We start from the raw sequence: 230,686 nt of genomic DNA, 5'->3' as shown, positions 1-230,686 counted from the left end.
AAGTGCCGTGGCCTACCGCCGAGTTGGACACGTTGTAGGCGGTGCCTGATCTGGTCGGTGGGCTGTGGGATGACGGAGCGGATGCGGCGGCGGCGAAGTGCGCGGCAACGCCATGGGCCACGTACGGGTCAGTGGCGAGGTGGCTCCCCGGCCGCGCGCGAGAAGCGGGCCCCCTCACATGCCGGGAGGCCACACGGGCGGCCACGTGTCGCTGTCCTCCTGGCAGAACGGCCTCCCGGACACGTGGACGGCCCCTTTCGGCCGCCGCTCCCGGCAATAGTCCGGGTCGTCGCGGAACACCAGCGCTAGGCGCCGGACATGCAGGCAGGGCCACCGCTCCACATTGATGTGGAAGTAACTGGCGAACTCCGAGCCCGGGTCGATCCGCGAGCACGTGACGCAGCCCGTGAACATCACCATCCTCGGCTCCACCCGCCCGCCGCCAGACTCGAAATACCAGGCCGGCACGCGCTTCGGCTCGTGGTCGACGAGGGAGGCGAACCCGGCCTCGTCGAACCGCGACAGCAGGAAGCCGAGCAGCGTCTCCGCGTATGGCTCGAAGCGGGGCACGGCAGAGTCCTCCGGGAGACGGGTAGGGTTCAGCAGCCCTCACGGTGTGAAGCGAGAGAGTGGGGGCGGCTGGACCGTGACGTGAAGAGAGCCGTTCGGGTTGGTCTTGTTGTGATGCAACCCTGGCCCGTACGGCTCTCTCGCATCGTATCTGCGCCGGCATCTTGCGGCGTCGACTCGGCGCGCTCATCGCAGAGTTGGCGCCCGAGTGGACTGCCCCAAATCACTCCCGGATGCGTCAACGCCGAGGTCGCGACCCGCACTCACCTCCACGTAAGACGCTGGAGAGTGAAGCCGTCGGCCCGCCTACATATCCATTAACTGGTGAGCGTGACAGACCGCCGAGCCCACCCACTCCGCGCTCCGGGGCCCCAAGGCCACCGGGGTAGAAAGCCGCCCGTCGCCCCTACTTCTCCATAGGCACGTAGAGAAAGAAATACCAATGGGCGGTTTTCTTACCCCCATTACCCCCATTACCCCCGCACTGTCACCCTCCGCTCAGCCGGCACTAGGGGCGTTGGGATCAACGTGCGGACCAGAGGAGGATGCCTGCGACGTGGAGTCCGCCCAGGTAGAGGGTCGAGGTCTTCTCGTAGCGGGTGGCGATGGCGCGGCACTGCTTCAAGCGGTTGATGCACCGCTCGATGGCGTTGCGCTGCTTGCCTCCCGGCCGAGCCGGCAGGAACGCCCTCTCAGGGGTGGAGGGCCTCGCGCAGGGTGCGTACCTGGTCGGTGAGGTTGTGTTCGCTGATGCGGGCCTGGGGGAAGAGGAGGTCGAAACCGTGGACGGCGCCGGGGACTTGGACGAGTTCGGTGGTGACGCCGGCGGCAGACAGGCGTGCGGCGTAGTCGCGGCCCTCGTCGCGCAGCGGGTCGATCTCGGCCACGGCGATGTAGGTGGGCGGTAGGCCGCTGAGATCGGTGGCGCGGATCGGGAAGGCGTACGGGTCGGCGTGGCCGTCCTTCGCGTAGTACTGCACGGCCAGTTCCATTGCGCCCCGGTTGAGGACCGGGGTATCGGTGAACTCCCGTGCCGAGGCGCTGGTGAGACTGCCGTCCACGCTGGGGTAGGTCAGGGACTGGAAGAGCAGGTGCGGGCCCGCCTGGTCGCGGGCGCGGAGCACGGTGGAGGCGGCGATGTTCCCGCCGGCGCTGCCGCCGACCACCGCGATGCGTGTTCGGTCTCCGCCGAGTTCGGCCGGGTTGTCGGCGATCCAGGTCAGGGCGGCGTAGGCGTCGTCGGCTGCGGCCGGGTAGGGGTGTTCGGGGGCGAGGCGGTAGTCGACGGAGACGACGACGGCGTGGGCGTCGCGGGCGTAGCGCAGGGAGCGTCCCTCTTCGGCCTCGGGGGATCCGTAGGTGTAGGCGCCGCCGTGCATGTAGAGGATCATCGGCAGGTCTTCGGTGGTGTCGGGGCGGTAGACGCGCAGTCGCAGTTGTCCTGCGGGGCCGGGGATGTACAGGTCACGCACCTTGACCTGGTCATCGACGGGGGTGTCGGGGCGTGCGCGCAGGAGTGCGTAGCGCTGGGGGTCGGCGAGGACGGCGTCCAGACCGTGGACGGGGAAGACGCCAGTGTCGGCGGTGTCGAGCAGGGTCTGGATCTCGGGATCGACAGCGGGGGCAGTCATGGCTGGATGGGCACCTTCCGGGTGTTCGACCGGGTGCTGCCCGGTCTGTCGTGCGGAACTGATCTCAGTCTCTGCCGATCACGAGCGGCACAGAAGTGGCCCGAGAGTCACTATGTGCAACTATTGGGCCATGACCGTTGCGACACCGCACCATGTGGCCGTCCTCGCTCTCGCACCGGTGGTGGCGTTCGACCTGAGCATCCCGGCCCAGATGCTTGCCGCGGTCGAAACCCGCGCCGGCACCGCGGCCTACGAGGTACGCACCCTCACCCCGGACGGCTCCCCGGTACCGACGGTGAACGGGTATGGCGTCACGCCGCAGGGCGACCTGTCCCTGCTGGACCACGCCGACACGGTGATCGTCGCCGGCACCCGCTGCCCGGAGGTACTGGAAGCCGGCGCGGTGGACGCCTCCGTCGCCGAACCGCTGCGCCGTGCGGCCCGGCGCAGCGCCCGGGTGGTGTCCCTGTGCACCGGTTCGTTCGTACTCGCGGCCGCCGGCTTGCTGGAAGGCCGCCGGGCCGCGACCCACTGGCGCTACGCGCAGCAGTTCAGGCGGCTCTTTCCCGCAGTCGACCTCGACACCGACCCGCTCTACATCGCCGATCGCGGGATCCTGACGTCAGCCGGCGGCGCGGCCGCCATCGACCTGTGCCTGCACCTGGTCCGGGAGGACCACGGCAGCTCCGTGGCGAATCGGGTGGCGCGGTACAACGTCGTCGCGCCCATGAGGGACGGAGGGCAGGCACAGTACATCGAGCACCCGGTCCGGGAGGACGCGGGTACCTCGACGGCCGGGGCGCGGACGCTGATGACGGAACACCTGGATCGACGGCTATCCCTCAAGGACCTCGCGGCCCACTGCCACATGAGCGTACGGACCTTCACCAGGCGCTTCCGGCAGGAGACTGGACTCTCCCCGGCCGAATGGCTCGCCTCGGCCCGCTTGGCACACGTACGCCATCTACTGGAGTCGACCGAACTGCCTGTTGACGACATCGCCGCCAGGGCCGGCCTGGGCAGCGGCACCAACCTGCGGAAGCATATGCGCACTGCCCTGGACACCACCCCGTCCGCCTACCGAAGCGCATTCCGCTCGGCCACCACTGCCTGCGCACCGCCCCTCTCCGAGGACCAGCGAGCCCGGTCCGCAGGCACGTGACGCCCTTCGGCGCGGGTTACCCCGGGAACACGACCGCTGTCGGTGCTGATCGGCTCGCTCAGCAAGACCCTGTGGGGCGGCCTGCGGGTCGGCTGGATCCGCGTGCCCCTGTCCCTGGTCGACGCGCTGCGCCGCACCCCGCTGTGTGCTCGACTGACCGCCGCACCGATGCAGCAGCTGACTGCCGTCGAACTTCCCACCGGCACAGCGGCGGTGCTGGGCTGCCGCCGAACCGAACTGCGCGAGCAGCGCGACCGCTTGAGCGCGCTCCTCGCCGGGGACGACCGCTGGTCCTTCACCGTGCCTGACGGCGGGCTGAGGCGGAGGCGCTACTTCGCGGCAGGTAGAGCCCCTACCTGCTCTCCAAGACGTGGTGTTGCAGCACCGCCCCCGCCACCTCCCGGCCCCATGTCGGCGTTCTGGGAGTCTGCTGTCTGCGTCCGCCCCAGTGATTGAGCTGTCGTCCCGCCGGCTGCTCGGGAAAGCGCCGCTGCAGCCCACACAGATGAACTGACTGGCGGCGTTCTTTTGCGGTTGCCTGAGCCAGGATGACTGCAGGATCCCCAAGCACAGGATCCCCAAGCATGGGCGGACAGAAGATGCCGTAGCGCCCTGAAGTCCGGTGCCTCGGGATTTTGACACCATCGCCTGCACCCTCATCTGCTACCGCAGACTGATGGAGTGGCGGCTCCTACGTGCATCGACGTAGGCGAGATGGGTCCTGCAGACGGTGCAGCGGAAGAGCATGGCGGTCGCCGACTCGCCCAACTGGCCCAGGAACTGCTCAAGCTGGGCTTCGTCCCGCCAGCCGGCGAGGCGCATGTCGGCCCGAAGTTGGGCGAGAGCATCAGGACACGCGGCCAGCTCGGCGTACCCGGCCTCGCCCACAAAGGCGGCCTCGGTCTGGCAGTGGACGAGCCAGTGGGGATCCTGCCAGGCGTGGAAGGCAGGGTGCGGCGGGTGACCTCATGCAGGACGTCGTCGCTGACACCGTCGAGCCCAATAGAGTCGGCAAACTCGCCCGTGAACTGTTCGGCCGCGCTTCCATCTGCGATACACCATGGGCAGAAACGTCCGTTGACCTCGCGAGCCGTAGAGAAGGTGGAGGTGTAGATCCAGCCCCTGTCGCGCTCGCAGCAGGCGCATGTCTCGGCGGCCTCGCGGATGGACCCACTTGCGACGGGATCCGGGTGATAGCGGAAAAACGGCAGGTTGACGCTCATCGCGGCCTGCCCATCCGAACCCTCGTATCCACACCCGCTGATCCCATGTGAGGCAGTCTCCCCGCGAGGACGATCCTCGATCAAGAGCCGAAAAACGCGCGGCTGCGGCCGCGCATGGCCCTGCCCTGAGCTGGACCGGGACACACGCGACATCAAGCCGGGACACACGCGACACGAAGAGGGTCACGATGCTGCTTGTCGACGACGTTTTCGCCAGCGGATCACAGCTCCATCACGTCGCGCTCCGACTCCGGGAGTCTGGAGCTGCAGACGTCCGCGAACTCGTCCTTGCGCGCGTTCCTTGGACCAGATGAGCCCGGAGACCGCCTTCAACGTCAAAGTGGAGCGCGTCCTCACCAAGGCCTGCGGGCGTCCGGGCATGTCGGCGGCGGTCTGCACTCGCAGCCGGGTGGCCTTCTTAGCGCGGGAGGCAGCTGGAGGGACTCGACATCATCCGTCCTCGATTTCGGAGCCGGGTGTCTGGCGGCGTAGATGGTGGCGGTCTTGTCGTACCGAGTGGCCAGGCCGCGGCGCGCCGGCGGCGAAGCGCCGCCGGTACGGGGCGCTGTCCCATTTGTTGAGGCGGCGCTTCCAGCGTCAGCGCCCGAGGCGGAACCGGGTGAGACGTGAGCGTACGGTCTGCTCCGGCAGCCCCAGCGCCTCCTCGACCGCGTCCGGCGAGATCTCGTCGGCCCCCACGTTGTATGCCGCCTCAAGGCCGATACGCCTCGCAGCGCGTTCCAGCACACCCACGGCCCTCAACGCGGCAAGCGGCGCCTGGTCGGCCAGGGTGTACAGCTGCCGATCCAACTGCTCCAACAGGTCGGTGAGACCCCCGGGCAGCGGCACCGCCCGTTGATCGACCTCGGTGATGTGCTCCTCCCAGTCCTCGCGCGGGCCACAGAGACCGAGCTCGACGGGACGGCCTTCCGCCACCACCTCATCCCAGTCGATCTCATAGCGGGAACTGCCCCGCCAGCCGCAGGAACACGACCCCCACACCTCGCTCGCCCGCGGCGCGCCCAGCGTCCCGTCGTACACCCACCACTCACTCGTCGATGGCACGTGGGAGCCACTACCAGCGTCCATGTACACGGGCTTGGTTCACTGCCATCTGCCAGGACACCTCCCGCCCTGCCCTCGTGCGCCGAACCGAACCCCTCGGTCTGCCACCCCATGGCCCCTCCTCATCGTTAACCAGATCCAGCGCAGACAGACCTGAGCCGTCCCTCACCCACGTCACCGAGGCCTTCCTTCACCCTCAGCCCGGCATCTTCCGCGGCCCGAAGATGCCCGATCCTGCGGGCCCGCGAACGGCGGAATACTCGTATGAGTCGAGAGCCTTCGCAGGCCCGCGGTTGTTGTGTGATGGGGCCCCTACGAGCGCTTCCTGCCGCGGCGCACGTCAGCGAGGGGTTCCAGCAGTTCACCTACGGCGTTCCCGGTAGGCCTTCTGGCGGCAGGCATTTGAGCAGTACTTGCGGCGTCTCCCAGGCCCTGCACGTTCACGCTCTGGGCTGGGCGACGGATAACGGTTGCCGCACTGGACGCAGACGGGGATGAACATTTCGTCCAGCTGCCACGCCCGGATCCGGGACCGTAGCCTCTCGTCGATCAGTCGCACCCCTCCGTCGTCTGCGCCGGGCCGGTACTCTTCCAGGCGCCCTTGCCTGAGGCCCCCTAGCGCCCAATTGGTCCGAGCAAGCTCCTGCCGCACCCGCCGCATCGGGAGGTCCAGTTTCTCGGCAATCTCTCGGGCAGAGGCGCCGTACAGGACGGTGGCGAGGAAGACCATGGCCCCGTCCTCGGTGAAGAAGTAGTCCAGGGCCTCGGCCAGCTCGTTCGTTGTCTCCACCCGGCGGCGGGGCCCAAGCCCGCCCCGCCCCGGCGCGCTCACGGCTCCACCCGCTGGGCCATGGTGCCGTCCGTCGTGCCCTCTCGGACCAAGAGTACGGTCGGCCCAGTCGCTGACTGCGTGTCCACGGTCGGCTGCTGCGGCAGCGCGGGCGGCGGCGTCGGCCGGCCCCACGGCAGGAGCCCGCACAGCGCGGAGATGATGTGGGCCAGCCCTAGCAGGGCGCTGGGCAGATCGCCCTGCTCGACCCGGCGCAGGGCAACCCAGGTCACGACCATGACCAGCAACAGGATGGCCACCAGTACGGCAACGGCGCAGAGCGCCAACGAGACCGGCACGCCGAACACGGTGCCGAAGACGGGAGAAGACAGCAAGGCGGAGCCTCCGGGAACGGAAAAGGCCCCCAGAGGATGACTCCAGGGGCCTGTGCGGAAACACGAAAGGCCCCCGCTTCTCAACGAGAAGGGGAGCCTCAACGGAATTATGACGCACTGGTGGCGTCCTGCGTTGATGTTCCCACACGCGTAAAGCTTCGTCAAATCCTTTTTTCCGCAGGTCATTGGCACAATGATTCAAAAAAAGTTTCCGGAAGCCTCGTCAATTTCGTAACGCAGGTACGCCTCGCCGGGCAGCGCGTGGACGGCGGCGTGTTCGAGGTTCGTGAGAAGTGATAGCGGCCGTCAGGCGGCCGGCCCAGCAGTCGCCTCCACCGGTCGAGGACTGAGCCACGATCACAACCTGGTGGCCAGCCAGACGGTCACGGCCGCTGTGGCGGTGAGTCCGACATTGAGTGTGATCCCGCGGTCTTCGCCGGTCAGGTGAACGGCGATCGCACCGGCCTGCAGGATTACGAAGCCGACGGCTGCGGCCGGCGCCAGCCAGGGAGCGGTGCCGGTCAGCGGCGGCAGGATCAGACCGGCCGCGCCGAGTATTTCGACCGCCCCCAGCGCCCTGAGGGCAGGCAAGGGCATGCGGTCGACCCAAGCCATCGTCGGTCGGAGATGATCGCGGCTGCGGATCACCTTCAGCGTGCCTGCGTAGAAGTAGAAGAGCGCGAGCAGTGCCGCGACGATCCAATAGGCGATGTTCATGATTCCCGTTCATGGAGCCCCGGTTCGCGGGGGCATGTCGATTGCGTCGAGTGTTTGGGAAGCCCCTGGAGAAGGCCGATCCGTCCTCCGAGGGGTTCGGAGGCGAAGGCAGAGCGCCACGCCCCACACATCGAAGGAGGGCGGCCGAGCCGTCCCGTCCGCTTCAGGCGAGGCCGGTGGCGGGCTGTGTCGCGTAGCGGCTCATCGCGTCGATGGTGGCCTGTGGCGTCAGCGGCCGGCCGCTGGCGAGCACCTCCTGAAGGTCTCGGAAGTACTGCAAGTACAGGTCGGGTGTGAATGTGCTGAGCATGACGGCGGGTTGGTCAGTCAGGTTGGCGAAGGTGTGCGGGGTACCGGGCGGAACCATGACGAGCGTCCCCGCGGTGGCCTCATAGTCCTCGTCCCCGACGGTGAACCGCACATTGCCGGAGAGGACGTAGAAGCCCTCGTCGTGTTGGCCATGGCGGTGCTGCGGGGGACCCTGCGTGTGCGGGGCGAGGACGGACTCGGTGATCGCGAGGCGGTGCCCGGTGTGGCTGCCGTCCTCCAGAACGCGCATGCGTGTGGTGCCCAGAACGATCGTCTCGCCGTCGCGGGGACCCACCACCGATACGGCGGGGTCGGCCTGCGGCTCGCTGGTCTTGGTTTCTTCGGTCATGTTCACAAGTGCACCGCCGGGACCTCCCGGGTGTCCAAGACCGATTCAGCAGCGCCGATACCTCATGGGTATCGTTGCAGCGTGGAGCTACGGACCTTGCGCTACTTCGTGGCGGTCGCCGAGGAACTCCACTTCGGCCGGGCTGCCACCCGACTGCATATGAGTCAGCCGGCGCTGAGCCGGGCGATCAAGCAGTTGGAAGCCGAGGCCGGGGCTCTGCTCTTCGCCCGCTCGACCACCGGCGTCACGCTCACTGCGTTGGGCACGGTGCTGCTCGACGAAGCGCGAGCCCTACTCGACCACGCCGACCGCGTCCAGGCACGCATGAGTGCAGCAGCCGACGTCGCGACCATCACCGTCGGCATCCTGGGCGACGCCACCGACCCCGGAGTGGCCAGGCTGGCCGCCGCCTACCGCCGAAACCACCCCGGCATCGACATCCGCATCCGCGACACCGATCTGACTGACCCGACGTGCGGACTGCGCGCCGGACTGGTCGACGTCGCCCTCACCCGGGCGCCGTTCGACGAGACCGCCCTGACGGTGCGTACGCTGCGGACCGATCCGGTCGGCGTGGTCCTGCGCGCCGACGATCCGCTGGCCCACCGTGACGGGCTGCCGCTGGCCGAGCTCCGCGACCGCCGCTGGTTCCAGTTTCCGCAGGGCACCGACCCCATCTGGCAGTCGTACTGGAACGGCGGCAGGCCGCGCGAGGGACCAGTGGTGCGCGCCGTCCAGGAGTGTCTGCAGGCGGTGCTGTGGAACGGCACGGTCGGCCTGGCCCCGCTCGGACACGACCTGCCCCCGGAGTTCACCGTGGTACCACTGATCGACATGGCGCCGAGCCGAGTGGTAGCGGTGTGTAACGAAGGAGACGCCAACCCGTTGATCCGATCACTCATCGAGATCGCAACAGCCGCGTACCGCCACTGAGCATCGTCAACGGCACTGCCGCAGCTCGTGAACCATGCGAACGCTGCGGTCCCCGTGACCGCCTCCCGAAATGGTGAATATGTGCTGTCCCTTCTCGGGCTCTGGCTCCACTTCTGTGCAGCTGTGCTGGGCGCGTTCCTGGCCGCGTCGGATCAACGCTCTGACCTGGCGGTTCACCGCGCCCGCTGCCCCGATCTACCGTGCGTCGGGGCGTCACCACAGAAGTTGAGCCAGAGCCACAAGTCGTGAATGAAGCCAACTGCCGTCCGACACACCGCCCGGCAGCCCTGCCACCGGTACCCGGGGCGGTGGGAACCCAATGCCGTTTACTTGAGGCGGTCGCTGCGGTCGCCGTGCTGCGGGCGGACTTGGGCTTCTTCGAGCCGTGCCAGCGGCCGACCGCGGCCGCGTGTTGGACGGTGGTCCTCAACAACATGATGCGACAGGAGACGGCATGGCCTACGTCCTGCCCTTGCGCGCACCAGGGGGGCCGCGAATGTGGACCGTGGTGGACTGCGCCTAGGGGGTGTGTCTTCGATCAGGTAGTTCGTTGTCCTGGGCATGCTCAGCAGAGGGGATCTGACGGACGGCGAGTGGGCAGTGCTGGAGCCGCTGCTGCCGGTGAGCAACAACCGGTGCGGCCGGTGGCGAAACCACCGGCAAGTGATCAACGGCATCATTCATCGGCTCAGCACCGGGGTTCAGTGGCGTGAACTGCCCGAACGCTTCGGCTCATGGAAGACCGTCCACAAGCGGTATCTTCTGTGGTCGGCCGACGGCACCTGGGAGATGCTCCTTCAACACGCCCAAGCCGCTGCCGATGTCGAGGGGGACCTCGACTGGAACGTCAACGTCCACTCCACATCCGTGCGCGCCCACCAGCATGCCGCCGGTGCCCTCAAGAAGCCGCCGCCTGCCCCCGCCGGCTCCTCAAAAGAGGCGCCACGAAGATCAATTCACCTGCGCGCGAACATCGGCCTGCGGCTCCGGCCGGAGGAGGCGGTGCGCCGGGCGAGGCTCTCGGCCGTTCCCGCGGCGGGCTGACCACCAAGATCCACGTAGCCGCGGAGGGCCGTTGCCGCCCGTTGTCCCTGCTCATCACGCCGGGGCAGCGGGCGGACTGCACTCAGTTCGAACCGGTCATGGACAAGATCCGCGTCCCCCGCACAGGAGTCGGGCGACCACTCCGCATCCCGGACAGCGTCTCCGCCGACAAGGCGTACAGCAACCGCACGATCCGTACTTACCTCCGCAAGCGCGGGATCCGGCACGTGATCCCCGAGAAGAAGGACCACAAGACCGCCCGCCTGCGGCGGGGGTCACGTGGTGGACGCCCGCCGGGCTTTGACAAAGCGCGATACAAAGATCGCAACACGGTGGAGCGGACGATCAACAAGCTCAAGCAGTTCAGAGCGGTCGCCACCCGCTATGCCAAGCGCGGATACGTCTTCCTCGGCACTGTCACCGCCGCCGCACTCCTCATCTGGCTCCGGCAAGGGCGCCACGTCGGTGTTCTTGGCCCGCGAGTACGGCGCCCAGGTCGTTGCGGCCGACTTGCGGATCGCCCCTGAGGACGCGGCAACCGTCTTCGCCGATGCGGGTGTTGGCGACCAGGTGACGGCCGTGCGAGCTGAGGCGCACACCCTGCCGTTCGAGGAGGAGAGCTTCGACGCCATCGTGAGCGTGGGCGCGTTCGAGTGAGCGGAGCTGGGCCCTCCCTCGGCGCCTGCCAGGCCAGGGCCGGTGCGGCCGATCCCGATCAATCTCTCCCGCGGTACGCCGAGCACGTCATACCCGGACCGGCGACCGCCGGGCTTTCCTGCACCTCACCATCTCGTACAGGAGTTGAATGTGCCGAGGAACATGCGCATCGCCAATCTCAACGCCTACAAGCTCAGCCCCACCACACGGAACACTCGCTCTTGGGCAGCGCGAGTCACCACCATTCAGGAGATAGCTCCTGACATCCTCGCCCTGCAGGGGTTCATCCTGGACGAAAGGGGAACCGGCCGCGACCGCTGGGAGAGCGAAGCCGCCTCGCTTATCCAAGACCTGTCCGAAGAATGCGGCCTGAGTGCTTCCGTGCGCGTCAGCGCCGGCCATCCGCACGGCACGGCCATGGCGGCAAACTGGCACCGTCCATGGTGGACCGCGTTGATGTGGAACCCCCACACCGTCGATGTAGCCGAAGGGTCATACCGCCCCTTCGGCGCCCCCGATTATTGGCATGGCTGCACCACAGCCCGCTTCGACGTCGGAGCCAAAGTTCCGGTCCTCATGGCCAGCTACCACGGGGACCCCTTCCGACCGGACTACCGCTACAACGAGGCGCTCCGACTCAAGGGCACCATCTGTACGACGGGTGGTGTCCGGCCCGCCCTCTGCATGGGGGACTTCAACTCGATCTGGATCAGGGCCCCCTCCCGACACCGTTGGGAAGTCGACTTGAGCGAATCCATCGACAAGCGGAGCTTCTCCGTGATCGCCGGTAAGGACGACCACCAACTGACGGTCAGCTGAAACGCCACCCTCAAGAAGGTCTCCGGCCTCGGCCTCAGCCCCTGCGCCCGCTTCCCCGACCGCGCGCAAGAGGAGATTCCTTCGCCGCCCTCCCGTGGCATTTCGCTGGCGTGGGGTAGCCGGTCGTGGTGAGGTTCGGCCAGTCGAGGAGAGGAACGTCTTTCATGCGTGCTCGGAACATAGGCGCGTCAGCCGCCACGGCGTTGGCGCTGGTGGCCGCCCGCGACCTCGTGCAGAAGAAGCACGCACTGCTGAGGAACTTCCCCGTGCTGGGGCACGCCAGGTACTTGCTGGAGAAGATCGGCCCCGAGCTGCGGCAGTACGTCGTGACGTCCAACGACGAGGAACGGCCCTTCAGCCGTGACCAGCGCAGCTGGATCTACGCGTCGGCGAAGGAGGAGAACAACTACTTCGGGTTCGGCACCGACGACGACGTCGAGCATGAGCAGGGTCACGCGTACGTGAAGCAGCGCACGTTCGCCGGTCGGCTGCCCGATCTGCGCGACGCGCAGGCGCCGTTGCCCTCGGCAAAGGTGCTCGGCGGACCACGAGGCCGCGCGAAGGCGTTCCGTCCAGCGAGTGTCGTCAACATCTCGGCGATGAGCTTCGGCTCGCTGTCCGGCGCGGCCGTCACGGCACTCAACAAGGGTGCGGCGCTGGCCGGGACGATGCACAACACCGGCGAGGGCGGCCTGTCGCCTTACCACCTCAACGGTGGCGAACTCGTCCTCCAGATCGGTACGTCGTACTTCGGCTGCCGCAACGAGGACGGGACGTTCAACCTCGACAACCTCAAGTCCGTGGTCGCGAGCGGGCCCGTGAAGGCGATCGAGATCAAGCTCTCGCAGGGTGCGAAGCCGGGGCTCGGCGGCATGCTGCCGGGTGCGAAGGTGACCGACGAGATCGCCGGGATCCGCGACATCCCCGCGGGCAAGGACTGCGCGTCGCCGTCGCGGCACACCGCGTTCCACGACGTGGACTCGATGCTTGACTTCGTGGAACTGCTCGCCACGGAGACCGGATTGCCCGTCGGGATCAAGAGCGCCATCGGGGAAATGGGCTTCTGGGAGGAACTCGCCACCCTGATGGAGCGAGGTGATCGAGGGGTCGACTTCGTGACCGTCGACGGAGGCGAGGGCGGCACCGGGGCTGCTCCCCTGATCTTCGCCGACTCGGTGTCCCTGCCGTTCCGCATGGGCTTCTCCCGCGTCTACAGCGTGTTCGCCGCGCGCGGGCTGACCGACGACATCACCTTCATCGGCTCCGGCAAGCTCGGCCTGCCCGAAAACGCCGTCGTCGCGTTCGCCCTCGGCGTCGACATGGTCAACGTGGGCCGTGAGGCGATGCTGTCCATCGGCTGCATCCAGGCGCAGAAGTGCCACACCGACGCATGCCCCACCGGCATCGCCACTCAGAACCCGTGGCTGACGCGCGGCATCGACGCACCCTCGAAGGCCATCCGGGCCGCGGGCTACCTGCGCACCCTGCGCAGGGAGTTGCTGAGGGTCTCGGGCGCCGTCGGCGTCGCCCATCCCTCGCTCATCACCCCCACCGACATCGACATCCTCAACGGCGACTACGACGCCCGCACCCTGGCGAGCGTCTACGGCTACAAGGACGGCTGGGGCTCGCTCGGCCCCAAGCTCGCCGATGAGATCACCGAGCTGCTCACTGCCTGAGCACGTCCTTGCCCCCTCGTCGGGTATGCGGAGATACGACTGCGGCCTGATCAGCACGCGACGTCACGAGTTTGCGCAGTCCTGTCCGGGGCGGTCCTCGGGACGGGACGCTGCGCGCGAGGCGTGACAGCGGCCCGGGCAGCGCGGCCCGTACGGGGGGCGGGCCGCGCCGCGCGGGCGGGTCAGAGCGCCGAGTCGAGGTGCCCGAGGTGCTCGATGAGGTTCATGTTCTCGGCGTAATCCACCGGGCAGTTGATGATCGACACGCCCGGGTCCGCCAGTGCCTCACGGAGCGTCGGCAGCAGGTCCCCGGCGGACTCGATGTGGTAGCCCTTCGCGCCGAAGCTGCGGGCGTACTGGACGATGTCCGGATTGCCGAAGTCGGTGTTGGAGTTCTCCCCGACCTCCAGGTCCATCTTCCACTTGATGAGCCCGTAGCCGTTGTCCTGCCAGATCAGCACGGTCAGCGGGATGTTCTCGCGGACAGCCGTCTCGATCTCCTGGGAGTGCATGAGGAACGAGCCGTCGCCGACCGCCGCCAGCACCTTCGTCTGTGGCCTGGCGAGCTGGACCGCGAGCGCGCCGGGCAGCGAGAAGCCCATGGTGGACAAGCCGTTGGAGATGAGGCAGGTGTTCGGCGCGTACGTCGGGTAGAGCCGGGCCATCCACATCTTCAGCGCGCCGGTGTCGACCAGCACGATGTCGTCGCGACCGAGCGCGGCGCGGGTGTCGGCGATGACGCGCTGCGGGGCGAGCGGGTAGCGCTCGTCCGCGGCGCCCTGCTCGAGTTCCTTGGCCAGCAGCGCGCGGGTGGCCGTGGTGTCCTCGTCGTCGATGGTCCACCGCAGGCCGTCGAGTGCGGTGGAGAGGGCGTCGAGGGAGGCGGCGATGTCGCCGATGATGCCGACATCGACCGAGTAGCTGTCGTCCACCTCCGCCGGGAAGCGGTGGATGTGGATGATCTTCTTGTCGCCGTCCGGGTTGATCCGGGACGGGTCGAACTCCTGCAGCTCGTAGCCGACGGCGATGATGACGTCGGCCTCCTCGAACCCGAAGTTGGTGTAGTCGCGCCGCATGAAGCCGAACGTGCCGGTCGCGCACGGGTGGTCGTCGGGCAGGACGCCCTTGCCGTGGAAGGTGGTCGCCGTCGACACGTCGAGTGCGGTAGCGAACGCCGTCAGCGACTCCTCGGCGCCGCCGCGCGCCGCGCCGTGTCCGGCGAGGATCACCGGCCGGCGGGCCTCCCGCAGCAGCTCCACCGCCCGCTTGATCTGCTTCGGGGACGGCGCCTCGGGCTGCACGACGTCCCTGCGCAGCGGGCGCAGGTCCGAGCCGTCCGTCGCCTCGTCGACATCCTCGGGCACGGCGAGGTAGACGGCGCCGGGCCGCTCGGACTCCGCGGTCTTGAACGCGCGCCGCACCATCTCTGGGATGGCCCGGGTGGCCGGGACGTCCGCCGACCACTTCGTGACCGGCGCGAACATGCTCACCAGGTCCACGAACTGGTGGGACTCCTTGTAGTTGCGCTCCTTGCCAACCTGCGCGGAGATCGCGACGACGGGCGTGCTGTTCGTCATGGCGTCGGCGACGCCCAGCATCAGGTTGATCGCGCCGGGCCCCAGCGTCGCGGACATCACACCCGCCGAGCCGGTGAGCCGGCCGTGCATCTCCGCCATGAAGGACGCGGCCTGCTCGTGCCGGGTGAGGACGTAGCGGATCTTCTCCGAGCGGGCGAGGGCGTTGGTGAAACGGATGTTCTCCTCGCCGGGCACGCCGAACACCACCTCGACGCCCTCGTTCTCCAGGCAGCGCACCAGGAGTTCGGCCGCTCCGTCGGGGGTCTGCTTCCGGTGCTCGGCGTCGCTCACGCTGATCGTGTCCTCTCCCTGGTTTCGGCCGCGCCGATGGGCGGACCGGTCAGTCGTCTACCCCGGCCCACCGCTCGGACTCCTGCGGACCGGGTCTTACGAGCCAGACCCTCGGATTCTTGATCGCCGCCCAGCGTTCCTCGTCGTCAGAGACCGCAGCCAGGGTCTGGTGGGTGCTGGACGCCATTCCAGAGCATCGGTGCCGCTCAGGCCACCGGCTGGCCACCCACCGATACGACTTCAGGGTGTTGTAGGAACGTCAATGATCAGTCGCAGCAGGTCAGGAAGCTCAAGATTCTTTTCCACGCCGGATGTCTATCACCGTGCTCCAGTGATCGGACAGCGATTTTCACAGTCGCCGCCGGTTAGCCATTGCGGACGTCCTCGCCTCCCACCGCCCGCCTAAAGCAACGGCATTGCGGTGGGAACCCCCTGTGCAGTGCGGTGCCTGACGGCAGTCCGCCAGAACCAGAAGCCGGCCTCAGTCGCCTGAGGGGAGGTAGGCGCCGATGGGCGCCCGTCAGTCCGCAGCAGGCGGGGCGTGATCGGCCGACTCGGCGGCCCCTCATGAGCAGCCGAATTTGCTCGCGCGTCCAGCCGGTGATGCGTGCCACTTCGGCCTGGTCGCCTCGCTCGATGTCCTGGCGCATGGCGGCAACGGGCTTCGGCGCGCAGGTCGGTTCGGGGCTGCCCACGGGCCGCTGAATGACCGCGGGCAGGGCGCAGGGAACTGGCGCCGGGGTGAGTGGGGGCCGGCGGCCTCACCAGGGTGTTCTGTACGGGCACCTGGTGGTCAGTGGGGATCGTCGCCTCTCTCGTCCAGGTGCGCTGTGCACCGGTGCCGCGCCCCTTTGGCGCGACCGGGTGCCACCATCCGGCGCCTGCTCCCCCGGATCGAGTTTCGCGAATCTGCCAAAAACCCACGTCAGAGGGCGGGTTGAGCAAGATTCGCGAGCAGTGGACCACGGAGCGCAGCGGTGCTACTTGCGGTGGCGAGCAGCACCACAGACGGCTACCGCCCTGGACCAGGTCGACGAGGCAACGCGGGATATGTTCACGCCGATGCGACCCCTCGGCCTGAAGTGGACCGAGGCCGACCTCGCCGACGAGGCGCTCGCATCCGCCGAACGGATCCTGCACAAGATCCCCGACCACAAGCTCGCGTCGGAGCCCCAGAAGCTCGAGTACCAGGTCAAGGAGCTCAAGACCAGCGCGCCAGTAATAGGCGAAGGTGACCAGCGAGAACGAGGATCGTCCAGGTCCCTGTTCCCGCTCCGGTCAAAGAAGCTTTCCAGGTGAGCGGGGGCGCCAGGTCACACTCGCATGCCCACGTCGAGCGGTGGCCGGGCGGGCGGCGCGGGCGGTCAGTTGGCCGCCCTGTGTGCGCCGAGGTGGGAGCGGTGCCGGTCCACGATTCCCTCGACGATCTTCATCAGGCGGTCTCCCGTCTGTTCGATGCTTCCGTTCTGTGTGCTGACCTGTGCCCCTTCGAGTACGAAGGTGATCTCGGCCGCGGCCTGTCCGGGGTCGGGCATCTGGGCTTGGGTGCACATGTCGATCAGTCGGCGGGTCTGGTGGGCCTTGTGGTCCTCGATCACTTGCCGCGCCGGATGACGGCGGTCGGGCAGCTCGGCGAGGGAGTTGATGAACGGGCAGCCCCTGTATGAGATCGCCGGCAGCCCCTCGGCGATGAAGCGGGCCAGGCCCAGAATCTGCTCCTCGGGCCGGTCGGGGTATTCGGTTTCCACGCGGTCGAAGGCCGCCTGATAGTCCGCGGCGACGATCCGCAGCCACTCCGCGACCAGCGCGTCCTTGGTCTCGAAGTGCCGGTAGATCGCCATTTTGGTGGTCTCGGCCTTGTCGGCGATTGTCTGGACCCCCACCTGCCGGATCCCTTCCCTCTGGAAGAGCTCTTCGGCCGCGTCGAGAATGCGCTCACGAGGCGGCAGCTTCGCCACTCTGCTTGGCCTTCTGAGGGTCGATGCCATGACTACTCCGTCACTCCGGTCGATCGTGCGGGTCACCGCCTCTCTCACGGTACCAGTCCGACCCCTTCGATACCGTCGGGTATCGTTCGGTACTCGAAGGTATTGTTCTTGTCAGGAGTGGCAGTGAGAGTTTCTGAGTACGTGAGCTTCGACGCGGTCGGGCTGGCGGAGCTGGTGGCCAAGGGCGAGGTACTCCCCGCGGAACTGGAGGCAGCCGCACGCGAGGCCGTACAGGCAGTTGATCCGCGGATCAACGCCGTTGTGGAGACCTGGCTGACCGACGACGAACCTGTCCCCGGCAGCACGCCACTGGCCGGCGTCCCTTTTCTGATCAAAGACATCGCGGTGGCCATGGCCGGGAAGCGTATGGAGCTGGGAAGCCGCCTGGCGGCCGGTAACGTCGCCGGCGCCGACTCCTCGCTGATGCAGCGCTTCCGGCACGCGGGCCTCGTGACGTTCGGGCGCACCGCGACACCGGAGATGGCCTATGGCATCTCGACGGAATCAGCGTTGTACGGCGCGACCCGCAACCCGTGGGACCTGGAGCGCAGCGCGGGCGGATCCAGTGGAGGCGCGGCCGCCGCTGTCGCCGCCGGGATGGTCCCGGTCGCCCATGGCACCGACGCCGCCGGATCGCTCCGTATCCCCGCCGCCTACAACGGCCTCTTCGGGATCAAGCCCACCCGTGGCCGGGTCTCCATGGGGCCCGACGTCGACGAGGTCTTCAACGGCCTGGCCGTGCACGGCAGCGTCAGCCGCACCGTACGCGACAGTGCGGTACTGCTCGACCAGATACGCGGCCCGGAATCGGGCGACCCCTACTTCGCCCAGCAGCCGTCACGGCCGTACGCGGAAGAAGTCACCCGTCATCCGGGCTCGTTGCGAATCGGTGTCCTCACCCAGGCGTGGGGCGGACGCCGTACTACCGCACCGGTGGCCGACGCCCTCTCCCGCACCGTGCGGTTGCTTGAATCCCTCGGCCACCAGGTGAACGAGGTTGAGGTCGACCTCGGCGCCGACTGGGAGGAATTCGTCCTGGCCAACGCCCGACTCATGACGGTGAACCTCACCACCCTGGCCGACGGGCTGGCCGCCGCCTTCGGCCGTCCCGTCGACTCCTCGACCCTTGAGCCGACGACCCTTGCCGGCTACCACTACGGGCAGCGGGTCAGCGGCGCGCAGTTCCTCACCGCTCTCGCGATGCGGAACCGGGTGGCCCGAAGCCTGGCGCGGTACTTCGACACGTACGACATCCTCCTCACGCCGACCCTGCCGGAGCCTCCCGTGTCTCTGGGCACTCATACGGAGGGTGCGGAGACACTGGACGGTCTCGGCTGGATCGAGCGCATCAATGACCTGTCGCCGTTCACCATGCCGTTCAACGTGGCAGGCACGCCCGCCATGTCCGTACCCGTGACGGCCGACGCCGGGACGGGGCTTCCGATCGGTATGCAGTTCGCCGCCGGATACGGTCTCGAAGGCCGGCTCTTCCGCCTCGCCGGACAACTCGAACAGGCAAGTCCATGGTCAGGCCGAACCCCCACGGTGTGGGCAGGGAACCACCCAGCCCGCTGAGGAACGCTCCTGGCACGCCACAGAGAGACATCGACGGATTCTCGCCGGTCCCAGGACCGAAAACTCTCGCGGCGCACAGGACGGATGCCCTCAATGCCGAGGCGAAGCCGCGGGTATTGCCGACCTCGGCGTTCATTGAGACCTCAACGGTCGTGACATCGCGAGGCATGAACAGAGACCCACTGAAGGAGTGTCCGCCATGGTTGAGCGCATCGACGTGCGCATTCCCCTGCCCGACGGCATCGAACTGGCCGCCTGGCTGCTCCTTCCCGAGAACACCGAGAAACGGTTACCCGCCATCACCATGGCCCACGGTTTCGGCGGCCCCCGCCATCACGGCATCGAGCACACAGCCCGCCGATTCAGCGAGGCCGGTTACGCGGTTCTCCTCCACGACCATCGCAACTTCGGCGATAGCGGCGGCACACCTCGCCAGGACATCGACCCCTACCAGCAGATCGCGGACTGGCGATGGGCGATCTCCTACCTCGGCACACGCCGGGAAATCCACGAACAGCGCATCGGCATCTGGGGATTCAGCTACGCCGGTGGTCACGCCCTGGTCCTCGGCGCCACCGACCGCCGCATCAAAGCCGTTTACGCCCAGGCCCCCACCGTCAGCGGCTACGAGACCGGACTGCGCCGCGTCCCGGCCCACGAGGTACGCGCCCTGGAAGAGCGCTTCCACCAAGACGAACGCGACCAGCCGAATTCGAGCGGTAAGGAACAGCCTCTGCCCGGGAGCTCCACTCACTGCGGCCACGCCAGACGCCTGGCGGGGCCGATGATCGTGCGGCCACGCAATCAAGGACCGCACACACCGAACGACTGCTTCCACGAGGCCTTGCGTGCGCCGGCAAGCTCGGCCTCGACGGGCGGCCGGCCCGTCGCTGTCCGAGACCGCCGGTCCTACGGGAGACCGGGAGCGCTTCTAGCGCACCAGGAGATCGATGGCGACCTTCAGCCGGTCGAGGTAGAACTCCCTTGATGCGGCTTGATGCTTGAGGCCGATCGATGCGCTGATCATCGTCTGTGCGACCAAGGGGGCCGCGTCTCGTCCTGACTTGACGGCGATTGCGTCTGTGATCAATTCCTCGAAACGTCGCGGTGTGGTTTCGACGATCTCTCCGAGGAGGCCGGGGTTGTCCTCGATGACAGCCGCGACGTCGCGCGTCAGCGGGCCGATGTAGCGGCCTGCCCACTGGTCGAACGCTTCAACGAGGCGCTCTGAAATGGGGCGTTCGGTATCGGCCAGGACGTGTTCGACCACTGTGATGTCCCGCTCCAGGGCCTGGGTGACCGCGGCACGGAACAGAGTCTCCTTCGAGGAGAAGAGAAAGTAGAGCCCGGGCCGGGAGATGTCCGCCGCCCGCGCCACTTCTTCCATCGAGGTCTTCCGGTAACCGAATCGCGCGAACGTGACCATCGCGGAGTCCAGAACCAGGGTCCGGCGATCGGTATCGGCGACTGTCGACGGCGGGTGGCCGGCATCGGGACTACTCATGGAACGAGCATACGATCGAGAACCGAACTATACAAATACAGTCTAGTACGTATAGTCGGTGCCGTGACTCACGCACTCATCTCCACGCCCTTCGCTGCCTCCAGCACCGCGGACGAGGTGCTGCGAGGCGTCGATCTCGCCGGTATCCGCGCGATCGTGACGGGAGCTTCTTCCGGACTCGGGACCGAGACAGCGCGTGCGTTGGCCGCTGCCGGGGCGGAAGTGACGCTCGCTGTCCGGAACACGGCTGCGGGTGACGCCCTCGCTGAGACGATCGAGAAGTCGACCGAAGGGATCCGTCCCCGAGTCGTCCGGCTCGACCTTGCCGAGAGGAGCTCCGTCACACGATTCGTCGACGCGTGGCGCGGCCCGCTTCAGCTGCTGATCAACAACGCTGGCGTGGTCACCGGTGGCCTTGAACGGACGCACGAAGGCTGGGAACTGCAATTCGCGACAAACCATCTTGGCCACTTCGCCCTGGCCAGCGGCCTTCATGACGCCCTGGCTCTGGGAGCGGCCGACCGTGATGGAGCACGGATCGTCTCGGTCAGTTCGACGGCTCACATGCGTTCCGGCATCAACTTCGACGACCTCCACTTCGAGCGTCGCAGCTACGACCCGCAGACTGCCTACGCCCAGTCGAAGACGGCGAACTCTCTCTTCGCCGTCGAGGCGACCCGTCTCTGGGCGTCCGACGGCATCGTCGCCAATGCGGTGAACCCCGGCGGCATCGCGACAGGATTGCAGCGGAACTTCACAACCGAACAGAAGGAGTCGCTCGCCGCGGCCGAGGCCGCCGGAGTCTTCACCTATAAGACGGTCGAGCAGGGGGCCGCAACCAGCATCGTCGCGGCCGTCGCCCCAGAGTTCGCTCACTCCGGAGGCCACTACCTCGACGATGCGCAAGAGGCCTACACCGTGCCGGACGACGCCGACCTCGCGCAGCACCCACACGGTGTCAAGGAATGGGCGCTCGATCCCGCCATCGCCAAGCGCCTCTGGACTGCCTCGACCGACCTACTCCGCGCCTGATCTCTCGACGTCGCGCAGATTCTCGCCATGGCCGAGCTCGATAGATCAGAGGCTCCGGTCGGCCGTTCTCAACACGCTGGACTTGACAGAGAAGTCCCCAGCCAGCCGCCCCCGCAGCTCATCCAGGCACACCACCCAGTCGCCCGGGTAGAGGCGAGCGAAGCGGCGCGCGGGCTCAACGAGGGGGTGCCGCTCGGGCGGGGTCCCGCAGGTCCTGGGCCGGTCCTCAAGGGACGCGGTGATCTCCAACCAGTGGGCCAGCGCGATCGAGGCCTGCGGGTCGAGCGCGGCCATGTGCGCGGCTGGGGCGAACGCCTGGGCATGCGTGTCTGCGCTTCCGGCGTAGGCGAACGAGGCGATCGCGGCGCCGCCAATGGTGCCGTCCGGCGCGACGTCGCCCGGCGTGAACCCGCTCACCACCAGGCCACCGGTCTCGTCCTGGGCCACCATCCACCGCTCGTCAGAGGTCGCCGCGGCCTCTGTGCGTGACGGCGGAGCAGGGCCGCGGCTCCCGCAACACCCCCTCGTCATCCCTTCCCCTTCCGGCGGGAACGACTCGATGGCTCTTGCCGGAAAGGCGGCCCGCCCCGACTTCGCAGCCCGCATCGAAACCATCACGCACACCACAGACCGACTCCGCCAGGCCGGCAACACCCCTGACTGAAGCCACCACCTCAGTGGAGATGCTGGGCGGGCCTTTGGGCGATCGGACCCTGTCGGAGCCGCGATCGAGGTCTGGGAGACTCCCAAGTATGGATATCGAGCGCAGGAACAACGTCACCGTCACCGGCAACCCGCAGGGGCGAGCAGTAGTCCTGGCCCACGGATTCGGGTGCGATCAGAACATGTGGCGGCTCACGGTGCCTGCCCTGGCCGAGGACTACCGGGTGGTCCTGTTCGACTACGTGGGTTCGGGCCGCTCGGATCTGTCCGCGTTCTCGGAGGACCGTTACGCCTCTCTGGAGGGGTATGCCCGCGATGTGGTGGAGGTGTGCGACGGGCTCGACCTACGCGATGCGGTGTTCGTGGGGCACTCGGTCAGCGCGATGATCGGGGTGCTGGCCGCCGGAATGGCTCCGGAGCGTCTCGGGGCACTGGTGATGGTCGCTCCCTCTCCGCGGTACATCGACGACGACGGCTACCGGGGCGGGTTCAGCGAGGAGGACATCAACGAGCTCCTGGAGTCACTGGAGTCGAATTACCTGGGCTGGTCGGCAGCGATGGCCCCGGTGATCATGGGCAATGCGGAGCGGCCCGAGCTCGGTGAGGAGCTGACGAACAGCTTCTGCGCCACGGATCCGGATATGGCGCGCGTCTTCGCCCGGACCACCTTCCTGTCGGACTCCAGGGACGAGCTGAAGAGTGTGAGGGTGCCGACCCTGATTCTGGAGTGCACCCAGGACGTCATCGCCCCCCGCGAGGTCGGCGCCTTCGTCCACCAGGCAATCCCCGGCTCAACGCTGGTCACTCTCGATGCGACCGGGCATTGCCCGCATCTGTCCGCGCCCGAAGCAACCAACGAGGAGATCACCGGTTTCCTGGCAGGCCTACGGTGATGTGCCGCGCCGGGCAGCAGCCCGACCCGCATGGTGCCGACGGCAAAGAAACCACCTCGGGTGCGGCGTTCGCCGCGCTGCTGGAGGACAGCGCCGAGGAACTCTACGAGAGCGCGCCGTGCGGATATCTGTCGACGCTGATGGACGGCACCATCGCGAAGATCAACGCCACGCTGCTGGGATGGCTCGGCCTGGAGACGGAGGCGGTGGTGGGCCGGATGCGGTTCTCCGACCTGCTGACCGTGGGCGGCAAGATGTACCACGAGACACACTTCGCGCCGCTGCTGCGGATGAAGGGTGAGATCGGCGGCATCGCCCTGGAGATCAAACAGGCCGGCGGCGGCCGTATGCCGGTGCTGGTCTCCGCCGTGGTCAAGCGCAGCGGTAGCGGCGAGCCGCTGCTGATCCGCGCCACGGTCTTCGACGCGCGAGACCGCCGCGCCTATGAGAAGGAACTTCTGCGCGGCCGGAAAGAGGCCGAAGAGGCACGCAGACAGGCGGATGCCGACCGCGCCCGGCTGCAGGATGCCCTCGCCGTGCTCCAGCAGTCGCTGCTGCCCGCAACCCTGCCGCCGGTACCGGGGGTTGAGGTGGCCGCCCACTACCACACCGCCTCCCCTGACCGACTCGGCGGCGACTTCTACGACGTCTTTCCCGTCGACGAAAAACGGTTCGGCTTCTTCCTCGGCGATGTGTGTGGCAAGGGCCCCCGAGCCGCTGCGGTCACGTCGCTGACCCGCTACACCCTGCGCGCCGCCGCTCTGCACGACCCCGACCCCGTCTCCGCCCTGACCACCCTCAACAAGGTGCTGCACGAGCGCTACGCCGGCGGTGACCCGCGCTACTGCACCGCCATCTTCGGCACCATCGAGCCAAACCCCGCCACCGGGCACGTCGCCATCCACCTCGCCTCAGGCGGCCACCCGCCGGCCCTCATCCTGCGCGCCGATGGCACAGCCGACTTCCTGCCCACTCCCGGCGGCCTCCTCGTCGGCATCCTGCCCGCCGCGCACTTCACCTCCGCGACCACCGTCCTCGCCCCCGGCGACACTCTCCTGCTCTACACCGACGGCATCACGGAAGCCCGTATCGGCGAAGACCGCACCACCTTGTACGGGGACGAGGCCTTGCGCGCCTTCGCCGCCGGCCACGCCGGAGAGTCCTCACATGCCGTTATTGAGGCCTTGTCCGGCCTGCTGGACGACTTCGGCGACGGTCTCGACGACGACACCGCCCTGCTTGCCCTCGGCGTCCCCGCGCCCGGCCCTACGACGACCAACCCACAATGAACAGGCTGGAGGTCACCGCCCGAGACACCACAACCGGCACCGTTCTGGAGATCCGCGGCGAACTCGACCACACCACCGCCGCCGAGCTGCGTGAAGTGCTCACCACGCTCACCCTCCAGCCAGGACAACGCCTCCTCCTGGACCTGGCCGGCATGCAATTCTGCGACTCCAGCGGCATTGCCGCCCCGATCGCCGCCCGCAAGCACGCCAACACGCCCGGGCAGAGATCGCACTCGCCGCCGTCCCCGCCCACATTCTGCGCATCGTCGGCCTCGACCAACTCTTCGCTGTCCTCCCCGGCAGCGACGCCGCGCTCCTGACCCGCGAGGACCAGCACTCCCGCCGATACGCCGCAAGCCCGGCTGGACGGGGGTACCAGCCGGGCTTGGACTTCGAGGGCTCCGCGCGTCGACGCGCGGACGCCTGTCAGTGGTGTCCGTGGGCGGAGCTCGAGGCGCCGCCGAACAGCCGGGCCACGGCCCGGAACGGCAGGGTGACGACGGTAGCGATGGCCCCGCCGATCGATCGAAGTACATCTGCGATTGCCGTCAACACGGTGAACCTCCATCTCCCACCGGCGCAGTGCGCCGGATCTGGCTTGCCGCTGCACGATCGATCACCGGGCGGGTGCCCGGGGACCGGCCCAGAAACGTTCGTCCAGCTCACGCCGCCTGATGCTCCTCCACGGATTCAAGGATCTTGGTCTGTGGCGTCCCGACGGGTGCGGGAGGTTCCCGCTCGACGACCCGGCCTTTCCTTGGAGCGTGGTCATACTGCCTCCCGAGACAGACGACAGTGCCTCTCTTCCACTCCACGCCGAAATGTGCTCGTCCGCGACCGGACGAGTCACCCGGGCTCCTGTGCGGCGGCCGGCGCCGACCGCTACGGCTCCGCTTCCCTGGCTGGGACTCGGCCCGGGTGTTCATGCTTCTGCGAGGAGTGCTTCCCGGAGAGTGGCGTAGGCGCGGGAGAGGAGACGGGAGACATGCATCTGGGACATCCCCAGCTCCTTACCGATCTCGGACTGCGTCATCTCCGCGCCGAAGCGGAGCTGGATGAGGATGCGCTCCCGCTCGTCGAGCTGAGCCAGGTGCGGCTTGAGTGCGTGGAGGTCTTCGGCCAGGGCGAGGGCGGGGTCCTCGTTGCCGATCAGGTCGGCGACGAGGCCGGTCTGCTGCCTGCCGCCGCCGGCTTCGATGGGCCGGTCGATGGAGTCGGTGTCGTAGCCGTTGCAGGCAACCAGCCCCTCGATGACTTCGTCTTCCCCCAGCTCCAGATGCCGGGCGAGGTCGGCGACGGTGGGCTGGGCGATGCCGCGCCCCTCCAGCTGTTCGCGTGCGCGGGCGAGGTCGACCCGCAGCTCCTGCAGTCGGCGTGGGACGTGTACGGACCAGGTCGTGTCGCGGAAGAAGCGCTTGATCTCACCGGTGATGTAGGGGATGGCGAAGGTGGTGAACTCGTTCTCCAGCGACAGGTCGAAGCGGTCGATGGCCTTGATCAGGCCGATCGTGCCGACCTGCACGATGTCTTCCATCTCCTGTCCGCGACTGCGGAAGCGGCGCGCCACGTAGTGCACCAGTGACAGGTTCATCTCGATGAGCGTGTTGCGCGCGTACTGGTACTCCGCGGTGCCTTCTTCCAGGACCGACAACCGCTCGAAGAACAGCTTCGACAAGCGGCGCGCATCCAGCGGGGCCACGCGCTGCGCGTCCTCCACCAGTGGCAAAGAAGGCTGAGCGGCCTCAGACGCCGGGTCCAGATCTGTGCGGGCCGCCGGTATGTGGGCCTGCGTCGCTGCCGTCGCCACGGCTGCTCCTTTCTCTTTCCCGCCCCACCGTCACGCTGCCTGCCCAAGACCCACACGCAAAGCAGCGGCGGAAGCTTGGGAGGCGCGTTGGTGAGTCGAGCGTTGCCTTGTCACTTGTCATGAGATGTCAGCGCACTTGGCGACACCGACCTCCACGGCCAGTGCGGTGCTTTCCAAGGGCAGGTGGAACGTGTGGAGGGGGCCTGGTGCCGTGAGGCACCAGGCCCCCGAAGGAACTGCTACACCATCTGCCGGCCCTGGTACTGCGCCGGCCTTCGTGTTCCGCATGCCCACCTGGGAGAGGGCGGGCACTGCGGGGATCGCGGTTGCTTGACCGGAGACCACCTCACTATCGATGTCCTGCGGTACCCGGGCTCAAGACTTCCGCCCGGGCGATCCTGATGGCGCCTGGCTCCTCCGTACTTCCTCTGGGATCAATCACTTACCTACTGCCGGTACTGCTCTCCTGCGTACTGCTCTGTGGCCTGTGACCGCGCCACTCTCCAGCAGCCAGCCCCGTCGCCCGTCCTGCGTGTGCTCTGGCTTGGAACCCCACTGCCGAACTTCCCGGTGCGCGCCTGCGGCCGACGCCTTCACCGAGGTACTGCTCACTGAACTTCACTGCTGGTACCGCGAACTGCACTTGCCGGTACCGCTACTGCGTTCACTGCGGCGCTGCTCACGGCGGCCCCTGATCACTGCGGGCCACCCGGTCCGGTCGTCAGTCCCGTCGCCGTCCTGCAACAACCCTGGCTTCGAAACTCCACCACCGCACCGTCCTGCGAACTTCAACAACGGCGTGTACTGCTGCCCGGCAGTTCGTCTCTGCCGGGCTCGCTCGATCTCGACTACGAGAGAAACCATAACCACGCCACCACCCAATGTCTACTCTGGCCAACACAGATTTCCGCTGGTTCGGGGGTGAAGAAATCGTCCTCGAACGGCGACGGCATGCGCGAAGGTCGTCACCGCCGGGTTAAGGCCGTCACCGCCGGGTTACGGACACAGGCCGGGGCACGCGCACCAAGCAGGCAGGCAGAGCACGATGAGCGTCAAGGTGGCTACGCCCGCTCCGCGACATCGCTCGTCGGCGCACGCGGGTACGCTCGGACGTCCTCGAAGGGCTCGAACAGCCAGCGATCGCAGCCGAAGCCGCCGACACGCTGACCCTGGTCAAGTGCAACACGTTGAGCTTCAAACACCGACAAAGGCGGTGTCTTCGGTCCAGTACGACTCACACCAAACCAACGACGAGCCTCTGACTCAGGCCCTTCGACGCGCAGCCCAGGTCGCCCCCAGACGACCACTTGCGCTCCTGACGAAGTGCCTTCAGGTGACAGCGGCTGTCGAGCAGCAGTTCGCCTTGAGAGTGGCGATGGTGCGGCGAGGGCCGAGTGAGCGGGTTCCGTGTTGAGTCCTGACCACCGGCCGGATCGGCCGGGTGATAGTTGAGGTGAGTGGCGTCATCCACCGGATGCCGGGCGGTGTGAGGCAGCCCGCACCGGGACTGAATCTGAAGGTTTCGGTAGAGGTCTGATTCTGGCCGCGCCCAGCGAACGGCTCGACGTGACCAGTTGGGAGCCCGGCGCCGCTCTGGACGAGACATGCCGGGATGTCGCTTGTCCGCACGTCGCTCGTCGTAGTGACAGCGGGCGGCTTCGACCGCGTCGAGGTGGCCGGCTGCCCATTCCCGTACGGCGTACACAGAGGGCCGAAGGGGCCGGGCTCCGGGGGGATGCGGTATTCGATCGCCACCGGCTCCGTGGACACGATCACTCTTCCCCGTCACGCCCGAACAAGACCAGTCCCTCAAACCGATGATGCGGCTCCAAGAACGCATCCGGTCGCTGCCGCAGGTCACCATCGCCAAGTGGGCGGACTGGCACGCGGTGGCGTGCGGAACTGCTGTCCGCTATGGACATGCGGTTCGCCTCGCTCGAGCGCGTCGGAGACTTCCCGCCGTTCAGGGCTGCGGCCCCCACCCCGCTGTTCAACAGATCCTGCGTCAGCCTGTCAACGGCGTGCTTGGTGTCCAGGAACATGATCACCCGGCCTTGGCGGGCCGTGATCTCCCCCGTCGTCCAGTGCTCGTCAGCTCCGTGGACGTGCAGGACGTGGTGCTCCATCGTGGTGCCACGTGGGGTGCGCATGCCTTGCGCGGTGAGCGAGCCCAGCAGTTGCTCAGGCAGGGTCGAGGCTCGCGACCGCGTCGACAGCAGGCAGCGCGGGGGTGATCGCCTGCGGGCAGGGCGAGCGCACCCGAGGCCGCCGAGGGCCGCCTGCCCTGGCCGCCCTGGCCGCCCGGGCGGCTCGGCCCTCCGGAACGGCTCGGGGCCGGCGAGCCGAAGCCACTGCCCCGGGTACCAACGGCACCGGAGCCGAAAGCGGGACCGCCGATACGGCTGCGGGAAGAGCGGTTGTTCGTACGATGGGTTCATTCAGAACCTTTCTTGATACGGCACGTATCAAGAAAGGTTCTGCAGCAGAAGAACAGCACGGGGAATCACAGGAACGGGCCGAACGAAATCCGAAAGCAGATTTGGCGTGCGGCGAATCCGATGAAAGTGCAGGCAAGGAGATGGGCGACACCATTCGGGCGATGAATCCCGGACGCCTACGGTATAGCTCCAGAAAGGCCCGCATTCCTGGAGAGGGAGCCGAAAGCGGCGAAACCCCCAAGGGAAGCTCGGGGAACGGCCGTAGCCGGGGCCCGCACCCCGAGGGATGGAGCCCCAGCTACGAGGTGTGGTCAGCGTCAGGCGGGAACGATGTTCTCGGCCGTTGGGCCCTTCTGGCTCGGTGTGATGTCGAAGGTGACCTTCTGGCCTTCGAGCAGCTCACGGAATCCCTCGGCGGCGATATTCGAGAAGTGGGCGAACACGTCAGCCCCGCCACCGTCTTGCTCGATGAAGCCGAAACCCTTGGCCGCGTTGAACCACTTCACAGTGCCAGACGCCATGACAGATCTCCTTGTGGGGCATACTCCGGGACCCGCAATCTACGGATACCGGGCCGCCGCGATGATGCCCCGCCCGGAAAATACCCGGAAATACTAAACGCTTCTTGCGGTTAAAATGCCGACGAAGGCGTTGAAGTTTTGGGAACCATGGCTGCAACTGACAGTGACAGTAGCATGTGATAGCACACTGCGTAAGATCAACAATTCCGCTCTGCTCGTGAGAGCAAAGACACTTACCGCGCGGCGTACTAAACTCTCGTCTCGCGGTCATAGATATTGACCCACCCTGAATGCAGCGTTCCAGGAAAAATGCGGTCGCGTGCACCGCTCGGAGAGCAAATTATTGCGGGCGGCATTTCCCTGCGATGTCGCCCGCATCAGCCCGTATGCCGGTCCTGACAGAGATCAGGAACGCGCAGCGCTGCAGCTGCGCGGCCGTGTCCCGCGCGCCCCGCTCCCAGCGCCATCGCCTGAAGCCCCGCCGCCACAGTTCGCGCGAACCAGCCGGACAGCAGGTCTTGCCCGGGGCCGCTGTACGCCCCCAGGCGCAGGCAGGAAGGTCAGGCCACTTCAGCCCGCGGTCGCCGGGTTCTCTGATTCGGCGGCGCGTTGGTGCCCTGGTCGACGAGCTCCCGGGCGCGGGCGGCGATGCGCAGCTGGTAGCGGAAGTAGCGGCGATGCCCGCCCGTGGAGCGGAGCCGGGTGATCAGGCTTGCTTCGGCGAGGGCGCGGAGAAGTTCTGGGTGGCGCAGAGCAAGCGCACCTTCCGCCTCAAACGCTCTCCGCTCCCCCGCCTCCGCGACCCGCGCCCCAGCAGGACCGATATATCTACATTCTCGTCCATTCCGCCCCCTCACATAATGATCTTGCATAACGGAGCGACGCTACCGACCGGGATAACCGGGCAGCTAGAACCCCATTTCGGTCAGGGCGGGGACGCAAACTGCCCGACAACATCGGCCGCCGCTTCGCCGCCTCCGGCATGGCCGGCGCCACCGACGTGCCTGGCGTGTGGGTGGCCGGCAACGCAACGGACCTCGCCGCCCAGGTCGGCGCCTCCGCAGCTGCCGGCGCCCTGGCCGGCTCCCGCATCAACGCCTTGCTGGCCACCGCGGACACCGACGCGGCCCTCGCCGCAGCCCAGGGCGGGCAGGCCCCCACACCCTGCCGCCACCGCAGCCCCAGCCACCGTTCGACCGCACTCAGCAATGCGCGCGGCGGCCGGGCCCCGCACCCTCACTCGGCGACCGGCCGCTGCTCCGGCGCCGACTCAGCGTGTCCTTCTTGCGAGGAACCCATGAGTGCGAACCACCCGCCGCGGTGAACACCAGCGTCGTCGCCTTCAGGTAGTCCATAGTCCAGTCCGACCGCGTGGCCAAACGGCCAGGAACCGGGCCCACATTGCCCCTTTGTCTCGTATCTCGGTCACACCCAACAGGGCCCGGGAGCACGATCACCAGCACGCCCCCTTTCCTGCATTTGCCGTAACGGCAAACAGCCTTGCTCATGCGCTCGGGGCGAGCGCACCATCCAAATCACCAACCCCACCGGTCGGTCCGCGACGGCCGGTCGTTCGCGGAGACGCGCCACATGACGGCATGCCGTCCTCGGCCGTGCTGCGACGGCCATCGACCGTCGAACCGGTCGAGGTTCCCGGCCGGCGGTGGGTCCTGACGGCGGTCGCGAGTGACCGCCACCTTGGAGAGGAGAACACAGTGTCCAGCGAATGCTTCGGTGGCGACGGCGCGTTGACCGGGTACGAAAGGTGGCGTCGGAGCCGGTGGGAGGAGATGGCGGGCCCGGACGGGAAGGCGGGCCGCATCGCCTATCGGCTGATCACCGAACCGGGTCAGGAAGTCCCCGAGGTTCCGGGCCGGTGGACGTCCACCGGCTTCTCGGGGAGCCTGACGCTGACCGCGGCCCATGCGGAGGGCGTGTCCGTCGATGGCCAGGCCGTGGACGGCGCGGTGGAACTGGCCAACTCCAGCCGGCTGTCCTTCCCCGGTGGGCGGCGCGGCACCATCGAGGAGCTGCGGGGAGCCCATGTCCTGGTCGTGTGGGATCCGGCTGCGCCTACCCTCCTCGGCCTGCGCGGGATCGAGGCCTGGCCGTGGGACCCGGCCTGGACCATCGAGGCGGAGTACCGTCCGGCGGATGCCGGGCGTCTCCTGGAAGTGACCCGGCTGACCAGCCCGAGTATGCGGGACACCCTCCCGGCCCCTGGTGACTTCGTCTTCGATCTGCGAGGCGAGCGGCACACGCTCCGGGCGTTCGGTGTGGGCGGCGACACCCTGCTGATCACGTTCACCGACAACACCAGCGGCACGGACACGCCCGGCATGGGCCGGTGGTTGATCCTGCCCCGGCCCAAGGACCCCACGGGTACGGCTCGTATCGACTTCAACCGGGCTGTTGTTCCCCACCACATGTTCTCGGCGGCCTTCCCCTGCCCCCTCCCGCCCCGGGACAACCACCTCCCCCTGCGCATTGAAGCGGGGGAACGCGCCCCCGTCTTCGAAGAAGAGGCGGCCGTCCGCAACCCGACCGGGCCCCCCGTCTGACATTCGGCCCAACCGCCGCACCCCGAAAGGAAGAAACGATGACACCCGATCAGGACCTTCGCGCAGCAGCGGTGCACTATCTCCGACAGTGGGAGGTGCGGGACTACGCCACGATGCGATCCCTGTGTACCGACACCGCCACCGTGTGGCACAACGACGGAAGCGGCGACCAGCCGATCGAGGAGAACATGGAACTGCTCAGGCGACTCGCCGCAGACGTCGACACACTCCGGTACGACATCGTGCGGCAGTTCCAGGACGGAGACGAAGTACTGCAGCAACAGGTACTCCACCTGACCACGACCGACGGATCCCGCAGTGAGGTACACGCGGCGATGTACTTCCGGTTCGACGGCGGCCTCATCGACCGCATCGAGGAATACTTCAACGTCATACCGACCAACGCATCCATGCCGCCGTCCGGATCGCCCGACCAGCACTGATCGCGACCGCTCCCGTGAAGCAGCCGGCCGCGGCAGGGCCCGGATGCCGTACCCAGCGAACTCTTCGGCCCGCCCTACAAAGTGACCTACTCCGGCAAACCTGCCTATCGGGCCACCGAGACCGAAGGCATCATCACCTCGACTGACCACCCCCGTGGCCGCCGGCCCTGTCCGGCGGCCACGGCGGATCAGACATCGGCGAGCAACACTCAGCCTGCGACGCGCCAGGACGCTCTCCGGCTCGATTGAGTATCTGTCAGATCGCGGCGGTCGCGGACTTCATGTACAGGTGATCGGCGCTGGGCACGCACCGGGCGTGCTGACCGCAGAGGTGTGGGAGGCCATCCGGGCAGGTGGTGAGTGACGTGACAGACCGGTCGTGTAGAGCTTCGTCGTCAGCTGACCGCCGCAGCCTCCGAGCAGCAGCCGCACCAGAACAAGTCGCGCCCTTACCGGCGGCGGAAGGCGTCCCACTCGGTCGCCTCCAGCGGCAGCTCCTCCAAGCAGTCCGGCGAAGCATCTCCGCCCAGCCGAGAGCGGCCGTTCGAAGCCCGGCGGCGCGCGCCGGCAGGACGTCGTTCTGCGGATGGTCGCCGACGCACAGCGCCTCTCCTGCCAAGGCGTCGGCCAACTCCCCAGATGTCGCGAGGGCATCCGTCGGCAGGTCGAGGGCCGACAACAACTCACCGGCCCTCGCCGTCTGGGTGTCGGCCACGACCACACCAACCCCGGCATGCCGCAGCGCCGCCAACGCCGGTCGAACGTCCGCATGCAGGTCGGACTCGTCCGGGCTCTCTCCACGGCCTGCCCGCTCCATCGCTACCCGTTCGGCCTCCACATCGATGCCGGGTCGTACAAGCCGGACCGTATCGGCGCTGTCCCGACCCTGCGCCACGACCGCCCCGAACAGAGCTGACAACGTGTGCCGCTGCACGCCGAGTCAGTCCGCCCACGCGCCGCATCCGCGGTCATCGCTGCTCAGCGTCCCTCCGATGTCGAATGCCACTGCCTGAATGCCACCGCCTGAATGCCACTGCCTGGATCATGAGACCAGCGTGAGGAGAGCAACCCGAGTGCATGCGTAACGCTTGGCCGTACGACACGCGACCCCTGGGTGCCCAACGCTGCTGCAGCAACCTCCCGGAGGGCACCCAGACGACAGCGGCGCCGCACCTCCGCTCTTTCACAGGGGAGGCACAGCCGGCCGTGGCGCGCCACAACAACCCTGTGTTCTCAGCGCACTTGGCCTCGAACCGGCCGGGTGCCGTGCCTCCATCACACCAGCGCCTATGGTGTGGCCAAGGCGCCGTTCGTCCACGCGGCGCGCAGCGCCTTCTTGTCCACCTTGCCGACCTTGGTCGTCGGGAGCTGGTCAAGCAGCACCGTCTTCCGGGGCGTGTACAACTCGCCCAACTCTGCGGTCACCGCCGCGCCGACCGCCTCCGGGTCGACGTCAGCGCCCTCGGCCGTGGCCAGGAAGATCTGCACGGCCTCCCCGTACTCCTCGTCCGGCACACCCAGCGCCGCCGCATTGCGCACGCCGGGCAGCGTGAGCAGGAAGTCCTCCAGGACTCTGGAGTAGACGTTGTCGCTGGTGCTGCCGGTGACGATGATGTCCTTGGCCCGGTCGACGAGATAGAGGTAGCCCTCGGCGTCGAGGTAGCCCATGTCGCCCGTGCGCAGCCAGCCGTCCTGCAGCGCCGCCGCGGTGCGCTCCGGGTCCTCGTAGTAGCCGAGCATCACCGCGCTGCCCCGGACACACACCTCGCCGACCTGCCGGACGGGCAGCGCCACCGCGCTGTCCTCGGCACGGATCTCGATCTCGGTGTCGGATATCGCGCGACCGCAGCTGCGCCAGAGCTCGGGGCGCAGGGCCCCCTCCGAGGCAAGCTCCTCCGCCCCGAACGCGGCGATGCCGAGCGCCTCCGACTGCCCGTAGCCCTGGCCGAGCACCGGCCCGAAGACCTCGACCGCCTGCTGCAGCCGGCTGGGCGAGGTGGCCGCGCCGCCCACGATGATCCGCCGCAGCGCGGGCAGGACGCCCGGCTTGCAGTCCGGGTGGTCGAGCACCGCGTACAGCATGGGCGGTACGAACATGGTGGCGGTGATCCGCTCCTCGCTCAGCGCCGCCAGCGCCGCGCCCGCTTCGAACTCGGGCAGTACGACGAGGGTCGACCCCGTCACCAGAGCCTGGAGAGAGGTGAGGTGGCCGCTGCCGTGGGTGAGCAGCGTGGCGGCGAGCACCCTGTCCGTGCTCGGGTCCATGGTCGGGAAGAACGCGGGGCCGGAGTCCTCCGCGGCGTCCGTCACCAGGTCGACCAGCGTGTCGTAGAGCCGGTGGGTGTGCGCGGCGAGCTTGGGGCGGCCCAGGGTTCCGCCGGTGTAGAGGACGGTGACGGCTTCGTCCGTTCCCGGGGCGGGCACGCCGTCGGGGCGCGTGTCCGGGCACTCGGCCGCCAGCGCCAGCAGGTCCGCGCACCGCTGCTCACAAGGGCCGAGGCCGAGCAGTGCGGGGGCGTGGACGCTGCGGCCGACCGCGTCGGCGGCCCGTTCCGCGAAGAGCGGGTCGGTGACCACGGCGCGCGCCCTGGACTGCTCGACGAGCGCGGCGAGCTCGCCGGGCCCCGGCTCGGGCGGCAGGAAGACGACGCGGCAGCCGATGAGATGGACGGCGAGCTGAACGAGGACCGAGTCGACACGGTTGGCCAGAAAGAGCCCCACTCCGTCGCCGGGCGCGAGCCCCTGCCCGCGCAGCGCATGCCCCAGCCTGAACAGTTGCCGCCGGGCTTCCCCTCTGGTCAGCCGCTGCGTCCCCTGGACGAGTGCCTCGGCGTCCTCGTCCTTGTTCCAGTGCTCCAGAATGCGGTCCACGTACGTCCGCGGCTCGGATATTTCCTGCGTGTTAACGATCACCCATACATGCAAACATGCCGCTCAGCGGCCTTGGTCTCGCGGGGGCCAGCTTCGGCCATCACCCGACGGAGTATCATGTCCCGCGCTGCAAATTCGCTCTTCGCAGGTCAGTTGAGCTCTGAGAGATTCGCAGGTCAGTTGAGCGTCTGAGAGAGCGCACCGGGCGCCCGTCGTCATGGCGGGGTATCGCTCCCCGTGGTGTGGCCCCAGCAGGCCCTTGCACGGAGAGCCCCGGACCGACAGCAACCTTTGGCCCGGCGCGCCGCGCGAATCACAGGCCGCTGCCCTGCGGGGGGGTGAAGCTCGCCCATGACCAGCATCTGCACAGACGCCCGCAGGGCCCTGCGGGGCGCACAGGCAAAGCTCACGCGCGCTTCAGCAGCCAAATCTTCATCCACGGTTCAACAGAGCCTGGCGAGATCCTCGCTTCAGCACTGTGCAAGCTCCTGGACCTGGGGTGCGGACTGCCGTCCGGCTGGACAGGTGGCGTCAGTGCCACGATCCTTCGCTGACGTACGACTCCGCGCGCAGCGGCCACGAGGACGCCCATGTCGTCTACGTGGCACGGTAGGCGGACGACCCAAAGGCCCTGGGGAGGGACGCCTCGCCGACGAGCAATTCGGTGCACTGTCCGACAACGGAACCGTCGCCCCGGGACCGGAAGGGCCGCACCCCACAAGAGCGGAGCCTCCGTCAGGAAACCGACGAGGTCACATGAATGATCGACGCTCATTGACGGCTTTTCCGCCATTCCGGGCCAGGTGTTGCGTCTGCCCCACCGCTCGATCAAGGTCTGGTCGAGCTACCGGAGAGCCGGACGGTCAGCTACCGCGCTCAGGAGCGGATCCAGCGTCCCGTACTGCTCCACAGGGGGTGACCTCAGGCATGATGTCGGCCATGACTCACACCGCCCGTCGCATGTTCGAGCTCCTGGAGCCGATCTGCCTGGTCACCTATCTCGCGGACGAGTGCAACGAGGAGCTGGCCGCGCTCGGCCACCGCACCTACTGGGACGGCTACTTCGCCAGCCGCGCCGCGCCGCTGGGGCGGGTGCCGGCGCAGGTCGTGCACGCGGCCTTCTACAGCTTCGCCGACGGGGAGGCCGCGCGGCACATCCCGAGCGCGTGGGAGACGATCCCGCCCGAGGCGTCCGTCGCCGCGCGGGAGCGGGGCAGCGCAGCCTCCCTACGGCGGATCCTCGGCGACGAGCTGGCCGACTCCCCGGGCCTGGTGCGCGCCGCCGACCTGACCACCAAAGCCGCGACGAACGCCCCCACAGAAGGCCGGGTGATGTACGCCGGGATGCGCACCCTTGCGGTGCCGAGCGACCCGGTCGCCCGGCTGTGGCATTCCGCGACCATGCTCCGCGAGCACCGCGGTGACGGGCACGTCGCCGCTCTCGTCGGCGCGCGCATCGGCGGCACCGAGGCCCACGTGCTCAGCGCGCTGGAAATGGGAATCCACCCGCCGGAGTCGTTCGGGCGCATCCATCACCTGCCGAAGAAGCGACTGGCCGCGGTCATGGACGGCCTGCGCGAGCGCGGACTCGTCGACACCGACGGCCGGTTCACCGACGCCGGCCGCGAGACCAAGCAACGCATCGAAGCCCTGACCGACGAGCTCGCCGACCCGCCCTACGACGCGCTCTCTCCCTCCGAGCTCGACGACCTGATCGCCGACCTCGAACCCATCACCGCGACGCTGGTGGCCGCAGGATCGCAGTGACGGGCAGCGCCTGACGGGACAATGAGGGTCGGATGATCCGAACGAAACCGCCTGGCCTCGCCGTCTCAGTTGATCTGAGGCCGGTTGGTGGCCGGGAACGCGAGAGTGTCTTCTGGTCTGGGACGATGAACCTTGTCGAGGGGGTCTGTCGGTCCGGACCAGAAGGCACTTCCTACGTGCTGGGCGGGTATCGGTTCGGGTCCCTGGCTTCATGTCTCCGCCGACGGTGCAGGGGTGGTGGGCCATGCCGGGGCACGGCTGCTGGCTGATCTCGCCGACGTCACCGGACTGACCAGCGCGTCGCGGACTACTCGACACGCTCGTGATCGATGAACGCGGTCAACACGTCCACCGTTGCGTCGGGCTGCTCGTCGGGAATGAAGTGTCCGGCCTGTGGGATGAAGACGCCGGTCGCGTTCTCTGCCCACGGGCTGATGGAGGCGGCCATGTCCGGGATCGAGCCATGGGAGCTGGAGATTCCCAGGACCGGGACGGTCAAGTGTCCTCGTTCGAGAGCGTCATGATTCTTGCGCGCTGATTCCGCGGCGTCGCGGTAGTAGGCGAGAGACGCTGAAAGACCTCCGTCGGCCGCGATGGCGGCGGCGTAGTGGTCGATCTCGGCGCCGTCGAAGGTGTTCGGGGACAGAGCTTTGGCCTTCAAGAACCAGCCGACGTAGTCACGCTCGCGGCCGGTGAGGAGAGTCTCGGGCAGTTCGGGCACCAGATGGAAGGCGAAGTGCCAGGTTTTCCAGGCCCGGTCGGGATCCGTTGGGATGGAGTCCGGGAGGGTGATTCCGGGAATGCCGGCGTCAAGCAGAGCGACACCATGCAGGCGCTTTTCGTACGTCAGGGCCAGCGAGAAGGCAACCCAGGCCCCGATGTCGTGGGCGACGAGCCAGTACTTCGGCACGTGGAGCGCGGTCAGCGCGGCCTGGACACGCGAAGCGACGGTGTGCGTGTCGTAGCTGCCTTGAGGGCGGTCGGAATGGCCCTGCCCCGGCAGGTCGATCGCGATCACGTGGAATCGCTCGGTAAGGCCTGGCATCACCTTGCGCCAGGCCCACCAGGTCTGCGGGAAGCCGGCGAGCAGGACGACGGTGGGACCGGTCGGCCGGCCGCCTTCCACGGCGTGAAGTCGTATTCCTTCCGCATCGACCCAGCGGTGAGCGAAACCCGCAAGGTCGTACAGCGGCAACCCGGGGACCGGGTTCTGGTCGCAGGAACGGTTCGGGGCCATGGCGTCGTCGGTCATGTCGTGAGCCTACGGCATCTTGAACTGGTTAGTTCAAGATAGGATGGGCAGGGCCACAACGGCTGGTCCAGGAACGAGGTGCATGCGTGATGGCCGGGAAGAAGCAGTTCGACGTAGGCATCGCGCTCGACGCGGCGATGGTCCAGTTCTGGCGGGCCGGATACGCCGACACGTCTCTCGACGACCTCTCCAGGACGACCGGATTGAACCGCAGTTCCCTCTACTCCTCGTTCGGCGACAAAGACTCGCTCTACCTGCGCTGCCTGGACCGCTACGCCGCGCGGTACGGAAGCAGGTACGACCAGGCGCTTTCCCGTGCGTCCGAGGAACCGCTCCAGGCGGTACGGGCATTCTTCGAGGTCACCCTGCAGCGCATCGCCGACCCTGACGTACCTGATGGATGCCTGATCGCCCAGACCGCGATGGCGGCACCGGTGCTCAGCCCCAGCATCGCCGCACGCGCGATCGAAGCTCTGGGCTTTCAGCATGCGCGGCTGTGGACCGCCTTGAACGCCGCGCAGTTGGCCGAAGGCGATGCCGACGACTTCGCGGTGCACATCATGGCGGTCAACCAGTCGCTGGCCGTGATGAGCAGGACCAGGGCGAGCCAGAAGCAGCTCCGCACAGTCATCGACATCAGCATGAGCGCGCTCTCGCACGCCTTGCATGCCCGGAGCTAGGCCGCCGTTTCGCCTGGGTACGGCGGCTGTTGGGGCAGAAACCGGAAAGTGCCTTCCTGGGTTGGGACGATGAACCTTGCCGAGGGGTTCTGTCGGTCCAGGCGGAGGGCACGGCTTTCCACCGCCTCGCCGCACTACCCCGTCCCGCCGGCTGAACGGCAAAGCCCTGCCCGCCCACGACCCGAAAGACCTTGGAGAAGCCGGCCACCGCGCCGGAACGCCGCCATACCCGAGCAGTGAAAACGCCCCGCCCGCAGGACAGCTGACGATCGACGACGCCTCATCGCCCCCACCGAAAAAGCGAGGCTGGTGCCCTGTGCAGCGGCTAACTGTTGGGGTGGTAGCGGCAGGACGAATCGTCGCACGAGGTGGGTACCTCCCACCGACTGCTGATGCGGTGCAGGGGGCCCTGATCCGCAGACCGGGCGGGGAGGTCGCACAATATTTCGGTCGGGGAGTAGATCGGGCGCGCGTCGTCCTCGATGTGCTCGGGGTCGGTGTAGTGGAATTCCTCCCGGCGTTCCCAGGGCAGGGTGATGTGCGGCCGGTGGTCGAGGGGGTTGTCGTCGGCGAATGAGGGGTGGAACTGCCACTGGGTGCCGAATGCGCGGTGGTGGACCTCACCGAGGTACCAGGCCGCCACCGCGACCAGGGGCGTGTCCATCAGCTTGCGGGCCTGAGCGGGGCTGTCGAACGCGTCCCGGATGAGCGCTTCGAGCCGGGGGAGAGAATCCACGGTGAAGTCCCACGGCCCGCGGCCGGCACGTTCCTTCGCCCAGGCGGGGAAACCGGTGCGCTGCTGTTCCAGCCACTCCCCCAGCACCGGGTTGTGGGCGCTGACGTGGTCTCGGGCCTTCTCTTCGCGCAGGTACGCGGTGTATTCGTTTTCGTCCATGTCGCGCGGGTCGGTCCACTCCATACCCCGGAGACTAGGCGAGCCAGCTGTGTGCGGTGCAAAGATCCCGCGCGGTCCGTGAGTTGTCGGTGCGCCCTCAGTAATTGAGGTGCGGACAGGGAACGTTGGGGCCCTGGAGTGGAGGGTTCTCCCGCACAGGCGCCGAACTGACCACTGCGACGCGCCTGATTCACCGACCCGCTCGCCGCCGGCCGGCGCCAGACCCGCATCAGCCACTACCAACGACGCGGCCACACACCACCCGAACCTGTCAAACCATCAGGAAAAGCAGCGTTGCAGTTGAGGCGTCATCTCATGTGGCTGGCCTTCGGCAGCAGATGAGGGTCAGGCGATGCTGGTGAAGGCGAGGCGGTGGGCGGCCTTGCGCTCGGGGGGATATCGCGGCTGCGTCGCCGTCGGCGCAGGCGATCGTAGTTGTAGCCCTTGTCAGCATGCCGCTTCCCGGGCCCACGTCATCTGTGGGCGCGGCGCGAGAGGAAGGGTCGGATACCCCGCACAAGAAGGTCGAGTGTGCCTCGCTGTCATGAAGATTCGCCCCTGAGATCCCGATGGACAGAGGCAGACCAGTCCGTTCCACACCCGGACTGCGCCTTACCGAGCAGCCCGGTCAGGCCGTCCGGATCCGGTCCCGCACCTCCGGCCGCACCTCGAAACCGGCCGCCTTGTAGGTGGCGACGCCGCCGACGTTGGAACTCGGTGTGCACACACGTACGCTCGACGAGCCCATCTCCCGGAGCGCGGCCGCCCCGGCCACGGTGATCGCCCGGCCGTATCCGCGACCACGGTGGTCCTCGTGGACGCCCATCGGCTCGACCAGGCCCGGCCTCCCCGGGCCGGCCGACCATACCGTCACCACCGCCGCCACGCTGCCTTGGTCGTCATAGGCGCCGAGGCAGCGGGCGTCGGCGTAGAACGGTCCCGCCGACATCGCGTGCCAGTACTCGCGCGTAGGCCGCGAGGTGTTGAACGCCGACCGCAGGACGTCGGCGAAGTCCTGCGCCTGCTCCAGGCCGATCGACTCGATCCGTGCGCCGGGGTCCTCCACCGGCCCGGTGAGGTCGCGGAAGAGCGGCGTCCACGGCTCGTCGACGCCCCAGCCCTCCTTGCTCAGCAGCTTGTGGAGCAGCAGGCCCAGCGGGGCCTCGACGGACACCGTTCCTTCCGGCAGCACGCCGCGCTCAGGCAGCGAGAAGTCCTCGACGAGCCGCCGCGCCAAGTCCTCATCCTGGAAAGCGTCCGGAGTGACCGTCATCCGCACCAGCGTCGGCGAGTCGAGCATCCCGACCGCGAGAATCCGCCCGTCCCGACTCCAGGTCCGGACCACCGCGGCCGTCTCAGCCGCTCCGAACCGGTAATTCCAGCCGATGTCCCCGGAATGCAACTGCATCGGCGCTTCGTCGTACTGCCACTCCCGCAGCGCGGCCATGGCCTCGCGTACGCCGTCAACAGTCGGCGTACCCAGCACAATCGTCATAGCCGGGATCAGACACTCCATCCCGAAGGCCCGCAACCGATTTACCAGCCCGGCCGCTGCCCCCACAGCGGCCCAACCAACAGCCTCACCTGCCAGTCGAACTACAGACTGCCGCCCACGACCAGCATGGCTTCGTCGACCTCCAGGAACAGCGTTTCTCGATGGGTTCCGGATTCAGTTGGTGATCACCCGGTTCGTGAATGCCGAGCAGAAGTGATGGCGTTGTCGTAGGCCGGCGAGAACAAGGGAAGGCGGGAGCCAACAGGCCGTTGGCAGGATGTCCGTGCTCACCATCTGATGAGAAAGGACCCGACGGCCGTGCCCCGTGCCCTCACTTTGATCCGCTTCACATCCCTGTCCGACGTTGCCGAGTACGCCTACGCGGCCACAGCGCCCGCCGCGTCACGCTTGATCTTCCTCGCCGGGGCGTGCCCCCTGAACGACGACGGCTCCACGGCAGCGATCGGTGACTACGCAGGCCAGGCAGTAAAAGCCATCGAGAACATGCACAAGGATCAACTCGTCGAGATCGAGGCCGTCGCCGCCGTACTCGATTCTTGAGTGGCTCTGGGCGGGGCGCCTCCCGAACCCATCGACAACGAAACCTCGGCGCTGCAGGTGCCTCCCGCAGTCGCGAACAACTGCTGTCGTGAGTCGAGTTCGGTAGTCACCGCCGCCTAGGCTGGAGCGGGTGGGACGGAGAGCGTCAGATTGGGGCCTGCGCGACTTATTGGCTCTTCTCGGTGATCATGTTGATCAGGCCCTGGGCCGTGTTGTGCTCGGAGTCGATCTCCGGAACCGCTCCACCTCCGAACGTGGTGACCTCGGCGCTGCGGGGGAACATGGCCTGCTCGTACGCGGTGAGTGCGGCCTCGATGTCGTCGGGCTGCTCGGCGATGGCCTTGCCGAGTTCGGCGCCGTCGTACATGGCCAGGTTGGCGCCGTCGCCATTTGGGGGCGCAAGGTGGGCGGCGTCGCCGAGCAGGGTGACCCCCGGCACCCGGTCCCACCGGTGCCCGGTCGGCAGAGCGTACTGGGGGCGCAGGACCGGCGCTGTGTCGCCGTCAGTGATGAGCGTGGTGAGTTCCGGTGCCCAGCCGTCGAATTCCCGCGCGATCCGGGCGGTGGCCGCGGCGGCATCGGAGAAGTCGATGGCGGCGAACCAGTCCTGCGGCCTGGTCAGCGCCACGTAGGTGTGCAGGGTGTCGCCGTTCTCCCGGTGAGCGAAGATCTCCTTGCCCGGCGAGGGCGCGATCAGCAACCCGTCACCGACCGCTTTCGCGGCGGCTGGGTGGCGGGTGTCGGCGTGGAACAGGTACGTCTCGACGACCGACGTGCCGGCGTACTCGGGTGTGGCGGTGGTGAGCAGTGGCCGTATCCGTGACCAGGCGCCGTCCGCGCCGACCAGCAGGCTGGTGACGACGGTGCCGCCGTCGGCGAACGTCACCTCGTGGCGGCCGCCGCCGAGGGCGCGGGTGCCGCTGGCCTTGTGCCCCCATCGGACGGTGCCGGCCGGGAGTGAGTCGAGCAAGATCTGCCGTAAGTCGCCGCGTTGCACCTCGGGGCGTCCGCCCGTGCCGTCGTCGACCTTGTGGAGCAGGACGGTGCCGTCCGGGTCGAGGACCCGCGTCGCCTGGCGGCCCTCCAGGACGATGGCGTGGAACTCGTCCATCAGGCCGGCCGCCTTGAGGGCGACCTGTCCGCTGTAGTCGTGGATGTCGAGCATCCCGCCTTGCATGCGCACCGTCGGGGAGGACTCCGCCTCGTAGACCGTGACCGGGATTCCGTGGACGTGCAGGACGCGGGCAAGAGTGAGTCCGCCGAGTCCGGCGCCGATGATCGTGACGGACATGTGCATGGTGGCTCCTGGGTATCGGGGCCGCCCAGTGAGCTCCGGCCGGCCGTCTCTGGAACGGTGCCGGACCTCGCCGACAAGCCACCGGCATCGAACCGGCAGCCGCCGATGGATGACCGACACCGCGCATCAGTTCCGACACCCACCGGAATGGGGTTCCGCTCGGCATCCGGGTCGATCGTGCTCATGCTCTCGTTCTCGCATCGCTCCCGGGGCGACGAAGCCCGGCCTGCACGGAGGTGCAACGAACGGCCCGACGGGTGCGGTGGCCGGCCGACTTGATCCGGGATGCGTGAGCGGGGCACCTCCCGTTCTCCGGTTCTGGTTCAATTAGTGGTCGATCACCCTCCGTGTTCCCCGTCTCAGTCGGTATGACGTGCGCTGGACCAGGCTTCAAACGTGTGGCAGTGGCAGGGGCAACCGGCCAGGATGGTGATGTGATCCAGATTCGTGCCGCTTCTTCAGATGATGTTGCCTTGCTGGCATCCCTCAACCAGATCGTTCATGACCTGCATCATTGGCACCGTCCCGACCTGTTCCTTGGTTCCCCGGAGCCAGATGCCGTCGAAGGCTTCTTCCGGACTCAGATAGCCGATCCATCAGTTACCGTGCTCCTGGCCAATGGGTCGGCGGGTGAAGCCCTCGGATACGCCCTTGCCCGTGTCAAAAACCGGCCCGGCAGTGCTCTGGAGCACTCAGAAGTCATCGTGTCTCTGGATCAGATCACCGTAGCCCCGATGCTGCTCGCAGTGGTGTCGGCGCGGCACTGCTCGAAGCCGTACGCGAAGTGGGACGCGCGGCAGGCTGCCGACGCCTCGTCACGGACGTCTGGTACTTCAACGAGGGCGCTCGTGCGTTCTATCAAGCCGCAGGCTTCAACCCAATGAACGTGCGCCTGGATCAGCAGCTTTGACTTCGAAAGTTGCCCGGCCCGTCCCAGGACCGGGCAGTAGTGGCTGCATGGCAGGGAACCCCCCTGATCGAAGAGGGGCTCACCGTCAAGGAGATCCGGGATCGCCTCGTCGACGAGCCCGACACCGCCCTGTCCAGCCTGTCCAGCCTGCGATAACGCGCTACGTCAGAACACGCCAGCGCGACCGGAACCGTGAACCGCACCTGCCGCCCGCTCTCACCTTCTAGAGCCAGCGAAACCCAGTAGCTGTTCGGGGCGGTCTCTGCATACCTTCGGCCGTATGGCTGACGACTGCTTCGAGCATCCACGGCTCGCCGCGATCTATGACCCGCTCGAACCTGATCGCAGCGATCTTGATCCATACCTTCGGATGGCGCACGAGTTCGAGGCACGCCGAGTGCTGGACATCGGCTGCGGGACAGGGGTGTTCGCCCTTCTCCTGGCTGACCGCGGGATCGAGGTCGTCGGCGTCGACCCCGCCCTGGCGTCCATCGACATCGCTCGCGACAAACCGGGCAGTGAGCGAGTGCGCTGGATCTGCGGTGAAGCGGCAGGCCTCCCGCCGTTGCAGGTTGACCTCGCGACGATGACAGCGAACGTTGCCCAGGCCATCGTTGGTCCGCAGCCGTGGCAGAAGACGCTACGAGGAGCCTACGAAGCACTACGGCCTGGCGGACATCTGGTCTTCGAGACCCGCGATCCCGCCAGACGCGCCTGGGAAGAGTGGACCCGCGAGAACTCCTACAGCGTCACGGAGATCCCAGGCATCGGCTCCGTCGAGAGCTGGGTCCAGCTGATCAACGTGAGTTGGCCTCTGGTGACATTCCGCTGGACCTACGTGTTCGCGGCGGATGGACAGGTACTGACCTCGGATTCGACGTTGCGCTTCCGAGAGCGGGAAGAGGTCGAAAGGGATCTGGCCGCGCATGGCTACGTGGTGGAGGACGTTCGCGATGCACCTGACCGACCAGGAAGAGAGTTCATCTTCCTGGCACGACGTCCGTGATCTTCAGTGATCCACGCCACTCAAACTTCGCTGGCACGCGCTCAATGTTCGATGACACAGCACAACTGTGACTGAGCGCCCTACTTGGCACCGATCGCCGACCGCGGCACTCATGCATGTCGGCGTGGCCACCGTCAGCTGTGTTCTGCGCTGCGTGCTGGGGCCTCACCTGTGCCTCGCCGCGCAGTGAAGAAGCTGATGGCGGCACATCAGCTTCCTGGGCCGCCGCCCCTCCCACGACCGGACACCGCCGGGTACGACGGCGGCCCGGGTTGTTGACTGCCTCTTCCCGGCCCTGTGCTCGCTCTCTCAGCCAGCCTGACTGTTCGTGTGTTTGGGCAGGAAGAGCAGCAGGGCCCACATCACGGCAAAGGCACCGCCGACCCACCAGAGGACGCCGGTGAACGCTTCGCGGTTGACCGCGTTGTCGGGCGAGCCGTTGGTGGCGGAGAAGAACACGAGGGCGGTCAGCGCGGAGCCGAGGGCGATGCCGAGGTGGACCGCGGTGTTGAACAGGCCCGAGGCCGATCCGGCGTCCTGGTGCGGCACCTTGGCGAGGGACATGTCGGCGAGCGGTCCGCCGATCGTGCCGAAGGCGACGCCGAGGAACAAGAGGGGGCCGGTCATCGCGAGGAGGGTCAGGCCGGCTTGTTGGCTGCTGATCTGGATTCCGTGGACCGCCATGGAGATGACGGCAATCAGGGCTCCGGCCTGTGGCACGCGCCGCCCGAAGCGTCCGGCGGTCCTCATCGCGATCACCGCACCGGCCATCTCCCCCAGGGCGATCAGCACGAATGCCCCGGCCGCTTGGAGCGGGCTCATGCCCAGGCCCCGCTGAAGGTAGAGCGTCCAGGTCATGAAGAACATCCCCGACAGCAGGCCCAGCAGCAACTGCACGGACAGGCCGCCGGAGAATGCCTTGCCCCGGAAGAGGGACAGCACCACCAGCGGGGCGTCGTTCGTCCTGCGCTGCTGGTGGCACAGGAAGACGGCGAGGACGAGGAGACCGGCGGCGAGCATGGCGAAGCACCACAGCGGCCAGTGGTGGGCGTGGCCCTCGGTGAGCGGGAAGACGACCAGCACCACGGCCGGCGCGGACAGCAGCATCCCGGTGACGTCGAGGCGCGCGGCCTTGTGCGCGGTCGACTCGGTGAGGAACCTCCCTCCGAGGAGGATCACGGCGAGGCCGATGGGCACGTTGATCAGGAAGATGGGCCGCCAGCCCAGCCCGAAGAGGTCGGCCTCGGTGAGTACGCCGCCCAGGACCGGGCCCAGGACGGCGCCAATGGACAGGACGGCCCCGTACAGGCCGAAGGCCCTGCTGCGGTGCTTGCCGTCGAAGGTGACGTGGAGGGTCGCCAGGACCTGCGGGATCATCACGGCGGCTCCTCCGCCCTGGAGCACCCGGGCGGCGATCAGCATGCCCGGGGTGTGGGCGAGGCCGCACAGCAGGGAAGCGAGGGTGAACACGGCGGTGCCGATGAGGAAGATTCTCTTCCGGCCGTAGGTGTCGCCGAGCCGTCCGCCGGTGATCAGCCCGAGGGCGAGGGGCAGGGCGTAGCCGGCGGTCAGCCACTGCACCGCGGCCGGTCCCGCGCCGAGCGACTGCTGGAGAGTGGGGATCGCGGTGAGGACGACCGACTGGTCAAGGACGTCCATCAGCTCGGCTGCCAGGACCACCACGAGGGCGATCCTGGCAGCCAGGGCCATTTGGGACGGGGCGCCGGATACGGCGTGAGCTGATGGGTCGGTGGTGTGCTGCGGCTCGGTGCCGAGCGCGGGAGAAGGCACGGTGGAACTCCGATTCACAAGGGCAGGCGGGCCAGGGCGGCGGCACCCGGGACCGGGTGCCGCCGCCCCTTGGGAGTGACTCAGTCGGTCTGGTTGTAGACCTGCTTGGGCAGGCAGAACATCAGGGCCCACATCAGGGCGAGGAGGCTGCTGACCCACCACAGAACGGTGAGGAACGCGTCGCGGTTGAGTCCGGCGTCGGACGAGCCGCCGGTGGTGGCGAAGAACGCCAGGGCGGTCAGCGCGGTGCCCAGCGCGATGCCCAGGTGCATGGCGGTGTTGAACAGGCCCGAGGCGGCCCCGGCGTCCTCGTGCGGGACCTTGGCCAGCGACAGGTCGGCGAGCGGGCCGCCGACCATGCCGAGGCCGAACCCGATCAGTACCACCGGAGCGGTCATCGCCAGCAGGGTCACCTCCGCCTGACCTCCGGCGGCCTGGAGTCCGTAGCCGGCCATCGCAGCGATCGTGATGAGGGCTCCGGCCTGCGGAAGGCGGCGGGCGAAGCGCCCGGCGCTCTTCGCCGCGATGGTCGCGCCGGACAGTTCACCGAGGGAGAGCAGCACGAATGCCCCGGCCGCTTGGAGCGGGCTCATGCCCAGGCCGCGCTGGAGGTAGAGGGTCCAGGTCATGAAGAACAGCCCGCACAGCAGGCCTTGCATCAGCTGCGCGGCCGTGCCGCCGGGGAACTGCCTGCCCCGGAAGAGGGACAGGGGCACGAGGGGTGCGTTGTTCTGCTTGCGCTGCTGGTGGCGCAGGAAGACGCCCAGCGCGAGGAGACCGGCGGCGAGCATGGCGAAGCACCACAGCGGCCAGTGGTGGAGGTGCCCCTCGGTGAGCGGGAAGATGATCAGGACGATGGCCAGTGCGGACAACGCCATGCCGGTCAGGTCGAGCCGGTCGGCCTTCTTCACCGTCGACTCGGGAATGAACGTGCGTCCCACGAAGATCACGGCGAGGCCGACGGGGACATTGACCAGGAAGATCGGCCGCCAGGACAGCCCGAACAGGTCGGCCTCGGTGAGCAGGCCGCCCATCACCGGGCCCAGGACGTTGGCGAGGGAGAGGACGGCCCCGTAGAGGCCGAAGGCCTTGCTGCGGTTCTGCCCCTCGAAGGTGACATGGAGGGTGGCCAGGACCTGCGGGATCATCAGGGCCACTCCTACGCCCTGGAGCAGGCGGGCAGCGATCAGTACGCCCGGTCCTGCAGCAAGGCCGCACAGCAGCGAGGCCGTGGTGAACACGACGGTGCCGATCAGGAGCATCCTGCGGCGGCCGTAGAGGTCGCCGAGACGCCCACCGGTGATCAGCCCGACGGCGACGGGCAGTGAATAGCCGGTGGTCAGCCACTGCAGTGCGGCCGGTCCTGCGCCGGTCGACTCCTGGATCGCGGGCAGCGCGGTCAGCACGACCGACTGGTCGAGGATGTTCAGAAGCTCAGCGCCCAAGAGCACCAAGAGGGCGGTCCAGGCCCCCAAAGCCATCTTCGACGGTCCAGGTGCGGGGTGGGTCGGCGGGTGGGTCGAGGGCGGGGTGGTGTGCTGCGGCTCGTTGCCGAGCGCGGAGGAAGACACGACGGGAAGACTCCTGATCCCAAGGATTCGGGGAGCCCTGCCGACAGCCGCACCGGGGCCGGAAAGCACGAAATCCGGGGCAGACGGCAGAGCTGCACCCGGAAAAGAAAACTGCGGGGAAGGGTGACGCAACTCAGGCCAGCGTGACGTCCGCCCCCGGACACGTGCGACACATCAGCACGCGGGGAACACGGACGACTACATGGCCTGGTTAATAAGACGTCACCTCAAGATCGGCACAGAAGGAACAGGAAATCCGGTGCACTGTCACCGAGACTTCGGCACAGGCACCTGATCACCATACGACACTCCCGGGCCCCGCCACACACCAAATAGCGGGCCCCTGCCTGTCCTACCGCGTACGGCGCCAAGCCCCACTGTCAGAAAGGGTCCGTCGCCCGAGCAAGATCAATGACAGTCGTACGGAGACCGCGAAGCACCGGTTCGGTTCGCAGAACCCGTTCGCGCTCAAAGGTGGGTTCGGGGTACTTCCGAGAATCGGCGCGCTCTCCCGGCTGGAGGCGGGCGTCGCCCTGCCCGCGCTGTACGGGCGGTTCCCCGGGGTGAGAGCATCCACGGGCAAGTCGGTCCCTCGAGAGGCTTCCCCGAGCGACGCCGACGACGTCGAGCACCACCCTGCGCGCACTGCACGGCCGACCCCGGTTGCCCGCCGACCGCGCTCCCGGCGCGCCGTGGCGCCCCGGCACCTCCGTCCCACTCGCCCTCGCGCAGCCCCCCCGACTGCCGACATCCGCATCGGGTACGCACGCTCCGTCCAGGCGCGTCCCTACAACCCACCCGGGCGGCTGCTGGCAACACCTCCCACGACGAGGTCGTGATCCGCACAACGTCCCGTCGCACGACCCCTATTGGCCGCCGCCTGGCTGTTCAGCTGATCCCACGCCTTGGCGGCCTCCGCGCCGGCGGAGCAACATCCATTTTTGCGGCAAGCGGGCCTACGGCACGTACTTCTCCCAGGCGCTCCAGCCGCCGGATTCGAGCTGGGAGTAGATCCGGGTGCTCCCCGCGGTGACCGCGTAGATCCGGTGCTTGCCGGTCGGCCGGATCTCGTATGTGTCCATGGTGTAGGCGGCTCCGTTGCTGACCCGGACGGGACCGTTACTGCTGCCCGAAATCCGGTACACGTAGGAGTTCGGCGGGCTGACGAAGAACACTTCGTCCCTTGTGCCGTCGCGATCCCAGTCGGCATTCACCCACTTACTTCCGCACACCACGGGAACGCGGTGCCCGAATGCCTCGATCCGGCACCGAAATTCCGAGAACGGGCTCTGCGTAGTGGCTTGCGCGGGCGCCGCCGTTATGGCGATCACCCCCATGACGCCCACGGCCAGCGCCAACGTGCGAGAGTTCACTGTTCATTCCCCCTGTGATGACCGGCGTACGGGATCGGCTAGCCGCCCAGGTGCGGATTCCGCACCCATTTCGTGTGATGCTTCTCCTTGGTCCGGGACCCGAAGAGCTCGACACGTGCATAGGCCAGCCGCTCGTCCTGCGCGAAGTAGGTGAGGAAGGCGTCACGCCATTGCTTGCACGCCTTGTCCCCGATCGGAACCTGGAACATCGACGGGGCAGTTCTGACGCTCGCGGCACCGCCCATGGTGACGTACCCCTGGAGTTGGGCCGTCGCCTGGTCCTTGTCCCCCGGCGTCGCGTCGCACAACTGCAGAGTGATGTCTTCGAGGCGGTTGGTGTTCGCCCACGCGCCGCTCCAGTCCACCCTGATGTCACCGGCCGTTCCCGAGGGAAACTGTGTAGCGGCCAGAGCAGACCCGGTCAGCGCCGTCGTTGATATGGAGATGGCCACAGCGATTACGGCGATCCCCTTCGTCGCGGTCCTCTTGATTCTCATATGGCAGTCCATCCCCCGAAGTTGGTCATGTGGCCTTTCCTATCGGCCAGCGAAGACGCTAGCAGCGGTTCGTATACGGGGATAGGAGGAGTCAAAATCCGGAGCGCAACCTTCCCCATATTCTGACGAGTGGCGTACCACCCGCATCACACTTCCCAGCAGCATCGGGAATTCCTCAAACTCCGGCGCCGCAGCCCCGAGCCGGTCGTTCGCCCTACTGCCGCCCGCCGCATCGGGAACTACAAAACGCGCCCGCCTGTGACACGCCCTCGCCCGACGTTCTCGATGCGGATGCGGCCGAGCAGGCGCTGGGCCGCCGTCAACGCACACCGCCGTGTCAGTCTGCGCCGACTGCACCGTCATCTGCGGGACCACCTCACCGCCTTGACCTCCGGCGACCCGTAATTCCGCCCTCCCGCCCTCCCTGCATCCTCTGCAACCGAACGGGTGCGTAGCAGCGGTGAACGTGGATCGTCCGCTGTGCCAGAGCTGCTACGCCGCAGCTCGTTGCGCGGCATGAGCCTGCAGCGTGTCCTATCAGCTGTGAAGTCTTCGGCCGTGCTGCGGGTGAGGGGCAGGGTGGCTGCCGTGGCGAGCTTGGCACTCGCAGTGCATTCTCGGCGGCGAGCGTGTCAGTGTCGTTGTCGACGGCGTTGATGTCGTCGAAGCGGTTGGGCAGTGCCTCGGCTACAAGGCCGCCCCTATGCCGATGTCCAGGAGGCGGCGGAGACTCGTCTGGCTCGATCAATGATCGGCAAGACGTCTGCTGGGGCAACGGGATACATTGCGCGCGTCGACAGGCTGGCTACTTGAGGGGGGAAGCGTGACCAACGCCGGCGAAGCCCAATCCGCGGACGATTCAGCGCATGCGACCCAGCAGAGCGGACTGCGTCACCTGATGCGCTACATCCTTTTGATCGCCCCCGTCCTGCTGTGGGCCGTGCCTTGCTGGGTGCTGCTGTACGCAGGCCAGAACTATCCGCTTCCCGTGGCGCTGGGCGGCACCGCCCTTCTCGGCCTCGGTCTGATCGGTATGCCGCTCGCGATGGTGCGCGGCCACGGCCGGCGGCAGCAGGACTGGGCGGCGATCGTCGGGGACACCCTCCTTGGGGTCAGCTGGGTGCTGTTCACCTGGTCCGTCCTGCTCGGCGTCCTGCTGCGCCTCGTCCTGACCGTGGCCGGAGCAGGCGGCGGGCAGAACCTGGCCCGGATCGTCACCTGGACGGTCCTCGGTGTAGCCGCCGTGCTGCTCGCCTGGGGGTACGCCGAGGCTCGCCGGGTGCCACGGGTGCGCCGCCTCGACGTACAACTCCCGCGCCTGGGAGCCGGATTGGACGGCACCCGCGTCGTCCTCATCACCGACACCCACTACGGCCCGCTCGACCGCGCCCACTGGTCGGCGCGGGTCTGCGCGACGGTCAACACTCTGGAGGCCGATCTGGTCTGCCACACCGGCGACATCGCTGACGGCACGGCCGAACGCCGCCGCGCCCAGGCCGCTCCGCTCGGCACCGTGCGAGCCACCCGGGCCAGGGTCTACGTAACCGGAAATCACGAGTATTACAGCGAGGCCCAGGGCTGGGTAGACCTGATGGACAAGCTGGGTTGGGAGCCGCTCCGCAACCGTCATCTGCTGCTCGAACGCGGCGGCGACACCCTTGTGGTCGCCGGCGTGGATGACGTCACCGCGGAGTCCTCGGGCCTGGACGGTCACCGCGCCCACCTCGCCGGAGCCCTGAAGGGCGCCGACCCAGGACTGCCGACCCTGCTCTTGGCCCACCAGCCCAAGTTCGTCGACCAGGCCGCAGCCTCCGGCATCGACCTCCAGCTTTCCGGCCACACCCACGGCGGCCAGATCTGGCCCTTCCATCACCTCGTTCGCATCGACCAGCCCTCCCTCGCCGGCCTCAGCCGCCACGGCACCCGCACCCACCTCTACACCAGCCGCGGCACCGGTTTCTGGGGCCCTCCGTTCCGCGTCTTCGCCCCCAGCGAGATCACCCTTCTCGTACTCCGCTCCCCCCAGCGGCCCCTCACGCCCTAACACGGAACTCCTTCCGTACGTTTCCCCTTGGAGGCTGCCGACCACGTCACCGCTGTCCTGGACGCACGGGAGCGCGGGCTCGACGTGACCCAGATCCATGGGCCTGACACCGCGTCGGAGCAGGCTCGTGGGTTCGCCGAGCGCGGGGTACCGATCAGCAAGCTGCCGCGCGCCTCACCGACGACTTGCCGCTGATCAACGCCACTGATCAACGCCGCTACGCTCCAGCTGATCGCGACGGGTTTTCGCGTAAGCCGACCGCAGCTCGGAGCAGGTGGTCGCGGCCTACCAGGAGGAGCGCGACCGTCGGGTGCTGCGGCGGCTCGTCCTGGGGAACGAGGCGAGCAGCCGGATCAGCATCACGCCCCACGTGGCCCGCACGGCACCGGAGTTGGCGGATGTCTGTGCCGAGGAATTCGCCGACCTCGTCGCTGTCGACCTCGCCGCTGTCGACCTCCTTGGCTCCGTCTTCCACGACGGGGAGGCGCGTCCGTCGGCGGACGCGGCGGTGCTGTGGCGCGTCGCCCGGAGGTCGACCCTGGACGGCTGCTCGCAGCGAGATGGGCATTCGCCGGGGCGGACGCCCCGCTTTCTCCCGCGGCCTGGCCAAGCGACCGAGCCGAGAGCGTCAGACCCTCTCGCCACGCGCGATTCGGTACAGCACGTTCGGACGCAGTGGCCCTTCGGTCGCGGTGGGGTCGTCGAAATCGTCAGCCGGGTCTCGCGTCATGCCGATCCGGCGCATCACTGCTTGGGAACGGAGGTTGGTAGCAGTCGTCACTGCAAGGATCTCGGGAAGTTCAAGCGTTTCGAAGCCGAAGGACAGGCCGGCCAAGGCGGCCTCGGTGGCGTAACCATGGCCCCAGGCCGCGCGCGCGAGCCTCCAACCGATCTCTACCCCCGTGAACGGCATGCCATCATCCACCCGGTCCAAACCCGCGAAGCCGAGGAACTCGCCCGTGGCCTGCAATTCAACTGCCCACCATCCGTAGCCTCGCTGGGCGAAATCGGCCTGGAACTGCGCCACGGAGGCATCGCTCTGTGCACGGGTGAGCAAGTCGCCCAAGTGCTTCCGAACCTCGGGATCAGCATTCATCGCCGCCCACGGTTCAAGGTCGGACTCTTGCCATCGACGGAGCACGAGACGATCGGTATGCAGTTCAGCCATGTTGCCAGCCAACGTGAGCGCTATCCCCAAGGCAACCCATTTCTTGGGGGCTGCCACGGCCGCTCAGAAGGAGATGCACGGCTGGCTCCACGATTGACGAATGGGACGGGATGATCGACGGGAGGTGGGAGGCAATCGCCTCCCACCTGGCAAACGACCCATCACCCGACCGCATGAAGTACCTGATCCGCCCGATCGCCTTGCCCGTCGACGCACCGCCGACCGAGACCGGCACCGACATCACCGCCGCAGGCAGTCAGAGCCCGGGGCCGGTAGCTGGACCAAGTCCACCACTGTTCCCGTGCCCGGTTTTCCGCGAGGCCCAACCCGCCCGACCAATCGCGCCACCGAGAATGTTGATGCACTTCCTTTGCGTCAACGGCGGTCTCGGGGGCCTTCAGCGGGCGTAGGGCGCCAGGCAGGTCAGGCAGGTCAGGCAGAAGGAGTGGCGCCGTCTGTTGATGCGGTGCCGCGGGTCGCGGTTGCACTTCGACGTCGACTTGCCGCAGCGCGCGGTCCGGGTGGACGTGGTCGTCCATGCCGGCGGGCGTCGGCCAGGTTGAGCGAGCCGGCTCGGCCTGGGCGGGTGCACGCCGCTCCAGCCTGCCTAGTGAGCCGGCTCGGCCGCGTCAGCTGACCCGGCCTGCCCGCCGCCGAACACCTCCTTGACGAGCCTTTGCGTCGTCTTCTGGAACGGCACCGCCAGGGACAGTGCGGCGTCATCCACATAGTTCAGCGCGGCGGTCAGGGTCTTGCTGCCGTCGGGCGTGCTGTACATCAGCGCCCCGTGGCCCGCCATGCCGCCGTTGTGAGTGATGACGGTGCCGCCGCTTTCGCCCACGTCCTGCACGAACACCCCCAGCCCGTAGCCGACCTTGGGATGCGGCTTGCACATCTCGGCCAGGAGCGGGGCAGGCAGGAGCCTGCCGCCCATCAGTGCGGAGATGAACGTGTGGAGGTCCTGAGTGGTCGAGATCATGTCTCCGCCGGTGGAGATCCAGGAGGGGTTCTGGCGGGTGACGTCGACCGTCTTCTGGTGGCCGGCGTCCTCGTACCGGTAGTAGGCGTGGGTGTGCGGTGCGGGGATTTCCGGGCTGGTTTCCGGCAACACGGTGTCCGACAGCCCGAGCGGCCCCAGGATCAGCCGCTGCATCCCTTCGGCGAGCGAGCGGCCAGTGACCTTCTCGATCAGCAGCCTGGCCAGCACGTAGTTGGTGTTGGAGTAGCTCCAGTCCGTCCCCGGCTCAAAACGCGCCGGCTTGGACAGCGCCAGCCGTACCAGCTCTTCCGGCCGGTAGGTCTTGAACCGGCTTTCCACCCACTCCTGGCCCGCGGTGGTGGCGGGGATCCCCGGCGCGAACGTCCCGTCGTCGTAGTACTCGCCGGTGAAGTTGAACACCCCGCTGGTGTGCTGCAGCAGCATCCGCACTGTGATGTTCGGCCCCAGCCCGAACTCGGGCAGGTAGTCGGCCACCGGGGCGTCCAGCCCGATCGTGCCCTCGGCCACCAGTTGCAGCACCACGGTCGCGGTGAAGGTCTTGGTATTACTGCCTATCCGGACATGTCCGTTCGCCGTCGGTTTCGCGGTCTCGCCCAGCTTCCGCACCCCGGCGCTGCCGGCCCACTCGCCCCGCTCATCGTGCACGCGCATCGTCACGCCGGTGAAACCGAACTCGACAATCTCCTCGAGGGCCTTCTGCAGCTCCGGGCGGTCCTGGTCGGTAAGAGTGAGGGACATGGTGGGGTACTCCTTTGGAATTGTGACGAAATTCAATTGGCCGGACGGGATCGCCGCGGGGCGCGCCTCTTACAGGCTGCGGGCGCTGATGTCGCCGTGGGCGGTGGTCGCGTGGATGCTCAGGGCAGCGTCCGCGCCGTCGCTGCTCTTGAGCGCGTTGTGGATCCGGCCATAGGAGGTGCCGGCGTCCAGGGAGGCGGAGACTCCGCGGGCGGCACCGACCGAGATCTCGCCGGACTCGGTGCGCAGCGTGACCGTGCCGCGCACGGCCTCGGTGATGCGCAGGTCGCCCTTTTGGGTGCTGATGTGTGCGGGGCCACCCAGGCGGCCGACCGAGACGTCGCCGGACTGAAGAGTCAGGCGGGCGCTCGCGGCCTCATCGAGCTTGACCGAGCCCTGCGCGCTCTCGAAGGCGACATCGCCGAGCCGTCCTACGCCCCGGAACTCGACGAGGGCCGCCTTCGCCTCGATCCGGGAGCCGGCCGGCAACTGGACCGTCACCTCGATGAATCCGGAAGGGCCGAGGATCTGGTTCTTCGCCTCCGGGGCCTTGATCCGCAGGATGCCGTCGCCATATGCGACCTCGGTCTGTTCCGCAGCCTTCACGTCGCGGCCCTTGCGGGAGTTGACAGGGCGGACCTCGACGGCGGTGTCGGCCCGGTCGGCGGCGATGAACTGGACGCGGCCGGCGGGGATGTCGAGGACGGCGGTCAACGGGGCGGGAGTGTCGAACGTCTGCATCGCGTTTTCCTTCGGCTCGTTGTTTCTGATGATGAAAAAGCTACGTTGCATTTCCAGATTCGGCAATCGACTCGTTGCGCGCGATCTCCATAACCGCAGGTGGAGATAGTAATTTTGTTGCAATGGTTGGGAAATCTAATGCAACAACCTGCGGCAGTTCGTTGCAATGAATGGAGGGTGAACGCTATCCTGGAGACACCACGGACCATGAAGGAGACCGCGATGCCGGGAGGCAGACTCACCCAGCAGGAACGCCAGCAGATCGCGCTGGGGCTGGCCGACGGGCTCGCCTACGCGGAGATCGCCAGGCGTCTTGAGCGTCCGACCTCGACGATCACACGTGAGGTGATGCGCAACGGCGGCCCCACCACCTACCGCGCCGACCTCGCCCACCGCGCTACCGAACACCGCGCCCACCGCCGGAGAAAGGCCGCACCCCGGGACCCCAACACGCCCCCGCAGGCCCACGGACGCGACGCCGAAGCCGTACGCGAATACGAGGAGACGTTCACCACCGTCTTCATGCAATCGGGCCTGCCCAAGATGACGGCCCGGGTGCTGGCCAGCCTCTACACCACCGATGCCGGCAGCCTCACCGCCTCCGAACTCGCCGGAGGCCTCCAGATCAGCCCGGCGTCCGTCTCCAAAGCGGTCACGTTCCTCGAAAGCCAGGGCCTCATCCGCCGGGAACGCGACGAACGCCGCCGCGAACGCTACGTCGTCGACGACGACGTCATGTACCAATCCACGATGGCCAGTGCCCGGTCCACCGCCCACCTCGGCGAGGTCGCCCGGCAGGGCGTCGGCATCCTCGGCCCCAACACCCCGGCCGCCGCCCGCCTGGAGAACATCGCCCGCTTCGTCGACTTCGTCTCCGAGAGCATCGCCCGCGCCGCGGACCAGGCCCGCGAGATCCTCCACACGAAACCGGAAACGACCTCGGAAGGCTCTACCTGAGACACCTTCAGATCGCGGGCAGGCAGCCTCGACGACCACCGCCGGAGCATCGGCCGATTTCGGGACGCACCCCAATAGCCGGTACTCCTCAACCACACCAAACAGCGCCGGCAAACCGCCGCAGCCGTAGCCCGCTCAAGCTCGCCGTCGTCTTCATCGTCTTCCCGCTTGCCGCGGCCGGGATGCGCAGCGGGCGCAGGCCGCCTCCGCCCGGAGTTGAGGCGCGGAAGCTGTAGCGACCCAGTGCGTCGAGGTTGGCGTGCCGGAGCGGGGAGAGCCGGGCGACGTCCTCGTTCAGCGCGTCCGCTCACGCTCGTCGGCTCGCAGCACCCGCAGCTGCTCGACGAACGGTGTGGCTGCACCGGCCGGCGGGCGCCTGGCCAAGCATGCGGCGCACGGCGGGGTGACGAAGTCGGTGACCGACCCGCTCGGTGCGGCCCCCCCCCGAATCGACGGCGCCGCCCGGCGACACCAACGGCCGAGGGTCGGACGCCTTCGGCGCCAAGTGGTTGGTGCTGAACGCCTCCGGTGACAAGGTGGAGGGCCCACAGAGCGGCAGCCCCATCCTCCTGCCCAGTGAGGTTCTCAGCGACCTTCTCGGCGAGAGCGGCGACGGGGGCGTCGGTTCCTGAGACCGGACCGGTAGACCGCGACGGCGGCACGCTGTGGCAGTCTTCGGGATGAGGCCCGGCCGGCCAGGCGGCCGGACCACCGATGTCTAGGACGCAACAGATGAACGTGCCGGATCCGGGGCGGACTTCCTCCCACGTCACCCGTAGCGAGGCCATCGCCGCGGAGACCGCGAAGTTCGTGGCCGCACTCGCGGGCGCGAGCCTTGCGACCCCGGTCCCCAGCTGTCCGGGCTGGACGCTCCTCGACCTGGTCAGGCACACCGGAAGCGTGCAGCGGCGATTCTCGGCGCTGCTGCGGGAGGGCCTCCAGGAACCCCCGCGCAGCCGCGAGATCGGGGAGCTGCGGCTGCCGGATCACGAGGACGGCTACCCGGAATGGTTGACGGCCAGTGCGGCCGAGGCGGCCGAGACCTTCACGACCGTCGACCCGGACGCCCCGATGTGGGCCTGGGGTGCCGATCAGCACGCCCGGTTCTGGGTACGGCGGATGCTGTTCGAGACGCTGGTGCACCGCACCGACGCGGAAACCGCTGTGGGCATCCGGCCCACCGTCGACCGGGAGCTGGCGGCCGACGGCGTGGACGAGTTCCTGGTGAACCTCCCCTTCGCAACGTCCTTCGCTCCCGAGGTGGCCCGTCTCCGTGGCCAGGACGAGACCCTGCACTTCCGCTGCACCGACAGCGAGGCGGGCTGGCTGGTCCAGCTGCGGCCCGACGGCTTCGGCGTCGAACCGGCCCACGGGGACCCGGCGGCGGCAGCAGCATCGGCCGACGCCGCCGTCCACGCAACCGCCGCCGATCTGCTACTCCTCGTCTACGGACGCCTCGACCGCCGCTCGGACGCCTTCACGGTGCACGGCGACCATGATCTGCTCGAGCGCTGGTTCGCCCACTCCGCGTTCTGAGAGCTGAGAGCCGGGGCGCTGTGCGTCGCATCACCGTCGTTGGGGAGGAAATTCTGCGGCGGCAGTGCCGGGAAGTCACGCAGTTCGGTACGCCGGAACTGGCGCAGATGGTGGACGACATGTTCGCCACGAACCAAGTAGCGGAGGGCGCAGGGCTCGCCGCCAACCAAGTCGCCGTGGATCTGGAGTTGTTCGTGTGGGACATCACGGACGAGTGGGGGTACGGCACGTCGGGCACATCGCCAATCCCGTCCTGGACGAGGTGCCGACCGAGCAGCGCAGGCTGGTCGAAGAACCAGAAGGGTGCCTGTCCGTTCCCGGCCCCTACCGTATGGTGCCCCGCCCCGACTGTGCTGTCGTACGAGGCCGTGACAAGGAAGGTAAGGCGCTGGTGATCGAGGGCAGGGGCTGCTTCGCCCGGTGCCTGCAGCACGGGACAGACCACCTTCACGGTCACCTGTATCTGGACAGACTGGCCCAGCGGGAACGCAAGACAGCCCTCCTCAAGATGGATGCGTCCAAGGAAGAGATGTTCGCCCGGCGTGCCGCCCTGGCCAAGAACCTGGGCAAGTAACGCCACTCCCCCACATATTCAGAGATCCCCCTACCGACGAACCGCCGAGCCCGCCTACTCCGGCGAGCGCTGAGCTGTGCCGGCTCTCCCCCACGTCTTCCTGCATGCCGAGGTCGCGCAGGGGGTGCAGGCCAAGCAGAGGAGTGAGCCTCCCCGACTCGCGACACGCTCGACAAGGCCCCGACCGTCCAACGTCTCCACAACTACTTTCCGTGGGGGCCAGACCCAGAATCCCAACTCGTCTGCATGCTGGGTTAGTTCGCACGCCGTGCCGCGAGTACCTGCGGCGACGCGGTTTCCGGCGCACGATTCCGGTGAAGTTCGACAGCCAGGCCGCCCGTCTGCGCAAAGGCTCACGCGGCGGTCGCCCACCGGCTTCGACGAGGGACGCTGCAAGAAGAGCAACACCGTCGAACGGGCGATCAATCGCCTGAAAAAGCTCCGGGCCGCCGCCACCCGCTACGGCAAGCGCGGCTCCGCCCACCTTCGCACCGCCACCGCATCAGCCCTCACCATCCGGCTACGAACTTGTTCACCCGGACAGGTCCTGGCTAGGGGCGGTGCGGCGGACGCGGCTCGCCAGGCGGTGAGCAAGTCGGGCGGCAGCGACAAGCGCCGCGCGCTCCCGGGGCCGGAGGTGGGACGGACCCACCATCGGTGCCCGTATCACGCACAACGCGAAGAGCAGCTGGCCCGTAACGACAAGGGGCAGGGCAGGCGGGAAAGGGAGCAGGAACCAGAGCGGGAGCATCAGGAGCCCGGCCAGCGGACCCCGGAAAGCCACGCCGGTGCGGGTGTTGACCTGCCCGTAGACGAAGCTGATCAGGATGGACGGCACCCACATGAGCAGGAAGAGGCCCGACCATTCGTCCAGGATTTCCACCGACAGCGACACATCCACAGTCACCCAGGTGACCACGAAGGTGACGGTGTAGCGGACCGCCAGCTCGACGAGCCGCAGTCCGGCGTCCCCCAGGTTCCGCAACGGTGTCCTCGCGTCCACGGCCTGCTCCCCTCATGTCATGCCTGATGGAGGCGGCACGCCGGTGCGGCGGCCGTCGCGTGACATCCTTCCAGACTTTATTGAACATGTTCAATTCTGAGGGTGATCGCAACGGTCCGCAGCCCTGGGCCCAGCGGTCGGCCCCGCGGTTCTCGGACCCCTGTCCGGGGTCCATACCGAGGGGGGATCCATACGGAGGGGGCGCGGGAAACAAAAGAGGGCGAGCCTGTGGTGGAGATCCGGAAGCGGGAGCCCTCCCCTCCATGCGGGGAGGGCGCAAGGAACACGGCTGCGTCACGCGTCTGGTCGGTCCACCACAGGACCTTTTTCGCGGAACTCGCGTCTCCCTCGGATTCCCTCAACTCATCTCTGGCATATCAGTAGGCCATACAGAATCGGCCAGACCTCGCCGCGCGGGAACGCGCTCCACTCGACGAGACGGTCGCCTTCCTCGACTGATCGCGACCACCAAGTGCGTGCTGACCACCTCCCCCGGGAGGAACTCCGGCCGGCAGACTGCGATCGTGACAACACCTCAATCGATCAACTATGTACGGGTCGCTGAAGTACTCGTGGTGAGGTCATCGGGGCGGTAGGGACAGGTCCGGTCCGAACGATCGGCAACAGCACGCCCACGCCCTGGAACGTACGGGACGGTGTGCGTGCTGGCTGATTGGCTGCGCGCAGCCGGGAGTCGGCACCGGGTCCGGCGTCGGCTCCCGGCACGGCACGAACGGCCCTAGCGGGCCCCCTTGCCCCGGCAGGGCCCCTGGGCCCCTACGTCCGGTCGTCCGATGGCGGCCGGAGGCGACGATATGCGGAGGAGTACGACGGATGGAATACGTGAAGTTGGGTGCCACAGGGTTGGACGTGTCGCGGATCTGCGGGGGCTGCATGAGCTTCGGAGACCCTGACCGCGGCACTCACTCCTGGACCCTGGACGAGGAGTTGGCCCGTCCGCTCATCCGGCAGGCCGTCGAAGCCGGGGTCAACTTCTTCGACACCGCCAATGTCTACTCCGCCGGCTCCAGTGAGGAGATCGTCGGGCGGGCCCTGAAGGACTTCGCCCGTCGCGACGAACTCGTACTGGCCACCAAGGTCTGCGGGACCACCCATCCGGGGCCCAACGGCAAGGGCCTCTCCCGCAAGGCGATCATGTGCGAGATCGACAACAGCCTGCGTCGCCTGGGCACCGACTACGTCGACCTGTACCAGATCCACCGATGGGACCCGTACACGCCGGTCGAGGAAACCCTTGAGGCGCTGCACGATGTGGTCAAGGCAGGCAAGGCACGCTACATCGGCGCGTCTTCCATGCACGCCTGGCAGTTCTCCAAGGCGCTTTACACCGCCGAACGGCATGGCTGGACCCGCTTCGTCACCATGCAGAACCACTACAATCTGCTCTACCGCGAGGAGGAGCGCGAGATGCTGCCGCTCTGCGCGGACCGCGGCATCGGCGTCATCCCCTGGAGCCCGCTGGCGCGGGGCCGGCTGACCCGGGACTGGGACGTCACCAGCGCCCGCAGTGGCACGGACGAATTCGGCAAGCGGCTCTACCAGGACGGGGACCGTCATATCGTCGAAGCCGTCGCCCGCATCGCCGAGGCCCGCGGACTCCCACGCGCCCGGATCGCGCTGGCCTGGCTGGCGTCGCGGCCCGCGGTCACCGCGCCCATCGTCGGGGTAACGAAGGCCCACCACTGGGACGACGCGCTGGCCGCCCTCGACATCGAGCTCACCCCGGAGGAGGTCCAGCAGCTCGAAGCGCCGTACGTGCCGCACGCGGTGGCCGGATTCTGACGGCCGGGCTCCCGGCAGCCCCGTTCCGGCCGGCCCGCCCGGTCAGTCCCCGGCCGTTGCCCGGCGCCGCGCTCCAGGAACGCGCGCTCAGCGCTGTGGTCCGTCCGGGCGATCACCTCCTGGAGCACGCGCCCCCACCCCGAACCGGTGCCCGCGACCGCTCGGCCCGGGCAGCCAAGCAACCGCAGGACCGCGCGCGACCTTGTAGGGCGACCGCCGCGTAGATCCGGTCCCCGTTCACCGACGGACGCATGTGCGCGCACGAGCCCCGCGAGCCTGCGATCAGTCCTGCTCTGCCTGGAGGGGACGATCGGCAAGGGTGCTGCGCAGGCCAGTTCGGACAGCCGCCTGGGCTTGTTTCGTTGGGCGTGATCTGAGTGTTGTGTGGTGGTGCGGCTGGCGCGCGACCACAGCCCCAGCGCATGGACGGGCCGGCAGTCCCTCCGGGTGAGCCGTTCCGGCACTTCCACTGCGATGGTCGGCCCGCCCTCGGCCACGGACCGGATCGGTCGGCAGCACCGGCTCGACCCGGTCCAGATGGCATCACTGATCGCTAAGGCGTGTCCGGTAGAGGCGAGCCCAGACCAGCACTGCGGCGAGGACCGCAGCCGAGTTAGACGATCGCGAGCTTGTCGAACGTCGTAGCCAGACCCGCCACTGCTTGAGCAGGGCGGAGGACCGCTCGACCACGTTGCGGTTCTTGTAGGCCACCGGATCGAGCTGCGGCGGACGCCCGCCTGCTGAACCGCGGCCGCGACGGTGCTCCTGCTGCTCACGCCGCTCAGGGATGACCGCCGTGATTCCCGCGGGCCTTGAGCGCCGTTCGAAACGCGCGGGAGGAGTAGGACTTGTCCCCGAGCAGCACGGTCGGGGTTGTACGTGGACGGCCTGCTCCCGTCCTGGGGACTCGCAGGTCGCCCAGCAGCAAGGGCAGGGAGTGGCCATCGTGCGCCTGCCCGGGCGTCACGAGGACGGCCAGCGGTCGGCCCTGCCCGTCCACGGTGTGGTGGGGCTTCATGGTCAGCCCTCCGCGGGAACCGCCGATTGCGTGCCCGGCGGGCTCCCGGTGGGCGTCGAGGCCCTGCCCTTGGGCTGCGGCTCGGCTCTTCTCGGGGCGGCGGGGGTTGGTGGCGTGGTGGTGGGCTCGGGTGGCGGTGGAGTCCACGGCCACCCGCCACCCGCCACGGCCACCGCCAGTCGATCAGCCCGTCGTGGTCCGCGCGGGCGAGCAGGACGCCGAGCACGCGGTCCCAGGCCCCCTCGGCAGCCCAGCGGCGGTGGCGGGCCCACACGGCCTTCCAGGATCCGAACCCACCTGGGAGGTCTTGCCAAGGAATACCGGTGCGGTACGGGTAGCCGAGCACCTTCAGAATGCGGCGGTGATCGGCTCACGGCCTGCCACGACGTCCGGTACTGGAGGGCAACAGAGGTCGGACTCGGTCCCACTGCCGGTCAGCCAGCCAGGCGTGACGAAGCATCAGGATCAGACCGAGAGGTGCTGCTCACCCGGTCCAGCAGCCCGGCCGGGCTCAGTCGATCTTCTTGATCACCCGGGCGGGCACTCCCGCGACCACGGTGCCGGCAGGAACCTCACGAGTGACCACCGCACCGGCAGCGACCACCGCACCGGCACCGATGGTCACCCCCTGCGTGATCACGGCAGCCGTCCCGATCCAGACGTCGTCCTCGATGACGATCGGGGCGAAGGAGAGGTACTCACGGCGCTCAGCCAGGGGCAGTGGATGGCCTCCGGTGATGAGGCTGACCTTCGGGGCGATCATGACGCCGTTCCCGATACGGATGCCTCCCTTGTCCATGAAGGTGCATCCCTGGTTGACGAAGACGTTCTCCCCGAACGTCGTGTTCAGCCCGTACTCGGTAAAGAACGGCGGGTAGATCACCACCGATTCCGGCAGCGGGCCACCGAACACAACAGAAAGGAGTTCCGCGCGACCCTCGTTGTCGCTGAACGGAAGCACGTTCAGTCGAGACGTCGCATCAGTCACCTCCACGATCCGCTCCGCATGACGCGCGAACTCAGGCGTCTGGACATACATGACCTGCTCTGTGCGGGTAGACATGCGCTGATCCCACCACCGCGCGGAACTCTCGATCAAACAACCCTGCATCACGCCAGCCACAACCAATAGTTGTGGACGTAGGATGGAAGCGTGGATGTTGAAGCGCTGCGGACGTTCGTGGCCGTCACTGAGACCGGCCAGTTCCAGGCTGCGGCCGACGAGCTGGGGATCAGCCAGCAGGCGGTCTCCAAGCGGATCGCGAGCCTGGAGAGGCACATCGAGGTGACGCTCCTGGTGCGAACCTCCCGAGGCTCCCGGCTGAGCGTGGACGGGCAGGTCTTCTTGTCACACGCCAAGAAGGTCCTGGCGGCCATCGAGCAGGCCGAGCAGGCCGTGCGCCCCGGAAGCCGTCCCTTGCGCGTCGATGTCCTCAATCGGCGCATCTGCCCGGCTCAGGCCGTCTACCGGTTTTACCGCTCCCGCCCCGAGATGGATCTGGACGCGGTCACGCTGAGCAAGGAGAACGCCGCCCAGGCCGCCCAGGCGGTGCTCGACGGGACCGTCGACGCGTCCTTCCGTGCCCTGCCGGCAGATCAGGTCCCGGCCGGGATCAGCGCCGAACGACTGCTGGACGCACCCCTGGAGCTCCTGGTCGGACCCGGCCACCCGCTGGCTGACGCGCCCTGGATCAGTCCTTCGGACCTGGCCGGCCACCGCATCTGGATCCCCGGGATCAGGCCGGGCACGGAGTGGGCCGCGTTCTATCAGGCGCTGTCCGAGGCCTTTGGCCTGAGCATCGACGCGCTCGGCCCCAACTTCGGTGATGAGGCCCTGATGGACGCGCTGGCCGACTCCGCCTCTCTGGCCACCCTCGTCGGCAGCGGGGACCGGTACCTGTGGCCCCAGAGCCACGACCTACGGCGCATTCCGTTGCACGACCCGACCCCGGTCTACCCGCACGTGCTGCTGTTCCGCAGCGGAGACCAGCACCCCGTACTGACCGCGCTACGCGACCATCTGTGCACCGCAGGCCCGCGAATCCCGCACGACGTGTGGGCGCCGGGCTGGGTAAACCACTGACCAGACGACCGAATTAACAGACAGGCCATGGTCGCCGTATTTGCGGGTGTCGTACTCGTCGTCAAGTTCGGCGAGCCTTTCGGTCAGGGCCAGTTGGTGCCCATGGCGGTGGTGGATCCTGAAGGTGAAGTCCCGCGGCGTCAGCTCGCCGACGAGCACGCGACCTTCCTCGCTCGACTTGACCGTGAAGCTCATGCGGCCGGCGATCGTGGACACCGGCAAGATCCGTGGCAAATGCGGACGCCGTACTGCCCTCGCCCGGGCCAAGCCTGTTGTTGACGAGCCAGGCCGCGCCGTGACTCTTGAGGGGTTCGACGTGGTCGCCGATGCTGACGGCATCGGCCGGCCCGAGCGCGCGCCTCGCTCTGCCACGGCCCCGGTTGGATGGGGATGCTGCTGCGCACCTGCTGATAGGCCCGGCCCACGATGCCTTCTGGCTTTTGGACGATCATCCGAGCCGTTACCCCGTCGAGCTGTAGGGACTGTCCATTTCCCTCTGCGCAGAGCATTGCTCTACTGATCCCGCCGTTGCGGCTGTTCTGCACGTCGGAAGGAACCACCATGAGCGAAATCGCCCGCCGCCCCTTGCTCGCGGGATCTGTTGCCCTTTCTCTCGGCGTCATGGGCTGCACGTCCGGGAAAGCCTCGCCCGCCGGCGCGACTGTTTCCGGAAGCGATAACCCGCCCAAGGTGAAGGTCTATCTTCTCGGCACCGGAGGACCGGAGATGACGACCACTCGGCAGGGAATGTCGACCCTCATCGAGGCCGACGACCGACGATTCCTTTTCGACGCCGGCCGTGGAGCCACGCAGAACATGTACGAGTCCCGGGTCCACCCCAAGGACGTCACCAAGGTCTTTCTGACCCATCTGCACAACGACCACTACGAAGACCTTCCGTCTCTCTGGCTCAACCCGTGGTTCATGTACGGACGCAAGGAACGGATCGAAGTCTGGGGCCCGCGGGGAACCGCCGGAATGGTCAACGGGATGCGGGCGATGTACGCGCACGATGTGGACCACCGCGCGAACGACCTCTTCAAGAAGGAAGACCTGGACATCCGCGTCCACGAGATCGAACCGGGCGTCGTCTATGACAGCGATGGCATCAAGGTGACCGCTTTCACCGTGGAACACCATGACGGAAATCCCGCCTTCGGCTACCGCTTCGACCACGCGGGGAAATCCGTTCTTCTGTCGGGCGACACCACCTATGAGGAGCACGTCGTCTCGCACGGTAAGCATGTCGATGTGCTGATCCACAATGTGGTGGCGCTCTCCGAAGAGATCACCAAGTCAGGTAAGTTCAAGGCCGTTGAGGCGAAGCTGACCACACCCGAACAGGCGGCCCGGGTATTCTCCAAGGCACGCCCCCAGACAGCGGTCTACTCTCACATCGTGAAGAAGGGACTGCACGGAGAGAACGGCGACAAGGTCATCCTGGAACGGACCCGGAAAGCGGGATACCACGGTCCGTTGCACATGGCAGTGGACAGGATGACGATCGAAATCGGCGACAGGGTGACAGTGAAAGCCCCTCTCTCCATCGAACACCTACCTGACCTGGACGGACCCGAAGTCCGACTCACCTGACCCCGAACCTGGCGCATTCCGACACACAAGTGGAGACTCCTTAACCTCGAACTTTCTTGACGGTCTGCCGTCGGAGTCGGCGGACCGTTTCGCTTTCGGTGGCTGAGGGCGGGCAGGCCGACAGCCCAAGTGTCACCTCGGGTGGGCGCCGGGTTCCACTGCTCCGGTAGGAGTGGTGCTCCTCGTAGGTACGTAAAGTAGCTGGTCAGCCGGGCTTCGGTAGGAGAGCGAGCCGTGCGAGAGCTACGGTGATCTCGCCGGTCCACGGCCAGTGACGGGCGATGCGGAGGATGCGAAGCCGGCAGGTCGTGACGAGCTGAGCGGCTGCAGAGAAGAGCGGAGCCCAAGCCGGCGGGGCTCCCAGAGCCGGGCCTCGCCGGCAGTTCGAGCATGGGCATCCAGACCAGCAGGTCGAGCGCCATCTGGATGATCGCCAGCCAGACCTTGTTCTGCGCGGTGTCGATCAGGGGCAGGTTGCGCATTCCCGTGGCGCGGGCGGCCCGGATCCGGTCCTCGGCCCGGGCCGCAGCCGGTGACGGAGCGCATGTGCGGCGATGGGACGACCGGCAGTGTTGGTGGCGAATCAGGTGATCCGCAAGCCGTCCGCCTCCGTGACCCTCAACTGGGCGCCGGTATGGGGCCGTTCCTTGCGGACGATCAGCCGCATCCCTCTCGGTCAGCCCACGATCAGATCGCCGGTGAGTTCGGCGACCCAGGCCCGTCGCGGACCTCGCCGCCGGTCTCGATGACCGGGGTCCAGGCGACTCGGGAATCTCCAGCACGTGCGTGTGGATGGCCTGGGTGATCACCATGCCAACGGAGCTGGACAGCCAGCGCCCGCGCTGGGCGAGCGAGGAAACGACTCGTGGGTACCGCCCACGGAGTCGCAGCGGATGAGGGTCTGCCGTCCGCGCCGGTATTTCTTGGGCAGTTGGGCGAGGCGAGGCGAGCGGTGGTGATGTGGTCGGCGGCGGTGTTCGAGCCCGCGTTCCCAGGCCGAAGGAGAGCGGCGACGGGTTCGCCGGTCCCGCCCGGCCCGTGGTCGACGAAGGCCATCAGCGGGTGGTGGCCGTAGGTCTTCTTCCAGGTCGGGGCGGCACCCTGCGTGTCGGAGTGGGAGACGACCAATACTCCGTCCAGGTCCATGATCGCCTGCCCACCGGTGTCCGGTGCCTGGCTGCCGGCCAACAACCAGGCGCGGGCCCGGACTTCGTGCCGGGCGGAGCGGATGGCGTTCAGTGCCTTCTCGTCCGCGGTGGCGAGGGTGCCGATCAGGTGGGAGACCACGGGGGTCGAGGGCGATCGCCCCGAACACGGCCGGCTCGGCCCGCAGCATCGCGATGTCGGCGAGGCATTCCCCACCAAGCGCGACCGCCAGCGCAAGATCTATGGGTGTAGGCGCGAGGTTCATTCCTCCGCAGAAAACACGAGAGCCCCCGTCCTCCTGGTCGCGGTGGCGGGGGCGCTGCGTGTGCTGAGGCTCAGGTCTGGCAGCGTCAGGTCTGGCACTGGGAGGTCGCGGCGCTGCTCCAGTTGGACCAGGCGCCCCCTGCGGGCCTGACATGGACGCGGATCTCGACCTTGACGTTGACCGGGCCGCAGACGCGATCCGTGTTGCCGATGGCGATGGGGCCCACCGTGGACCGTCGCTGGACGACGGTACGCCCGTTGCCGATCTTCACCCAGTGACCGCCCGAGACGACGCGGAAGTACGCCTCGTACTCGACCCCGGAGGCGTGCGGGCGCGTATTCGTCAGGACCGTGTGCGCGGTGATGTTGCGCATGAAGACGTGGCCGTCCTTCCACCTCTCCGCGCTGATACAGCCGTTACCGGAGATGCCCTGGGTCGAGACGGACCCGCCGCAGGCGATGGCGGCGGCGTGGGCGTCGGCGGGGAGGGCAAGCGCGGCAACGACAGCAGCGGCCACGACAGTTCCCGTACGTTTCAGCATTCCGGTACTCCTTTGGGTGGGGTGCGGTCGGCGAGCGGCAGGGCGAGGGGACCGCCGGGGAGGTGTAACCGGCCGTCCTGCGCGGCCCGGATCGCCTAAGTCCATCGGCCACCAGGACAGCTTGAAGTCCTCTTCGGTGTCGTTGAGTTCCTGTGATTCGAGCGTGAGGTGTTCGGCGAGGAACAGCGACAGGCGGGCGTTGCTTCCGAGGGTGCTCGCGTAGGTGCCGAGATGCTGCCACCGGGTGGCCTCGGCCCCGGCCTCTTCCTTCAGCTCCCGCCGCGCACAGTCCTCGGGAGTCTCCCCGGATCGCGCCGGCCACCCGGAAGGAAAAACTCCCCGTGTTCGGCGCTGCGGGAGGACAGGACGGCTACCCGGCCGTCTTTGGTGAAGGCGACGACCACGGAGGCGTCCTGAAGCTGGGGCATGGGCTCGCTTCCGTGAGGTAGGCGGTGATGATGTCGGCGAGTTGGGCGGGGGCGTTGCGTCCGTGTCGATGATGACGCCTGTGGGGTCAGCCGCGGCGATTTTACCGAAATTGGTGCGGAGTCGTGTCAGCCGGCCGGAAATGTTGACCATGTCGCCGTCCTGGTAGTAGTCCTGTTTTCCGGCCATACGGTCGCGCAGAGGGGCGTCCGTGCACCGCAGGTAGAACGTGTGGTCGGGCTGGACAAGGTACGGGCGGAACGGTTCGACCAGTTCCTTCACCTGCTGTGTCGCGCCTGCGCAGGTACACCAGGCCGACCAGCGCACGCTGGTGCGGCGGGAGCTTGCAGCGGCGGTCACCCTCGCGGGTGACGATGAGCATGGTGACCCACTCGACCGGGGCGTGGGGCAGGTTGAGTGCGGCAAATACGGAACCAACGGGGCTTCTGTGCCTGCCGGTTGAGACTTCGAATCCCCCAGCGGCACGGGAGCGTCGTGCGTTGTGCCCCCCGCCAGCGTCACCCGATCAGTGGCCACTCTGAAACAGCTCAGCGCTTCACCTGGAAAGCGCTCTTCCCCTTGCAACCAACAGGGCCCTCAGCAGGTCCTGTCGTTACGGGTCAAGGGCGCTTTCCGTGCTTATGATCAACCTCTGGACAGCCCACCTCATGAAAGCGCGAGGTTAGTTAAGGCTGCTCATGTCCGCGGCTCTCGGGCAACGCCCGCTACGACCCCGGGCACGGTCTGCGGACGAATTCCGGCCCAGGGGGCGCGCCTTCCCGGTCGGCGGAGAGCAAATGGCCGGCCCCGATCAGGGTGGGGGCAAGCGTGTCGACGCCGCCCTGGCGCGCCGCGAAGCTGTCCGCGTCGACCATGCCGCCCACCGCCTGGTCGCGGGTGACGGCACGGCCCAAGTCCCGGCTGACGCCGACTACACCGACCAGCCCACCTGCATCGTGACGTCCTGGAGTTCACCGGGACAGCCCCCGCGGCCGTGGCCGGCGAGCCGTTTCTCGCCGTTGACGGATTGAGCGGGCGTGCGCCGTCGGGATTGCACAGTGCTGAAGAGAGGATCTCGCCATGAGCCGCAAGGCCCTGCGAAAGGGGCAGACGGACGGTACGGTGCGTTGGCGGCTCCGCGGCATCGCCGGTTCGCGGAGCCACGGACGGTCGCCATGGCGCTGATCATGGACTGGCTGGGGACGCTCGTCGAATTGCTGCTACACCCACGCGGCCTGGAGGTCGACTGATGCGCCTGGCCCAGATACGGACGGCCGTCGCGGGCGCGGGCGCCCTGCTGCTCGCCGCCGCGGGGCTGAGCGGCTGCGGACTGACCAGCGGCAGCCCGCTGGCCGACTCGGTGCGGCCCGGCTCCATCGGGAAGGGGCGACCGCTGGTGGGCGCCCAACTGACCGTGACCTCAAAGGAGTTCACCGAGCAGATCATTCTGGGCCAGATCATGGGGCTGGTCTTCAAAGCGGCCGGCGCGGAAGTTCTGGACCGGACGAACATCCAGGGCTCGATCGGTGCCCGCGAGGCGGTCAAGTCCGGCGCGGCGGACGGGATGTACGAGTACACCGGCACGGCCTGGATCACCTACCTCGGTCACAGCAAGCCGGTCGTCGACCCGTACGAGCAGTGGGACGCCGTGCGCGAGGAGGACCGCCGCAACGGCATCACCTGGCTGCCCGCCGCCCCGCTCAACAACACCTACGCACTGGTCGCGAACCAGGCGAATGCGAAAAAATACCGGCTGCGCACACTCTCCGACGTGGCGCGTCTGACGAAGAAGGACCCGGGCGCGGCGACGATCTGCGGCGGAAGCGAATTCTCGGTGCGCGCGGACGGCCTGCCGGGCGTGGCGAAGACGTACGGATTCGCCCTCCGGCCCGGGAACTTCAAAAAGATGGACGACGGCGTCGTCTACACCCAGGTCGCTGAGGGCGCGGCCTGCGCCCTCGGCGTGGCGGCCACCACCGACGGCCGCATTCCCGAACTCAAGCTGAAGGCGCTGGAGGACGACCGGCACTTCTTCCCCAACTACAACGCGGCACCCGAGATGAACAGCGCCACAATGAAGAAGTATCCCGCCATCGCCGACCTCCTCACCCCGATCACCAAGCGGCTGACGGGGGCGGAAGCCCAGCGGATGAACGCGCGGGTGGACGTGGACGGGAAGGACCCGCACGAGGTGGCGAAGGACTGGCTGGTGCGGGAGGGCTTCATCCGGGAAGACTGACGGATGGGTTCGCACAAGCGTCCGACGAGCAGGAGAAGAGCGCCCTGCCACTCGCGTAGACGCTGCCGTCCGGAGGGCGGGGACGACATGATCCGAACGACGCGCCCTGTGTTGAGGGTCAAGCCGGAACCCGCACGCTCGTCGACGCCAGGGCGACGCTCACGATCCACTTCGGTCCTCACCACGTCCGAGAATTCACGAACCCGCGCGCTTCCCCGCAACTTCCCCGCGAAGATCGCTTGCTGGAAGGCTGTCAGTCCCTCGCAGAGAGCGGACCGCGTATCGGTGGCGCTTCGTGGGGCCGATGTACCAAAGGAGGGCGTTCGTGTCGCTCTGCAGGGCATCTGGAGACCGCCCCTGGGCGACGCGTCGAACCGGTGCGCTGTCACCTGCAGTTGCAGCTGGATACGCTGCCTGGCATTTCCCAGCGGACGCTGACACGCGTATACCGGCGCGCGCCCAGGTGGCCCGGCCAGGGTCCGGGCCACCTTGGTCCGATGGGATCAGGCGGGCTGCGGGGCGAGCGCCGCCGGAGCGGGCGCGGCCTTGCGGGTCTCGCGCATTATCAGCAGGCCGTTGACCACCATCAGCGTCGCGGTCAGGCCGTGGACACCGAGCGCGGTGGCCACGGAGCCGTGGTGGGCCAGCACGGTGGTCATGTCGCCGTACGCGGCGAGGGCCTCCACCAGCAGCACCCAGCCCAGCGCCCGGCGGTGGCCCGTCACCAGCAGGATGCCCAGGACCAGGGCCAGGACGACGTCGCGGATTCCCTTGACGATCAGGAAACCGTCGCCGTCGCCGGACTGCCGGCTCGGCAGGCCGAAGCCCGGCGCGGTCATCTCCGGGCTCAGGATGAACTCCGTCCCGAACCAGAGGATGAAGAGGATGAAGGCGGCGGCCAGGACGGTGTTGATCTTCTTCAGCGACATTGTTCTTCTCCTTGCGAGTCTTCGCCGGCTTGGTGAGCTTCGTGGAGCTTGCTGAGTCGTGTGGGGCCTGATCAGGCCGCGCGGACGCGGTTGATCGAGGGGCGTGGCTGGACGGGATCGCCGTTGTGGGGTCTGCGGCAGCTGCATTCCCGGATGTCGGGATTTCGGTGGCCACTTGCCGCCCGGGGAGTGGGGATTGTGCGCCACCGGCGCGGGGGCGGCCCGCGGGGTCAGAAATCCGAAGCCCTGTCGGGCTCACCCCGACGGGGCGAAGGCTGTCGGCATACAGGGGTGAACCAGTGCATGCCTGGGCGGCTTTGGTGTCAGACGAGGGCGGCGACCAGCAGGGTGAAGGCGCCGATGATGACGGCGACACGGACGTAGTGGAAACGGTCCCAGCGGTTCATCTGCTCCTTCCAGTCCTCGGGCCGGTTCTCCGGGGTCCATGTCTTGCCCCGGTTGTTGATCGGGACGAGCAGCAGGATCGACATGATCACGCTGACGATCAGCAGCGCGCCGGCGGTGACGACGAGGCCGGTGCCGTGGTGGTGCCATCCCGCGGCAGCCCAGACCGCGACGAGGACGAGTGAGCCGATGTACCAGAACGGCATCACGGCGCCGAGCATCCGGCCCCCGTGGGAGTGGGCCAGCTGGTTACTGTCCTCCGGGAGGGCGTTGAAGATCGGGTTCATGACGAAGGCGACGGAGAACTCCACCCCCACCATCAAGCCGACGATCACGGTGGTGAGTACCTCAAGTGCGCTGAGCATGTTGCCCCTCCCGGGATCTAGCACCGCTAGCTGATATGGACAACGCTAGTACTGCCACCCCTCGATTGTCTAGCGGTGCTAGGATTCGAGTTATGTCGGTACAGGAACGCAAGGCACGCGAACGGGCGGTCCGCGAGCGCCTCATCGTGGCGACGGCCCGCGAACTCGCCGAGCAGCAGGGCTGGGACGCGGTCACCACCCGCCAACTCGCCGAGCGCATCGAATACAGCCAGCCGGTCCTCTACAGCCACTTCCGCGGCAAACGGGAGATCATCGGCGCCGTCGCCCTCGAGGGCGCCGCAGAGCTGGCCGCGGCGGTGCGCGCCGCGACCTCCGCCGCAGACGGCCCGCGCGAGCGGGTGTACGCCCTCGCCCACGCCTACCTCGACTTCGCCGCACGCAACCCAGCGGTCTACGACGCCATCTTCCAGCTCGACGGCGGTCTCCCCTACGCGCAGGACGACACCCCGGAACCTCTCAAGGACGCTTTCTCCGCGCTGCTGGAGTGCCTCGGCGAGGTCGCCGGGGACGGCGTCGGCCCGGGGCTGTTCACCGAGACATTCTGGGCCTCCCTCCACGGGCTGGCGACCCTGACCCGGTCAGGGCGGCTGCCACCGGAGGACGCCGAGACGAGGGTGGAGCTGCTGGTGGACCGGCTCGCCATGGTCTGACGCACCGTCCCGGCGGGCACGCGGCCCTCGCGACGAGGCGCATGCGGTGTTGGCGATTCGGCAGCGTGTGGCTCGTTGCCGGGGCGGTGTTCGCGTGGGCGCCGAACGCAACGGGCCCCGGTCTTCTCCCGTGGCAAGACAGCCACTTCGATCCGCTGCTCCGAGAGGCGTCCCCCCGCGGGCCCAGTCCTCAGGTCGAGGCATGGCCACCGATGGTCAGCTCGACGTCGCCTCCCCTTCGGATGATCTCCCGAATCAGCCACCTGCGGGCATCGATGGGGGTGCCGGCATCGGTGGTGTAGGCCGGGACAGTGAGTACCGGGCCCACCGGCTCGACGGTGCGCAACTCCGCCTCGGTGACCACGTCGTCGGATAGGCGCAGTTCCAGTTCGAGCGGCCACGGGTCTGCTGCAAAGGCAGAAGGGTCGGAAAGCCCCTGAATGCGGCAGCGGGCCCCTGGAAAGAGGTGTGTGTGGCTGCATACGGCCAGGAAGGTGTCCGCTCCGGCCGGCCCGGTGGAAGGCTGGGTCATGACACGGCTCCGAAATCCGAAGGCGATGAGCACTGGACAGTGTGGCGGCCTGGACGGGCGAACTGCGGCATTCCACAACCGCGCCACGCCGCTACCATCCGGTCGGAGCTGCGGGATGTCCGCAACGACCCGAGGGGTTCCCTGACGGTCACCGAGCAGGTCAACACCGACTCGGTGCCGAACGTCACGTCGGCGCTGCGTCATTGGGCGCCCGGGACCACTGGCGGGGTCGGCCTGGATTCCGCAGTGGTCCGGGGTTCTTCATTGCCGACGGTCTGTCATCAGTCCAGGAAGGTCCGAAGCGGGTGGGGCGGAGTGGCTGGAAGGCGAACCGGTCCAGCAGCCCACGCAACGGGCGGCCCTGCATGGGTTCGCCGAGGGGTACTACCTCACCCGCGACGCCATGAAGTGGTTCGCCTACCCGGCCCCCTTCGCTGGGCTCATGGGCCCATGACGGAATGCGGCCCGCCTCATTGTTCACGGTGCTCAAATGCGGCGCCGGCTGCCCGGCTTGCTCCTGCTTCATGAGCGACGGCGTCCACCACGCCGTGCTCAGCACGCCCGCCCACGCAGCCCCACTGATCCGCGTGGCTCAGTCACCCTGCCCGGTCACTGTGAGCGGGTGTACCGCCGGTTCGAGAAGTGCCAGTCTCCGCTGCTGCGCGTCGAGTTCGACGCGGATGCCGACCGGCATCGGCAGGTTCGGACCGCCGTGTCCGATCTCGACGTTGCCCAGGACCGGGATGTCCCGGTCGCCGAGGACGTCGAGGACTATCTCGGAGAGGGTCGGGGACGCGTCGGGCGAGTGAAGTCCGTCGATTGCGGTCGGGGTGCCCACGACCATCCCGGCGATCCGGTCGAGGATGCCGGAGTGCCGCAGTACGTGGAGATAGCTCCACACATGCGAGGCGTGGCCGCCCATCTCCTCCCAGAAGAGCACCGCACCGTCGAAGCATTCGAGCGGCAGTGCGTATCGCGTCGCCTGCGCCAGCACCATGCGACTCATCAACCCGCCGATCAGCCGGCCTTCGGTGCGACCGGCGCGCCAGCACTCCCACGTTGGGGTGGCCGGCAGCGCACCGATCGGCTCCGTACCGGTCAGCAGCGTCGAATAGAGCTTTTCCAGCTCCGCTCCGCGTGCTGCGGGCGCGGCCTGCCAGTGCCCGCCGAGTCCAGGGGTGGCCAAGTCGGCATGGAATCCGACCAGACCCGTGCGCGCGTAGAGCACCAGATGCAGCAGTGAGATGTCGCTGTAGCCGAGGATCGGCTTGGGGTCGGCCGCGATCGCGTCGACGTCGATCAGGTCAAGGTAACCGAGCACCGTCTGACCACCGTCATGCACGATGATCGCGCGAACCTCAGGATCACGCAGAAGGGCATTGAGCTCCCGGGCGATCTCCGCCGGCGTAGCCGCGCTCCACCAATGGCGCCGCCCCGCTTCGAGGAGTGGTGCCCGACGCGCGCGGAATCCCATCCGCTCCAGCACGACCACCGCGTGATCGAGGTCGGGCGCGTAGGCGGCATGGAGCGGCCCGGACAGGGATGCGATCACGACGAGGTCCCCGGGCCTCAGGGCACGAGGTCGAAGCAGTTGAGGCAGCGCGGTGAGAGGCACCGAGGCAGTATCGCGATCCCCTCTGCGACCCGCTACATATTTGCTCACCGACCGCCCGGCAGGGATTGCCGACATACCCAACAGGAACAATGAGTCTTTGAGGGTGGCCACCCATGGGGGGAAGGGTGGTGAGGACGCAACGCACGCGGCTCCGATGCCGTTTAGGCAGGTGTTCGGAGGGTCAACTCAACTCATCGTCCCAGGTGCCTCGTTGGTTTCCGGGCCTGCCGCACTCGACTGCCTCATGCTCTGGTCGAGAGTGTCACCCGGCTCATCGTCACCGGCCACGGTGATCGCCGCTGCAGGCTCCTGCCGCACCAACGCGCGAGTGCGACCGTGTGTGCGGCCGCCAGGCAGGTGGGGGTGGTGGGTTCACGCTGCGGCACGCGTACGAGGAAGCTGAGCGGTGGCAAGCGCTGAGGCGGCCTTCCCGGCTCGTGCGCAGCAGTCGCCGGAGGTCTCGCACTGTGACTACCGGGTCAGATCCGGAGCCAGTTGCGGTTGCGCCGGCGCGAAGCCGATCAGGCGTGCATGCGGCGCAGGGCTGTCATGGCGCTGTCGACGACGTCGTCGTCGGAGGCCTGGGCGAGTGCGCGTGCGTGGTCGCCGCCGTTCAGACCGAGCAGGACGGGCTTCCCGAAGGCCTTGTATCCGTTGACCCACCAGGGCCACTGGCCCGGGTTTCGGCGGTCGTACCACTCGATGACGTCGGCCTCAGGGTCCCAGAAGGCCTCAGGAAACTCTAGCCACAGCTTGTCCAGGAGCCCGGCTCCCAGGGCAGTGATGGCCTCTTGCTTGGTAGCGGGCAGGGCGGGCTCGAAATTGATGGTCCCGGCCTTGAGGACACCGATGGGGACGGTCACCACCACACGATCGGCGTCAATGGTCTCCCCGCTCTCCAGCGTCACCGACGCTCCACCGGTGTCGTAGCGCACGCCGGTGACGACCTCCTGCGTGCGTACCGGGAGCTTGCCGCGGACTGTGGCTATCAGCCGGTTGTAGCCGCCTGGCAGCAAGAGGTCGGGACCCTTGAAGTCGCGCCCTTCGAAGGTGGCGGTCACCGAGAGGTGGTGGGGCTCAGCGGCGTACTCACAGGCGTAGTTGATGGCCAGGGCGTTCCGCAGCGCGGTGGAGGGCCTTCGGGGCATCACCGAGGCGACGGTGGCGGTGTCGGGGTCTTCGATGTCTTCCAACCGCTTCTCGTATCGGGCGAGTTCCTCCTCTGCCCCCTCGTCACCGCCGGTGGAGCTGTCGTAGTCGAACGTGTAGCTCGGGTCCCCGGTCTCCTTGAGCACCTTGGTCATGGCGTTGCCCTTGGATCCGTGGATCCACGAGGCGCCCATCTCGGCCGGTACGCCTGCAAGTTGTCGCGTCCAGATACGGCCGCCCACGCGGGCGCGGCCCTCGAGAATCGTCACCTTGAAGCCCTCGTCGGCCAGTACACGTGCGCAGCCCAGCCCCGCGAAGCCGGCCCCGACGACCACGACGTGCTCCCCGGCCTCAGCGTTGTCGATGATTTCCGAGGATGCCCGATGTCCGCTTTCCAGGGCTCCGTGCGCAGTGGAGGGCGCCCCGGAGGAGGTGGCCTCACCGGCGAAGTGCAGTCGGCCGGCGACCGGCGCGGCCAGCAGGGTACGTGCGCGGCTGCCCAGAGGGCTGGGCGCCAGATAGGAGTAGGAGCAGCGGGCGAACGGGTCGGTCGACCACGAAGTTCGCAAGAACGCCACCGGCTCCGTCACACGTCCGGTGCGGCCGCTCGCAGAGGTGCCGGATGCTCGCCCCTTCCTTCCGTTGCAGGACGTCAGCGGCCCGATTGCGGCAAGGGCGAGCGCCGAGCCAAGAAGCCGGCGGCGTCCCAGGCCGTCGAAGCGGTTCACGGAGGGTCCTTTCGAGAACGCGATTACACAACTTCGGTTGTTGTTTGACTGCCATTTAAAGATGCGACATGCATGGCGTCCTGAGCATCTGCTACTCAGAACGGTAAGCGCAGAGCGGGAGAGGGCCCTGACTGCCCGGCCTGGCACGGCAGTTGGGGGTTCGTTCGGAGCCCTGCCACTTCCGGGATCGAATCCAGCCTCGGTACTGGTGGACTCGCGTATTCAACTGTCGCGAGCTGTGCTGCCCAAGCGTCAGCGCAGTCACCGTGTGCGCCGGGAGTATCCCAGGCGGGGGTATCCGGCCGAGCAAGAACCTTCCTGCGGACTCGACGAACCGCCGGCAGGAGCCGACCGGGTCCAGGATCTCCCGTGCGGGTCCGCGTACCCGTCGGCCGCCCCCGGATGCTGGAGACCGTTCTCAGCGGCCCAGCGGATGGACCGGGCTGACGGTCGAGACCGTTCGGCGCGCAAGAGAGGCGTCCGGTGGACGAGACGCCGTTGACCGCCCAAGGGTCACACCTGCTAGCTTCTGCCGCGTGTTCCTATCGCATTTGCCAGGGGTCCCCCTATGGGCGGTCACTTTGAGCCGCTAAGCGTGACCTTCTCCGCGCGCTGCCGCGACTGCCGACGCCTTCAGGCTTCCCGCTGCTCCCCGTCTCGCGCCCGGTGCCGTGGGGGCACTCCGCCGTCGGCGCCGCCGACAGCCTCCCGCGCAAGCCACGCCGCGGGCCCGCACCCTCCTGCCCCGACGTGGAGCCCCTCATGAGCACCAACACACCACCTGGACCGGGCATATTCGGCATTTCAGCCAATGACCCTGAAGGGGTGGTCACACTCGACGCAGCGGGCGTCGACCTGGAACCCCTCGTCTCCGCGTCGTCCCGGCGCCGTAGCGTGCCACGCTGGCTCCGACGCGCCACCGGGCCCGTACTGGTACTGGTCCTGTGGCAGGTGCTCAGCGCCACCGGCCTACTCCAGTCGGACATCCTTGCCTCCCCCGGCACCATCGCCCGCACCGCGGGCGGGCTGATCGCCGACGGCACGCTGCCGTCCGCGATGGCGGTCTCGGTGCAACGCGTCGCCGTCGGACTGGGGCTGGGCGCGGTGGCCGGCGTCGGGCTGGGGCTGCTGTCCGGGCTGCTGCGGATCGGCGAGGACCTCATCGACGCTGCGATGCAGATGCTGCGCGCGGTGCCGTTCGCCGGGCTCATCCCGCTGTTGATCGTCTGGCTGGGCATCGATGAGGCGGTGAAGGTGGCGCTGATCGCCCTCGCCGCAGCTTTCCCGCTATACCTCAACACCTACGCCGGGATCCGCGGCGTGGACGAGCAGTTGATCGAGGCCGGCGCCACGCTGGGCCTGGGCCGCTGGGGCCTGATCCGCCATGTCGTGCTGCCCGGGGCGCTGCCCGGCGCCCTGACCGGGCTGCGATTCGCGCTGGGCTCGGCGTGGCTGGCCCTGGTCTTCGGCGAGACGGTCAACGCCGGCGACGGCATCGGCTTCCTGATGGATCAGGCCCGCGAGTACTACCGCACCGACGTCATCGTGGTCTGCCTGATCGTCTACGCCTTCCTCGGCCTGGCCGCCGATGTCGTCGTCCGTACCCTGGAAAGGTTGTTGCTGCAATGGCGACCGACGTTCACCGGGAAGTGACCGCCGACCAGGCGGTCGTCGACATCACCGGTCTGGCCCGGTCCTTCGACGGCCGGGCCGTCCTCGACAAGCTGGAGCTCACGGTACGGCCGGGCGAGTTCGTGGCCCTGCTGGGGCGCAGCGGCTGCGGCAAGAGCACACTGTTGCGGATACTCGCCGGGCTCGACCGGGACATCGACGGCACCGTGCTCGTGCCTCGTCGCCGGGCGGTGGCCTTCCAGACGCCCCGCCTGATGCCGTGGAAACGCGTGTGGCGCAACGTCGTACTGGGCCTGCCGGGCCGCCCCACGCGGGAGACCGCGGTACGGGCACTGGCCGAGGTCGGCCTGGAGCACCGAGCGGATGCCTGGCCCAAGACACTCTCCGGAGGCGAGGCCCAACGCGCCTCACTGGCACGGGCGTTGGTCCGCGAACCGGACCTCCTACTGCTCGATGAGCCGTTCGGCGCACTCGACGCACTCACCCGGATCAAGGCTCAGCAGCAGGTCGCCGAGGTGTGGCAGCGCAGGGGCTGCGCCGTGCTGCTCGTCACCCATGACGTGGAGGAAGCGCTGCTGTTGGCCGACCGGGTCCTGGTAATGCAGGACGGCGTCATCGCCCATCAGCAACCGGTAGACCTCCCGCGCCCGCGCGACGTGGGCGCGCCGGCGTTCACCCTGCTGCGCGCCGGGCTGCTGACCGAACTGGGCGTAGTGGCGACCCAGGCCCCTTCTGACCGCCCCGCGACACCTCCACTCACCCCGAAGAAAGACTCCCCATGAAACGACGCTGCCTCGGCGCCCTGCTCATCCCGTTCGCTCTGCTGACCGCGGCATGCGGAGGGAAGCCCGCCAACACCGACACCACGCTCCATGTCGGTGACCAGACAGGCGGCGACCGAGCCATGCTGGAAGCTTCCGGCGAGCTGAACAACCTGCCGTACAAGATCAACTGGTCGACGTTCACCTCCGGGCCGCTGCTGCTGGAAGCCGTCAACGCCAAGGCGGTTGACCTCGGCTGGACCGGCAACACGCCACCGGTGTTCGCCGCCGCGTCCAGGTCGAAGATCACCGTCGTGGGCGCGATGCACAGCTCGGTGGCGGGCACGGCCATCCTGGTGTCGCAGCACTCGCCGCTGAAGAGCGTCCAGGATCTCAAGGGCAGGACGATCGCGGTGATGCAGGGCACCACCGGGCATGACCTGCTGCTTGCCGTGCTCAGGAAGGCCGGAATGTCGATCAAGGACGTCAAGGTCAACTACCTCCAGGCCGCCGAGGCAAAGACCGCGTTCCAGCGGGGAGACGTCGATGCCTGGGCGGCGGCCGACCCGACCACCACCCAGGCGCTGGACGGCGGGAACGCGCGAATCCTGGTGAGCGGAAAGGGTCTGGTCAACGGCCTCACCTTCGATATCGCCGCCCCCTCCGCGCTGGCGGACAAGGGGAAGTCCGCAGCCATGAAGGACTACCTGCAGCGGCTGCAGCGCGCCCGGAAGTGGGTCTACCAGCACCCGCAGCAGTGGGCGAAGGTGTGGGCGAAGGACACCGGCGTGCCGTACAAAGTGGCACTGGACGCGGTGCGGCGTACGTCGGGCACGACGGTGAGGGTCGCCGTGGACCGTGCCGCCATCGCCTCGGAGCAGCAGATCGCCGACGAGTTCGCCGGCCTGAAGCTGATACCCAGGCGCTTCGCGTTCTCCGACTTCGTCGACACCCGGTTCAACGCCCTTGTGCCACCGTCCACCACCCCACCCCACACGTTCTGAAGCGCCTGATGACACGTCCGGACACCGTCACCGCCCCTGCCCACGGGTGGTGACGGCCGGCCAGAAGACACCAGCGCGTGCCCCGCTCCAGGCGCTGGACGGATCGGCCCCCGATGGGTGGACGAGCATGTGAGGCTCCAGGCGGACAGGTTGAACGTGGCCGCCGTTGTGGTGCACGCCCGGTCGATCGACGGGTCACCAGTCTGGTACGCGCACGGCGAACGGCACCGTGAGCGCTGTCCGCAGCCGCAGTCGTCTACGTCAGCAGACCGATGAGCCGTTCGCTGACGTTGTCCTTGCCCGACTCAGGGTCCGGCACCAGTTTCTCCCGGTCGCCGGGATCCCGGGCAAGGACGTGCAGCCTCCCGCCACTGCGGGCCAGCACCAGATCCTTGCTGCTGCCAGCGGTCTCGGCGGATCCCTGCGCCGTGTATTCGGTGACGGTGATCAGCGCGGAGCGCTCCGCGGCGGCGAGCACGGCCTCGGTGTCCACGGCCTTTCCGGGGTCCGCCGACGGGCCTCTCGGCAGCCACTCGGTGAGCGTGTCCAAGGCTTCGTCGAGCTTGTGCAGCCCCATCTGGTGGACGCCGAGCGCGTCGATGCGGACCATGAGACAGATCCGCTCGGGTTGGGGGAGCAGCAGGATGCGCCACGGCTCACCCGGACCCGACCCGGTCGTGCGGGCATCGAGCACCTTGCGCGCCCTTTGCTGGAACGCCACGGCGATGCCCAGGTCTCCCTGTACCTGAACCTCCTCGCCCGTGTCACCCGCCAGCAGCAGTTGCCGGGCCGCCAGCGAGCGCACGGCCTCGGCGATCACGTCGTCCGACGGCCTGGCCTCCAGGAAGTCCACGATCGCGTCCACGGCGGTGAGCTCCGCGATGGTGTACGCACCGAGCAGTACCGGTCCTGTGTTGACCAGGTTCACCACAGCCGAAACCAGCCCCGAAGGGGCGGACGCCGCACCCGCGTCCGACGGCGCCGCAGGCGGAACATCGCGCTGATCGTCGTCGCTCATGACGGGCCTCCCGGCTGCAACAGTTCCACCGCAGGCGGCACACGGCTCTCACGGAGCACCGCGGCGGCACTGCGCGAGAGCGTCTCGGTCACCCACACCTCGGAATTGCCGAACAGCCCACGGCCCGCCCTGCCGGACAACGACTGTCCCAGCTCGCCGGCCAGGTCCTCCCGGTCCGGGGGCGGGAACCGAGCCGCCAGGTCCGTAGAAACCGCCGTGGCGTCGTCGGCCTCCTCGATCCGGCGCAGTGCCTGGGTCAGCACCCGCGCGACCGGAGGTGTCAGGGATGTCGGCACGGCGAGGAACGGCGCCAGGTACAGCGGCCGCCGTTCGGTCATCCGCGACAGCCCCCAGGGCCCGACATTGCTGCGCGTGATCCGGTAGACCACGTAGTCCATGAGGTGGCGGAGGTCGCTCATACTGGGCAGCTTCCGCCCGCCGAAAGCGGCCGGTGTCTTCTCCAACTGCACCCAGGTGCCCTGGGCGGTGCGCCCGTGCAGCTTCTCCCGCACCACGTCCCCTCGCATCCCGATGTCGGGATAGAGGGCCTTGTCGATGTCACGGTGATGGCTGGAAAGGCGCTCGTGACTCACTTTGGCGAACCGCCAGTCCTCGTACAGCTGCGGTTCATCGACCAGCACATGGCCACCGCACAGCACGTCGTGCAACTGGGGCACCTGCAGTCCGTGGCGCTCCAAATCCGAGAGGATCGCCGCTTCCTCCGGGCTGAGCCGGCGAACGGCCGCGACCAGCCCTTTCCGGTACGCCCCTACCCGCGCCGTGATCTCGATCATCAGCCGGACGCGGGTGCGAACCTGCTCGGCCCGCCGGTCACTCGCACTGTCCGAAGCCGCGCCACCGGGTTGCCTCCGGTGGGTGACCGATGCCAGTGCGTGCTTCCGCTCCACCTCGCCAGTACAGCACGGCCGGCCCTGGCACGCACGGGCTCAGCACTCGGCCCGGGGCGGGTACGCCGCGAGGGAATCCGGTGCCGGGTATGCGGTGCCGTGCACGGCCGCATCGACGTGCCCGTCCACCTGCCCGCCATGTTCCGCACCCACGCGAGAGCACCCGCCCCGGGAACCAGGCACCCCTACCGCTGGTTTCCCCGGAGGGAGCTGCCAATCACCGAGCCGGCGTGCTGCCGGAGGCAGTGGCCAAGTCACGCCCCTCCACCCGGCAGATCCCTGCGGGGCATGCACGTGAACGGGTCGGCCTCCCCCATGTACAGCTGATGTATGCGCCGCGTAGGCGGAGCACACATCAGCAGCGCGTGTGGGCTCACCCGTTGCGCAGCCTTGTCCACGTGTTCGGGCCGATGATGCCGTCGGCGGTCAGGCCGCGACTGGTCTGGAATCCCTTGGCTGCCTTGGTGGTGAGGGGACCAAAGGCGCCGTCGACTCCCATCGGGCCCACGTAGAAGCCCCAGAGTTGGAGCAAGCACTGGGCCTCGCGCACCGTATTCCCGGCGGCGCCCTCACGAATCGTGGGCGGCGTGAGCCGGTCGTCGAAGCCGCAGAAGGCCGGGGCGTTCACCGCAGAGGGGCCCGCGACGGCGAACGGGGCCGTGGCGGCGGGCGATGTTCCAGCAGGCGCGGGGGCCGCGGCGGCGAGTGTGGCCGCTCCGGCCAGCACGAGGGCGGCGACGGAGGCTGTGAAACCTCGCTTGATCTGCATGGTGCTCCTTCGGGATTGTCGGTACCGGGCCGGGCGGTCGAGCCGTCCGAACCGGACGAGGTGAGGTGCGGTGCGGTGTACGAGAGGCAGCCAGACGGTGGCTGGGCGGCCCGTCGACGAGAGCACCTCGCATGCCCGCACACCAAGAGTGACTGATTCAGCACAGAGAGCTATAGGGCGTGGGAGGCGGCGCGGGAAGCAGGCCATCGCCGACAGGCGGCCACCCCACTGCGGGCGTGAACCCGGCTCACCCGGGCGTGAATCCGAAGCAGGGCGCGTACGCCGTGACCGCAGGCCGCGACCGCATGCCGCGCCGTCTCCACCGCCCCTGCCACTTCAGAGATGCCACCGGTCGGCGACCTGGAGGGCCTGCGGGGCGCCGCGGGTGGCACCTTCGGCGAAGAAGGGCGCCCGGTCACAGCAGACGATCTCGATGCCGGGCCGCTCGGCGAGCCAGACCGCGAGCGTGTCCGCCTTCCCGATCGGGACGGCGGTCGACCGGGCGACGTGTCTCGACGTCGACGCGCACGGTTCCGTAGACACGGCCCTTGCGCTGGGCGTACGCGTCCACGCCGACCACGCGGGGTACTGCGGTGGCGGGGTCCGGAAGCGAGGCGATCAGCCTCAACAGTGTTCCGGCTGACCGGAGCCTGGAAGGGCGTCCGTCATCCGGGCGCCGGCCCGGCCCGAGAGCGCAAGACCGACCGACACCAGCGTCGGCCTCAGCCGCTCGGCCCGTCGCCCGAACCTGCGGGTGAGACCGGGCACTTACTCGGCGAAGGTCACGCGCTCGCAGGTCCTCCTCGCAGAGAATCCTCCACACCCGCAACGACACCACGACGAACGTGCCCGCCGTCGGCAGGTCACGAGGAAATCGCAGATCACCTCCACCGATTCCACCAAGACGTCCTCGACCGAGGAAAAAACAGCAGCTCGTTCCACTGCGGCAGCACTTCGTTCACGGCGAAGGACTGTCGACCACCCCACCATCCGGCCAGGCGATTTTCGGGCGAACTTCAGTGGTCGTAGGCGGTCAGTGCGCGCATGACTGGCCGGCCGCGCAGGCTGGCTCCACTCTTCAGGCCCCCTGGGAATCGATCATCCAGGGAACCGGGATGCGCTCTACCGGCGGACCGCCGAGATCAGTCCGCCGGGCCGCTCCTCGCGCTGAGGCGGGGTGCTGATCGGGCGACCGTAGGCGGCAGCGCGGTCGCGCAGGGTGTGGCTGTCCGCCTCCCAGCCGTGCCCGACCAGCCAGCCCACCGGATCGTCGGGCATCTCCGAGACCCACATGGACGCCGCCGATCCCGGCGCGGCGTCCGCGCCGAAGCGCTCGATCACGCCGCGCGAGCCCAATGTCAGCCCCATCCGGCTGCCCGCCGCCGACTGCGCGCCGATCCGCGCCAACAGCAGCTCCACCGCGTCCTCGGGCAGATAGATCAGTAGTCCTTCGGCGATCCACGCGGTGGGCACGGCCGGGTCGTGTCCTGCGGCGGCCAGCACGCCAGGCCAGTCCTCACGCAGATCCACCGCGACGGTGATCCGCTCGCAGCGTGCGACGGCCCGCTCCTGGCGCAGCACCGCAGCCTTGAAGTCCAGTGGCGCGGCAGTGTCGACCTCGAACAGCCGGGTGCCCTCGGGCCAGTCCATCCGGAAGGCCCGGCTGTCCATGCCGGCGCCGAGCAGCACGACCTGCCGGACCCCGGACGCGCAGGCCTGCTGCAACAGGTCGTCGAGGAACTTCGTCCTGATGACGATGGAGAACGACACGGCCAGCCGGCGGCGTCGCGCGGCCTCGTCGTCGGGCGGCGGCGAGGCAGGCCACAGGCCGCCGGCGGTGGCGAAGGCCTGTGCCAGTGGGTCGCGGAACAGCGCGTTCTCCCGCTCGGTCTCCAGCGCCCGCACCCTGGCCACCCCCACCGCCGTGGCCCACACTCCCGACGGCTGCACCCGCCCCTGCTCATCAGTCACCGCGCCAGCCTAGATGCTCGATTCCCGGGGGCCTGATGAGGGGAGCCAGGTTCATGCGTGGCCAGGCAGTCATACGCGCACTGACCGCCTAGGACCACTAAAACCACCATCAGGCGAAGATCAACAGTCACCCTGTGACGCGACCGGACGACGTGGACCAGAGCCCGGGAACCGACGGCACCCGTACACGAGTTGGGGCAGCACTCGAAGCTCTGCAGTAATCGAGCAGTTCATGACTTCAGGCAGCACGGGCCCCTGCCGAGTGTTCGGCAGGGGCCCACGATGCGGACAGCTGCGGAGGGCCGGGACCTGGCCTCGATGAGCGGCATGCCGGCCCGACACCGGCTACCGTCTGCTGCCGGTCTGACGGCTCGGTCTCACTTCAGGTGTCGGGTGAAGAACTGGGCCGCCGCGTCCCCCGCGAACTGCGGGACGCCGGTGTGGCCGCCGAGATGGGCGTGCAGGGATTTCTCCTTGGAGCTGAAGGCGTCGAACAGGTCCAAGGCCGCCCGCCGGTCGTTTCCTTCGTCGTCCCACTGCAGCAGGACGTGCAGGGGAATGGTGACCTGCCGGGCCTCCTCGAACAGGGCGCGAGGCACGAGACTCCCGGCGAACAGAACGGCGGCCGAGATACGTGGCTCGACCACCGCCAGCCGGATGCCGATGGAGATCACTCCGCCCGAGTACCCGACCGGGCCGCCGATCTCGGGCAGCGCCAGAAGGGCGTCCAGGGCCGCCTGCCATTCCGGGACCGCCTTGTCGACCAGCGGGAGGACGAGGGCGTCGACGATCTCGTCGCTGACCGGCTCGCCGGCCTCCATCGCCCGGCGCAGGTCGGCGCGGGCCTGCTCGACGGCGGGCCAACGGGGCCGGTCGCCGCTTCCGGGGAGCTCGATGGTGGCCGTGGCGAACCCCTCCGCCGCGGAGTGCCGGGCCCGGGCCACCAGTCGGGGGTACATCTTGCGCAGCCCAAGGGGAGGGTGGCCGAGCAGGATCAGCGGCGCCGGTGCGGATGTGGGTGCGGGTGTGGGTGTGGGTGTCCACAGGATGCCGGGGATCTCACCGAGGGTGAATTCGCGTTCGAGGACGCCGTCGTCGAGGCGTTGCTCGGAAGTGACATGCATGGTCGTGCCTTTCGGGAGTGCACTGTAATGGCGCTCCCGGACAACCTGCCTATCGCCCGACCGTGACCCCGGAGGGGAGCACCCATGTCGATACTGCGTTCACGGGTACCACCTCCTCGATCTCTCGCACGGCCTCCGGAAACGTAACAGTGGTCGCCCTCGTCCGGCACGCGATTTTTGCGGAGTCGCCGTGGCGGCTGCCACGGCGACGCTCCGCAGAGCTCCTTGGAGTGTCGTCGCGGCTTCCCAAGAGGCGGCTCTGCGACGGCGAGGTGCGGTTCCCGCAGCCTCGACAACGGTGGATTCAGGACATGATCGCGCTTCGGCTTGCCCCCGGACGAGGGCCGATGAGGACGCGGGACAGCAGGCGTGGGGCAGCGAGCGCCTGGGGCCCCGCGATCATGTGGAAGACGCTGGAGAACGCAGTGTAGAGCTGCGGGTCGTGGGGGACGGTGTCGATCAGGCGGTTCATGAACCAGTTGCCGGCCTGGACGGGCCACGCAGACCCGGACTTCCCCCAAGCTCGGTCGGGGGTAGTGGCCATCAGCCACGAGGAGGCGGTGACGCGGGCCAGCCGCTTCTGGAAGACCCGCCCGTCGAGGGGAGTGCGGCCGCGCCTGTTGCCGAGCATCTGCTCCAGGAGACGGACTTCGAGGGCGGCGACGGTCATGCCCTGCCCGTAGGCGGGATTGAACGTGCACACCGCGTCCCCCAGGGCGATCAGTCCGTCGGGCCAGCGGGAAAGGCGGTGGTAGGCGATCTTGCGGTTGACCGTACGGGCGTAGCGGCGCACGGCGGAGGTGGGGGTGAGGGAGGCGATGGTGTCGGCGACGGGGCTGCGCAGTGTTGTGGCGTAGGCGAGGAAGTCGTCGTCGGTGTGGGGCAGTTGCGTTCCACCTGCGCCGTGCAGGGTGACGTGGAGTGCGTTGTTCTCGATCTGGATCGCGTAGCAGCCCTTGCGGAAGTCGGGGGCTCGCAGCGGTTGCAGCACGCCCATCCACGAGGGCTGGGCCGCTCCTTCCGGGTAGGTGTAGGTGCGTGAGGCGTAGCCGATCTGGGCGTCGACGGTCGTCGTACGGGGGCTGGGGAGGCCGAGGGCGGCCAGCCATTGCGTCAGGTGGGAGGAGCGGCCCGAGGCGTCCACCACGAGGTCCGCGGCGATCTCGTCCTCGGCGTCTCCGTCCTTGACGCGCACCCCCGTGACCTTCCCAGGCGCGGCGGTGCGCAGGCCGGTGACGGTCAGTCCGTCCCGTAAGGTGACGGGCTCAAGCGCCGTCACCCGTTGGCGCAGGACATGCTCCAGGAGGGGGCGGGAGAAGGTCTGGATCGGCATGCCCATCGGTGTGGGCGGTGGGGTGCCTTTGGGCAGCACGGCACACAGCCGCTCGCCCCAGTCCCACACCGGCGCGCCTGCCTGTTCCAGCTCGGCCCGCAGCCCGGGGAAGTACCCCTCGAACACCTCGGCACCGAGGGCCAGAAGGCCATGGACATGGTGTCCCTGCGGCGCCCCCGCCCTGGGTGCGAACGCACTCGGAAGCGTGTCGCGTTCGATGACGGTGACGGCCTCGAAGCTGTCGGCCAGGACACGGGCAGCGGCAAGACCCGCCACACCCGCCCCGATCACCACCGCGCGCCGGACGTCCGTATCCATGGGCATGCTGCTCCCTCCCGCTGCGGGACGAACCCCGCCGCTCCCGGGCCCTTCCCTGCCCCGATCAGCCGGCAGGTATTCCGGAAGGTGTAATCAACTATGCGCGTTGCGTAATCAGCGAGAGATCGCCCCGAGCCGACGTGGTTGCTCGGCCCGGCCATCGCCCTGGTCGCCGGCCCAGGTGTGCTGACCGGACAGTTGGTGACGCGGCAGGCCGGGGTATTGCCGCTGATGGGGGTGTGGGGTCGGTGGTGGCTGCGCCCCCTGGTCCGGTGGAGCTGCGGGAGCAGGACCGTCTCCCCCGGCAGTCACGCTTCGCGGCGAGCCTTGGGCTGCGTTGGGTCTCGGTGCACGATCCGGCGCATGCGGAACCCGAGGGGGCCTTGCCACGACGATCGCCACTCATCCTTACCGGGAGGGCATCGAAGCCACCGACCGAGCCAACTCACTGCGATCCCGAAGTCCGGCGGCTCACTCCCCACGGAGCGAGCCGCCGGACCGGGTTGGATCAGGCCACCGGAGAGCCTGCCAGCAGGTCCGCAGGAATGCCGCCCTTGTCAGGGGCGTAGAAGTTCCTGATCTCGGCTTCCCAGACATCCACGCCGATCCGGTCGGCGTCATCGGGCCCAAGTGCCTCGAAGAGGGCCTGGATGTTCGGCAGCTCGAAGCCGACTCCCCTCAGCATGCCGCTGAACACCGGCCGGGTGACGGTACCGCTGCCGTCCAGGTCACCGAGGCGGGCGAAGCCGGCCGCGAATTCGTCGACCGCCCCGCTGAAGCGCTCCGGCGACAGGACACACGCCTGGTACTCGTCGTACGTGATCCGGCCGTCATGATTGGCGTCGAGTTCAGCGGCCAGCGTGTTCCAGTAGCGCGCGAAGCCGGCTTGCATGGCCTGCTTCTGTGCCTCGTCGGCTTCGGGCACAGCCGCGGCGACCCGGCTGCTCATCAGGTCGAAGTCGTCGGATTCCAGGACCCCGTTGCCGTCGGCGTCGAACAGGGTGAACACAAGTTTCACGCGGTTGACCGCTTCGTTGCGCATGGGCTCTTACCCTTCGTCAAGCGGGAGACGGGACGGCCGTGCCGGCCGCGCCGTACGGTGTGCAACGGCACAGTGGCGTACCGGTGAGCCGCCGGCAGGTACGGCGGACACCGTGCGGGACGGGGAGGCCGTGTCTGCGGTGGCCCGGTCACCTGGCCGTCGCGCTGTCACTGTGCGGGCTGCGCAACCCGGTGTCCCCGGGAAAACTGGCTGGTCAACAGAATGAGTGAACATGGGGTCGCTCCGGCATGAACGGACTTACCTCGCCGCACAGTAGGCGTCTCGCCCGTGACTCCTGAGGGAGGCCACGGCGTTGCTCACATCGCCGGCAGAAATGCTGGAGACCACCTGCACCTGCGCGACCCAGCCGCCGCGCTCCCCACATTGGGTCCCGCGGACAAGGGCGGGAGTTGATGGAACCGGCGCGCACGGCGCACTGAGTACGCCCGCAGCACCACGTCCGGTCTCCGCGCGCCCTTCCGGTGGTCACGAACCGCCCTCAATGATGAGCACACCACAAGGAATCCAAGCGACTCCGCACACCTGCTTCCTGGACAGGTGGATGTGCGGGGGAAGGAGCGCACGGTGTTGCTTCTCATTTCCCCGGACGGCGTCGAGGAGGCCCTCGACTGCGCGAAGGCGGCGGAGCATCTCGACATCGTGGATGTCAAGAAGCCCGACGAGGGCTCGCTCGGCGCGAACTTCCCGTGGGTCATCAGAGAGATCCGCGACGTGGTCCCGGCCGACAAACCGGTGTCCGCCACCGTGGGAGACGTGCCGTACAAACCCGGCACCGTGGCCCAGGCGGCACTCGGTGCGGTGGTCTCCGGAGCCACCTACATCAAGGTCGGCCTCTACGGCTGCACGACGCCCGACCAGGCTGTCGACGTCATGCGAGGGGTCGTCCGGGCAGTGAAGGAATACCGGCCGGACGCCCTCGTCGTCGCCTCGGGTTACGCCGACGCCCACCGGATCGGCTGTGTCAACCCGCTCGCGCTGCCTGACATCGCCCTGCGCTCCGGATCCGACGCGGCCATGCTCGACACCGCGGTCAAGGACGGGACCCGGTTGTTCGACCACGTGCCGCCTGAGGTCTGCGCGGAGTTCGTGCGGCGGGCCCACGAGGCCGATCTGCTCGCCGCCCTCGCGGGCAGCGTGAAGGTGGGAGACCTGGGCGCACTGACCCGCATCGGCACGGACATCGTGGGGGTGCGCGGGGCGGTCTGCGAAGGCGGCGACCGCACCACCGGAAGGATTCAGCCGCAGTTGGTGGCCGCCTTCCGGGCGGAGATGGACCGGCTCGCCCGAGAACACACGGCTGCCGTCACCGCCGCGGGCTGACCGCCGGCATGGTCACGCATCAGCCCCGGCACGTCCGCGAACACACGGCCACGCCCGTGATCACCGGCGAGCGTTGTGCCGTCCTCGATCCGGCAGCCGGTGAGACCTTCGACGAGGCCGCCGACCAGCAGCCGAAGGGGCTGGACGCCGCCGTCGTCCGAGCCCGCGAGGCATGGCGCCACTGGCGTCCGCAGGAGGCGTAACGATGAGATTCGGCGCGGCGGTACTGCGTTCGTACGAAGGCCGATTCGCCGTCGAGGAGGTGCTCCTGGACACGGGACCGGCCGACGGCGAGATCCTGGTCAAGATCGCGGGCTGCGGGATGTGCCGGACCGATCTCGCGGTCAGGCGTTCGGCGGGCCGCTCACCACTGCCGGCGGTGCTCGGCCACGAAGGCTCCGGGGTCGTGGTGGAGACGGGCGGCCCGCACACCGGCCTCAGCAACGGCGACCACGTCGTCCTGAGCTTCGACTCCTGCGGCTTCTGCCGGAACTGCTTGGCCGCTGCCCCCGCCTACTGCGACTCCTTCGCGTCGCTCAACCTCTTCGGAGGGCGCACGGAGAACGCCGCGCGGTTCACCGACGTGGCCGGGGACGAACTGGCTCCCAGGTGGTTCGGCCAGTCCTCGTTCGCCGAGTACGCGGTGGTCCCGGCCCGCAACGCCGTGCGGGTCGACCCCTCGCTGCCCGTCGAACTGCTCGGACCGCTCGGCTGCGGGTTCCTCACCGGCGCCGGGGCAGTCCTCAACTCCTTCGCCGTCGGGCCGGGCGATACCCTCGTCGTCTTCGGCGCAGGAGCGGTGGGCCTGGCCGCAGTGATGGCGGCCACCGCCTCCGGAGCGGTGACCGTGGCCATCGACCGGCATCCCGAACGCCTGGCCCTCGCCGAACGATTCGGCGCGACCGGGCTGTACGCCACCTCACCCGACCTGCCCGGCCGCATCCGGCAACTGACCGACGGCGGCGCGTCCTACGCGCTGGACACCACCGCCTCCGTCCAGCTGATCAACGACGCGCTCCGGGCTCTGCGCCCGACCGGCCACCTCGGTCTGGTGGCACGCCTGCACACGACGTTGCCGCTCGAACCGGGGGCGCTGGACCGAGGCAGGAGGATCGCCCATATCTGTGAGGGCGACGCGGTGCCGGGACTGTTGATACCGCGGCTGACCGGGCTGTGGCAGGCCGGGCGGTTTCCCTTCGACGAGCTGATCCGTACGTATCCGCTCGCCGACATCAACGAGGCCGAACGCGACTGCGAAGCGGGCCGCGTGGTCAAACCCGTCGTGATTCCGGAGGGGAGGAGCGGGTGAGGGAGACATGCACCGTCCGCTGTCTCCCCGAGCGGCCCTCATCGGCCGTCGTCTGACTGAGCTTTGGTCCCACTCGCCAGCGGAGGAAACGTGGTCGGCACAACGCATCGCAGCACCGGCGTGGAAGGCGTGGAAGGAGGTGTAGGAGTGACCGCTCTCCTGGTCGCCGCGGCACGGGCGATCGAGACCCACCGCCACGACGCGCTTGCCCGGGACGTCTATGCGGAGCACTTCGTGCGAGCCGCACCGGCGTCCGCCGGCTGGCCGGTCCGCATGCAACAGGTCCCGGACGGGGATGCGAACCCCTTGTGGGGACGATTCGCGCGGTACTTCGGTCTGCGGACGAGGGTCCTCGACGACTTTCTCCTCCGGTCGGTGCACACGGGTGGCGCCCGCCAAGTGGTCCTGCTCGGGGCGGGGTTGGATTCTCGGGCCTTCCGGCTCGAATGGCCTGCCGGGTGCGTGGTCTTCGAGATCGACAGGGAAGGGGTGCTGGCGTTCAAGCACCAGGTGCTCGACGGACTGTCGGCCACCCCGAAGACCGCGCGCGTGCCCCTCCCGATCGATCTCCGCGCCGACTGGGTCGGGGCACTCGCCGATGCCGGCTTCGACCCGGCCGCACCGAGCGTCTGGCTGGCCGAGGGGTTGCTGTTCTACCTGCCGCCTGCCGCCGAGACGTACCTCATCGACAGGGTGGACCAGTTGAGCACCGACGGCAGCGCTCTGGCGTTCGAGGTCAAGCTCGACAAGGACCTGCTGGAATACCGTGACAGCCCGCTCTACACCTCGACGACACAGCAGATCGGCATCGACCTGCTCAACCTGTTCAACAGGGAGCCGCGCCCCGACTCCGCTGGTGACCTGGCGAGCAAGGGCTGGTCCACTTCGGTCCACACTCCCTACGAATTCACCCGTCGGCACGGCCGCGGCCCGTTGTCCGAGCAGAACGACGCCCTGGCGGGCAACCGGTGGGTGTTCGCGAACAAGCCCCGCCGATAACCCTGCGGCCGGGCGAACGGGCCGCCGGCCGGGCCCGGACCAACACATCGCTGCCCCCTGCCCTACTGGCGTTCGGACCTGCCCACGCGTCTGACGGCCCTTCAGTTCCCGATCCAGGGCAGGCGCGCCGGCCGGGCTCCGGCGACAGGCCGTACGACCTGTCGGAGTCGGCTGGGTGGGGTGGGCGTCACCGGATGGTGGCCCCCGGACGCGGCGCGTACGGGGGCCACCATCAGCGGCCGCCGGGCGAAGCGGGTGTGGCAGGGTCGGCGGGAGCAGCAGGCGACACGTGCTTGGTGTAGGCCCGGCCGAGGTCGCACACGTCCACCGAGGCGTGTACCACCAGGCCGGGGACGGAGGCCGTGTGGCGGCGCACCAGGTCCAGTACGGCGCGGCTCAGCGCGGACTTGGTTTCCGTCGTACGGCCCGGCAGGATCGCGAACTCGATGTGGATCAAGGCCTGTCCGGGCTCGCCGTCGGCGATGACGGTCTCATCGACGCACCGGAAGCGGGTCTTGCAGCTCTCCACGGTGATGCCGTCGATCGTCTCGGCTGCCAGCGTGTGGAGTGCGAGGGCGAAGCGACGGCGGTCGAACGTTGCGTGGAGGGAGTGGTCGTAGTCGACGGCGATGTGCGGCATATGAGGTCCTCCAATTCGTGGGGTGTAGTGGGGCGAAGTGGTGGTGCGTATCGATGCTCGCTGCGTACCGGGCGCATGGCGAGGGGGGCTCTCACGGACGGTGAGGGGGCGCGGGGGTCAGCGGACCGCCCAGCCCCGTTCGCGCAGGGCATCGGTCAGTCGGTGGGCGGCGTCCGGGGCGACCAGCAGCTCGGCCGGAGCGGAGGGCGGCGCTTCCGCGTGCGGGAGGATCACGCCCTCCAGGTCCACCCGCGTCTCGCCCACGTCGTCGAGCAGCCGCTCCAGCCGCCGGTCGTGCTCACCGAGCGGGACCGAGAGCGAGGTGGGGGAACCCGCCCCCTCCCCGTGCGGGGTCGCGATGCGGGCGCGGCCCTCGCCGCCCCGTCGCAGCATCCCGGTGAGCTCCGCCAGGGCGGCGTGCTGCCCGTCCGGCTCCCCCTCTGTCAGCCGGCGCAGCGCGTCGGCCGTGCGGAGCAGGTCCGTGGTGAGGTCGGTGAGCAGGGCGCCGACGGCGGGGGCGTTGGCGGCGAGGATGTCCGCCCACAGCTCGGCGTCGCCGGCCGCGATCCGTGTGACGTCGCGCATGCCGCGCCCGGCCAGCCGCACCGCGTGGTCCTCACCGTCCAGCAGCCGGGCCGCCGTCAGGCTCGCCATCACATGGGGCAGATGGGAGACCAGGGCCACGGCCCGGTCGTGGTCGGAGGGGGCCAGCAGCACGGGCACCGCGCCGCACAGCGACACCAGCTCCAGGGCGCGGTTGAGGGTGGTCTCGCTGGTCTCCGGGGTGGGCGTCAGCACCCAGTGCCGGTCCTGGAAGAGGTCTGCGCGGGCCGCCAGCGGCCCGGAGCGCTCCCGTCCGGCCAGCGGGTGCCCGCCGACCAGGGCGGTGGTGTCGCATCCGAGGGCCAGGCACTGGGCGTGCGGAAGCGCCTTGACGCTCGCGACGTCCGTGTAGGCCCGCGCCAGTTCGGCCTTCTGGTGCTCGGCGATGCTCCTGGCGGTGTCGGACGGCGGGACGGCGATGACGGCGATGTCCACCGGTGCCGTAGGGGGCCGGGGCGTGCCCGCTCCGCGCGCGGCCGCGAGGCGCACGCTTTCGGGGTCGCGGTCGATCAGGTGGGTGGTCACTCCCCGGCCGGTCAGGGCCAGGGCGATCGATGTGCCGATGAGACCGGTGCCCACAACTGCAGCGGTATGCAAGGGTCGCTCCTCGACCAGAGGGAAGAGGCGGCCAGAGGGAACAGGCGGCCAGGGGGAACGGGCGGCCAGGGCCTGTCCGGACGCACGCGTCCAGGCCCTGGCCGGTCCGAGGCTCTGCTACTTGTCGGCTGGAGCCGGTTCCGCCGGCTCCCGCGGGGTCCGGTTGCCGGTGAGACGCCGCAGCAGCGCCGGGTTGGTCAGCATCACGGCGTTGCCGATCAGGATCAGCGCCACTCCGGTCAGGTCCCGCGCCGTCCAGTGGAATTCCTCGAACACCGTGGACAGCACGAGCGCCACGATCGGGAAAAGCACCATCGCGTACGACGCGCGCTCACCGCCGATCCTGCCGAGGAGGGTGAGATACGCGCCGAAGCCGATCACCGAGCCGAAGACGGCGAGGTAGACCAGCGAACCGGTGTAGCGCAGCGTGGGTTCGAACAGAGCGCCGTCGCTGAAGAAGACGGCGAACGGCACCATCAGCAGCGCCCCGTACCCCATGGCATACCCGGTGCCCTGGATCACCGGAATGCCCGCGGCCTGGGTCTTGCCGGAGACCACATTGCCCAGGCAGAAGACCAGGGTGCCGATGGCCGAGAGCGCAATGCCGCGTCCGGAGCCGGAGGAGAGGTCGAACTTCTGGAATTCCGGCCAGAAGACGGTGGCGATCCCCAGCAGCCCGACCGCCCCGCCGGTGAGCGTTTTCGCGGTGACCGACCGCCGGAAGAAGAGGCGGGCGAAGGCGATGTTCACCACCAGGGACATCGCGAAGATGATCGAGACGAGACCGGTGGCCAGGTGTCCTTCGGCGAAGTAGAAGCACACGAAGTTGGTGGAGAACATCAGCCCGCCCATGAGGGCGAACTGCCCGTGGACGCGCAGCGGATAGCGCAGCGGAAGCCCGCGCAGGCGAGCCCACGCCAGCAGGATCACGGCGGCCAGCGCGAAGCGGTAAAGGATCGATGCCGTGGGGTGCACCTCCCCCAACTGCCCCTTGATGGCCAGCCAGGTGGATCCCCAGATCAGCACCGTCACGACGTACAGGACGGCGTTCATACGCAGCACTCCTCCAGCAGGCCCGCCAACCGGCGGGCCCCTTCCGCGATGTGTTCCGGCGTCAGGTAACTCAGCGAGAGGCGCATCTGGCTCCGGCCGCCGCCGTCGTCCGGGTAGAAGCAGCGCATGGGCGTCCAGATCACCCCGTGCTCGCGGGCGGACCGTTCGAGCAGTGCGTTGTCGGCGGGGACGGGGAGGGTCAGGGTGAGGAAGAATCCGCCCTCGGGCGCGTTCCAGCTGATGCCGGCCGCCTCGCGCCGCTCCGCGGGCAGCAGCCGGTCGAGGCTGTCGAGCAGGACTGCAAGGTTCTGCTGGTAGAAGTCGGCGGCCGGTTTGTTGGCCGCCCGCAGGCGGAAGTCGTGCGTGAGCAGCATGCCGCCGATGACCGCCTGGCTGAGCGCCGGCGTGTTCACCGTCACCATGCCCTTGATCTTGGACAGCTCGTCCGCCAGGAAGGTGCGGCTGCCGTCCGCTGCCTGGACCAGCTGGTCGGCGACGACATAGCCGACCCGGGCTCCGGGGAAGCAGGTCTTGGCGAAGGAGCCGAGATAGATCACCCGCCGCCGGCGGTCCAGCGCCTTGAGGGTGGGCAGGCCGGTGCCGGTGCGGGTGAAGAAGCCGTACGGGTTGTCCTCCAGGAGGAGCAGGTCCTCCTCCTCGGCCATGCTGAGCAGCTGGTGCCGGGTGGGCAGCGGCAGGCAGGTGCCCGTGGGGTTGGAGAAGTCCGGCACCACGTACAGCGCCCGCGGCCGCTTCCCCTCCGCGCGCAGAGCGGCGACCGTACGCCGCAGCGCTTCCGGGTCGGCGCCCCGCTCGCCCTCCGGCACATGCACCGTCTCGATGTCCAGCAGCCGGGCGGCTCCGGTGATCCCGACGTAGCAGGGCGAGGAGACGAGAAGGACGTCCGAGGGGTCGCGGAAGAGTGCGCGCAGGGTGAGGAACATGCCCTCCTGGCAGCCCACGGTGACCACCAGGGACTCGGGATCGGTCTCGATGCCCTCGTCGTTGTGCAGGGCACGTGCCACCAGCTCATGGATCTGGCCGTTCGTGCGCCCATATTGGAAGAGCAGGGTACGGACCTCGTCCGGGGTGCGTCCGAGGTCCTCGGAGAGGTGCCGTGTGTAGGCGTCGAGGTAGTAGCCGATTCGCTCGACCTCGAACAACCCTTCATAGGGGCGTCCGGGTCCGAAGGAGATCGCTTCCGGGTATCGGGAGGTGACCTCGTTCAGGAAGTTCATCACGTCCATGAGCGGGTCGCCGAGCGAGCCGTGCAGTTCGTCAGCCGACAGCACGGTGGTGGAGGGCGAGTCGGTCACCGGGAGCCCTCCCACAGGACGGGGCAGAAGTCCGGGTCGGTGTAGTCGGGGTGGCCCTGTGCGTCCGCACGGACCAGCACGTCGTTGTTGTAGATGACCTGGTCGCCGGAGGACAGCTCGTAGGGGCGCCACTGGTTGGTCCGGTCCTGCAGGTGCAGGGAGATGGCGCGACGGGGACGGTCGCTGACGTTGTATCCGCTGCCGTGGTAGGTGCGGCAGTGGTGGAAGCTGAGGTGTCCCTTGGGGATGTTCACCGGGACCTTGCGCACCTCGGCACCGTTGAAGGCGGCGTTCTCCGCGAGCACTTCCTCCAGCTCCGACCGGTCACGTTCGGCGAAATGGCGGCTGGTGGAGTCGTCGCCGCCGATCTCCTTCCAGCGGTGACTGCCATCGACCATCGTGATCGTCCCCATCTCCTCGTCACAGTCATGGAAGGGGATGAAGGCGGTGAGCATCTCGTCGGAGGAGCATGTCTGCCAGTAGTGGCGGTCGAAGTGCCAGGGCACGATGTTGCGGGCGTCGTCCGCACGCGGCGGCTTGTGGATGAGGGTGCTGTTCCACAGCCGGATCTGGCCGGTCTCGGCGATGCGCGCCGCGACCGCCGCGATGAGCGGCTTGGCCAGGATGCTCCGGATTGTCTCGTCCTCGTAGAAGATGTAGTCGTTGTGGCGGTGCACATCGCCCTGCGCGGGCTCCCAGTACGCCAGGCGCGGCGGCCGCGTCGGCAGAGTGCGGTCACGGTGGCCGGCGTAGAAGCGGTCGGCCGCGGAGTTGAGCAGGTCGACCTCCTCGTCGGTCAGCAGCTTCTTCGACAGATACCAGCCGTGCTCCTGATAGAAGCGCACGTCCTCGTCCGAGGGCAGCAGGTCCCGCTCGGCGGCGGTCAGCGTGGCGGGTGCATCGTTCATCGTCATGCCAAGTCCCTGTCGTTCGTGGTGGGGTGGTACGCGAGGTGGGGCGCAGGGTGCAGCAGGTCGGGGGCGATCATGTCGAGGCGGGGGCGGCCGGTGAGGGCCATCGCCTCCTCCAACTCCCCCTGCAGTGTGCTGAGCACGCGCTCGACGCCGGCAGCGCCGTCGACGGCCAGGCCCCAGAGGACCGGTCGGCCGACGAGCACGGCGCGGGCGCCCAGCGCCAGGGCCTTGAGCACGTCCGTGCCGCGGCGGATACCCCCGTCGACGAGGACTTCGCAGTGGTCGGGTACGGCCGCGACCACTTCGGGCAGCGCGTCCAATGCGGCGACTGCGCCGTCGAGTTGGCGGCCGCCGTGGGTGGACACGATCAGTCCGTCCACTCCCAGTTCCGCTGCCCGCCGGGCGTCCTGTGCGGTGAGTACGCCTTTCAGGACCAGCGGCAGGGCGGTCAGTGAGCGCAGCCAGGCCAGGTCGTCCCAGGTGAAGGCGTCGTCGTGGTGCCGGTCGGCATGCTCGGCCAGGGTGGAGCTGCCGGAGCGGGCCGTGTGCAGCCCGTCCCGGTGGCCGTCGTCGAGATTGACCGGCCGGATGTGCGACGGCAGGCTGAATCCGTTGCGCAGGTCGCGTTCGCGGCGCGCCATCCGCGGGGTGTCGACCGTGACCACCAGGGCGCGGTAGCCCGCGATTTCGGCCCGCCGTACGAGGGACTCGGTGACCTCGCGGCGGCGCAGCACGTACAGCTGCAGCCACAGCGGGCCGGCCGCGGCCCGGGCGGTCTCCTCCAGCGTCCGGCTCGCGTAGGTGCTGGTGACGGCGAGCGCGCCCAGCGCGCCGGCGGCACGGACGGTGGCGGTCTCGCCCCCCGGGTTGACCAGCCGGTGGTAGGCCATCGGCGCGATGCCGATGGGTAACGCCACAGGCCTGCCGAGCAGGGTGGTGCCCGTCTCGACCCGGGAGACGTCGACGAGCACCCGGGGACGCAGCCGGTAGCGGTCGTACGCCGCGCCGTCGCCGCGCAGGGTCACCTCGTCACCGCTGCCACCGGCGATGTAGTCGAACACCGGCCGGTCGAGCCGGGCGCGGGCCGCCGCCTCGTAGCCCGGCAGCGTCGGGAGCTGCTGCGCGTCACCCGGGGCGCTCGGTGACGCGGTCATCCGTCGGCCCCCGCCGCGGCTCCGACCGGTACGGCTGCCTGCGGCTCCTCGGTGCGCCCGCGCTCCACTGCCTCGTAGAGGGCCTTGATGTTGCCGCTGCCGAAGGTTCGCGCGTCGAGCCGCTGGATCAGCTCGAAGAACACCGTTCCGCGGGCGTAGGGAGAGCGGGTGAACACCTGCACCAGCTGGCCCCATTCGTCCCGGTCGGCCAGCAGACCCAGCTCCTCCAGCACCGCCGGGTCGATGTCCACCTCGATGCCGCGTTCGGACAGCGTGGAGTAGTAGCCGCTCGGTGTCGACAGCAACTCCACTCCGGTCGAGCGCAGTTGGCGTGCCGCGCGGACGATGTCGTCCGTTCCGTACGCCACGTGCTGCACGCCGGGGCCGTCGAAACCGTCCAGGAAGTCGTGGAGCTGCCCGCGGCCGCCTGCGGGGTCCGGCTCCACCATGGTGAAGGTGATGCCCCGGGTCTCGTCCTGTACGACCTTCGAGGCCATCGCCTGGCCGCCGACGACTATGTGCTCGTCGTAGGTGTGCCGCAGCCCCAGCGCCCGCTGGTAGAAGTCGACCATGGCCGCCAGCGAGCCGGGGCGCAGGCACAGGGCGAGGTGATCCACGGAGCGCAGCAGCTCGGGAGAGGCCTGCGGGTCCGCCGCGGTGGTGGGCCGGTAGCGCCCGGGCAGAAAGTCACCTGCCGGGTCCGCCCGCTGCACGAAGCTGTGGACCAGGTCGTTGGTCACGGCGACGGTGGCCCGGGTGACCCGGCCGCCGGCGTCCTCGAAGGTCTCCGGTTCCGCGACGGCGTCGGCGCCGGCGGCCACCGCGTGTGCGAAGTCCCCGGCCGCATCGGACGTCCGCAGGGCGACATCGCGTACCCCGTCGCCGTGTCGGCGGACGAACCGCGCTGCCGGGTGGTCGGCGTGCAGCCCGGAGGTCAGCACGATGCGGACGCCGCCGTGCGCCAGCACGAGCGAGCGGGCACCGGCGAGTCCGGTGCGCGGGCCCGCTTCGGCCACCACGCGGAAGCCGTAGGTGCCGCAGTAGTAGTGGGCGGACTGTTTGACGTCCCCCACGTAGAACTCGACGTGGTCGATGGAGTGGGCAGTCACTTTGATCCGTTCTCGCGAGCGGGGCGGCACTTCGTTTCCCCCGTGATCGCAGCCGTGAGCAGTGCGTCGGACAGCCGACACATATCCCGAAAGTTGTTCGGCATTGCCGAACTGAGAGGAAGCAAAACGCAGCGACCTATCCCCCGTCAAGTGGCGTCCGCACAGCGAGAGTTGTTGGTCCAGTCGTCAACTACCTCTTGGTATGCAGACATTGCGGGGTGACGACTGGGGTTGTCGCGACAGGGGCCGGAGAAACGGAAGCTACTGTCGCGTTCAGGATTGTCGAACGACGTTCCTACTCATAGAGTCTCGCCCATGACACCGTTAGTTGGCATCGCGCTCGAATCGCGCCATGCGGAAGTGGCCCTGGGGCTGCGCTCGTTGATCGATCGGATCGACCACGGAAGCGTCGCCGTCGCCACGGCCGGAGATACGGACAACGTCCGTACGGGGACGAGTTACTCCCTCACCCTGAAGGCCCTGGGCACCACCCGACTCGGGCGCCCACGGCACGCGCGACACAGACGCCGGCAGGCCGGCCATAGCCGGTGCGGACGGCTGGGACAGCGCGTTCACCGGCGCCAAGAGGGTGTCTCACGTGACACCTTTCGCGAGCTTCTTGTAGCAGATCAGGGCGGCGGCCATGGCCAGGCCTCGGCTCTGCCAGTCGTTGCGGACCACGTACGGGATCTTGAGACCACGAGCAGCCCCTGGCAGGCTCATGCCGCATGATCGATGAATTCGCGAAAGACCACCTGCACGGGAGACTGCGGTGGGACCGCAAGGCGCTGCTCCGGAAACTCGACGGCTTGTCCGAATACGACGCCCGCCGCCCTTTGACAGCGACCGGGACCAACCTTCTCGGCCTGGTCAAACACGTGGCCACCGTCGAGGCCAGGTACTTCGGCGAGGTCTTCGACCGCCCTTCCCCGGAACGGCTGCCCCGGTGGCAGGACTCCAACGGCAGCGATCTATGGGCGACCGAGGACGAGACCCTCGATCAGATCACCGGGTTCTACCGGCGCACGGGGGAACACTCGGACGCGACGATCAACGAGCTTCCCCTCGACGCCCCCGGCCTCGTGCCGTGGTGGCCGGAGCCTGATGCCGACACGAACCTGTTCGCCATCATGGTCCATGTCCTCGGCGAGTCCATCCGGCATGCCGGGCACGCCGATATCCTGCGCGAGGGCCTCGACGGCCGGACCGGGCTGCGCGCCGAATACGAGAAGCAGATCGACGAGGAAGCCCGTGCGGCCTACTGCGCGAAGATCGAGCAGGCTGCCAGGTCGGCCGCACCCATCACGGCTGAGAGGTTGTCTCACGTGACTTGATGTGCGTGCGGCATGCTGCCGGCCGTGGGCGCTGATCCATCGAAGCGCCTGGTTCCTGATGAACTCCGGGAGCCGGCCGCCCCGTTGCTGCCGTCGTTCGCTGCTCGTCCGCAAGCTGGTGAAAGCGCTCCGTGTGACGAGCGGGCCGTGTTCACGGTAGTGGTGTACGCGCTGACCAGCTGCTGTGCCTGGCGGCAGCTGCCGCCGGCGTTCGGCACGTCGCCCGCCACCGCGCATCGCCGCTTCACGGCAGAGACCGAGACCGGCCTGCGGTGTCGGCCGCACCGGGCGGTGCTGGACGAACTCGGGGCCCGGGGCGAGGTGGACTGGACCTCGGCGATCGTCGACGCGCCCTCCGTTCGCACCAAAAGGGGGGATCGCTGACCGGGCCGAACCCGGTCGACCGCGGCAAGGAAGGCAGCAAGCTGCACGTGCTGTCCGATGCCCAGGGCATCCCGCCCGCCATCGCCGTGCCCGGCGCGAACATGCACGACAGCCTCGCCCTCAAGCCGCTCATCCGCGACATACCCGCCGTCCGGTCCCGCCGGGGACCACGGCGGCGCCGCCCCGCCAAACGCCGCGCGGACACGGCACACTTCTCCGCCGAACGCAGTCAAAAACTGTCCGGGCCGAAGTCACGCTCCTCACACCACCTGGAGGCCCGTGGGTTCAGCTGAACTGAAGCTTGTTCAGGGGGAACTCGGGGGTCGGTCCGTGTGCGCCGGCTGGGGGTGTCCGTGGGTTCGGCAGGAATGTGTGTCGTCCGGCGTGGCTGCGCAGGCCTATCCCTGGGCGGTGGGGCGAACGACGATGTCACCTACATCGACACCGTCCGGCTGTTCGATGGCGAAGGCGATGGCGCGGGCCACCGCGTCCGGCGAAAGAGCGATCTCCATCATCTTGTCGATCTGGTCCTTCACAGCCGGATCCATGCGCTCTGCGAAGTCCGTGCGGACGGCGCCGGGCGAGACGACGGTCACGCGCAGGCTGTCGCCGGCCTCCTGGCGCAGGCCCTCGGAGATGGTGCGCACGGCGTTCTTCGTGCCGGCGTACACCGATTGGAGCGGCACGATGCGCAGTCCGGCGGTGGACACGGTGTTGACGAAGTGCCCGAAGCCCTGCTCCCGGAAGACGGGAAGGGCTGCGGCGATCCCGTACAGGACCCCTTTGAGGTTGACGTCGATCATCTCCTCCCAGTCCTCGACGCGCAGGTCATCCAGACGGGAGATCAGACCGATCCCGGCATTGCTGACGAGGACGTCGAGCTTCCCGTATCGATCGCGTGCCAGCTTGACGAGGCCGGAAAGGTCCTCGTGTCGCGTCACGTCCGTGCGGGCCCAGGCGGCTTCACCGCCGGCCTTTTCGATGCGGGCGGCCAGGGCCTCAAGACGCTCCGGACGGCGTGCCCCGAGGACGATCTTCGCGCCGCGCTCGGCGAGCAGGAGCGCGGTTGCCTCACCGATGCCGCTGCTGGCGCCCGTGATCGCCACGACTTTGCCTTCGATTCCCGACATGATGAGCAGTCCTTCCAGCAGAGGAGTGGGCGCGGCCATGCCCTACAGTGAAAGTGGAGGCTCCGCCACTTCATCAGACTAAGTGGCGGCTCCTCCACTTAGCAAATGGAGACAAGGGAGAGCCTCTGATGGCCCGGGATGCAGGACGCCCGCTGAGGGCTGACGCACAGCGGAACCGCGACAAGATCCTGGCCGCCGCGGTGCGCGTGTTCACCGAGGAGGGACTGGATGCGCACTTCGAGCGCATCGCCAGAGAAGCGGGCGTGGGAACCGGCACCCTCTACCGCAACTTCCCGACCAGGGAAGCTCTGATCGAGGCGGCGTACCGCAACGAAGTGGCCCGGCTGTGCGACGCCGTCCCCGGCCTCCTTGCGGCGATGTCGCCGCCTGAGGCCCTGCGAGCCTGGACTCGCCGCTTCATCGACTACGCCACCGCCAAACTCGGCATGGCCGACGCCCTGCGAGCCGTCGTCAACTCGGGCACCAATCCCTACGCCGACAGTCACGAGATGATTCAGGCCGCCCTCTCCTCCCTCATGAACGCCAATACCGCTGCCGGAACGATCCGGTCCGACATCAGCCCGACCGACATGTTCGCCGCCCTCGCCGGTATCGCCCTCACCTCGGCCAAGCCCGAGCAGCGAGAACAGGCCGAACGCCTCCTCGACCTCACCCTGGACGGACTGAAGCCTGCGCCGTCGCGGCTCCCCGGAAACTGACGGCAGAAGCCCGGAGACCATCGAAGAATCCCGACGTCACGCCACAAGGCCACTGAGCAACCGAAGGAGGAAGAACCCACTGGCCACGGGGCCAGGGGCTCAGCGAGGCACCCGGTCCGGGGCGGAGGGTGCTGGTCGATCCGTCAGTACGATCGAGGCGCCGTCCGACAGCAGGGGCAGAGCCTTCTGGACGGTGAGGATCGTGCCCTTCACGTTCGTACCGAAGGTGGCGTCGATGGCTTCCTCTGTGATCTCACCGAGACGCTGAGGGACAGCGCTGCCGGCGTGGGCAACGAGCACGCCGATGCGGCCCGCCTCCTCGCGCACGACCGAGTAGAGGTCATCGAGGTCCGTCTGTACCGAGACATCGGCCCTCACGCCGGTGGCCGCCGGCCCGATCTCAGCGACGGCCGCGTCGAGCGGCTCCTGACGGCAACCGGCCAGGAACACCCGCGCCCCTCCGCGGCGAACCGCCTGGCGATGGCAAGCCCAGTGCCACTCGACAGGCACTCGCGGTTGCGGCCAGTGCCTGATAGCGCCGGTCGCCCCCTCGGGTGAGGATCAGCATGGTGGTCCACTCCACGAGGGCATGCGGCAGGTCGAGTGCGGCAGGATGAAAGACCAACGAGGCCCCCGAGCAACGTGATGGGGACCTCAGACATCCCGATCAACAGCCGGGACCTCGCTGTTGCGCTTTACGGCCCGCCACTCCATCGGTGGCCCACTCGAGGAAGCTCACTGCCGCACATCCCCGGCGCTATCGACCAGGACCGCTTCCTGCCTGCGGCGGCGACTCAGGCAATGCGAAATGAGGGTTCTCGATTACCCCGACCGTCGATCCGGTCGGATCGGTCACCGAAGCGGCACGGATAGACCCGCCAACCTCCTGCACCCCTTCACGCACCGTGGCTCCCGCCGCGACAAGCCGCTTCAACGCCTGGTCAGCATCCGGTACGCCCCAGTAAGTCACGGGCCCGTGCACAGGATCTGCATGAGGATCGAGAGCCAACTCGAAGCCACCGACGTGATAGCCGACGTAATAGGACTCATCGAAGTAAGGCTCCACGCCGAGAACGGACGTCCACCACGCCTTACTGGCCACAACATCCGGCGCTGGATACATCACCACACGTAAACCCAGAAACATGCACTTTCCTTTTCAAGGCAATTCAAAGGACGCAATATCTGGACAGCTTATCTCCAAGGCCCGAATGAAGAGTGAGTAGCCGCTACTTCCGTAACACCGACCTTGCTACTGCTTTCGCACACTCCTCAATAACACTCACTGAGGATCAGTGAGCGGCGCCGGAGTCGTCGCCGGTCTGCAGGGAGGATTCGTCGACGGCCTCGAAGTCGTCGCCGCGCAGCTGCTTCAGCGCGTTCAACTGGTCGTTGTCCCACCGCTTGTCCTCGTCGCCGGAGACGAACCAGCTCGAACCGTTGTCGGCGACGAAAGCCCCATAGCGCTGAAGTGCCATGGCGATCACACGCGCCTGCGGCGGCAGGCTTGCGGTGTTCACGGAGCCTTTCAATCGCAGACGCAAGCCCATCGGCGGCAGGCTGTCGTCCTTCGCGGCGCCGGCGTCGTGGCGGGCCGGCCAGAGATGTGACGTGTTCGACCGGGGCACGGTGATCCGCAGGGCATGGTCGATCTCCCCGGCGGCAACCTCGTCGTAGCGCACAAGTCCCGGCAGGATCGGCAGACCTGCCGCGTCCGCCGAGGTCCATCCCTCGGGGCGCAGCGCGTTGGAGTGGAGGTCGAAGACCGCACCGGACCCGGCGTGCCAGGAATTCCGTGCTGCGGACGTGGCGTCGTAGAGCTCGTAGGACTTGCACCTGTGCCGGTCGAGGACCACGACATGGCGGTCGCCGTCACCGTCCGGCCCGTTCTCGACCCGCGCGTCGGACGGGATGCGATAGCCCGCGGGGTCGGACTCGTCGGCGTAGTCGAAGGTGACCTCGGATTCCGGGCCCGGACCGTCGAGTGTGGTGACGGGTATGCCGAACGGTTTGCCGTCGATCAGCCCGGAACCGAAGTCGGGGTGCAGCGGTTTCTCCGCCCCGATGGAATGCACATAGGCGTCCGACCTTGCATGGCGGGGAAGTTGATCGGCCGGGGTACGCCAGATGCTCGATGCCGGGGCCACCTGGTCGCAGGATGGCTGTGCGGTCGCCGCCCGGGACGGCGGCTTCGCCGACGGCGGCGAAGAGGGGTGCCCACCGGCCCGGGGACGGGCGGACGTACGTGGCGTGGCGGCCGTGCCAGAGGGGGATGCCACTGGCCGGAGCGCGGGGCGGGCGGCCCGGGTGGCGGCTGCCGGGTGTCCCGTGGAGTCGGGTTGGGCGGCGTTCGCACAGGCCAGATATCCGCTCACCACGGCCACACCAAGGATTGCCGAGGAGGCCAGGAAGCGTCGTCGCGCCGGTGGTTTTCTGTGCGTCATGAGGGGTCTCTCCGCGCGCACCCTGTGCCGGGTTCCGGTTCCGGGAGCAGCGCACAACGGGCGGTGGCGCACGCCAGGAAACGCACGCACCGCGCGGGCCTTCGGATGTCGCGGAGACGCTAGCCGACTCGGACGGGCCGGCGTCAGGGTCCGGTGCGGCAGCGGGGAAAGTTGAGTAGTTCCTGCTCACCGCCGGTGGCCGCCCGGGGGCTCGAAGGACAGGCCGAGGCCTGCGAGGAGTGACGGAGCGAGCGCGGGTGGCCATCGTGCGAGGCGCGACCCGGCCCCGCCTGAGCAGCCTTCCTCAATCGGGCCCTGAGCGGCCTTCCTCAGACGGGCTTGGCTGCCGATCGCGTCAGCTCGTCGTGGCGAACGACGCGGTCAGTCCTCGCCGGAAGCGCCCTCCCCTCGGCGAAGGCCTTCAGTTCGCTCTGGGAGTGGTCGTTACATGTCACGCCCGCATCAGGAGCGATGCGCGGGTGACGGCGGCATGCGGCGCCCCCCGGGGACTCCAGAAGCCGCCGTCGCCACCAGAAGCCCGACCTGCATGGTCACCCTTGGCGCCGGTCTTGCCGTTCCAGGGCATGGCCCTGGTTCATCGGCAAGGCGCGAACCTGCCGTGCGGATGCGCCCCCACCTCGCGCGGGCCAGACAGGGGAACTCGCCGCCGCCCGGCGCCAGGTAGGTGAAGCCACCCGGCGTGTGACGGCACCATGCCGTCATGACGACCGCTCGGACACCTACGCCGGCCTACGGACCCCGGCGAGACGCCGCACACGCCCCGCCCCCGGAGGAACTTCGCCGGGAGGACAGGTGCATCGCCACGATGCCGGGCGGATGGTTCGACGTGACGCGCCGCTGTTGCTGGTGCAGCTCCTGGGCGACAGTTCCGGCCCTGCACACGGACTGGAGTTGCCAGTGGTGCCACACACAGCACGGGCCCTCGGAATGCCTCACCGTCGACGGGCTTCCAGTGGTTGAGGAGCTGGCCTATCCGGAGGGGCCCAGGTAGAGGTAACCATGGGCGCTCAAGCGACCGTGGAACCCCCGGCCGAAACCAGCTGACCACGGGCCCTTCCGTAGGTGGTGGCATCATCAGGCGCCACCATCTGGAATCCTGCACCTGTCCCGAAACCGCTGCCATCGCGGAAGGGTGTGGAAGTGGCCCTGAGCGCACTGTGGTGGAGGGGGCTCCCCTGCGGGAACAGTCCAGCTCCGGGCGACAGTGCTCTTGTGTCCGCCATGCGACTGATGAGGCGTCACGAGCGCCACAGATGCCGCGGGCGGGGCAGACAACGTCGTGCTGTCTGCCCCGCCCGAGGCATCTGTGGGCCTCGACCGAACCGTTGGCACTTCGCCCGAACAGGGAAGCCGAAGACCGACGTCAACGTCCCGACCCGCCACCCGCTCCACGACCAGTTGGTAAGAACTCCCGACGCCGAGGGCTACGCCGGCAACGTGCGAGGGATTTCGAGAAGCTCTTCATCGCCTCTGACGGCACCGTCGCCGCACGTTTCGCCCCCAGAACTGACCGGACGCCGACGAAGTCGCCACGGCCATCGGAGCCGCTCCCCCGCTGACGCCGGCGGTTGCCGCATCCACGGGTGCGCCCACGCCCGGAGGCCTGACGCGCCTGGCCAAGGCGTTCCCGTTCAGGCACACGCCAACGGCCGCAATCAGACGCACCTGCCGCGAGGTTCATCCACGAACCGGGCGTCGATGGCGTGGACGAATGCTGGGTCGAAGTCGAGCAGGCCGCGCGCCTTGCCACCGACGTTGCGCAGGGCATGGCTCGGCAGCCGTCCGCCCTATTGCCCTCTTCCATCGGCGAGCCCTCGTTCTTCTTCTGCCTGTTCTTGCGCGAGGCGGGCGAGGCGTTCGGCTTCGGCGCGTTCCGCGGGTGTGGGCGGGGGCGGCTGCTTGCGGGCATGGTCGTGCCAGTACGCGGCTATCGCCGAGGTCCGGCGCAGGACGCGGTCCGGCGCGGGCGGAGCGGGCCAGAACTGCAGGAGGTAGCAGTCGAGTTGGGGTTCATGGTCCAACCGGGTTTCCTGCTGACTTGCCTGGTCCATGCCCTTGGCGCAGTAGCGCACCCGGTAGTCGGTCTCTTCCAGACCCAGCTCCCAGGACACCTCGCCTGCCCATAGGACGAGCGCGCTGCCGGCCGAGCCGGGGCGGAAGGACGCCTCCACGACGTCCTCCCAGGCCGTCTCCAGCGGCGGGGCCTGACCGTGGACTTCGACGGTGAAGCCGACGTCACCTGTGTGCAGCCCGGTCGTCAACCACAGCGCGCCGGGAACCGCCGCCCCGCACAGCCCGCCGCTCTGACCGGCGAACGCCTCCGCGAGGTCCGGACCGAAGCTGTCCGGATCGCTCTCGACGAAGATCTGGCCGTAGTGAACATGGAGCTCACCCTCGACCGGCCTGTACACCATTGCCCATCACCTCCCGGAACGAGCGCTGCACCGCAGCCTACAGAGCAGCACTGACAGCTTCGTTCGACCACCCGCAGAGGCGGCGTCCCTGGCCGGCGACCTGCACGGATCGACCCAAGGGGCCTACCGCTGCGGCCCCTGGACGGCCCGTCGAAGCAGTGCGAGGAACTGGTCTCGCTCCCGCGGGGTGAAGTGCGCCAGCATCTGATCGCTCACCGCGATGACTGCGGGGGCAAGGCCGGTCGCCAGCTCCCGGCCGCTTTGGGTGATGCTCACGAGCTTTCGCCGTCTGTCGCTGTCGCCCTTGACCACGTCCACCAGCTCCCGCCGTTGCAGGCGGTCCAGAAGTGGCGCCAGGGTCGACTTGTCGAGACTGGCCAAGGTGGCGAGCATGCCCTGGTCCATGGTGCCGCGGGTGTGCAGCAGGCTCAGGACGGTGAATTGCGGCCCGGTCAGGTCCTGGTGAGCGCTCCGACGCAACGTCCGGAAGGCATCCTCGCCATCCCGATCCAGGACCGTCCCCCCGATGCACTTCGGAGTCCGCGTCCGGCACGTTGTGAGGGCCGGCACCCGCCAGGCGTCGGCCCTCGGACTGGCGGTCATCCTGCTGCTCGACGGTGAGGAGCAGCTCCGGATGCTATCCCCCCCCTGAGGATCCGGCCCCGCAGGCCGACCCTGTTGGTGGGCCGATAGCCTGCTCTGGCAGTTGGCAGCAGGCGAAGGGTCGGGCATGTGGGGTAGGCGGCGGAACGGCGGTACGGGGCCGGTGGTGCAGGCGGCGGTCATGGGCGCCCAGGGGCACGGCAAGAGCACCCTGGTCCGGGCGTTGACCGAGGTGCTGCCCCAGGAATTCCGGCAACCGCTGCAGCCGTTCGGGCAGTTCGGCACGGCACGCGGCCCGTTCCGGCTGCACGACAGCCCCGACCTGGACACCTTCCGGTCCCGGATCCCCGCCGGCGCTGGGCAGTTGCACGGCGCACTGCTGGTCGTCTCCGCCGAGGACGGGCCGCTGCCGGAGACCCGGGAGTATCTGGCCGCGGCGCGGGCGGCGGGCGTGGCACGGATCGCGGTGTTCCTCGGCAAGTGCGACCTGGTCATCGACCAGGAGATCGCGGAGCTGATCGAGCTCGAAGTCCGCGAGCTGCTCGACGAGTTGGAGTACCCCGGGGGCCACTGCCCGGTGGTGCACGGCTCCGCGTTGCAGGCAGTGCAGCACGCCAGGTCCCGGAAGGCTCGCCGCGATGTAGTACGTCTGGCGGAGGCCCTTGACGGTCACTTCGGCTGACTCCGGATCGGCCGCGCCCAAGCGAAGCGCTGCTGTGCGCCGGCACCGTACGGGGAGGGCGGCCGAGCATACGGTGCAGGTGCGGCTCCGGCCGTACTGCGTCCCGTCACGGGGATCAGCGCTTGCCCGGTCCCGCACGGACCCCACTCCGGGTCCGGCATGAACAGGCTCAGACGGTAAGTGGTTGGCGGCATCCGTCGTCCGCAGAGCGTTTCGGTCCGGGACATCGTCCAGTCCATCCACTGCTCCGCGGAACGCAGGCGGCCCAGCTGAGCGCACCACTCCGACGGAAGCGGGCGGCGGCGCGGGCTGCGTCCGGCGTGTCCGGTGCGCGATCCGTCCCGCTTCTCTCGGTTTGGTACCTTTCACTGGACACGTAAATCGATCGGATGTTTGCTTACTGGGATCTCCGAGACGTCCGTTGTCGGCAGTAGACGCTCACGTTCTCCGACGTGCGGCGTGCCACTCAATCGGACCGGGTGAAAGCTCATGGCAGGAACCGACCCCGAAAAGGCGCTGGACACCGCGCTCGCACAGATCGAGCAGAAATTTGGCAAGGGTGCGGTCATGCGCCTCGGCGAGCGGCCCAATGAGCCCATCGAAGTGATCCCTACCGGATCGACCGCGCTGGACGTGGCGCTCGGTGTGGGCGGTCTGCCCCGCGGCCGCGTGGTGGAGGTATACGGGCCGGAGTCCTCCGGCAAGACGACGCTGACGTTGCACGCGGTGGCGAACGCACAGAAGGCCGGCGGCTCGGTGGCATTCGTCGACGCCGAGCACGCTCTGGACCCGGAGTACGCCAAGAAGCTCGGCGTCGACACCGACAACCTCATCCTGTCCCAGCCGGACAACGGTGAACAGGCGCTGGAGATCGTCGACATCCTGATCCGCTCCGGCGCGATCGACTTGATCGTGATCGACTCCGTCGCCGCCCTGGTGCCACGCGCCGAGATCGAGGGCGAGATGGGCGACTCCCACATGGGTCTGCAGGCCCGCCTGATGAGCCAGGCACTCCGCAAGATCACCAGCGCGCTCAGCCAGACGAGGACAACGGCGATCTTCATCAACCAGCTCCGCGAGAAGATCGGCGTGATGTTCGGCTCCCCGGAGACCACAACTGGCGGCCGCGCCCTGAAGTTCTACGCCTCCGTGCGTTTGGACATCCGGCGTATCGAGACGCTGAAGGACGGTACCGACGCCGTCGGCAACCGCACCCGCGTCAAGGTCGTCAAGAACAAGGTCGCGCCGCCCTTCAAACAGGCCGAGTTCGACATCCTCTACGGTCAGGGCATCAGCCGCGAGGGCGGCCTGATCGACATGGGCGTCGAGCACGGCTTCGTCCGCAAGTCCGGCGCCTGGTACACCTACGAGGGCGACCAGCTCGGCCAGGGCAAGGAAAAATCCCGCAACTTCCTCAAGGACAACCCCGACCTCGCCGACGAGGTCGAGAAGAAGATCCTCGAGAAGCTCGGAATCGGGGTACCGGCGAAGGCCGCAGCCTCCGAGGACTTGGGCGCCGTCCCGGGCCCTGATGCCGCCCGGACCCCAGCGGGAAACGCCGTCTGACTGGCACGGGCGTGGACGAGCCGGGGTCGGGCTTCCCACATGTTCGGCATCGCAGTGTGCTCCACGGCCCAGATCCGCTCGCGTCCCTGTTCCTTGCCGAGAACCTGCTCGTGCGCGTCCGGGCGATACCAGCCCGTACACGAGGCGCAAGGACACCGCGCTCGGCAAGGATTCGACTACCGCGTCAGGGCCGGCTGGTCGTGAGCGGCCGGACGCGTCGGGAATGCCGGGCACCTCGGGGATGGCTCCCTCCTGACCGGAGCCGGCTGGAGGCACAGGTGACTGGAGAGCACGGGGAGTTGCGCATCCCGCGCGAGCGGAGGTGTGGCGTCGCACAAAATCCGGACCATTCCCGGACCACGTTGGCGGACGTCACCGACAGCACTCTCTCGTTTTCGCGTATCAACGCAGCCGCCACGGGTGTACGACCAGCAGTCGAAGAAAGTCTTTTGGCCTCGTACTCGCCGAGGAAGCTGGGCCTCTCCTAGGAGGCACAAGAAAAGGCGCCTGAACTGGGCATTTACCAGTCAGGCGCCTTCCGTATGGGCCCTGAGATCAAGGCCCAGTTTGCCATGTAGGCCCTAAATTTCCCCATCCCCATCCCGTTGCTGACCAGAAGTCCGGCAAGAACCGCATGCACTTCGACGTCACCTCCCCCGCCCCTGCCGCCGAGCGGCAACGAGTCGAGGCACTCGGCGGCCGCCATCACCAGGAATACGCCGGCGGCGGGTTCCCGGTGATGGCCGACCCCGAAGGCAACGAGCGGCTCCCGCGCAGCTGGAGAACCTGAGCGGGCCCGCCCGCGGTATCCGGCGACGGCCCGTTTACAACCCAGGACGACTGAGCGGCGTCTCGGGGCGTCGCGGGTGTCAGCCGGTCGCCGCGACCCCGGCTTTGATGATGAGCATGTCGAGAAGCGCAAGCAGGGCACCGCGAGCTTCGTCACGGGAGCGGGCATCGAGCATACGGATGGGTGTGTTCGGGTCACGCAGATGCAGCGCCGCCCTGACCTCCTCGGCGGTGTAGGGCTGTTCGCCGTGGAAGCAGTTCGCGGCGACCACGAACGGAAGCCCCCGGTTCTCGAAGAAGTCGATGGCCGGGAAACTACGGTCGAGGCGTCGTGTGTCCACAAGGACGATCGCCCCGAGTGCCCCGTTCAGCAAGTCGTCCCACATGAACCAGAAGCGTTCCTGGCCAGGTGTGCCGAACAGGTAGAGCACGACCTGTGCGTCGGTGAGGGTGATGCGGCCGAAGTCCATCGCGACGGTGGTAACGGCCTTGGACTCGATGCCGTCGAGGTCATCGACGCCGACGCCCGCGCTCGTCAGCCGCTCCTCGGTGCGCAACGGCTCGATCTCGGAGACCGTCTCGACCAGGGTCGTCTTGCCGACGCCGAATCCCCCAGCGATGAGGATTTTGACGGGGGCCGCTTCCTGGGCTGGGGTGTCATATCCGGGCAAGGTTGTCCCTGATTCTCATGAGCAGGTGGACATTGGTGGTCTCGGTCCCTTCAAGGGGCGACCGGTGCTCGATCAGCCCCCGATCCGCGAGTTCGCCGAGAAGAAGCGTCATGGGAGTGAGGCGCATGTGCATGCGCGCCGCGATCTCGGCGACCGCCAGGCCGCCCGGAGACGAGCACATCGCGAGGATGGCCTGCCACTCGCTGGGCAGACCGCCGTGACCGTCCGCGACGGCCACGGCGGTGATCGTGGTGTCCATGGTGAGGGCGGCGTGCGCAGCGGCCGTACGTCCATCAGTCAGCGCGTACAGCCGCGTCCGCCGACGGCCTCCCTCTCGCGGCCCGGGCTCGTCCGCCATTACGAGCGCTGCGCCTGGCCGCGCTCAGGCGTGCTCAGCCACTCACCGAGCGCCTGGGCGGTGCGCACGGCTTCACCGCCCAGCTCCCCCAGCCGCGCCTTGCGGGAGGTCACCACGATGAGCGTGCTGCCCTCCCCGCACCCGACGATGCAGAGATAGCTGTCGTCCATCTCGACCAGCTGGCGGATCACCCGGCCGCCGTCGACCTCCCTGGATATCGCCTTCATCGTGGAAGCGATACCGGAGGACGCGGCGGCTATGCGCTCCGCCTGGTCCCGTTCCAGCTCGTACGAGCTGAGTTTGATCCCGTCGTTGGAGAGGAGTACGGCTCCCTTGATGCCGGCGATCCTGCTCAGGTTGTTGTCCAGGACGCTGTAGATCATGTCGTTCGTTGGCGTCGTCATGGCTGATCCTGTCGGAGTTCTTCTTCCACTGTCTGAGTTCCGTGTTCGTAGTCCGCCCAGGCGTCGGCCACCTCTTCGGGTGTCGCCGCGTCCTGGTCGACGGCGGTCTCCGGTGCGTGTGGCGCGCGGAGCCGCTCGGCGATATGAGCCTGCGGGACCCGCTCGGGGAGGGCGGGCTTCGCGTCACCGTCCCGTGTCACGGAGGGAAGCGGCGGCTTGCTCTCCACCGGCCCCTCGGGTGAGCGCTCCGGCGTCCTGCAGCCGGCCGGTGCGGTCTTCGCGTGCAAGACCAGCTCGGGCTTGCGTTCGTTGAGCGTGCCCGGTGCCGGGGCGGGCGTCGCCGCCGCACGCGGCACCTCCTTTCCTGCCCGGACCGGTTCGGTCGGCACAAGGAGCTCCTCGGAAAGGATCACCACGGCCGACGTCCCCCCGTATACCGAGCGGCGCAGCGTCACTGTGGCCCCGAGCTGTTCGGCGATGTGGCCGACCACGAAGAGTCCGAGCCGGTGCGCGTTCTCCGCCAGGACGGAGTACGGCGGGGCCGAGTGCAGACGCCCGTTCATCTCCTCGTATGTTGCGGCGGTCACCCGCGGCCCGCGGTCCTCGATGTCGACCAACAGCCCGTCTGTCACCAGTTCGGCACGGACGACCACCTTCGACTGCGGCGGGGAGAACCGGGTGGCATTGTCGAGGAGTTCTGCCAGGAGATGGCTGATCTCGCTGATCACCCGCGGTGCCACGCTGATCTCGTCCAGGGCCTGGCGCTCGATCCGCCGGAAGTCCTCGACCTCCGCGGCGGCTTCGCGCAGCAGGTCGGCGACGCGCATGGGCTCGGTGTGCGGATCGGGGATCTCCCCACCTGCCAGGATGAGCAGGTTCTCGACCTGCCGCCGCATACCCACCGTCAACTGGTCGGATCGCATCAACCCGGCGAGAAGCTCCTCGTCGTGGCCGAAGGTGTCCTGCAGTTCGTCGGTGAGGGTCAACTGCCGGCTGACCAGGTTTCCGGTCCGCGAGGCGATGCCCGCGGCGAACATACCGAAGCCCTGACGCTCGGCCGCGAGCTGCGCATGACCGTCGACGGATACCGAGACGACCCGGGCGAACGCGTCGCTGATACGTCCCACCTCGTCCTGGTCTCCGCTCACCGCCGGCAGCGCATCGTCGTCGACGGACTGCCCCCGCTGGAGCCGGGCCACGACATCCGGCAGCGTTTCCTCAGCAATGGCCACCGTGCGTTGGTGCAGCCCGCGCAGGCGGCGCAGCACGGAGCGCGTGGTGAGCACGATGACGGCCGCGACGGCAAGGAGGGCTGCACCGTTTCCGACGATCAGCCAGATGACCTCGGTCTCCAGCTGCGTGGCCTTGGCGTCGGCGTGCACGAGTACTGTTCGCGCCTGTTTCGCGTCGAGCGCGGCAAGGCGCGCCGCGAACTTGTCATACGCGCCCCGCCAGGCGTCGGCCACCATGGGGAGCTTGATGCCGGACGCGGTGTTCTGGTGGTCGGAGATGACCGCGTCCTCGATGCGGACCTTCGTCTTCCAGCCGTCCGAGGCGAAGACCCGGTCGTAGTCCGCTCTGTCCTCGGTCGGCAGATACGGCGCGACCCACTCGTCGTACTGGTACCGCTGGGTTCCGACGGAGTTGACGAATTCGGCGAACCCGGAGGAGCTCAGGCGCCTGGACGGCCCGGCCATGGCGAGGATGGTGGTCTCGCGCGCCACCATCTCGGACACCGTGAACATCGTGACGACCACGCCGCTCTCCTGGATGAGCTCGGCGTCTTCCGCATGGCTGAACTGGTTCTGGTACACCCGGATGATGCGGTCGACGAGGTCGGAGTAGTAGCCGGTCGTCCGCTCCACGCCTCCTCTGCGGGAGTCCGCCCGCTCACGGAACGCGGCCAGATCCGCGAGGCTGTGCTTCAGCTCCGCAACGTACCGTTCGTCCTCGCGCCCATTCGCCGCCAGAGCTCCGTCCGCCGACCGGCGGAACTCGTCCGCGGCCCGGTCCGTGGCCACGCGCCGCTCGCGTAGCTCGTTGTCGGCCACGGAGCCGCCCGCCCACCGTGTGGCGGTCATCGTCCGCTCGGCCTGCACTTTGACCATCAGTTTGGTCAGGGGTACGTCGATCCGCTCACCAACTGCCACATCGGCGTGCAGGTTCTCCGACTGGTGCACCAGCCGCTGTGCGGTCATGACCACTTGGGCACTCATCGCCAGAATAGGGACGATTGCCAGCCAAATGAGCAGCGTACGCAGGCGCAGGGTACGCCGCCGACGAGTCGTCGACTGCCCTCGTGCGCCTTCGGGTTCTATGGGTGACATCAGTCCTCGGGGAGCGGGGGAAACAGTGGGGACGGTCCAACAGCCGAGACCAGACGCAGCCCTGGGTTCAGAGCTGGGGGAAGCCTGGTTCGGCTGTGGCGCGATGTGGGGGTGTCGATCATAACCAGCCACACCCGAGAAACGGAGAGGTGACTTCCGTTGAAGATATGTGGTAGCGGCTATGAGGCGTCGGCGTTACCTCCTGGACGCAGGCGCGCTCGTGCGGACAGGGCCTCCCCGACCGGCTCTGGTACCAGCAGCAGCGCCACGCGGTCGCCGCGACCTTCGATGACCGGGCCGGCCCCGTGTGGCGTTCTCGGTCAGGCGGCGCAGCCCCTCCAGCTTCTCCTCGGGGTCCGAGGCGAGGCGCGGGAAGCCGTAGACCATCGCGCTGCGGTATTTGACGCCGCGTTCGAGCGTCGATCGTGCGAGGACGAGTCCGTCCACGCGCGTCATGGCGACGCAGACCATCGCGTCGGGCGAGGCGACGAGGCTGCGATCGGCCACCGCGCCGTGAAAGTACAGGTTTCGTCCGACGCTTCCGTAGACGGTGGGGACGACCATGGAGTGCCCGTTGAAGACCGCCCCGAAGGTGCACATGAAGCCTGCATCCAGGATCGCGATGAGCTCGGCACGCAGGTGCGGTCTGCCTCTGGGAGAGTGGTGGGGAGGTGACTGGCGTCCACGTCAGCTCTTTCACAAGTGGGTTGGCGCTGCGGGGGTTTCATCACGTGGCGGGCTTGGACCGAGGGCTTGTCGTGCGTTCGAAACCGCGAGCCATGCATGCCGGGTCCGGTCCCGCCGTAGACGGCGGCATCCGGCGCCCCCTTCCCCGCGGGAAAGGCGCGGGGCGAGTCGCCTGTCGGCTGCCCAGGCCCGCTCCGCGCCGTTTATGCAGGGGCATGCCTAACGGACGAGCTGAGGGCTCGATGCGGCCGTACGCTACCGATATCGCCGCTATGGCGCCAGTGCTCAACGAAATCAGCTGCACGAACCTCAAATCGCTGCGGAAACCCTTGCATGGCTCAGATGGCGTGTGCCAGTCTCTTGATCACCGGTGGACGAGAGCAGTGGTCACCTACGGGGGTGTTCTGCTGCCATCACCATCGCCGTCAGAACGCCTCGCTGACCATGGGTCTGCACCTGACGCGCCCTCTCAGCCATTTGTCAGCACTCCTGTCCTTCCGGAAGCGGACTGCGGCCGTGCGAGATGTGAGGCAGTGACATACACCGCCTCCGCCGGATACCCACGCGGGCACTCACACGCATCTCTTCTTGCCCATATCCCTGAGGCTCAGCCGTGGAACACGCCGCCCTGCGATAGCGCCCACTGCTTTACGGGCTGTGGAACGGAAGGAAGTGATGAAGGAACCGTGGCCCCCAGAAGCAGCCGCTTGACCAGTTGGGCGTGGGCATCGGGCCGTTCACCCCGGACCAGGTTGAACACTTCCCGGGCGGCGTAGCGTTTGAGGCAGCGGATGATCTCGCCCCGGGTCTTACCCTCCGCGATACGCCCCTCGTAGTAGTTGCGGGTACGCGCATCGAACCGGAGCCGTGACTGCACGATCCGATACAGGGCGGCATTGGCTCTTCGATCGCCACCGCGGTTGAGCTGGTGGTGACGCTGCCGACCGGAGAGGTGCTCGACGGGGCTGACCCCGCAAAGCGCCACGAACGGGCGGCAGTGCACAGGCGTTCCGGGTTGCCCCCCATCGTGATCAGCAAGGTGGCGGCACCACCGGCCCGAGACCGCACGGCCGCACCGCAGCAGACCTGCCTGGCGGCACCGTCAGGCGCGACGGATGCGGGCCGCCAGGATGTGACCGATGAGCAGGTAGACCACGGCGGGAAGCCCGTAGTTCAGTACGGTCCGCAGCCAGTCGGTGCTCATGGTGAACAGGTCGTGTGACCACCCCGCCAGCCACAGTGCGGCACTCCGGGTGAAGCTGACCAAATCGTTTGCGCTGTTGGCGTCGATGAGGGCGAACAGGATCCACAGGCCGAGAATCAACGCGGTGAGGTCCGCGATGATGACGATGACTCTCGCTGCTTCGTTCTTGCTGTAACGAACGCGTCTGGACATGACAAAACTGGTTGCCGCTATCCGATGGTTGAAACGTGGCAGGGAGAAGCTGCGTAGCCAAATACGCTGAGGACCGGTCCGGCGGGTCGCGTGACCGCACCACCCCTGATCGGTCACCCCTGATCGGTCATCCTGGTGCAGGCTCCGGCTCCGTCACCCTCACACGCACCGGGCGCGTCTCCGGCAGCAGTGCGAAGCAGCCCAGGCTGAGCAGCGCGATCCCCGTCAGATAGGCGGCCACGCCCCAGGGCACCGGGCCGCCCTGTTCGGCCAGCGTCGTCGCCACGATCGGCGTCAGCGCGCCACCGAGAACCCCGCCGAGGTTGTAGCCGACCGCGGCGCCCGTGCAGCGCACGCGCGGCTCGTACAGCTCCGACAGATACGCGGCGACCACGGCGAACATCGTGATGAACGCCAGCATCGCCCCCAGGATGCCGAGGAACATCAAGAGCGGAGCTCCCGTGGCGAGCAGCGCGACCATCGGAAACATCCACAGGGCGGCGCCCGCGCATCCCGCCAGGCAAACGGGCCGCCGGCCGAAGCGGTCGGCCAGCAGCGCCGCCAGCGGCGTGAGGGCGCCCAGCACCACCACCGCGGCCATGATGCAGGTCAGCATGACGGTACGGCTCACGCCCAGTCGCTCCGTCCCGTAGGCGAGGGACCAGGTGGTCACGGCGTAGAAGATCGCGTATCCCGCCGCGAGCGCGCCGGCGGTCAGCAGGACGAGCCGCCAGTGGTCGCGCACGACTTCGGCGAGCGGCACGCGTGCGCGGTCGTCGATTTCGAGGAACCGCGGGCTCTCTGCCAGCGACGACCGCAGCCACAGCCCTGCCAAGGCCAGCAGTCCTGCGGCCCAGAAGGGCACCCGCCACCCCCAGGACGCGAATTGCGCGTCGGACAGCGTCGCCGACAGCGCCAGCATCACGCCGTTGGCGAGCAGGAACCCCAGTGACGGCCCGACCTGCGGAACGCTCGTCCACAGAACGCGCCGTTCGGCGGGTGCGTGCTCCGCGGTCAGCAGGACGGCTCCGCCCCACTCCCCGCCTAGCCCGAGCCCCTGCAGAAAGCGCAGGACGAGCAGCAACACGGGAGCGGTCACCCCGATCGTGTCGTACGTCGGCACGCAGCCGACCGCGACCGTGGAGGCGCCGGTGAGGAGCAACGACCCGATGAGAACCGGGCGTCTGCCGTGCCGGTCCCCGATGTGTCCGAACAGCACCGAGCCGAGGGGCCGGGCGACGAAGCCCACGCCGAAGGTTCCGAAGGCGGCCAGTGTCCCGGCGGCCGATGAGAACGTGGGGAAGAACAGCGGCCCGAGGATCAGCGCCGCGGCGGTCCCGTAGACGAAGAAGTCGTAGAACTCGATGGCCGTCCCGGCGAGTGAGGCACTCGCGAGCCGCAGCATGGAGGGCGCCCTTACGGTGCGTACGTCGTGCATGCCACTTCAACTACCCACAGTGACCAACGGTTACGGGGCGCGGAGGGGCGCAGAGGGATCAATGCGTCACGGCGATGCCCAGCGGAACCAGGCACCGGCCGGGGCCCGCAGGGCGGACCGGGGACCCGGCCGGTGCGGGTGCTCGGGAAAGTGCCCGAGCACCCGTTGTCAGCTCTCCGCGTCCATCAGCCGGAACAGTTCGTCGTCGCTGGCCGAGGCCAGGTCCAGAGTCCCGCCGGGGCCGGTGTCCGTGGCGCCTGGTCGCTCCGCCGTCACCGCCTTCAGCCTTGCCGCCGTCTCCTGGGAAACCTCCGCGCCGGCCGTGAGCAGAGACTCCAACTCGGTCACGACGGAGGCCACATCGCGCGTGGGGACGGCCTGGCGTGCGAGGCGTTCGCGTACGAGGCGGACGACGGCGTTGGGCGTGGGGTGGTCGTAGACGAGCGTGGAGGGGAGCCGCATGTCCGTGGCCGCGATGAGGCGGTTGCGCAGTTCGACGGCGTTCAATGAGTTGATGCCCATCTCCTTGAACGGGCGGTTGCCCGCATCGTCGCGCGGGTCCTGACCGCCGAGCACGGCCCAGGTCTCCGCAAGGACCAGAGCCCGTACGTGCGCGTCCTGTTCCTTGTCGTCGAGGCCGGACAGGCGGGCTGCCAGCTCCGGCGGCTCTTCACCGCCTGGCATCGTGCCCGCGGCAACCGCGGCGCCGGCGGAGTCCCCGTCAGCGGCCGGACCCGCAGGAGTCGACGCCAGCCAGAACCGCCGCCGCTGGAACGCGTACGTCGGCAGGGTGACCGGCCGGGCTCCGGGAAGCACCGCGTCCCAGTCGACAGGCGCGCCATGGGCGTGCACCTGGGCGACCGCGGTGAGCAGGGCCTGCCGGTCCGGTACTCCGGCGCGCAGAGTCGGGACCACTGTGGCCCCTAGCTGCGGGTCGGCCGCCTCCAGGCACTCGTCGATCATCGGCGTGAGTGCCGGCTCGGCACCCAGCTCCAGGAATCCGGTGACGTGCTGGTCCCGGAGCCGGCCGATCGCGTCCTTGAAGCGTACGGACTGCCGCACGTGCCGCACCCAGTGGTCCGGGTCGCGCGCGTCCTCGCCGGTCAAGGGGCGGCCGGTGACGGTCGACAGGATCGGGACGGAGGGCGCGGCGTAGGACAGCGTACGGACGACCGCGCGGAACTCCTCCAGCATGGGGTCCATCAGCGGCGAGTGGGCCGCGACGCTCATCGCGATCCGCCGGGTCTTGTGACCGGCGGCGGCGAGCTCGTCCGCGAGCGCGGCGAGTGGGGCCTCGGCGCCCGCGAGTACCAGAGAGTGCGGGCCGTTGACGGCGGCGACCGACACCGCGTCCGTGCGCTCCGCCAGCCACGGGGCCACTTCGGCCTCCGTGATGCGCACCGCCAGCATCGCGCCGCCGGGCCGCAGCGCGCCCATCAGCCTGCTCCGGGTCGCCACCAGGGTGCATGCGTCCCGGAGGCCGAGCACGCCCGTCACATGGGCGGCGGAGATCTCGCCGATCGAGTGCCCCACCAGGTGGTCGGGGACCACGCCCCAGGACTCGAAGAGCCGGTACAGGGCGACCTGGACGGCGAACACCGCGGGCTGCGTGTAGGTGGTGTCGGCGAGGAGGGCCGCCTCCTCGGAGCCGGGAGCCGCCCACATCACCGAGGTCAGCGGCCGCGCCAGCAGCGGGTCCAGCGCGGCGCACACCTCGCGAAGCGCCTGCCCGAAGACCGGGAACGCCTCGGCCGCCTCCCGCCCCATGCCGTTGCGCTGGCTGCCCTGCCCGGAGAAGACGAAGGCCAGCCCGCCCGGCACGGATTCGTGCGGTGTGACGCCGGCGGTCCGCTCACCGCGCCCGAACTCCGCCGTCGTGGAGAGCAGTTGTGCACGGCCGGGTGCGCTGACGACGGCACGGTAGCGGTGCAGAGTACGGGTGGTGGCCAGGGAATGGGCGACGTCCTGGGCACCCAGCCCGGGGTCGGCGGACACCTGCTCGGCCAGGCGCCGCGCCTGTGCGCGCAGCGCGGCCCGGCTGCGGGCGGACAGCACCCACGGCGCGCTCATGGCGTCGGCCGGCTCGGGATTCCGCCCCGTCCCGGACGCGCGTCGCGCCTCCTCAGGGACCTCGCTCGACGGACCTTCGGCTTCTCCTTCCTCGCCCGGTGCCTCCTCCAGGATCACGTGGGCGTTGGTGCCGGTGAGCCCGAAGGAGGACACTCCCGCGCGTCGCGTGCGTCCGCTCTCCCTCGGCCAGGGCCGGGCCTCGGTCAGCAGCCGTACCGATCCGGCGGACCAGTCCACCTCGGCCGAGGGAGCATCCACGTGCAGCGTCCGTGGCAGGATGCCGTGCCGCAGTGCGAGCACCGTCTTGATGACCCCGGCGACCCCGGCCGCGGCCTGCGTGTGCCCGATGTTCGACTTCACCGATCCGAGCCACAACTGCCGTCCCTCGGGCCGCTCCTGACCGTACGTCGCCAGCAGCGCGCCGGCCTCGATGGGATCGCCGAGGGGAGTGCCGGTGCCGTGTCCTTCGACGGCGTCGACCTCCTGTGGCGTCAGGGCGGCGTCGGCCAGGGCCTGTCGGATGACGCGCTGCTGTGCGGGCCCGCTAGGCGCGGTGAGTCCGTTGGAGGCGCCGTCCTGATTCACGGCGGAGCCCTGTACGAGCGCCAGGACACGGTGCCCCTTGCGCCGGGCGTCGCTCAGTCGCTCCAGCAGCAGCAGCCCGGCGCCCTCCGACCACGCGGAGCCGTTCGCGGCGTCCGCGTAGGCCATGGCGCGGGAGTCGGGTGACAGCGCGCGCAGCCGGGAGAAGTGCGCGAAGGGCGCCGGGGTGGCCATGACGGTGGCGCCGCCGGCAAGCGCCAGGTCGGTCTCGCCCGACCGCAGGGACCGGCAGGCCAGGTGCAGCGCGACGAGGGAGGACGAGGAAGCGGTGTCGACCGTCAGGGCGGGGCCTTCGAGCCCGAAGGTGTACGCGATGCGCCCCGAGACCGCGCTGCCGGCGGTCCCGGTGATGAGCATGCTCTCCCATGCGCGGGGCGCGGCAGAGGCGTTGGCGGCATAGCCCCGGTCCATCGCGCCCGTGAAAACGCCCGTACGGGTTCCCTTCAGGGACGTGGGGTCGAGGCCTGCCCGCTCGAACGTCTCCCAGGCCGCTTCCAGGAGCAGGCGTTGCTGCGGATCGGTCGCGGTCGCCTCCTGGTCGGACAGGCCGAAGAAGCCCGCGTCGAAGTCGCCGGCGTCGTGCAGGAAGCCGCCTTCGCGCGCGTAGGAGGTGCCCGGTCGGTCGGGGTTCTCGTCGAAGAGCCGGTCCAGGTCCCAGCCGCGGTCGTCCGGGAAGCCGGACATCGCGTCTCTCCCGTCGGCGAGCAGGTCCCACAGGGCTTCCGGGGAATCGGCGCCGCCCGGCAGCCGGCAGGCCATGCCGATGATCGCCACCGGGTCGGCGTCGTCCGCCGGGGTCTCCCGCGGCTCCTGCGGGGGCGGCTCCTCCTGCTCGGCCAGTACGTGCGCGACGGCCCGTGGGGTGGGGAAGTCGAAGGTCAGCGTGACCGGGAGCGGCAGCCCGGTCTCCTCCCGCAGCAGGTTCCGCAGGCGCACCGCGCGGATGGAGTCGAGCCCGAGCCCGAGGAAGTCCGTGTCGGGAGAAAAAGAGGAGGAAGGGGCTGGAGTGGCGCCGTTCGCGAGCACCTGGCCGACGCAGTCGCGTACGAGTTCCAGCGCCTCCTCGACCGTGTACGGCGCGGCCGAGCCGAGGCGGGCCGTGACGGGCACCGACTCCAGGCCGGCGAGCCGCTGCCCGAGCGCCCGGCGGTCGAGTTTCCCGGCGGGAGAGAGCGGAAGCTCGCGCACGGTGACCAGTTCGAGGGGGATCTTGTGGTCGGCGAGTCCCCGCCGGCGCAGGAACGCGGTCACTTCGCTCAAGCCGATCGTGCGGTCCGCGTGGTCGGTGACGACCAGGCACGGGTACTCCCCGAGCCGGTCGTCCGGTGCGCCTGCCACGGCCAGCGGTCCGAGGCCCGTGAGGCCGGCGAGCAGTCCTTCGACCTCGGTGGCGGCGAACTTCCGTCCTCCCGTGTTGATCAGCTCCGTCGCCCGGCCGTGCAGCATCACCACGCCGTCCGGGCCGACGGCCGCGAAATCGCCGGTCCGCAGCCAGCCGTCCTCGGTGAGGGCCGAGCGCGTCAGTTCCGGCTCGCGGAAATACCCGCGGAACAGCCCTGGGCCCCGGTACTGGAGTTCGCCCGTCCGGCCCGCCGCGCTCACCCCGTCCTCGTCGACGACTCGTACGTCCGCGCCGCTGACCGGCTTCCCCACGCTGTCGTCAGGGTCGCCGGCCCGGGTGCGGGTGCCGGTGCCGATCTCGGACATCCCCCACACCACGACCAGGTCGCAGTCGAGGGCGGCGCGTACCTGTGCGGTGAGGGCGGGTGCGAGGGCAGCTCCCGCCGTACGCACCTGGTGCGGCGCGAAGCCCGCCGGCTCGTCCGTCCTGGCCAGTCGCTCGATGACGTCGCGCAGTTGGGCGGGCACGGCGAAGACAACGCGGGGGTCGTGCTGCCGTGCCAGTTCCAGGAAGCGGTCCGGGTCCCAGCCGGTGAGGAGGACCTGCCCGCGGGCTGCGAACAGTGCGGCGTGCAGGCTCTGCAGGCCGAACAGATGGCTCATGGGGCAGGCGGTGAGGATCATGCCGTCAAAGGCATCGGCGGCTTCGGCGGTGACGGCCGCGGTGTTCGACAGCAGGCCGTCGTGGCTGTGCAGACACAGCTTGGGCCGCGCCGAGGTCGTCCCGGACGAGGGGATCAGGACGAGCGGCATATCGGGGGTGACGTCCACCGGCCGGGGCCCGCTGCCCGCCCAGGCTGCCAGCAGCCCGTCCAGCGACCCGACCCCTGGTTCCTCGCGCTCCGTGTCCGACGCCCCCGCCAGCAGCACCCGGCGCAGGGACGGCACGCTCCGGAGCAGTGAGCGGGCCATCGCCGGCTCCCCGTCCGGGTGTTCCGCCAGGACGAGGAGGACGGGTTCGGCGCGGGCCAGCAGAGCGCGGACGTCGCCGTACGTGGTGCCCTGGTGGACGGGCAGCAGGACGGCTCCGACGGCCGCGACGGCCAGGTGCAGGGTCGCGAACTCCCAGGAGTTCGGCAGCCGCGCCGCGACGACGTCGCCGGGCTCGACGCCCGACTCCTGCAGCCCCCGCGCCAGCGCGTCGACCTCCGCCCGCCACCTCGCCCAGGTCCACGAGCGATCCCCGTCGACGAGGGCCACCGTGTCGGGGGCGGATGTCACAGCTGCCGCGAACACGTCGGGGAGCGTGAAACCTCCCAGTACTTCGGCCGCGCCGGCGGGCAGTTCGAGCAGATAGTCCTCTGTGTGGACGGGCACCATCACTCCCGGATGTGAGCGGTTTCGTCGGTTGGGGGAGCCCGGTAGGTGGAGCCTCCGGGGCAGGCGTCAGCCCTCGTGCACGGTGATCGCCCCGGAGGGGCACAGGGCACCCGCGATCCGGGCCTTGGCTTCTTCGTCCGCGCCGGGCTCGGCGAGCTGGGTGACGATTCCGTCCTCGTCCTGGTCGAAGACCTGCGGCGCGGTCAGTGCGCACTGGCCCGCGCCCACGCAGCGCTCCACGTCGATGGTGATACGCATGCCGATGTCTCTCCTGCAGGGAATAGGGGGCCCGCCGGGCGGCCGTGGCACGCCGGGCGGGGCGGGGTTTTCCGCCGGCGGGACGGTGCCTACCAGCGGACGGGGAGCTGCTCCAGGCCGTAGAGCACGCCGTCGTATTTGATGTGCAATCCGTCGGCGGGGACGTCGAGCCGGATGTCGGGGATGCGCTCGAAGAGCTTCCGGTAGGCGATCTCCATCTCGGCGCGCACCAGGTTCTGCCCCAGGCACTGGTGGATTCCGTAGCCGAAGGCGACGTGGTGGCGTGCGCTCCTGGAGGGGTCGAACATGTGGGGGCACTCGAATGCGCTCGTGTCGTGGTTGGCCGCGGCGACGAGGGGCACGATGCCCTCCCCCGCCTTGATGAGCTGACCGGCGATCTCCACGTCCTCGACGGCCACGCGCAGGGACACGATGTCGGCGACCGAGTGGAAGCGCAGGGTCTCCTCCACGGCCCGGTCGTCACCGATCCACTGAGGGTTGTTCAGAAGGGTGACCACGCCGAGCGCGATGTTGTTGGCCGTGGTCTCGTGGCCGGCGATGAGCAGGAGCATCAGCACGCCCGACAGCTCGTGCGGAGCGATCGAACCGGCGGCCAGCAGCCGGCTGATGAGGTCGTCACCGGGCCATTTCACCTTGATGTCCACCAGGCGCTTGATGTAGCGCAGCAGCTCCTTCACGGCGGCTTCGCGCTGCTGGTCGGTGGAGGCGCGGAGGGAGACCAGGGTACGGGTCCTGGATTCGAAGAAGTCGCGGTCGGCGGACGGCACACCGAGCAGCGACGAGATCACCAGGGAGGGGACGGGCAGCGCATAGTCCGCGACGAGGTCGGCGGAGTTGCCCGCCGCCAGCATCGCGTCGAGGCGCTCCTCGACCGTACGCTCGATCGCCGGGCGCAACCCCCGGATGCGCCGGACGGTGAATTCGGGAATGAGGGCCTTGCGGAACCGGTCGTGCTCGGGCGAGTCCAGCCCCACGAACCATCCCGGGATCTGCTCCTGCGTGGGCACACCCACCATCCCGACGTTGGGGAATCCCTTGTGCGAGGGATTGGAGCTGATCCTCCGGTCGGTCAGTACGGCGCGTACGTCCTCGTACCGGGTGACCAGCCACGCACGGGCGCCATTGGGCAGGCGGGAAAGGACCAGCCCCTCATGGTCGCGGTAGTCGGCGTAGTCCGGCGGCGGGAAGGGCACGCCGGGTTTGCGTACGGGGAAGTCGACCGTCATCGGGTCTGACTGCGTCATGCGGGGTTCCTCTCTCGGACGGCGCCGCTCAGCTGACGCCGCAGAATGCGCGGATTCTGCCGACGATGAAGTCCTGGTCGTCAGGGGTCAGGTCGCTGTGCGTGGGGAGGTACAGCCCGTCCGCGGCGAATTCGCTGGCCTTGAGCGAGGGCCAGTCGGGGTGGAAATACATGGGCTGCCGGCTCATCGGTTTGAAGAAGAGCCGGGTCTCGATGGAATGGCCGGCCAGGAATGCCTGCAGCTCCGCCCGACGCTCGGCACGAAGGTCGTACATCCACAGCACATCTCTCGGCGGCATCAGCGTGATGCCGGGGACGTCGGCCAGCCCCTCGTCGTAGCGCTTCTCGATCCCGCGCCGCGTTTCGAGGATCTCGTCGAGCCGCTCGGTCTGCGCCAGCGCGATGGCGGCCTGCATCGCCGTCATGCGGTAGTTGTACGCCAGCTTCTTGTGCAGGAAGCTGTGGTCCTTGGTGAAGGCCATGGCCCGAAGGTGCGCCAACTGGCCCGCCAGCTTGGGGTCGTCGGTGAGGCAGATACCCCCCTCGCCCGCCGTAATGATTTTGTTGGCGAACAGCGAATAACAGGCGATGTCCCCCACCGGACGGACGCCGTGGGCCTCGGCGCTGTCCTCCACGACCTTCAGGTTGTACTGGAACGCGATATCCATGATCGCGTCCATATCGCAACGCCGCCCGTAGATATGGACGGGCATGATGACCTTCGTCCGCGACGTGATCTTCTCCTCGATACGGGAGACATCAACGTTGAGGTCGTCCCCGCAGTCGACGAACACCGGCGTCGCACCGGTGTACGTGACCGCCCACGCGGTGGCCACCATCGTGAACTCGGGAACGATCACTTCGTCCCCCGGCCCGACTCCCAGTGCCCGAAGCGCCAGTGTCAGCGCGGCCGTCCCGGACGAACAAGCCACACCGTGTGCGGACCCGTTGTAATCCGCGAAGGCCTGCTCGAATCGCTGGACCATCGGCCCCTGCGAGGATATCCAGCCGTCCTCGACGGTAGCGGTCAGATACTCCAGCTCTTTTCCGCCCAGCGCAGGCCGGGACACGGGATATGTGAACGACATCGGCTACCTCATCCTCATCAAGCGGTCACATGTCTCATACGTACTCACGAGCTCTCCCGGCCCTACGCCTTCGCCAGGGCCGGCAACCCAAGAATCAGATCGGCAGCTTCCTCACGCCCGCCCGCCGCCCGCTGCAAAGACGCGAGCCGCTCCGCCTTCTCATGGAAAGAGGAGGTCTCCAGCACCCGGTTCAGTTTGTCGACCACATCGTCGACGTCGATGGTCCGCGGCCGGTCGAGGGTCAGACTGATGCCGAAATCCCTGCCGCGCACGGCCTGGTCGTAGCAGTCCACCCACAGCGGCCGCACCACCAGTGGCTTTCCGAAATACACGCCTTCGTTGTAGCCATTGCCACCGGCGTGCGTGAAGAACACCTTCACCTTCGGGTGGGCGAGCACGTCCAGCTGCGAAGGAACCCAGCTCTCGATCCGCAGATTGCCCGGCAGCGACTCCTTAGGCGGCAGGAGCTCCTGCTGCTCCGAAGGCAGCTTCCACAACACCTGATGCCGGCCCTCGAGGTGCCGGGCCACCTCGACCATCGCCTCGACCTGAGTCCGCGTCAGCCGGGTGATCGTCCCGAACCCCGCATAAACCACCGACGACTGGGCATCCAGCCAGGCCGAAAGGTCCTCGTCGTCCGGCGCCTCCGGCAGCGGCGGCACCATCGCCCCGACCAATCGCATCTTCTCCGGAATCTCCAGAGGGTAATCCAGCTGGGCAATGGAGTTGCACAGCACCAGCTCGGCCTTCTCGATCCGGGCCATCGGGCTCATCAGCCCCAGCCCGAGCGCCTTACGCCGCCGCGTGTCCTCCGCCACCACCTTTCTCATCGTCGGCGAAAGAAACAGCGCCAGGGTCCGCCACTTGAACAACTGATTCATGACCTGCTGCGCCGGCGTCATCCGACGCGGAAGTCCGGTGTGCGGCACCGGGAAGCCCCACGGCACATACCGCTTCCCGAAGGGCGTGAACGCCGTCAGGACGTTGCTGGGTGAGAACGGCACGCTCAGCACAAACGGAATCTTCCGCGCGATGGCCAGCTCAATCGCAAACCCGCTGATGCAGTCAATCACCATCAACGCCGGCTGCACCTCGTCGACAATGGCCGCGAGAGCCTGGAACTTCTTCTTCTGGGCAGCGGGCACGAACGACTGCTTGATGACCGCGCGATGCGCCTTGAACCGCGACGACTGAGTGATCTCCCGGTAGACCTCATCGCCCCACGTCACCGCCGACAGCTCGGAAACGACCTCGCCCAGCGAGCCGAACTCCACCGGAGACCCCACCGAGATCCTCTTCACGTCCTCCCGCCGCGGCTCGTCGGTGGCGAACCAGAGATCTGGCACATTCTGGCGGGAGAGCTCCTCGGCAAGTACGAGCAGCGGATTGGCCAGTCCGCTCTCCGGAAGACTGACGAAGAGGATCGGCCGTCGGGCGGAGTCCATGAATTCCCTTTCAGCGATGACAGGCAGGGTTTTGCATACACACCCCTGTGCGGAGCGATCTGCCGCACCCTCTTTTGATCTCACGCCACCCACCGGAAAATCCTTAGAACCCGTACGATGGCTTTCGACGCAGGAACGAACAGCGGAATACGAACCGCGGAAACAGCGAGCCGTCCATGGAGCACCGCTACGCGGACTTGACGTCCTCCGCGATGATCCGCTCGATATTGCGCTCGGCCAGGGCTGTGATGGTGACAAAAGGATTGACGCCGATGGAGCCCGGGATCAACGCGCCGTCGGTGACGTAGAGGTTCCGGTAGCCGGCCACGCGTCCGTAGAAGTCGGTGGCCTTGCCCAGGACGCAGCCGCCGAGCGGGTGGTAGCTGAAGTCGTCGGAAAAATTCTTCAGTTGCGGACCGAACAGGTCGTAGCGGTACATCGTCGTGTTGGCCTTGTTGATCCGGTCGAAGAGCGACTTGGCGGCGTTGACCGCGGGCGTGTTCTGGTCCCGGGTCCAGCGCAGTGCAGCGCGGTCGGTGGCCTTGTCGTAGACGAAGGTGCCGCGCTCGGGGTTCTTGGTGATCGCCAGATAGAGGCTGACCCAGGTCTCCAACCCGGCGGGCATCGGGGCGATTTCAGCGAAGACGGGGGCGGCGGGGTTGTCCCAGTCATCGATGCCCAGGGCGGGGATCGATGACTGGTGGGCCCCGGTGGGGTTCCAGACGTGGTTGGCACGGCCGGTCATGATGTTGCCGTTGGGGCCCCAGCCCGCGCCGACCTCGGTGTTGAGGTCGGGCAGTGCGCCGGTGTCGCGGGCCCGCACCAGCAGCTCCGTCGAGCCGAGACTGCCGGCGCCGAGGAACAGGTGACCGCAGGCGATCTCCTTGCGGGCGACGAGTTTGCCGCCCGTGTCGCGCTGCTCCACGGACAGCACATAGCTGCCGTCGGGCTGCTGACGGATCGCCTTGACCTGGTGCAGGGTCTCGATGGTGACCTTGCCGGTGCCGAGCGCGGCGGCCAAGTAGGTCTTGTCCAGGCTCTGTTTGCCGTGGTTGTTGCCGTAGATGACCTCGCCCGCCAGTGCGGACTTGGGTGCCTCACCGGCCGCCTCGCGCCGCATGTGGCCGAAGTCGTAGACGTTGGGGACGAAGGTGGTGCTCAGGCCCGCCTTGCCCGCCTGTTCGCGCGAAACGCGCGCGAACTTGTACCACTCCGCCTCCTCGAACCAGCCCTTGTCCATGTGGTTCACCTTGAGCATGGAGTTGGCGCGCGGGAAGTACCGGTCGTACATCTCGGCGGCGTCCACCCGCGGGAGGACCTCCTCGAAGTACGAGCGCTTCGGTACGACGGCCATGCCGCCGTTGACCAGCGAGCCACCGCCCACGCCCCGCCCCACGTACACCGACATCTGGTCGAAGTGCACCCGGTCCAGCACGCCCGCGTAGGGGTCGATGTCCCGGTTGATCACGTCCAGCCACAGGAACGAGCCCAGCGGGGCCTCGGTGCGCGACGCGAACCAGCTGGAGCGGCGGTCGGGCTTGAGCATGCCGCAGAAGACATTGCCGTCATCGGAGGGCGTGTTCCACAGTTGTCCCATTTCGAGCATGAGAGTGGGAATTCCGGCCTCGCCGAGCCGCAGCGCGGAGACCGCGGCGCCATAGCCGGTGCCGATCACCACAGCCGGTACGAACGAGCCGCTGCCTGCCCGCGGACTGCGCTTGTCGGCGGCGGCGGCGCGCGGCGCGGCGGAAATCGTGGTCATCCCGGCGGCCGCGGCGCCGCCGAGGGCGGCCAGTCCGAGCAGGCGACGCCGTGTCAGATGCTGGTTCTGCTGATTCTCGAACATGCTGGTGGTACCCGACCTTCGCCGACAGAAAGCTTCCCCGCAGGGCTGTTCCACGGCGCTGTCCCGGTGGGGATCGCGGGCCTCTCCCCTCGGCCCGAACCGCCGCGCGTCACCATCCTGACCGGGAAAGACTGGGGGAAATGCCAGTGGTGCGGCGTTCGTTGCCCGTAACGATCTTGGGAGTCGGCGGAGGCAGGGGCGGTCGCGTGCCACCCCTGGCCTATCCGGCGAGGGCGAGGTGGTGCAGTCGGGCGATGCCGAGCGTCGCGTGAGGGACGGGCAGGGGCCGGCCGGCCACGGCGATCAGGCGGGTGTCGGCGTCGATGACGGCTCCGCTTGGCCTGTTGCGCTCGGCCGCTCCGGGGCGGACGCCCCGCCGGCTGCCAGCCGCTGTGTGATCCGGTCGAACAAGTCCGTCAGCGGCGCCCCGACGTCCTGGCCGAACTCCGTCAGCCCGTAGGTGACTTGGGGTGGCGTCGTCGGCTCGACCTTCCGCCAGACCAGGTCGTCCTGGACCAGTGCGCGCAGTGTCTGAGCGAGCATCTTCTCGCTGATGCCCCGGATGCTGTCGCGCAGCTCGTAAAACCGAAGATCGGTGCTCCGCAGAGAGATCAGCACCCAGATACCCCACCTGCTGGTCACGTGGTCGACCACGTCGCGCGCAGGGCAGTCGGTGTGAAACACCTCATACCGATTGCCCGCCTCGGCCTGCGTCAGCTGCGCACCTTCCCTCATGTCCGGAGCTTACCTCTAGGTATGTTCTTACGAAAAGTAAGCCTGCCTCCTAGCGTCAATTGCCGCAGTACACAACGGACCAGGAGCTGAACATGATCGTGGTGACCGGAGCTACCGGGAATGTGGGCCGACCTTTGACGCAGGCCCTGGCCAAGGCGGGCGAGCAGGTGACGGCGGTGTCACGGCACGCGGCCGCAATGCCGGACGGGGTCCGGCACGTGCCGGCTGACTTGGCCGAGCCGCAGGACCTCGCCCCCGCGTTGGACGGGGCGAAGGCGCTGTTCCTCCTGCTGTCCGGCGACCTGCACGCCCCCGAAGCCAGGCCGACCGACATTATCGACCTGGCTGCTGCCAGCGGGGTCCGCCGAGTCGTCCTGCTGTCTTCGCAGGGTGTGGCGACCAGGCCGTTCGGCCCGTCGCGGATCGCGATGCGCGCGGTGGAGGTCGCGTTGAGTGAGCCCGGCCTGGACTGGGCCGTCCTGCGACCGGGCGGCTTCGCCTCCAACGCCTTGGCGTGGGCGGAGTCCGTCCGCACGCAAGGGACGGTCGCGTCGCCCTTCGGCGATGTCGGGGTTCCGGTCGTCGACCCGGCGGACATCGCCGAGGTCGCGGCGGCCTGCCTGCTGGACGACCGGCACACCGGCGGAGTCTTCGAGCTGACCGGGCCCGAGGTGATCACGCCCCGTCAGCAGTCGCAGGCCATCGCCGCCGCGCTCGGCTCGCCGGTGCGATTCCACGAACTCACCCGTGAGGAGGCCAAAGCCACGATGACCCGGTTCGTGCCGCCGGAGCTCGCCGACGAAACCCTGGACATCATCTCCGCCCCGAACCCCGCCGAACTGCGGATCAGCCCGGACGTGGAACGAGTCCTTGGCCGCGCTCCGCGCCCCTTCCACAACTGGGTCGCCCGTAGCATCGCCGCTTTTCGCTGAGGCACCATTCAGCTGAAGGTCCCGGGCAGCCTCGTGCGACTACGGCCGCACGGGGCGGCACTGGCGCTCACTGACCGCCTACGGTCACCGACCCCTGGGAGTCGATCATCTAGTTAATTTCAGGCTATTTCTGGCCGTATGGTCCCGCCATGAACTCCCCTTCCGCGGCGGCGGTGCTGGCCGCCCGCCAGATCGCCGTGTCGTTCATGGCCGCCGTATCGGCGGTGGGGGTCACGGGGGTCACCGCGCCCCTCGCCTCGGCCGAGCCCCTCGGCGTACCCGTCGGAGAGGGCCGGCAGACGCCGCGGGCACCGCTTGCCGCGCACCGGATTCCCTTCACCGAAGCCACGGTGACCCGGCAGCGGGACGGCTCGTTCGCCGTGTCCTGGAAGGCGCCCGGCGTCGGTTCGGTGACCGTCTGCGCCGGCGGCAAGGCCGTGGCGCACGGCGGGGCCGAGGCCGCCGTCACCGTGCGCGGACTGCCCGCCGCCGACCGCCAATGGTTCCGCCTCGCCCCCGACCAGGGCGCCCCGCTCACCCTCGCCGACCGCTCGCTGCATTTGGAGGGCGCCGCCAACTTCCGTGACGTGGGCGGACGTCGCACCACCGACGGCCGGTGGGTGAAGATGGGCGTGCTGTACCGCTCCAACCATCTGCACACGCTCACCGACTCCGACCTGGCCACACTCCAGCGCCTGGGCATCCGTACGGACGTCGATCTGCGCACGGCGGGCGAGCGCGCCGTGGCCCCGGACCGTGTACCTGCGGGCGCGCGCTACGTAGTCGCCAGTTTCCGCGGCGGCCGTGACAAGGCCGGGTTGCCCGCCACGGCCGAGGCTTCCGATCAGGCGATGGCCGCCTCCTATCAGCGGCTCGTCTCCAAGTCCTCGGCGATCAACGCCTGTCGTTCGCTGTTCCGTCTTGCCCTCGACCCCGGTTCCCAGCCCCTTGTCCTCCACTGCGAGGGCGGCAAGGACCGTACGGGCTGGGCCACCGCCGCCCTGCTCACGGCCCTGGGCGTGGACCGCGGCACGGTCATGCGGGACTACCTGGCCACCAACGACTACCTCGCCGCGCGCAATGCCGCCGCCCTCGCCGAGCAGACCCCCGCGATGGCCGCCCGCCTCAAACCGTTCTTGGACGCCAGGGCCGCGTACCTGAAGGCGGCCTTCGACGAGGTCACGGCCCGTTTCGGCACCTTTGACGCCTATCTGCGGGACGGGCTGGGCCTGAGCGAGCAGGTACTGGAGCGGCTGCGGGAGGCACTGCTCACCGACTGACCGGCCGGCTGGCTGGCTGGGCTTCGGCCGGCCGAAGCCCCGGCAGTGGGCATCACGGAACGCCGGAACGCCCCCTCCTGGCACATGGCCGGGAGGGGGCGTTGTGTGTTCACCACGCGGCCCTGTGCACCGCCGAGTTGTCCGGCGGCGCACAGGGGCGGTGCTCGAATCGGCCGAGGGCGTAAGGGAGTTACCGGGATCGGCCGATTCGTTGGGTCAGGACAGGCCGAGTTCGTTGTCGAGGAGGTCGAAGACCTCGTCGTCCGAGGCGGACTCGAAGTCGAATTCCTTGTCGGACGGAGACTGGTCGTGTTCGGCCGCCGCGCGGGCATCCCGCAGGGCGTTCCACTTTGCCTTGAGGACCTCCAAACGGCCGGCTATCTGCTCGTGGACCTCCTCCGTGACGTCGAGTCCGCCGAAGGTCTTTTCCATCCTTTCGAGTTCGCCCAGGAGCGCTTCCGGGCCGGAGGGCGGCGCGGGTGCGATCCGGGCATGGAGGTGGTCGACGAGTTCGGCCGGCGCCGGGTAGTCGAAGAGCAGGGTCGCCGGGAGGCGGATTCCGGTGAGGGCGCTCAGGCGGTTGCGGAGTTCGACCGCGGTGAGGGAGTCGAATCCGAGGTCCAGGAAGGCGCGGTCCTGGTCGATCTCGGTGGCTCCGGCGTGTCCGAGGACCGCCGCGGCCTGGCCGCGAACGGCGTTCAGCACGACGTCGCGTCCCTCGGCCGCCGAGAGGCCGGCCAGGCGCTGGGCGAAGACGGCCGAAGCGTCGCCGTCCGCCGCGGTCGCCGCCGTGCGTCGGCCCGGGGTACGGATCAGGCCGCGCAGCAGCGGCTGGGGCTCGCCCTGCGCACGGAGCGCCGCGAGGTCGAGGCGGACCGGGAGCGCCATGGGCTCGGCGGTGCCGAGCGCGGCATCGAAAAGCGCCAAGCCCTCCTGGGTGGTCAGCGGCGGCATACCCGAGCGCGCCATCCGCTGAAGATCGGCATCGGTGAGGGTACCGGTCATGCCGCTGTCCTGGGACCAAGGACCCCACGCCAACGACACAGCAGGAAGCCCCTGCGCCCGGCGATGGTGCGCCAGCCCATCCAGGAAGGCATTGCCCGCCGCATAGTTGGCCTGCCCCGCGCTGCCGAAGATCCCTGCCACCGACGAGAACACCACGAACGCGTCCAGATCCAGGCCCGCATTCCTTGTCGCCTCATGCAGATTCCAGGCACCGTCCACCTTCGGACGCAGCACCGCCGACAACCGCTCAGCAGTCAACGACTCCACCACACCGTCGTCCAGAACACCTGCCGTGTGGACCACAGCAGCCGGAACATGACGGGCGATCAGGTCTCCCACAGCCGCCGCATCGGCGACATCACACGCCTCCACCACGACCCGCGCACCCTGCCGCTCAAGCTCAGCCACGAGCTCCATGGCGCCCTCAGCCGCCGGACCCCGACGACTGACCAACAGCAGACTCCGCACCCCGTGCGCAGCCACCAGATGCCGGGCGACAGTCCGGCCCAGACCACCGGTACCACCGGTGACCAACACCGTGCCGGACGGATCCCAGGCGAGGTCCTGCTGCGCCTGGGCGCGGGACAGCCGCGGCGTCAGCACCTCGGCGCCGCGCACCAGAAGCTGCGGCTCGGCCGACGTCAATGCCCTTGCCAGGAGCGTCGGTTCGGCGTCGTCGTCGAGGTCCACCAGGCCGAAGCGGCCCGGGTTCTCCGACTGCGCCGACCGCACCAGGCCCCACACCGCCGCGCCCGCGAGATCCGCACCGGACACCGCGCCATGCGTCACGAACACCAGGCGCGAGGAGGTGGCGAACCGGTCGTCGGCCAGCCACGACTGGATCACGCCCAGCGCCGCTGCCGTCGCGGCGTGCACGGACTCCACCGTACCGGCGGCCTCGGTCGTCGGCGGGACGATCACGGTGTCGTGGTCGCCGGCCTCCGCGAGGTCGTGGAGATCCGCGTGGGGCTGGAGCGGGAGTCCGTTGAGGATGCCTGCGGAGTCCTTGCCGAGCATGGCGAGGGAGCCCGCGGGCTCGCCCGTGAGGTGGATGCCGGTCCAGTCGACCTTGAAGAGGGAATCGCGGGCGCCGGTCTGCAACTGCCCGGCGGTGATCGGACGCGCGGTCAGGGACCGCACCGAGGCGACCGCCCCACCGGCCGTGTCCGCGAGGGCGATCGATGTGCCGTTTTCGGTCGGACGGATGCGGACCCTCAACCGGGAGGCGCCGGTGGCGTGGAGTGTCACTCCGTTCCAGGAGAAGGGGACGGCCGCCTCGTCCACTCCCCCGCCACCCAGCAGCCCCGCATGCAGCGACGCGTCGAAGAGCGCGGGGTGCAGGCCGTAGGCGTCGCCGTCCGTACCCTCGGGAAGCCCCACCTCGGCATAGAGGTCCTCGCCGAGCTTCCAGGCCGCCCGCAGGCCCTGGAACACCGGGCCGTACTCGAACCCGGCATCCGCGAAACGCTCATAGCAGCCCGCCACATCGAGCGGCTCGGCACCCTGAGGGGGCCACACCGCGGCATCGAAGGGCACCACGTCGGCGGCGGTGACCAGGGCACCGTCGGCGTGCAGTGTCCACGGCCCCTCGCCTTCACGCGAGTGCACCGACACCGGTCGGCGCCCCGCGTCATCGGGCTCCCCCACCCACACCTGCACCTGGACCGCGGCGCCGGAGGCAGGCAGCACCAGCGGCCCGGCGAGCGTCAGCTCCTCCAGCGCACCGCAGTCCACCTCGGCGGCGGCCCGCAGCACCAGTTCGACCAGCGCCGTCCCCGGCACCAGCACGGACCCCAGGACCACATGATCCGCCAGCCACGGATGCGAGGAGAGCGACAGCCGACCGGTGAACAACAACCCGCCCGATCCCGCCAGTTCCACCGCCGCACCCAGCAGCGGATGCCCTGCCGAGTCCAGACCGGCGGATCGCACATCGCCGGCGCGCGCGGATCCGCCCGACGGCCAGAACCGCTCGTGCTGGAACGCGTACGTCGGCAGATCCACCCACCGCGCACCCGAACCGGCGAAGACAGCGGACCAGTCGACCGGCACGCCGTGGGCGTGCAGTCGTGCCACAGCCGTGAGCAGTGCCGGTTCCTCGGGCCGGTCCTTGCGCAGTACGGGGGCCCATAGCGACTCCTCCGCCGCGGACTCCGCGGCGAGCGCGGAGAGGGTGCCATCGGGGCCGAGCTCCAGGCACGCCGAGACGCCCTGGGCGCGCAACGCGCCGACTCCGTCGGCGAACCGTACGGCCTCGCGGACGTGGCTGACCCAGTACTCCGCGGAGCACAGCTGTTCCGCGGTGGCGGGGTCGCCGGTGACGTTCGAGACGACGGGGATACGCGGCACTCCGTACGTCATGCCGTCGGCGACGGAGCGGAATTCTTCCAGCATCGGTTCCATGAGGGGCGAGTGGAAGGCATGCGAGACCCGCAGCCTGCTGGTCTTGCGCCCCTCCCCCTCGAAGCGCGCCGCGAGGGCGAACACCGCATCCTCGGCGCCGGAGATCACCACCGACGACGGCCCGTTGACCGCCGCGATCGACACGCCCTCCACCAGGAACGGAAGGACCTCGTCCTCCGTCGCCCGGATCGCCACCATCGCCCCACCGGACGGAAGTTGCTGCATCAGCCTGCCCCGGGCCGCCACCAGCGCACAGGCGTCCGGGAGCGAGAAGACACCCGCCACATGCGCCGCGACGACCTCACCGATGGAGTGCCCCAGCAGCTGGTCCGGGCGTACGCCCCAGGACTCCAGCAGGCGGTACAGGGCGACCTCGATCGCGAACAGGGACGCCTGGGCGTACGCCGTCCGGTTCAGCAGCTCCGCGTCCTCGCCCCACACGACCTCGCGCAGCGGGAGGTCCAGGTGCTCGTCCAGCCCGGCGCACACCCCGTCGAAAGCCTCCGCGAACACCGAGTGACGGCCGTACAACTCCCGCCCCATGCCCAGTCGTTGTGAACCCTGGCCCGAGAACAAGAACGCCAGCTTGCCCGAGCGGGCCCGGTCCTGCGCCACGAGGGCCGCCTCGCTGCGGCCCTCGGCCAGGGCGGCCAACGAGCGCAGCAGGTCCTCCCTGCCCGCGGCCAGTATCACCGCGCGGTGCTGGAAGGCCGAACGGCCCGTCGCCAGCGAGTAGGCGACATCCGTGACCCGCGGCCCCGGCTCACCGTCCAGACGGGACAGCAGTCGTGCTGCCTGGTCCCGCAGCGCCGACTCGCTCTTGCCCGACAGCGGAATCGGCACCGGCGCGCCGGCCCCGGCCGTCTCGTCCTCGGCAGCGTGTGCTTCCGCGTCGGCCGCGATCGGTTCGGGCTGCTCCAGGATCACATGCGCGTTCGTACCACTGATACCGAAGGAGGAGACACCCGCACGGCGCGGCCCCTCTCCCTCCGGCCACTGTGCGGCAGAGGTCAGCAGCTCGACGCCACCGGCACTCCAGTCCACATGCGTCGATGGCTCATCGACATGCAGGGTGCGCGGAAGCACACCGTGGCGCATCGCCAGCACCATCTTGATGACACCCGCCACACCCGAAGCGGCCTGCGCATGACCGATGTTGGACTTCACCGAACCCAACAGCAGCGGACGGTCCTCCGACCGCTCCTGACCATAGGTGGCAAGCAGCGCCTGCGCCTCGATCGGGTCACCCAACGTCGTCCCCGTACCGTGCGCCTCCACCGCATCCACATCCGCCGCCGACAGACCCGCACTCGCCAACGCCTGCCGGATCACCCGCTGCTGCGACGGACCATTCGGCGCCGTCAAACCATTCGACGCACCATCCTGATTCACCGCACTACCCCGCACCACCGCCCACACCCGATGCCCAAGGCGACGCGCATCCGACAAACGCTCCAACACCAGGACTCCGGCTCCTTCGGCCCAGCCGACGCCGTCCGCGGCATCGGAGAACGCCTTGCAGCGCCCGTCCTGGGAGAGCCCGCCCTGGCGGGAGAACTCGACGAAGGTCAGCGGTGTCGACATCACCGTCACGCCGCCCGCGAGTGCCAGCGAGCATTCGCCCTGGCGCAGCGACTGCGCCGCCAGATGCAGGGCGACGAGCGATGACGAGCACGCGGTGTCCACCGTGACCGCCGGCCCCTCGAAGCCGAAGGTGTAGGACACCCGGCCGGAGGCGACACTGCCCGCGCTGCCGCTGCCTTGGTAGCCCTCGAACTCGCGCCCGGAGAGCATCGTCGAGTAGTCGTGGTACATGACGCCGGCGAAGACGCCCGTACGGCTGCCGCGCAGGGTGGCCGGGTCCATTCCGGAGCGCTCCAGCGCCTCCCAGGTCGTCTCCAGCAGCAGCCGCTGCTGGGCGTCGGTGGTCAGTGCCTCCCGGGGGCTCATCCCGAAGAACTCGGGGTCGAACTCCGCCGCGTCATGGAGGAATCCGCCGGAGCGGGTGGCGATGGCGCCCTCGCGGCCGGGGTCGTAGGTGTCGTCGATCTCCCAGCCGCGGTCGGCCGGGAAGTCCGAGACGGCGTCCACGCCTTCGGACACCAGTTGCCACAGGTCCTCGGGCGAGGCGACGCCGCCCGGGAAGCGGCAGCCCATGCCGACGATGACGACCGGGTCGTCCGTCAGGGACGGGAGGGCGGACACCGGGAGGGGTGCCGTTGCCTCCTTCTCCGCGCCGAACAGCTCGTCCAGGAGGTGGCCTGCCAGGGCGTCGGCCGTCGGGTAGTCGAACACGGTCGTCGCCGGGAGCCGCAGCCCGCAGGCCCTGCCCAGCAGGTTGCGGAGTTCGATCGCGGTCAGCGAGTCGAAGCCGAGGTCCTGGAAGGCCAGGTCCGGGGCGACCGTTTCCGGGCTCGCGTGGCCCAGGACGGCCGCGACCTGGCCGCGGACGACATCGAGCAGCGCCGCGCGTCGCTCCGCCGTGGACAGCCCGGTCAGGCGCTGCACGATGCCGGACGCCGCAATGGCGCCGGATCGGCTGGTCCTCGTCCGGATCAGGCCGCGCAGCAGCGGCTGGGGCTCGCCCTGCGCACGGAGCGCCGCGAGGTCGAGGCGGACCGGGAGCGCCATGGGCTCGGCGGTGCCGAGCGCGGCATCGAAAAGCGCCAAGCCCTCCTGGGTGGTCAGCGGCGGCATACCCGAGCGCGCCATCCGCTGAAGATCGGCATCGGTGAGGGTACCGGTCATGCCGCTGTCCTGGGACCAAGGACCCCACGCCAACGACACAGCAGGAAGCCCCTGCGCCCGGCGATGGTGCGCCAGCCCATCCAGGAAGGCATTGCCCGCCGCATAGTTGGCCTGCCCCGCGCTGCCGAAGATCCCTGCCACCGACGAGAACACCACGAACGCGTCCAGATCCAGGCCCGCATTCCTTGTCGCCTCATGCAGATTCCAGGCACCGTCCACCTTCGGACGCAGCACCGCCGACAACCGCTCAGCAGTCAACGACTCCACCACACCGTCGTCCAGAACACCTGCCGTGTGCACCACAGCAGCCGGAACATGACGGGCGATCAGGTCTCCCACAGCCGCCGCATCGGCGACATCACACGCCTCCACCACGACCCGCGCACCCTGCCGCTCAAGCTCAGCCACGAGCTCCACGGCGCCCTCAGCCGCCGGACCCCGACGACTGACCAACAGCAGACTCCGCACCCCGTGCGCAGCCACCAGATGCCGGGCGACAGTCCGGCCCAGACCACCGGTACCACCGGTGACCAACACCGTGCCGGACGGATCCCAGGTCATCGTGTGCGGGGACTGCGTCCGGGCCAGCCGGGCCGCCAGCGCCTCGTTCCCGCGTATCAGCAGTTCGGGCTCGTCGGTGGCGAGCGCCCGCGGCAGCACCGCTACATCGGCGTCGTCGTCGAGGTCCACCAGGCCGAAGCGGCCCGGGTTCTCCGACTGCGCCGACCGCACCAGGCCCCGGACGGCGGCGGCCGCGAGATCCCCGCCGTATGCCGCCCCGCGTGTCACGAACACCAGGCGCGAGGAGGTGGCGAACCGCTCGTCCGCCAACCAGGACTGCACCATGTCCAGCGCCCAGGACGTCGCGGCGTGAACGGACTCCACCGTGCCGGCGGCGTCGGCGGGCGGCGCGACCAGGACGGCCCCGGGTACGGCCGCCTCCGTGAGGGAGTCCAGATCGGCGAAGGTCAGCAACGGCTCACCCTCCGGGCCGGTGCCGAGGTCCACCCGCTCGTCCGTGAGCGGGACGGGGGCCCAGTCGACCGTGAAGAGGGCATCACGGTCGGCGGCCTGCAACTGGCCGGCCGAGAGCGGGCGCACCACCAGCGACTCCACCGAGGCGACCGGCTCACCCGTCGAGTCCGCGAGCGCGACCGACATGGCGCCGCCCGCGTCGCGGATACGGACGCGGAGGTGCGAGGCGCCCGAGGCGTGCAGGGACACTCCGGTCCACGAGAACGGGACTCCGCCCGCTTCCGCGCCGCCCAAGGCCGCCGCGTGCAGCGCGGTATCGAAGAGCGCGGGGTGCAGGCCGTAGGCATCGCCGTCGGTGCCCTCGGGGAGTCCCACCTCGGCGTAGAGGTCCTCGCCGAGCTTCCAGACCGCCCGCAGGCCCTGGAATGCCGGGCCGTACGTGAGCCCGGCGTCGGCGAGTGCGTCGTAGCAGTCCGCCACTTCCGCGGGTTCCGCGCCCTCCGGGGGCCAGACGGCGGCATCGAAGCCGGCCGCTTCGGCCCCCGTGGTCACCGCGCCGCCGGCGTGCAGCGTCCACGGGCCCTCGCCCTCACGCGCATGCACCGACGCCGGGCGACGGCCCGAACCGTCCTCCTCCCCCAGCCACACCTGCACCTGCACCCCGCTGCCCGAGGCGGGCAGCACCAGCGGCGCGGCGAGCGTCAGCTCCTCCACCCGATCGCAGCCGACCTCGTCGGCCGCCCGCAGTACCAGTTCCAGCAGCGCTGTGCCGGGCACCACCACGGACCCCAGGACCACATGATCCGCCAGCCACGGATGCGAGGACACCGACAACCGGCCGGTGAACAACAGCCCACCCGATCCCGCCAGTTCCACCGCCGCACCCAGTAACGGATGCCCGGCCGAGCCCAGCCCCGCGGACCGCACATCACCGGTTCGCGCCACACCGCCCGACGGCCAGAACCGCTCGTGCTGGAACGCGTACGTCGGCAGATCCACCCACCGCGCACCCGAGCCGGCGAAGACAGCGGACCAGTCCACGTTCGCGCCCCGGACGTACAGCTGCGCCAGGGCTCCCAGGAGCGTCACCTCCTCGGGGCGGTCCCTGCGCAGTACGGGAGCGAGTACGGCTTCATCCGGTGCCGACTCACGGGCCATGGCCGACAGCACACCGTCCGGGCCGAGTTCGAGGAACCGCGTCGCCCCTTCCGCTCGCAGAGCCCGTATGCCGTCGGCGAAGCGCACTGCCTCGCGGACGTGCCGGACCCAGTAGTCGGCGTGCGTGAGCTGGTCGGGCTCGGCGAGCCGGCCCGTCAGGTTCGACACGACGGGAATCGTCGGCTGGCCGAAGGACAGCCGTGCCAGCACCGCACGGAATTCTTCCAGCATCGGTTCCATGAGGGGCGAGTGAAAGGCATGCGAGACCCGCAGCCTGCTGGTCTTGCGCCCCTCCCCCTCGAAGCGCGCCGCGAGGGCGAACACCGCGTCCTCAGCGCCGGAGATCACCACCGACGACGGCCCGTTGACCGCCGCGATCGACACGTCCTCCACCAGGAACGGAAGGACCTCGTCCTCCGTCGCCCGGATCGCCACCATCGCCCCACCGGACGGAAGTTGCTGCATCAGCCGGCCCCGGGCGGCCACCAGCGCACAGGCGTCCGGGAGCGAGAAGACACCCGCCACATGCGCGGCCGCGACCTCACCGATCGAATGCCCCGCCACGGAGTCCGCGCGCATGCCCCAGGACTCCACCAGCCGGTACAGCGCCACCTCGATCGCGAACAGGGACGCCTGGGCGTACGCCGTCCGGTTCAGCAGCTCCGCGTCCTCCCCCCAGACGACCTCGCGCAGCGGGAGGTCCAGGTGCTCGTCCAGCCCAGCGCACACCCCGTCGAAAGCCTCCGCGAACACCGGGTGACGACCGTACAACTCGCGGCCCATGCCGAGGCGTTGTGAACCCTGACCCGAGAACAGGAACGCCGTCTTCCCGGCACCGGTGGAGCCCTCCGCCAGACCGGGGTGGTCCTCGCCCACCGCGAGTGCGGACAGGGCGCGCACCAGTGCTTCGTGGTCCTGGCCCCACACCACCGCGCGGTGGGTGAAGCTCGACCGCCCCGTCACCAGCGAGTGGCCGACGTCCCGTGCGGACAGCGCGTCACCGCCGGCGACCAGGGGCAGCAGGCGTGCCGCCTGGCCGCGCAATGCGGCCTGGTTCCTCGCGGAGAGGACCCACGGCAGCGCGCCGGGCTCGGCCGTCGGGGTGTCCGGCTCGGCCTCGGCTGCGATCGGCTCGGGCTGCTCCAGGATCACATGCGCGTTCGTACCACTGACGCCGAAGGAGGAGACACCCGCACGGCGCGGCCCATCCCCCTCCGGCCACTGAGCGGCAGAGGTCAGCAGCTCGACGCCACCAGCACTCCAGTCCACATGCGTCGATGGCTCATCGACATGCAAGGTGCGCGGAAGCACACCGTGGCGCATCGCCAGCACCATCTTGATGACACCCGCCACACCCGAAGCCGCCTGCGCATGACCGATGTTGGACTTCACCGAACCCAACAGCAGCGGACGGTCCTCCGACCGCTCCTGACCATAGGTGGCAAGCAGCGCCTGCGCCTCGATCGGGTCACCCAACGTCGTCCCCGTGCCATGCGCCTCCACCGCATCCACATCCGCCGCCGACAACCCGGCACTCGCCAACGCCTGCCGGATCACCCGCTGCTGCGACGGACCATTCGGCGCCGTCAAACCATTCGACGCACCATCCTGATTCACCGCACTACCCCGCACCACCGCCCACACCCGATGCCCAAGGCGACGCGCATCCGACAAACGCTCCAACACCAGCATGCCGACGCCCTCACCCCAGCCGACACCGTCAGCCGCGTCGGCAAAGGCCTTGCAGCGGCCGTCCGCCGACAGACCGCGCTGCCGCGAGAAGTCCACGAACGTCGTCGGCGTCGACATCACGGTCACACCGCCGGCCATGGCCAGCGAGCAGTCACCGGACCGCAGCGACTGCGCCGCCAGGTGCAGCGCCACCAGCGACGACGAGCACGCCGTGTCGACCGTGACAGCGGGTCCTTCGAAGCCGAAGGTGTACGACACCCGGCCGGAGGCGATGCTGGCCGCGCTGCCGTTGCCGCGATAGCCCTCGAACTGGTCGCCGACCATGATCTCGCTGTAGTCGGTGTACATGACGCCGGCGAAGACGCCCGTCCGGCTGCCGCGCAGGGTGGCCGGGTCCATACCGGCGCGCTCCAGCGCCTCCCAGGTCGTCTCCAGCAGCAGCCGCTGCTGCGCGTCCGTCGCCAGGGCCTCCCGGGGGCTCATCCCGAAGAACTCGGGGTCGAAGTCCCCTGCGTCGTGCAGGAATCCACCGGAGCGGGTGTAGGAGGTGCCGAGCGCTTCGGGGTCGGGGTTATAGAGCGACTCCACGTCCCAGCCACGGTCGGAAGGGAAGTCCGAGACGGCATCCGCGCCGTCCGACACCAGCCGCCACAGCTCCTCGGGCGAGGCGACCCCGCCCGGAAAGCGGCAGCTCATCCCGACGATCACCACCGGATCGTCGGCCGCCACCGCCATCCGCGTCGGAAACTCCCCTTCCGCCGATTCCTGCGCGCCGAACAGCTCGTCCAGCAGGTGGTCGACCAGCGAACCTGCCGTCGGGTAGTCGAAGACGGCGGTGGCCGCAAGGCGCATGCCCGTCGCCTTGTTGATCCGGTTGCGCAGCTCGACCGCGGTCAGCGAGTCGAAGCCGAGCTCCTGGAAGGCCCGGACCGGATCGACCGTCTCCGGGCTCGCATGGCCCAGGACCACCGCGATCTGGCCGCGCACCAAGTCCAGCAGCGCCTCACGTCGTTCCACCGCGCCCAGTCCGGACAGGCGCCCCACCAGACCGGCGACCGCGGCCGAGCCGGCGACCGCCGAGCGGCGGGCACGGGTCCTGATCAGTCCGCGCAGCAGCGGGGGTGTGTCTCCCTGTTCCCGGAGTACGGCAAGGTCGAGGCGCATGGGAAGGACCAGCGCGTCGTCGGTGTCCAGCGCGGCGTCGAAGAGGGCTGCGCCCTCCGCCGGCGTGAGTTCGGGCATTCCCGAGCGGGCGATCCGTTGGAGGTCGGCGTCCGACAGAGTGCCGGTCATGCCGCCGTCCTGGGTCCAGGGGCCCCACGCCAGCGACGTGGCCGGGAGCCCTTGCGCCCTGCGGTGGTGCGCCAGCGCGTCCAGGAACGTGTTGCCGGCGGCGTAGTTGCCCTGACCGGCGCTGCCCAGGACGCCCGAGGCCGACGAGAAGACGACGAACGCGCCGAGCTCCAGGTCCTTGGTGGCCTCGTGCAGGTTCCAGGCCGCGTCGACCTTCGGGCGCAGGACCGCCGACAGCCGCTCGGCCGTCAGCGATCCCACCACACCGTCGTCCAGCACACCTGCCGTATGCACGACAGCGCTGACCCGGTGCCGGGAGACCAGCTCCACCACGGCGGCGCCGTCGGTGACATCGCACGCCTCGACGTTGGCTTCGGCGCCGCTCTGCCGGAGTTCCGCCACCAGCTCGTCGACGCCCTCGGCAGCCGGGCCGCGACGGCTGACCAGCAGCAGGCTCCGCACCCCGTGCTCGGCGACCAGGTGGCGTGCCATCACACGTCCCAGGCCGCCCGTGCCGCCGGTGATCAGAACCGTGCCGGTCCCGCCCCAGGCAGTGGCGCTCCGGGGCCGCGCCGGTGTCCGCTCCAACCGCGCGGCCAGCACCTCGCCGCCACGCAGCACCAGTTGCGGCTCGTGGGAGGCCAAGGCCCGTGGCAGCACCGCCGCGTCGGCGTCATCGTCCAGGTCCACCAGGCCGAAGCGGCCCGGGTTCTCCGACTGCGCCGAACGCACCAGGCCCCACACGGCGGCGCCGGTGAGATCCGTACCGTCGACCGCGCCACGCGTGACGAACACCAGACGCGAGTCCGCGAACCGTTCATCGGCCAGCCAGGCCTGGGCCAGCTCCAGTGCCCGGACGGTGGTGGCGTGCGTCGACTCCACCACGTCGCCGGAGCCGGCATCCACCGCTACCAGCACCGCCTCCGGCACATGGCCGGCCCCGGCCAGGGCCGCCAGGTCCGGATAGCTCTCCAGCGGTGCACCGGTGAGGGAGCCGAGCGTCGCCACGGACTGAGCGGCCCCGGCGGAGGGCAGGCGTGCGGGGGTCCACTGCACGCGGAACAGCGCGTCGCGCCCGACCGGGTTCGCCCTGCCGTCCATCTGGTCGAAGGAGACCGCCCGCAGTGCCAGGGTCCCGATGGAGGCGACGGGCTCGCCCGTGGGGTCGGCCACGTCGACGGAGAGCGTGTCCCCGCCGTGCCGGACGATCCGGGCCCGTACGGCAGAGGCGCCGGAGGCGTGGAGCGAGACGTCCTCCCAGGAGAAGGGAAGGACGCCCCGGTCCAGTCCGTCGAGGCCGCAGGTGTGCAGGACCGCGTCGAGCAGCGCCGGGTGCAGGCCGTAAGCGGCTGCTTCGCCTTCGGCGGCGTCGGGCAGGGCGACTTCGGCGAACACCTCGTCGCCTCGGCGCCATGCGGCCCGCAGGCCCTGGAAGTGCGGTCCGTAGTCGAATCCGTTCGCGGCCAGGTCCGGGTAGAGGCCGGTCAGGTCGACTGCCTCGGCATCGGCGGGCGGCCAGGACTCCGCGTGGAAGTCATGGCGGGGGTCGGCTGCCCCCTTGCCGGTGACGAGGACGCCGGTGGCGTGCCGGACCCACGGCCGGTCGCCGTCGCCCTCCGGCCGGGAGCGCACGCTCAGGGCCCGGCCGCCGGTCTCGTCGGCGGGGCCGGCGTGCATCTGGAGCTGCACCCCGCCGTGGTCGGGCAGGACGAGCGGGGCGGCCAGGGTGAGTTCGTCGATCCGGTCGCAGCCCGCTTCGTCGGCGGCACGGACGGCGAGTTCGACGAATGCCGTGCCCGGGAGCAGCACCGAGCCCATCACCCTGTGGTCGGCCAGCCACGGGTGCGACTGGAGCGACAGGCGGGAGGTGAACAACAGGCCGTCGCTGTCGGACAGTTCCACGGCGGCGCTCAGCAGCGGGTGCCCGGTCGCGTCGAGACCCGCCGCGCTGATGTCGCCGATGCCGGTGAGACCGGGTGTGGGCCAGTACCGCTGGTGCTGGAAGGCGTACGTCGGCAGGTCGACGACGCGCGCGTCGGTGCCGGTGAAGAACCCGGCCCAGTCGATCGCGGAGCCCCGCACGTGCAGCTGTGACAGGGCCGCGAGGAGCGTCGTCTCCTCCGGGCGGTTCTTGCGCAGGGCGGGGACGACTGCGGTCTCCTCGGGCAGCGACTCACGGGCCAGGGCCGAGAGGGTGCCGTCGGGTCCCAGCTCCAGGAAGCGCGTCACGCCTTCCGTGTGCAGGGCGCGTATCCCGTCGGCGAACCGTACGGCTTCGCGGACGTGGGTGACCCAGTAGTCGGGGGTGCGCAGTTGGTCCTGGGTGGCCGGGCCGCCGGTCACGTTCGAGATGACGGTGAGTTCCGGCTCGCCGTACGCCAGGGTCTCGGCGACGGCGCGGAAGTCGGCGAGCATCGGGTCCATGAGCGGCGAGTGGAAGGCGTGGGAGACCCGCAGTCGGCCGGTCGTGCGCCCCTCCTCCTCGAAGTGCGCCCGGATCGCCTCGACGGTGGCCTCGGTGCCGGAGACCACTACGGACGACGGGCCGTTGACGGCGGCGATCGCGACGTCCTCGGTCAGCCGCGGGCGGACCTCGTCCTCGGTGGCCCGGATCGCCGCCATCGCCCCGCCGGCGGGCAGGGCCTGCATGAGCCGGCCACGTGCCGCGACCAAGGCGCAGGCGTCGGCCAGCGAGAACACGCCGGCCACGTGCGCGGCGGCGATCTCGCCGACCGAGTGCCCGGCCACGTACTCCGGCCGCACGCCCCAGGATTCCACCAGCCGGTACAGGGCGACCTCGATCGCGAACAGGGACGCCTGGGCGTACGCCGTCCGGTTCAGCAGCTCCGCGTCCTCGCCCCACACGACCTCGCGCAGCGGGAGGTCCAGGTGCTCGTCCAGCCCGGCGCACACCCCGTCGAAAGCCTCCGCGAACACCGGGTGACGACCGTACAACTCCCGCCCCATGCCCAGTCGTTGTGAACCCTGACCCGAGAACAGGACGGCGTCCTTGCCGTCGTGTGCGACGCCCGTGGTCAGGGCGGGGTCGGGCTCGCCCGCGGCCAGGGCGGCCAGGGCGCGTACCGCGGCCTCGTGGCTGTCCGCCGCGACCGCCGCGCGGCAGGGGAAAGCCGTACGGTTCGCCAGCGTGTGCGCGATGTCCGCGAGCCGCGGTTCGGGGGCGCGGTCGAGACGGGACAGTAGCCGGGCCGCCTGGGCCTGCACGGCACTGTCGTTCCTGCCGGACAGCAGCAGGGGCACCGTCGTCCCGGGGCCGGCGGACGGCGCCTCGGGTTCGGCGGGCTCTGCCTGCTCCAGGATCACGTGCGCGTTGGTGCCGCTGACCCCGAAGGCGGAGACGGCGGCACGCCGCGGGCGGTCCGTCTCCGGCCAGTTCACCGGGTCGGTGAGCAGTTCGACCGCACCGGCGGTCCAGTCGACGTGCGGGGTGGGCTCGTCGATGTGCAGGGTGCGCGGCAGCACACCGTGCTGCATGGCCAGGACCATCTTGATCACGCCGGCGACGCCCGCGGCGGCCTGGGTGTGCCCGAGGTTGGACTTCAGTGTCCCCAGCAGCAGCGGCCGGTCCTGCGGCCGGTCCCGTCCGTAGGTGGCGAGCAGCGCCTGGGCTTCGATGGGGTCGCCCAGGGTGGTGCCCGTACCGTGCGCCTCGACGGCGTCGACGTCGGATGCGGCGACACCGGCGTTGGTGAGGGCCTGTCGGATGACCCGCTGTTGCGAGGGGCCGTTGGGTGCGCTCAGACCGTTGGACGCGCCGTCCTGGTTGACGGCCGAGCCGCGCACGACGGCGAGCACCTGGTGCCCGTTGCGCCGGGCGTCCGAGAGCCGCTCCACGAGCAGCAGTCCGACGCCTTCGCTCCAGCTGGTGCCGTCCGCCGCCGCCGCGAACGGCTTGCAGCGGCCGTCCGCGGACAGCCCCCGCTGCCGCGAGAACTCCACGAACGTCGTCGGCGTCGACATCACCGTCACGCCGCCGGCGAGCGCCAGCGAGCACTCGCCCTGGCGCAGCGACTGCACCGCCAGGTGCAGAGCCACCAGCGACGACGAGCACGCCGTGTCGACGGTGACGGCCGGGCCCTCGAAGCCGTAGGTGTACGACAGCCGGCCGGAGACCACGCTCATCGAGTTGCCGGTGAGCGAGTGGGCGGCGACCTGGTCCGAACTCGCGCCCAGGACCGCGCGGTAGTCCTGGGTGCTGCTGCCCGCGAAGACTCCGGTGCTGCTGCCCCGTAGCGACTCCGGGTCGATGCCGGCCCTTTCGAGGACCTCCCAGGAGGTCTCCAGCAGCAGCCGTTGCTGCGGGTCCATGGCGAGGGCCTCGCGCGGCGAGATGCCGAAGAAGTCCGCGTCGAAGCCTGCCGCGTCGTCGAGGAAGCCGCCGCCGCGTGCGTAGGTCGTGCCCGGGTGGTCGGGGTCGGGGTGGTAGAGCCGGCCGAGGTCCCAGCCCCGGTCGTCGGGGAGGGGGGAAATGACGTCCCCGCCCTCGGCCAGCAGCTGCCAGAGGGCCTCGGGCGAGGTCGCCCCGCCGGGGAAACGGCAGGCCATGCCCACGATCGCCACCGGCTCGTCGAGGACGGCGGCGGTTCGTTCCGCGGAGGCCGCGGGTCCGGCCGTGCCCTGGATCTCGGAGCGCAGGAACTCGACGACCGCGGTGGGCGTGGGGTGGTCGAACAGCAGGGTGGCGGGAAGTCGCAGGCCTGTCACAGCGGACAGGCGGTTGCGCAGTTCGACCGCCATCAGCGAGTCGAAGCCCACGTCACTGAAGGCCCGTCGGGCCTCGACGGTGTCCGGTGAGTCGAGTCCGAGGGTCTTCGCGGCCTCCTCCTGGACCGCCTGCAGCAGCGCGCTCTCCTGCTCGGCGGCGGGCAGTGCGCCGATCCTGCCGCCCAGCGGGGAGCGCTCCTCGCGCGGAGCGTCGTCGGAGACGGCGGCGAGGGCGTGGCGGGCCTCAGGCAGGTCGGCGAGGAGGGGGCTGGCGCGAACGGCGGTCAGGGCGGGGGCGTACGCCGTCCAGTCCACGTCGGCCACGGTCACGTTCGCCGTTCCCTGGGCCAGGGCCTGGCGGAGGGCGGCGAGCGCGGAGGCCGGGGCCATGGGGAGCAGTCCGTCGCGGCTTGCCCGGCCGGCGACGCCGCTGTCCGTCGCCATGCCGAGGTCTTCCCAGGGGCCCCAGGCCGCGGAGGTGGCCGGCAGCCCGTGGGCGCGCCGGTGTTCGGCGAGGGCGTCGAGGAAGGTGTTGGCCGCGCTGTAGTTGGCCTGGCCCGCATTGCCGAGGGACCCGGCGACCGAGGAGAACAGCACGAACATCTCCAGGCCGAGGTCCTGGGTGAGCTCGTGCAGGTTCAGGGCGGCGGTGGCCTTGGGGCGCAGTACGGTCTCGAAGCGTTCGGGGGTGAGCGCGTCGAGCATGCCGGCGTCCATGACGCCGGCGGCGTGCACGACGCCGGTCAGGGGCGTCTCGTCCGGGATGCCGGCGAGGACGGCTGCCAGTGCGTCGCGGTCGGCGGCGTCGCAGGCGACGACGGTGACCCGGGTTCCGCGTTCGGTGAGTTCGGCCGCGAGCTCGGGTGCGCCGGGGGCTTCAAGGCCCCGGCGGCTGGTGAGTACCAGGTGCTCCGCCCCGGCGTCGGCGAGCCAGTGCGCGAGCTGTGTGCCGAGCGCGCCGGTGCCGCCGGTGATCAGGACCGTGCCGTGCGCGGTCCACCCGGCGCCGGTGTCGCCGCCGGGCGCTATCCGGGCCAGGCGGCGGGCGAAGGTGCCGGCGGGCCGGATCGCGACCTGGTCCTCGGACCCGGCGAGCACCCCGAGGAGCCCGGAGACGGCCCGGGTGTCCGGTACCTCGGGGAGATCGACGAGGCCGCCCCAGATACGCGGGAGCTCCAGCGCGGCCACCCGGCCGAGGCCCCACACCTGTGCCTGTACGGGGCTGGTGAGCGCGTCCCGGTCATCGACGGCGACGGCGCCGCGGGTCGCGCACCACAGCGGGATCTGCCGGCCGGAGGACTCCAGGGCGCGCAGCAGGGCGGTGGTGGCGGCCAGGCCGCGCGGCAGGGACGTCAGGTCGGGGTGGGGCCGTTCGTCCATGGCCAGCAGCGAGAGCACGCCGTCGATGGGGCCTTCGGGCCAGCTGACGGGCTCGGACGGGTCGCCGGTGCCGGGCAGTTCGAGCAGTGCGGTGCCCAGGCCCTGGGCGCGCAGGGCGTCCAGGAGCCGGGTGGTCCACGGGTCGTCGGCGCCGCCCTCGGGCAGGGCGACCAGCCATGTGCCGTTGGCGGACGTGCCGTTGGGGGCGGTGAAGGGGGTCCACCGGGCCCGGTAGCTCCAGCGGTCCGCCACCGCCTGGGTACGGCGCTGCTTGCGCCAGGCCGAGAGTGTGGGCAGGAGGCTGCCGAGCGAGTCGGCCTCGCTGCCGTCGATGGCCAGCACGGCCGAGAGCCCTACCAGGTCCTCACGTTCGACGGCCTCCCAGAATCCGGCCTCACCGGCCTCCTCGGTGGCGGCCGGTGCGCCGTCGGCCGCCTCGGCGGCGTCCAGCCAGAACCTCCGGCGCTGGAAGGCGTAGGTCGGGAGCTCGACGCGGGCGGCACCGGGCGTGCCGAGGCGGGCGCTCCAGTCGACGGGGACGCCGTGCGCGAACGCGGTGGCGATGCCTTCGGTGAGGGCCTGGACCTCGCTGTGGCCGGTGCGCAGCAGGGACAGCAGGAGGGGCTGTTCGAGGGTGGTCAGGGAGTCCTGGACCATCGGGGTGAGCACGCTGCCGGGGGCGAGTTCGACGAAGGTGGTGACGCCCTGGGCTTCGAGGGTGCGTACGGCGGTGCAGAAGCGGACGCCCTCGCGGATCTCCCGGACCCAGTAGTCGGGGGTGCGCAGATCGTCAGTGGTGGCCCGCTCCCCGGTGAGCGTGGAGACCACGGGAATGCGCGGGGCGCGGTACTCCAGGGTCTCGGCGACGCGCCGGAATTCCTCCAGCATGCCGTCCATGCGCGGGCAGTGGGAGGCGATGCTCACCCTGATCCGCTTGACGCGGCGTCCCTGGGCCTCCCAGTGGGCGGTGACCTCGGCGACGACGTCCTCGTCGCCGGAGACGACCTGGGCCTCGGGCCCGTTGACCGCGGCGAGGGTGGCGCGATCCTCGTGGCCGGCGAGAGAAGCACGGATCTCGTCCTCGGTGGCCTGGATCGCCACCATGGCGCCGCCTTCGGGCAGCGCATGCATGAGCACGCCACGGGCCGTGACCAGCCGGGCGGCGTCCTTCAGGGAGAGGATGCCGGACACATGGGCGGCGGTGATCTCGCCGACGGAGTGGCCGGCGACGTACTGCGGGGTCACGCCCCAGGATTCGACGAGCCGGAAGAGGGCGGTCGCGAAGGCGAAGAGCGCGGGCTGGGTGTAATCGGTCCGGTCGAGCAGGGCGGCCTCCTCGGTGCCCTGCTCGGCGAAGACGATGTCACGCAGCGGCCGCTCCAGGTACGGGTCGCACTCGGCGCAGGCCGCGTCGAAGGCCTCGGCGAACTCGGGGTGGGCGGCGTGCAGTTCGCGTCCCATTCCCAGTCGCTGGGGGCCCTGTCCGGTGAAGAGGAACGCGGCGGGCGCCGTGGCGGCGACGCCGGTCACCAGGCCGGATGCGGTCCGGCCTTCGGCGAGGGCGTCCAGGCCGCGGAGGAAAGCGTCACGGTCGCCGGCGACGACGGCCGCGCGGTGGTCCATGAGGGCTCTGGTGTCCACCAACGAGTGGGCGACATCGGCCGGTTCGAGCTCGGCACGGGCCCGGACGTGGCGGGCGAGCAGCCCGGCCTGAGCGCGCAGCGCGTCGTCGGTGCGCGCGGACAGGAGCCAGGGCAGCGCGCCGGGCCGGGCGGTCGGGGCGGGCTCGGGTGCGTCCTCGTCCTCGCGCGGGGGCGCCTGTTCGAGGATGACGTGGGCGTTGGTGCCGCTGATGCCGAAGGAGGAGACGGCGGCGCGGCGCGGGCGGTCCGCCGCGGGCCAGGGCTCGTCCCGTGCGAGGAGCCTGGCGTGGCCCTCGCTCCAGTCGGCGTGCGGGGTGGGCTCGTCCTGGTGCAGGGTGCGGGGCAGCTCGCCGTGCCGCATCGCCAGGACCATCTTCATGACGCCGGCGATGCCCGCGGCGGCCTGGGTGTGGCCGATGTTGGACTTCATGGAACCGATGAGCACGGGCCGTTCGGCGGGACGCTGCTGCCCGTACGTGGCGAGCAGGGCCTGGGCCTCGATGGGGTCGCCGAGCCTGGTGCCGGTGCCGTGCGCCTCCACGGCGTCGACGTCGGCGGCGGCGAGCGCGGCGTCGGCCAACGCCTGGCGGATGACGCGCTGCTGGGACGGGCCGTTGGGGGCGGTGAGCCCGTTGGACGCGCCGTCCTGGTTGACGGCCGAGCCCTTGAGCACCGCGAGCACGGGGTGGCCGTTGCGCACCGCGTCGGAGAGCCGCTCGGCGACCAGCAGCCCCACGCCTTCGCCCCAGGCGGTGCCGTCGGCGCCGGCCGCGAACGGCTTGCAGCGGCTGTCGGGGGCCAGTCCGCGCTGGCGGGCGAAGTCCACGAACATCTGCGGGGTGGACATCACGGTCGCGCCGCCCACCAGGGCGAGGTCGCACTCACCGCGCCGCAGCGAATGCGCCGCCAGGTGCAGGGCGACCAGCGACGACGAACAGGCCGTGTCCACGGTCAGGGCGGGACCTTCGAGGCCGAGGACGTAGGAGATCCGGCCGGAGGCGATGCTGATGAGGTTGCCGGTCAGCAGGTGCCCGCCGGTCTCCTCCGTCCGCCGCGCGCCGTCCGCGTCGTACCCGCCGTGGCCGGTGCCGACGAACGCGCCGGTGCGGCTGCCCGCCAGGGATTCCGGGTCGATACCGGCCCGCTCGACGGCTTCCCACGCCGTCTCCAGCAGCAGCCGCTGCTGGGGGTCCATGGCGAGGGCCTCGCGCGGGGAGATCCCGAAGAAGCCGGGGTCGAACTCGCCCGCGTCGTGCAGGAATCCGCCCTCGCGGGCGTACGTGGTGCCCTGCTGTGCCGGGTCGGGGTCGTAGAGCCCGTCGAGGTCCCAGCCGCGGTTGCCGGGGAAGGCGGACATCGCGTCGACGCCGCCCCGGAGCAGCTCCCACAGCTCTTCCGGCGAGCGGACTCCACCGGGGAAGCGGCAGGCCATCGACACGATCGCGATGGGCTCCCGCTGCTTCTGCTCCGTCTCGTCCAACTGCTGGCGAGTCTCGTGGAGGTCTGCGATCGCGCGCTTGAGGTACTCGCGCAGCTTCGCCTCGTTCGACATCAGGATGCCAACCCCTCGTGAAATGCCGGTTCTGGGGCACAGAGCGTCGACACTCACGTCTGACCCACCTTTCACCGACCATCCTCATCCAGGGCGGACTGCGGGTTTCCCTAGTACTCGGCCCCTCGACGGACGCACGCGCTCCGGAGTCAACGGTGTGCAGAACTAGGGCGTTTCGGTTCCTGGCGGCGCTAGTGTCCACCACTTCCCCCGCGTGTGCGCCACGGAGCGCACCGCCACGAAGCCCACGCGAAAGGACCTGCCATGGCCTCCCCCCACGAGCTGCCTGCCCTCGGCCTGGAACCGCCGGACTTATTGAAAGTGAGCCCGCTGCTGCGCGAACTGCAGGAGCAGGGGCCGATCTGCCGGGTGCGGACCCCCGCCGGGGACGAGGGCTGGCTGGTGACCCGCCACGCCGCACTCAAGCAACTCCTCCACGACGAACGGTTCGGCCACTCGCATCCCGACCCGGCGAACGCGGCACAGTACGTACGGAATCCGTTTCTGGACCTGATGATCACCGACACCGACGCCGAGGCCGGACGCCGGACGCACGCCGAGTCCCGCCGCCTGCTCGCGCCGATGTTCTCCGCCCGGCGGGTGCGCGAGATGGAGCCGAAGGTGGTGGCGGTCGTGGACGACGTACTCGACAGGTTCATCGCCCAGGGGCCGCCCGCCGATCTGCACGACGGCCTGTGTGTGCCGGTTGCGCTCACGGTGCTCCACGACATCATCGGTGTGCCCGCGCACAGCCGCGAACAGCTGGCGGCACTGCTGTCCCGGATGGCCGTGCTGGACGACCGCGAGAGCGTGGAGCACGGACAGCGCGACCTCTTCGCGTTCGTCGCGGGGCTGGTCGACCGGAAACGGGCCGGGAGCGACGACGACATCATCACCCGGCTGGCCGCGGGCGGACTGTCGGACGAGCGCGTGGCGACGCTGGCCGTGAGCCTGTTGTTCGCCGGGGTGGACAGCGTCGTCAGCATCATGGATCACGGCCTGGTGCTCCTGGCCACCCACCCCGAGCAGCTCGCGGCGGCGCTGGCGGACCCCGCCGTGATGACCCACGCCGTGGAAGAGGTGCTGCGGGCGGCCAAGGCCGGCGGGTCGATCCTGCCGCGCTATGCCACCGAGGACGTCACGATGGACGGAGTGACGATACGGTCCGGGGAGCTGGTCCTGTTCGACTTCAGCCTCCCCAACTTCGACGAGCGGGCCTTCGACGCACCGGAGCGCTTCGACATCACCAGGGCTCCCAACCCGCACCTGACCTTCGCCCACGGCATCTGGCACTGCATCGGCGCGCCCCTGGCGCGCATCGAGCTGCAGACGGTCTTCACCCAGTTGTTCACCCGCCTGCCCGGCCTGTGCCTGGCACGTCCGGTGGACGAGCTGCGGGAGAAGGACGGCCGGCTGTCCGGCGGCCTCACCGACCTGCCGGTGGTCTGGTAGCGCAGACACGTCACGGCGGGCGGCCCCGGGGCCGCCCGCCGTGGCGTGTCACTGTGCCACTGTCACGCTCCGAATACGGATTCGAGCCAGTTGTCCGCGACCTCCGCTGCCGCCGGGGCGTCGGTCCGGACGATGGAGAGGTGGTCCGCGTCCAGCTTGACGATGTCGGCCGTCGGGATCTTCTTGCTCAGTCCGTCGCCGTCGGCCTGGATGCCGGGGTACAGCCGCGTCGCCTGAATGCTCAGCACAGGGGCGGTCATCTGCTGTACGTCGATGCTGTTCAGCAGGCGCATCCACCGCCCCATCGCGGACATCTTGGCGTTGGTGATCCGCACCTGGGAGGCCTCCGCGGCGAGGAAGTTCGCCCGCAGCAGGCCGCCGTAGTCGATCTCCTCGTGCGACTCGTGCCGGATGCTGAGGGTGTCCAGCAGCACCAAGCCCGCGGGCTTGATGCCCCAGGTGCTCTCCAGCAGACCCGCGGCCGCGTAGGAGTACGAGCCGGCGGAGGAGTGTCCGACCAGGATGAAGGGCTCGCCGTCACTCGCACGCAGCGCGCTCTCCGCGATCGACCGGGCCGCGCACTCGGCCGTGGCCGGCTGCGGGTCGCCCGGGGCGAAGCCGACCAGCGGCAGGGCGATGACCTTTCGCTTTCCCCGGAAACGGGCGGCGAACCTGGCGTACTCCTGAACGCCGCCGTTGGCGGTGGGCGTGCTGATGCAGATCAGCATCGGCGAGGCGGGGCCCTCGGCGAGCGTGGTCGGCAGCGGCAGGTCCTCCAGCTCGGCCGTGTTCTCGAAGTTCGGGCCGCCGACGCCGCCCATGGCCGACACCAGCCGCATGGCTTCCGCGATCTTGTCCTCCCTGATGGAGGTGAGGAAGCGCTGTTCGAGCCAGTCGACCTGCTCCCCGGCGCCCGCGCCGACGAGGCCGGCACCGGACGAGGAGCCGCCCTGGCCGGGCCGCGCCACGAGTTCGCCGCGCAGCCAAGTGGCGAGCTTTTCCGGAGTCTTGTTCTCGAAGACCACGGTCGCGGGCAGTTGCAGCCCGGTGGCCGCGGCGAGCCGGTTGCGCAGCTCGACCGAGGTCAGTGAGTCGAACCCCAGCTCAAGGAACTCCCGGTGGGTCTCGACGCCCTCGGCCGAGGCGTGCCCGAGCACGGCGGCGGCCTCGGTGCGTACGAGGTCGGCCAGGTAGGCGGTCTGCTCGTCCTCATCCAGTTCCGCGAGCCGCCCGGTGACCCGGCCGGCCGGGTCGGCGCCGGTGGCGGTGGTCCCGGCGGCGCGGCGACGGGACGTGACCAGGCCGCGCAGTACGGGCGGTACGGGGCCCTCGACGCGCATCGGGCCTGAGGTCCGGCCGAGCGCGACGAGGTGGGCCGCGTCGCACGCCCCGGCCGCGTCGAACAGCGCCAGGCCCTGCTCGACAGTCAGCGGCTTGGCTCCGTAGGAGGCGATCCGCTGCAGGTCCGCGTCGGACAGGGTGGCCGTCATGCCGCCGCTCTGGGCCCAGGCGCCCCAGGCGAGGGACTGCGCGGGCAGGCCCTGCGCCCTGCGGTGCCGGGCGAGCGCGTCGAGGAAGACGTTGCCCGCGGCGTAGTTGCCCTGGCCGGGGGCGCCGGTCACGCCCGAGATGGAGGAGTACAGCACGAACGCGGCCAGGTCGAGGTCCTTCGTGGCCTCGTGCAGATGCCAGGCGGCATCCGCCTTCGGGCGCAATACGGCCGACAGCCGCTCGGGGGTCAACGAGGTCACCACGCCGTCGTCGAGGACACCAGCGGTGTGGATCACGGCGGTCAGCGGGTGCGCGGCAGGCACCGACGCCACGGCCGCGGCGACCGCCCGGCGGTCGGCCACGTCGCAGGCGAGGACGGTGACCTCGGCGCCGTGGGTGGCCAGTTCGTCCCGCAGGTCACCCGCCCCGGGTGCGTCGGGGCCGCTGCGGCTGACCAGCAGCAGGTGGCGTACGCCGCGCTCGGTCACCAGGTGCCGGGCGAGTTCGCGGCCCAGTCCGCCGGTGCCGCCGGTGATCAGTACGGTGCCGTCCGGGGACCAGGCGCGCGGCATGGTCAGCACGGTCTTGCCGATGTGCTCCGTGCGGCTCAGGTGGCCGAAGGCCTCGGGAGCCCGTCGTACGTCCCAGGTGGCGACGGGCAGCGGGCGCAGCACGCCCCGGTCGAACAGCTCCAGCAGTTCGCCGAGCATCTCCTGGGTCCGGTCCGGGTCCGCTTCGGCGAGTTCGAGGGTGCGGTAGTGCACCGGGGCGGCGGACTCGGGGTCACGGACAGTACTGCCCATGTCCAGGAAGTGGCCGCCCGCTGCGGTCAACCGCAGGGCGGCGTCGGCGAATTCGCCCTCCAGGGCGCTGAGCACCACGTCCACGCCGCGGCCTTCGGTGACCTCCAGGAAGCGCTGCTCGAAGTCGGTGGTGCGGGACGAGGCGAAGTGGTCGTGCGCGACGCCCAGTTCCCGCAGGGTGTCCCACTCCCCCTCGTCGGCCGTGGCGAAGACCTCGGCGCCGAGGTGCTGCGCCAGCTGGATCGCCGCCGTGCCGACGCCTCCGGCACCGGCATGCACGAGGAGCGACTGGCCCGGCCGCAGGCCGGCGAGGTCCTTCAGAGCGTGCAGGGCGGTCAGGAAGGCCAGCGGTACGGAAGCGGCCCGGTCGGACGACCAGCCGTCGGGGATACGGGTCAGGAGCCGCTCGTCGGCGACGGCCACCGGGCCGAAGGCGCCGGGCACGAGGCCCATCACGCGGTCCCCTGGGTGCAGTTGACGCACCTCGGGTCCGGTCTCGGTCACCACGCCGGCTGCCTCGGCGCCCATCGGCACGGCCTCGCCCGGGTCCTCGCCCAGGGCGCTCCGTACGTCGCGGACGTTCACCCCGGCGGCCTGGACCGCCAGCCGGACCTGCCCCGGTGCGAGCGGCTCCAGGGACTGCGGGCAGGGCGCGAGCATCAGCGTGTCGAGGCCGCCCTTGGCCGCGGCGTCCAGCCGCCACGGCACTCCGGCGGGCGGCAGCAGTCCCGCGCCGCTGCCCAGGACGGCCAGCCGGCCCACCCGGACGGCACCGTCGCGTACGACGAACTGGGCGTCATCGGTGGCCAGCAGGCCCGGAAGGTCCGCGCGTACCGCGGCGAGCCCCCCGTCGCCGTCCTCAAGGTCCAGGAGTGCGATCCGTCCCGGACTCTCCGACTGCGCCGAGCGCACCAGGCCCCACACCGCGGCCGCGGCCAAGTCCCGCACGGACTCGCCCTCTTCGGCGGATACGGCGCCGCGCGTGACGAACACCAGGCGCGCGGCGCCGGATTGCTGCTCCCACTCGTGGAGCAGGCCCAGGACCCGGGCGGTGAGCTCGTGCGCTGCGGCGGGCAGGTCATCGCCCGTACCGGAGACGGGGACCACCACGAGGTCCTCATTGCCGGTGAGGTCCGCCAGGGAGGCGACCGAGGCGCCCACGCCGAGTTCGTCGGTGCCCAGGGACACCCAGCGGATGTCGGCGGGCGGCACCTCGGGGGCGGCCACCCAGTCCAACGACAGCAGCGCGTCGTGCTCGGCGCTGCGCCGCATGCCCGGTGCTGCCGCACCGGCCAGTTGGCCGCGCAGCACCAGTGCCTCGGCGGACAGGACAGGCGCGCCTTCGACGTCGACGGCCGCGATGGACACCGAGTCCTCACCGGTCTTCACGACGCGGGCCCGCAGGACCGAGGCGCCGCCGGCGTGCAGCGACACACCTTGCCAGACGAACGGCATGAGCTGGTCGTCGTCGCCGCCGACACCGGCCATCCGGTGGGCCTGCAGCACCGCGTCCAGCAGCGCCGGGTGGATCCCGAAGGACTCCGCCTCCTCCGCGACCCGGCCCGGCAGGGCGACCTCCACAAAGGCCTCGTCCTCGCGCCGCCACACCGCGCGCAGGCCCTGGAAGGCCGGACCGTACCCGGTCCCGTCGTAGAAGCCCTCCAGGTCGACGGCCACCGCGTCCCGCGGCGGCCAGGCCCGGGAACCGAAGTCCGCGATCCGCTCCCCGGTGGTCAGGGTGCCACTGGCGTGCTGGATCCATGGCTCGTCGGCGGCACTGCCGGAGCGCGAGTGCACGGAGAGCGCACGGGCTCCCGTCTCGCCAGGGGCGCCGACCAGCACCTGGACCTGTGCGGCACTCTCCTCCGTGAGCACCAGCGGGGCGAGCAGGATGAACTCCTCGACCCGGTCACAGCCGACCTGATCTCCGGCGCGCATCGCCAGTTCCAGGAAGCCGGCACCCGGGAAGAGGACGTTGTCGCCTATCGCGTGGTCGGTCAGCCACGGGTACGTCTGCAGCGACAGACTGCCGGTGAGGAGCACCGCCTCGGAGTCCGCGAGCGTCAGCGTCGCGCCCAGCAGGGGGTGCTCGGCGGGCAGGAGTCCGGCCGCGGTGACCTCACCCGCGGACGCGGCGGGCCTGGGCCAGTACCGCTCGTGCTGGAAGGGGTAGGTGGGCAGGTCGACGCGGCGGGCGCCGGTACCGGCGAACCACGCGGCCCAGTCCACCGCCACGCCCGTGACGTGCAGCCGCGCGAGCGCGGTCAGCAGAGCGGTCTCCTCGGGCCGGTCCTTGCGCAGGGCCGGAACGGCGGTCGCGGCGCCGTCCAGGCTGTGCTGCGCCATCGCCGTCAGCACACCGTCCGGACCCAACTCCAGGAAGACGGAAGCACCTTCGGCCTCCAGCGTTCGCACGCCGTCCGCGAAGCGCACGGTCTCCCGCACATGCCGCACCCAATAACCGGGCGAACACACCAGCTCCTCGGCGGCGAGCTCCCCGGTCACGTTGGACACGATGGGGACCTGCGGAGCCTTGAACGACAGCCCCTCCACGACCCGCCGGAATTCCTCCAGCATCGGCTCCATCAGCGCCGAATGGAACGCGTGGCTCACCGACAGCCGCTGGGTCTTGCGCCCCTCGGCCGCCAACTCCTCCGCGATACGCAGCACTTCGGGCTCAACCCCGGCGATCACGACCGCCTCGGGGCCGTTGACCGCAGCGATCGACACCCCGTCGACCAGCCGCCCCGCCACCTCGGCCTCCGCGGCCTGGACAGCCACCATCGCACCGTTCGCAGGAAGGGCCTGCATCAGCCGGGCCCGAGCCGCCACCAGGGTGCACGCGTCCTCCAGCGAGAACACCCCGGCCACATGGGCCGCCGCGATCTCACCGATCGAGTGCCCCGCCACAAAGTCCGGACGGATCCCCCAGGACTCCACCAGCCGGAACAGCGCCACCTCGACGGCGAACAGCGCCGGCTGAGTGAACCCGGTCTCGTCCAGGCCGGTCGCTTCACCGAACATCACCGCGCGCAGATCCCGCAGCTCACCATCGAACTGCGCAAGCACCGCATCCAACGCCTCGGCGAACACCGGGAACCGGCCGTACAACTCCCGGCCCATCCCCACCCGCTGCGCACCCTGACCCGAGAACAGCACGGCGAACTTCCCGGCCGTGTCCTGGGCGAGGCCGCGCGCGACCTCGGCCGTCCCGTCGCTCCCGGCCAGAAGCACCGCACGGCGCTCCAGGTGTGCGCGGGAGGTCGCCAGCGAGAAGCCCAGGTCGACCGGCGAGGGGCCGCTCAGCGCAGTGATCTGCTCGAGCTGCGCGGCCAGTGCGTTCTCGGACCGTGCGGAGAGGAGCCACGGCACGGTCGACGGAACGACCGGCGCCGCGGTCTGCGGGCCTTCATCGCCCTGGTCGTCGGGCTCCTCGGCGGCCGGTGCCTGCTCGATGATGACGTGGGCGTTGGTGCCGCTGATGCCGAACGACGACACACCGGCCCGCCACGGACGGTCGGCCTTGGGCCACTCCCGGGACTCCGTCAGCAGCTCCACCGCACCGGACGACCAGTCGACATGCGACGACGGCGCATCCACATGCAGGGTCCGCGGCAGAACACCGTGCCGCATCGCCAGGACCATCTTGATGATCCCCGCCACCCCGGCCGCCGCCTGCGTATGACCGAGATTCGACTTCACAGACCCCAACAGCAACGGCTGGCCTTCGGCCCGGTCCTGCCCATACGTGGCCAGCAACGCCTGAGCCTCGATCGGATCACCCAGCGACGTCCCCGTACCGTGCGCCTCCACCACATCCACATCACCGGACGACAAACCGGCGCCGGCCAGGGCCTGCCGGATCACCCGCTGCTGGGCCGGGCCGTTGGGTGCCGTCAGACCGTTGGAGGCGCCGTCCTGGTTGACGGCCGAGCCGCGGACGACGGCGAGGATCTCGTGCCCGTTACGGCGGGCGTCGGACAGACGCTCCAGCACGAGGACACCCGCGCCCTCCGACCAGCCGGTGCCGTCGGCCGCGTCGGCGAACGCCTTGCACCGGCCGTCCGCCGCAAGCCCGCCCTGCCGGCTGAATCCGGCGAAGCTCATCGGCGACGACAGCACCGTCACGCCCCCGGCCAGGGCGAGCGAGCACTCACCGGAGCGCAGCGCGTGGGCCGCCAGGTGCAGGGAGACGAGCGAGGAGGAGCAGGCCGTGTCGACGGTGACCGCCGGACCCTCCAGCCCGTAGGTGTACGAGAGCCGGCCGGACAGGACGCTGCCGGCGAGGCCGGTGCCGGCGTGACCCTCGACGTCCTCGCGGGAGTTCAGCACGACGTTGGTGTAGTCGACGCCGTTCGTGCCGACGAAGACACCGGTTTCGGTGCCGCGCAGGGACACGGCGTCGATTCCGGCGCGCTCCAGTGCTTCCCAGGACGTCTCCAGCAGGATGCGCTGCTGCGGATCCATGGCCACGGCCTCGCGGGGCGAGATGCCGAAGAAGGAGGCGTCGAAGCCGGCGGCGTCCACGAAGCCGCCTTCGGCCGTCGTGCTGCTGCCGCTTCCGTCACCGGTGAGCAGCCCCAGGTTCCATCCACGGTCCGTGGGGAACGCCGAGATGCCGTCGCGGCCGTCGCTCAGCAATTGCCAGAGCTCTTCGGGCGAGCGCACTCCGCCCGGCAGCCGGCAGGACATCCCGACGATGGCTATGGGCTCCTGATGGGCGGACTCTGCCTCCCGAAGCCGTCGGCGGGTCTGGTGCAAGTCGTTCGTGACCCACTTCAGGTAGTCAACGAGCTCGTTGTCATTCGGCATGACGAGGAACCTTCCGTGCAAATAGGGGGCCGGGACTCAGCGATCGCTGTGACGCCCGAGTTCGTTGTCGATGAAGGCGAAGATTTCCTTGGCGCCGGCGGCTTCGATCCGCTCGGCGACGCTCTCCTCCGCCTCGGCCCCTCGCCACTGGTCCAGGATCTGCGACAGGCGGTTGGCGACGGCGGCTTTGGTGCGGGCGTCGGGCGCACCGGCTGCGAGTGCACGGTCGAGCCGTGCGAGCTCCGCCTGGAGGGCCGGGCCCGTGGCGGCCTGGGCTTCATCCACGAGCTGGGAGACGAGGTGTTCGGCGAGTGCGAGGGGGCTGGGGTGGTCGAAGACAAGGGTGGCGGTGAGCCTGAGGCCCGTGGCGGTGGAGAGCCGGTTGCGCAGCTCGACGGCGGTCAGCGAGTCGAAGCCCAGGTCGTGGAACTCCCGCCGGGCGTCGATCGCCTTGTCCGACGCATGCCCGAGCACGGCGGCGGCCTCGGTCCTCACGAGGCCGGTCATCAGGCGTGTGCGCTCCTCCGCTCCCGCCTCCGCCAGTCGGCGGCCGAGCGTGGCGGCGGCTTCGGCGCCGGCCGTGGAACCGGCGGCCGTACGCCGGGCGCCCTTGATCAGGCCCCGGAGCACCGGCGGTACGGTGTCGCGGCTCCGGGTGCCCGTGGCGACCGGGCCGAGGGCGACGAGGTAGGGCTCGTCCAGCGCGATGGCGGTGTCGAACAACGCCAGGCCCTGCTCGGCGGTGAGCGGCGGCACACCGGTCGCCGCGATCCGCTGCATGTCCGCCTCTGACAGTGTTCCCGTCATTCCGCTCGCCTGTGCCCAAGCGCCCCACGCGAGGGACTGGGCGGGCAGGCCCTGGGCGGCACGGTGCCTGGCCAGGGCGTCGAGGAAGACGTTGCCCGCGGCGTAGTTGCCCTGGCCGGCGCCGCCGATGACTCCGGAGACCGAGGAGAAGACGACGAACGCGCCGAGGCTCCTCTCCCGGGTGAGTTCGTGCAGATGCCAGGCCGTGTCCACCTTCGGGCGCAGCACGCCGGACAGCCGCTCGGCGGTCAGCGACGTGACCACACCGTCGTCCAGCACACCGGCCGCGTGGACCACCGCGGTCAGCGGATGCGCGAGGGAGTCCAACACCCGCCCGAGCGCGGTCCGGTCGGTGGTGTCGCAGGCCTCGATCGTCACGTCGGCGCCGAGCGCGGTCAGCTCCGCACGCAGCTCCGCGGCTCCCGGCGCGGCCTCGCCCCTGCGGCTCAGCAGGACGAGGTGCTTGGCGCCGCGCTCGGCCACCAGATGCCGAGCCAGGAGGCCGCCCAGACCACCCGTACCGCCGGTGATCAGCGTCGTGCCGTCCGGGTCCCAGGCGGGGACGCGGGGTGTGCTGTCGTCCGGTGCGGTCTGCCGGGCCAGCCTGCCCACCTGCACCGTGCCGTCGCGTACGAGGAACCGGTCGTCACCGGCCGCGAGCAGGCCCGGTAGGCGCGGCAGGAGGGCCGGGAGATCCGCATCCGTTGCGTCCACCAGGACGAACCGGTCCGGGTTCTCCGACTGCGCCGACCCCACCAGTCCCCACACCGCCGCCGAGGCCAGATCGTCGCCGGACACCGCGCCGCAGGTCACGAACACCAGCCGGGACGCGGCGAACCGCTCTCCAGCGAGCCACTCCTGCATCACCTCCAGTACCTGCGCGGTCAGTTCGTGCACCGCTCCCGGGGCTTCGGCGCCCGCACCGGACACCGGGAACACGACCAGCTCGGGAACGTCCACCGACGACGCCAGTCCGTCGGCGTCGAGCGTCACGCTGCGCACCTCGCCGCCTGCCGGCGCCTCCGGGGCCGCCACCCAGTCCAGCCGCAGCAGCGCACCCTGTTCCGCGCTCGTGCCGCGGGTCGGCTGCCGCAGGGGTCCCCTGGCACCCAGGACCAGTGAGTCCGCCGACAGGACGGGCGCGCCCGCGGTGTCCGCCACGACGACGGAGAACACGTCCTGCCCGGTCTTCACGATGCGTATCCGCACCTCTGAAGCCCCACCGGCATGCAGCGCGACCCCGTTCCAGGCCGCGGGCACACGGTCACCGTCGCATCCGGCCACCTGCGTCACCGCTTCCAGCAGCGCCGGGTGCAGGCCGAATTCCGCGGCGTCCTCCACCTGGCCCGGGAGCGCTGCCTCGACGAAGGTCTCGTCGCCGCGGTTCCACACGGCGCGTACGGTCCGGAACACCGTTCCGTGCTCGACGTCCTCCGCGAAGTCCGCCGGGTCCGCCGCTTCGGCACCGGTCGGCGGCCACACCGAGGCGTCGAACTCCGTCGCTCCGTGTGCCGGGTGTTCTCCTGTGCGTGCTCCTGTCCCTTCTTCTTTGCGTTCTTCGGAGGTCAGCGTGCCGGTGGCGTGGTCCGTCCACGACCGGTCGGCTCCGTCCGCGGCCTGCGAGGAGACGCGTACCTCGCGCACGCCGTCCGCGTCGGGGGCCCCGGCCCACACCTGGAGGAGTACGGCGTCGTCCTCGGCCAGTACGAGCGGCTCGGTGAAGGCGAGTGTGCCGACGCGGTCGCAGCCGACCTGGTCGCCCGCGTGGACGGCCAGTTCGAGGAACCCGGCGGCGGGGAAGACGTACGCCCCGTCCACCACATGATCCCGCAGCCAGGGGTGGGTCCGCGTCGACAGCCGGCTGGTGAACAGCAGCCCGCCCGTGCCCGCCGGCGGCACCGCCGCGCCCAGCAACGGGTGCTCGGCGGGCAGGAGCCCGGCGGCGGCGACATCACCCGCCGACGCGGCGGGCCTGGGCCAGTACCGCTCGTGCTGGAAGGGGTAGGTGGGCAGGTCGACACGGCGGGCGCCGGCACCGGCGAACCATGCGCTCCAGTCCACCCCGATGCCCGCGACATGCAGGTGGGCGAGCGCGGTCAGCAGAGCGGTCTCCTCGGGCCGGTCCTTGCGCAAGGCAGGAACGGCCGTCGCGGCACCCTCCAAGATGTGCTGCGCCATCGCCGTCAGCACGCCATCGGGACCCAACTCCAGGAAGACCGAAGCACCTTCGGCCTCCAGCGCCCGCACACCGTCCGCGAACCGCACCGTCTCCCGCACATGCCGCACCCAATAACCGGGCGAACACACCAGCTCCTCGGCGGCCACCTTCCCGGTCACGTTGGACACGATGGGGACCTGCGGAGCCTTGAACGACAGCCCCTCCACGACCCGCCGGAAGTCCTCCAGCATCGGCTCCATCAACGGCGAATGGAACGCGTGGCTCACCGACAGCCGCTGGGTCTTGCGCCCCTCGACCGCCAACTCCTCCGCGATACGCAGCACTTCGGGCTCAACCCCGGCGATCACGACCGCCTCGGGGCCGTTGACCGCAGCGATCGACACCCCGTCGACCAGCCGCCCCGCCACCTCGGCCTCCGCGGCCTGGACAGCCACCATCGCACCGTCCGCAGGAAGGGCCTGCATCAGCCGAGCCCGAGCCGCCACCAGGGTGCACGCATCCTCCAGCGAGAACACCCCGGCCACATGGGCCGCAGCAACCTCACCGATCGAGTGCCCCGCCACAAAGTCCGGACGCACACCCAAAGACTCCACCAACCGGAACAACGCCACCTCGACAGCGAACAACGCCGGCTGAGTGAACCCCGTCTCGTCCAGACCCCCCGCATCCGCATCGCCGAAGATCACATCCCGCAACCCGGCATCGAAGTGCCCAAGCACCGCATCCAACGCCTCGGCGAACACCGGGAACCGGCCATACAACTCCCGACCCATCCCCACCCGCTGCGCACCCTGCCCCGAGAACAACACCGCCAGCGAGCGGCCCGTCTCCGCGCGGCCCCGGATCGCTTCGGACAGCTCACCGTCCGGGCACTGCGCCAGCAGCACCGCCCGGTAGGCGAAGGCCGCACGGCCCGAGGTGAGCGAGTACCCCACATCCGCCGGTGGCGACGAGCCCCTGAGCAACGAGATCTGCTCGATCTGCGCCGCCAGCGCCTCCTCGGACCTGCCCGACACCGGCCACGGCACCACGGTGGGCGCCAACTCCCCTTCCATTGCGGGCTCTTCGACCGGGTCTGCCTGTTCCACGATCACGTGGGCGTTGGTGCCGCTGATGCCGAACGACGACACACCGGCCCGCCACGGACGGTCGGCCTTGGGCCACTCCCGGGACTCCGTCAGCAGCTCCACCGCACCGGACGACCAGTCGACATGCGACGACGGCGCATCCACATGCAGGGTCCGCGGCAGAACACCGTGCCGCATCGCCAGGACCATCTTGATGATCCCCGCCACCCCGGCCGCCGCCTGCGTATGACCGAGATTCGACTTCACAGACCCCAACCACAACGGCTGACCTTCGGCCCGGTCCTGCCCATACGTGGCCAGCAACGCCTGAGCCTCGATCGGATCACCCAGCGACGTCCCCGTACCATGCGCCTCCACCACATCCACATCACCGGACGACAAACCGGCGCTCGCCAGAGCTTGCCGGATCACCCGCTGCTGCGACGGCCCGCTGGGCGCGGTGAATCCGTTGGAGGCGCCGTCCTGGTTGACGGCCGAACCCCGGACCACGGCAAGAACGGGGTGGCCGTTGCGGCGGGCATCGCTCAGACGCTCGACGAGGAGGATGCCTACGCCCTCCGACCAGCCGGTGCCGTCGGCCGCGTCGGCGAACGCCTTGCACCGGCCGTCCGCCGCAAGCCCGCCCTGCCGGCTGAACTCCATCAGGGAACCGGGCGACGACATGACGTTCACGCCGCCGACCAGAGCCAGTGAGCACTCACCGGCCCTCAGGGCGTGGGTCGCCGCGTGCAAGGCCACGAGCGAGGAGGAGCACGCCGTGTCGACCGTCACCGCCGGGCCTTCCAGGCCGAGCGTGTACGACAGCCGACCGGAGGTGGCGCTGGCGGCGATTCCGGTGCCGATGTCGCCGGTGGCATCGGCCAGGGAGCCCACCAGCAGATAGGCGTAGTCCTGGCCGTTGGTGCCGACGAACACTCCGGTGCGGCTGCCGCGCAGGGACGCCGGGTCGATGCCGGCCCGTTCGATCGCCTCCCAGGAGGTCTCCAGCAGCAGCCGCTGCTGTGGATCCATGGTGACGGATTCACGCGGCGAGATGCCGAAGAAGTCCGCGTCGAAGTCCCCCGCACCGTCGAGGAAGCCGCCTTCCTGGCTGACGGCGTTGCCGCGCTGGTCGACCCCGGCCCCCCGTAGGGCGTCCAGGTCCCAGCCGCGGTCCGTGGGGAAGGCACCGATCGCGTCGTCGCCGGCGGCCAGGAGCTTCCACAGCTCCTCGGGTGAGTGCACGCCACCGGGGTACCGGCAGCTCATCGCGACGATCGCGATCGGTTCCGTGGCCGCGGCGACGAGCTTGTGGTTCTGCCGGCGCAGGTGCTCGGCTTCCTTCAGCGAAGCGCGAAGGGCCGCGACGACGGTTTCACTGGATGTGGTCATGGTCCGCTCTTTCAGCGCTCTTGGGAGGAATTGCCGTCGAGTGCCGCCTGCACCAGGTCGGCGACGTCCATCGCGTCGATCGAGTCGTCGAAGGCGTCTGCCGCCGTGGTGGCGGCGGCCTCGCCGTTGGACGCCGCGCTCTGCTCGGCGGCGAGCTTCATCAGGGGTTCGAGTACGCCGATTTCCCGCAGTCGGCTCATGGGGACGGAGGCGAGCAGGGCCCTGATGCCGGAGGAGTCCAGGTCGGCGTCGCCGGCCCCCTGCCCCGGTCCCTCGTCGGGGACGAGCAGGCTCAGGATGTGGTGCGCCAGGTCGGCGGGGTGGGGATGGTCGAAGACGAGCGTGGCGGTCAGGCTCAGCCCGGTCGCGGCGCCCAGCTGGTTGCGTAGTTCGACGGCGCTGAGGGAGTCGAAGCCGAGGTCGCGGAACGCCCGGTCGGCGGCTACCGCGTCGGCCGTGGGGTGTCCCAGTACGGCCGCGGCCCGGGTGCGGACCAGGTCCAGTACGGCGTCGGAGCGCTTGGCGGGCGGCAGGCCCGTCAGCTGCTCGCGCAGCGCGTCGCCGGTATTCCCGCCGCTGTCCGCCGCCTCGTGCTCGGCGACGGCCGGCTCGCCGAGGAGCGGGCTGGGCCGTACGGCGGTGAAGGAGCGGACGAACCGGTCGCGTTCGATGTCGGCGACGACCTCGGTGGGCCGCCCGTCCAGGACGGCCCGGCGCAGCGCGACGACGGCGAGGTCCGGGTCCAGCGGGCGGATTCCGATGCGCTGGGCCACGTCGGCCGCCCGGTGGCCGTCGGCCATTCCGCCGCCGCCCCACACGCCCCAGGCGATCGAGGTCGCTGCCAGGCCCTGGGCCCGGCGCTGTTCGGCGAGGGCGTCCAGGACGGCATTGGCGGCGGCGTAGTTGGCCTGGCCGGCGTTGCCGACCACTCCGGAGGACGAGGAGAACAGGGCGAACACGGCCAGGTCCAGGTCCCGGGTGAGGTCGTGCAGGGCCAGGGCCGAGGCGGCCTTGGCGCGGAAGACGGCCTCGAAGCGGTCCGGGGTGAGGCTGTCGAGAACTCCGTCGTCCAGGACACCCGCCGTGTGGATCACGCCGGTCAGTGGTGCTCCGTCGGGAATCGCGGCGAGGGCCTCGCCGAGCGCGTCGCGGTCGGCGACGTCACAGGCGGTGAGGGTGACCTCGGCGCCCAGGGCGGTGAGTTCGGCCCGCAGTCCGTCCGCGCCGGGGGCTTCGGCGCCTCGGCGGCTGAGGAGCAGCAGGTGCCGGGCGCCCGCCTCGGCGAGGCGACGGGCGACGTGGGCGCCCAGCGCTCCGGTGCCGCCGGTGATCAGGACGGTGCCGGTGGGGTTCCACTCCTGTGTGCCGCGCCCGGCCGGGACGGGGACCAGCCGGCGGCCGAGGGCGGCCGCGGGCCGGATGGCGATCTGGTCCTCGCCGCCGGGGGCCGCGAGGGTTTCGGCGAAGCGGGCCGTGGACCGCTCGTCGAGGGTGTCGGGCAGGTCGATCAGACCTCCCCAGCGCTGCGGGTGTTCCAGGGCGGCGACCCGTCCCAGGCCCCATACCGCGGCCTGGGCGAGCCCGGGTACCGGCTCGGAGGGCGCGGCGGCGACCGCACCGCGGGTGACGCACCACAGGGGTGCGGCGACGTCCGCGTCGCCGAGCGCCTGGATCAGGGCTGCGGTCAGAGCCAGTCCCTCGGGCGCCTCCGCACCGTGTCCGGGTGCGGTGGCAAGGGCGAGCAGGGACACCACTCCGGTGAACTCGTGCCCGTCGGCCGCCAGTTGGTGCAGCCGTGCGGCCAGCGCCGCGCGGTCGGGGCCGGGCGCTTCCAGCCGTAAGGTGTCCGGGCCCAGGGCGGCGACGGCGTCGGCGGCCCAGGGGTCGTCGGTGTATCCGGCCGGGAGTACGGCGAGCCAGGTACCTGCCGGGGTGCGGGCGGGCTGCGCGGTCAGCGGCTGCCAGGTGATCTGCTGCCGCCAGCCGTCGACGGTGCTCTCCTCGCCACGCCTGCGACGCCAGTCCGCGAGCGCGGGCAGCACCTTGGCCAGTGCGTCGCCATCGACATGCAGTGTCGTCTCCAGGGAGGCGAAGTCGGCCTCGCGTACCGCCGACCAGAAGCCGTCGTCCTCGCCGCCCGGTGCGGCGGGGTCGGTGGCCGGCTGGTTGGCCGGCCAGTACCGCTGGTGCTGGAAGGGGTAGGTGGGCAGGTCGGTGCGGCGGGGCTCGCCGGCTGCCTCTGCGAGCAGGGCGTCCCAGTCCGGGCCGGCTCCGTCGACGTACAGCCGGGCGAGGGCGGTGACCACGGCCTCCTGTTCGCCGCGGTCACCGCGCAGCGCGGGCACGGTGACCGCCGGCGAGGGCAGGGTGTCCAGGGTCTCCTGGGCCATGGCGCACAGCGCGCCGTCGGGGCCGAGCTCCAGGAAGGCGGTCACCCCGCGCTCGGTGAGGGTGCGGACACCGTCGCCGAAACGGACGGCTTCGCGGACGTGGCGCACCCAGTAGTCCGGGGAGCACACCTGCGCTTCGGTCGCTGCCTCGCCGGTCACATTGGACACGAGCGGGATCTGCGGGGCGTGGTAGTCCACGCTCCGGGTGACCCGTCGGAAGTCCTCAAGAATGGCGTCCATGTGCAGGGAGTGAAACGCATGGCTGACCCGCAAACGCCTAGTTTTGCGCCCGTCGGCGGTGAACTTCCCCGCAATGCCCAGGACGGCGGTCTCGTCGCCGGAGAGGACCGTTGACCGCGGCCCGTTGACGGCGGCGATCGACACTCCCTCGGTCAGCAGCGCCGTCGCCTCCTCCTCGGTGGCCTGGACGGCGACCATGGCGCCGCCGGCCGGCAGAGCGTTCATCAGCCGGGCCCGTGCGGCCACGACCTTGCAGGCGTCCTGCAGGGAGAAGACCCCGGCCACGTGTGCTGCCGCGATCTCACCGATCGAGTGCCCGGCGGCGAAGTCCGGGCGGATGCCCCAGGACTCGACCAGGCGGAACAGTGCGACCTCGATGGCGAACAGCGCGGGCTGGGTGAAGCCGGTCTCGTTGAGCCGCTCCGCGTCGTCGAACATGACGTCCCGCAGAGGGCGTTCCAGGTCGGCGTCCAGGTGCGCGGTCACCGCGTCGAATGCCTCGGCGAACGCCGGGAAGCGGGTGTACAGCTCCCGCCCCATGCCCAGGCGCTGTGTGCCCTGGCCGGAGAACAGCACCGCGAGTTTGCCACGGCGGGCCGCTGCCGCTGCCTGTACGACCTGCGGCGAGATGCGGCCGTCAGCGAGCGCGGCCAGGGCGCCGAGCAGGTCGTCGCGGTCGCCGGCGAGGACGGCGGCGCGGTGCGCGAAGACCGAGCGGGTGGTGCCCAGCGACCGGGCGAGCCCGGCGGTGGTGAGTTCGGGCCGGGCGGCCACGTAGGCGTGCAGCTGCCGGGCCTGGGCCTGCAGAGCTTCCGGCGCGGCCGCCGATACGGGCACCGGCAGCAGGCCGTGGAACTCCCCCGTGGGTGCGGTTCCGGCAGACGGATCGGGCTGCTCGAACTGCTCGATGATCACATGGGAGTTGGTACCGCTGGCGCCGAAGGCGGAGATGCCGGCCCGCCGGGGCCGTCCCGGCCGCTGCCAGTCGGCCGCGTCCGTCAGCAGCTCGACCGCGCCGGCACTCCAGTCGACATGAGCCGAGGGCTCGTCGACGTGCAGGGTCCTGGGCAGCATGCCGTGGCGCATGGCCTGCACCATCTTGATCACGCCGGCGACACCGGCGGCTGCCTGGGTGTGGCCGATATTGGACTTCAACGACCCCAGCATCAGGGGGCGTTCGCGGTTTTGTCCGTACGTGGCCAGCAGTGCCTGCGCCTCGATGGGGTCCCCCAGGGTGGTGCCCGTGCCGTGCGCCTCCACCGCGTCCACGTCGGCCGGCGCCAGCCCCGCGTTGGCCAGCGCGCGCTGGATGACACGGCGCTGCGAGGGGCCGTTGGGCGCGGTGATGCCGTTGCTGGCGCCGTCCTGGTTGACGGCCGAGCCGCGCAGGACGGCGAGGATCTCGTGCCCGTTGCGGCGGGCGTCCGAGAGCCGCTCCAGGACCAGGACGCCGACGCCTTCGGACCAGCCGGTACCGCCCGCGGAGTCGGCGAAGGCCCGGCAGCGCCCATCGGGCGCGAGGGCGCCCATCTCTCCGAACTCGACGAAGTTCACCGGGCTGGACATCACCGTCACGCCGCCGGTCAGAGCGATGGAGCACTCGCCGTTGCGCAGTGCCTGGGCGGCCAGGTGGAGGGCCACGAGCGATGACGAGCAGGCCGTGTCGACGCTGACGGTAGGGCCTTCCAGGCCGAAGTGGTAGGCCACCCGCCCGGAGAGCAGGCTCGCCGACTGCGCGGTCTGGGCGTGGCCCAGCTGGCCCGCTTCGGGTCGGTAGTCGCCCGAGCCGCCACCGATGAACACACCCGTGTCACCGCCGCGCAGCCCGGCCGGGTCGATGCCGGTGCGCTCCAGCGCCTCCCAGGAGGTTTCCAGGAGGATGCGCTGCTGCGGGTCCATCACCATCGCCTCGCGCGGCGAGATCCCGAAGAATCCGGGGTCGAAGTCCGCCACGTCGTAGAGGAATCCGCCTTCCCTGGCGACGGTCCGGCCGCCGCCGTCCCGGTCGCCGTGCAGCAGCCGGTCCAGGTCCCAGCCGCGGTCCGTGGGGAAGCCGCCGATGGCGTCCGTCTCGCCCATGACCAGCTGCCACAGGTCCTCGGGCGAGCGGATCCCGCCGGGGTAGCGGCAGCTCATGCCGACGATGACGACCGGGTCCTCGGCGGCGCCGGCGCCCTTCGCCCACGCCGCCGCGGGGAGTTCCTCGGCGTCCTCGCCCAGGAGTTCGGCCCGCAGGTGGTCGGCGAGCGCGTCGGCCGTGGGGTGGTCGAAGACAAGGGTGGCCGGCAGGGCCAGGCCCGTCGCGGTGCCGAGCTGGTTGCGCAGGTCGACCGCGGTCAGCGAGTCGAAGCCGAGATCCTTGAACGCCTGGCCGGAGGGTACGGCGTCGGCGTCCGCGAACCCGAGCACCGCGGCCACCTGGGCACGGACCAGGGCCAGTACGAACTCGGTGCGCTCCGCTTCCGAGCGGGTGGCGAGTTCGGCCCGCAGGCCTGTCGCACTACCCGCCGCGCCCGGCGCGATGTCATCCGGGTCGGCCAACACCACGCGGGCATCGGGCAGTTCCGCGAAAAGGGCCTGCGGCCGGTTGCGGGTGAAGGCAGGTGCGAAGCGGTCCCACCGTACGTCGGCGACCGTCACCGCGGGGGTGTCGGTGCCGAGGGAGCGGGCGAGCGCGGTCAGGGCCCGCGCGGGGTCCATCGCGGGCAGCCCATTGGCCCTCAGGTGGGCGGCCAGACCGTCGGTGACGGTATCCGCCCAGCCGCCCCACGAGACCGCCGTGGCCGGCAGTCCGCGGGTACGCAACGTGCGTGCCAGGGCTTCGAGTTGCGCTCCGGCCGCCGCCTCGGTGCCCCGGCCTCCGGCCCCCCAGGTTCCGGCGATCGAGGAGAAGAGGACGAACGCGTCGAGGGGACGGTCGACGGCCGCCACCTCGGCCACAGCCGCCAGGCTCTCCACATCGGCGCGCAGCGCGGCCAAGGCAGTGTGGGTTCCGTCGGCGTCGGACGGCCCGTCCGTGAAGACCACGGCGGTCAGAGGCTCCTGCGCCGGGAGCGCGGCGAGCGCGGTCAGCAGCGCCTCGCCGTCGGTCGGTGCGCAGTCGAGCACCGTCAACGGCACGCCCAGGGGGTTGAGTTCGTCACGCAGCCGTGCGGTGTCCGGTGCGGTGGGGTCGGCGAGCACCAGGTGCCGGGCGCCCTGTTCGGCGAGCCAGCGTGCGCAGTGTCCGCCGGTTCCGGAGGCCGGGCCGACGATGAGGACCGTGCCGGTCGGCCGCCACGGGGTCACGGCGGTGTCGTCCGTGGCGCGCACCAGCCGTCGCCCGAAGACGCCGGAGGGCCGCAGTGCCACCTGGTCCTCGCCGGTGCCGGACAGTATGGCGCAGAGCCTCTCGGCCGAGCGCCGGCCGAGCACCTGCGGCACGTCGACCAGGCCGCCCCAGCGGTCCGGGTGGTCCAGGGCCATGACCCTGCCGAGCCCCCACACCGCCGCCTGGGCGACGCTGACTTCGGTCTCCGAGCGGCCCACCGACACCGCGTCGCGGGTGACGCACCACAGCGGGGCGTCGATTCCGGCCTCCGCCAGTGCCGCTACCGCCTCGTCCGGCCATGCCGGTCCGGCGGGGAGGGCGTCGGCATACGGGGCCGCGAGCAGGGAGACCACTCCCGTGAACTCAGCTTGCTGGGCGCCGAGTTCGGCGAGCTGTCCGGTGAGCGCGGCACGGTCGGTCGGGTCGGCTTCGACGGTGACGGCGGACTCGCCGAGGGCCGCGACTACGGCAGCGGTCCATTCGTCGTCGGCACCGTCCGTCGGTACGAGCACCAGCCACGGTCCGGCGAGGGTGCCGGGCGCGGTGCCGGCCAGCGGCTTGAAGGTGACGTGGTAGCGCCAGCCGTCGACGGTCGAGCGCTCGACGCGCTTGCGGCGCCAGGCGGACAGGGCGGGGACGAGGGCCGACAGTGCGGCACCGTCCAGTTCGAGGCTGTCCGAGAGCGACGAGAGGTCCTCGCGCTCCACCGCGTCCCAGAACTCCGCATCCACGGGATCCTGCGGGCCGTCCTGCGGGTGTCCCGCGGGCGCCGCCTCCGGCCAGTACCACTCCTGCTGGAAGGGGTAGGTGGGCAGGTCGACGCGTCGGGCGCCGGCGCCGGCGAACCATGCGCTCCAGTCCACCCCGATGCCCGCGACATGCAGGTGGGCGAGCGCGGTCAGCAGAGCGGTCTCCTCGGGCCGGTCCTTGCGCAAGGCAGGAACGGCCGTCGCGGCACCCTCCAAGATGTGCTGCGCCATCGCCGTCAGCACGCCATCGGGACCCAACTCCAGGAAGACCGAAGCACCTTCGGCCTCCAGCGCCCGCACACCGTCCGCGAACCGCACCGTCTCCCGCACATGCCGCACCCAATAACCGGGCGAACACACCAGCTCCTCGGCGGCCACCTTCCCGGTCACGTTGGACACGATGGGGACCTGCGGAGCCTCGAACGACAACCCCTCGGCCACCCGCCGGAAGTCCTCCAGCATCGGCTCCATCAACGGCGAATGGAACGCGTGGCTCACCGACAGCCGCTGCGTCTTACGCCCCTCGACCGCCAACTCCTCCGCGATACGCAGCACTTCGGGCTCAACCCCGGCGATCACGACCGCCTCGGGGCCGTTGACCGCAGCGATCGACACCCCGTCGACCAGCCGCCCCGCCACCTCGGCCTCACCGGCCTGAACAGCCACCATCGCGCCGCCCGCAGGCAGGGCCTGCATCAGCCGAGCCCGAGCCGCCACCAGCATGCACGCATCCTCCAGCGAGAACACCCCGGCCACATACGCCGCAGCAACCTCACCGATCGAGTGCCCCGCCACAAAGTCCGGACGCACACCCAAAGACTCCACCAACCGGAACAACGCCACCTCGACAGCGAACAACGCCGGCTGAGTGAACCCCGTCTCGTCCAGACCCCCCGCATCCGCATCGCCGAAGATCACATCCCGCAACCCGGCATCGAAGTGCCCAAGCACCGCATCCAACGCCTCGGCGAACACCGGGAACCGGCCATACAACTCCCGACCCATCCCCACCCGCTGCGCACCCTGCCCCGAGAACAACACCGCGAGTTTTCCGTCGGCCTCCTGAGCGACGCCGCGTGCGAGTTCCCGTACGCCCTCGCCGTCAGCCGCGAGGACCGCGCGGTGGGCGAACGCCGCCCTGCCGGTGGCGAGGGAGTGGCCCACGTCGACCGGTGACGGGCCGGTCAGCGCCGAGACCTGCTCGATCTGTGCCGCCAGTGCGGCCTCGGACTTGCCCGACACCGGCCAGGGCACGATGCCCGGCACCGTGGTGGGCTCCGGTGCCACGGGCTCCTCGGCGTCCGGCGCCTGCTCGATGATGACGTGCGCGTTGGTGCCGCTGACACCGAAGGCGGAGACGCCGGCCCGCCGGGCGTGCCCGGTCTCGGGCCAGGTCTGCTGCTCGGTGATGAGCGAGACCGTGCCGTCCGTCCAGTCGACGTGCGAGGACGGGGAGTTGAGATGAAGGGTCTCGGGCAGGACGCCGTGGCGCATCGCCAGGAGCACCTTGATGGTGCCGGCGACACCGGCGGCGGCCTGGGTGTGGCCCAGGTTGGACTTGATTGCGCCGAGCAGCAGCGGGCGCTGCCGGTCCTGTCCGTAGGCGGAGATGAGGGCGTGTGCCTCGATGGGGTCGCCGAGGGTGGTGCCGGTGCCGTGGGCCTCGACGACATCGACGTCGGCGGGGGCGAGGTCGGCGTCGGCGAGGGCCTGGCGGATGGCGCGCTGCTGGGCCCGTCCGCTGGGCGCGGTCAGTCCGTTGGACGCGCCGTCCTGGTTGACGGCGGTGCCGCGCACGATGCCCCATACGTCGTGACCGTTGCGGCGCGCGTCGGAGAGGCGTTCGAGAAGGAGGACGCCCACACCCTCGGACCAGCTCGTCCCGTCGGCCGCGTCGGCGAACGGCTTGCACCGCCCGTCGGGGGCCAGCCCGCCCTGGACCGTGAACTCCGTGAAGGAGTCGGGGCTGGACATGACCGAGACGCCGCCGGCCAGTGCGAGGGTGCACTCGCCGTTGCGCAGGGCGTTCGCAGCCATGTGCAGGGCGACCAGGGCGGAGGAGCAGGCGGTGTCGACGGTGACGGCCGGTCCCTCCAGGCCGAAGGCGTAGGAGAGGCGGCCGGACATGACGCTGGCGGTGTTGCCGGTGGCGACGTGGCCGCGCACGTCGGCGGTGCCGGTGCCCTGGCGCAGGAGCGTGGCGTAGTCCTGGCCGTTGGTGCCGACGAAGACGCCGGTGCGGCTGCCGCGCAGGGTGGTCGCGTCGATACCGGCCCGCTCGAACGCCTCCCAGGAGGTCTCCAGCAGCAGCCGCTGCTGGGGGTCCATGGCCAGCGCCTCGCGGGGCGCGATGCCGAAGAAGGGGGCATCGAAGAGGCCGACGCCGTCGAGGAATCCGCCTTCGAGGGTGGCGGAGGCGCCGCGGGCGAGGGCGTCGAGGTCCCAGCCGCGGTCCGCGGGGAACCCGCCGATCGCGTCCTCGCCACGGCTCAGCAGCTGCCAGAGGTCCTCGGGGGACCGTACGCCGCCGGGGAAGCGGCAGTTCAGGCCGACGATGGCGATGGGGTCGTCGTCCGCGGCGCGGCCGGTGAGGGCCGGGGTGCCGGTGCCGGACTCGGGCAGGCTGCCCAGGAGTTCGGCGAGCAGGAACTCGGCGAGGGCGGTCGGGGTCGGGTAGTCGTAGACGAGGGTCGCGGGCAGTTTCAGGCCGGTGGCGGCCATGAGGATGTTCCGCAGTTCGACGGTGGTCAGTGAGTCGAAGCCGAGGTCGCTGAAGGCGTGTTCGGCACCGATGGCCGTGGTGCCGGTGTGCCCGAGGACCGCCGCCACCTGGGTGCGTACCAGATCCAGGACGAAGCGCGGGCGCGCGGCCGGGGAGAGTCCGGCGAGGTTCCGGCGCAGGGCCGGTTCCCGCAGGGCGGCTTCCGGTGTCCCGGAGGGCTGCGTGGCCCGGTGCAGTTCGGGCAGGTCGCCGATGAAGGGGCTGGGGCGCGTGACGGCGAACGCGTCCGCGTATCGCTGCCAGTCGATGTCCGCGAAGGTCAGCGTCGTGGCGTCCTGCTCGATCGCCTGCCGCAGGGCGGTGAGGGCGAGTCGGGGTGCCATGGGGGTGAAGCCGCCGCGGCGGACGCGGTCCTGGATGCCGGTGCCGTCGGCCGCCATTCCGGTCTCGGCCCAGGGGCCCCAGGCCAGCGAGGTCGCGGGCAGGCCGTGGGCGCTGCGGTGTTCGGCGAAGGCGTCCAGGAAGGCGTTGGCGGCGGCGTAGTTGCCCTGTCCGGGTGCGCCGAGGGTTCCGGCGACGGAGGAGAAGAGCACGAAGGCGGTCAGGTCCTGGCCGCGGGTCGCCTCGTGCAGGTTGAGGGTGGCGGTGACCTTGGCCCGCAGTACGGAGGCGAACTGTTCGGGAGTGAGGGTGTCCAGGGTGCCGTCGTCGACGGTGCCGGCGGTGTGGAACACCGCGGTGAGCGGGTGCTCGTCGGGGATCGAGGCCAGTACGGCGTGGAGCGCGTCACGGTCGGCCGTGTCGCACGCCGCGATGGTGACCCGTGCGCCCGCGTCCTCGATCTGCGCGGCCAGTTCACCGGCGCCGGGGGCGTCGGCGCCCCGGCGACTGACCAGCAGCAGGTGCTGGGCGCCCGCTTCGGCCAGCCATCGGGCGACGTGGCCGCCGAGGGCGCCGGTGCCGCCGGTGACGAGCACGGTGCCGGTGGGGCGGAACTCGGGGGACGCAGCCGGCTCGGGGACCGGTGCGGCCCGGTGGTGTGCCAGGCGGCGGACGAAGGTCGCGGTGGTGCGTACGGCGAGCTGGTCCTCGTCACCGCTGTCGGCGAGGACGGCGGCGAGGCGGCGCAGGGCGGTGCCGTCGAGGTCGTCGGGGAGGTCGATGAGGCCGCCCCAGCGCTCCGGGTGCTCCAGTGCGGCCACTCTGCCCAGGCCCCAGACGGCGGACTGGGCGGGCCGGGCCGGGTGTTCGGCGCGGTCCACGGCCACGGCGGTGCGCGTCACGCACCACAGCGGGGCCTCGATGCCCGCGTCTCCCAGGGCCTGGACGGCGGTCGCCGTCAGCAGCAGGCCCGCGGTCGTGGCGTCATCGGTGCCTTCACCGGCCGTTGCCAGCAGGGACAGGACCCCGGCGAACTCGCCGTGTTCGGCGGCTGTTTCGCTCAATCGCTCGCTCAGGTCCCGGCGCTGCGGGGTGGTGACCTCGACCCGTACGGAGTCGGTTCCCAGGGCGCCGGCGACGGAGTCGAGCCAGGCCTGCTCGCCGTCGGCCGGTGCGAGCACCAGCCAGGTCCCGGCCGGGTGCCCGCCACCGGCCGTGCCGGTGAGGGACTTCCAGGTGGCGCGGTAGCGCCAGCCGTCGACGGTGGAACGCTCCCGGCTCTTGCGCCGCCAGGAGGAGAGGGCGGGCACCACGGCGGTGAGCGTGTCGTCGTCCAGGTCCAGCGAGGAACCCAGGGACTGCAGGTCCGCGCGCTCGACGGCCGACCAGAACTCCGCGTCCGCCGCGTCGGCGGGGTGCGCGGGTGCGGCGGCGTCGCCGGCCTCGGGCCAGAAGCGCTCGCGCTGGAAAGGATAGGTGGGCAGGTCGACGCGGCGGGCGCCGCTGTCCGCGAACACGGTGTCCCAGTCGACCCGTACTCCGTGGAGGTGCAGCCGGGCCAGTGCCGTGGTGAGCGCGGAAGCCTCGGGCCGGTCGCGGCGGAGTGCCGGAATGGCGGTGGCCGCATGGGCATCGGCATGTTCACCGAGGCTCTCGCGCACCGTGCCGCTGAGTACGGCGTCCGGGCCGAGCTCGAAGAAGGTCGTCACACCGTGCTCGGTCAGGAACCGTACGGCGTCCGCGAAGCGGACGGTGCCGCGGACCTGTCCGGTCCAGTAGTCCGGGGCGTCGAGCTCTTCGTGCGTGAGGAGTCCGCCGGTGACGGTGGACACCAGCGGCACGGTGGGTGCGTGGCAGGTGACGGAGCCGACGGCGCGGGCGAAGTCCGCCAGCATCGGGTCCATGTGCGGCGAGTGGAAGGCGTGGCTGACGCGCAGCCGCTTGGTGCGGCGTCCGAGCTCCTGGAAGTGGGCCGCCACGGCCAGGACCGCGCCCTCGTCGCCCGAGACGACCAGGGATGCCGGGGCGTTGACGGCGGCGACCGAGGCCCGTCCTTCGTACGGGGTGAGCGCGGCGGCCACCTCCTCCTCGGTGGCCTGGACGGAGGCCATGGCGCCGCCCGAGGGCAGTGCGGCCATCAGCCGGCCGCGGGCGGCCACGAGGGTGCAGGCGTCCTCCAGGGAGAGGACTCCGGCGGCGTGCGCGGCGGCGAACTCGCCGATGGAGTGGCCCGCGACGTAGTCGGGGCGCAGGCCCCAGGACTCGGCGAGGCGGAACAGCGCCACTTCGAGGGCGAAGAGGGCGGGCTGGGTGTAGCCGGTGTCGTCCAGCAGCGCGGCCTCGGGGGTGCCGGGGTCGGCGAAGAGGATCTCCCGCAGCGGCCGGTCGAGTTCGAGGTCGAAGCGGGCCAGGACGGCGTCCAGTGCCTGGGCGTAGACCGGGTGGCGGTCGTAGAGTTCGCGGCCCATTCCGGGGCGCTGGCTGCCCTGGCCGGTGAAGAGGAAGGCCAGCCCGCCGCCGTCCGGGCGGCCGGTGAGCAGTCCGCCGTCGGGGGTGGCGTCGCACAGCGCCGTCAGGGCGCGGGTGAGGGTGTCGGGGTCGTCGGTGACGACGGCCGCGCGGTGCTCCAGGGCGGCCCGGGAGGTGGCGAGGGAGAAGGCGAGGTCGGTGAGCGGGAGTTGCGGGTGGTCGGCAACGTGGGTCAGGAGCCGTCCGGCCTGGGCGCGCAGGCCCGCTTCGGTGCGTCCGGACAGGATCAGGGGCACGGACAGGGGGTCGGCCGGGCGGGCCGGTGCGGTGGCGGGGCCCGCCTCGTCGGCCTCGGACCGGTCCTCCGGGGCCTGTTCGAGGATGGTGTGGACGTTGGTGCCGCTGAGTCCGAAGGAGGAGACGCCCGCGCGGCGCGGGTGTCCGGTGCTCGGCCACACGAGCGGCTCGGTGAGCAGTTGGATGGCGCCGGAGCTCCAGTCGACGTGCGAGGAGGGCCGGTCGATGTGCAGGCTCCGCGGCGCGGTGGCGTGCCGCATGGCCATGACCATCTTGATGACGCTGGCGACGCCGGACGCCATCTGGGTGTGGCCGATGTTGGACTTGACGGAGCCCAGCAGCAGCGGGTGTTCGGGGTCGCGGCTCTGGCCGTAGGTGGCCAGCAGGGCCTGCGCCTCGATGGGGTCGCCGAGTGCGGTGCCGGTGCCGTGTCCGTCGATGACGTCGATGCCGTCCGGGTCCACCTTGGCGTTGGCCAGGGCCTGGCGGATGACGCGCTGCTGGGACGGGCCGTTGGGCGCGGTCAGTCCGTTGGAGGCGCCGTCCTGATTGACCGCGGAGCCCCGGATGACGGCCAGGACCTGGTGCCCGTTGCGGCGCGCGTCGGAGAGCCGCTCGACGAGGAGGAGGCCGACGCCCTCGGCCAGGCTCATGCCGTCGGCCTGGTCGGAGTACGCCTTGCAGCGGCCGTCGGCAGCCATCGCGCGCTGCCGGCTGAAGCCGACGAACGCGCCGGGCGTGGACATGATGCTGACGCCGCCCGCGACGGCCAGGGAGCTCTCGCCGTTGCGCAGGGACTGGCAGGCCAGGTGCAGGGCGACCAGGGACGAGGAGCAGGCGGTGTCGAGGGAGACGGCCGGGCCCTCGAAGCCGTAGGTGTAGGAGAGCCGGCCGGACAGGACGCTGGAGATGGTGCCGGTGATCAGATGTCCCTCGGCGCCCTCCGGGCTCGCGCCAGAGGCTCCGTAGTCCTGGTAGCTGGCGCCGATGAACGTGCCGGTGCTGCTGCCGCGCAGGGTGGCGGGGTCGATCCCGGCGCGCTCCATGGCCTCCCAGGAGGTCTCCAGCAGCAGACGCTGCTGGGGGTCCATGGCCAGGGCCTCGCGGGGCGAGATGCCGAAGAAGGAGGCGTCGAAGTCGGCGGCGTCGTGGAGGAAACCGCCTCGGGTCGAGTAGGTGTGTCCGGTCCGGTTGGGGTCGGGGTCGTAGAGCCCCTCGGCGTCCCAGCCGCGGTCGGTGGGGAACTCGCCGGTGGCGTCGCCGCCCTCGGCGACCAGGCGCCACAGGTCCTCCGGCGAGCCGATGCCTCCGGGGTAGCGGCAGCTCATGCCGATGATGGCGATGGGCTCGTCGTCGGCAACGGCGGTGGTCGTGGTGGTGACGGCGGTGCCGGTGGCGGACCCGGCGAGGGACTCGCGCAGGAACGCGACGAGTGCGAGCGGGTTGGGGTAGTCGAAGACCATGGTGCTCGGCAGCGCGAGCCCGGTCACGGTGGCGATCCGGTTGCGCAGGTCGACGGCGGTCAGCGAGTCGAAGCCGACGTCGCGGAAGGCGCGTTGTCCGGAGAGCACATCGGGTGAGGCGTGGCCGAGTGCGGTGGCCGCCTCGGTCCGGACCAGATCCAGCAGAAGACGGTCCTGCTCGGCGGCGGCCAGCCCGAGGAGCCGGGTGGCGAACTCGCTTCCGGAGGCCGCGACGTGGCTGGTGTTCTCGTTGAGCCGCTGGACTTCGGGCAGGTCCTCGAAGAGCGGCGTGGGCCGGGCGGCGGTGAAGACGGGGTAGTAGCGCTCCCAGTCCACGTCCGCGACGGCCAGGACCGTCTCGTCGTCGTCGAGGGCCTTCCGCAGGCCGGTGAGGGCCAGCTGGGGGTCCATGAAGACCAGTCCGCTACGGCGGATCTGGCCGGGGTCGACGCGGCCGAGCTTGAGGTCGTCGGCCCAGATGCCCCAGGAGACGGCGGTGGCGTGGGCGCCGCGGGCGCGGCGGTGTTCGGCCAGGGCGTTCAGGTAAGCGTTGCCGGCGACGTAGGCGGCGTGGGCTCCGCTGCCCCACATTCCGGCGGTGGAGGAGTACAGGACGAAGGCGTCGAGGTCGTCGCCGAGGAGTTCGTCCAGGTGCCGGGCGCCGGTGACCTTGGCGTCCATGACCTTCGCGAAGTCGTCGGGAGTCGTCTCGTCCAGCGTCGCGAGCTCGATGGTGACGGCGGTGTGGACGACGGTGCGTACCGTACGGCCCTCGGCCGCGAGGTCGGCGAGCATCCGGGCGACCGCGTCGCGGTCCGTCAGGTCGCAGGCGACGACGCCGGCCTCGCAGCCCGACTCGGCAAGCTCCTGGACGAGTTCGTCAGCGCCGGGCGCCGCCGGGCCGCGGCGGCTGGTCAGCACGATGTGCTCGGCGCCCTGCTGGGCGAGCCAGCGGGCCAGGTGCGGGGCGAGGGTGCCGGTACCGCCGGTGACGAGGGTGGTGCCCCTCGGCGTCCAGGGGTTCGCCGGGGCCGGGGTGGCACCGGCGGCGCGGACGACGCGGCGGGCGAGGACACCCGAGGCGCGCAGGGCGAGTTGGTCCTCGCCACTGCGGCCGGTCAGGACGGCGGCGAGCCGCTCTCCGGCCCGCTGGTCGAGCCGCTCGGGCAGATCGACCAGGCCGCCCCAGCGCTGCGGGTGTTCGAGCGCCGCGGTCCAGCCGAGGCCGAGGATCTGGGCCTGGTCGGGGTGGGTCAGCCGGTCCGCGCGGCCGGTGGAGACGGCTCCCTGGGTCAGGCACCACAGGGGTGCGTCGACTCCGGCGTCACCGAGTGCCTGGACGAGCGCGAGGGTCAGAGCGAGCCCGCGGGTGAGCGCCGGATGCGTCGCGCTCGTCCCCTCGGCCGCGGCCAGCAGGGACACCACGCCCGCGAGGTCCGCCGCGTCGCCGAGGTCGGTCAGGTGCGCGGCCAGGGTCGCGCGGTCGGCGCAGGCGTCGTCCAGGACGAGGGTGCGCGGGTGGGCGCCGTGGGCGGCGAGCACACCGGTGAGGGCGTCGGTGTCGGCCCCTTCGGGGGCGACGACGAGCCAGCTGCCGGTCAGGGCCGCCGTGGGCAGGCCGGTCAGCGGCTTCCACGTGGCGTGGTAGCGCCAGGAGTCCACAGTGGTCAGGTCGCGTCGGCGCTTGCGCCAGTGCGAGAGGGCCGGGAGGACCGGGGCCAGGGAGGTGCGGTCCAGGCGCAGGCTGGAGGCCAGCGCTTCGACGTCCTCCTCCTCGACCGCCGTCCAGAACTCCGCGTCCGCGGGGTCCGCTTCGGGCCGGTCCTGGGAGCGGTCGGGGATCGCCCACAGGTGCTCGCGCTGGAAGGCGTACGTGGGCAGGGGCACGCGGCGGGCGCCGGTGCCGGTGAGGACACCGGCCCAGTCGGCGCTCGCACCTCGTACGAAGGCCTCGGCGAGGGACGTCAGGAAGCGGTCGGTACCGCCCGCGTCGCGCCGGAGCGTGCCGAGCACCACGGCCGCGCCGCCGGCTTCCTCGGCGGTCGCCTGGATACCCATGGCGAGTACCGGGTGGGAGCTGACCTCGATGAAGAAGTGGTGGCCCTGGGCCAGGAGTTCGCCGATGGCGGGCCGGAAGCGGACGGTTTGCCGCAGATTGGTGTACCAATAGCCGGCGTCCATGACGGTGGTGTCCAGCCAGTCGCCGGTCACGGTCGAGAAGAAAGGCACCTGCGCGGGGCGCGGGCGCACCGGTGCGAGGACTTCGTGCAGTTCGTCCCGCACCCTCTCGACCTGTGCGGAGTGCGAGGCGTAGTCCACGGCGATGCGCTTGGCGCGGATGTCCTCGCCGACCAGCTCGGCCTGCAGGGCGTCCAGCGGCGCGACGGCGCCGGAGACGACGACGGACCGGGGGCCGTTGACGGCGGCGATCGACAGGTCGTGGTACCCGGCGGTCCCGGCGAGGCGCTGTTCGACGTCGGAGACGGGCAGCGGAACCGACAGCATGCCGCCGGATCCGGCCAGCCCGCGGGCGATGGCCTGGCTGCGCAGCGCGACGACGCGGGCCGCGTCCTCCAGGGAGAGCGCCCCGGCGACGGCGGCCGCGGCGATCTCGCCCTGGGAGTGGCCGACCACGGCGTCGGGGGTGATGCCGTGGGAGGACCACAGGGCGGCCAGCGACACCATGACGGCGAAGGAGGCGGGCTGGACCACGTCGACGCGGTCCAGGGTCGGCGCGCCTTCGGTCTGTCGCAGCACGTCGAGCAGGGACCAGTCGACGAACTCCGAGAGGGCGGTGGCACATTCGGTCAGCCGCTCGGCGAAGACCGGGGACTCCTCGAGGAGCCGCGCGCCCATGCCGACCCACTGGGAGCCCTGGCCGGGGAAGACGAAGACGGTCTTGCCGTCGGTGTCGGCCGTGCCCTGGACGACGCCCGGGGCGGAGCCGCCGGTGGCGAGGGCGTCCAGGGCTGTCCGCCGGGTCCGGTCGTCGGTGCCGACGACGACGGCGCGGTGGTCGAAGAGGGTGCGCGAGGCCACCAGGCTGTGGGCGACGTCCAGCGCGCCGGGTGCCTGCTCGCCGTCGAGGTGGGCGGCGAGGTGGGCCGCCTGGGCGCGCAGCGCGCCCGGGGCGCGGGCGGACAGCACCCAGGGGAGGGCGTCGCCGGCCGGGGGCACCGACGGCGCGGGGGTCGCCTCGCTCGGGTGGGGGGCCTCTTCGAGGATGGTGTGGGCGTTGGTCCCGCTGATGCCGAAGGAGGAGACCGCGCAGCGGCGCGGGTGCTCGCCCTCGGGCCAGTGGGCGGGTTGGTTCAGCAGGGCGAGGGTGCCGGGTGTCCAGTCGATGTGGCTGGAGGGGGTGTCCGCGTGCAGGGTGCGCGGCAGCTCTCCTTGGCGCAGGGCCAGCACCATCTTGATGACGCCGGCGACGCCGGCCGCTGACTGGGTGTGGCCGATGTTGGACTTCACGGAGCCCAGCAGCAGCGGGTTGTCCGGCGCGCGGTCCTGGCCGTAGGCGGCGAGCAGGGCCTGGGCCTCGATGGGGTCGCCGAGGGCGGTGCCGGTGCCGTGGGCCTCGACGGCGTCGATGTCCGCCGGGGCGAGCCCCGAGTTGGCCAGGGCCTGGCGGATGACGCGCTGCTGGGAGGGGCCGTTGGGGGCGGACAGGCCGTTGGAGGCGCCGTCCTGGTTGATGGCGGAACCGCGGACGACGGCGAGGATCTCGTGGCCGTTGCGCTGGGCGTCCGAGAGGCGCTCCAGGACGAGGATGCCGACGCCTTCGGCGAGGGTCATGCCGTCTGCGCCGTCGGAGAACGCCTTGCAGCGGCCGTCGCCGGCCAGGGCCCGCTGCCGGCTGAAGGCGACGAACGGGTTGGGGTTGGTCATCACGGTCGCGCCGCCGGCGAGCGCGAGGGAGCTCTCGCCGTTGCGCAGCGACTGGCAGGCCAGGTGCAGGGCGACCAGGGACGAGGAGCAGGCGGTGTCGACGGTGACCGCCGGTCCTTCGAGGCCGAAGAGGTAGGCCAGGCGCCCGGAGAGCACGCTGGGGCTGGTGCCGGTCACCAGGTGGCCGGCGGAGCCGTCCTCGACGCCGAATCCGTACTCCTGGTAGGTGGAGCCGATGAAGGTGCCGGTCGGGGTGCCGTGGACGGTGGCGGGGTCGATTCCGGCGTACTCGAACGCCTCCCAGGTGGTCTCCAGCAGCAGCCGCTGCTGGGGGTCCATCGACAGTGCCTCGCGTGGCGAGATGCCGAAGAAGGAGGCGTCGAACTCGCCCGCGTCGTGCAGGAATCCGCCCTGGCTGGAGTACGTCGTGCCGGGGTTGTCCGGGTCGGGGTGGTGGAGGCCGGTGTCCCAGCCGCGGTTGACGGGGAAGTCGGAGATCGCGTCAACGCCTTGGGAGACCAGCTCCCAGAACTGCTGCGGGGTGCGGACGCCGCCGGGGAAGCGGCAGCTCATGCCGACGATGGCGATGGGCTCGTCGAAGCGGCCCGATGACGCCGCCGCGGCTGCGGGAGCGGCCGGTTCGCCGCCGGTGCCCAGAAGTTCCTCGCGCAGGTGGCGGGCGAGGGTGGCGGGAGTCGGGTAGTCGAAGACGAGGGTGGCGGGCAGGGCCAGGCCGGTGAGGGCGGCCAGCCGCTTGCGCAGCTCCACGGCGGTCAGCGAGTCGAAGCCTGCGTCGCGGAAGGCCCGCCGCTCCGAGACGGCGTCCGCGGAGTCGTGGCCGAGGGCGATGGCCGCCTCGGCCCGCACCAGGTCGGCCAGCAGCCGCTGCTGCTCGTCCTCGTCCAGGCCCCGCAGGCGCGTCGCGAATTCGGGCGCGGCGCTCACGCCCTGGGCGCGTACGAGGGCCTGGACCTCGGCCAGTTCGTCGAAGAGGGCGCTGGGGCGGGTGGAGGTGAAGACGGGGTGGTAGCGCTCCCAGTCGATGTCGGCGACGGTGACGGTGACGTCCTTGTGGACGACGGCGCGCCGTAGTTCGGCGAGGGCGGTCGCGGGCGTGAGGAAGCGCAGCCCGCGCTTGTGCAGTTCGTCGGTGACGGCCTCGTGGGTGGCCATGCCGGCCTCGGCCCAGGGGCCCCAGGCGACGGAGGTGGCGGGCAGGCCGCGGGCCGCGCGGTGCTCGGCGAGGGCGTCGAGGTAGGCGTTGGCGGCGCCGTAGGCGCTCTGTCCCGCGCTGCCCCACACTCCCGCGATGGAGGAGACCAGGATGAAGAAGTCCAGGTCGTGGCCGTCCAGGAGGCTGTCGAGATGGGCCGCGCCGAGCAGCTTGGCGGCCATCGCCTGCGCGGCGTCCGCCAGCGGGGTGTCGGCGAGGGCGGTCGCCTGGCCGACACCCGCGGCGTGCACGACGCCGGTCAGCGGGTGTTCGTCCGGTACGGAGTCCAGCAGCGCGGCGAGTGCGGCGCGGTCGGCGGTGTCGCAGGCCGCGAGGGTGACGCGGGAGCCCAATTCCTCGATTTCTGCGGCCAGTTCACTGGCGCCGGGGGCGTCGGGGCCGCGACGGCTGGTGAGCAGGAGGTGGTCGGCGCCGCTGCGGGCGAGCCAGCGCGCGACCTCGGCGCCGAGCGCTCCGGTGCCGCCGGTGACGAGCACGGTGCCGCGCGCGGTGAACGCGTCGGCCGGGGGCAGTTCGGCCTGCGGGTGGCGGACCAGGCGCCGGCCGAGCGCCGCGGTGGCGCGGATGGCGATCTGGTCCTCGCCGCCCTGTGCCGCGAGGGCGCTGACGAGGTGCTGGGTGGTGGGCGCGTCGAGGGCGGCCGGCAGGTCGATCAGGCCGCGCCACAGCTGCGGCTGCTCCAGGGCGGCGACCCGCCCCAGGCCCCAGACCGCCGACTGAAGCGGGTTGGTGAGCGGATCGCCGGAGCCGGTGGTGACGGCGCCGCGGGTCAGGGTCCACAGCGGCGCGGCGAGGCCGGTGTCGGCGAGCGCCTGGGTCAGGACGAGGCTGAGCGCGAACCCGGTGGGCGGCTGAGCGCCGGGCTCGGTCCCGGGCCGGTCGGCCAACGGGAGCAGGGACAGCACGCCGGTAAGGGGCCGGTCCTGATCGCGTACGGCGGCGAGCCGGTCGGCGAGGTGGCCGCGGTCGAGGCAGGCCTCGTCCAGGACGAGGGGCTCGAACTGGGCGCCGTGGCCGCGCAGCGCGTCAAGGATCTCGTCGCTGTCGATGCCGTCGGCGGTGACGAGCAGCCAGGTGCCTTCGAGTACGGGCGCGGCGCTCGCCTTCACGGGCCGCCAGGCGACGCGGTAGCGGGTGGAGTCCAGCAGCGCCTTCTCCTGCCGGTGCTGTCGCCAGGACGACAGTGCGGGCAGCAGCGCGTACAGGGAGGCGTGCTGTTCGTCGCGCAGCCCCAGGAGCGCGGCAAGCTCCGCGGCGTCGCCGCGTTCGACGGCGCCCCACAGCTCGGAGTCCGCGGGGTCGGCGGCGGCCGGCGCAAGGCGGGCCGGGGCCGGCTCGGGCCAGTAGCGCTCGTGCTGGAAGGCGTAGGTGGGCAGGTCGACCGTGCGTGCCCCGGTGCCGGCGAGGTAGGCGGGCCAGTCGACGACCGCGCCGCGTACGTGCAGGCGGGCCAGGGCGGTGGCCGCACAGCGTTCCTCGCCCCGCCCGGCGCGCAGCAGCGCCACGAAGTCCGTGTCCGTCTCATCGCCCAGGGTGTCCTGGGCGGGGGCCGACAGCGCGCTGTCAGGGCCGATTTCGAGGAAGGTGTCGGCGCCACAGGCGTGCGCGGCACGCACGGTGTCGGCGAAGCGGACGGTGCCGCGCGCGTGCGCGACCCAGTATTCCGGGGAGCGCAGTTCGTCGTCGGTGGCGGGCCGTCCGGTGAGGCCGGAGATGACGGTCAGCTCCGGCGCGCCGTAGCTGAGCTGCGCGGCGACCTCGCGCAGGCCGTCGAGCGCGGGCTCCATGAGTGGCGAGTGGAAGGCGTGGCTGACCTTCAGGCGCTTGGTCTTACGGCCCTGTGCGGCGAAGTGGGCGGCGATCTCCTCGACCGCGGCCGGCTCTCCGGCGACGACGACGGCGCGGGGGCCGTTGACGGCGGCGAGGGACACCTCGTGCTCGCGCCCGGCGAGCAGCGGTGCGGCCTCGTCCTCGGTGGCTTCCAAGGAGATCATGGCGCCGCCGCCGGGCAGTGCCTGCATCAGCCGTGCCCGCGCGGCGACCAGGCGGGCCGCGTCAGGGAGGGTGAGGACGCCTGCGACGTGCGCGGCGGCGATCTCTCCGACGGAGTGGCCCAGCAGGACGTCGGGGCGTATCCCCCAGGTGCGGAGCAGTCGGTAGAGCGCGATCTCGATGGCGAAGAGGGCCGGCTGGGTCCACTCGGTGCGGTCCAGCAGCGCCGCCTCGGTGCTGTCCTCCGGGGCGAACAGGATGTCCTTGAGGGGGCGGTCCAAGTGCGGGTCGAGGGCCGCGGTCACCTCGTCGAGTGCCTGGGCGAACGCGGGGAAGCGGGCGGCGAGTTCACGGCCCGCGCCGGGGCGCTGGCTGCCCTGGCCGGCGAACAGCACGGCCAGCTTCCTGGTCCCGCCGATCTCGCCCTCGGTGAGCGCGGCGGCGGGGCGGTCGGCGGCCAGGTGGGCCAGCGCGGCCAGCAGTTCGTCGCGGTCGCCGGTGACGACGGCGCGCTGGTCGAAGGCCGAGCGGGTGGTGGCGAGGGAGAGCGCGACGTCGGCCGGGTCGAGGGTGGGGCGCTCGTCGAGGAAGGACCGCAGGCGGGCGGCCTGGTCCCGCAGCGCGGCCCGGCTCGTGCCCGACAGCGTCCAGGGCACGACGGCCGGGGTGAGCGCCGGCTGTTCGCGCGGGTCGGGAGCGGCTGCCGGCTCCTCGACGATGAGGTGTGCATTCGTACCGCTGAAGCCGAAGGAGGAGACAGCGGCGCGGCGCGGCCGGTCGGACTCCGGCCAGGGCGTCTCCTCGGTGAGCAGGCGCACCGCTCCGGAGTCCCACTCCACGTGCGAGGACGGCTCGTCGGCGTGCAGGGTGCGGGGCAGCGTGCCGTGGCGCATGGCCATGACCATCTTGATGACGCCGGCGACACCGGCCGCGGCCTGGGTGTGGCCGATGTTGGACTTCACGGAACCGAGCAGCAGCGGGCTCTGCGCGTCGCGGTCCTGGCCGTAGGCGGCGAGCAGGGCCTGGGCCTCGATGGGGTCACCGAGGGTGGTGCCGGTGCCGTGGCCCTCCACCGCGTCGACGTCCGTGGCGGACAGACCGGCGGCGGCCAGCGCCTGCCGGATCACCCGCTGCTGGGAGGGGCCGTTGGGGGCGGTGAGGCCGTTGGAGGCGCCGTCCTGGTTGACGGCGGAGCCGCGTACGACGGCCAGGACCCGGTGCCCGTTGCGGCGGGCATCGGAGAGCCGTTCCAGGACGAGCACGCCCACGCCCTCGGCCCAGCCGACGCCGTCGGCGCCGTCGGAGAACGCCTTGCAGCGACCGTCCTGGGAGAGTCCGCGCTGGCGGGAGAACTCGATGAGGGCGCCCGGCGTCGACATGACCGTGACGCCGCCGGCCAGTGCGAGCGAGCACTCCCCCGCGCGCAGTGCCTGCATCGCCCAGTGCATGGCGACCAGCGAGGACGAGCAGGCGGTGTCGACGGTGACAGCGGGGCCTTCGAGCCCGAGGGTGTAGGAGATACGTCCGGAGGCGACGCTCGGGGCGGTGCCGCTGCCCTGGTGGCCCTCGAACTGCCCGCCGGACAGAGCCGTGGCGTAGTCGTTGTACATCACGCCCGCGAAGACGCCGGTCTGGCTGCCGCGCAGCGACACCGGGTCGATGCCCGCCCGCTCGATGGCCTCCCAGGACGCTTCGAGGAGCAGACGCTGCTGGGAGTCGGTGGCCAGGGCCTCACGGGGGCTCATGCCGAAGAAGGCGGGGTCGAAGTCGGCGGCGGTGTGCAGGAATCCGCCGAAGCGGGAGTAGGAGGTACCGGTGCGGTCCGGGTCCGGGTCGTAGAGCGCGTCCAGGTCCCAGCCCCGGTCGGTGGGCAGGCCCGAGATGGCGTCGGTGCCCTCGCTGACCAGCCGCCACAGGTCCTCGGGCGAGGCGACGCCGCCCGGGTAGCGGCAGCCCATGCCGACGATGACGATGGGGTCGTCGTCGGTGGCGGTGCCGGCGGGGGCACCGGCCGCGGCGGCGGCTTCGGAGCCCATGAGCCCGGCGAGGAGGTGCGCGGCGAGGGCATCCACGGTCGGGTAGTCGAAGATGACCGTCGCGGCGATGCGCAGGCCGGTGGCCGAGTTGAGCCGGTTGCGCAGTTCCACCGCGGTCAGCGAGTCGAAGCCCAGGTCCCGCAGCGGGCGCCGCGCGTCGATGTCGGTGGTACTGGAGTGCCCGAGTACGGCGGCCACTTGGCCGGCCACGAGGTCGAGCACCACCTCGCGGCGATCGGCCTCCTCCAGCCGCGACAGCTTCTGTACGAGGGTGACGGCGGCCTCCGAGCCCGAGACCACCGCGCGGCGGGCCGGGGTGCGGATCAAGCCACGCCACAGCGGCGGTATCTCACCCTGGACGCGCAGGACGGACAGGTCGAACCGGGTCGGCAGCAGGACAGCGGCGTCCGTGGCGGTGGCCGCGTCGAAGAGGGCGATGCCCTGTTCCTCGGTGAGCGCGGGCGTGCCCATACGGGCCAGGCGGTCGAGGTCCTCGTCCGTCAGGCCGCCGGTCATTCCGGCGGTGGGCGCCCACGGGCCCCAGGCCAGGGATTGCCCCGGCAGCCCCTGGAAGCGGCGCAGTTGGGCAAGCGCGTCGAGGAAGGCGTTGGCGGCGGCGTAGTTGCCCTGTCCTGCCGCGCCGACGGTGCCGGAGAGGGAGGAGAAGACGATGAAGGAGGCGAGGTCCAGGTCCCGGGTGGCCTCATGGAGGTGCCAGACGGCGTCGGCCTTGGGTCGCAGGACGGCGCTGATCCGCTCGGGGGTGAGCGACTCGATCACGCCGTCGTCGAGGACGCCGGCACAGTGCACGACGGCGGTGACGGGATGCTCGGCGGGCACCCCGGCCAGCAGCCGCTGTACGGCGGCGCGGTCGGCCAGGTCGCAGGCCGTGAGGGCCACCTGCGCGCCGTGCCCGGCCAGTTCGGCCACGAGTTCCGCGGTGCCGTCGGCGTCGGCGCCGCGGCGGCTCGCGAGGAGCAGGTGCCGTACGCCGCGCTCGGCGACCAGGTGCCGGGCCAGTGTGCGGCCCAGGCCGCCGGTGGCCCCGGTGAGGATCACGGTGCCCTCGGGGTCCCACTCCGTTCCGGTCGGCGACGCCTGGGCGCGGGCGAGCCGCGCGGCGAGCACGGCGGCGCCTCGGACGGCGGTCTGCGGCTCGTCCAGGGCCAGCGCTCGCCTGAGCGGCTCCGCGGCGGGCTCGGCGGTGTCGGGGTCGAGGTCCAACAGCCCGAAGCAGTCCGGGTGTTCGCTCTGGGCGGCCCGCACCAGGCCCCAGACGGCGGCGGCCACCGGGTCCGGCGCCTGCAGGCCGTCGGTGGCGACCGCGCCACGGGTGACGAAGACCAGCCGGGACGCGGCGCAGCGCTCGTCCTCCAGCCAGGTCCGCAGGCATTCCAGGACGTGGGCGGTGCGCGCGTGCACCGAGGTGACGACCTCGTCATCGGTGGCACCGGCGACGGGTGCGAGGACCACGTCAGGAACGTGGGCGGCGGCGTCCACGCCGGACCACGCGGAGACCGTGACGTCCGGCGACGAGAGGGCCGGCTCCAGGCCGAAGAGGTCCGGGCCGAGGATCGCGACCGAGGCGGGCGCCTCCTGTGCGGCCTGGCGCGGTTCGGTCCAGCGCAGCTCGAACAGCGCGTCACGGGCGAGGGAGTCGGAGGCGTTCAGCCGTCCGTCGGACATGGTCCGCAGGACCAGCGAGCCGATGGAGGCGACGGGGGCGCCGGTGGTGTCGGCGACGGCGATCGCCACCGCACCGTCGTCGGCCGGGGTCAGCTTCACGCGGACCGTGCTCGCCCCGCCGGCGTGCAGGGTCACGTCCTGCCACGCGAAGGGCAGGCCGCCGGGGGCGTGCTCGCCCAGGTCGAGGAAGGCCGCGGCGTGCAGTGCGGCGTCCAGGAGCGCCGGGTGGATCCCGAACACCGCAGACGACGCGGACGACGCGGCGTCGGCGCCGCCCGTCTCCGGCAGCGTCACCTCGGCGTAGACGTCGTCGCCGCTGCGCCAGGCGGCGCGCAGACCCTGGAACAGGGGGCCGTAACCGAAGCCGGTGTCGGCCATACGGTCGTAGAAGCCGTCGAGGTCCAGCTGATGCGCGTCGGCAGGTGGCCAGACGGTGGCGTCGAAGCTCACGCGGTGCTCGTCGGCGACGAGGGCGCCGACGGCGTGCTGGGTCCAGGGGAGTTCCTCCGGCCCGTCGGGGCGGGAGTGGACGCTCACGGCGCGACGGCCCGACGTGTCCGGGCTGCCCACCCACACCTGCACCTGGACGCCGCCCTCCTCGGGCAGCACCAGCGGGGCGGCCAGGGTGAGTTCCTCCACCCGGCCGCAGCCGGCCTCGTCCCCGGCGCGCACGGCCAGCTCCAGGAAGGCGGTGCCCGGCAGCAGCACGGTGCCGCGCACGGCGTGGTCGGCGAGCCAGGGGTGGGTGCGCTGCGACAGCCGGCCGGTCAACAGCAAGCCGTCGGAATTGGCGACCGACACGGCAGCGGTCAGCAGCGGGTGGTGCGCCGCGCCCAGGCCGGCGGCGCGCACGTCACCGCCGGTCGCGGGCACGCTCTTGGGCCAGTAGCGGCGGCGCTGGAAGGCGTAGGTGGGCAGGTCGGCGCGTCGTGCACCGGTGCCCTGGAAGTAGGGCTCCCACTGGACGGCCACACCGCGGGTGTGCAGACCCGCCAGCGCGGCGGTGAGGGTATCGGCCTCGGGGCGGCCCGGCCGCAGCACAGCGAGCGTCGCGGAAACACCGTCAGCGGCGCCGACGGCGTCGGCACCGTCGGCGGTGCCGGCCGCGTCCAGGCAGGTCTGGGCCATGGCGGACAGGACGCCGTCGGGGCCCAGCTCCAGGAAGGTGGCGGCGCCGTGGCCGTCGAGCCAGGCGAGGGCGTCGGCGAACCGTACGGCGTGCCGGGCGTGGTCCACCCAGTAGTCGGCGGAGGTCAGCTGCTCCACCGTGGCGAGGGTGCCGGTCAGGCCGGAGACCACCGGGAGCACGGGCGCCTGCGGTGTGAGCCGGGAGACGACCGTACGGAACTCCTCCAGCATGGGCTCCATGAGGGGGGAGTGGAACGCGTGTGAGACACGCAGCCGCTTGGTCTTGCGTCCCAGCGCGGCGAAGTGCTCGGCGGTGACGGTGACGTCGTCGGCCCGGCCGGCGACCACGACCGCGGCGGGCCCGTTGACCGCGGCGATCGAGAGGCGGTCCTGCCGGTCCTCCAGCAGGGGCCGGACCTCCTCCTCGGTCGCTTCGAGGGACACCATGGCGCCGCCCTCGGGCAGCGCCTGCATGAGGCGGCCACGGGCGCACACCAGGGCCGCGGCGTCGGCCACGGAGAAGACACCGGCCACATGCGCCGCGGCGATCTCGCCGATGGAGTGCCCGGCGAGGAAGTCCGGCTTGATGCCGAAGGACTCGGCGAGGCGGTACAGCGCGACCTCGATCGCGAACAGCGCGGGCTGGGCGTAGCCGGTCTCGTTGAGCAGGGCGGCCTCGGGCGTGCCCTCGGCGGCGAACAGCACGTCCTTCAGGGGCCGTTCGAGACCCTGGTCGAGGTGGGTGAGGACCTCGTCGAGGGCGGCGGCGAAGACGGGGAAACGGGCGGCCAGTTCACGCCCCATGCCCGGCCGCTGGGAGCCCTGTCCGGCGAAGAGGAAGGCCAGCTTGGAGCGTGTCCTGGCGGTGTCCTGCACCAGGCCCGGGGCCGGCGCGCCGTCGGCGAGCGCGGTGAGGGCGGCGCGGGCCCGGTCCAGGTCGGCCGCGGTGAACGCGGCACGGTGCTCCAGGCCCGCGCGTGCCGTGGCCAGGGAGTGGGCCACGTCCACGGGCGCGAGCTGGGGGTGGGACGCGAGGTGGTCGAGCAGCCGCGCCGCCTGGGCACGCAACGCCTCGCGGGTGCGCCCTGAGACGAGCCATGGGACGACGCCCGCCGCCCCGGTCCCCGAGGCCGGTGTCTCCGTGCCCTCCTGGCCGCCCTCGGGGGCCGGGGCGGCCGGGGCTTCCTCCAGGATCGTGTGCGCGTTGGTGCCGCTGAGTCCGAACGAGGAGACGCCGGCCCGGCGCGGCCGTTCACCCTGGGGCCAGGGGGCTTGCTCGGTGAGCAGGCGTACGGCCCCCTGCGTCCAGTCGACGTGCGAGGACGGCGCATCCACGTGGAGGGTGCGCGGGAGCAGACCGTGCCGCATGGCCAGCACCATCTTGATGACGCCGGCCATGCCGGCCGCCGCCTGGGTGTGGCCGAGGTTGGATTTGACGGAGCCCAGCAGCAGCGGGCGGTCGGCGTCGCGGCCCTGCCCGTAGGTCGCCAGCAGCGCCTGCGCCTCGACCGGGTCGCCCAGGGTCGTGCCGGTGCCGTGCGCCTCGACGGCGTCGATCTCGTCGGCCGAGAGCCGCGCGCTGACCAGCGCCTGCTCGATGACCCGTTGCTGGGAGGGGCCGTTGGGCGCGGTAAGCCCGTTGGAGGCGCCGTCCTGGTTGACGGCGGAGCCCCGGATGACGGCGAGGATCTCGTGCCCGTTGCGGCGTGCCTCCGAGAGGCGCTCCAGGACCAGGACGCCCACGCCCTCGGCCCAGCCGGTGCCGTTGGCTGCGTCGGCGAAGGAGCGGCAGCGCCCGTCGGCGGAGAGCCCGCCCTGGCGGCTGAACTCCACGAAGGTGGTGGGGCTGGACATCACGGTGACGCCGGCGGCCAGCGCCAGGGAGCACTCCCCCTGGCGCAGGGAGTGCGCGGCCAGGTGCAGGGCCACGAGGGAGGACGAGCAGGCGGTGTCCACGGTGACCGCCGGCCCGACGGCCCCGAAGAAGTACGCGAGCCGGCCCGAGAGGACGCTGGTGGCGGTGCCCGTCAGGCCGAAGCCCTGCACATCGTCGTCCGGGCCCACCCGGTATTCCTGGGGCATCGCGCCGACGAACATGCCGGTCCTGGAGCCCCGGACGGCCGCCGGGTCGATGCCGGCCCGCTCGAAGGCTTCCCAGGAGGACTCCAGCAGCAGTCGCTGCTGCGGGTCCATGGCGAGCGCCTCGCGAGGGGAGATCCCGAAGAAGGAGGCGTCGAACTCGGCCGCGTCGTGCAGGAATCCGCCGGAGAACTCCCCCACGTCCTCCGCCGACAGCTCCCAGCCACGGTCGGCGGGGGATGCCGTGATGCCGTCCCCGTCGGCGGCGAGCAGGGACCAGAGCTCCTCGGGGCTGCTGACGCCTCCCGGGAAGCGGCAGCTCATGCCCACGATCGCGATCGGCTCGCGGGCAGCCGCCTCCAGCTCGCCCACCCGCTGCCGCGAGCGCCGCAGATCGGAGCCGGCCCGCTTCAGGTAGTCGCGGAGCTTCTGTTCCTGGTCCATGTTCGCCACGTTCGACCCAACCCATCTCAAGAGCGGTGGACAGCAGAGGATTTCGATGTGGACATCCGGCACTGGGGACGGCTGTTCCACGGCAACTGAGTTATCTGCGTGCCTGCGCGAGGCAGCTCGACTTCCCGCACGCCACCTGCTCAGTCTCGACGCGCGCGGCCATGGAATTCCCTAGTGTCGGCCGGGTCTGGGGGCCGGCCGCACGCGAAGGCGCCGGGGCGCCGCGGATGGTCCGCGGCGCCCCGGCGCCTTGTGTCTCCTTGGCTCTCTCTCGGATCGGCCCGAGGTCACCGATTCGGTCGGGCCCCGGAACGCGAGTCCGCGCGCCGAACCAGCGGGAATGCCGTACTACTTGATGAAGTCCTCGACGACACGGGGCGGCCAGGTCCCCACCGTCAGCACCCCCATCGCATACGCGCGGGAGACCAGGGCCGCGCGGTTGGGGACCTTCAGTTTCCGCAGCAGTCCGGTGACGTGATACTCCACGCCCTGCCGGCTGAGATACAGCCGGGACGCCAGCGGAATCGTGGACAGACCCCCCGCGATGCCCTCCAGTATGCGCGCGTCGATCTCGCTGAGTAATTTCTTGCGCGGCGCCACCACCGCGTCGTCCTCCTCGCCCTGCCCCGACCGCATCACGACGAGAACCGAGGCCGGGTCGTGGGCAGCGCCGCTCACGGCGGTGGCCGCGAGGCTGCCGGTGAACGCGTCACCTGTCGGCCGCAGCGCCACCACGTGCGCGGCGAACCGGTCGCGGCGGCCCTTCAGCAGCCGCTCGAACTGCCCCATGAGCGGCTGCCGCACACTGGGGTGCACCAGATCACGGAACTTGCGCCCGCAGACGTCGGGTGCGGTGGTCGCGGATTCTGATGGAGGGGCGGCGAGTACGTCGACGGAGGACTCGGCGGGGGTCGCGAAGTGACGGAAGAAGTCCTGGTTGGCCTGACGAATCGTCAATTTCGAGTCCAGCAGGGCCATGCACAGGCCTGGCTGGTCGGACGACGGCCGCTCTTCGCGCCGTCCCGTCGCGCCGGCCGCACTCCGGCCTGCCGAAAACTGAGGAGAATCCACCAGAGCAGAAAACATCAAGGGACTGACATCCTTTCCAACCCCCGTCCGCAAAACGGCAATAGTGAGATCGAGCGAGAGAATCCGGAAGTTGAAGCGGGCCGGGCAGACCGAGGGGGCCCGGCAACCACCGGGAAGGAATATCCGTTCTTCCCGACACAATCGACACTAGGGAGAGACCCGGACAAGCGTCAACGCTCACCCGGCCTCCACCACTAAACCTGTGGTCGCGCCCCCGCTTGGTACGGTCCCCCACCCCCCTTTCGGTCCCCCCGAACGTCTCCCCGCACCATTGCCCTTTCTGCCCTGCCGAACACCCTGCGGTTTTGCCCTTTCGGTCACCCGCGTACCCGCATCGTTGCCCTTTTGGCCACACCCGAAGACCCCGCGCCGTTTACCGCCGGTAAGCCGCAAGAGAACAGGCATTCAGCACGGCATGCTCAGCGCGAAACGAGTACCCCGACCGCACTCCGGCCTCTCAGCAACTCGCGTCGCCCCGAAACACCCAGCTTTCGGTAACACGACGTCAGGTGCTTCTCCACCGCACGGGTGCTCACGCCGAGTTCATCGGCAATTTCCTGGTTGGTGAGGCCCCGACCCACCAGCGAGAGGATGTTGCGTTCGCTGTGGGTGAGCGATACCTCCGCGCTCGGGGCGGCGGTTCCCAGGGCCGCGTGGGCGCGTTCGGTCAGCCAGGGGGCGCCGCAGGCGGTGGCGAGATCGGCGGCCTCGCGCAGCAGCGCCTTCGATTCCTTGCCGCCCTCCAAGGTTCGGCCCAACTGGAGCAAAGTGCGGGCCAGTTCGAGTGTGCTGGCGGAGCTGCGGAGGACCTCAGCGGACTCGCGCAGGGCCGGGACGCCGCCTGCGCCGGACAGCAGGGCCCTCAGCCGCAGCGCGCGGCCGAGGGCCGCGGGGGCCGCCCACTGCCGCGCCCAGGCCAGCTCTTCTTCCGCCAGGGCCAGCGCCGGGCCGGGCTCACCCAGCCGGTGGTGGAGGGCGATGGCGCGGGGCCGCCAGGGGAAGAGGGCGGAGTTGCGCCAGCCGACCGCTTCCAGTTGGCGGCCGCAGGCCAAGACGGATTCCAGGGCGTGGACGCCGCGGCCGCGGCGGGCGTCGAGCGAGGATCTGAGAAGTTGCAGCATGGCCGTCAGGGCGAGGCTGTCCGGCCAGCGCTGCCCGGCGTCCTCGACGAGGCGCTCCATCAGCTGGATGTCGCCGGTTTCCATGGCCACCGCGGCCCGGACGGCGGCGGTGGGCTCGCGCCAGTCCGCGTCGGCCAGTTCGGCGGCCCGGTCGGCCTGTTCGCGGGCCTGGGTCAGGCGGCCGCGGGCGAGCAGGATCAGGGCGTTCTCGGCGTGCACCACCGCGTGCGGGTGATCGAGGTGCTGCTCGCAGGACAGGCGGGTGGTGATGCCCTGCACGGCGTCGGCGGCGTACAGGGCCACCGCGACCAGCGGGAGTGCGGTGCAGGCGCGTGCGACGGTCACCGGCTCGCGTTCCAGGATCTTTCCGGCAAGGGCGGCAACGTCCGTTGCCGGAAGAGCGCTGGAGAGAACTGCCGCGTTGGTCAGAACGGCCGCCAGTTCGCGGGCGCCGCCGGTGTCCACGGGGGGTGTGGTGCCCAGCGCGCGCAGGCGGTCCACCGCACCGGTCAGCTCCGTCGGGTTCTCGTGCCCGGCGTGCCACAGGCGTGCTTCCAGGCGCAGCGCGATGTCGCGGGCACGTCCTCGGTGCGGCGCTGTGGGGTCGAGGTCTTCGGAGGCACGGCGCAGCAGGTCCACCGCCGAGGGGCGTGCCTGGCCCAGAAAGTTGGGTGGGATGCGCAAGGTGGCGGCGGCCCGGTCAGTGGCCGACGGCAGGAGGCGCACGGCCTGGCTGATGTGGCGTTCGCAGGCGGCGGGGTCGATGCCGCGTTCGGCGCCGGCCAGCTCGATCAGCAGGCGGGCGCGCTCGCCGTCGCCCGCGGTGCTCTCCAGCAGGGCGCGCTGCAGGTAGCGGGCGGCGGTTCCCGGTACGCCGCGGCGCAGCGCGGCTTCCGCCGCCGCCCGCAGTATCCCTACGGCCCACGCGCGGTGGGTGGTGGTGACGGCCATCAGCAGGTCCGCGACATGTTCGGCGGGCCGGCCGGCCTGGCGCAGGAGTTCGGCGGCGGCGTACCGGGAGCGTTCGCGTTCGGCCACGGTGAGGGTGGATTCGACGGCGTCACGGACGACGCGGTGGAGGAAGCGCGGGGTGTCGTGGGGGGCGAGCAGGCCGAGGTGGTGCAGGGTCCGCAGCGCCTGCTGGTAGCCGATGGTGTCCAGTCGGGCGTGGCGCTGGATGAGCTCGGGCTCGCAGTGGTCGCCGAAGGCGGCGATGGCCGCGGCCAGGTCGCGTACGGGGCCGGGCTGGGCGTACAGGCAGCCGGCCAGGCGGTCGCGGAGCTGGGCGGGGCGCTGCGCGCGGGCCTGGTAGGCGTGTTCGGCGAGGGGACGGTGGCCGCTCCGGGCCAGGTCGCGCAGGACGGACCGGAGGAAGAGGGGGTTGCCGGCGCAGGTGTCATGGCAGGCGCGGGCGTAGCTGTCGTCAGCGGCTTCGCCCAGATAGTGGTGGATCAGGGCCCGGGTGCTGTCGAGCGAGAGCGGGGCAGGACGCAGGATGTCCGCGGCGTCCGCGATGTCGCGGACGAGCGGGTGCTGTGCGCGGGGGTCGCCGTCACGCAGGGTGCACACCAGGGCGGCGCGCAGCCCGTGCGGGCGCCGGGCCAGGTAGGCGAGCCAGCGCAGGGAGGGGACGTCGGCCCACTGCAGGTCGTCGACGAGGAGGAGGACGGGGGCGGTGGCACTGGCTTCGGCCAGCAGGGACCGCAGGTCGTGCAGGACGGCTTCGGAGACCGGGGCGTCCAGGTCACCGGGGACGGGAAGGCTGCGGGGGCGAGGCGGTCGGGCGGCAGCTCCCGCCTCCTGCTCGTGAGGAGGGCCGAGGTCGCCGGCCAGGAGGGGGCCGAGGAGCTGGTGGGCGATGCCGAAGGCGAAGTCCTGCTCCATCGCTGCGGCATTGGCCCGTAAGACCCGTAAGCCTTCGGGCGGATGTGCTCCGGCCTCCTGGAGGAGCGTCGACCGGCCGATGCCCACGGGGCCGGTGAACAGCAGGGCGGAGGAACGACCGGCCTGCGCCTGACGTACTGCGGTGTCGATGCGTGCCAGTTCGGATTCCCGCTCATACCACATCGGTTACGTCTCTTTCCGTCGGCCGGCTCCGCACGGGGAGTTCCCTGCGTGAGGTGATGCCCAGCTTCTTGTACGTACTGCTCAGCCGGAGCTCGACGGTGCGCCGGCTCACCCCGAGCTGTTCGGCTATCTCTCGGTTGCGCAGGCCGCGGCGGGCCAGTTCGGCGGTCTGCCGCTCGGCGGGCGACAGGGCGGCCCACTCCTCGGGGGCGGCGTCGTCGTCGGGGGTGGCGGGCCCGTCCAGCCGGGCGGTCAGCCGCCGTACGCGTTCGGCCAGGCGGCTGTCGGCCTGGGTGACGGTGAAGCGGGACAGTTCGGTCAGCAGGCGGGCCGCGGTGGGGCGGTCGCCCTTGGTGACTTCCTCGGTGGCGAGTGCGGCCAGGACCTCGGCGTAGGCGAGCCGGGTGGGCAGCTCACGCGGCGGGTGGGGGGACGCACCGGCGGGCGGCTCCCGGTGGTCGAGGGATCCGGCGCACAGCAGGGCCAGGCCCGTCGCGCTGGGGGCGCCCCACTGGCGGGCGAGGCTGAGTTCCTCGCGGATCAGGCGCTGGGCCTGTTCCCGGTCACCGAGATGGAGACACGCTCGGGCGGCCATGGAACGCCAGGGCAGCACGATGGGGTTGGCCCATTGCTGGCGCAGCAGCCAGCGTCCACTCTCCTTGAACAGTTCGAAGGCCTCGGCCCAGCGTCCTTCGTCGGCGGCCACGCGGGCGCGCGCGTACAGGAGGTAGGACCAGCGGACGCCGTATACGGTGCCCGGCGGCATGGGGGTGTCGAGCAGGGCGCGGGCCTCGTCGCCGCGGCGGGTCTCCAGGGCGATGAAGGCGCGGATGGCCATGAGGTGCGGGGCGGCCAAGGGGTGCCAGGAAGCGGCGGGTTGTGCCCGTTCGGCGTCGTCCACGGCGCGTTCGGCGGCGTCCAGGCGGCTGCCGCGCACGTGCAGCTCCGCGGACAGGACCAGGGCGCGGGCGAGTGTCGGGGGGCTGTTGCGGCGGCGCAGTTCGGTGACGATCGCGGCGAGGTGGTCCTCGGCTTCGGAGGCGGCGTCGGTGAGCCACAGCGCCTTGGCGGCGACCAGGCGGGGCATGACGGGTGCGGCGGTGCCTGCTTCCAGGGCGCGACGGGCCAGTTCCGCGACCCGTGCGCGGTCCCGGCCGCGCACGGCGAGCTGCCAGGCACGGATGCCGGCCTGGGCGGGGGCGAGGGGGTGTTCGGGCAGGGTGGGGACGCCCGGGACGGGGACGTCGGTGGTCTCGGGCCCGGTCTCGGAGGCGTACCAGTACAGCGCGACGAGGTCGTCGCGCTCGCTGCCGTGGGCGGTGGCGAGGGCCCGGGTGGCGGCGCGGCGGCCCCAGGAGTCGTCGCCGCGCGCCAGGACCATGTCCAGGGCGCGGACGCGCAGTTGGGACCATGGTTCGCCCCCGCCCGGAGTCTGGATGAGGGTGGTGAGCCTGCGGTCGCCGGCTTCGGGAGCGGTCACGGACTCGGCGCCTGCCAGGTCGAGGCTGAGGTGTGCGCGTTGCAGGGGGTCTTGAGGCTCGTCGAGGGCGCGGGTGAGGTAGGTGATGGCGCGGGCGAAGTCGCCGCGGCGCAGGGCGGCACCGAAGCTGCCGCACAGGGCGTGGACCGCCCAGGGCTCGCCGATGGGGGGTGCCTGGAGGAGGAGGCGGGCGATGTCCTCGTCGTCGGCCACGGCCCGGTAGGCGAGGTGGGCGGCGCGGGCGTGCAGGGCGGCGCGTTCGGCGGCGGGTGTGTCCTCCAGGATGCGCTCCCTGGCGACGGGCAGACGGATGCGTTCATAGGAGCCGTCAGGGGTGGTGAAGCCGGCCACTTGCAGCGCCGCGCGCAGCCGGGATTCGCGTACGGTGCGCAGCCCGGCCAGGGAGCAGTTCAGGGCGAAGTCCAGCAGGTCGCCGCTGACGGCCAGCGCGCGCAGCACGGCGGTGGCCTCGTCGGACAGTCCCCGCAGGGCGCGCCCCACGCGGTCGCCGATGATGCCGGTGACCAGGGCGCGCAGCTGCGGGACGCGGTCGGCGGTCGGCCGGTGGCCGGCTTCGGTGAAGCAGTGCAGGGCCGCGTGCAGGATGGCGGGGCTGCCGTGGGACGCCTCGGTGGCCGCGGCGGCGAACCCCTCGTCGCAGGGGGTGCCGCAGATCTGCTCGGCGAGGCCGGCGACCGCGCGAGGGCTCAGCGGCCGGACGACGAGATGGCGGGTCAGCCGCGCGGCGGGGGCGGCGTCGGCCAGCCATGCAGGGCCGTGCGGGTCCAGGCCGGTGCGACCGATGAGCAGTGCGAGGGGGATGTCCGAGGACAGGCGGCGTACCAGCGCCTGCAGCCAGTCCAGGGAGGCCGCGTCCAGCCACTGCGCGTCCTCCACCGTCACGAGCGTGGGTGTGCGGCGGGTGGTGTGCAGGAGTTCGGGCAGGCCCGGCAGGCCGTCCGGCTCGCGCCGCCCGCGCAGGAGCCGGAGGGGCCGTTCGGCCACCTCGCCCAGTGGGGTGAGGAGTTGGGCCACGGCTCCGTGGCGCAGATCGCGCTCGGCCAGGGAGCCGGTGACGCGCAGAACGCGTACCGAGCGCTCCTGCGCGAGGCGGGCGGTCCAGCGCACCAGGGCGTTGTGGCCGAAGCCGGGGCGGCCGGTCACGGAGACGACGGCGGGACGGCCTTCGCCGAGTGCGGCCACCACCTGCCTCAACTGCGCCTGCTCCTCCTCGCGTTCGAGAAGGGAGGGGTCGGTGCGCCGACGCCCCGCCCGTATAAACCCAGCGTATAGCTGCTCGTCCGTCAGTCCTGCCACAGACATCACCCCTGCCACCTTCAGCGCTGTCCGCGACGCCGCGACGCCTCCCGTGGCACCCGTTCCGCGCAGACGCCCGGGGAGCGGAGAACCACGGCGAGTTGGGCGCGATCGGAAATGTCCAACTTGCGGTACACGCTTGTCAGATGGGTCTCGACCGTGCGTACGGTGACGTACAGCGACTGTGCGATCGAGCGGTTCTTGGCGCCGCCGGCGGCGAGGCCGGCGACCTTGCGTTCCATGCTGGTGAGCAGATCCAGGGGCGAGGCGGTCATCCGCCGCATGCGGCCGCCCGCCGCCAGCAGGGCGCCTCGCGCGCTCTGGCCCAGCGCGAGGGCGCCGCAGCGCTGCGCGAGGTCGGCCGCCGCGCGCAGGTGCTCGCGCGCTGCGCGCAAGTCACCTGCCGCCAACAGTGCCTGGCCCAGAACGAGTTCCGCGCGGGCGTGTTCGATGCGTGCCGGTGAGGCGGACAGTTCCCGTACCGCCTCGCCCAGCAGTTCCACGCCCTCTTCGCCGGGGGTGGCCACGCCGCGGGCCAGGGCGGCCAAACCGAGAACGCGTGGGGTGCCCCACTGGCGCGCGAGCCGCGTGCCGTGCGCGGCGGGCTCCTGGGCCTCCTCGGCGCGGCCCAGTTCCGCGAGCACGCAGGCCGCCTCCGCCCACCAGGGCAGATATGCCGCATGGCGCACTTCGGCCTCCTCCAGTGACCTGCCGCACTCGCGGAACAGCGCCAGTGCGCCCTCCGGGTCCCCCAGTGCGTGACGGCAACGGCCGTGGGCCATGAGGTAGCGGTGGTAGGTCCACACGTACTGGTCGCGCCAGACGGGTGCGGTGCCGGTCAGCAGCTTCTCGGCGCCCGCGGCCTCGCCCCGGTCCACCATGACCCCCGCCAGGGCCAGGCGCGGCAGCACCACCCTCTCGCCCCATCGCTCCGCGCCGCAGATCTGCACCGCCCTCCTGGCGTCCGCGAGGGCGTCCGGAAGGGCGCCCAGGCCGTGCCGGTGCAGGGCGCGGATGGCCAGAGCCAGGGAGTAGGTGGATACGGCGGAGTTCTCCCGGGCGTGGCGCAGGAGACGGTCCAGCGCGTCCAGCGCGTCCTCAGTGCGGTCGGCGAGGTCCAGCACGAAGGCGGAGTTGATCAGGGACCAGCCCCTCAGGGGCAGTTGGGGGGAGCGGGCCGCGCGCAGGGCGTACTTCACCGCCGATTCGAGGGCCTGGCCGTCGAGTGCCGTCAGTACCGCCATCGACGCCAGTTTCTGGCGCTGGGCGGGGGTGTCGCCCTCGGGCACGGTCATCGTCGCGGCCCGCTTGCGCATCGCGGCGATCGTGCCGCGGTCGTGTGAGCCGACGATCAGCAGCACCGACTCGACGAGTGTGCGCAGTTCCCGGTCGGCGGGCGAGAGATGGGGGCCGAGCTCGGCGTCGAGGGCCGTGAGGACACCTTCGAGCACGCCCAGGGCGGCGGAGCTTTCGCGCGCGGCCAGGCAGGCCGTGCCGAACTGCGCGGCGACCCTCGCCCGGGTGCGGATGTCGACGCCGGGCCGCAGGACTCCCCGAAGCAGGCCGACAGCCTCGGACGGGTCGGTCTCGGCCAGCGCCCGCGCCAGCCGGACGCGGACCTCCACGCTCTCGGGGTCCACCTCCCATAACCCGTACAGATAGCGGGCCGCGGCCTCCGGGGCGCCGCGCGCCTCGGCCAGGGCGGCGGCCTCCAGCAGGATGCCGGGCATCCATGGTGCGGGATTCGAGGGCAGCGGCAGGAGGTGGTCGGCGATCTCTTCGGCGGGCCGGCCCGCGTCGCTCAGGAGCAGGGCCGCCCGCGTGCGCAGGCCGGACAGCGCCTGGCCGTCCAGCGGTGCCAGCACCGCCGCGCGCACCGCACCGTCCGCCAGGTGCCTGCCGCCGGACGTCAGCAGTCCGGCCTCGCGCAGCACCGTCAGCACGTCCTCGACGACATCGGCGGGGACCGCGGCCAGGGGGCCGACGTGGTCCGTGCCCTGCTCACCAAGGACCGCCACCGCCCGCGCGACGTCGCCGGCCCAGGACGGCAGGCGGCCCAGGAGCTCGCGCGCCCAGATCGCCAGCACACGACCGCCGATCTCGGCCATCAGGTCCGCGCCGCTCACTCCCGAACCGGCGCCCTCGGCCCGCAGTGCGCGCAGCAGACGGCCCAGGAGGCGGGGGTTGCCGTCGGTCACGGAGCAGGCGCGGGTGACGAAGGCAGGGGTGGCGGGTGCCGGGAAGAACTGCCGTACGACCTCGGCGACGTCCGTCTCGGCCAGCGGTCGCAGGCGCAGCGTCGTGATGCGGCGGCCGGCAGTGAGGTCCGCCAGGGCGCGATAGGCCGGGGCCTCCCGAACGAGGGCGGTGGCCTCGGCCTGCTGAGTGAGGACGATGAGCAGCGGAAGGCCGTCGGCCCGGCGCAGCAGGAAGTCCAGCCATCGCAGGGAGAGTTCGTCGCAGTGGTGGACGTCGTCCAGGGCCAGGACGAGCGGGCGGCGGGTCAGCTCGTGCGCCGCGAGGCGGTACAGGCCGTGGAACGCGCGCTGGACGGCGAGGGCGTGCGGCGGCTCACCGGCCAGCGCGCCGGGGGTGAGGGCGAGCAGGGCGTCGCCTTCTGGGGAACCGCCCTGCACGGTGGGGCCCAGCAGGCCGCGTCCACCGCTCAAGGGGTCGCCCGAGGCGCCCTCCTCGCAAAGGCCGTGCAGAACCGTCGCCTGCCGACAGCCGCCCCCGTCGAGGAAAGCACGCAGGAGGGCGGACTTGCCGATTCCGGTCGGACCGGTCACGACCGCCAAGCCCGTATGACCCCAACGCGCCTCACGTGCAAGGCGGTTGAGCGTCTCCAGTTCGTCGGTCCGGCCGAGCAAGGTGCTGTTCGAGAAGGAAGTGACGCCCCGATCTCGCACCATGGAGCTCCTCGCACCTCGGACACACAACAGAGATGACGGAACGTCACCACATCGTGTCGTAAATCACTCTAAAGGGTGATGACCGACGGGCGTTACAGTACACGATCGAACAAGTTGCGTGATCGAAAACCACACCTCAGTGTGTGAACTCCTGCCCAGAGGTGAGATGTTCGCGCAGCAGCGCAAGGACGGCGGGGGCCTGGGAGCTGAGGTAGAAGTGACCGCCCGGGTAGACCCGGAGGTCGAACGCGCCCGTGGTGTGCGCGCGCCAGTCCCCCGCCTCGTCCAGCGTGGTCTTGGGATCACTGTCACCGGTCAACGCGGTGATCGGCGCCTTGATCGCCGCCCCGGGCTCGCAACGGTAGGTCTCCACCGCGGTGTAGTCGCTGCGGATCGCCGGGAGGACCATGCGCAGCAGCTCCTCGTCACCCAGCAGCGCGGCGTCCGTACCGGAGAGCAGCTTCAGCTCGGCGACGATCCCGTCGTCGTCGCGCCGGTGCACGCTTTCCGTGCGGTAGCGCGACGGCGCGCGCCGCGCCGAGGCGAAGAGGTGCGTGAGCTCGCCACCGTCGGCCTCCATCCGCCGGGCCACCTCGAACGCGACCATCGCGCCCATGCTGTGCCCGAAGAACGCCGTCGGTCGCGACCTGAGCCGGTCCCGCAGGGCCGCGTACACCTGATCGGCCATGATCCCGATGTCGCCGGGGCTGGTCTCGGTGCGCCGGTCCTGGCGGCCCGGGTACTGCACCGACAGCACCTCCGCCGAGGGACCCAACTGTGCCGACACGGGGTGGAAGAAGGACGCGGAACCGCCCGCGTGCGGAAAGCAGACGAGCTGGCGCGGGCGGTCCGGCGCCGGGTGGTAGCACCGGGCCCAGAGCCCTTCCACCGTGTTCGTCGTCATGGTGCCCGTTCCTCCTCCTCGTCATGGCACGGGACCGTCCGCCGGCATGCGGCGGACGGTCACCGGGCCCCTGTTGGTCCACACCCCCATTCCACAATGAGGAATAAGGGAAATCACCTAGTCTCCGTGCTCCGCGTGACAGCGCGCCCGCCGCGCCGGAGCCGTACGGAGTACGCCGGGATCCGCGCGCCGGGGTGTCCCGTGTGCCCGGCTACCAGGTGGCATCCAGCAGCAGGTCCCCGTACTCGTGCTCGCGGGACACCTGGCGCAGGTCGGAATCAACCATCATGCGCATCAGCTCAGGGAAGCCGACGCTGGGTTTCCAGCCCAGCTGGGCGCGGGCGCGCTCGGCGTCCGCGCACAAGATCTCCACCTCGGCCGGGCGCACCAGCGAGGGGTCGATGCTGACGTAGTCCTCCCAGTTCAGACCCACGTGCTCGAAGGCGATGCGGACGGCGTCGCGGACCGAGTGCATCTGGCCGGTTCCGATCACATAGTCGCCCGGTTCGTCCTGCTGGAGCATCAGGTTCATGGCACGGACGTAGTCGCCGGCGAAGCCCCAGTCACGCACGGCGTCGAGGTTGCCCAGGGACAGTTTGTCCTGGTAGCCGAGCTTGATGCGGGCCACCGCGAGAGAGATCTTCCGGGTCACGAACTCCGTACCGCGGCGCGGAGATTCGTGGTTGAACAGCATTCCGGAGACCGCGTACATGCCGAAGGACTCGCGGTAGTTGCGGGTGATGAAGTGCCCGTAGGTCTTCGCCACGCCGTAGGGGCTGCGCGGCCGGAAGATGGTGGTCTCGCACTGCGGCGTCTCGGCGACCTTGCCGAACATCTCCGACGAGGACGCCTGATAGAAGCGCATCTGGCCGTTGCCACCGCTGCGCGAGCCGTTCAGGCCGCTGACCATGCGGATCGCCTCCAGCATGCGCAGGACGCCCATGCCGTTGATCTCGGTGACGAGCTCGGCCTGCTGCCAGGACATCGGTACGAAGGAGATCGCACCGAGGTTGTAGATCTCATCGGGCTGCACCTTGTCGACAGCGGAGACCAGACTGGCCTGGTCCATCAAGTCGCCGTCGACAAAGGACAGTTCGGATACGAGCCGGCTGACCCGCGACTTGCGGGGATTCGCCTGACCCCGCATCAGGCCCCATACCTGGTACCCCTGCGAGAGCAGGTGCTCGGCCAGATAGGAGCCGTCCTGCCCGGTAATTCCGGTGATCAGCGCACGCTTGGACATCTCAGTCCTCTCCTTCGCATAGAACAGGCCGCCCAAACGCACAGCCGTATTGACTACTTGACCTCTTGGCTACTCGGCCGCTCGGCTTCGAAGGGCATCGAAAACGCCGCGGACCGGACGCTGGGTAATCGCACGCTCCCAAGCGCCCGGTCCCGGCGTCAAGGAATTCCGGGCACACTAGGGAATTCCTGAGTCCCCGCCACCGGGCGCTTCCTGTTTGTTGAAATCCATGCCGCCGCCGATCGGTGCAAAAAGCGCCGCAGCGCACTGCCCGCGGGACACTAGGGATTTTCCGGTGTGCGGTGCGCTGCACTGTCCGGGTGAGCCCCTTCAGGCCCGGCCGGCGCTCCCTCTCCGCTGCCGACCGGGCCTGCCCATCTCCAGGAGCGTCGTCCGGTGCTGCTCAGACTCCTGCAATTCCACCTGCGGCCCCACCGGCGCGCCGTCGCGCTGCTGGGGCTGCTGCAACTGGTGCAGATCCTGGCCACGTTGGCACTGCCCACACTGGGCGCCGCGATCATCGACAACGGCGTGGTCAAGGCCGACAGCGGCTACATCACGCGGACCGGTACGACCATGCTGGCCCTCGCGCTCGTCCAGTTCGGGGCGTCCGTGGGCGCGGTGTCACTGGGCGCCCGCACGGCCATGGCGATGGGCCGCGACATGCGCTCGGCCGTCTTCCGCCGGGTACTGGACTTCTCGGCCCGCGAGGTCGGGCAGTTCGGTACTCCGTCACTGATGACGCGGACCGTCAACGATGTGCAGCAAGTACAGATGCTGGCGCTCTCCGCGTTCGGCGTCGCCGTATCAGCACCCTTGATGTGTGTGGGCAGCGTCGCGCTCGCACTCCAGCAGGACATCGAGCTCTCCCTGCTCCTGGTGGCACTGGTGGTGGTCCTCGGAATGTCCTTCGGACTCATTCTGAGCCGCACCGACCCGTTCTATGCCCGTATGCAGAAATACCTGGACCACATCAACGGGCTGCTGCGCGAACGCATTACCGGAGTCCGCGTCGTACGGGCTTTTGTGCGCGATTCCCATGAAGGCGCGAGATTCGGCCGCATCAATTCCGAATTGCGCGGCATCTCGCTGCGTGTCGGCCGACTGCTGGCCACCATCGTTCCCGTCGTGCTGTTGGCCCTGAACGCCTTCATGGTGGCCGTGCTGTGGCTCGGAGCCCACCGTATCGAGACCGGGTCAATGCCGTTCGGCGCGCTCAGCGCGTTTCTGAGCTACCTGTCATTGGTCCTGATGTCGGTGGTGATGGTCACCCTCGTATGTCTGGCGATGCCGCGGGCGAGGGTCTCCGCCGAGCGCATCCAGCAGGTGCTGGCGACCGAGCCGAGCGTAGCGGCGCCGCCCGAGCCCGTACGCGCCGTGCCCAGGGCCGGTGAACTGACCCTGAGCGGAGCCGAGTTCCGCTATCCGGGAGCGAAAGAGCCGGTACTGAGCGGGATCGATCTGAGCGTCCGGCCCGGCGAGACCATGGCGATCCTCGGCAGCACCGGCAGCGGCAAGACCACCCTGCTCAATCTCGTACTGCGGCACTTCGACGCCACCGGCGGCTATGTCCACGTGGGCGGTGTCGACGTCCGCACCCTGGACCCTGCGGTGCTGCGCCGTACCGTCGGCTTCGTACCGCAGCGGCCTTACCTCTTCTCCGGCACCGTCGCCGGCAATCTGCGCTTCGGCGACCCGGACGCCGGTGACGACGAACTCTGGCGCGTGTTGGAGATCGCCCAGGCCCGTGATTTCGTCCAGCGCATGCCCGAGGGGTTGAACGCGCCGATCACCCAGGGCGGCACCAACGTGTCCGGCGGACAGCGGCAGCGCCTGGCGATCGCCCGCACCCTGCTGCGCAGGCCGGACATCTATCTCTTCGACGACTGCTTCTCCGCGCTGGACCACGCCACGGACGCCGCGCTGCGGGCCGCCCTGGAGCCGGAGCTCTCCCGGGCGACGGTGCTCACCGTCGCCCAGCGCGTCAGCACCGTCCGCCGCGCACGGCGCATCGTGGTTCTGGACGCCGGGCGGGTGGTCGCCACCGGCACGCACGAGGAACTGCTCGGGACCAGTACCACCTATCGGGAGATCGCCCGTTCCCAACTCACCGCGACCACCGGCCCCTACGGCGGCTCCGGCCAGGACACCGCAGCCACGACGACTCGTCAGGAGGCCGTCCATGGTCGCGGCGAACAGCGCTAGCCGCGAGCGGCGCACGACCGTCCTCCGTACGCTGGCGCTGCTGCGCCCGCACCGTGCCCCGGTGACCGTGGCGGTCGTTCTCGGCATCGGCAGCGTCGCGCTCAATGCGACGGGCCCGATGCTCCTGGGCAGGGCCACGGACCTCGTTTTCGACGGCATCCGGCACGCGCCCGGATCCGGTGGCGTCGACTTCGACGCCGTCGCCCGTGTACTGCTGGTCGCGCTCGCGCTCTTCGGCGCCGCCTCCGTCCTCACCCTCCTCCAGGGGTGGCTGGTCGCGTCCGTCGTCCAGCGTGTGGTCTTCACACTGCGCGGGTCCGTGGAGGCCAAGCTCGCCCGCCTGCCGATGCGGTACTTCGACCGCCACCCCGCGGGCGACGTCCTCAGCCGGGTGACCAATGACGTCGACAACCTCCAGCAGACCCTCCAGCAGACCCTCAGCCAGCTGATCACAGCGGTGTTCTCCGTGCTGACCATGCTGGTGTCGATGTTCGTCATCTCTCCGCTGCTGGCGCTGATCATGCTGACCTGCGTTCCGGTGTCGGCCCTGCTCGCCGCCCGGATCAGCAGACGGGCACAGCCCCGGTTCACCCAGCAGTGGTCCGCCACCGGAGCGCTCAACGCCCATGTCGAGGAGGTCTACACCGGGCACTCGCTGGTCAAGGGCTTCGGGCGGCGCGATCAGGCGGAGCGGGCCTTCGACGAGCACAACCAAGCCCTGTACCGCGCCGGAGCGCGGGCCCAGTTCGTCTCCGGTGCCATCGAGCCGTCGATGATGTTCGTCTCCCACCTCGGCTACATCGCCGTGGCGGTCGTCGGCGCACTGCGCGTCGTCAGCGGAGCCCTGTCCATCGGCGACGTCCAGGCGTTCATCCTCTACTCCCGGCAGTTCAGTCAGCCGATCGTCGAGGTCGCCGGCATCGCCGCCCGCCTGCTGTCCGCCCTCGCCTCGGCGACACGGATCCACGAACTCCTCGACGCCGACGAACAGTCCCCCGACCCCGACCGCCCCGCGCGGCTGGAAAAAGGCCGCGGACACGTCCGGTTCGACAGAGTCTGCTTCCGCTACTCCCCCGGCACGCCCCTCATCGAGGACCTCTCCCTCACCGTCGAACCCGGTCAGACCGTGGCCGTCGTCGGACCGACCGGCGCGGGAAAAACCACTCTGGGCAACCTCCTCATGCGGTTCTACGAAACCGACGCGGGGCACATCCTCCTGGACGGCACCGATATCACCACCCTGACCCGCGAAGAACTGCGCTCCCACATCGGCCTGGTGCTCCAGGACGCCTGGCTCTTCTCCGGCACCATCGCCGAGAACATCGCCTACGGACGCCCCGACGCCACCCGCGAGGACATCGTTGCCGCCGCGCGCGCCACCTGCGCCGACCACTTCATCCGCACCCTGCCCGACGGCTACGACACCGTCCTGGACGAGGAGTCGGCCAACGTCAGCGCGGGCGAGAAGCAGCTCCTCACCATCGCCCGCGCTTTCCTGACCCGGCCCTCGATCCTGCTCCTGGACGAGGCGACCAGCTCCGTCGACACCCGCACGGAGGCCCTCATCCAGCGCGCGATGCACTCGCTGCGCGCGGGCCGCACCAGCTTCGTCATCGCCCACCGGCTTTCCACCATCCGCGATGCGGACCTCATCCTCGTCATGGAAAGCGGCCGCATCGTCGAGCGCGGCACCCACGACCAGCTCCTCGCCGCCAAGGGGGCCTACGCCCGGCTGCACTCGGCAGTGGACACCACCGGGCCGGAGGACACCGAACGCGAGGACGCCGCGCTCCGCTGACCGGGGGCGCGCCCTTCCCGATGGGCTTGTGGTGGTCGTCGACGGTCGTCACGCTCACCGGGCGAGGGCGGGGGCGAGGGGGGTCAGGGGCTTGCGCACGTCACCGCCCTAGCGGGGCCAAGCGCGGGCGCCCACGCGGTGGTGGCCGGGGCGATGCCATGCTGAGGGTCCTCCCCTTCTCGGGTGCGGGCGCACCCACCGAGCGGCTGGTGGAACGCCACGGTGGTGTCCGGCGCCGCCCACCTCGCCGCCTTCACTCCCCTTACCGAAACGCCCGGTGGCATGAACATCGTGGCGTTCGCCCCTGACGCAAACGCACTGGCCGGCAGCTATCCGAGCGGGCAATCACCTTGTGGCCCGTCCGGACAAGGCGAGTTGACGTGCACGCTGCCTTCACACCCGTATACGGACGGACAGGGCCCTTGGCGGCTGTCACCGGTGCGAGGCCGAGAAAACGCGGATCGGCCGGCAGACGAAGCACGTGCCGCTGCTCGCGCTCAGCGTGCGCGCTCGACAGTTGGGTCCGGCCGCACCGGCACGTGCGACGGCACACACAGGCGCGCGCCGCCACGGCTGTGGCCTCTCGTCGGCCTGTGAACGGACGTACAGGACTCTGCGGTGGTGGCTGCGGTGGGCATCACCGGGCCGCAGCATCTGCAGGCGCGTACCTCCCGTCCGCGCGGGCCGGCACCTCCGCGCGGACGCGTCCGGGGCGGCCTCAGGCGGCGCCGCCACTGATGTGCTGCTGCTCCCGCCGGTCGGACGTGGCCCACGCCTGCTCGGCCTGCTGCTGGATGCCGGTCAGTGACTTGCCCAGCGTCAGCGCGAACTTGTCCGCCAGACCCACGTAGTTCTTCGCGCTCTTCGCGTCGGCGATCGCCTTGAGGGTGGGATACGCGGCGGGGAGGTGGGTCTTGGTCCATGTGTCGACGAACTTGACCCGCTCGAAGGCATCGCTGAATCGCGAGTTCCTCAGCCGGTTCTCGTGCTTCTTCAGCGCCGCGACGTCGAATCTCTTCAGCGGCGAGTCCTTGGCCGACGGCGCGGCGGCGGGCGGCTGCCCACCGCCGACGCTCTCGCGCTCGGAGAGTGCGGACGGATCGCGGGCGGGATCTGCGGTCGAGCGGGCGGGATCGCGGAGAGGTCCGGAGGTTTCGCCGACGGAAGCCTCCGCAGGCCCACGGACGTCGTGGGGCGTCTGCCCGGGAGTGGTCTCCCGCGGCGAGAACGGCGGGTTGAGAAGCCGGTCCATGGCGAGCCAGTCCCGGAAGACGTCATCGCTGTGCCCGTCATCGTGGAACCCGCTGCCAGGCTTGCCCGTGCCGGTTGCGGTTCCGGTTGCGGCTCCGGCTCCTGTGCGCCCATTCGTGTCGGAGGCGGCTCCGTGCGCGGGCGCCGACGTGGGGACGGCGAGGGCGTCGAGTTCATGCCCGGCCGCCTCATCGCCGACCCGCGGCGCCGCGACACTCCGTACCCCGCCGGCGGCCCGGGAGTCAGCCGTCAGCCTCCCGAGGATGTCGACGAGCGAGTCGATCCGCCGAGCAGCACGGCCCGACAGGCCGGCCAGTTGGCCGACCTTCGTCATCATGCGCGTGACCTCCGTGACGGCGAGGACGACACAGCGGCTCACTCCGACGATGAGCGAGGCACCGAAGGTCCAGGCAGCCGCGGCCAGCGCGACGAGCATCGTCGCGATGATGTCGCCGAGCACGGACGTGATCATGTCGCGGATCAGGGCGCGCACCGCGGTGATCACCGCCATCGTCGTCTCGACCACGTAGCCGGTGGTGTCCACGGCCTTGCCCGCCGCCTCCATCCGCTGCGCGTGGCCGTCGATGCTCTCGCGGCAGCCGTCGGCCGCCGGCCCCTCCCAGGAGGCGGTGTACGTGTGGGCCGACGATGTCACTTCCTCGGCCGCGTTGCGGAGGTCCTGCGCGTATTCGTGCAAGGACTCCGCGATTCCGGCCACCGCCTTCGGGTCGCCCGCGAGCAGATCGAGCGGCTCGCGCAGGAACGCCACGTGCTCGATCAGCCAGCCCAGCCCCATGGCGGTCAGCTTGCTCAGCGGATCGAGTCCCACCGAGATCACGTCGAGCACCGAGGAGACCACGCCGATGCCGATCTCCGCGGCGGCAGCCGCCCGGTCGCCGTCGTGGGCGCCGCGCACGCCTCCGATCAGTCCGTTGAAGCTGTCGACGATGCCGGCGCCCGAGGACCAGTTGCCCGAGGTGACCTCCAGTTGCGACATCGGATCACCGCCGGCCCAGGGCGGTCGAGCGCTCCTCGGTGTCCTCGTACACCGACGCGGTGTCCCGGACCGACTTGGATACGTCGCCCATGGTGTGCGCCAGGTCGTCGAGGTGATCGGCCGTCACCGCCATCGCGATCCGGGCGGGCACGCCGAGCACCTGGGCGAGCAGCACGCCGAAAGCGTTGACGTCCCCGCCGTTGAGCGTGTGCACACCCTCGGACACCCGCTGGATCGTGGGAACCGTGTCGTTCTCGAGGGAGTCGGCGAACCGCTTCAGGTCGTCGGTGTCGACGCCGACAACGCCGTTGTATGTCATCGCGTCCTCAACTCTCCACGCTCGTCGTCACGATGGCGGCCCACGTCACGCCGTACGCCCGGGCCGCTCGTGAGCACCACCGGGCCGCGCAGTGCGCGGCGGAACGTGCCCCGCGGACGCCCCCTCCCCGACGGCGCCCACGAAAGGCGACAGCACATCCATCGCCGCGGAGTTCCCGCCGACCAAGTCGCCGAAGGCCGCGCGCACCTCGCCGCCCGCGCGCACGCTCGCCTCGCTGACGAGCTTCTTGACCAGTGCGGCCAGCCGCTGAGGCGGCATCGTCGCGGCGTTCCTGCCGAACGCGATGTCGAGGAGGTTGCCGCTCGCGCCCACGGTGACCGTCACCGACCGGTCGGGAGCGGTCACCGTGACGGCGCATCCGGCCACGGCCTCGGCGGCTCGCTGCGCTTTCGCGCCCAACTCCGCCAGATCGCTGTCCAGGTATCGCAGCATGTCGTCGTCTGATCCGTAAGGCATGGGGCAAGATCACCCCAGCCGGACGACGCCCCGTGATCATCCCGGTGAAGATCCGGGCAACGACACGGCAAACCTCAATGATCGCGGGCCGCCGGGCCGACGCGAGACCGATGAGAACTCCTCGGTTCTGATCGGGGTTTGCTCGGCCTGCACGTCTCCGACCACCCGCCTCTCGGCGTCGACCACCACCACCCGATGGCAAGCCATCAGCCTGCGCGGCGTGTGCACCTCACGTGACAGCGCATGCCCCATGCCGGGTATCTCGACGGTGTGCGCGCCTCGGACCGCCTGGGCAAGGTGGTGGGGGCGTGGCGGCGCGGCAACCGGGTCGGCGGGAGCGGAGATGAGGAGAGTGGGGCACCGCGGTCCGGGCGAGTTGCTCGGTGCGATCCAGGTTGGAGGCGTCGGCGCGGGCGGGCGCGGTGCTGACGGCGTAGTGCCCGGTGTGCGCGGTGACCTTCCACTCAAGGGCGCGGGTGTACTCGGCGTCGAAGGGGAGCTGATCGCCTCCCAAGGCCTGCCCGTGCTCGACCCGCCGTTCCCACTCTGCTTCCAGGCCAAGATCCGCCACGGGGCGGGACATCTCCAGCAGGCGGGGTGCGATACCGGGTAGCTCCTCGGGCGGGGTCCGGTTTCCGTCCGGCTGGATGTACGGGACGGTGCTGAGCGCACTCGTGCCGATCAGGGTCGCGCTGAGCAACCGTTGGGGATGGTCGGCGATGAGGAGTTGCGAAGCATGCCGCCCAGCGACATGCCCACTATGTGGGCGCGTTCGATGCCGAGGGCGTCCAGCACCGCGAGGGCGTCTTCCGCAAGTTCCGCGAGGGGATAGGGCTGTTGGTCGAACGCCCAGGTGGAGCGACCGGCATCGCGGTGGTCGTAGCGGATCACGCGGTGGCGAGGGGCGGTCATGTCCACCAGTTCATCCGGCCAGCCCAGGCCGGGTGCTTGCGCACCCATGATCAGCAGCAACGGAGATGCTTCTGCGGCACCACGGTCTTCCGCCCGGAGTCGTACACCGGGTGCGAGGTCGATGAAGCGGTCCATGATGCTCCTCCTGCGGGCCAACGAAGAGGAGACGAGACGTATCGCATCGCAACCTTCACCTGCTACCGGCGCACCACAACCGGGACGACACCTTGTGCGGTGACCGTCCCGCGAGTGGTCATGCCCGGCGGACGATGATCGGCGCGGCAGGTCACTGAGGGTTGCCGCACGAGCTGGGGCGCCTGCCGCCAGACCCGGCGAAACCAGGTGACCAGCCCGGCCCGCCTGCCCGTCGCTCCGCCTCGGCCTCCATAAGCCGCCTGACCAGCGACCTTCCAGACGGCCACTGGCTCACGAATAGGATGGAGAACGTCTCCGCAGTCACCGACAGGGGACGGAGGCCCGAAAGATCAAGGAGGTGGCGTGATCACGAAATTGCATGCCGCTACTGCTGCTGCCTGACGGGGGACGACGCCCACGGCAGTGAGACTGGATGGACACCTACCGGCGGCACGTGGCAAGACCCGCGTGACAGTGGCTGGGATAAATACACAAACCCAGTCGTGGTCCGGATCCAGAGCTGCACACGCACTCTGGTGAAGCTGGAGCCGGAAGTAATCGCCCGCCCAAAGCGGCGGTGAACCGCGTCACTCCCCAGTCAAGCCTGCGACCCCTGCCCCGGCAGGAGGAGAGCGAACGGAACCCTGCGCCTCCGAGTTGAAGACCCCTTCGACTCGCTGAGGAGCAGCACCATCAGCAGAACAACCGAAAACACCGGCTTCACCTGCGAAAACTGCGGCAGGACGGTCGCGGCATTGGTCAACGGAAGCTATCGCAACCACTGCCCGCACTGCCTGCACTCGCTGCATGTGGACGTCTGGCCCGGAGACCGTGCCAACGACTGCCGTGCGCTGATGCGCCCTGTTGCCGTCGAGCACCACTCCGCCAAGGGCTACATGATCGTCCACCAGTGCACCGACTGCGGGTCCCGTCGCCGCAATCGCATGGCGGACGACCCGCACCAAGGCGACGACCTGGACACCGTCCTCGCAGTGATGCACAGGGCCGTCGACCCAAACGAAGCCGGACACACAAACCGGCGCCAGACACACATCTGACGCCCCGGCGGCTCCCTCTCACAGCGGGAGCCGCCGGCCGCACCCCCACCGGCTCGACGCGCTGGCGCAGAGCGTCACCGCCGGATTCGTTCGGGCGCATCCACCACCTGACGAAGGAGCGGCTGGCCGCGGTCATGGACGGCTTGTGTGAGCGCGGGCTCGTCGACGCCCACGGCCGGTTCACCGACGCCGGCCGCGAGACCAAGCAATACATCGAAGCCCTTATACCGGCAAGGGGATCACCCCCCTCCCGGCAGTACCACCGTCCAGCCCCGCCAGACGCCAGTCCCCAGATCGTCCAGCCGTACGAACCCACGACCAGAGTGCACAAACACCTGCCAGCAGGCCTCGCGTGCGGCACCGATGAATTTCCGGCCGCCGACCGGTCCAAGTGGTGACAGCAGTCGGCCCGCACGGGAGGCAAGGACATCGTGAGAGTGATCGTGGCTGGAAAAGTGTACGTGGACCAGGAGGACCGGGACCGCTGTGTTGATGCGCACCAAATCATCGTTGAGCAGGCGCGCAAGCACCCTGGTTGTATCGATGTGGCGATCTCGGCCGATCCCACTGAGGCAGGACGGGTGAACATTTTCGAGCACTTCGAGTCCAACGAAGCTCTGGATCACTGGCGATCGGTAGCGCCATCCCCTTCGGCTTCCTTTGACATCAAGGACGTCCAAGTGTTCAAACACGTGATCGCCAGCTCCGGCCCTCCCTTCGACTAGGCAGCTTCGTCCGGATCACCGGGCGGACCAGGTTGGTCTGCCGGGACGGAGAACACCGCCCTACGCCGCGCCTGCGCAGATGCTCGCGGAAGGCGCGCGAGGAGTGCGCCTTGCCGAAAGGCGATTCGGGAGTGTCTTGCGGGCGTTCTGTCTCAGCGGAGGTTCGCTGCCCCATCTCAGTTGATCCAGCCTGTGGGGAGGGATCGAGGGAACGAGGGATCGAGGGAACGAGGGATCCGACCTGAGGCGACCAGAATTGAGCTGCAGGCCGTAAGAATCTCAGTCGACCCGGACTCGCATACACGGATGCCGGGCGGTGTGTCAGTTGATCTGGTCCCTCTGCCTACGGCTTCGATCGATGCAACGCCGGGGTGACCATGGCCAGGACTGCAAGGTGGCGCATCTGACCCATCGTCACATATCGCCCACGGCTGCCGCCTGCTCCTGAAGCGCGTGAATCAGGGTCGCGAGCTGGGGGTGGTCGCGGCGGCGGCTGAGCGTGGCAGCGCCGATGTGCCGAATCGGAACCGGCTCCTTGATCGGGACGGTGCACACGCCTGCCACCTCCGGGACCGGCGCGATGGAGGGGGCCAATGAGATCCCCATGCCCGCAGCGACGAGCGAGCGCGCGAAGAAATAGTCAGTTGTCGGGCCACGCATCTCCGGGCTGAAGCCGGCTCGCTCGGCGTAACGCCGCAGGTACGCTCCCTCGACGGCCCGTCAGGCCCGACCTCCGTCGGCACCGCCTTCCACCGCATCGCGGCCGAGCACGGCGTCAGCCCGCAGCAGATCGCCCTGGCATGGCTGCTCACCCGCTCCCCGGCAATGATCCCGGTGCCGGGAGCCAGCCGCCCGGCATCCCTCCACGACTCGGCCCAGGCCGCCGAACTCACGCTGAGCTCGGCGGAACCGGCGCAGCTTGACGACGCGCTGCCGGGCTGAACCTACGCCGCTCGACGTCCGCCCCGAGACGGCCAAGAGGCTGGGGCCCGGGGCCCCCGGGCGGTTACTCAGCTGGGCAGGGAGGCAAGCCAGCCGGTCAGGATCTGGCTGACCTCCTCGCGGCGTTCCTGCTGAATCCAGTGGCCGCAGCCGTCAAGGATGTGCGAGGAGACCAGTCCGGGCAGGGTGGTGGGGTATGCCTGGATGGCCTGGGTCAGCCAGGTGGTGGAGGCGTCCAGTGCACCGCCAAGGAACAGGGACGGCTGGGTGATGGGCTTGCCGTGGAAGTCGACGAGGTCCTCCCAGTCCCGGTCCATGTTCCGGTACCGGTTGAGCGCTCCGCTCATACCGGTCCGCTCGAACTCCCCGGCGTAGACATCGAGGTCGTCCTCGCTGAGCCAGGCAGGCAGCCGACCAGAGGGGAACCGGTCACGCAGCATCTCGCCGCGGCTGACGAAGTGCGGGTCCGGGGCGTCGGCCGCGGGCATGGTGTCGGCGGAGAAGGCGGCATAGAAGCCCGCCAGCCAGCCCCGGACGTCTGGTTCGATCTCGGCTTCGGCCCGGCCGGGCTCCTGGAAGTAGGAGACGTAGAACTCCTCGTCCCCACCCATCTGCGCGAAGACCTCGCTGGGCCGCGGCCCACCGGGCGGCGCGTAGGGCACGCTCAGCAGTCCGACCGCGCGGAAGACGTCCGGCCTGGCCAGGGCGGAGTTCGCGGCGATGGTCGAGCCCCAGTCGTGCCCGACAATCGCGGCGGTCTCCTCACCCAGAGCGCGCACCACGGCGACGTTGTCCTCGACCAGGTCGAGCATCCGGTACGCGGCCACCCCCTCGGGCCTGGAAGAACGGCCATAGCCGCGCACGTCCATGGCGACCGCGCGGTATCCGGCTGTGGCCAGCGCCTGCAGCTGATGGCGCCAGGAATACCAGGACTCCGGGAACCCGTGCACCAGCAGCACCAGGGGCCCGGCACCCCGCTCCACCAGGTGGATCCTGCCGGCGGGAGAGGGGACCAGACGATGTGTGACATCCGTGACCTGGACGGGCTGCGACATGAATCCTCCGGGGCTGTCGATCGATCTGCGTGCGCCGAGTGCGTCACCGGCCGGTGGCTGGATGGACCGCAGGCCAACGCCTCAGGACGCGATCATGTGACAGGCCCAGAGGTCACCGCGAGTTCTGTTGCTGCTTTGGCAAACCCCCCTCTCCGACCTCACACCGCGCAGGTCATCCATCCTGCGCCGCGGTCGCGTCGCGCGGCGCCGACCTCCACCGGGGCGATGGCAGCCGGCGAGCCGGTCGACGAGATCTTCGAGTAGTTCATCGGCCCGCTGGTCGAAAAGACGGTTCCGGAAGGGCAGGCCACCCTGGACGCCCTCCTCTCGCTGCCTGAGATCGGCGGTCCAGTCGGGTATTCGGGGTGGACCGCCGTCGGCATTCGGCTGGCGGCGGTCGAACAGCGCATCGCGGCCGCCGGCTTCTTTCGCCGGGGGTTACGTGCCCCGCGCCCCGCGCCCGACGCGAGGAGGCCCGGCAGGTCACCATTCCGCTGTTGTTCCTGCTGCAGTGGGACGACGAAGCGAACCCCGTCAGCGGGCCCTGGGACCCCGTCAGCGGGCCCTGGACCTGTTCGACGCCTTCGGCGCCAAGGAGGAGACGCTGCACGCCAATATGGGCGATCCTGCCTGCACCCCGTGGTTCGAGGTGGACGACGGGGACCGCTTCTTCGGCCGGCACCTGAAATGAGGCCGGGCCGTCAGGCCGGCAGCAGACGCTAGGCGGTGCCGGCCAGGATGCGGCTCTTCGAGGACAGGTCCCGGCCCTCCTCGACAGCGGCGCCCAGCAGATGCACAACCGCCCCGATCACGGCGGCACCAGCCATCGGCGGTGCCGACCGGTTGGAGGTTGAGAACCCCGAGGGGCCGACGTTCTCGACCCGCATGGCGCCCCACCAGGCAGGTCAGCGGCTTGCCATCTGACAGGTGCACTTCGAAGGCCAGCAAGTCGCGCCTGCCATCTCGCTCACGTGGAATGCCGACGCCTGGAAGGTCAGGGCCGCGCCGGGAACAACCGGTCCGGTCGGCACGGTTGCATCGACCGAGGGAACGGCGCCGCACGGGCGGGGAGCACGGACACCACAAGGTCGTCCGCCCCACCAGGATCCGGTCCCCACGATCGCGGTACGACCGCCGCACACTCGGCACAAGACGCATTTCTGCAGGAGGACCTTTTCATGACTGACCGGCCCTTGACGCTCATGGCAGTGCACGCCCACCCCGACGACGAGGCCACCGGAACCGGAGGGGTCCTCGCACGGTACGCGGCGGAAGGCATCCGCACGGTTCTCGTGACGTGTACCGACGGCGGTTGCGGTGACGGACCGGGGGGCATCAAGCCGAGTGATCCCGGACACGATCCGGCGGCCGTTGCCTTGATGCGCCGTCAAGAACTTGAGGCGAGTTGTGACGTCCTGAAGGTCAGCGATCTGGAGATGCTGGACTATGCCGACTCCGGGATGATCGGCTGGCCGAGCAACGACGCCCCCGGATCCTTCTGGCAGACCCCCGTGGAGGAAGGCGCCGCCCGACTTGCGGAACTCATGCGGCACTACCGACCCGATGTGGTCGTCACCTACGACGAGAACGGTTTCTACGGCCACCCCGACCACATCCAGGCCCACCGCATCACGATGGCGGCGCTGGAGATGACCGCGCTGACACCGAAGGTGTACTGGACGACGATGCCCCGCTCGATGATGCAGCGGTTCGGGGAGACCATGCGCGAGTTCGAAGAGGAGATGCCGGAGCCGGATCCCGCCGAGACCGCCGCGTTGGCCGAGATCGGCCTCCCCGACGAGGAGATCACCACGTGGGTGGACACCCTCGCATTCAGCGGCCAGAAGTTTGATGCGCTGGCCGCGCACGCCAGTCAGGGCGAGAACATCTTCTTCCTCAAGATGGGCAAGGAGAAGTTCGGCGAGTTGATGGGCATGGAGACCTTCGTACGTGTCAAGGACGCCACCGGCGCGACCGTACCCGAGAACGATCTCTTCGCCGGACTGCGCTGACCCACCCGTCCGACCGCTGCCCGAGAAAGCTCATCAGCCGCTCGATGGCATCGTGCGGGTCACACAGCCTGAGACTGTCCACGCGAGTACCCCTCCGGCAGCCCGCGTCCAGGCAGGCCCTAGCCGGCGGCACCGACACGTGGCCGCACCGCCGACCCGGCACCGCGCTCATGCCCAATCCACCTGACCACCGCACAGGTGGGAGACCGGCGGGCTCCTGACGCGGAGGGTGCGCGACAGCCCAGGTCACAAGCCCGGCGGCCTGCTCCGATCAAGGCAGGCCGCCGAGGCGGTGACACCTGGCAATCCGATGTCCGGCAGTGCTGCCAGGCGTTTTCACGCCCGCCCTGGGAATCGTCATCCGCCCGCGGCGCCCTCGGCGACCGCAGCATTCTCCGGGTCCTCCGGGTCCTCCGGGTCCCAGCGCAGCAGGTCGCCCGGCTGACACTTGAGCGCCTCGCAGAGCGCGGCGAGCGTCGCGAAGCGCACCGCCTTGGCGCGACCGTTCTTGAGTACCGCCAGGTTGGCGGGCGTGATCCCTACGCGGTCCGCGAGCTCGCCCACGGACATCTTCCGCCTGGCCAGCATCACATCGATGTCGACGGCGATCGGCATCAGATCACCTCGTCCAATTCGGCCTGCATCTGCGCCGCTGCAACTTCGCGCGCGACGGCCTGGGCGAGCAGCATCCGCAGCACTCGCACGATGAGCGCGACCCCCAGGATGGCCACGCCAATCCCGCCCATGATGACGGTGACGCCCGGGTCGGCCCGCTGGCCCGGCGCATTGACGGCCGTGACCGCGAACCACACGAAGGCGGCCGCCACGATCGCGCCGGTCATGACGTCCACGTGCCGGAAGGCGGTGTGGGAGAAGACGGTTCCCTGTCGGACCATCGTCACCAGCCGCCATACGCAGACCAGGGCGACCTGGGCCGACACCATGCCCAAGATCGTGATCACGCGCAGCGGGGTCAGCGGGAGTGACCCGTCCTCCGGGTCGGTGGCCAACGCCCACACCATCAATGCCTGCACGAACACGGTGCCGGCGAGCACCACCACGAGCACGGCACGCAGCGCACCCACTGTCAGCTTTCCCATCGCCCATCCTTCCATCGACTCACGATGTGAATCTATCGAATCTCGATAGATGAGGCAAGGGGCGGGTCGGCGAAGGGCAGCGGATGCGCGCTGCGGCGGGACACCGCAGCCCCTCCCACGGCCTCCCATGGCAGGACGTTCGCGAGACCCTGCCTTGATCCTTTCGGCGTCGCTTGAGCACACATCGGACGCCATCCGACTACGCCGAAGCCCCGTCCATGAGCAGCCCAGTCAACGACCAGGGCCGTGAGGCGCACGCCCATGCGAGATACCGGCCCAGCCGCGATCGAACCGGACAGCAGCCCGCAGACCGCATCCCCGAACCAAGACAGGGGCGGCATCCCCCTGGCCCGCCGTGCGCCTGGACCACAACACCCCGAGACTCATCCCGCGAGACGCGGTCGCTGAGCACGAGGTGGGGCAGGCCCCACAGGCAACACGGTATGGGAGTCCGCCGGTTGGGCAGCAGTGCGCAGCCGGCGCGCGTAAGTATCCGGGCTCATGCGTGCATCGGCGGGGCAGGTTCTACTTCGCGTATGGAACAGCTGCCAGCCCCCGATGGAACCCGCGCCCGACGGGCGACGACCGGGCACCGCTGGCGCCGATCGCACCAGCGATCGCGACGGCAGTGACCCTCATGGAGGGATTCGTGATCGGCTGGCTAGTTCTTATAACTCCCGCTTTGTGCGGAAACTCCTGGGACAACGAGCGCTACCGGGCGAGCTTTTCGTTTGGTCTCACAGTGAGCGCCTGCGGGCTCACCATCCCCGTGGGATTGCTGCTGACCAGCTGGATCCCGCCATGGCGGCGGCGCTATAACGGGGCACGAGTGGCCGCCGCGATACTGACGCCGGCCTCCCTCGCGGCGCTCTACGTACTCTTCAACGTCCTGCACACTCAATCGAGTTGAGGAGCTGCCCTCGTGCCGGCACCAGCCCTGATTCCCCGACGGCAGATCTTCGGGAGCGCCCGCATACGCACCTACGACGTGGAGGACTCAGCCGTCCGATCGCCGGCCGTCGACGCGACAGGTGAGACGGGCGCGTGCACCCGCATCCGCGATATCCGCCATTCCACGCCGACATAGCTGGTCGCGATGCAGCAGCTGCCGAGGGAAACCATCGCGAACTTGGCATCCCAGGGAACATCACACCAGCAGACGGTGCATGGGTACTCGCGCTCCTCGCCGTCCTGGCCTCTCCGGTTGGGAACGTTGCCGCCGGACGCCGTTTACGGGCCACCGGGCGGCGATCAGGGACGACCGGTCGGCCCGGGTTCAGAACCTGCCCGGCCGCACGGTGATCGCCCGCATGGCACCCGTTCCGCACCCGCTCCGACCCGCACATTGCTCATGCCTCCACCCCGCCCGGGCGTCAGGGGCCAGGGTGCCGGGCGCCCACAACCGGCGCCGATCAGGTGAGCGTCACGTGTGCCGCCTCATAACCGACCTTCAGACGGCTCGACTTGATTTTGACGGAGCGGATGGAGACATCGGTGAGGCAGCTCAGGTCGGTGACGTGTGTGCCTCCGCAGAACTCCGTCGCGAGGCCCTCGATGGTGATCGTCCGCCGCCCGTCACGCTCGCCGGAGCTGATCGGGAGGCCCTGTGCGATGGCCTTGACCACTCCCTCCTGCAGGGAATCGGCCAATTGTTCCTTGTCCACTTCCGCGCCTTCCAGCTCGTATTCGACCCGAGCCTGACCGGGAAAGTGATTGCTGCCGACGTGCCGCACACCGAAGGGGCGAATCAGCGCGTCGACCAAGTGACCCGCGGAGTGGAGGGCGGCATGCAGGCGGCGCTGTTCGGCGTCGATAGTCGCGGTGACCATTTGGCCCGCGGAAAATGCACGCTCGTCGTTCTCGGATGCCGGGGCCAGATCGACGTAGGCCCATCCCGAGTCGGGGTCACGGACCGGGGTGGCGGGAATGTCGTTGACCCATCCCCGGTCGCTGGGCTGCCCACCGCCCTGCGGATGGAAAATGTTGTCCGCCAGGGCCAGCCGAATCCCGGCGGCGCTCGACGCGCAGCTCAGAATCCTGCTCTTGGCCTCATAGGTGTACGTCTGGGTCAGATAGACGTTGTTCTGCGTGCCCACTGTCCTTGGGATGCCTTCCATGTTGGTCACGGCGTGTTGCGGAAGAGTGCTCATGGGTGCCCCACGGGATAAGTGGATATGGCGAATTATTCAAGCCCCGGTGGCGCCGGTCCGCGTCGCTCGGCCGGTCGCGCCATCTGTGAGGGGATGGGCGACTCCTTCCCGTCCGGCCCGTCCCATTCGTCGGTGTGGGCCCCGGGCTCTCCGGCCGGCGCGTCGGGGGCGTCGCCGGTAGCCGCGCGGGCCGGACGGCGATTGATGAGTGCGACGCCGGTGATCCCGAGTACCCCTCCGACCAGCGCCAGGGGGGCCGGCACCTCCCCCAGCCATACGTACGCGACGATCAGGGCGACCGGTGGCACGAGGTACAGGGCCGCGGTGGACGAGGCCACGGACAGCCGGGCGACCGCGTACCCCCAGACTACGAAGCCCACGGCGGAGGGGACCAGTCCAAGGAAGATGGTTGACCCCAGTGACGCCGCCGACGCGGTCGCGAAGCCGTGCACCATCCAGGGGGAGAGGGGGAGCAGGAAGAAGGTCCCTGCCCACATCGCGTAACAGGCGACCTCAAGACCGGTGTACCGGGCCAGCAGGGGCTTGGTCGCGAAGTGGTAGACGCCCTGGACGACGGCCGCGGCGAGAACGACCCACGCCGAGGCGGTGTATTCGGCGTGGCCTCCGGCCAGCGCGATCACCGCCGCGCCGACGATCGCCACCACGCTTCCGATGGCCTTCAACCAGGTGATCCGCTCCCCGAGGAAGGCGGCCGCGAGCAGCACGCTGAACACCGGGGCGACAGCGATGAGCAGGCTCGCGGTGCCGGCGGAGACGTGCACCTCGCCCCAGTTCAGAAGGACTTGATAGGCCGACATGCCGCTCACACCGCACAGCACGATCATGGGCAGGTCGCGCAGGCGCGGTGTGCGTACGCCGAGGAATGGTGCCGTGATCGCCAGGGCGACCGAGGCGACCATGAGGCGGGCCAGCGAGAGACCGGCGACACCGAATCCCTCCAGGCCCACGCGAATGGCGGGGAAGGCCGACGCCCACGCGAAGACGGTAAGGGCCAGAGCCCAGATGGCTTTCGGGATCTTCACGAGTGCGATCGTGTCACCGACGCACGCATGGATCAAATGACCCATACGCAAATAAAGGGGGGTGGGTTATTTTCCGGCCACACGTCTTGCGGCGATCACTCGCACTTTCTTGCGAGAATTCACCGGAACGGGTAATTCCGATCCCGTTTCCCCTGGCAGCCTCGTAGCCTCACCTGGAGCACCTGGTCCTTACGGATCTGTGCGGACCGCTGCAAGCAACCCAGACAAGCGAGGTAGAGCGCTCCTTATGGCTGATTTCGATTTCACACGGATTCTCATCTATGCGTTCAACTACGCCGACCGGATGCTGCAAGAGGTGTCGTACCTTCGGTACTCGGCGGAGCGGAGCCTTTGTTTCCTGTGGGAACTCCGCGACCCGGCGGTGCGGGCTGTCGTCATGACGTCGGAACCAGTCGATCCCTACACGCTCGAGTACCACTTCCGCGACGTTTTCCGGTTCGACGACCGAATGGTCGAAAGCGCCCGTGAGCGACTGACCCTGCTGACGCCGACCTCCCACCAGCCGGGCACGCTCGATGAGCTGGCCCTCGGCGAGGACCGGATCATGGACGCACTGCGGGGTGCCGCGCAGGAGAGTGCGCGGACGTCCATCGTCCACTTCATGGCCTCCGACTCCCTCGACGAGCTGGCCCGCAGGATCGGTGCCGATCTCGAAGAGGGCCACCGGTCCTTCGTCGCCCGCTGGGGCAGCAAGGCCGGGGGCAAGGAGATCCTCCTGCGCGCCGGTGTCGCGGTGCCCGACGGGACGGCGGAGGAGCTGCGCAGCGAGGAGGCCGTGGTACGGGAAATCGAGCGGCTCGCCTCGCGCCCTCACCCGGCGCAGCACGTCATGGTGAAGCTGAGCCCGGATACCTATGCCGCGTCGATCGGCAATGTGCTGGTCGACTGCGACAAGCTCGGGAGTACGGGGGATCTCGTTGCAGCGGCCGAGGTGATCCGGATGCCCTCCGACGACTTCTACCGGGAGCTCGCCAACGGAGGGGCGATCGTGGAGGAGTTCCTCGACGACGTCACCTCATCGCCCAGCGGGCTCGGGCACATCGGCGCGGACGGCACGGTCAAGGTGGTCGCCAGCCACGACCAGGTGCTGTCGGGCGGCCAGTACTGGGGGTGCCGGTTCCCGGCGGAGGAGCGGTGGCGGCCGGTCATCAGCGACGCGGTCGCGCGCACGGGTGCGGTGCTGGCCGAGCTCGGTCACCGGGGCACGTTCGGAATCGACTTCGTGATCGCGGGAGAGCGCGGGCCGCTCGCGGTGGAGATCAACCTGCGCAAGGTCGGTCCCAGCCATGTGCTGAGGTATGCCGAGGCACTCGTCGGCCGGGAGGTCGGAGACGACGGACTGCTGCGGCGGAGCGACGGACAGCCGATGTGCTATGTGCACGGGCGGCTGCACGAACCTGAGGCGCTCGGCAGGATCGACCCGAGGACCGCTGTCGAGCGGCTGCGTGCGGAGGGGTTGCTCTACCAACAGGAAAAGGGCGAGGGCGTTGCCCTGCATGTTCTGGGGGCCCTGACGTCCTGCGGCTTTGTGGAATTGACCGCCTTGGCGCCCACCTTCGAAGCCGCCGACGCGTACATCAAGGCGGCGAAAGCATCCCTGATGCGCGATTGAGGACGCGTGCTCAAGAAGCTGAACCGCCCTGCGTGGCCAGGGCGGTTCAGCTCGCTCAGAGTGGTCGCAGGGCCTGCTCGAAGGTCTCCACAATCCGCTCCGGCTCCTCGGTGCCGGCGGAGATCCGCAGCATGTCCCGGTGCAGCCCTCTGGCTCGCAGGGCGGCACGGCCCTCCGGCGTCGAGAGCAGGTCGTAGTGCGCGATGAAGATCTGTGGTGACGCCATCGTGAACTCGGCGCCGAAACTGGGGCCCTTGGCGACCGCGAGACGGTCATACACCTGCTCCAGCGGAACTTTGAGGTCCACCATCAGCAGGCCCCCCGGTGCGTCAGGCCGGCGTTCGACCTTGCGGTAGTTGCTCTCGGAATGGGCGTCGTACGCCCAGTCGACGCGTCGGACGACCCTGTCGTGGCGTTCGAGACAGGCCGCGAGGGCAAGGGTGTTGGCGTTCACCCGGTCCATACGTTCCGCATAGCCGCGGATCCGGGCGGCCACGCGTGCCGTATCGCGGTGGTAGGGATGGTCGCCGTGGCGCCGCAGCTCGGTGCGGAGGTCCGGCCCGAAGGACGAGTCCGGGTTGACCACGGCCGCGCCCATCAGGACGTCGGCCGAGCCGGTGGCGTACTTGGTGAGGCTTTCGCAGACCACGTCGGCGTGGGGAAGCACATCGACGTTGTAGGGGGTGGCGATCGTCGCGTCGACCACCAGCGCACAGCCGGCCCGCGCGGCGATCTCCCGCAGGGCCGGGATGTCCGGAGTACGCAGGCTCGGATTGCTCGGCACCTCGGCGATGATGCCGGCGAGCTCCCCGACGTGCGCTTCGGCGACGCGGGCGACCTCCGCCAGGTCGAACGGGTCGGGGACCGTGGTGTGTTCGACATCGATGATGCGCTTCTCCAACAGGCTCATGGTGTCGAAGAAGATCCAGCCGAGCTGGAGCCATCTGCGCCGGCCGTTCTCCCGCTGGATCTCGGAGACCGCGGCGATGGCCGCCGTCACGGCGTTCATGCCGCTGTTGTGCAGCGAGACGTCCGCCGTGTCGCGTACACCGTAGGCCTGGGCGAGGACGGCCCGGACGGCTTCCGAGGGTGCGTCCTCCACCGCGGCCTCGGCTTGCCGGCCCTCGATCAGGCCGGCGTCCAGCAGCACGTCCTCCGCCTCGCGCGAGGACAGGTGGCTGCCCGTGTGCTGTACGTACGCACGGACCCGTGCGGCCGAGGCGTCGTCGGCGGGGAGCCGCACCCCGTGCACGCGGCCTCCTACGACTGCGGCGTGGGGGGAGAGCCCGGCGTACGCCGCAGCGGCCGTCGCGGCCCGGTCCGAGCAGGTCAGGACGAGGCCCTCGCCCGGCCCGATGCCGTCCTGAGCGAGGAGTCCCGCCACCCGTGTCACATACGGATGGGTACGGAAGCGCGGGTAGCCCCACGAAATGCGGCTCCGGGTGGCCGCGTCGCCCGACTCGTAGCCGATGACGGCCGCGATGTCGGGGATCGAGACGGACACCGAATGGATGGAGCCGGGGATGGGCCGGCCGACGGCGATGTGCCGCAGGCCGCGGGCCGACCCGATGTCCCCGGATGCCTTGAGGGTCATGCCTCAAGGCCCACGAGCTGCTGCACCCCGTCCCAGTAGTTCTCCACGAGCCCGAGGAACTCGAAGGCCCCCTCCTCGAACTCCGCCCGGGTGGCCGGCGATCCCACATAGGGGGCCATCGCATTGAAGACGGAGTTGCTGTGCCCCACCTCTACGTCGATGTGCAGCTGCCAGAAGTGGCGCAGGTCCTTGTCGTAGCCCTGATTGGCCAGCCCGTCATTGATCTTGGAGACCATGATGGACGACATGGTCTCGTCGGCGTACAGCGCTCCCAGTGCCTTGTGAATCGGAGATTCGGTGTAGAGGATCCGGATTCCGTCGTTCAGGCGTTTGGTGACCTCCAGCGGCTCGTAACCGTCGAGGTGTTCCTTCTTGATTCCGATCCGGGAGAGG

General features: G+C 69.9%; 142 protein-coding genes and 22 pseudogenes (1 of these 164 cut by a window edge). 59 read left to right on the top strand and 105 right to left on the bottom strand.

The window, feature by feature from the left end; translation table 11 throughout:
• Positions 1–174: 174 nt before the first annotated feature.
• A complete protein-coding gene (locus ACIRQ7_RS30660) occupies positions 175–570 on the bottom strand; it encodes a hypothetical protein (RefSeq protein WP_404265856.1) in 396 nt (131 codons plus the stop codon).
• Between the two features lie 692 nt (positions 571–1,262).
• Entirely contained in the window at positions 1,263–2,201 is a 939-nt protein-coding gene (locus tag ACIRQ7_RS30655; protein ID WP_404265855.1) for an alpha/beta hydrolase, read from the bottom strand.
• 130 nt (positions 2,202–2,331) lie between these two features.
• On the opposite strand from ACIRQ7_RS30655, the gene ACIRQ7_RS30650 reads away from it, so the two are divergent.
• Positions 2,332–3,363: a GlxA family transcriptional regulator gene (locus ACIRQ7_RS30650; protein ID WP_404265854.1), complete on the top strand. Its 1,032-nt coding sequence runs from the start codon at positions 2,332–2,334 to the stop codon at positions 3,361–3,363.
• Between the two features lie 663 nt (positions 3,364–4,026).
• Here ACIRQ7_RS30650 and ACIRQ7_RS30645 read toward each other — a convergent pair.
• The 5 genes and pseudogenes from ACIRQ7_RS30645 to ACIRQ7_RS30625 form a co-directional block, all read right to left on the bottom strand.
• Positions 4,027–4,586, bottom strand: a pseudogene (locus ACIRQ7_RS30645) (CbrC family protein).
• 597 nt (positions 4,587–5,183) lie between these two features.
• Positions 5,184–5,651, bottom strand: coding sequence for a hypothetical protein (locus tag ACIRQ7_RS30640; protein ID WP_404265853.1), 468 nt, complete (start codon positions 5,649–5,651; stop codon positions 5,184–5,186).
• Positions 5,652–6,479: 828 nt separating this feature from the next.
• A complete protein-coding gene (locus tag ACIRQ7_RS30635) occupies positions 6,480–6,815 on the bottom strand; it encodes a resistance to Congo red protein (protein WP_404265852.1) in 336 nt (111 codons plus the stop codon).
• A 357-nt stretch (positions 6,816–7,172) separates the two neighbouring features.
• On the bottom strand, positions 7,173–7,532 hold the full coding sequence (locus tag ACIRQ7_RS30630; protein ID WP_404265851.1) for a DoxX family protein: 360 nt from the start codon (positions 7,530–7,532) through the stop codon (positions 7,173–7,175).
• 163 nt (positions 7,533–7,695) lie between these two features.
• On the bottom strand, positions 7,696–8,190 hold the full coding sequence (locus tag ACIRQ7_RS30625) for a cupin domain-containing protein (RefSeq protein WP_404265850.1): 495 nt from the start codon (positions 8,188–8,190) through the stop codon (positions 7,696–7,698).
• 81 nt (positions 8,191–8,271) lie between these two features.
• Here ACIRQ7_RS30625 and ACIRQ7_RS30620 point away from each other — a divergent pair, with 81 nt between their 5' ends.
• From ACIRQ7_RS30620 to ACIRQ7_RS30600, 5 genes and pseudogenes are all read left to right on the top strand, one after another.
• Positions 8,272–9,123, top strand: coding sequence for a LysR substrate-binding domain-containing protein (locus ACIRQ7_RS30620; RefSeq protein ID WP_404265849.1), 852 nt, complete (start codon positions 8,272–8,274; stop codon positions 9,121–9,123).
• 561 nt (positions 9,124–9,684) lie between these two features.
• A pseudogene (locus tag ACIRQ7_RS30615) lies at positions 9,685–10,616 on the top strand (IS5 family transposase); the annotation flags it as partial.
• A gap of 61 nt (positions 10,617–10,677) precedes the next feature.
• On the top strand, positions 10,678–10,824 hold the full coding sequence (locus ACIRQ7_RS30610; RefSeq protein WP_404265876.1) for a methyltransferase domain-containing protein: 147 nt from the start codon (positions 10,678–10,680) through the stop codon (positions 10,822–10,824).
• A 162-nt stretch (positions 10,825–10,986) separates the two neighbouring features.
• Positions 10,987–11,643, top strand: coding sequence for a hypothetical protein (locus ACIRQ7_RS30605; protein WP_404265848.1), 657 nt, complete (start codon positions 10,987–10,989; stop codon positions 11,641–11,643).
• Between the two features lie 164 nt (positions 11,644–11,807).
• Positions 11,808–13,322, top strand: coding sequence for a glutamate synthase-related protein (locus ACIRQ7_RS30600; RefSeq protein ID WP_404265847.1), 1,515 nt, complete (start codon positions 11,808–11,810; stop codon positions 13,320–13,322).
• A gap of 182 nt (positions 13,323–13,504) precedes the next feature.
• Here ACIRQ7_RS30600 and ACIRQ7_RS30595 read toward each other — a convergent pair whose 3' ends face one another.
• The gene (locus ACIRQ7_RS30595; RefSeq protein WP_404265846.1) at positions 13,505–15,190 is read right to left on the bottom strand and encodes an acetolactate synthase large subunit; all 1,686 of its coding nucleotides are present in this window, start codon (positions 15,188–15,190) and stop codon (positions 13,505–13,507) included.
• Positions 15,191–15,239: 49 nt separating this feature from the next.
• The gene (locus ACIRQ7_RS30590) at positions 15,240–15,416 is read right to left on the bottom strand and encodes a DUF6192 family protein (protein ID WP_404265845.1); all 177 of its coding nucleotides are present in this window, start codon (positions 15,414–15,416) and stop codon (positions 15,240–15,242) included.
• Between the two features lie 836 nt (positions 15,417–16,252).
• Here ACIRQ7_RS30590 and ACIRQ7_RS30585 point away from each other — a divergent pair.
• Positions 16,253–16,489, top strand: coding sequence for a hypothetical protein (locus ACIRQ7_RS30585; protein WP_404265844.1), 237 nt, complete (start codon positions 16,253–16,255; stop codon positions 16,487–16,489).
• 65 nt (positions 16,490–16,554) lie between these two features.
• Here the strand turns inward: ACIRQ7_RS30585 and ACIRQ7_RS30580 are convergent, their stop codons facing one another.
• Entirely contained in the window at positions 16,555–17,178 is a 624-nt protein-coding gene (locus ACIRQ7_RS30580; protein ID WP_404265843.1) for a TetR/AcrR family transcriptional regulator, read from the bottom strand.
• Positions 17,179–17,301: 123 nt separating this feature from the next.
• Here ACIRQ7_RS30580 and ACIRQ7_RS30575 point away from each other — a divergent pair, with 123 nt between their 5' ends.
• The gene (locus ACIRQ7_RS30575; protein ID WP_404265842.1) at positions 17,302–18,753 is read left to right on the top strand and encodes an amidase; all 1,452 of its coding nucleotides are present in this window, start codon (positions 17,302–17,304) and stop codon (positions 18,751–18,753) included.
• Between the two features lie 199 nt (positions 18,754–18,952).
• Positions 18,953–19,741 (top strand): alpha/beta hydrolase, encoded by a 789-nt coding sequence (locus ACIRQ7_RS30570; protein WP_404265841.1) that lies wholly within the window; start codon positions 18,953–18,955, stop codon positions 19,739–19,741.
• Here ACIRQ7_RS30570 and ACIRQ7_RS30565 read toward each other — a convergent pair.
• Positions 19,685–20,257, bottom strand: a complete 573-nt coding sequence (locus tag ACIRQ7_RS30565) for a TetR/AcrR family transcriptional regulator (protein ID WP_404265840.1) — start codon at positions 20,255–20,257, stop codon at positions 19,685–19,687. The two genes, ACIRQ7_RS30570 and ACIRQ7_RS30565, sit on opposite strands and share 57 nt — an antisense overlap.
• Positions 20,258–20,320: 63 nt before the next feature.
• Here ACIRQ7_RS30565 and ACIRQ7_RS30560 point away from each other — a divergent pair, with 63 nt between their 5' ends.
• Positions 20,321–21,289, top strand: coding sequence for an SDR family NAD(P)-dependent oxidoreductase (locus tag ACIRQ7_RS30560; RefSeq protein ID WP_404265839.1), 969 nt, complete (start codon positions 20,321–20,323; stop codon positions 21,287–21,289).
• Between the two features lie 45 nt (positions 21,290–21,334).
• On the opposite strand, the gene ACIRQ7_RS30555 is transcribed toward ACIRQ7_RS30560, so the two are convergent.
• The gene (locus ACIRQ7_RS30555) at positions 21,335–21,739 is read right to left on the bottom strand and encodes a hypothetical protein (RefSeq protein WP_404265838.1); all 405 of its coding nucleotides are present in this window, start codon (positions 21,737–21,739) and stop codon (positions 21,335–21,337) included.
• Between the two features lie 302 nt (positions 21,740–22,041).
• On the opposite strand from ACIRQ7_RS30555, the gene ACIRQ7_RS30550 reads away from it, so the two are divergent.
• The 3 genes from ACIRQ7_RS30550 to ACIRQ7_RS30540 are packed head-to-tail and all read left to right on the top strand — an operon-like array spanning position 22,042 to position 24,454.
• Entirely contained in the window at positions 22,042–22,845 is an 804-nt protein-coding gene (locus ACIRQ7_RS30550) for an alpha/beta fold hydrolase (RefSeq protein WP_404265837.1), read from the top strand.
• Positions 22,845–24,134, top strand: a complete 1,290-nt coding sequence (locus tag ACIRQ7_RS30545; protein ID WP_404265836.1) for a PP2C family protein-serine/threonine phosphatase — start codon at positions 22,845–22,847, stop codon at positions 24,132–24,134. The genes ACIRQ7_RS30550 and ACIRQ7_RS30545 overlap by 1 nt, the downstream gene beginning before the upstream one ends.
• Positions 24,131–24,454: an STAS domain-containing protein gene (locus ACIRQ7_RS30540; RefSeq protein ID WP_404265835.1), complete on the top strand. Its 324-nt coding sequence runs from the start codon at positions 24,131–24,133 to the stop codon at positions 24,452–24,454. Before ACIRQ7_RS30545 ends, ACIRQ7_RS30540 begins: the two co-directional genes overlap by 4 nt.
• Before the next feature lie 106 nt (positions 24,455–24,560).
• Here the strand turns inward: ACIRQ7_RS30540 and ACIRQ7_RS30535 are convergent, their stop codons facing one another.
• The 5 genes and pseudogenes from ACIRQ7_RS30535 to ACIRQ7_RS30515 form a co-directional block, all read right to left on the bottom strand.
• Entirely contained in the window at positions 24,561–24,689 is a 129-nt protein-coding gene (locus ACIRQ7_RS30535; protein ID WP_393890695.1) for an LPFR motif small protein, read from the bottom strand.
• Between the two features lie 367 nt (positions 24,690–25,056).
• Positions 25,057–25,893, bottom strand: a complete 837-nt coding sequence (locus ACIRQ7_RS30530; protein ID WP_404265875.1) for a SigB/SigF/SigG family RNA polymerase sigma factor — start codon at positions 25,891–25,893, stop codon at positions 25,057–25,059.
• A 1,997-nt stretch (positions 25,894–27,890) separates the two neighbouring features.
• Positions 27,891–28,073, bottom strand: a pseudogene (locus tag ACIRQ7_RS30525) (ATP-dependent helicase); the annotation flags it as partial.
• Positions 28,074–28,696: 623 nt separating this feature from the next.
• Positions 28,697–28,900, bottom strand: a complete 204-nt coding sequence (locus ACIRQ7_RS30520) for a cold-shock protein (protein WP_404265834.1) — start codon at positions 28,898–28,900, stop codon at positions 28,697–28,699.
• A 611-nt stretch (positions 28,901–29,511) separates the two neighbouring features.
• Positions 29,512–29,724 (bottom strand): annotated as a pseudogene (locus tag ACIRQ7_RS30515) (hypothetical protein); the annotation flags it as partial.
• A 119-nt stretch (positions 29,725–29,843) separates the two neighbouring features.
• On the opposite strand from ACIRQ7_RS30515, the pseudogene ACIRQ7_RS30510 reads away from it, so the two are divergent.
• The 3 genes and pseudogenes from ACIRQ7_RS30510 to ACIRQ7_RS30500 form a co-directional block, all read left to right on the top strand.
• A pseudogene (locus tag ACIRQ7_RS30510) lies at positions 29,844–30,056 on the top strand (NAD(P)/FAD-dependent oxidoreductase); the annotation flags it as partial.
• A 559-nt stretch (positions 30,057–30,615) separates the two neighbouring features.
• Positions 30,616–31,461 carry a DUF1684 domain-containing protein gene (locus ACIRQ7_RS30505; protein ID WP_404265833.1) on the top strand — a complete coding sequence of 282 codons (846 nt, stop codon included), beginning with the start codon at positions 30,616–30,618 and terminating at the stop codon, positions 31,459–31,461.
• A gap of 38 nt (positions 31,462–31,499) precedes the next feature.
• Positions 31,500–31,904 carry a nuclear transport factor 2 family protein gene (locus tag ACIRQ7_RS30500; RefSeq protein WP_404265832.1) on the top strand — a complete coding sequence of 135 codons (405 nt, stop codon included), beginning with the start codon at positions 31,500–31,502 and terminating at the stop codon, positions 31,902–31,904.
• 499 nt (positions 31,905–32,403) lie between these two features.
• Here ACIRQ7_RS30500 and ACIRQ7_RS30495 read toward each other — a convergent pair.
• Together ACIRQ7_RS30495 and ACIRQ7_RS30490 are read right to left on the bottom strand one after the other, a co-directional pair.
• Positions 32,404–32,910 (bottom strand): annotated as a pseudogene (locus ACIRQ7_RS30495) (HAD family hydrolase); the annotation flags it as partial.
• Between the two features lie 281 nt (positions 32,911–33,191).
• Positions 33,192–34,817: a class I adenylate-forming enzyme family protein gene (locus tag ACIRQ7_RS30490; protein WP_404265831.1), complete on the bottom strand. Its 1,626-nt coding sequence runs from the start codon at positions 34,815–34,817 to the stop codon at positions 33,192–33,194.
• A gap of 897 nt (positions 34,818–35,714) precedes the next feature.
• Here ACIRQ7_RS30490 and ACIRQ7_RS30485 point away from each other — a divergent pair.
• On the top strand, positions 35,715–36,542 hold the full coding sequence (locus ACIRQ7_RS30485) for a MarR family transcriptional regulator (protein ID WP_404265830.1): 828 nt from the start codon (positions 35,715–35,717) through the stop codon (positions 36,540–36,542).
• Positions 36,543–36,849: 307 nt separating this feature from the next.
• Here ACIRQ7_RS30485 and ACIRQ7_RS30480 read toward each other — a convergent pair whose 3' ends face one another.
• Positions 36,850–37,794, bottom strand: coding sequence for an alpha/beta fold hydrolase (locus tag ACIRQ7_RS30480; RefSeq protein ID WP_404265829.1), 945 nt, complete (start codon positions 37,792–37,794; stop codon positions 36,850–36,852).
• 89 nt (positions 37,795–37,883) lie between these two features.
• Between ACIRQ7_RS30480 and ACIRQ7_RS30475 the strand changes: the two genes are divergently transcribed.
• Complete coding sequence (locus ACIRQ7_RS30475) at positions 37,884–38,474, top strand: TetR/AcrR family transcriptional regulator (protein ID WP_404265828.1); 591 nt, start codon at positions 37,884–37,886, stop codon at positions 38,472–38,474.
• Between the two features lie 325 nt (positions 38,475–38,799).
• On the opposite strand, the gene ACIRQ7_RS30470 is transcribed toward ACIRQ7_RS30475, so the two are convergent.
• From ACIRQ7_RS30470 to ACIRQ7_RS30460, 3 genes and pseudogenes are all read right to left on the bottom strand, one after another.
• Positions 38,800–39,393, bottom strand: coding sequence for a hypothetical protein (locus ACIRQ7_RS30470; protein WP_404265827.1), 594 nt, complete (start codon positions 39,391–39,393; stop codon positions 38,800–38,802).
• Positions 39,394–39,764: 371 nt separating this feature from the next.
• Positions 39,765–39,967: pseudogene (locus ACIRQ7_RS30465) on the bottom strand (IS5/IS1182 family transposase); the annotation flags it as partial.
• Positions 39,968–39,997: 30 nt separating this feature from the next.
• The gene (locus ACIRQ7_RS30460; RefSeq protein WP_404265826.1) at positions 39,998–40,864 is read right to left on the bottom strand and encodes a GNAT family N-acetyltransferase; all 867 of its coding nucleotides are present in this window, start codon (positions 40,862–40,864) and stop codon (positions 39,998–40,000) included.
• Between the two features lie 318 nt (positions 40,865–41,182).
• Here ACIRQ7_RS30460 and ACIRQ7_RS30455 point away from each other — a divergent pair.
• Positions 41,183–41,371: pseudogene (locus tag ACIRQ7_RS30455) on the top strand (RidA family protein); the annotation flags it as partial.
• Positions 41,372–41,591: 220 nt separating this feature from the next.
• On the opposite strand, the gene ACIRQ7_RS30450 reads toward ACIRQ7_RS30455, so the two are convergent.
• Positions 41,592–42,722: an FAD-dependent oxidoreductase gene (locus ACIRQ7_RS30450; protein WP_404265825.1), complete on the bottom strand. Its 1,131-nt coding sequence runs from the start codon at positions 42,720–42,722 to the stop codon at positions 41,592–41,594.
• Between the two features lie 784 nt (positions 42,723–43,506).
• On the opposite strand from ACIRQ7_RS30450, the gene ACIRQ7_RS30445 reads away from it, so the two are divergent.
• Positions 43,507–43,632: a hypothetical protein gene (locus ACIRQ7_RS30445; RefSeq protein ID WP_404265824.1), complete on the top strand. Its 126-nt coding sequence runs from the start codon at positions 43,507–43,509 to the stop codon at positions 43,630–43,632.
• A 280-nt stretch (positions 43,633–43,912) separates the two neighbouring features.
• Positions 43,913–44,638 carry a class I SAM-dependent methyltransferase gene (locus tag ACIRQ7_RS30440; protein ID WP_404265823.1) on the top strand — a complete coding sequence of 242 codons (726 nt, stop codon included), beginning with the start codon at positions 43,913–43,915 and terminating at the stop codon, positions 44,636–44,638.
• Between the two features lie 309 nt (positions 44,639–44,947).
• Here ACIRQ7_RS30440 and ACIRQ7_RS30435 read toward each other — a convergent pair whose 3' ends face one another.
• The 4 genes from ACIRQ7_RS30435 to ACIRQ7_RS30420 all read right to left on the bottom strand — a co-directional run bounded on the left by ACIRQ7_RS30435 (position 44,948) and on the right by ACIRQ7_RS30420 (position 49,870).
• Positions 44,948–46,429 (bottom strand): MFS transporter, encoded by a 1,482-nt coding sequence (locus ACIRQ7_RS30435; RefSeq protein WP_404265822.1) that lies wholly within the window; start codon positions 46,427–46,429, stop codon positions 44,948–44,950.
• Between the two features lie 80 nt (positions 46,430–46,509).
• On the bottom strand, positions 46,510–48,000 hold the full coding sequence (locus ACIRQ7_RS30430) for an MFS transporter (protein WP_404265821.1): 1,491 nt from the start codon (positions 47,998–48,000) through the stop codon (positions 46,510–46,512).
• 956 nt (positions 48,001–48,956) lie between these two features.
• Complete coding sequence (locus tag ACIRQ7_RS30425; protein ID WP_404265820.1) at positions 48,957–49,082, bottom strand: hypothetical protein; 126 nt, start codon at positions 49,080–49,082, stop codon at positions 48,957–48,959.
• 329 nt (positions 49,083–49,411) lie between these two features.
• Entirely contained in the window at positions 49,412–49,870 is a 459-nt protein-coding gene (locus ACIRQ7_RS30420) for a hypothetical protein (RefSeq protein ID WP_404265819.1), read from the bottom strand.
• Positions 49,871–50,693: 823 nt separating this feature from the next.
• Here ACIRQ7_RS30420 and ACIRQ7_RS30415 point away from each other — a divergent pair.
• Positions 50,694–51,914, top strand: coding sequence for a metallophosphoesterase (locus ACIRQ7_RS30415; protein WP_404265818.1), 1,221 nt, complete (start codon positions 50,694–50,696; stop codon positions 51,912–51,914).
• A gap of 628 nt (positions 51,915–52,542) precedes the next feature.
• Here the strand turns inward: ACIRQ7_RS30415 and ACIRQ7_RS30410 are convergent.
• The 3 genes from ACIRQ7_RS30410 to ACIRQ7_RS30400 all read right to left on the bottom strand — a co-directional run bounded on the left by ACIRQ7_RS30410 (position 52,543) and on the right by ACIRQ7_RS30400 (position 55,561).
• Complete coding sequence (locus ACIRQ7_RS30410; protein ID WP_404265817.1) at positions 52,543–53,082, bottom strand: GNAT family N-acetyltransferase; 540 nt, start codon at positions 53,080–53,082, stop codon at positions 52,543–52,545.
• Between the two features lie 607 nt (positions 53,083–53,689).
• Positions 53,690–54,820, bottom strand: coding sequence for a serine hydrolase domain-containing protein (locus tag ACIRQ7_RS30405; RefSeq protein WP_404265816.1), 1,131 nt, complete (start codon positions 54,818–54,820; stop codon positions 53,690–53,692).
• A 69-nt stretch (positions 54,821–54,889) separates the two neighbouring features.
• On the bottom strand, positions 54,890–55,561 hold the full coding sequence (locus ACIRQ7_RS30400; protein WP_404265815.1) for a DUF4097 family beta strand repeat-containing protein: 672 nt from the start codon (positions 55,559–55,561) through the stop codon (positions 54,890–54,892).
• A 222-nt stretch (positions 55,562–55,783) separates the two neighbouring features.
• On the opposite strand from ACIRQ7_RS30400, the gene ACIRQ7_RS30395 reads away from it, so the two are divergent.
• Positions 55,784–56,518 (top strand): helix-turn-helix domain-containing protein, encoded by a 735-nt coding sequence (locus tag ACIRQ7_RS30395; protein ID WP_404265814.1) that lies wholly within the window; start codon positions 55,784–55,786, stop codon positions 56,516–56,518.
• An 88-nt stretch (positions 56,519–56,606) separates the two neighbouring features.
• Here the strand turns inward: ACIRQ7_RS30395 and ACIRQ7_RS30390 are convergent.
• A pseudogene (locus ACIRQ7_RS30390) lies at positions 56,607–56,813 on the bottom strand (hypothetical protein); the annotation flags it as partial.
• Positions 56,814–56,949: 136 nt separating this feature from the next.
• On the opposite strand from ACIRQ7_RS30390, the gene ACIRQ7_RS30385 reads away from it, so the two are divergent.
• The 3 genes and pseudogenes from ACIRQ7_RS30385 to def all read left to right on the top strand — a co-directional run bounded on the left by ACIRQ7_RS30385 (position 56,950) and on the right by def (position 58,628).
• Positions 56,950–57,150 carry a hypothetical protein gene (locus ACIRQ7_RS30385; RefSeq protein WP_404265813.1) on the top strand — a complete coding sequence of 67 codons (201 nt, stop codon included), beginning with the start codon at positions 56,950–56,952 and terminating at the stop codon, positions 57,148–57,150.
• A 100-nt stretch (positions 57,151–57,250) separates the two neighbouring features.
• Positions 57,251–58,054: a maleylpyruvate isomerase family mycothiol-dependent enzyme gene (locus ACIRQ7_RS30380; RefSeq protein ID WP_404265812.1), complete on the top strand. Its 804-nt coding sequence runs from the start codon at positions 57,251–57,253 to the stop codon at positions 58,052–58,054.
• Positions 58,030–58,628 (top strand): annotated as a pseudogene (gene def / locus ACIRQ7_RS30375) (peptide deformylase). Before ACIRQ7_RS30380 ends, def begins: the two are co-directional and overlap by 25 nt.
• Positions 58,629–59,160: 532 nt before the next feature.
• On the opposite strand, the gene ACIRQ7_RS30370 reads toward def, so the two are convergent.
• Positions 59,161–59,631 carry a hypothetical protein gene (locus ACIRQ7_RS30370; protein WP_404265811.1) on the bottom strand — a complete coding sequence of 157 codons (471 nt, stop codon included), beginning with the start codon at positions 59,629–59,631 and terminating at the stop codon, positions 59,161–59,163.
• A gap of 834 nt (positions 59,632–60,465) precedes the next feature.
• On the opposite strand from ACIRQ7_RS30370, the gene ACIRQ7_RS30365 reads away from it, so the two are divergent.
• Complete coding sequence (locus tag ACIRQ7_RS30365) at positions 60,466–61,434, top strand: aldo/keto reductase (protein WP_404265810.1); 969 nt, start codon at positions 60,466–60,468, stop codon at positions 61,432–61,434.
• Between the two features lie 543 nt (positions 61,435–61,977).
• Here the strand turns inward: ACIRQ7_RS30365 and ACIRQ7_RS30360 are convergent.
• Positions 61,978–62,912, bottom strand: a pseudogene (locus ACIRQ7_RS30360) (IS5 family transposase).
• A 51-nt stretch (positions 62,913–62,963) separates the two neighbouring features.
• A complete protein-coding gene (locus ACIRQ7_RS30355) occupies positions 62,964–63,491 on the bottom strand; it encodes a DapH/DapD/GlmU-related protein (RefSeq protein ID WP_404265874.1) in 528 nt (175 codons plus the stop codon).
• Between the two features lie 114 nt (positions 63,492–63,605).
• On the opposite strand from ACIRQ7_RS30355, the gene ACIRQ7_RS30350 reads away from it, so the two are divergent.
• The gene (locus tag ACIRQ7_RS30350) at positions 63,606–64,535 is read left to right on the top strand and encodes a LysR family transcriptional regulator (RefSeq protein WP_404265809.1); all 930 of its coding nucleotides are present in this window, start codon (positions 63,606–63,608) and stop codon (positions 64,533–64,535) included.
• Here ACIRQ7_RS30350 and ACIRQ7_RS30345 read toward each other — a convergent pair.
• Positions 64,461–64,751 carry a hypothetical protein gene (locus tag ACIRQ7_RS30345; protein WP_404265808.1) on the bottom strand — a complete coding sequence of 97 codons (291 nt, stop codon included), beginning with the start codon at positions 64,749–64,751 and terminating at the stop codon, positions 64,461–64,463. The genes ACIRQ7_RS30350 and ACIRQ7_RS30345 overlap by 75 nt on opposite strands.
• A 345-nt stretch (positions 64,752–65,096) precedes the next feature.
• On the opposite strand from ACIRQ7_RS30345, the gene ACIRQ7_RS30340 reads away from it, so the two are divergent.
• Positions 65,097–66,128, top strand: a complete 1,032-nt coding sequence (locus ACIRQ7_RS30340) for an MBL fold metallo-hydrolase (protein WP_404265807.1) — start codon at positions 65,097–65,099, stop codon at positions 66,126–66,128.
• Between the two features lie 205 nt (positions 66,129–66,333).
• Here the strand turns inward: ACIRQ7_RS30340 and ACIRQ7_RS30335 are convergent.
• From ACIRQ7_RS30335 to ACIRQ7_RS30320, 4 genes and pseudogenes are all read right to left on the bottom strand, one after another.
• Positions 66,334–67,692, bottom strand: a pseudogene (locus ACIRQ7_RS30335) (IS1380 family transposase).
• Positions 67,625–68,080, bottom strand: a complete 456-nt coding sequence (locus ACIRQ7_RS30330; RefSeq protein WP_404265873.1) for a hypothetical protein — start codon at positions 68,078–68,080, stop codon at positions 67,625–67,627. Before ACIRQ7_RS30330 ends, ACIRQ7_RS30335 begins: the two are co-directional and overlap by 68 nt.
• 159 nt (positions 68,081–68,239) lie before the next feature.
• Positions 68,240–68,659, bottom strand: a pseudogene (locus ACIRQ7_RS30325) (NUDIX domain-containing protein); the annotation flags it as partial.
• Between the two features lie 133 nt (positions 68,660–68,792).
• Positions 68,793–68,944 (bottom strand): annotated as a pseudogene (locus tag ACIRQ7_RS30320) (IS5/IS1182 family transposase); the annotation flags it as partial.
• A gap of 399 nt (positions 68,945–69,343) precedes the next feature.
• On the opposite strand from ACIRQ7_RS30320, the pseudogene ACIRQ7_RS30315 reads away from it, so the two are divergent.
• From ACIRQ7_RS30315 to ACIRQ7_RS30305, 3 genes and pseudogenes are all read left to right on the top strand, one after another.
• A pseudogene (locus ACIRQ7_RS30315) lies at positions 69,344–69,590 on the top strand (AraC family transcriptional regulator); the annotation flags it as partial.
• A 43-nt stretch (positions 69,591–69,633) separates the two neighbouring features.
• Positions 69,634–69,756: a hypothetical protein gene (locus tag ACIRQ7_RS30310; RefSeq protein WP_404265806.1), complete on the top strand. Its 123-nt coding sequence runs from the start codon at positions 69,634–69,636 to the stop codon at positions 69,754–69,756.
• A complete protein-coding gene (locus tag ACIRQ7_RS30305; RefSeq protein ID WP_404265805.1) occupies positions 69,756–70,745 on the top strand; it encodes a glycine betaine ABC transporter substrate-binding protein in 990 nt (329 codons plus the stop codon). The genes ACIRQ7_RS30310 and ACIRQ7_RS30305 overlap by 1 nt, the downstream gene beginning before the upstream one ends.
• A 503-nt stretch (positions 70,746–71,248) precedes the next feature.
• Here ACIRQ7_RS30305 and ACIRQ7_RS30300 read toward each other — a convergent pair.
• Together ACIRQ7_RS30300 and ACIRQ7_RS30295 are read right to left on the bottom strand one after the other, a co-directional pair.
• Positions 71,249–71,674: a DUF4267 domain-containing protein gene (locus tag ACIRQ7_RS30300; RefSeq protein WP_404265804.1), complete on the bottom strand. Its 426-nt coding sequence runs from the start codon at positions 71,672–71,674 to the stop codon at positions 71,249–71,251.
• A 323-nt stretch (positions 71,675–71,997) separates the two neighbouring features.
• Positions 71,998–72,444, bottom strand: coding sequence for an anthrone oxygenase family protein (locus ACIRQ7_RS30295; protein WP_404265803.1), 447 nt, complete (start codon positions 72,442–72,444; stop codon positions 71,998–72,000).
• Positions 72,445–72,536: 92 nt separating this feature from the next.
• On the opposite strand from ACIRQ7_RS30295, the gene ACIRQ7_RS30290 reads away from it, so the two are divergent.
• Positions 72,537–73,115, top strand: a complete 579-nt coding sequence (locus ACIRQ7_RS30290) for a TetR/AcrR family transcriptional regulator (protein WP_404265802.1) — start codon at positions 72,537–72,539, stop codon at positions 73,113–73,115.
• Positions 73,116–73,305: 190 nt separating this feature from the next.
• Here ACIRQ7_RS30290 and ACIRQ7_RS30285 read toward each other — a convergent pair whose 3' ends face one another.
• Together ACIRQ7_RS30285 and ACIRQ7_RS30280 are read right to left on the bottom strand one after the other, a co-directional pair.
• A complete protein-coding gene (locus tag ACIRQ7_RS30285) occupies positions 73,306–73,647 on the bottom strand; it encodes a hypothetical protein (protein ID WP_404265801.1) in 342 nt (113 codons plus the stop codon).
• Positions 73,648–74,239: 592 nt separating this feature from the next.
• A complete protein-coding gene (locus tag ACIRQ7_RS30280) occupies positions 74,240–75,199 on the bottom strand; it encodes an LD-carboxypeptidase (protein WP_404265800.1) in 960 nt (319 codons plus the stop codon).
• 300 nt (positions 75,200–75,499) lie between these two features.
• On the opposite strand from ACIRQ7_RS30280, the pseudogene ACIRQ7_RS30275 reads away from it, so the two are divergent.
• Positions 75,500–75,589: pseudogene (locus tag ACIRQ7_RS30275) on the top strand (IS5/IS1182 family transposase); the annotation flags it as partial.
• A gap of 194 nt (positions 75,590–75,783) precedes the next feature.
• On the opposite strand, the gene ACIRQ7_RS30270 reads toward ACIRQ7_RS30275, so the two are convergent.
• On the bottom strand, positions 75,784–76,989 hold the full coding sequence (locus tag ACIRQ7_RS30270; protein ID WP_404265799.1) for an FAD-dependent oxidoreductase: 1,206 nt from the start codon (positions 76,987–76,989) through the stop codon (positions 75,784–75,786).
• Between the two features lie 912 nt (positions 76,990–77,901).
• Between ACIRQ7_RS30270 and ACIRQ7_RS30265 the strand changes: the two genes are divergently transcribed.
• The 3 genes from ACIRQ7_RS30265 to ACIRQ7_RS30255 are packed head-to-tail and all read left to right on the top strand — an operon-like array spanning position 77,902 to position 80,536.
• Entirely contained in the window at positions 77,902–78,792 is an 891-nt protein-coding gene (locus tag ACIRQ7_RS30265) for an ABC transporter permease (RefSeq protein WP_404265798.1), read from the top strand.
• Positions 78,765–79,553, top strand: coding sequence for an ABC transporter ATP-binding protein (locus ACIRQ7_RS30260; protein ID WP_404265797.1), 789 nt, complete (start codon positions 78,765–78,767; stop codon positions 79,551–79,553). Before ACIRQ7_RS30265 ends, ACIRQ7_RS30260 begins: the two co-directional genes overlap by 28 nt.
• Positions 79,550–80,536 (top strand): ABC transporter substrate-binding protein, encoded by a 987-nt coding sequence (locus tag ACIRQ7_RS30255; RefSeq protein ID WP_404265796.1) that lies wholly within the window; start codon positions 79,550–79,552, stop codon positions 80,534–80,536. The genes ACIRQ7_RS30260 and ACIRQ7_RS30255 overlap by 4 nt, the downstream gene beginning before the upstream one ends.
• A gap of 256 nt (positions 80,537–80,792) precedes the next feature.
• Here ACIRQ7_RS30255 and ACIRQ7_RS30250 read toward each other — a convergent pair whose 3' ends face one another.
• The 8 genes from ACIRQ7_RS30250 to ACIRQ7_RS30215 all read right to left on the bottom strand — a co-directional run bounded on the left by ACIRQ7_RS30250 (position 80,793) and on the right by ACIRQ7_RS30215 (position 89,019).
• The gene (locus tag ACIRQ7_RS30250) at positions 80,793–81,554 is read right to left on the bottom strand and encodes a hypothetical protein (RefSeq protein WP_404265795.1); all 762 of its coding nucleotides are present in this window, start codon (positions 81,552–81,554) and stop codon (positions 80,793–80,795) included.
• The gene (locus ACIRQ7_RS30245) at positions 81,551–82,348 is read right to left on the bottom strand and encodes a hypothetical protein (protein ID WP_403676540.1); all 798 of its coding nucleotides are present in this window, start codon (positions 82,346–82,348) and stop codon (positions 81,551–81,553) included. Before ACIRQ7_RS30245 ends, ACIRQ7_RS30250 begins: the two co-directional genes overlap by 4 nt.
• A gap of 487 nt (positions 82,349–82,835) precedes the next feature.
• The gene (locus ACIRQ7_RS30240) at positions 82,836–83,231 is read right to left on the bottom strand and encodes a peptidoglycan-binding protein (protein WP_404265794.1); all 396 of its coding nucleotides are present in this window, start codon (positions 83,229–83,231) and stop codon (positions 82,836–82,838) included.
• A gap of 336 nt (positions 83,232–83,567) precedes the next feature.
• Entirely contained in the window at positions 83,568–83,774 is a 207-nt protein-coding gene (locus ACIRQ7_RS30235; protein ID WP_404265793.1) for a hypothetical protein, read from the bottom strand.
• 579 nt (positions 83,775–84,353) lie between these two features.
• Positions 84,354–85,166: a class I SAM-dependent methyltransferase gene (locus tag ACIRQ7_RS30230; protein ID WP_404265872.1), complete on the bottom strand. Its 813-nt coding sequence runs from the start codon at positions 85,164–85,166 to the stop codon at positions 84,354–84,356.
• Positions 85,167–85,579: 413 nt separating this feature from the next.
• Positions 85,580–86,326 carry an alpha/beta hydrolase gene (locus tag ACIRQ7_RS30225; protein ID WP_404265792.1) on the bottom strand — a complete coding sequence of 249 codons (747 nt, stop codon included), beginning with the start codon at positions 86,324–86,326 and terminating at the stop codon, positions 85,580–85,582.
• A 304-nt stretch (positions 86,327–86,630) separates the two neighbouring features.
• Positions 86,631–87,977: an NAD(P)/FAD-dependent oxidoreductase gene (locus ACIRQ7_RS30220; protein WP_404265791.1), complete on the bottom strand. Its 1,347-nt coding sequence runs from the start codon at positions 87,975–87,977 to the stop codon at positions 86,631–86,633.
• A 508-nt stretch (positions 87,978–88,485) separates the two neighbouring features.
• Positions 88,486–89,019, bottom strand: coding sequence for an EF-hand domain-containing protein (locus tag ACIRQ7_RS30215; protein ID WP_404265790.1), 534 nt, complete (start codon positions 89,017–89,019; stop codon positions 88,486–88,488).
• Positions 89,020–89,607: 588 nt separating this feature from the next.
• Between ACIRQ7_RS30215 and ACIRQ7_RS30210 the strand changes: the two genes are divergently transcribed.
• From ACIRQ7_RS30210 to ACIRQ7_RS30195, 4 genes are all read left to right on the top strand, one after another.
• On the top strand, positions 89,608–90,360 hold the full coding sequence (locus tag ACIRQ7_RS30210; protein ID WP_404265871.1) for a (5-formylfuran-3-yl)methyl phosphate synthase: 753 nt from the start codon (positions 89,608–89,610) through the stop codon (positions 90,358–90,360).
• 8 nt (positions 90,361–90,368) lie between these two features.
• The gene (locus tag ACIRQ7_RS30205; RefSeq protein WP_404265789.1) at positions 90,369–90,563 is read left to right on the top strand and encodes a hypothetical protein; all 195 of its coding nucleotides are present in this window, start codon (positions 90,369–90,371) and stop codon (positions 90,561–90,563) included.
• Positions 90,564–90,565: 2 nt separating this feature from the next.
• On the top strand, positions 90,566–91,669 hold the full coding sequence (locus ACIRQ7_RS30200) for an NAD(P)-dependent alcohol dehydrogenase (RefSeq protein WP_404265788.1): 1,104 nt from the start codon (positions 90,566–90,568) through the stop codon (positions 91,667–91,669).
• A 90-nt stretch (positions 91,670–91,759) separates the two neighbouring features.
• Complete coding sequence (locus tag ACIRQ7_RS30195) at positions 91,760–92,668, top strand: class I SAM-dependent methyltransferase (protein ID WP_404265787.1); 909 nt, start codon at positions 91,760–91,762, stop codon at positions 92,666–92,668.
• A 232-nt stretch (positions 92,669–92,900) separates the two neighbouring features.
• On the opposite strand, the gene ACIRQ7_RS30190 is transcribed toward ACIRQ7_RS30195, so the two are convergent.
• From ACIRQ7_RS30190 to ACIRQ7_RS30155, 8 genes are all read right to left on the bottom strand, one after another.
• Positions 92,901–93,308 (bottom strand): 5-carboxymethyl-2-hydroxymuconate Delta-isomerase, encoded by a 408-nt coding sequence (locus ACIRQ7_RS30190; protein WP_404265786.1) that lies wholly within the window; start codon positions 93,306–93,308, stop codon positions 92,901–92,903.
• A gap of 117 nt (positions 93,309–93,425) precedes the next feature.
• Positions 93,426–94,508: a prephenate dehydrogenase gene (locus ACIRQ7_RS30185; protein ID WP_404265785.1), complete on the bottom strand. Its 1,083-nt coding sequence runs from the start codon at positions 94,506–94,508 to the stop codon at positions 93,426–93,428.
• Between the two features lie 117 nt (positions 94,509–94,625).
• Positions 94,626–95,561: a DMT family transporter gene (locus ACIRQ7_RS30180; protein ID WP_404265784.1), complete on the bottom strand. Its 936-nt coding sequence runs from the start codon at positions 95,559–95,561 to the stop codon at positions 94,626–94,628.
• Positions 95,558–96,808 (bottom strand): PLP-dependent aminotransferase family protein, encoded by a 1,251-nt coding sequence (locus tag ACIRQ7_RS30175; protein WP_404265870.1) that lies wholly within the window; start codon positions 96,806–96,808, stop codon positions 95,558–95,560. Before ACIRQ7_RS30175 ends, ACIRQ7_RS30180 begins: the two co-directional genes overlap by 4 nt.
• 65 nt (positions 96,809–96,873) lie before the next feature.
• Positions 96,874–97,791 carry a phytanoyl-CoA dioxygenase family protein gene (locus tag ACIRQ7_RS30170; RefSeq protein ID WP_403676511.1) on the bottom strand — a complete coding sequence of 306 codons (918 nt, stop codon included), beginning with the start codon at positions 97,789–97,791 and terminating at the stop codon, positions 96,874–96,876.
• On the bottom strand, positions 97,788–98,945 hold the full coding sequence (locus ACIRQ7_RS30165; RefSeq protein ID WP_404265783.1) for an alpha-hydroxy acid oxidase: 1,158 nt from the start codon (positions 98,943–98,945) through the stop codon (positions 97,788–97,790). Before ACIRQ7_RS30165 ends, ACIRQ7_RS30170 begins: the two co-directional genes overlap by 4 nt.
• Positions 98,942–100,054 (bottom strand): 4-hydroxyphenylpyruvate dioxygenase, encoded by a 1,113-nt coding sequence (gene hppD / locus ACIRQ7_RS30160; protein ID WP_404265782.1) that lies wholly within the window; start codon positions 100,052–100,054, stop codon positions 98,942–98,944. Before hppD ends, ACIRQ7_RS30165 begins: the two co-directional genes overlap by 4 nt.
• Before the next feature lie 594 nt (positions 100,055–100,648).
• Positions 100,649–100,777, bottom strand: coding sequence for a hypothetical protein (locus ACIRQ7_RS30155; protein ID WP_404265781.1), 129 nt, complete (start codon positions 100,775–100,777; stop codon positions 100,649–100,651).
• 5 nt (positions 100,778–100,782) lie between these two features.
• Between ACIRQ7_RS30155 and ACIRQ7_RS30150 the strand changes: the two genes are divergently transcribed.
• The 3 genes from ACIRQ7_RS30150 to ACIRQ7_RS30140 are packed head-to-tail and all read left to right on the top strand — an operon-like array spanning position 100,783 to position 102,065.
• Complete coding sequence (locus ACIRQ7_RS30150; protein ID WP_404265780.1) at positions 100,783–101,388, top strand: DinB family protein; 606 nt, start codon at positions 100,783–100,785, stop codon at positions 101,386–101,388.
• A 24-nt stretch (positions 101,389–101,412) separates the two neighbouring features.
• Complete coding sequence (locus ACIRQ7_RS30145; RefSeq protein WP_404265779.1) at positions 101,413–101,772, top strand: transposase; 360 nt, start codon at positions 101,413–101,415, stop codon at positions 101,770–101,772.
• 47 nt (positions 101,773–101,819) lie between these two features.
• Entirely contained in the window at positions 101,820–102,065 is a 246-nt protein-coding gene (locus tag ACIRQ7_RS30140; protein ID WP_404265778.1) for a hypothetical protein, read from the top strand.
• Positions 102,066–102,170: 105 nt separating this feature from the next.
• Here the strand turns inward: ACIRQ7_RS30140 and ACIRQ7_RS30135 are convergent, their stop codons facing one another.
• Positions 102,171–102,902, bottom strand: a complete 732-nt coding sequence (locus ACIRQ7_RS30135; RefSeq protein ID WP_249952316.1) for an SDR family oxidoreductase — start codon at positions 102,900–102,902, stop codon at positions 102,171–102,173.
• 128 nt (positions 102,903–103,030) lie between these two features.
• Here ACIRQ7_RS30135 and ACIRQ7_RS30130 point away from each other — a divergent pair, with 128 nt between their 5' ends.
• Complete coding sequence (locus ACIRQ7_RS30130) at positions 103,031–103,621, top strand: TetR/AcrR family transcriptional regulator (protein WP_404265777.1); 591 nt, start codon at positions 103,031–103,033, stop codon at positions 103,619–103,621.
• Positions 103,622–103,720: 99 nt separating this feature from the next.
• Here the strand turns inward: ACIRQ7_RS30130 and ACIRQ7_RS30125 are convergent, their stop codons facing one another.
• From ACIRQ7_RS30125 to ACIRQ7_RS30100, 6 genes and pseudogenes are all read right to left on the bottom strand, one after another.
• The gene (locus ACIRQ7_RS30125; RefSeq protein ID WP_404265776.1) at positions 103,721–104,071 is read right to left on the bottom strand and encodes an SDR family NAD(P)-dependent oxidoreductase; all 351 of its coding nucleotides are present in this window, start codon (positions 104,069–104,071) and stop codon (positions 103,721–103,723) included.
• An 85-nt stretch (positions 104,072–104,156) separates the two neighbouring features.
• Positions 104,157–104,246, bottom strand: a pseudogene (locus tag ACIRQ7_RS30120) (IS5/IS1182 family transposase); the annotation flags it as partial.
• Positions 104,247–104,378: 132 nt separating this feature from the next.
• A complete protein-coding gene (locus ACIRQ7_RS30115) occupies positions 104,379–104,768 on the bottom strand; it encodes a VOC family protein (RefSeq protein WP_404265775.1) in 390 nt (129 codons plus the stop codon).
• Between the two features lie 145 nt (positions 104,769–104,913).
• Positions 104,914–105,696 (bottom strand): hypothetical protein, encoded by a 783-nt coding sequence (locus ACIRQ7_RS30110; RefSeq protein WP_404265774.1) that lies wholly within the window; start codon positions 105,694–105,696, stop codon positions 104,914–104,916.
• A gap of 2,177 nt (positions 105,697–107,873) precedes the next feature.
• On the bottom strand, positions 107,874–108,500 hold the full coding sequence (locus ACIRQ7_RS30105) for a hypothetical protein (RefSeq protein WP_404265773.1): 627 nt from the start codon (positions 108,498–108,500) through the stop codon (positions 107,874–107,876).
• Between the two features lie 123 nt (positions 108,501–108,623).
• Positions 108,624–108,980: a MarR family winged helix-turn-helix transcriptional regulator gene (locus tag ACIRQ7_RS30100; RefSeq protein WP_404265772.1), complete on the bottom strand. Its 357-nt coding sequence runs from the start codon at positions 108,978–108,980 to the stop codon at positions 108,624–108,626.
• Between the two features lie 250 nt (positions 108,981–109,230).
• Between ACIRQ7_RS30100 and ACIRQ7_RS30095 the strand changes: the two genes are divergently transcribed.
• From ACIRQ7_RS30095 to ACIRQ7_RS30085, 3 genes and pseudogenes are all read left to right on the top strand, one after another.
• Entirely contained in the window at positions 109,231–109,785 is a 555-nt protein-coding gene (locus ACIRQ7_RS30095) for a GTP-binding protein (protein WP_404265771.1), read from the top strand.
• Positions 109,786–110,274: 489 nt separating this feature from the next.
• Positions 110,275–111,351, top strand: a complete 1,077-nt coding sequence (recA, locus tag ACIRQ7_RS30090; RefSeq protein ID WP_404265770.1) for a recombinase RecA — start codon at positions 110,275–110,277, stop codon at positions 111,349–111,351.
• A 610-nt stretch (positions 111,352–111,961) separates the two neighbouring features.
• Positions 111,962–112,141 (top strand): annotated as a pseudogene (locus ACIRQ7_RS30085) (VOC family protein); the annotation flags it as partial.
• A 79-nt stretch (positions 112,142–112,220) separates the two neighbouring features.
• Here the strand turns inward: ACIRQ7_RS30085 and ACIRQ7_RS30080 are convergent.
• From ACIRQ7_RS30080 to ACIRQ7_RS30010, 15 genes and pseudogenes are all read right to left on the bottom strand, one after another.
• Positions 112,221–112,811, bottom strand: coding sequence for a GTP-binding protein (locus tag ACIRQ7_RS30080; protein ID WP_404265769.1), 591 nt, complete (start codon positions 112,809–112,811; stop codon positions 112,221–112,223).
• Positions 112,798–113,169, bottom strand: coding sequence for a DUF742 domain-containing protein (locus ACIRQ7_RS30075; RefSeq protein WP_403677937.1), 372 nt, complete (start codon positions 113,167–113,169; stop codon positions 112,798–112,800). Before ACIRQ7_RS30075 ends, ACIRQ7_RS30080 begins: the two co-directional genes overlap by 14 nt.
• On the bottom strand, positions 113,169–113,573 hold the full coding sequence (locus ACIRQ7_RS30070; RefSeq protein WP_030083887.1) for a roadblock/LC7 domain-containing protein: 405 nt from the start codon (positions 113,571–113,573) through the stop codon (positions 113,169–113,171). Before ACIRQ7_RS30070 ends, ACIRQ7_RS30075 begins: the two co-directional genes overlap by 1 nt.
• On the bottom strand, positions 113,570–115,900 hold the full coding sequence (locus ACIRQ7_RS30065) for a nitrate- and nitrite sensing domain-containing protein (RefSeq protein WP_404265768.1): 2,331 nt from the start codon (positions 115,898–115,900) through the stop codon (positions 113,570–113,572). The genes ACIRQ7_RS30070 and ACIRQ7_RS30065 overlap by 4 nt, the downstream gene beginning before the upstream one ends.
• 195 nt (positions 115,901–116,095) lie before the next feature.
• The gene (locus ACIRQ7_RS30060) at positions 116,096–116,500 is read right to left on the bottom strand and encodes a pyridoxamine 5'-phosphate oxidase family protein (RefSeq protein ID WP_404265767.1); all 405 of its coding nucleotides are present in this window, start codon (positions 116,498–116,500) and stop codon (positions 116,096–116,098) included.
• 832 nt (positions 116,501–117,332) lie between these two features.
• Positions 117,333–117,637 (bottom strand): annotated as a pseudogene (locus tag ACIRQ7_RS30055) (transposase); the annotation flags it as partial.
• Positions 117,638–117,689: 52 nt separating this feature from the next.
• Positions 117,690–117,983, bottom strand: a complete 294-nt coding sequence (locus ACIRQ7_RS30050; RefSeq protein ID WP_404265766.1) for a hypothetical protein — start codon at positions 117,981–117,983, stop codon at positions 117,690–117,692.
• Positions 117,984–118,110: 127 nt separating this feature from the next.
• Positions 118,111–119,421 carry an MFS transporter gene (locus ACIRQ7_RS30045; protein ID WP_404265765.1) on the bottom strand — a complete coding sequence of 437 codons (1,311 nt, stop codon included), beginning with the start codon at positions 119,419–119,421 and terminating at the stop codon, positions 118,111–118,113.
• Between the two features lie 168 nt (positions 119,422–119,589).
• Positions 119,590–124,815 carry a beta-ketoacyl synthase N-terminal-like domain-containing protein gene (locus tag ACIRQ7_RS30040; protein ID WP_404265869.1) on the bottom strand — a complete coding sequence of 1,742 codons (5,226 nt, stop codon included), beginning with the start codon at positions 124,813–124,815 and terminating at the stop codon, positions 119,590–119,592.
• Between the two features lie 66 nt (positions 124,816–124,881).
• Complete coding sequence (locus ACIRQ7_RS30035) at positions 124,882–125,073, bottom strand: ferredoxin (protein ID WP_404265764.1); 192 nt, start codon at positions 125,071–125,073, stop codon at positions 124,882–124,884.
• 89 nt (positions 125,074–125,162) lie between these two features.
• A complete protein-coding gene (locus tag ACIRQ7_RS30030) occupies positions 125,163–126,338 on the bottom strand; it encodes a cytochrome P450 (protein WP_404265763.1) in 1,176 nt (391 codons plus the stop codon).
• Positions 126,339–126,366: 28 nt separating this feature from the next.
• The gene (locus ACIRQ7_RS30025; RefSeq protein ID WP_404265762.1) at positions 126,367–127,425 is read right to left on the bottom strand and encodes a DegT/DnrJ/EryC1/StrS family aminotransferase; all 1,059 of its coding nucleotides are present in this window, start codon (positions 127,423–127,425) and stop codon (positions 126,367–126,369) included.
• 62 nt (positions 127,426–127,487) lie between these two features.
• Positions 127,488–128,870: a glycosyltransferase gene (locus tag ACIRQ7_RS30020; RefSeq protein ID WP_404265761.1), complete on the bottom strand. Its 1,383-nt coding sequence runs from the start codon at positions 128,868–128,870 to the stop codon at positions 127,488–127,490.
• A gap of 187 nt (positions 128,871–129,057) precedes the next feature.
• Positions 129,058–130,716, bottom strand: coding sequence for a GMC oxidoreductase (locus ACIRQ7_RS30015; protein WP_404265760.1), 1,659 nt, complete (start codon positions 130,714–130,716; stop codon positions 129,058–129,060).
• Positions 130,717–131,019: 303 nt separating this feature from the next.
• Entirely contained in the window at positions 131,020–131,451 is a 432-nt protein-coding gene (locus tag ACIRQ7_RS30010; RefSeq protein ID WP_404265759.1) for a winged helix-turn-helix transcriptional regulator, read from the bottom strand.
• A 92-nt stretch (positions 131,452–131,543) separates the two neighbouring features.
• Between ACIRQ7_RS30010 and ACIRQ7_RS30005 the strand changes: the two genes are divergently transcribed.
• Both ACIRQ7_RS30005 and ACIRQ7_RS30000 read left to right on the top strand, forming a co-directional pair.
• Positions 131,544–132,383 (top strand): SDR family oxidoreductase, encoded by an 840-nt coding sequence (locus tag ACIRQ7_RS30005; RefSeq protein WP_404265868.1) that lies wholly within the window; start codon positions 131,544–131,546, stop codon positions 132,381–132,383.
• A gap of 149 nt (positions 132,384–132,532) precedes the next feature.
• Positions 132,533–133,663: a tyrosine-protein phosphatase gene (locus tag ACIRQ7_RS30000; protein ID WP_404265758.1), complete on the top strand. Its 1,131-nt coding sequence runs from the start codon at positions 132,533–132,535 to the stop codon at positions 133,661–133,663.
• 216 nt (positions 133,664–133,879) lie between these two features.
• Here the strand turns inward: ACIRQ7_RS30000 and ACIRQ7_RS29995 are convergent, their stop codons facing one another.
• Complete coding sequence (locus ACIRQ7_RS29995; protein ID WP_404265867.1) at positions 133,880–154,240, bottom strand: type I polyketide synthase; 20,361 nt, start codon at positions 154,238–154,240, stop codon at positions 133,880–133,882.
• 261 nt (positions 154,241–154,501) lie between these two features.
• Here ACIRQ7_RS29995 and ACIRQ7_RS29990 point away from each other — a divergent pair, with 261 nt between their 5' ends.
• On the top strand, positions 154,502–155,689 hold the full coding sequence (locus ACIRQ7_RS29990; protein WP_404265757.1) for a cytochrome P450: 1,188 nt from the start codon (positions 154,502–154,504) through the stop codon (positions 155,687–155,689).
• A gap of 62 nt (positions 155,690–155,751) precedes the next feature.
• Here the strand turns inward: ACIRQ7_RS29990 and ACIRQ7_RS29985 are convergent, their stop codons facing one another.
• The 9 genes and pseudogenes from ACIRQ7_RS29985 to ACIRQ7_RS29945 form a co-directional block, all read right to left on the bottom strand.
• The gene (locus ACIRQ7_RS29985) at positions 155,752–162,795 is read right to left on the bottom strand and encodes an SDR family NAD(P)-dependent oxidoreductase (protein WP_404265756.1); all 7,044 of its coding nucleotides are present in this window, start codon (positions 162,793–162,795) and stop codon (positions 155,752–155,754) included.
• A gap of 36 nt (positions 162,796–162,831) precedes the next feature.
• Positions 162,832–168,213, bottom strand: a pseudogene (locus tag ACIRQ7_RS29980) (SDR family NAD(P)-dependent oxidoreductase); the annotation flags it as partial.
• Between the two features lie 38 nt (positions 168,214–168,251).
• A complete protein-coding gene (locus tag ACIRQ7_RS29975; RefSeq protein ID WP_404265755.1) occupies positions 168,252–196,745 on the bottom strand; it encodes a type I polyketide synthase in 28,494 nt (9,497 codons plus the stop codon).
• Positions 196,746–197,102: 357 nt separating this feature from the next.
• Complete coding sequence (locus ACIRQ7_RS29970; protein WP_404265866.1) at positions 197,103–197,840, bottom strand: LuxR C-terminal-related transcriptional regulator; 738 nt, start codon at positions 197,838–197,840, stop codon at positions 197,103–197,105.
• A gap of 422 nt (positions 197,841–198,262) precedes the next feature.
• Entirely contained in the window at positions 198,263–201,031 is a 2,769-nt protein-coding gene (locus tag ACIRQ7_RS29965) for an ATP-binding protein (RefSeq protein WP_404265754.1), read from the bottom strand.
• Positions 201,021–203,834, bottom strand: a complete 2,814-nt coding sequence (locus ACIRQ7_RS29960; RefSeq protein ID WP_404265753.1) for an AAA family ATPase — start codon at positions 203,832–203,834, stop codon at positions 201,021–201,023. The genes ACIRQ7_RS29965 and ACIRQ7_RS29960 overlap by 11 nt, the downstream gene beginning before the upstream one ends.
• Positions 203,835–203,848: 14 nt before the next feature.
• Positions 203,849–206,740 (bottom strand): AAA family ATPase, encoded by a 2,892-nt coding sequence (locus ACIRQ7_RS29955; RefSeq protein WP_404265752.1) that lies wholly within the window; start codon positions 206,738–206,740, stop codon positions 203,849–203,851.
• A gap of 136 nt (positions 206,741–206,876) precedes the next feature.
• On the bottom strand, positions 206,877–207,644 hold the full coding sequence (locus ACIRQ7_RS29950) for a thioesterase II family protein (protein ID WP_404265751.1): 768 nt from the start codon (positions 207,642–207,644) through the stop codon (positions 206,877–206,879).
• A gap of 211 nt (positions 207,645–207,855) precedes the next feature.
• The gene (locus ACIRQ7_RS29945; RefSeq protein WP_403674015.1) at positions 207,856–208,887 is read right to left on the bottom strand and encodes a GDP-mannose 4,6-dehydratase; all 1,032 of its coding nucleotides are present in this window, start codon (positions 208,885–208,887) and stop codon (positions 207,856–207,858) included.
• Positions 208,888–209,283: 396 nt separating this feature from the next.
• On the opposite strand from ACIRQ7_RS29945, the gene ACIRQ7_RS29940 reads away from it, so the two are divergent.
• Both ACIRQ7_RS29940 and ACIRQ7_RS29935 read left to right on the top strand, forming a co-directional pair.
• Positions 209,284–211,092: an ABC transporter ATP-binding protein gene (locus tag ACIRQ7_RS29940; RefSeq protein ID WP_404265750.1), complete on the top strand. Its 1,809-nt coding sequence runs from the start codon at positions 209,284–209,286 to the stop codon at positions 211,090–211,092.
• Positions 211,070–212,890 (top strand): ABC transporter ATP-binding protein, encoded by a 1,821-nt coding sequence (locus ACIRQ7_RS29935; protein ID WP_404265749.1) that lies wholly within the window; start codon positions 211,070–211,072, stop codon positions 212,888–212,890. The genes ACIRQ7_RS29940 and ACIRQ7_RS29935 overlap by 23 nt, the downstream gene beginning before the upstream one ends.
• Positions 212,891–213,608: 718 nt before the next feature.
• On the opposite strand, the gene ACIRQ7_RS29930 is transcribed toward ACIRQ7_RS29935, so the two are convergent.
• The 4 genes and pseudogenes from ACIRQ7_RS29930 to ACIRQ7_RS29915 all read right to left on the bottom strand — a co-directional run bounded on the left by ACIRQ7_RS29930 (position 213,609) and on the right by ACIRQ7_RS29915 (position 216,981).
• Entirely contained in the window at positions 213,609–215,138 is a 1,530-nt protein-coding gene (locus ACIRQ7_RS29930) for a hypothetical protein (protein ID WP_404265748.1), read from the bottom strand.
• Positions 215,139–215,142: 4 nt separating this feature from the next.
• Complete coding sequence (locus ACIRQ7_RS29925) at positions 215,143–215,457, bottom strand: hypothetical protein (RefSeq protein ID WP_404265747.1); 315 nt, start codon at positions 215,455–215,457, stop codon at positions 215,143–215,145.
• 45 nt (positions 215,458–215,502) lie between these two features.
• The gene (locus ACIRQ7_RS29920) at positions 215,503–215,934 is read right to left on the bottom strand and encodes a YbaB/EbfC family nucleoid-associated protein (protein WP_404265746.1); all 432 of its coding nucleotides are present in this window, start codon (positions 215,932–215,934) and stop codon (positions 215,503–215,505) included.
• Positions 215,935–215,970: 36 nt separating this feature from the next.
• Positions 215,971–216,981, bottom strand: a pseudogene (locus ACIRQ7_RS29915) (alpha/beta fold hydrolase).
• A 644-nt stretch (positions 216,982–217,625) separates the two neighbouring features.
• Between ACIRQ7_RS29915 and ACIRQ7_RS29910 the strand changes: the two are divergent.
• Positions 217,626–218,039, top strand: a complete 414-nt coding sequence (locus tag ACIRQ7_RS29910; RefSeq protein WP_404265865.1) for an RNHCP domain-containing protein — start codon at positions 217,626–217,628, stop codon at positions 218,037–218,039.
• A 431-nt stretch (positions 218,040–218,470) separates the two neighbouring features.
• The gene (locus ACIRQ7_RS29905) at positions 218,471–218,764 is read left to right on the top strand and encodes a putative quinol monooxygenase (RefSeq protein ID WP_404265745.1); all 294 of its coding nucleotides are present in this window, start codon (positions 218,471–218,473) and stop codon (positions 218,762–218,764) included.
• 414 nt (positions 218,765–219,178) lie between these two features.
• Here ACIRQ7_RS29905 and ACIRQ7_RS29900 read toward each other — a convergent pair whose 3' ends face one another.
• A complete protein-coding gene (locus tag ACIRQ7_RS29900; protein WP_404265864.1) occupies positions 219,179–219,463 on the bottom strand; it encodes a LysR substrate-binding domain-containing protein in 285 nt (94 codons plus the stop codon).
• Between ACIRQ7_RS29900 and ACIRQ7_RS29895 the strand changes: the two genes are divergently transcribed.
• Complete coding sequence (locus tag ACIRQ7_RS29895; protein WP_404265863.1) at positions 219,401–219,706, top strand: aldo/keto reductase; 306 nt, start codon at positions 219,401–219,403, stop codon at positions 219,704–219,706. The genes ACIRQ7_RS29900 and ACIRQ7_RS29895 overlap by 63 nt on opposite strands.
• 68 nt (positions 219,707–219,774) lie before the next feature.
• Here ACIRQ7_RS29895 and ACIRQ7_RS29890 read toward each other — a convergent pair whose 3' ends face one another.
• The gene (locus ACIRQ7_RS29890) at positions 219,775–220,761 is read right to left on the bottom strand and encodes an alpha/beta fold hydrolase (protein WP_404265744.1); all 987 of its coding nucleotides are present in this window, start codon (positions 220,759–220,761) and stop codon (positions 219,775–219,777) included.
• A 203-nt stretch (positions 220,762–220,964) separates the two neighbouring features.
• Here ACIRQ7_RS29890 and ACIRQ7_RS29885 point away from each other — a divergent pair.
• Positions 220,965–221,452 (top strand): annotated as a pseudogene (locus ACIRQ7_RS29885) (alpha/beta hydrolase); the annotation flags it as partial.
• 487 nt (positions 221,453–221,939) lie between these two features.
• A complete protein-coding gene (locus tag ACIRQ7_RS29880; RefSeq protein ID WP_404265743.1) occupies positions 221,940–222,773 on the top strand; it encodes a PIG-L family deacetylase in 834 nt (277 codons plus the stop codon).
• A 357-nt stretch (positions 222,774–223,130) separates the two neighbouring features.
• On the opposite strand, the gene ACIRQ7_RS29875 is transcribed toward ACIRQ7_RS29880, so the two are convergent.
• From ACIRQ7_RS29875 to ACIRQ7_RS29860, 4 genes are all read right to left on the bottom strand, one after another.
• Complete coding sequence (locus ACIRQ7_RS29875; RefSeq protein WP_404265742.1) at positions 223,131–223,388, bottom strand: helix-turn-helix domain-containing protein; 258 nt, start codon at positions 223,386–223,388, stop codon at positions 223,131–223,133.
• On the bottom strand, positions 223,388–223,873 hold the full coding sequence (locus ACIRQ7_RS29870) for a DUF2975 domain-containing protein (RefSeq protein WP_403674025.1): 486 nt from the start codon (positions 223,871–223,873) through the stop codon (positions 223,388–223,390). Before ACIRQ7_RS29870 ends, ACIRQ7_RS29875 begins: the two co-directional genes overlap by 1 nt.
• Positions 223,874–225,285: 1,412 nt before the next feature.
• Positions 225,286–226,023, bottom strand: a complete 738-nt coding sequence (locus tag ACIRQ7_RS29865) for an alanyl-tRNA synthetase (RefSeq protein ID WP_404265741.1) — start codon at positions 226,021–226,023, stop codon at positions 225,286–225,288.
• Between the two features lie 32 nt (positions 226,024–226,055).
• Positions 226,056–227,066: a DMT family transporter gene (locus ACIRQ7_RS29860; protein WP_404265740.1), complete on the bottom strand. Its 1,011-nt coding sequence runs from the start codon at positions 227,064–227,066 to the stop codon at positions 226,056–226,058.
• Between the two features lie 247 nt (positions 227,067–227,313).
• On the opposite strand from ACIRQ7_RS29860, the gene besA reads away from it, so the two are divergent.
• The gene (besA, locus tag ACIRQ7_RS29855; RefSeq protein WP_404265739.1) at positions 227,314–228,699 is read left to right on the top strand and encodes an L-propargylglycine--L-glutamate ligase BesA; all 1,386 of its coding nucleotides are present in this window, start codon (positions 227,314–227,316) and stop codon (positions 228,697–228,699) included.
• 55 nt (positions 228,700–228,754) lie between these two features.
• Here the strand turns inward: besA and besB are convergent, their stop codons facing one another.
• Entirely contained in the window at positions 228,755–230,293 is a 1,539-nt protein-coding gene (gene besB / locus ACIRQ7_RS29850) for an L-2-amino-4-chloropent-4-enoate dechlorinase/desaturase BesB (RefSeq protein WP_404265738.1), read from the bottom strand.
• Positions 230,290–230,686, bottom strand: the 3' portion of a protein-coding gene (besC, locus tag ACIRQ7_RS29845) for a 4-chloro-allylglycine synthase BesC (RefSeq protein ID WP_404265737.1). The gene runs 377 nt beyond the window's last position; 397 of the gene's 774 nt are visible here — the last part of the coding sequence; its start codon lies beyond the right edge, outside the window — the gene reads right to left on this strand; the stop codon is at positions 230,290–230,292. Before besC ends, besB begins: the two co-directional genes overlap by 4 nt.

It is taken from the genome of Streptomyces sp. NPDC101393, assembly GCF_044767385.1.
In the GTDB taxonomy this organism is placed as follows: domain Bacteria; phylum Actinomycetota; class Actinomycetes; order Streptomycetales; family Streptomycetaceae; genus Streptomyces.
Note: the sequence above shows the minus strand (reverse complement) of the source record. Positions and strands in the feature narration are given on the sequence as shown.

What these genes read in the sequence shown, in the direction of transcription:
- ACIRQ7_RS30655 (WP_404265855.1), bottom strand. Translation starts at nt 2,201, where the DNA reads ATGACTGCCCCCGCTGTCGATCCCGAGATCCAGACCCTGCTCGACACC.
- ACIRQ7_RS30650 (WP_404265854.1), top strand. Translation starts at nt 2,332, where the DNA reads ATGACCGTTGCGACACCGCACCATGTGGCCGTCCTCGCTCTCGCACCG.
- ACIRQ7_RS30630 (WP_404265851.1), bottom strand. Translation starts at nt 7,532, where the DNA reads ATGAACATCGCCTATTGGATCGTCGCGGCACTGCTCGCGCTCTTCTAC.
- ACIRQ7_RS30625 (WP_404265850.1), bottom strand. Translation starts at nt 8,190, where the DNA reads ATGACCGAAGAAACCAAGACCAGCGAGCCGCAGGCCGACCCCGCCGTA.
- ACIRQ7_RS30605 (WP_404265848.1), top strand. Translation starts at nt 10,987, where the DNA reads ATGCGCATCGCCAATCTCAACGCCTACAAGCTCAGCCCCACCACACGG.
- ACIRQ7_RS30600 (WP_404265847.1), top strand. Translation starts at nt 11,808, where the DNA reads ATGCGTGCTCGGAACATAGGCGCGTCAGCCGCCACGGCGTTGGCGCTG.
- ACIRQ7_RS30585 (WP_404265844.1), top strand. Translation starts at nt 16,253, where the DNA reads ATGCGACCCCTCGGCCTGAAGTGGACCGAGGCCGACCTCGCCGACGAG.
- ACIRQ7_RS30580 (WP_404265843.1), bottom strand. Translation starts at nt 17,178, where the DNA reads ATGGCATCGACCCTCAGAAGGCCAAGCAGAGTGGCGAAGCTGCCGCCT.
- ACIRQ7_RS30570 (WP_404265841.1), top strand. Translation starts at nt 18,953, where the DNA reads ATGGTTGAGCGCATCGACGTGCGCATTCCCCTGCCCGACGGCATCGAA.
- ACIRQ7_RS30565 (WP_404265840.1), bottom strand. Translation starts at nt 20,257, where the DNA reads ATGAGTAGTCCCGATGCCGGCCACCCGCCGTCGACAGTCGCCGATACC.
- ACIRQ7_RS30555 (WP_404265838.1), bottom strand. Translation starts at nt 21,739, where the DNA reads ATGGTGGCCCAGGACGAGACCGGTGGCCTGGTGGTGAGCGGGTTCACG.
- ACIRQ7_RS30550 (WP_404265837.1), top strand. Translation starts at nt 22,042, where the DNA reads ATGGATATCGAGCGCAGGAACAACGTCACCGTCACCGGCAACCCGCAG.
- ACIRQ7_RS30545 (WP_404265836.1), top strand. Translation starts at nt 22,845, where the DNA reads ATGTGCCGCGCCGGGCAGCAGCCCGACCCGCATGGTGCCGACGGCAAA.
- ACIRQ7_RS30540 (WP_404265835.1), top strand. Translation starts at nt 24,131, where the DNA reads ATGAACAGGCTGGAGGTCACCGCCCGAGACACCACAACCGGCACCGTT.
- ACIRQ7_RS30520 (WP_404265834.1), bottom strand. Translation starts at nt 28,900, where the DNA reads ATGGCGTCTGGCACTGTGAAGTGGTTCAACGCGGCCAAGGGTTTCGGC.
- ACIRQ7_RS30500 (WP_404265832.1), top strand. Translation starts at nt 31,500, where the DNA reads ATGACACCCGATCAGGACCTTCGCGCAGCAGCGGTGCACTATCTCCGA.
- ACIRQ7_RS30485 (WP_404265830.1), top strand. Translation starts at nt 35,715, where the DNA reads ATGACTCACACCGCCCGTCGCATGTTCGAGCTCCTGGAGCCGATCTGC.
- ACIRQ7_RS30480 (WP_404265829.1), bottom strand. Translation starts at nt 37,794, where the DNA reads ATGACCGACGACGCCATGGCCCCGAACCGTTCCTGCGACCAGAACCCG.
- ACIRQ7_RS30475 (WP_404265828.1), top strand. Translation starts at nt 37,884, where the DNA reads ATGGCCGGGAAGAAGCAGTTCGACGTAGGCATCGCGCTCGACGCGGCG.
- ACIRQ7_RS30470 (WP_404265827.1), bottom strand. Translation starts at nt 39,393, where the DNA reads ATGGAGTGGACCGACCCGCGCGACATGGACGAAAACGAATACACCGCG.
- ACIRQ7_RS30460 (WP_404265826.1), bottom strand. Translation starts at nt 40,864, where the DNA reads ATGACGATTGTGCTGGGTACGCCGACTGTTGACGGCGTACGCGAGGCC.
- ACIRQ7_RS30450 (WP_404265825.1), bottom strand. Translation starts at nt 42,722, where the DNA reads ATGCACATGTCCGTCACGATCATCGGCGCCGGACTCGGCGGACTCACT.
- ACIRQ7_RS30440 (WP_404265823.1), top strand. Translation starts at nt 43,913, where the DNA reads ATGGCTGACGACTGCTTCGAGCATCCACGGCTCGCCGCGATCTATGAC.
- ACIRQ7_RS30425 (WP_404265820.1), bottom strand. Translation starts at nt 49,082, where the DNA reads ATGGACACATACGAGATCCGGCCGACCGGCAAGCACCGGATCTACGCG.
- ACIRQ7_RS30420 (WP_404265819.1), bottom strand. Translation starts at nt 49,870, where the DNA reads ATGAGAATCAAGAGGACCGCGACGAAGGGGATCGCCGTAATCGCTGTG.
- ACIRQ7_RS30410 (WP_404265817.1), bottom strand. Translation starts at nt 53,082, where the DNA reads ATGGCTGAACTGCATACCGATCGTCTCGTGCTCCGTCGATGGCAAGAG.
- ACIRQ7_RS30405 (WP_404265816.1), bottom strand. Translation starts at nt 54,820, where the DNA reads ATGTCCCTCACTCTTACCGACCAGGACCGCCCGGAGCTGCAGAAGGCC.
- ACIRQ7_RS30400 (WP_404265815.1), bottom strand. Translation starts at nt 55,561, where the DNA reads ATGCAGACGTTCGACACTCCCGCCCCGTTGACCGCCGTCCTCGACATC.
- ACIRQ7_RS30395 (WP_404265814.1), top strand. Translation starts at nt 55,784, where the DNA reads ATGCCGGGAGGCAGACTCACCCAGCAGGAACGCCAGCAGATCGCGCTG.
- ACIRQ7_RS30380 (WP_404265812.1), top strand. Translation starts at nt 57,251, where the DNA reads ATGAACGTGCCGGATCCGGGGCGGACTTCCTCCCACGTCACCCGTAGC.
- ACIRQ7_RS30365 (WP_404265810.1), top strand. Translation starts at nt 60,466, where the DNA reads ATGGAATACGTGAAGTTGGGTGCCACAGGGTTGGACGTGTCGCGGATC.
- ACIRQ7_RS30355 (WP_404265874.1), bottom strand. Translation starts at nt 63,491, where the DNA reads ATGTATGTCCAGACGCCTGAGTTCGCGCGTCATGCGGAGCGGATCGTG.
- ACIRQ7_RS30340 (WP_404265807.1), top strand. Translation starts at nt 65,097, where the DNA reads ATGAGCGAAATCGCCCGCCGCCCCTTGCTCGCGGGATCTGTTGCCCTT.
- ACIRQ7_RS30330 (WP_404265873.1), bottom strand. Translation starts at nt 68,080, where the DNA reads ATGCTGAAACGTACGGGAACTGTCGTGGCCGCTGCTGTCGTTGCCGCG.
- ACIRQ7_RS30305 (WP_404265805.1), top strand. Translation starts at nt 69,756, where the DNA reads ATGCGCCTGGCCCAGATACGGACGGCCGTCGCGGGCGCGGGCGCCCTG.
- ACIRQ7_RS30300 (WP_404265804.1), bottom strand. Translation starts at nt 71,674, where the DNA reads ATGTCGCTGAAGAAGATCAACACCGTCCTGGCCGCCGCCTTCATCCTC.
- ACIRQ7_RS30295 (WP_404265803.1), bottom strand. Translation starts at nt 72,444, where the DNA reads ATGCTCAGCGCACTTGAGGTACTCACCACCGTGATCGTCGGCTTGATG.
- ACIRQ7_RS30290 (WP_404265802.1), top strand. Translation starts at nt 72,537, where the DNA reads ATGTCGGTACAGGAACGCAAGGCACGCGAACGGGCGGTCCGCGAGCGC.
- ACIRQ7_RS30285 (WP_404265801.1), bottom strand. Translation starts at nt 73,647, where the DNA reads ATGACCCAGCCTTCCACCGGGCCGGCCGGAGCGGACACCTTCCTGGCC.
- ACIRQ7_RS30265 (WP_404265798.1), top strand. Translation starts at nt 77,902, where the DNA reads ATGAGCACCAACACACCACCTGGACCGGGCATATTCGGCATTTCAGCC.
- ACIRQ7_RS30260 (WP_404265797.1), top strand. Translation starts at nt 78,765, where the DNA reads ATGGCGACCGACGTTCACCGGGAAGTGACCGCCGACCAGGCGGTCGTC.
- ACIRQ7_RS30255 (WP_404265796.1), top strand. Translation starts at nt 79,550, where the DNA reads ATGAAACGACGCTGCCTCGGCGCCCTGCTCATCCCGTTCGCTCTGCTG.
- ACIRQ7_RS30250 (WP_404265795.1), bottom strand. Translation starts at nt 81,554, where the DNA reads ATGAGCGACGACGATCAGCGCGATGTTCCGCCTGCGGCGCCGTCGGAC.
- ACIRQ7_RS30245 (WP_403676540.1), bottom strand. Translation starts at nt 82,348, where the DNA reads ATGATCGAGATCACGGCGCGGGTAGGGGCGTACCGGAAAGGGCTGGTC.
- ACIRQ7_RS30240 (WP_404265794.1), bottom strand. Translation starts at nt 83,231, where the DNA reads ATGCAGATCAAGCGAGGTTTCACAGCCTCCGTCGCCGCCCTCGTGCTG.
- ACIRQ7_RS30225 (WP_404265792.1), bottom strand. Translation starts at nt 86,326, where the DNA reads ATGCATGTCACTTCCGAGCAACGCCTCGACGACGGCGTCCTCGAACGC.
- ACIRQ7_RS30220 (WP_404265791.1), bottom strand. Translation starts at nt 87,977, where the DNA reads ATGGATACGGACGTCCGGCGCGCGGTGGTGATCGGGGCGGGTGTGGCG.
- ACIRQ7_RS30215 (WP_404265790.1), bottom strand. Translation starts at nt 89,019, where the DNA reads ATGCGCAACGAAGCGGTCAACCGCGTGAAACTTGTGTTCACCCTGTTC.
- ACIRQ7_RS30205 (WP_404265789.1), top strand. Translation starts at nt 90,369, where the DNA reads ATGGTCACGCATCAGCCCCGGCACGTCCGCGAACACACGGCCACGCCC.
- ACIRQ7_RS30200 (WP_404265788.1), top strand. Translation starts at nt 90,566, where the DNA reads ATGAGATTCGGCGCGGCGGTACTGCGTTCGTACGAAGGCCGATTCGCC.
- ACIRQ7_RS30190 (WP_404265786.1), bottom strand. Translation starts at nt 93,308, where the DNA reads ATGCCGCACATCGCCGTCGACTACGACCACTCCCTCCACGCAACGTTC.
- ACIRQ7_RS30180 (WP_404265784.1), bottom strand. Translation starts at nt 95,561, where the DNA reads ATGAACGCCGTCCTGTACGTCGTGACGGTGCTGATCTGGGGATCCACC.
- ACIRQ7_RS30175 (WP_404265870.1), bottom strand. Translation starts at nt 96,808, where the DNA reads ATGGACGTGATGAACTTCCTGAACGAGGTCACCTCCCGATACCCGGAA.
- ACIRQ7_RS30170 (WP_403676511.1), bottom strand. Translation starts at nt 97,791, where the DNA reads ATGACGATGAACGATGCACCCGCCACGCTGACCGCCGCCGAGCGGGAC.
- ACIRQ7_RS30165 (WP_404265783.1), bottom strand. Translation starts at nt 98,945, where the DNA reads ATGACCGCGTCACCGAGCGCCCCGGGTGACGCGCAGCAGCTCCCGACG.
- ACIRQ7_RS30155 (WP_404265781.1), bottom strand. Translation starts at nt 100,777, where the DNA reads ATGAGCCTGCCAGGGGCTGCTCGTGGTCTCAAGATCCCGTACGTGGTC.
- ACIRQ7_RS30150 (WP_404265780.1), top strand. Translation starts at nt 100,783, where the DNA reads ATGATCGATGAATTCGCGAAAGACCACCTGCACGGGAGACTGCGGTGG.
- ACIRQ7_RS30135 (WP_249952316.1), bottom strand. Translation starts at nt 102,902, where the DNA reads ATGTCGGGAATCGAAGGCAAAGTCGTGGCGATCACGGGCGCCAGCAGC.
- ACIRQ7_RS30130 (WP_404265777.1), top strand. Translation starts at nt 103,031, where the DNA reads ATGGCCCGGGATGCAGGACGCCCGCTGAGGGCTGACGCACAGCGGAAC.
- ACIRQ7_RS30115 (WP_404265775.1), bottom strand. Translation starts at nt 104,768, where the DNA reads ATGTTTCTGGGTTTACGTGTGGTGATGTATCCAGCGCCGGATGTTGTG.
- ACIRQ7_RS30105 (WP_404265773.1), bottom strand. Translation starts at nt 108,500, where the DNA reads ATGGTGTACAGGCCGGTCGAGGGTGAGCTCCATGTTCACTACGGCCAG.
- ACIRQ7_RS30095 (WP_404265771.1), top strand. Translation starts at nt 109,231, where the DNA reads ATGTGGGGTAGGCGGCGGAACGGCGGTACGGGGCCGGTGGTGCAGGCG.
- recA (WP_404265770.1), top strand. Translation starts at nt 110,275, where the DNA reads ATGGCAGGAACCGACCCCGAAAAGGCGCTGGACACCGCGCTCGCACAG.
- ACIRQ7_RS30075 (WP_403677937.1), bottom strand. Translation starts at nt 113,169, where the DNA reads ATGGCGGACGAGCCCGGGCCGCGAGAGGGAGGCCGTCGGCGGACGCGG.
- ACIRQ7_RS30070 (WP_030083887.1), bottom strand. Translation starts at nt 113,573, where the DNA reads ATGACGACGCCAACGAACGACATGATCTACAGCGTCCTGGACAACAAC.
- ACIRQ7_RS30065 (WP_404265768.1), bottom strand. Translation starts at nt 115,900, where the DNA reads ATGTCACCCATAGAACCCGAAGGCGCACGAGGGCAGTCGACGACTCGT.
- ACIRQ7_RS30060 (WP_404265767.1), bottom strand. Translation starts at nt 116,500, where the DNA reads ATGTGCACCTTCGGGGCGGTCTTCAACGGGCACTCCATGGTCGTCCCC.
- ACIRQ7_RS30050 (WP_404265766.1), bottom strand. Translation starts at nt 117,983, where the DNA reads ATGTCCAGACGCGTTCGTTACAGCAAGAACGAAGCAGCGAGAGTCATC.
- ACIRQ7_RS30045 (WP_404265765.1), bottom strand. Translation starts at nt 119,421, where the DNA reads ATGCACGACGTACGCACCGTAAGGGCGCCCTCCATGCTGCGGCTCGCG.
- ACIRQ7_RS30040 (WP_404265869.1), bottom strand. Translation starts at nt 124,815, where the DNA reads ATGGTGCCCGTCCACACAGAGGACTATCTGCTCGAACTGCCCGCCGGC.
- ACIRQ7_RS30035 (WP_404265764.1), bottom strand. Translation starts at nt 125,073, where the DNA reads ATGCGTATCACCATCGACGTGGAGCGCTGCGTGGGCGCGGGCCAGTGC.
- ACIRQ7_RS30030 (WP_404265763.1), bottom strand. Translation starts at nt 126,338, where the DNA reads ATGACGCAGTCAGACCCGATGACGGTCGACTTCCCCGTACGCAAACCC.
- ACIRQ7_RS30025 (WP_404265762.1), bottom strand. Translation starts at nt 127,425, where the DNA reads ATGTCGTTCACATATCCCGTGTCCCGGCCTGCGCTGGGCGGAAAAGAG.
- ACIRQ7_RS30020 (WP_404265761.1), bottom strand. Translation starts at nt 128,870, where the DNA reads ATGGACTCCGCCCGACGGCCGATCCTCTTCGTCAGTCTTCCGGAGAGC.
- ACIRQ7_RS30015 (WP_404265760.1), bottom strand. Translation starts at nt 130,716, where the DNA reads ATGTTCGAGAATCAGCAGAACCAGCATCTGACACGGCGTCGCCTGCTC.
- ACIRQ7_RS30010 (WP_404265759.1), bottom strand. Translation starts at nt 131,451, where the DNA reads ATGAGGGAAGGTGCGCAGCTGACGCAGGCCGAGGCGGGCAATCGGTAT.
- ACIRQ7_RS30005 (WP_404265868.1), top strand. Translation starts at nt 131,544, where the DNA reads ATGATCGTGGTGACCGGAGCTACCGGGAATGTGGGCCGACCTTTGACG.
- ACIRQ7_RS30000 (WP_404265758.1), top strand. Translation starts at nt 132,533, where the DNA reads ATGAACTCCCCTTCCGCGGCGGCGGTGCTGGCCGCCCGCCAGATCGCC.
- ACIRQ7_RS29990 (WP_404265757.1), top strand. Translation starts at nt 154,502, where the DNA reads ATGGCCTCCCCCCACGAGCTGCCTGCCCTCGGCCTGGAACCGCCGGAC.
- ACIRQ7_RS29985 (WP_404265756.1), bottom strand. Translation starts at nt 162,795, where the DNA reads ATGCCGAATGACAACGAGCTCGTTGACTACCTGAAGTGGGTCACGAAC.
- ACIRQ7_RS29975 (WP_404265755.1), bottom strand. Translation starts at nt 196,745, where the DNA reads ATGGACCAGGAACAGAAGCTCCGCGACTACCTGAAGCGGGCCGGCTCC.
- ACIRQ7_RS29970 (WP_404265866.1), bottom strand. Translation starts at nt 197,840, where the DNA reads ATGTTTTCTGCTCTGGTGGATTCTCCTCAGTTTTCGGCAGGCCGGAGT.
- ACIRQ7_RS29965 (WP_404265754.1), bottom strand. Translation starts at nt 201,031, where the DNA reads ATGTGGTATGAGCGGGAATCCGAACTGGCACGCATCGACACCGCAGTA.
- ACIRQ7_RS29960 (WP_404265753.1), bottom strand. Translation starts at nt 203,834, where the DNA reads ATGTCTGTGGCAGGACTGACGGACGAGCAGCTATACGCTGGGTTTATA.
- ACIRQ7_RS29955 (WP_404265752.1), bottom strand. Translation starts at nt 206,740, where the DNA reads ATGGTGCGAGATCGGGGCGTCACTTCCTTCTCGAACAGCACCTTGCTC.
- ACIRQ7_RS29950 (WP_404265751.1), bottom strand. Translation starts at nt 207,644, where the DNA reads ATGACGACGAACACGGTGGAAGGGCTCTGGGCCCGGTGCTACCACCCG.
- ACIRQ7_RS29945 (WP_403674015.1), bottom strand. Translation starts at nt 208,887, where the DNA reads ATGTCCAAGCGTGCGCTGATCACCGGAATTACCGGGCAGGACGGCTCC.
- ACIRQ7_RS29935 (WP_404265749.1), top strand. Translation starts at nt 211,070, where the DNA reads ATGGTCGCGGCGAACAGCGCTAGCCGCGAGCGGCGCACGACCGTCCTC.
- ACIRQ7_RS29930 (WP_404265748.1), bottom strand. Translation starts at nt 215,138, where the DNA reads ATGTCGCAACTGGAGGTCACCTCGGGCAACTGGTCCTCGGGCGCCGGC.
- ACIRQ7_RS29925 (WP_404265747.1), bottom strand. Translation starts at nt 215,457, where the DNA reads ATGACATACAACGGCGTTGTCGGCGTCGACACCGACGACCTGAAGCGG.
- ACIRQ7_RS29920 (WP_404265746.1), bottom strand. Translation starts at nt 215,934, where the DNA reads ATGCCTTACGGATCAGACGACGACATGCTGCGATACCTGGACAGCGAT.
- ACIRQ7_RS29890 (WP_404265744.1), bottom strand. Translation starts at nt 220,761, where the DNA reads ATGTCGCAGCCCGTCCAGGTCACGGATGTCACACATCGTCTGGTCCCC.
- ACIRQ7_RS29880 (WP_404265743.1), top strand. Translation starts at nt 221,940, where the DNA reads ATGACTGACCGGCCCTTGACGCTCATGGCAGTGCACGCCCACCCCGAC.
- ACIRQ7_RS29875 (WP_404265742.1), bottom strand. Translation starts at nt 223,388, where the DNA reads ATGCCGATCGCCGTCGACATCGATGTGATGCTGGCCAGGCGGAAGATG.
- ACIRQ7_RS29870 (WP_403674025.1), bottom strand. Translation starts at nt 223,873, where the DNA reads ATGGGAAAGCTGACAGTGGGTGCGCTGCGTGCCGTGCTCGTGGTGGTG.
- ACIRQ7_RS29865 (WP_404265741.1), bottom strand. Translation starts at nt 226,023, where the DNA reads ATGAGCACTCTTCCGCAACACGCCGTGACCAACATGGAAGGCATCCCA.
- besA (WP_404265739.1), top strand. Translation starts at nt 227,314, where the DNA reads ATGGCTGATTTCGATTTCACACGGATTCTCATCTATGCGTTCAACTAC.
- besB (WP_404265738.1), bottom strand. Translation starts at nt 230,293, where the DNA reads ATGACCCTCAAGGCATCCGGGGACATCGGGTCGGCCCGCGGCCTGCGG.